Origin of the sequence: Prochlorococcus marinus CUG1417, from assembly GCF_017695975.1 — a bacterium.
Lineage (GTDB): Bacteria > Cyanobacteriota > Cyanobacteriia > PCC-6307 > Cyanobiaceae > Prochlorococcus_A > Prochlorococcus_A marinus_AG.
The window spans coordinates 230687-461372 of record NZ_JAAORN010000002.1; the positions used below are offsets into that span (position 1 = coordinate 230687).

Below are 230686 nucleotides of genomic sequence, written 5' to 3' on the forward strand. Positions count from 1 at the left end.
ACTAGAAATAGATCCAAAAACTATTTCGATTAAAGAACTTCCATATGAACTTGTTAAAGGATTAAGAGCTAGTTTCTTTTGTATAGGTGCACTATTAACTAAATTTGGAGAAGCTCAAGTACCTTTACCAGGTGGATGCAATATTGGTTCAAGGCCAATAGACGAGCACATTAATGGGTTAATCGCACTAGGAGCAGACATTATTATTGAAGAGGGAATTGTAAAAGCAAAAACAAGGGGGGACAAAAATAGACTTCATGGCACTCATATTAAATTAAATTGTCCAAGTGTAGGTGCTACTGAAACTTTAATAATGGCAGCATCTTTAGCTAACGGAAGAACTACTATTGAAAATGCTGCTAGAGAGCCTGAAATTCAGGATTTATGCCAAATGCTTAATAAAATGGGGGCAAAAATTTATGACTCCGGTAAAGAAACAATTATTATTGATGGTGTTAATAAGCTTGGCGGATGTACCCATAAAGTAATTCCAGACCGAATAGAAGCTGGAACTTTTCTAATAGCTGCTGCTGCAACTTCCTCTTCAATAACAGTTTCTCCAGTAATCCCTCATCACCTTGAAGCTGTCACTAATAAACTTCAAGAGAGTGGGAGTAAAATCACGATTAAAGGTAATTCGATTTCTATAAAGAGTAAAGAAATTAAAGGAGTAGATATTGAAACAGCTCCTTTCCCAGGCTTTCCTACTGATTTGCAGGCACCATTTACAACTCTTATGACAATAGCAAATGGTGAATCAAAGATAACTGAAACAATTTTCGAAAACAGAATGAATCATATTTATTTACTTAATGAAATGGGCGCCCGTATAAAACTAAACAAAAATATAGCTCACATCAAAGGTGTTAAAAAAATTAAGGGCATGGATCTAGTTGGATCTGATTTGAGGTCTTCAGCTGCATTAATAATTGCTGGGATTATAGCTGAAGGCAATAGTAGGATTTTTGGTTTAGAGCATTTAGATAGAGGCTACGAAAATTTTGAATCAAAATTAAAAATTTTGGGTATAAAAATAACAAGAGAATTCAACAAAAAAACTTTGACAAATAAAGAATTAAAGAACAGTTCAGACCCTGCAGATATTGCTCGATATAGAGTTGCCTAAATTCTTAAGAGCATAAGGATAATTATTTAAACGTAAGCAATATTAATTAATGAGATACAACCCAAAAATAATATAAACAAAACTAGAAAGCGATTAGACCAAATTTTATTTAAACCATTAAATTTGAATTCGTTCATGCCCAACTTCCGCTATTGGATCCGAATGTTGTAAGTATAGTTACTGCAATAAAAAGAAAAGGGACAAATTTAAAGGATAATTTTTTAGCTTGAGTTTTAGACATTTGCTTTTTTCTTCAAATATAACACAATATTACTAATCATGAAGCTATCTCCTTTTAAAAAAGACTTTTAATCGCATTTAATCACAAAAATGTATCATAAATGTTTAAATTTTCTTTTTCCCCCTCATTTCTTGTCAGCAAATGCAATAAATAATTCTATGTTTTTATCGAAAAGATTAACTATTAACAAACGTTATCTTGATAACTGTTCCTTGACCAAAACAATAGTCAATAAGTTGATTTTTGTTATAATAAAAAAGTTAATTTTTTCAAAAGCCTTGGGAGCGTGGTGGAATTGGTAGACGCACCGCACTCAAAATGCGGCACCTTCGGGTATGTCGGTTCAAGTCCGACCGCTCCCACTTTGATGAATACCTATAGTCGATTCGATATATCTTTCAAAAAAGGAAAAGGTTGTTGGCTATGGGACAAAACAGGCAAAAGGTATCTTGATGCAGTCGCTGGTATAGCAACTTGTAGTCTTGGACATAGCGACAGAGTTTTAAGAAGAAGGTTATCAACTCAACTAAAAAAGATTCAGCACATTTCTAATCTCTACAACATTGAAGAACAAGAACAATTAAGCAGAACTTTAACGAATATGAGTTGTGCTAAAAGCGTCTTCTTCTGTAATAGTGGTGCGGAAGCAAATGAATCAGCAATTAAATTAATTAAAAAATATGGAAATAAAACAAATAAAGGTAAAGAATCAATAATTCTCGCAGCAGAATCCAGCTTCCATGGAAGGACCCTTGCAGCCTTGAGTGCCACTGGACAACCAAAATATCAAAAAGGTTTCGAACCAATGATTCAAGGGTTCAAATTTTTTAAATTTAACAATTTTGATTCGGTAAAAAAATTATTTGAAGAGTGTGAAAATAATGACCAAAAAATTTCCGGTGTTTTAGTTGAACCAATACAAGGCGAAGGCGGTGTAATTCCTGGTAGTAAAATATTTTTTAAAAGCTTGAGAGAAATATGTGATAAATATAATTCTCTTCTCATTTTAGATGAAGTCCAAAGTGGAGTAGGTCGGACAGGGAAAATGTGGGGTTATGAGAATTTAGGAATTGAACCTGATGGATTCACCCTTGCTAAAGGATTAGGAGGAGGTCATGCAATTGGAGCATTATTGGTAAAAGAAAAAGCCAACATTTTTTCTCCAGGAGATCATGCAAGCACTTTTGGAGGGAACCCATTCGCTTGTAAAGCTGCCCTAACTGTATTAGAAGAAATAAATAGAAGAAATATTATCAATAATGTTTATCTAAGAGGGAAACAATTAAGTGCTGGGTTTGAAGAATTGTCAAAAAAATTTCCAAATATTATTAATGGGAAAAGAGGTTTAGGTTTAATACAAGGTCTTGTAATCAATGATAATTATGCTGATGCAAAAAAAATTACAACAAAAGCTTTTGATAAAGGATTACTGGTAGTTCCTGCAGGAGGAAATGTTGTAAGGATTGTCCCGCCATTAGTTATTTCTCGAAGAGAAATTAATATTCTTTTGGATAAACTAAATTCAATTTTTGAAGAGTTATAGCAATTTAAATTTTGAAAAATGCAAATTTAAAAACTTTTGAATTATTATCTCCTAAATACGAAAGGGATAATATCAAGTTAGGTTTATCAAGAATTAAAAAAGCACTTCAAAAACTTGGTAATCCTTGTGAGAATATCCCTGCAATACAAATTATCGGAACCAATGGGAAAGGATCAATCGCGGCATATTTAGAAAGTATACTTTTTGAAGCCGAAAGGAATTTTGGTGTAACGACATCTCCTCATCTTTTGGACGTATGCGAGAGGATTAGAGTTAATAAAAAAAATATAAAAAAAACTGATTTTGAAAAAATCTATGGATTGGTAGAAAAAAATTTTTCCGCATTTGAATTAACTCCTTTTGAAAAAATCATTTGCTGCGCACTAAATTTTTTTGACAATAAAAAAGTTGAATTACTCATTCTTGAAGCTGGCTTAGGGGGACGATTGGACGCGACAACAGCCCATAAATCTAGACCAATAATTGCTATTGGGAATATTGGCCTAGATCATAAAGAATTTCTTGGAGATACCATTGAAAAAATTGCCAAAGAGAAATTAGCAGTTATTGAAAAAAACTCAGTTGTCATATCGTTCAACCAAAACATTGAAGTTGAAAAATTAATAAACAAAAAAGTTGAAGAGGTTGGAGCAGAAATTATCTGGAAAGATTCGATTTCAAACAGTTATGAGCTTGGATTAAAAGGAATTTTCCAACAGCAAAATGCTTCAGTCGCACTTGGAGCAATTGAAGCTCTCAATAAGTTGGGATTTAATATTAAAGAAAAACACATATCTGAAGGTCTTAAAAAGGCAGTTTGGAAGGGAAGGCTAGAAATAATAAATTATTTCAACAAAGAAATTCTTGTAGATTGTGCGCATAATTATCCTGCGGCAAAAGCACTCTCTAATGAAAGAAGCAATTGGGAGAATGAAGATAAAGGAATTTATTGGATTTTAGGTGTCCAAAAACAAAAAGATATTTGCGCAATATTAAAAACACTTCTAAAAAAAAATGATCACTTATTACTTGTGCCAGTACCAAACCAACCTAGTTGGCAATTAAACGATCTCTCTCAGATTAAAGAAATTGACTTTCAAAAAACAATTGAATTTAAAACATTTGAACTTGCAATTGAGTATTTGTTTTCCCTAGAGAAATGGCCACCTAATCATCCTGTTCTAACAGGTTCTATTTTTTTAGTTGCTGAATTTATTAATTTCGTAAATAAACAAAAATATTAAACATTAAATTGTTCCCTTACTTCCCAACCTTCCAATTTCCCTGGATTTAATAGCCCTTTAGGATCAAATTTTAATTTCGCTTTTACTTGATCTGCGTCAACCACTCCTAGACCTCCTCCCTCTACAGTTAAAACATGAGGATTAAAAATAAACGCCCCAAATTTCTTACAATCTTCCATTATTTCATTTAATTCATCTAACCCATTCCACCTTAATACAGGCAACGCCGCTAATCGCGGTGATCCTTGTTGAGAAACTGCCTCTAAATGCCAAAGAACTTTTCTACCCCATTTTTTTCTCAAAAAATTGATCAACTCTAGTTCATTATTAAGTGGCAAAAGCATCTGCAAATAAGTCCAATTTTTATCCCTAGACCTCATATGAAGAGTTGTATGATTCCATACGACTTCAGAAATTCCATTAACGAGTTTTTCTTCTTCCCCAAGGAAAGTAAATTCAACTTTGAATTTTTTACAAATTAGCTCGATGGTTTTTGTTCCTCCAAGAGTAGATTGAATTAATATCTTGTGACTTTTAGAATTACTGTTAAACCATTTTGGCATTTGATCAACAATTTCATCTTCAAGAATTGCTCCTAGTTTCAGATCAATTGCTGCGCTCGTAAGAGTTTTTAATATTTCTATTGTTTTTTCAAATTCAATACAGTCGATAACTATTGAATACCACTTACGTTTGATATCAGTCGCAAGTAATAGAGAAGTAATTATTCCATTAGTCCCATAAGCATGATTTAGAGGTTCGGATTCTTCAGCATCAAATTTTAATAATGCAGGTTTTTCATTCATTGTTACTGCCTCTAAACCAATAAGATTCCCTGGATCTCGTAGAAATCCCCACCTTATGGACCCAATACCTCCCGATCCACCTGCAATAAAACCTCCAATTGTTGCAGTTTTCCAAGTACTAGGAAGCAACCTCAATTCCCTCCCATATTTCTCTAATTGTTTGTTCAAATCTCCCATAACACAGCCAGACTGTACCTTTACAAAACCTGTATCTGGATCAAATTCTTCCAACTTATTAAAATGACACATCTGCATTACAACCCCTTTAAATAATGGGACGGCTTGCCCATAATTACCTGTTCCTGCTCCCCTTAAAGTAATTGGGATAGAAAATTCCCAACAAATTTCTGCTACTTCCTTTATAGCTTTTTGATCTTTAGGTCTTACAACCAAATCGGCAATACATTCGTCTAATTTTTCAGTAAGGATTGGAGAGTAATTATAAAAATCTTTTGAAAGTCTTTTTATGTCAGATTGGCTTTCAATAATTTCTAAGTTGTTGACTGCCCTAAATTTGTCTATAAATTTAAGAGTATTTGATGTCATTAATAAATTCTATTGTTTTGTATATAAATTAGCCGATTAGCAATATAAATCGCCTTTAATAAATACTTTTCTTTTTAGGTTACTCGAAAAAACATCTGCCCATCTTTGTGCATCTAAAATCACAAAGTCAGCAGGGCAGCCCTTTTTAATTAAACCATCCCATTCTAGGTTTAATAACCTACTTGGAGCTAAAAAAATAGAAGATAGAGTCATCCTGTCCCATGGATTTAGTTGAAGCATAGGTATTGAGCACGACAACGTATAAAAAGGGTCAAAGTTACCAAATGGGTACCAAGGATCTTGAACATTATCACTACCTAGAGATACATCTACGTGAGATTTTTGTAATTGCTTAATTGGCGCGACTGGCCTTTTTGAAGGGATAGTTTTATTATTTCTATTCAACAGCCAAAAATTTGTAAGGGGTAAAGCAATAACCTTAATATTTTTCTCAGCCATTTTTTCTCCTAAATTTAAAATCTCACTATCATTTAGAGAAATAAGACTACTCAGATGACTACAAGTTATTGGGATACTATTAATTTTTAAATTTTCTATTGTTTCTAATAAAAGTTTTATTCCTGCTCCAGGCTCAATACTTGATTCATCTATATGCAAATCAATCTCTAATTTATATTCACTCGCGAGAAGAAGCATCTTTGCAAGAAATTTACTTGTATCTTTTTTATTAAAGGGAGGAACAATAACACCCCCTAAAACGACTCCATGAGATGAAAATATTTTTGCTAACTCTTCTCCATTAGAAGTATTCCAGAATTCCAATGGAGCGAGAGCAACGAATTGTAAAGTCAATTCAGATGAAAATTTTTTTTGTAATTTAAAAAGTTCAGTCCAAATATCAATCGATTGACTTTTGTATGTATCAATGTGACTTCTAATAGCTCGGTATCCATTTTGAATGGCAAGTTTTAATGATTTCTCAACTCTCTCAATAACTTTATCTGTAGTTCTGGTTTTATGTTCTTTGAGATTTACTGATAAAGCTCCTCCATAGTTTGATTCTAGATTAGGAAAATCGGCCCATGTAAATGATTTATCAAAATGCGAATGAGTTTCAACAAATCTTGGAAATAAAATTTTATTTGGTTTTGTATTTTTACTTTTTAAAGGTTTTAATACTGAAACAAATCCATCCTCCCAACCGATGGAAACTGAACATAAATCCTCAACATCAATAGTGAGGTCATCAAAATCTTCTATTAAACAAAGGCTTCTGGGAATAAGAACCTCGGCTTTGCCGGAATTACTCACATTTTTATAATTTACTTTTATTTTAAGACATAAGAAAACTTTACAGAACTAGAAAATAATTCAAATTTCGCTAAATGATAAAAATAACTATGAAAACTTACCCTTGAGTTGTTAAATTTATAAATGTGAGGCGGGCGTCGCCAAGTGGTTAAGGCAGCGGCTTGTGGCGCCGCTATTCGGGGGTTCGAATCCCCTCGCTCGCCCTCAAAAAAATTGCAGCAAAATTATTTAACTTGTAATTTTGAATTAAAGAATCATAAAAAATTCCTAGCAAAGTGCTAACAAAAACAAAACCAGACGGAACAAAATTTAAAAAGAATTCAACTACAGGCAGTTATTGGATAACCACATTTGGATGCCAAATGAACAAAGCTGATTCTGAGAGAATGGCTGGGACATTAGAGAAAATGGGATATTCCAGAGCAGATAATGAATTAAATGCTGATTTGGTCCTATACAATACATGCACTATCAGAGATAATGCGGAGCAAAAAGTTTATAGCTTTCTTGGAAGACAAGCAAAAAGAAAGCACAAAATACCTAGTTTAAAACTTGTTGTAGCAGGTTGCCTTGCTCAGCAAGAGGGAGAGTCCTTATTAAGAAGAGTCCCAGAACTTGATCTAGTTATGGGGCCTCAACACGTAAATAATCTTGAGAATCTTCTGGGAAAAGTTGAATTAGGAAATCAAATTGCTGCCACAGAAGAAACCTTCATATCTGAAGACATAACAAGTGCCAGAAGAGAAAGCTCTATTTGTGGCTGGGTTAATATCATTTATGGATGTAATGAAAGATGTTCATATTGCGTAGTCCCCTCTGTCAGAGGGACAGAGCAATCAAGATATCCAAATGCGATAAAAAGTGAAATCCAAAAATTAGCTGATGATAATTTTAAAGAAATTACCCTTTTGGGTCAGAACATTGATGCTTATGGTAGAGATCTTCCAGGGACCACAAAAGAGGGGAGAAAGGAAAATACTCTAACTGATCTTTTATATTATATTCATGATGTTAAAGGAATTCGCAGAATAAGATTTGCTACTAGTCATCCAAGATATTTTTCAAAAAGGTTGATTCAAGCTTGTTATGAACTTAATAAAGTCTGTGAACATTTCCATATTCCCTTCCAAAGTGGAAATGATGAAATTTTAAAGCAAATGTCCAGAGGATACACAATCAAAAAGTATAAAAATATTATCGAGAATATAAGATCATTAATGCCAGATGCATCAATTACAGCTGACGCAATAGTCGCTTTCCCAGGAGAAACCGAACAACAATTTCAAGATACATTAAAGCTAATATCAGAGATTGGCTTTGATCAAGTGAATACAGCAGCGTACTCTCCCAGACCAAACACGCCTGCAGCAGTTTGGCCGAATCAGCTTTCTGAAGAGGTGAAAAAAGCCAGATTACAGGAAATCAATGATTTGGTCGAGAAAACTGCTAGGAGTAGAAATCAAAGATATATCAACAATATCGAAAGCGTTTTAATTGAAGGTTTAAATCCAAAAAATTCCTTGCAAATTATGGGTAGAACTAGAACAAATAGATTAACTTTCGTAGAGATTCCCAAAAACACTAACTTTAATTTTTCATTGGGAGATGAGATAGATGTCAGAATAAATGAAGCAAGACCCTTTTCTTTAACAGGCGAACTTTATTTATGATTTTTGTCTAAATGATCGGGAGCAAGAGACAATGTATTGGGTTAATATTTGGCGGAAATTCCAATGAACATGAAGTATCCATATCCTCTGCGAAAACAGTCTATAAAGCATTCAATTCAGAAACAAATCAAGAACGCTTCACAGTTAAAGCCTTTTACATAAATAAATATGGAGATTGGCTTGATAGTGATAGTTCAGAAAAAATTTTAATTGATGAAGTTGAAAACAATAAGACAAAAAAACAAGAAATTTTTAATCAAAAAAAAATTAACTTTCTTGACGGAATTGAATTTCAAAATATTGATGTTTGGTTCCCTCTTATACATGGATTTAATGGGGAAGACGGATCAATTCATGGCTTACTTAGATTTACAAAGAAACCTTTAGTAGGATGTGGAATTATTGGCTCTGCACTTGGAATGGATAAAATATTGATGAAAACAATTTTCTCAAATCTTAATCTTCCACAAGTTAATTATCTAGTTTTTCAAAATGCAGATCTCAACAATAAAGAGGTAAAAAATGAAATAATTAATGAAATTTTAAAAAAATTAAGTTTTCCTCTTTTTGTTAAACCCTCTAACTCTGGATCATCTCTTGGCATCTCCAAAGTCATAAGTGAATCAGAAATATTACAAGCATTAGAAAAGGCTCGGGAAATAGATCCAAGAATCGTAATAGAGGAAGGTTTAGATGTGAGGGAGGTTGAATGCGGAATAATTGGAAATTCGAGACTCTTCACCTCTGAGATAGGCGAAGTAAGTTACGAAAGTGATTGGTATGATTACGATTCAAAATATTACTCAAATAATAAAATAATTATCCCAGCCGAGATAGATTCTAAAATCACAAAAGAAATTAAAGAAATTGCTATTAAAAGTTGTAGAGCACTAAATATTTTCGGTTTTGCGAGAGTAGATTTCTTTTTAGAAAAATCTTCAAATAAAATTTTTTTAAATGAAATAAATACAATTCCTGGCTTTACAAAAAACAGCATGTTTCCAATGCTTTGGGAAGCTTCAGGTTTAAAAATTGAACAACTTGTGGCTAAACTAGTAGATATATCTTTAGATTTGTAATTTAAATCGAATGTTGCATGGACTTCTTTGGTTACCATTACTTTTAATCTTCATTTTATTAACTGCACTTGGATGGTTAGAAAGAAGAAGACAAAATCTTTTTAGAAGTTGGGCAAGTGATTCTGAACTGTGCAAGTTAGATAGTTCAGGTGCAGCTTCCTTAAAGGATGGGAAGTTAAAGTGGAGCGCATTTGAAGCTGGTAAATTTGAAGAAAAAGATAGTTTTGTAATCAAGAAACTAGAATTACTTGAATTAATGGCACTAACTTCTGGAGAAGCTCCTCTAACAAGTGAATCTCAAGGCAAGTGCAGGTTGAGATTAGTAGGTGATGGGAAAGAGATGGATGTCCCATTTTCAGATGCAGAGCAAGCGAGAGAATGGATGGACCAATTAATGGAAAAAGCTCGATGTGATTTGTGAAAAACAAAAAAAAATCAATAATAGAAGCTTATTTTTTCTAATTCTATTTTTATTTTTAACAAGCTTTTTAAGCATAAAAACTCTTAAAAAAGTTGATATGCAGAACATTAGGATTACTGGTAGTGAATTATTTTCGCAGAATGATGTGGTAAATAATTCATCGTTAAAATTCCCGGTCCGATTAATTTTTGTTAAAACTAATTTGTTAGAAAAAGAGTTGAAACAAAATTTATCTCTTAAGAATGTTTCGATAAACAGAGAATTATTTCCTTTTGGTTTGAAGGTTTATATCAATACAAGAATTCCAATAGCTTACGGTGAGAGAAAAATAAATGATAAAAAAATATTAGGCTTCATTGATAAAGATGGAATTTTTATCAATAAACAAAATGTGTATGAAAAAAATTTGAATAAATTAACTATAGAAGTTTTTGGATGGAAAGAAAAATTCAAAAAAATATTATCTGAAATTTTCATTGCTTTAGATAATTATGAATTTGAGATCGTTAAAATAACTTTTTCGCCCAATGGGTTTTTAACTGTTGAAGAAAAAGATTTAGGTACAATATTTTTAGGATTTAAACCAGATTTAATTAACTATCAATTACAAATAATCAATAACCTTAAAAATGAATTTAAGAAAAATAGCTTTTCAAAAGAAATAGATAATATTGATCTTACTAATCCAGATAAACCAAAAATAAAAGTGTTCAAACCCTAATATTTGAAAAACCATTTTAAATAATTTTTTTTAATTATTGTAGTGTTGATGTGGGTTTTGCATTCAAAACAAAATATTTAAAAAATAAATATTTTTAGGTTTTTCCTCAACAAATTCCTACAGATGAGCTCAGTAAGTTCATAATGCATCCAATACTAGTATTAATTTCCTATTAAGAGATGAGCTTCGGTAACAATCCAAACTTTGATCAATCGAAAGAAATCCTTCCAAGCCAAAACGCCAAAATAGAGGTTATTGGTGTAGGTGGTGGTGGCAGTAATGCAGTTAATAGAATGATAAATAGTGATTTAGAAGGTGTTTCATTTAGAGTCCTCAATACCGATGCACAAGCCCTACTACAATCCTCTGCAGATAGCAGGGTTCAACTTGGGCAAAACCTCACTAGAGGTTTAGGTGCAGGCGGGAATCCAAGTATTGGGCAAAAGGCTGCCGAAGAGTCTAAAGAAGAGCTTCAACAAGCTTTAGAAGGATCTGATCTAGTTTTTATAGCAGCTGGAATGGGTGGAGGAACTGGTACAGGAGCAGCTCCCGTAGTCGCAGAAGTAGCGAAACAAAGTGGTGCTTTAACAGTAGGTATAGTAACCAAACCATTTTCTTTTGAAGGAAAAAGAAGAATGCGTCAAGCAGAAGAGGGGATTGCAAGATTAGCTGAAAACGTTGATACTTTAATAGTTATTCCAAATGACCGATTAAAAGATGTTATAGCAGGTGCTCCCCTTCAAGAAGCATTTAGGAATGCTGATGATGTTTTAAGGATGGGAGTCAAAGGTATCAGTGATATAATTACATGCCCAGGATTGGTTAATGTTGATTTCGCAGACGTAAGATCAGTCATGACGGAAGCAGGCACTGCTCTTCTAGGAATAGGTATTGGGTCAGGAAGATCAAGAGCTTTAGAAGCCGCACAGGCCGCCATGAATAGTCCTTTGTTAGAAGCCGCTAGAATTGATGGAGCCAAAGGCTGCGTTATAAATATTACCGGTGGCAAAGATATGACTTTAGAAGATATGACCTCCGCATCTGAAATTATCTATGATGTTGTTGATCAAGAAGCAAATATTATTGTTGGTGCAGTAGTAGATGAAGCCATGGAAGGGGAGATACAAGTTACTGTCATTGCAACAGGATTTGAAACAAATCAACCATTAAACCAACAAAGATTAAAAAACAGACTATCAACTCAACCCTTATATAATTTGTCCGATAATAAAGAATCAGGAGCTAGTATTCCTGAGTTCTTGAGATTAAGGCAAAATAAAAAAGATATAGGTTAAAAGGTAAAATAAAGTGACTCGGTTATCTCGCCTGCCTCAAGCATCCCTTGTGGCTGCTACCTTCCGGTCCTGACCAGGTTTAGGCGTTAAAACCGCGAAAGGCCGAGTCATGAACATTTTAGCAATTCTTGATTAAAAAAGATACATAAATTTATTATGTTACCCTCAGACTTAGTTAATTATAAAAAAGAATCTAGAAAAATTATTGCACTAACTGCATGGGACTCAATATCAGGATCTATCGTAGAAAAAGCCAATGTTGATCTCGTCCTAGTAGGAGATTCCTTAGCAATGGTCTGCTTAGGATACAAATCAACATTGCCATTAACTTTAGAAAACATAATTTATCATACTAATGCTGTTTCAAGAGGATTTAAAAAGAATATTGATGAACAACCTTTGATCGTTTCAGATATGCCTTTCCTGACATACCAATGTGGAGAGGATAAAGCTGTTGAGTATGCAGGGAAAATCATTCAGAACACATATGCAAAAGCTGTAAAAGTAGAAGGAGCTGAACCAGAAATACAAAAAGTTATTTCTAGATTAATTAGAATGGGAATCCCTGTTATGGGTCATATAGGTCTTACACCACAAAGCTATCTAAACATTGGATTAAAGAAACAAGGAGAAAGCATAGAAAGCCAAGAAAAAATCAAGAAAGAGGCTTCTATCCTTGAAAAATTAGGATGTTTTTCAATAGTTGTTGAACATATTCCTGATTTTCTTGCTAAAGAAATACAAAATTCTTTAACAATTCCAACAATAGGTATTGGTGCAGGTAATTATTGCGATGGACAAGTAAGAGTAACGGCAGATTTGTTAGGCCTCAATGATGATCAACCACCATTTTGCAAACCGATTATTCAAGGTAAGAAATTATTTAAGGATAAATTAAAAGAATGGGTAGACTCTGAAAGACTTAACTAATTAAAAACATTTATACAAAAAGTAAAATAACTCGAGGACGTAGTATTCACCAATGTTTATTTGGTAGTGAAGTATCTTGAGAAAGTTTCATTTTTTCCTATTTTTGATATTTAAAAATAAGTTTGTATAGTTTGCAATAACTAATAACAGCAAAAGAAATGTATTAATAGACATTAAAAAGAAAGCTAGTTACACCCTCTAATTTAGATCGTCTGTCAATCTTTTATAAACAAAAAATTTCTTTACGCTTTGTTAAAGAAGTTTTTACGGCAATTTGTAAAATTATTTAAAACAACACAAGTACCAGTGATGCCTTAGGTTTTGACTTAATTAAATAGATATAATTAATTTAATTAATCTCATCCCACCACTTAAACATAGAAACAAGAACTTGATTGCTCAGTTCCATTCCTTTAGGCTCACTTAAAAAGAATCTATCCCCCTTTCTCACTAATAGTCCACTTTCAAGAAATCTTTCCCATTCTTCTAGTAATTTACTAAAGTTTCTTGCAAATTTTTTGTTTTCCCAGTTTTGCTCTTTAAACACTTCTTTTATATCTAGACCCTCTTTGAGTCTTAATCCCAACATTATTTTCTCATCAAGTTCTTTATAGACAAAATCCTTATTAATTAGTGATGAATCCAAATTAAGTTCGTATTGTCTATTTACCCATTCTTTATACTCTTTACTAGTCCTTGGTCTGGTAAATTTTTCCCCCCATGGTGAACTAGTAGAACCCTGACCAAAACTCCACCAGCCCGAACCACTCCAATAAACTCTATTATGTCTCGATTGATGGCCTGGGAGACAATAGTTTGAAATCTCATATCTTGAGTATCCTGATTTCTTTAAAATAAAATGAGTTGATAAACTATTTCTAAAAGCCTCTTCATCATTTGGAAGTTCTAATTTCCCTAAACTAATTAATCTTTTAAAAACAGTTCCATTTTCAATATTTAGATCGTAGATGGATATATGAGGTGGTGAAAAAGTTATTGCTTTTTTTAAGTCATCTTGCCATTCTTTAAATCCACTAAGTGGTAAATTTTGAATTAAATCTAAGCTCCAACTTTTTATTAACCCAGAATCATATACCTTCTTCAACCATAAACAAGATTTTTCAGCATCTTCTTTCAAATGTCTCCTTCCAGACTTTTGAAGTATCTGATTATTAAAACTTTGCACTCCGAGGCTAAATCTATTTATCCCAGCACTTATGAAACCATAAAGATCATCTTCAGTAAAACTAGCTGGATCAACCTCCATCGTAATTTCAGCACCATAGTCAACTCCATAATTTTCTTTAAAAATGTCAATTAACTCTTTAATTTGTTGTGGATTTAAAATTGATGGTGTACCTCCACCTACATAAATTGTCGAAAGAGATGATTTATGCTTAATCGACAATATTTCTTTATATAAAAAGTACATATATCTTTTGACAGTTTTGCTTCCATAACCTTGTAAAGTTTCAACTTTTTCTCCTAGTGGAATAACTGCAAAATCACAATAAAAACACCTTCTATGGCAAAAAGGGATATGTATATAAGCACTTCTTGGAAACTTATTCATAATCTAAATACATTTTTAAGCTCTGCAAAACAATACTAAGGATGGAAAAAATAAAATCCTTATTTACTCAATTAATAAATCCTAGTAGATTATAGATATGACAGATATCTTAGTATTAATTTTATTTGTATTGTCTGGGGCTGCTTCAGGATGGCTTGGGGTTGATTTATTGCCAGTGGACATACTCAAACAGGTGTCTAATGTAGAGGGTTTTAGAATTGTTTTAGCAATAATAGGTTTTTTCATAGGATTAGCAGCTGGTTTTGTATTCCTTCAACTTAGAAAAACATTTCTTGATCAAATAAGGACAATGCCTACGGATTTATTAATAAGTAGGTCAGTTGGCTTAATTTTAGGATTGTTAGTTGCAAATCTCCTGCTTGCTCCAATACTGTTAATCCCCTTCCCTAGAGAAGTCTTTTATGCAAAACCCTTAGCGGCTATATTAAGCAATATTTTCTTTGGAGTTCTTGGTTATAAATTAGCAGATACCCATGGAAGAACATTATTGCGATTATTCAATCCAAATAATACCGATGCATACTTAGTTAATGAAGGGATTCTCCCTGCTGCAAGTCCAAAAATTCTTGATACCAGTGTAATTATTGATGGCAGAATAAACGGTCTATTAAGTTGCGGCTTATTAGAAGGACAATTAATTGTTGCTCAAAGTGTAATTGATGAATTACAAACTTTAGCTGACTCAAGTAGTAACGAAAAAAGATCTAAGGGCAGAAGAGGTTTAAAATTATTAAAAGAATTGAGAGATTTATACGGAAGAAGACTTGTAATAAACCCAACAAAGTATGAAGGCAATGGGGTTGATGAAAAACTCCTAAAAATCACTGAGGATATGGCAGGAACTTTAATTACAGCTGATTATAATCTATCTCAGATTGCAGAAGTCAAAGAATTAAAAGTTATGAATTTGAGTGATTTAGTTATTGCTCTACGACCAGAGGTACAGCCAGGAGAATCTCTCAATATAAAAATTGTAAGAGAGGGTAAAGAAAAAATGCAAGGTATTGGATATTTAGATGATGGAACAATGGTTGTAATTGACGAAGCAAAGAATTTTGTTGGAAGCAGATTAGATATTGTTATTACAGGAGCACTACAAACTCCTACAGGAAGAATGGTCTTTGGAAAACTGATAAATAATCCTGAGTCAAACAAATCTTTAAAATCACCAGCAACAAAGGGCTAAATCTAGCTAGAATCAAATCAACTTTAATTTTGTGATACACATGACTGTATCTGCTCCTTATTACGGCGAAAATACCGTTATGAGGACCCCGCCCCCTGATCTACCCTCTCTTTTGCTAAAAGAAAGAATTGTCTATCTTGGTTTACCATTATTTTCAGACGATGATGCAAAAAGACAACTAGGAATGGATGTTACTGAGCTAATCATTGCTCAGCTTCTTTACCTAGAGTTTGAAGATCCAGAAAAGCCAATTTATTTTTACATAAACTCAACAGGGACAAGCTGGTACACTGGAGACGCAGTTGGGTTTGAAACAGAAGCTTTTGCTATATGCGATACAATAAGCTACATTAAACCTCCCGTACATACGATCTGTATAGGTCAAGCAATGGGAACAGCAGCAGTTATCCTCTCATCTGGAACTAAGGGGCAAAGAGCGGCTCTTCCTCATGCCTCTATTGTTTTACATCAACCTATTAGCGGAGCTAGAGGTCAAGCAACCGATATTCAAATAAGAGCTGAGGAAGTTTTGAAAAATAAAAAATCAATGCTAGAGATTCTCTCTCGCAATACTGGAAAAACTATCGAAGAACTTTCAAAAGACTCAGACAGGATGAGTTATCTTAACCCTCAAGAAGCTTTAGATTATGGAGTTATCGATAGAATACTCACAAGTCAAAAAGATTTGCCTACTCAAATTTAACTCTCACAAAAAACTACTTTAAAACCATGCCAATAGGAACCCCAAGTGTGCCTTACAGACTTCCAGGAAGTCAATATGAAAGATGGGTGGACATATATACAAGACTAGGTGTTGAAAGAATCCTCTTTCTTGGACAAGAAGTTAATGATGGTATTGCTAATAGCCTTGTTGCTCAGATGCTTTATCTTGATTCTGATGACAATTCCAAACCTATCTATCTCTATATAAATAGCCCAGGAGGATCAGTAACTGCGGGCTTGGCTATCTACGATACAATTAAATACGTAAAGAGTGATGTGGTAACCATATGCGTAGGCCTCGCAGCTTCCATGGGTGCGTTTCTATTGGCTGCTGGAACCAAAGGCAAAAGAGTCGCTTTACCTCACAGCAGAATAATGATTCATCAACCTCTTGGAGGAACATCTCAACGTCAAGCAAGTGATATTGAAATAGAAGCTAAAGAAATTTTAAGAATCAAAGATATGTTAAATATGTCTATGGCGGACATGACAGGTCAATCTTTTGAAAAAATTGAGAAGGATACTGATAGAGATTATTTTTTAAGCGCAGAAGAGGCAAAAAATTATGGCCTGATTGATAGAGTAATTACTCATCCAAGCGAAGCAAATCAGCCTTGATTTTTCTAGACAAATATTTTAATTTTCATTTTTAAATTACAAATTTATTGGTTTATTTACACATTTAATGTCTAAAATATTAATTATCAAATGCAAAGAAGCTACAACTAATGACCCAACTCTTTTACGACACAGATGCAGATCTAAGTCTTCTTAATAATAAAACAATAGCGATAATAGGATATGGATCACAAGGTCATGCGCATGCCCTGAATTTAAAAGATAGTGGAATGGATGTAATTATAGGATTATATAAAGGTAGTAAGTCTGAAAGTAAAGCTATCAAAGATGGTCTAGAAGTGTTTAGTGTTTCTGAAGCTTGCGAAAAAGCGGACTGGATTATGATTCTCCTCCCAGATGAGTTTCAGAAGGATGTTTACCTGAAAGAAATAGAACCAAACTTAAAAGAAGGTAAGATATTAAGTTTTGCTCATGGCTTTAATATAAGATTCGGACTTATCAACCCTCCTAGTTTTGTAGACGTTGTGATGATTGCCCCAAAAGGACCTGGACACACTGTTCGTTGGGAATATCAGAATGGTCAAGGAGTTCCAGCATTGTTTGCTGTAGAACAGGATTCTTCAGGTAAAGCAAGATCATTAGCAATGGCTTACGCTAAAGGGATTGGAGGAACGAGAGCTGGGATACTTGAAACAAACTTTAAAGAAGAAACAGAGACTGATTTATTTGGAGAACAAGCGGTTTTATGCGGAGGCTTATCAGAACTTGTCAAGTCAGGCTTCGAAACACTTGTAGAGGCAGGTTATCAACCAGAACTTGCTTACTTTGAATGCTTACATGAGGTTAAACTAATAGTTGATCTAATGGTGAAGGGTGGCTTATCTCAAATGAGAGATTCCATTTCTAATACTGCAGAATATGGAGATTATGTAAGTGGTAAAAGACTTATCAATAGTGATACAAAGAAAGAAATGCAGAAAATTTTAAAAGATATTCAAGATGGAACTTTCGCTAAAAATTTTGTAGAAGAATGCGATAAAAATAAACCCTTAATGACAAAATTAAGAGAGGAGAACTCAAAACATGAAATTGAGAAAGTCGGTAAAGGTCTGCGCTCGATGTTTAGTTGGCTGAAATAAATTTATTTTTAATATTTCTTGGATCTATTGGTTTTGATTTGTTAATCGGCGATCCAAAATTCTTAATCCACCCTGTTCAAATAATTGGTTTTTACATAAGCAAAATATCTGATTACTTCATAAAAAATTTTGGAGAAAATAAAAAAATATTATTTTGGGGAGGTTTATTTATCGCTATATCTACTATCGGAATTAGTTTTAGTTTAGGGAAATTGATAGAACTAAGTTATTTGCAATCAAGAAACCATTTTTTTAGTGGATTATTAATTTTTTTTGGACTTTCAAGTTGTATTGCTTCCAAGGGACTTATTACAAGTGTTAAAGAGATTGCAGAGCTAATAGAACGCAAGGAAATTAATGACCAAAATAAAAGACTAATCAAAGATAAGGTTCAAAGAATAGTAAGTAGGGATGTAAAATCTTCTTCCATAAAACATCTCATGAGATCAAGTGCCGAGAGTCTTACAGAAAATTCTGTTGATGGAATATTTGGGCCATTATTTTGGATTTTTATTGGAATTGTTTTTATAAAGTTTTCAGTTTATCTTCCAGGTCCTTTGTCACTTGGTTTTTCTTATAAAGCTATAAGTACATTAGATTCAATGATAGGTTACAAATATAATTATTTTAGATATTTAGGTTTTTTCAGTGCAAAAATCGAAGATATTTTTACATTCGTCCCTTCAAGATTAGTTTTAATCTCATTACCTTTAGTAAGTGACAAAGTTAATGAGTCTATATCAATTATAAAAAACAGTTATCTTGATGGTAAAAAATATGATTCGCCTAATGCGGGGCTTTCAGAAGCTATATTCGCTTATGTTTCCGATATTAAATTGGGAGGTAAAAGTAAATATAAAAATAAAATTATTGAAAAGCCAATAATCAATGCGACTGGAGATAATTGCAATGAAGAAAAAATTAAGTTAATTTGTCAATTAATTTTGAGATTACAATTTTTATGGATAATAATTTTTGTCTTAGTTTTTTTTATTATCTCGAGTTTTATTTAATGATAAATTAGCCTAAAAATTATTAATATAAATAAAAAGACTTTATGCAAGAAAAAGACTCTCCAATCGAAAATCAAAATGATGGTTTCGCTAATAATTCAGCATCTGATAATGAATACTCAAAATGGGTAGACAATCAGGGGGATGAAGTAAAGAATGTTTTTGGATTTAATAGCAGCGCTGAGCTTGTGAATGGTAGAGCGGCTATGATCGGATTTTTAATGCTTATATTGACCGAGTTGGTTTTTAGCGGCAGACCTGTGACATCCTCAATTTTTGGTATCAATTAAAAATGGAAGAAAAAAAATCTAATCCCATAAAATTAATACTGTACATATCTGTATGGGTAATAATTTGGGGAACTTTGGGTTCTTTTATAGATTATCCTCTTTATAAAAATAAAATTTACTTAGAAGGCAGCATATATCAGTATCTTACTTTCGCAATTACAGCAATAATATCTACAATATGTGCAAAGTTTTTTTATGGAAAATTTGAGTTATAAAAATTTGTACCTAAATTTCTTAATAATTTTAGCTGGTTCTTTGTTGTTATTTGACTCGTAAAGTATCCATTGATGTGTCTCAGTATCATGATCACAACCATAATTTCCAGATAGGTTATCGTAGCTTGAAAGATATGAATGACAATTCTGGTCTGCCTCAAAAGCAGAGTCAAAACCTGTTAGAAAATATATCAAAAATATAAGGATTACTAACAAAGAAAATACTTGGAAAACTAAATTTACTACCTTCATAAAAATTTCTAAAATTTAAATATATCATTTAAAAAAAATTTTCGATCTAAAAATATTTAACGACCAACATTAAAAACAAAATCATGGAATTCTTGATTCTTTAAATAAAGGATGACTAGCAATATTAAAATCATATTTAAGCCTAGTACTATTGATCCAAAAATATTTATTTGTTTTTTACCTGGCAAAGTGTAAGTAAATTTCTTGCCTTTAAGAAAAGCTGCTAAGCCTTTTTTTTCTTTTTTTGATTCTTTTAATTCAGCATCATTTTTAACTTTATTATCAGAGAAACCTTTTACCATTTCAACTTAAAATCCAAATTTATGATATTCCAAAAAAATAAAATTTCTTATTAATTAACAATTTTTAATCACATATGGGACCATAAATGAAATTCTCTCATTTGAGAAATTTTTTAAAAAATAAGTTTCAATAATTGCCGACTGCATCCCCAATAAACTTGATTGACATTTGAATCTATTTTGATCAAATACAACTAATTGAAGTTTTTCTATTTCAGAAACTAACTCTTTACAATCTTGAGTTTGAAGATCTTTAATACAATAACTAGATTCTTTTAAGATCTTGGATTTTGTTGGTATTGCTTCTGCAATAACAGAATTAGATAACAAAAAAAAGTTTAGGAATAGAAAAGTTAAACATTTCATGACTTCTTAAGACTTCAAAATTTGGGATACCTTGTAAGAGTTTTGGTCATTTAGTTAATATTAATTTAATTGAAATTAAAAAAAAAGATGCTCTAAAAGAGCACCTTGGTATTTAAAGAGAGAAATAGGTTAAAAAGTCTACCCTTGAACTCTATCCTTAAAAAGTTTACCTGCTGAGAATGTTGGAACTCTTTTAGCAGGTATTGCTATTTTTTCGCCTGTCTTAGGGTTTAATCCCTGTCTTGCAGAACGATCTCTTGGCTCGAAAGAACCGAATCCTAGTATGGAGACTTTTTTGCCTTCCACTACTGAATCAACAATAGTTTCAATAGCTGCATCAACAACTAAAGAAACATCCGTTTTTGTGAGCTCTGTACGAGCAGCAACAAGATTTACTAAATCAGCTTTGTTCATTGAATTGTTTGTAAAGCAGAGATTTAGAGACAAGAGTTTTAATCAAGCCTAAAAACCTCGAACTTGCATATCATATGGAGCAAATACAAATACGGCAACCGAAAATGCCGGCGGCGCAAAGCTTTATACAAATCTTAGGGACATTTTTAGCTAAATTATTTATTTTTATAGCGGCATATTTTTCCTATATAAAAAATAGCCTCATTAATTAGTAAACAGCCCAAACCATTGGTAATACTAGAGTTAGCCTTAAAAAGACAAACTTCATTTATTAAAAGGAGAAATGTCTAAGGGTCATAAAGTTAAGAATTTGAGGTATTTATTATGTTTTATTAATTTTCAGATATATTTCCTTCTCATCACATGAAAAAGCATGATTTGTATTTTGAAATCAAGAAAAATCTGGTTTTCTCATTATTAAACTTTCTCTCTAAATCATTCTATAAACTGAACAGATAGATAAATAGAATGCAATTAATTAGAAAATCAATACTTTCCAAGATCTAAAAAAGTTGATTAGTGAAACCTTAAATTTGAGTTTTTTTTTTTAATTTTTCATCTATTATTCAAATATCAGTAATTTGAATAAATTGTTTCAATATTTAACTAATCAATGATAAAGGGAAAGTGACTCATATCAATAAAGGTAAACCATTTCCTTTAGGAAGTTCTCTAACTTCACAAGGAGTTAATTTTTCCCTAATAGCTACAAATGCAGAATATGTAGAAATACTATTGTTCGAGAAAGAAGACTCTATTTCTCCAAAAACCATATTGAAATTAGATCAGAACCATAATACTGGTCCATACTGGCATGTGGAAATAAAAAATCTAAGTGAAGGTTGTATTTATGCTTTTAGAATAAAACAAAAAAATAATGAAATTAATAATAACTATGAAAAAAAAGTATTACTTGATCCATGTTCAAGGGGTATTACTGGATGGGAAAGTTATAAAAGAGAAAATGCATTAAACAATCTAGAAAATACTAATTCTTGTCTTAAAAGCGTTGTTTGCGATAGAAAATTATTTAATTTCAAGGATTATCCAAGACCGAAACATTCTTGGGAAGAAACAATTATTTATGAACTCCATATCAAATCCTTTACTGAATCAACTGATAAAAATGAAAGTTGTTTCAAGAAATTTTTAAAAAAAATTCCGTATCTCAAAGAACTCGGTATTACCACAATTGAATTACTTCCAATTTTTTGTTTTGATCCAACTGATGCACCAAATGGTTTAGATAATTTTTGGGGTTATAGTCCAATCAATTGGTTTACACCTCATTTTGAATATCTTTCGAATGAATCGGCCGAAAAAAATAGAGAGGAATTTAGAAGATTGGTAGAGGAATGTCACAAAGCAGATATTGAAATCATCTTAGATGTTGTATACAATCATACGTCTGAGGGAGATTCTCATGGACCAGCAATATCTTGGAAAGGTATAGATGAAAATCTTTATTACTTTATAGGAAAAGATAAAAATTATCAGGACGTCTCTGGGTGCGGTAATACTATTGCGGCAAACAGAGGATTAGTTAGAAAACTAATCATTGAATCATTAAAATGCTGGGCGAGTGAACTTGGAGTAGATGGTTTTAGATTTGATTTAGGAATTGCCCTATCAAGAGGAGAAAATCTTGCTCCACTCGAAAATCCTCCAATTTTTGAAGATATAGAATGTGAACCCGAACTTATCGATATAAAATTAATAAGTGAACCATGGGATTGTGGTGGTTTATATAAATTAGGTAATTTCCCATCTAAGAATACTTTTACATGGAATGGTCATTTTAGAGATGACTTACGGAGATTTTGGAAGGGGGATAAAGATACAGCTTGGAATATGAGCGATAAAATAAAAGGTAGTCCATCGATTTATAAAGAAGATACTATTTTCCCAAAATCAATAAACTTTATTACTTCACATGATGGATTTACTCTAAAAGATTTAGTAACTTACGATAGGAAATATAATTTTGCTAATAGAGAACAAAATAGGGATGGTGATAACCATAATAATTCTTGGAATCATGGTATAGAGGGACCAACTACAAACTTATTAATCAATGATTTAAGAAAAAGACAACAAAAAAATCTTATTCTTAGTTTACTTATTTCCAGAGGTGTTCCAATGATACTTATGGGTGATGAGATAGGAAGGTCGCAAGGCGGTAACAATAATTCTTGGTGCCAAAATAATTTATTGGGCTGGATGAATTGGGAAAATGGTCAACAAGATTTGGAATTATTAGAATATTTCAAATATGTTATAAAAATCCGAAAAAAACTTATAAATATTTTTAATCCATCATTCTTACCTAATAATCAAACAAATGAACATATACCAGCATATCATTGGCATGGGACAAAATTAGATAGCCCCGATTGGAGTAGTTGGTCTCACACAGTTGCCTTTAGCATTAACAAAGGCAATACTAATCCTCTTATCTGGATAGGTTTAAATGCATATTCAAAAAATATAGATTTCCCCTTGCCGAAATGTAAATATAATTGGTTTAAAGTTATTGACACTAGCATGAATGAGATTTTTGAACCCATAAATATAAAGGAAAACTCTGTTTCAATAAAGAGTAGAAGCTCTTTATTAATCATTTCAGAAGAAGTATTTGGCGCAAAAAATAATATATTTTAAAAGCGGGCGGCGGGAATCGAACCCGCATCTTCAGCTTGGAAGGCTGAGGTTTTACCACTAAACCACGCCCGCATTAAGTATTAGAATTACCATTGCAATAATACATTATCAAACAATCAACAAATTAAAAAGATTGGAAAATTCACACTCGAAGAAAAATATTACTAGATCAACAACAAGGTTAATGTTCTCCTATGGGTTAGGAGATGCAGGTACAGGTTTAGTGGCGACGCAATTTGGTTTTTTTCTGTTCAAATTCTTTATTTCTGCTGGTTTACCAGTAATAATTGCGGGCTCGTTATTGATGTTAATAAAGATATGGGACGCAATAAATGATCCTTTAATTGGATGGTTAAGCGATCGGACTAAATCGAGATGGGGGCCCAGAATACCATGGATGGTAGCAGCATCTGTTCCTCTTGGTTTTTCTTTAGCTGCAATATGGTGGACCCCAGCTGGTTCCGTTCTAAATAAGACTATTTACTATGCAATAATTTCTATCATCGTAATGACTGCTTATACAAGTATAAATCTTCCTTTTGCTGCTTTATCAACCGAAATTTCTGAAAAAACAGCAATCAGAACAAGGTTAAACGCATCTAGATTTACCGGCTCAATAATTGCAGGAATAACTGGTTTGATAATTGCTGGAATTGTCTTAGGTTCAGAAGACTCAGCAAATAATGAATATTTTTTAATGGGTAAAATAAGTGGATGTATTGCTGTAGCTACGACATTAATATCCTGTTGGGGGTTAGCTCCATTTGCAAAAAAAGCCAGAAGGCCTTCAGGGAAAGCAGAGGCAATAACTCTTCAATTCAAAAGGATCTTCAGAAATAAAAAATTTCTCAAAATCATTACGCTTTATATTCTGCTATGGTGCGCCTTGCAATTGATGCAAACTGTAGCATTAATCTATGTAGAGGATGTGCTGAGGGTGCCAACAGACATAGCAAAGTGGATCCCAATACCTTTCCAAATTAGTGCATTAATAGGTTTACAAATATGGACTAGAGTATCAAATAAATTGAATAGAATTTCAGCTTTAAATTATGGAGCTTTTTTGTGGATTATTTCATGTACGGCAGCTTTATTTTTTCCTTCTTTATCTAGAGTTTCAGAAGTTGGAGATGGTTTATTGCTAAATGCCAGCAACATGATTTTGTTCATTCTTTTAATTTTCATAATCTGTCTTATTGGCATTGGAGCTTCTACTGCTTTTCTTATCCCTTGGTCACTTCTTCCAGATGCAATAGACGAAGATCCAGAGAAACCAGCAGGACTATATACCGCTTGGATGGTACTTATTCAGAAAATTGGAATCGCTTTGAGTGTTCAATTATTAGGGTTTTTGCTGTATTTATCTGGTTATCAAACATGCTTTGTTGATAAAGATAGTTTAAATATTATTGAACAATGCACCTCAGCACAATTAACTATTAGATTATGCATTGGTTTTATACCCTCAATAATGGTGGTAATTGGTCTTTTGATAATGAGAAAATGGGATCGAAAATTAATTACGAACTAATATAAAGATATGTATTACCCTAAGTTTTTTAAAAGACTTCTAAGCAGCTTCATCATTGGAGGGCAAGCAATTAATTTTATCTTCAGAGGTAAAATTTCCAAGAATGATCTCTTTGACCAACTTATGGAGTCGGGTCCTGGTAGTTTGTTGATTGTATTAATTACAGGAATTGCCGCAGGTACAGTCTTTAATATTCAAGTAGCATCACAACTAACAAGTATGGGTGTTTCAAGTGAAATTGGAGGTTTATTAGCAGTAGGAATGGCGAGAGAAATGGCTCCTCTCTTAACTGCGACTTTAATGACTGGGAAGGTTGCCACAGCTTATGCTGCTCAACTGGGCACTATGAAAGTCACAGAACAAATAGAGGCCATCACAATGTTAAGGACTGAACCAGTCCAATATTTGGTAGTACCAAGATTACTATCGATGGTAATAATGTCTCCTATTCAGTGCCTTTTGTTTTTATCTGTCGCATTATGGAGTGGACAAATTTGGAGCACAATTTTTTATAAAGTTCCTCCAACAGTTTTCTGGACATCTGTGAGATCAGGTAATGTGAGTTTAACCAGCTCAGACTTAACTTCAATGTTAATAAAATCTATAGTGTTCGGATTACTTATCTCAATCATTGCTTGTGGATATGGACTAACAACTAAAGGTGGTCCAAAAGAAGTTGGAACAAGTACAACAGGGGCCGTTGTAATGACTCTTGTTAATGTATCTTTAATGGATGTATTACTAACACAAATTTTATTTGGATAATTCTATGTTTAAGACTAAATCAAAAAAGGAAGAACCAGTAATAATATCGCCATCATTCCAATTACCAATAATTCTGATAATTTTAAGTTTTATGCTTTTATTTTTAAATATTGGTTCATTGCCAACAATAGTTTTTGCATCGTTTAGCTTTTTCTTATTACTTCAGTCCTTTACCTTAAGAATAAAAATAACAAATGATAATTTTATAGTTTTACAATTAGGTAAAGAGATTAGAACTTTTCCATTCAAGAACTGGATATCATGGAAATTCTTTTTCCCTATAGTCCCAGGTGTATTTTATTTTAGAGAAAAATCTAGTCCTCATTTATTACCAATATTATTTAATCCAAAGCAATTAAAAGATGAACTTCTAAAAAAAGTTGACTCCTTGGAAATTAAAAATTCCTAAAGTTGAGTTTTTTCTTATCATCAAAATTATTTAAATGAACAATACAGAAATTTCAAACAATAATCCTGAAAAGGAATTAATCATAGGTAAATCAGTTTCAGATGATAAAACCAAACAAACTAGTGAGAAAAATACAAGGCAAAATAAAAAAACTGCCCCAAAAAACGACAAATCAAATAAATCTTTTGATGAAATTTCTAATGAGATTTTTAGAGATCTCATCAAAAAAAAAGACTCTTTAGAAAAAGAAATAAAAGATTTAAAAACAAAAAAAAATGAATTAGAAAAAGATATAGAATCAAATTTTCAAGGACAGTCGGATAATATCGCTAAAAGAGTTAAAGGCTTTCAAGATTACTTAACTGGAGCATTGCAGAATCTTTCACAAAACGTAGATAAACTTGAGTTGGTTTCTCAACCAATAATCGTAAAGCCATCCCCCCTCGATGAAAAGAAACAAGAAAATATTATAAATAATGTGGTAAATGTTCCTGCTCTTTCTGAAACATTTAAGCCAGATGAAGAGATTATAAAAAGTTGCTTTTCAACTTTTACAGAACAACCTGATTTTTATGCTGAACCTTGGAAATTAAGACGTAGTCTTAATTCATCAGATGTAGAAATTATGGATGATTGGTTCTTTAATATGGGCGGAAGAGGTTCTATTGAAAGTAGAGGATCTCGACAAAAAAATGCTTTGTTATCAGCGGGTTTAATATCTATTCTTGGCGAATTATATGGAGATCAATTTCAGACGCTTATTTTAGCTTCTCAGCCTGAACGATTAGGGGAGTGGAGAAGAATTCTTCAAGATTCACTTGGTCTCTCAAGAGATGACTTTGGGCCTAATAGTGGGATTGTTCTTTTTGAAAGGCCTGAAGGTGTCATCGAAAGAGCCGATAGATTAGAAGCTAATGAAGAATTACCATTTATTATTATTGATGCATCAGAAACATCTGTTGAAATTCCTATACTGCAATTCCCATTATGGGTTGCTTTTGCAGGCTCAGATAATGAAATTTACGATGATCTTGAATTAAACTAATTTGTATGAATATTTTAATAATCTTTGTTGGTTATCTTTTAGGGTCTATCCCCACAGGGTTTTTAATTGGGAAATATCTCAAAAATATAGATCTAAGAACAATAGGTTCTGGATCTACAGGTGCCACAAATGTCTTAAGAAATGTAGGGAAATGGCCAGCACTTTTTGTTTTTCTTATTGACGTTAGTAAAGGTCTTATTGCAGTAAAAATTGCTCAGAATTATACAGACCAAGAGTTAATAGAAGTATTGGCAGGTATCTCAGCAATATCAGGCCATATATGGCCAATATGGCTAAAAGGGAAAGGAGGTAAAGCTGTCGCGACTGGATTAGGTATGTTTTTAGCTCTATCCTGGAAAGTTGGATTAGCTTCTTTAGGGATTTTTTTATTAGTATTAGCGAAAACCAAATTTGTATCTTTATCAAGTATTTCAGCTGCAATCTTACTTCCTATCTTTATGTTTTTTTACCTCGGCAATTTTATGCACTCATACTTTTTTATAAGTTTAATTGTGGCATTATTAGTAATCTGGAAACATAGAACAAACATAATAAGATTGCTCAAGGGAGAAGAATCCAAAATTAACCAGAATTAATAGATTTAAATATTTCTATTAGAGCTTTATTAGGATCTATAGCTTTTGATATTGATCTACCAATGACTAATTTACTAGCGCCATTATCTATAGCTTCATGGGGAGTCATAATTCTATTTTGATCATCTTTATTGTCAATTTTTAACCTGATACCAGGTGTAATAAGTTCAAAGTTATCTTTATAAATAGATCTCAACATTTTTACCTCCCAAGGGGAGCAGACACATCCATCTAACCCAGCATCAAAAGACAACTTTGCAAGTCTCAATACATTTTCTTCAATTGTATTATTTCTATCAAGATCAGTTTGAAAATCTTTAAGAGAAAAGCTTGTTAAAACAGTTATTCCTACAACAAATGGAGGGTTTTCATTAACTGAGGAGGCTCCTTCTATAGTTGCTTTTTTCGAATCCTTAAGAGCTTTTAGGCCTGCTGAAGAATGAATAGAAATAATATCAACACCTAATTTTGAAACTTGGAAACATGCTGCACTCATGGTATTTGGAATATCATGAAACTTTAAGTCTAAAAAAATTTTTTTATTTAAACTTTTTAAAATTTCAATAACTCTTGGACCTTCCCTAACAAAAAGCTCTAAACCAACTTTCACCCACTTAATACTAGGACATTTTTCTAGAAGAAATTTTGCTTGACTTAAATCAAGTCCATCAATTGCCAATATTATTTTATCTTCTGAATTATATCTGTTATTCATCAATTTTTAGTTTTCAAACCTTTTAATTATTTTTTTTCCAATTTGCAAAATTTTCCCTTCCAATTCATTTTTTGATTCAAAAACTAAATCAGGATTTATTACTTTCTGACTATCAATTTTAACGCCCCCACCTTTAATCGATCTTTTGGATTCACTGCTTGATTTAAAAAGTTTTAGAGCACTTAGTAAGTAAAAAAACTTAACTGGAAAAACTATTTCTTTTAATGAAATCTCAGGAATTTCTCCAACTTTTTCTTTTTGTCCAAGAAATAATTTTTCGCAGTTAGTTTGCGCTTTTAAAGCTTCATCAAACCCATGGAATAAAGTAGTAACTTCTAAAGCCATTCTTCTCTGTAATTCACGAGGATTTGAGTTTCCAAGAAAACTTAAATCTAATTCAGTAAGCAACTCAAAATAGGTAGGTATTATATTATCGGGTACTTTTTCTAATTTTGAATACATTGAAAGAGGATCATCAGTCAATCCGACGGTGTTAAATTCAGATTTACTCATCTTCTTAATTCCATCTAAACCTGTCAAAATTGGCAATAGAATACCAAACTGAGGTTCTTGTTTAAAATGCCTTTGAAGGTCTCTTCCTATTGCAATATTAAATTTCTGATCTGTACCTCCAAGCTCAATATCTGATTGAACAATCACCGAATCGTAACCTTGTAATAGTGGATATAAGAATTCATGCAAAGCAATTGGGACTTGTGAAGAGTACCTTTTATTAAATTCCTCCTTAGCTAACATTTGACTAACTGTCGCACTCCCCATTAATTCAATTATCGAATTAAGATCTAATCCTTTTAACCATTCACTGTTATATCTAATTTCTATTCTATCTTTTGAATCAAAATCTAAAATAGATTCATTAGCTGGTTTACCCATTCCAAGTTGCGTTAAATATGTTTTTGCATTTTCCTTAACTTGTTTTTCCGATAACTGCACTCTTGTTTTGTTTTTTCCAGTTGGGTCTCCTATTTGAGCAGTAAAATCTCCAATAATTAAAACTGCTATATGTCCATTATCTTGGAATGCCCTAAGTTTTTTGAACAATATGCTATGCCCAAGATGAATATCAGTTCCAGTTGGATCGATTCCAAGTTTAACCCTTAATTTTTTATTATTTTTTTTCGCATGATCAATTATCTCTGAAAAAGTTTGATCTGTTCCCTTAATTGGGAAATATTCTTCTATTCCTCTTGAGAGCCATGATGGCAATAATAAATTATCTGTCATAAAGCTTTAACCGTTAAATTCAAGAGGTTTTATCAAGTTCATCCTTCATTCTTATTAAGGTTTTATTCATCTGATCAAACATCTGATCTGGAGTAATCCCAAACTGGTTTAACTGCGTCTTTAATTGCTCTACTGTCATTTTTGCTTGAAAATCTTCAGATAATTCGAATCTCTTCATAAAAACCTTATAACGATCCATAAGAGATTCCATTTTTTTTATAAACATTTTTTTACCCTCTCTATCAAATTTGCCATAATCAGAACCAAGCTTCATGAGGTCTTGGTAATCAGTAAAAAGCTTTTTAGCTTCTTCTTGTACAATGTCTGACTCAAAAAATCCCATTTCTATTTTTTTACTTCGCAAGATTAAGACTCAATTACAAGATAACAAGAATCTTTTGAATTGATTAGAACATTAATAAAATTTTAGTTTATGAATAATTCTCTGATTTATATTTATTCGGAATTAAATTTAAAACACATGATCTATAGTTTTTGGAAAACTTTAACGTAAATAATATTTCAAATCAAAATAGACAATTTGAGTTATTTGGTTCAAATGTAAATACATCAATTAATTTTCAACACTCAAAATATCTAAAAATCAAAGGCGAAATCCTAATTGAATGGAGAAATAGAATCCAAGATCATCAATTTAAAATTTCAAAAGATGCACACAATAAAACTTTGCACCAAACAAGTCTTCCTATAAATGCAATTTCCAATGAAATAAAAATTGATCCGTTTTCCCTGCAACCATTATCATTGAATTTTTGGAGAACCAATCAAGATATTCACAATGGTCCAGCAATGTATTTTGTAATTGACTCGATGGAGAGTTCTAAAATAATCCTTTATATAGGAGAAACAAACTTGGCAAATAAAAGATGGAAGGGAGAACATGACTGTAAAAATTACCTCATGAACTATAAAGAAGCCCTAGCCCATAACAACCTTTCAAGTCACCAAGATATTCGTTTCTTCTTAGATGTACCTAAACAAGTAAAATTAAGACGTAAATTAGAACAGCAACTGATATATTTATGGTTACCCCCTTTTAATAAAGAGACCCGAGATAGGTGGGTAACTACTTTCACAAACAACTAAAAGTTAATTAAATCCATTTTACAAATGCAATTTTCAAAATTCCAAAAAAATCTAGATAACTGGCAAGGTACTTCATTAATTTTTGGAGTTTTAGAGGAAGAAATTGAAAGCCAATTTGAAAACATAAAATTTGTTGTTGACCCAAAATTATTACTAAAAAAAGTTACTCAAAAAAAATTCAAAGGAGAAAAAGGAAAAACTCTAAGCTTTGAATTTTTAGATCAAAAATTAGAAACTTTAATCATAGTTGGTTTTGGCAAATCTAAAGATCTTAAAAAAAGTGATATTGAAAAATCCATAGGAAATCTAATTAGGAAAACTGTTGATAAAAATGAAAAAATCAGCCTCTTGCTACCTTGGGAGTTAATAAATTCAAAACTAGAAATAAATCAATTAGCTGAGTCAGCCAGATTATCTGCTTATAAGGACAATAGATTCAACATGAAAAAAAATGAAGAGAAAGTTCTTAAAGAAATAGAGTTTCTGAATTTAACTAAATTTGAGAATATTAGCTTTGAAGAGACAGAAAAAATATGTGAAGGTGTAGAACTAGCCAGAAGACTTGTAGCCGCCCCTCCAAACAGTCTTACGCCAAAGGAAATGTCTATTCAAGCTTCTGAAATTGCCAAAGATCATGGTTTGGAAGTAAAAATTTTAGAGGCAAAAGATTGTGAAGATTTAGGAATGGGTGCATATTTAGCAGTAGCAAAAGGTTCTGATCTAGATCCTAAATTTATACATCTTACTTTGAAATCAAATGGGCCTATAAAAGAAAAGATTGCGCTTGTTGGGAAGGGCTTAACTTTTGATTCTGGAGGATACAATCTGAAAGTAGGAGCCTCTCAAATTGAAATGATGAAATATGATATGGGCGGAAGCGCTGCAGTTTTAGGTGCAGCCAAAGCACTTGGAGCAATAAAACCAAAGGGACTTGAAATACACTTTATTGTGGCAGCTTGCGAAAACATGATAAATGGATCTGCAGTACATCCTGGAGATGTAGTTAAGGCATCTAATGGTAAGACAATTGAAATAAATAACACTGATGCAGAGGGTAGACTCACATTAGCTGATGCTTTAACTTATGCATCCAATTTAAAGCCAGACTCAATAATAGATCTTGCCACTTTAACAGGAGCTATTGTTGTTGCATTAGGGAATGATGTAGCTGGATTCTGGAGCAATAATGATGCTCTAGCAAATGATCTAAAAACTGCATCAGCCCAGGCTGGAGAAGAATTATGGCAAATGCCTTTACAAAAATCTTATAAAGAAGGGTTAAAGTCTCATATAGCTGATATGAAAAATACAGGCCCTAGAGCAGGTGGATCAATAACTGCAGCTTTGTTTCTAGAGGAATTCTTTGATAAAGAGATTAAATGGGCTCATATTGATATTGCTGGGACTTGTTGGACTGATAAGCATAAGGGGATAAATCCATCAGGTGCAACCGGTTTCGGAGTTAAAACCCTTATTCAATGGATTAAAAATAAATAACTATATTTAAAATCATTCAATCCAAAGATTTGTTGATCTAGCGTTATCCCCCCATAATTTATCCAACCTCTGATCTCTACCACATGAGTATCTGTAAAACTTATATTTTAGTTCATTTCTTTCGGCAAAATCCTGATGATATTCTTCAGCCAACCAAAATTGACCTTTTGATTTTAGTTCTACAGATATTTTTTCTAATGGTACTTGCAACTCATTAGAGGCCGAAACAATTGCATTTTTTGCAATACTTTCCTCATTTTGATCTTTGAAAAAGATCACTGGCCTATAAGAATCTCCACGATCACAAAATTGACCCTTGGCATCCAAAGGATCAATATTTCTTAAATAAACCCTAAGTATTTCGGGTAAAGTTACCAATTGGGAATCATAGTCCACCAAAACCACTTCCTGATGTCCTTCATGATTTTCGTAGGTAGGATTTTTTAAATCCCCTCCTGAATAGCCGCTTTGTACAAAATTTATCCCATTTAATGACTCTAAATCATGTTCTAAACACCAAAAACAACCTCCTGCAAGGATCAATTCCTCTGCAAAAGCGTTTACAGGGTTAATAAATATTGAAAGAGCAATTATTAAAGGTAAAAAATATTTCATTTATTTATTATAAAGTTCAAATAATAGAATTAATAATCTCTTCAGCAGCTCTTTGTACTACACCCTCTTCACCTAGTTCTTTTTTTAAAAAAGCATAACCTTTCTTAATTTTTATTTTTTCTGATTGCCCTTCAAGAATCCTACAAGATTTATCAAAGATCTTCTTTTCGTCAAACTCTTTTTGTACAAATTCAGGGATTATCAATTTATTAACTAACAAATTTACAGGAGAAATAAATCTTAATTTGAAATTGAGAATTTTTTTAGCAATAAAAGCAGTTATCCTACTTACTCTGTAACCAACAATCTGAGGTATTCCATATAAAGCTAACTCCATATTAACTGTACCTGATTTACAAAGGGCGATTTTTGTAAGCGAATAAATATAAGGCTTTAATCTTGAGTTATCTTTTTGAGAAATAACTTGTCCTTTAACTTGATATTTTCTGAAGGCCTTTTTGAATCTTTCATCAAAAACTTTTCTACAGGAAGGTATGTAAACAACTAAATTCGGATATCTTTGTTGTAACTTTCTAGCCGCCAGCATAAAAGTAGGTAAAATATAATTCAATTCTTGAGGTCTTGATGCGGGCATCAAAAGTAGAATATTTTCATCTGGGCGAAGGCTTAGAATGGTTCGGGCATCTTTCTTAAGAGGAAGTTTTTTTGTTAAATCAATCATTGGATGTCCAACCCATAAAACATTTCCGCCCCTCTTTTTATAGAATGCAGCCTCTTTCTTGAAAATCGCAAAAATTTTATCAGAAAAATTTATTAAATTTGTAGTAGTGTTATTTCCAACTCTCCAGGCCCATTCTTGAGGAGCAATATAGTAGAAAATTGGAATTTTAGTCTTTGATTTTTTTAATTTAGTTCCAATTTTTATATTGGGGCCCATATAGTCAATCAAAATTAAGCAATCTGGAGGATATTTATTTAAAAATTTATATAATCTTTTTTGAATTCTTATTGTTGGCAGAATAAGAGGTAAAGCCTCCCAAATTCCTATTGCACTAATAGATGTAGTATCTTGAAGAATTTTTACGCCTTCTTTCTTCATCCTTTCACCACCTAATCCGCAAATTTCTAAATCTATAGATTTTTTTTTAGCTTCATTTAATAATGCTTTTGATAATAAACTTCCGTGCAAATCTCCAGATACTTCTCCAGTACTAATAAATATCTTTTTATTCATTCATTTATTAGGGGCATGGGACCACGTCTTTCTCTTGTTATTGAATCTTTTAAAAAATCACATAATTTTTTTGAAGAAAGATCTAATTTTCCTCTTATTGCAATATCCAATGCATCAGAAATTACATTATTGGATTTAAAAAGTAAATTCCATGTACTTTGCAAAAGTTTAAAATCAAAATCCTTATTTTCCATCAACCCACTTCTTTTTATTCCGATCCTATTCAAACCTCTCAATCTGCCTGGATGTCCTTCTGCTAAACAAAAAGGAGGTACGTCTCTATCTACTCTAGTCATTCCTCCAACCATTGCTAAATATCCAATATGTACAAATTGATGAATACCTAAACAGCCGCCAATAATAGCTTTATCTTCAATCTTTACATGACCTGCAACTTGAACTCCATTTGATAAAACAATCCTATTTCCAAGTACACAATTATGGCCTATGTGAGTGTATGCCATTAACAAATTATTATTGCCAATAATAGTTTTTTCTCCTTCATCAGTTGCCTTATTAATAGTTACGCATTCTCTAAAAATATTATTATCACCAATAATTACTTCCGTAGAAGCTCCATTATATTTAAGATCTTGGGGATCCAGACCTATAAAAACATTTGGGAAAATTTTGTTGTTATCACCAATTTTAGTTTTTCCCATAATTACAGCATTCGGTCCTATTTCGCTACCTTTCCCAATTGTTACATTAGGACCGATAATAGCTCCTTGAGAGATAATAACCCCCTCATCTAATTTGGCATTATGGTCAACAAAAGCGTTTGGGTGTATTTTTGCACCACTTAAGTTTGCATTTAATTCAGTATTTTTATTCTCCATATTACTAATCAACTAATGAGAACATTAATTCTCCAGCACAAACCAACTTTCCATCTACGTGGGCTTCGCCTTTAACCTTCCCAAATCTTTGTCTTTTAATACTAAGTAATTCACAAGTAATTATCAATTGATCTCCAGGTACAACAGGTTTTCTAAATTTTACATTGTTGATTCCCGCAAAAACAAAGAGTCCTTTAGGGAGATCAGGCATTTGTGTTACTATAATTCCACCAACTTGAGCCATTGATTCGACAATAAGAACTCCTGGCATCAAGGGCCTTGCAGGAAAATGTCCTTGAAATTGAGGCTCATTTATAGTTACATTTTTTACTGCTACTGCCCTTTCACCGGGGATATGTTCTATGACTTTATCCACAAGAGCAAAAGGATATCTGTGAGGTAATAAACCTAGTATTTTCTCTGATGAGAGTTGATTATTTTCATTGGATAATTTCTTTTCCAAAACAATTAAGAGTAAAGTTAATTTTCTAGGGTTGAGGCCAATAAAGCATTTAAAGAATGTGATCCTTTATAAACTAAAATTTGTGCCTTAGGTAACCCTACCAAAGCCAAGTCCCCAATTAGGTCTAAAATTTTATGTCTTATTGGTTCATTATCAAATCTTAATGGTGGATTAACCCATTTATCTCCATCACAAACAAGGGCATTTTCCAAACTCCCTCCTTTTATTAATCCAAGTTCACTTAATTCCTGAAATTGATCCTTAAAGCCAAACGTTCTTGCAGGAGCAATCATTTCAACGAAACTTTTTGGATTTAAATCAATTACAAAAGTCTGATTTCCAATTGCTTTATACGAAAAACTTATGGTGGAGATGATTGTAGTTTTTTTTGAAGGAGTCGCTGCTATAACTGAGTCTTCTTTATTTAAAATAATTGATTTATTAATCTCCCGAAAAAAATTATCTGGTTTGAGCACCTTTTTGATCCCTGCTTCTTCAAAAGCTCTAACCCACCCTATTGCCGACCCATCTAAAAGGGGGATCTCTTTGCCATCAACCTCAATATGTATATAACTTAAACCACAACCAGCCATTGCAGATAATAGATGTTCAATAGTATATAAATTTCGACCACCTAATTTAACTGCAGTGCAAAGCATCGTAGAGCCAATTAAATCTTGAGTTAACTTGAAAATCTCTCCAGGCTTGTCCTTAAAAGAAACAAAATATCCTTCCTTTTCATAAGAAGAAATTGTAACTCTCGTCTTTTCGCCACTATGAAGGCCTATACCTTCTCTGGAAATAACGCCAGATAGGGTATAACAAGAATCATAATTAGTTGGCCAAGAAAACACTTAAAACTTCCATCCAACTCCAAGTGTATATCTCCAATCTCCACTTAGGTTTTTACTGGCTATATCTAATCTTATTGGACCAACAGGGGTTTTTACTCCAACTCCCCCACCTAATGAGTAACCAGAACCCGATTTACGCAATAATGTACCGGGTTTTCCTGGGACATCATCTTGAGAGTATAAATGACTTCCTGCATCAGCAAATAAAGCTCCTGATATCATTCTCCAAATAGGGAATCTATATTCTGCTGTACCCTCAACAAAACTTCTACTAACCGCCAAGTCACAAGATCCCCAGCCCCTTACAGATGATGTTCCACCCATACAAAATGCTTCATATGGAGGCAATTCTCCAATAATAGTTCCAGCCTTTAATTGAAAACCTATAGTTTGTGGACAATCTGCAGCAGCATCACCAGATTTACACGCTTTGGTAAAATTTATCAATTTTGTTGGTATGAAATATGAATATGTGGCTTTCATTCTATTGAAAGTTGGAGAACTTTCCCCTACTGAAAAAAACTGTTCTGTACCCAAGGTTAATTTATTTCCTGAAGTAGGGTTTGAAGAATTATTTAAATTATTTCTAGATGCGCTTGCGACAACACTTACTAAAGTATTTTCCACAGGACATGAACCATCTTTTGGGGTGAATCCAATACAAATGATCTCGCTTATATTCCCAGAAGTTGGCGTCAAATCACCATAAGGTTTTTTGTTACCACTACTGTCTATCATCTCTACTTTCTTAAAATTCATACCTGTTAGAACTCTCCATTTAGCCACCTTAAATGGATCTCCACCATTAAGAGGCCTTGAGAAAGAAAATCCGCCTCCAGTTTTTTGCAAGATTATTGATGAAAGAGAATCGGCGCTATTAGATTCTGTGTTATCAGCAACGCCATAAATTTTCCCATTCAATTCACTTCTAAATTCTTGCGGATAATCTCTACTTAAGAAAACATTTGTTCTAAAAGAGGTCTTATGCTTATCACCTTTGATCCATGGATCGTATAAAGAAAAATTGTAGGTTGTTGAATATTCTCCAAAATTTAGATTGAGATTTGTAGACCATGCTCTACCAAGTGCATTCGTCTCCTGCAATCCAATTGTTGCAAAGATTCCAGAGCTAGTGCTATATCCAAGGCCACCTGTTAATGATCCTGTTCTTTGCTCACTCAAATCTAAGAAAATTTTAACTTGACCAGGATTTAAATTGTCTGGACCAAGAGATACCTTGACATCATCAAAAAGTGATGTGGCATATAGTCTTTTAATATCTGCTTCTAAAATTTTCCTGTTAAATATAGTGCCCGGTTGTGTTTTTAACTCTCTTTTAATGACCCAGTCTTTTGTTTTCCCTTTTTTAGGTTTTCCATCGATAATAGATTCACCATCAGATCCAAGGAATCTAAACTCAATATCAGATATGACACCTTCAGAAACATTTAATATTACAATCCCATTTTCAGATATTCTATCTGGGCCATTTATCCTAGCTAAAGAATAACCTTTTTCTTCATAACGTTTTTTTATTATTTCTATCTTATTTTGTAATTGATTTAGGTTAAGAGTTTTTCCATATAGATTATTAAAAATATCATCTACATACGAACTAGAGAAAACAGAATTTATTGGATTGAGTTCAACTTTCTTCAAAATTGGGTTAGGCACTACTTTTACTATTAGTCTGACTCCTAATGGCCCCTCTTGAGACTTTATTTTAACTCCTGAAAACCAACCACTTGCATATATGGCATTGAGGTCTTCATTTAAAATTTGATTACTAACAATACTTCCTGGTTTTATACTCATGGAATCATATGCAGCCAATTCGAGTTTTCTGCCCTCTGGATGATTTTCCCAACCTTCGATAATTATTTCTGAAATAAGAACTCTTGTTTGATCAATATTCTTTTTTTCATTTTCTGCAATAAATATATTTTTCTCTCTCTGGATATTAAACTTTTGAAATGAACCACTTTTAATATTATTTATTTCTAGAGTTGTAATCGAATCCTCAACTTTATTTGGCAAAAACTTAGCAGATAATTCTAAATTATTGGATATAAAAATCAAGGGATAACAAGCAATATTTGTGAAGATCTTTTTAAATTTAAAAAAATGTTTTTGCATGAGATTTTTTGATTAAAATAAATAAAACATTATTCATTAATTTAGTTAAATGAAATCATTTATTCTTCGGTTAATTTCACTATAAGCTTCAATTAGTCCACCTAAATCATTTCTAAAAATGTCTTTGTCTAGGCTTACAATTGTATCATTTTTCTGATTGAGATCCCACAATCTACAATTATCAGGACTTATTTCATCTCCAAGTAGAATATTATTTTTAAAATCATAACCAAACTCCAACTTGAAATCTATAAGTTTAAGCTGAATATTTTTAAAAAAACCTTTCAGGATTTCATTAATCCTTAAAGTTAAATCTAAAATATAATTTAAATCTTTAGTACTTAAAATGTTCATTAATTCAATTCTATCTTTTGTAATAAGTGGATCATTAAGTTCATCATTTTTAAGATAAAGATCAATTAAAGGTTTTCCCAAGTCAGTGCCTGATTCAATAGTAGTTTGTTTACATAAAGAACCATATGCAGTATTTCTCAAGACTATTTCTAATGGAATTACTTTTATTTTTTGTGCAATCATTGTATTTTCATTTTTAAGTTCAAGAAAGTGACATGGAATATTGTTATTTAAAAGAAGTTCAAAAATTTTTGCACTTATTAGGCAATTCAATTTGCCCTTTCCTTTGAATTTAGCTTTTTTTAAAGCATTAAAGGCTGTAGCATCATCTTTAAATTCAATTATTACTTTATCTGCATCATCATGAGAAAATACTTTTTTTGCTTTGCCTTCATAAATCAATTCATATTTATTATTCATAAATTAAGACCTCATTTGACTACTAAAAGTACAATTTTTAATTAACATATTTATTAGAGTAATTAACATATTTACTTAGAGATCAACTTATCAAGTTGTTTATTTTATTCTAGCTGATTGCTCATCGAAACCTAGTAGCCTCCAAAAAGCATTTTTTTATGAGTATTAACTTAACAAGTTCTAATAGCTTAAGTAGATTAGAAAATGTTTTAATCATTGGAAGCGGTGGAAGAGAAAATTCTTTGGCTTGGGCAATTCAAAAAAATGAATTAGTTAAAAAAGTTTATATCATCCCAGGAAATGCTGGATCAGAAAGGATAAATAAATGTGAAAGATTAAAAATTGACATAAACAATTTTGATTATTTAGTCGAAAGAATTGATTCTTTAAAAATAGATTTAATTGTAATAGGTCCAGAGATACCTTTAGCGAATGGATTAGCTGATTTTCTTCGCAAAAAACACTTTAAAGTTTTTGGTCCTGGAAAAGATGGAGCAAAATTAGAATATAGCAAATCTTGGGCAAAGGAATTTATGCAAGACGCAAATATCCCAACTGCAAACTTTTGGAAAGTTAATTCTGCAGACGAAGCGAAAAAAATTATAAATTCATCATCAATTCCACTTGTAGTCAAGGCGGATGGTTTGGCTTCAGGTAAAGGTGTTTTTATTCCTGATTCAAAAGATGAATGTGTTAGAGCTGCAGAGTCAATCTTTCATGGTAAGTTTGGTGACTCTGGGAATGTAGTAGTTTTAGAAGAAAAAATTGAAGGTCCAGAAGTTTCAGTTTTTGCTCTATGCGATGGAGAGAGATACATATTACTTCCAACCGCACAAGATCACAAACGTCTTAATGAAAAAGATAAAGGTCCAAATACAGGAGGGATGGGAGCATATTCTCCAGCTCCACTTTTAACAAAAGATTACCTTGAAACAATCGTCCAAGAGATAATTGAACCCACAATAGATGAATTAAATAAGAAAAATATTGACTATAAAGGGGTAATTTATTTTGGATTGATGATCACGAAATCTGGGCCAAAAGTTATAGAATATAACTGTAGATTTGGTGATCCAGAATGCCAAACAATAATGTCTCTGATGGATCAAAATTTCGTATTTCTTCTAGAAAAATGTGCGATGGGAAATTTAATTGGTGATGAAAAAATTGCTGCGTCTGAAAACGTGAGTGGTTGTGTTATTGCCACCTCAAAAGGTTACCCTCACGAATATAAAACAGGCTTCCCAATTGATTTAGGAAAATTTGACACAAATAATTGTCAAATTTTCGACTCAGGAACTTCTTTTAATAAAAATGGCGAATTAATAACTAATGGGGGTAGAGTCTTGAGTATTGTCTGTCAAGATAAAAATTTTGATTTGGCTTTTGAAAAAATATACAAAAATTTAAAAGAAATAAATTTTGAAGGCATTTACTTCAGAAATGACATAGGTCATCAAGTGAGAAAAAACTTTTGTAAGGAGAATTAAGTCTGTGGTAGATCCCAATAATATAGAAAGTCCTGAATATATGAGAAGTGAGAATGGAGATATTAATAATAACTATTGGATCAATAGACTTCTTAATTGGTGGAGTGGGTTTAGTTTAAGAACAAAATTGTTGGCCATAGCCACTCTCGTTGTAAGTCTCCTAATGACAGGAATAACCTTTTTTGCACTAAATAGTATTCAAAGAGATGCAGGAATGAACGATACAAGATACGCTCGCGATCTTGGCTTGTTGTTATCTGGGAATGTGACTGAATTAGTTGCTAATAACCAAAAAAAAGAAATTTCAAATGTAGCTGAAAAGTTTTGGAGATCAAGTCGAAATTTACGTTATATATTTTTTACGGATGCCGAGGATATAGTTCAACTTGGTATCCCCATTAGTGCAACCCCAACAAGTTCAGATAATCAATACCAACTAACTAGAAGACTAAAATTACCATCAGAATTAAAAAAAAGACCGCAATTCCCTTTAGTTAGACAGCATGCAACACCTCAAGGGCAAGTTACAGATGTATTTGTCCCGATGTTGTGGAAAGGTAAATACCTTGGGACTTTAGCTTTAGGAGTTACCCCCAATAAAAAAGCATTAGCCAGTGCTGCGCTCACAAGAGAAGTTACCATAGCTGTTTTTATTTCTATTTGGGTTTTAGTAATACTTGGAGCTGTATTCAATGCTCTGACAATAACAAGGCCTGTAAGGGAGTTAGTAAGAGGTGTAAGAGAAATTTCGAAAGGAAACTTTAAATCCAGAATTTCTTTACCTATGACAGGAGATCTTGGAGAACTACTAAATGGATTCAACCGAATGGCTACTCAGTTAGAAAATTATGACGAGGCAAATATTGAAGAACTTAAAGCCGCTCAAATAAAGCAACAATCTTTAATAGCAACTATGGCTGATGGTGCAATATTATTGGACTCAAGAGGTAAAATTGTACTTACTAATCCGACAGCAAAAAGATTATTTCGTTGGGAAGGAAGATTCTTAGAGGGTAAACATTTTTTAAATGAAATCCCCGAAATTTTGTCTAACGACTTACATACCAATATAGAATCCATTTTAAACAGAGAAAAAGAGAAGGATGATTTAAGATTCAGCTTAGGAGAACCAGCCAGAACTTTAAGAATTGTCTTGCAATCTGTTTTAGATACAAACAAAATCGAATTAAAAGGTATTGCAGTAACAATACAAGATTTAACTAGAGAAGTAGAACTCAACGCAGCACAAAATAGATTTATCAGTAATGTTTCCCACGAATTAAGAACACCACTTTTTAACATCAAAAGTTATGTAGAGACTTTACATGATTTGAAAGATCAGCTTACTGATGAAGAACAAATCGAATTTCTTGGTATTGCAAATTCAGAGACTGATAGGTTAACAAGACTTGTAAATGACGTATTGGATTTATCAAGATTAGAGTCCGGAAAAATAATCCAATTAGAGCAAATGGATGTAAAAACAGCAATAGAACAAACTCTCAGAAATTATAGACTAAATGCTACAGAAAAAAATGTTTCACTAGCACATGACATAGAAGAGAATATTCCCTCTATTCTTGGAAATTTTGATTTACTTTTACAAGTTTTTGATAATTTGCTTGGTAATGGATTGAAATTTAGTCCAAAAAACAGCACTCTTATCATAAGAGCTTATACTTGGCCAGATTCCTGTCCTGCTTTCCCTCCAACTAGCAAGAACGATGAGGCCCCTCAATGTGAGTTAGTATCACCATTACCAAAAGTAAGAATTGAGATTGCTGATACAGGCTCAGGGATATCTCAGGCCGATCAAGAGAAAATATTTGATCGTTTTTATAGGGTAGAGAATGCAGTTCATACTGAGCAAGGAACGGGCTTAGGTTTGTCTATAGTGCGAGGAATAATTGAAAAACATGGTGGGAACATCCGTATGGCGAGTGAGTTGGGAGTAGGAACAACCTTCTGGTTTGATTTATCCTTAGCACAATCTGACAAAGATGAATTATTGACAAAATCTATTAATAATTCAGATTCTTTTTCAGGAGCCGAAATTAGTTAAAATTTCTAATTATTTTCTATTCCTTTAAAAACATTTTGAACATTTTGGTCAGGCATTACTCTGTGAGGAGCACCACTAAATATTTGTTCAAAATTAGAAAAAGAATCTTTTATTTCTGGGCCTCTATTAGTAATAATAAATTCTCTTATTCGTTTATCGTGCCATGACCCACGCATTTTAAATACATTTAAAGCTCTAGCCATTTCTCCTTTTATTTCCACATATTGAAGCAATAATATGGTATCGGTGATTGTTGAGATGTGAGAATCAGTTATAGAATGGCTTCCCATAAATTCTTCTGCAGTATTAGTAAAAAAGCCTGCTATCTCCTCCTGTTTTGTATAACCAGTTACTGCTATTACAAATTGTCTAAATGCATTCAAACTTACACCTCTAGCTAATGCAGAAAGAGAATCAATTGCCATCCTTTTTGGTTTAAATTGATTAATTTGGGTTTTTATGATTTGCAAATGATCTTCTAAACCAGTTGATTCAGGATATGCACAAATAATTTTTAATAACCCATCACTTTCCATTTTTTCAAAATCTATTCCCCAACTAGTCGCATTCCTAAGCAATTGCGCTCTAGATTCTTCATATGCAAAAAGTATTGCTCTCTCACTATTGTTATAAGCATCTTCAACAAATTTAGATACAAGCATTGTCTTGCCTGTACCGGTAGCTCCAGTAGCAAGGATGATGGAATCTTGAAAATATCCTCCCCCACACATTTCATCAAGATCTTTGACTCCAGAGCTAATCCTAATATTTGAGGATCTCTGAGTTAATCTCATTGCACCAAGGGCAAATACACTGATACCATCCATCCCCATAGTAAATGGATATTCTCCTTTCATATGTACAGTGCCCCTTAACTTCAAAACTTCTAGAGTTCTTCTTCTCTTTTCCGATTCAAGAACATTCCTTAATAAGACAACATTATCAGATACAAATTCTTCTACACCATATCTTGCAATCGGTCCGTAATCATCAACTCTTTCAGTTGTCATAACTGTTGTTACACCTATTTCTTTTAATCTTGCTATTAGTCGAAATATTTCTCTTCTAACTACGTAAATGGCATCATACTGTTGAAAAACGGCAGTTATTGAATCTATCGCAACTCTTTTAGCTTTATATTTTCTTATTGCATAACTTATTCTCTCAATAAGACCGGACAAGTCAAAATTACCAGCAACATCCTGACCATCAGGATCAGGAGAGGCATCCAATATAAATAACTTATTTTGATCAATTAATTCTTGTAAATCCCAGCCAAAACTTGCAGCATTTCTAATGATATCTAAAGGCGACTCCTCAAAGGTGACGAAGATCCCAGGCTCATCAAAATTACAAATTCCATGATGTAAATATTGAAGGGAAAAAACAGTTTTACCAGTCCCTGATGTCCCACTAACAAGTGTACTTCGAGATACAGGTAATCCACCCCTGCAAACATCATCAAATCCCTCTATCCCAGTAGGCAGTTTTTGTACCTGCATTTTATTTGACTTACTTAATTTCTTATCTTTCATAGTTGTAGAAGAATTAATCGAAAAAAGTTTAAATCACCTTTTTCATAAAAGTTTTTCTATGATTATTATCTATCTCCACTATATTCACTTTCCTTTAATTCATCAAAAAGAAGATCTAAGCCGATTAAAACTTTTTCTCTATCAGAGAGATCACCAATTATTTTTCTTACAGGTGGAGGTAATATTTTAGCTAAAGTTGGCGTAGCCAAAATCTTATCTTCTTCTGCAAGTTGTGGTTGCTTAAGTACATCGATAACTTTCAAGGCATAAACTCCTTTGAATTCATTCTCTAATATTTCTCTTAAAGTATTTAACGCTCTCATTGAATTAGGAGTATTTCCAGCAACATAGAGTTTCAAAATATATGTTTTTCTTGCTGCCATCTTCAAGCTCCCCAAATTGATTTCTAAAGATTTAAAACCCTTGACTTATTACACTATAAAATAAGAAAATAAATAAACAATTATGATCGCTTATCTGGCTTAATCAAATTACAAATTTGAGCCTAATGGCGTCTACACTTTATGACTAACTCTAAAAACTCCTCAAGCAATTCTTCCAAAAAAAAAGAGTTGTATGCAATAGCAGAAACTTCAGGTCAACAATTTTGGTTCGAGGTTGACAGATACTATGACATCGACAGGTTAAATGCAAAAGAAAAAGACAAGATAACGCTAGAAAAAGTTTTACTTTTGAAGGAAAATGATTCTATCTCAATTGGAAAACCTTACGTTAAAGATGCAAAAATTGAATTAGAAGTAGTCTCACATAAAAGAGATAAGAAAATTCTTGTATATAAGATGCGTCCAAAAAAAAAGACAAGAAGAAAGATGGGACATAGACAAGAACTTACAAGAGTTATGGTAAAATCAATATCAACAGGTAAAAGTGCTCCTAAGTCCTCTTCAAAAAAGGATACAGTTAAAAAGGAAACTAAACCAAAATCAGAAAAAACTGCAAACTAATCATCTCTAATGGCACATAAAAAAGGTACAGGTTCCACAAGAAACGGTAGGGATTCAAATTCCAAAAGACTGGGTGTAAAAGCTTATGGCGGAGAAAAGGTATCTGCTGGATCAATTTTAATTCGCCAAAGAGGTACATCATTTTTGCCAGGAATCAATGTAGGCAAAGGTAAAGATGACACTCTTTTTGCACTAAAAGAAGGAACCGTAAGTTTCGAAAGCATTAAACGAAATTTAAAAAATAGAAAAAGAGTTAATATAGTTATTTAATTTTCTTATAAGCTCTTGTAGTAATAAGAATAGGATGAAAAACTTCCAAAAACATTGATTGAAGAGTCTTAAAAAAACTTTCAACAACTTGAGTATCGTCAATATGGAAAGGATATTCATTCTTTTCTCCTTTATAAAAATACCAATTAAATAAAGCAATAGAGTTAGAATCCATAAATTGATTAAAGATCTCAATTTGAGAAGCTGGTTCGGCAAGATGTTCCAAAACATCAAGACAAACTATGGTATCAAATTTCGAAATTTTTGTATCTTTTATTGTCTTGCAAAAAGTAAGTTTTTTTTCGACTCCTAATTCCTTAGCCCTGTACTCAACAAAGTTTCTATTTGCTTCATTAATATCTACAAAAAAAACATGTTCAACTTTTGATGACATAGCATTAGCTAAGGCATGCGTTCCAATCCCTCCTCCGAAATCTAAAATTAAGTCTCTTGAAAATCTCTGCTGAAGTCTTAAAGTATCTGCGATATAGTCCTTGCTTGTTATGTGCCAAGCAGCTAAATCAGCTATGTGCCTATCTCCAACAATCTCAGTATAAAAATCCGAAACATCATTCAAAGCATCCCCAGGATGTGAATTTGCCAAATTCATCTTTGCATTTGCAAGGAATCCATCTAAATCACATTCTCTAATAGATAAGTATTCCATTAAATGTGATTTCAAATTAAAAGCATTGTTTAAAAACTCTTTTAAAATTAAATTATTGTTTTTCAATTTCTTACTCTAAATTTCAGATAACAAAATCATAGAATGGTTATAAATCTTTCTCAAAGTATTCTTAATATTAAAAATGGAAACTAAAGATGGATTCTTAGTAATTAATAAAGATAAAGGCTTGACCTCGCATGATTGCGTCAAACAAATAAGAAAGTTACTTAATACAAAAAAGGTCGGTCACACAGGTACTCTTGACCCAGAAGTTATTGGGACATTACCGATTGCGATAGGCAGTGCTACAAGATTTATTCAATATCTACCTCAGGGTAAAACTTATATAGGGCAAATTAAATTAGGGATAAGAACTAACACTGACGATATTCACGGAGAAATAATTAATCAAAAAAGTTGGCCTAAAATCAGTGATGAGAAATTAGATCAATGTTTAAATAGATTTAGAGGAATTATTAAACAAATTCCGCCGAAAGTATCTAGTGTTCACGTTAATGGTGAGAGAGCTTATAAAAAATCTTTCAGGAATGAAATTTTTGAATTGTCACCAAGAGAAGTAAAAATAGACGAACTTATTTTAATGAAATGGGACAAAATAAACGGAATCATAGAAATAAAAATCAAATGTTCAGCAGGTACATATATTAGAGCAATTGCAAGAGATATAGGAGAAGTTCTTAATTCTGAAGGTTGCCTTTTACAATTAAAAAGAATTTCTGCTTGTGGCTTTGATGAACAAAAATCGATAAAAATATCTGATATCGAAAAAGGAAAAAAAACCTCGAAAAATTTTATTATTCCAACAATTTCTGCTCTTAATCATATTTCAACATTTGTCTTAAGTAATGCAGAACAAATCAATTTTTGGCAAACAGGACGAGCTATTAAAGTTGATATTAATTACTTTGAGGAAAGCAAATCTTTTGACTATAAAAAACCCATAAAAGTAATAGATAAAAAACAAACACTTCTTGGGATAGGCTTCTTGAATGCAGATCAATCTAATATAAATCCAAAATTAGTTCTTAATGCTAGATAACCTCTAGAGGTAATCTTTTCTAAAAGGTTTAATCTGCACACCCCTATAAAAATACTTTAATATTCTTTCAGCTTTTATGCCTCTAGAAGCCAGATATTTAGCACCCCATTGACTCATGCCTACTCCATGGCCTGATCCATGTCCAAAAACTATCAAACCATTTTTTCTGGGAAATTTATTGTTTAATTCTTCCTCAAAAAATTTAAATCTCACAAAATTACTATTGAGCCCTAATCTTTTTCTTAAAACTACTCCAGACATTTGCTCAGAACCATAAGCCCCAATAAGTTTTACATTTTTCACCCTCCCCGTACTAGTAATATCTAGAATCTCTATATTTCTTAACCCTCCAATCTTAGGAAATAAATTTGTTAATTCACTACTCGAAAATTTTTTTTGCCATCTAAATTTTGGATTATTTTTATCAAAATCTTTAACACTTGATAAATATGGATATTTGTTTTTCCATACATCTTGACTATTTTCTGTAATTCCACCTGAGCTGCTATGAAACAAAGCATTAATTAATTTATTTTTATACGTCAAAACTAAAGATCTTGTACTTTTAACGGCTCTGATAGTTTTATAAGTTCTTGACTCCAAGCCGTTATAGACTTGATTCTTCTGGGTTGAATCTATATCAAATAAATTATTTCCCTTTTGCTTTAAAGCATAAGTTCTAGATGCAATTGCTTGCGCTTTTAATGCTTCAATAGGCCATTTTGTTGGCATCTCTGAACCAACTACACTACTTAGGTATTTCTCGATTCCTAAAACATTCACTACCAATATTTCAGAATCAAGAACAAAGAGATTAAGCTTACCAGAAAATCTCTTCTGACCTACCCATATACCTCTTCCATCAGAAGATCTAACTTGAAATTGTTGATTACTTTTTAAGTCATATTTTTTTTGTTTATTTTTATCAAAATATAAAATTTTTCTATTTTCCTCATTTTTCAGAGTTAAGCCTTTTATTTTTTTATTTGAAAAAAATTTTCCCTCTATTGTTAAAGGAATTGATCTGTCTGATCTAATCCTTAAATTCTTATTTTTTGATATTAAAACTCTGATTATTGGCTCTCTGGATGCAAAAGCTCTCTCACTCTGATAAACACAAATAAATAAAATACTAATCAGGCAAAACTTACTACATTTATTTTTAAATTTAAGTATCACTTTGTTTAAAAACAAATACTGAATTTGCCTAAGTTTGACTAAAAGTCTAGATTTAATCCAGATATAAAAATAAAAATATCATAAATAAGTGAATATCACCTTTTTAGGAACAAGTTCAGGAGTACCATCTTTAACAAGAAATGTTTCTTCACTAGCACTTAAATTATCACAGTCATCAGAAGTTTGGCTTTTTGATTGTGGAGAGGGCACGCAACATCAAATAATGAAAAGCAATATTAAATCTTCACAAATCAAGAAAATATTCATAACACATATGCATGGAGATCATATTTATGGTTTGCCTGGACTTTTGGCTACCTTGGGTTTATCAGGGAATAGTAAGGGTATTGAAATTTACGGTCCTTTAGAGTTGCGAAGCTTTATAAATTCTGCACTTAAAAGCAGTTTTTGCAAATTGTCGTTCCCATTGCATTTTGTGGAAGTTGAAAATTTTGCATCAAAGAATAGAATTTTATTTGAAAACAATCAAATAAAAGTTAATTGCGCCTGCCTTAAACATAAAATACCCGCTTATGGTTATCGAGTGAGTGAAAAAGAAAAGCCAGGAATATTTGATATCAAAAAAGCACAGTCCCTAAAGATAGCGCCTGGACCAATTTATTCAGAACTGCAACAAGGTAAAAAAGTTGTTTTAGCAGATGGCAGGACATTTGATGGAAAAGAATTCTGTGGACCCCCGAGAGAGGGTAAAAGTTTTGTTTATTGCACAGATACAGTCTTCAGCGAATCAGCTGTTTCATTATCGAAAAATGCCGATTTACTTGTACATGAATCGACTTTTTCAGAGGAGGATGAGAGCATGGCCTACGAAAAATTACATTCCACAACAATCATGGCTGCCAAAACGGCATTATTATCTAATACAAAAAAATTAATTATTACTCATTTAAGTCCAAGATACACTAATAAAAATCCAATAACTCCAAGCGATTTGCTTAAAGAAGCTCAAAAAGTTTTTCCAAATACTCAGCTTGCAAAAGATTTTCTAACGGCAGAAATAAAATAAACTGCAACAGTTCGTGAGCAGAAGGGTCGTAAACGACCAACCCATGGAATAATAGTCTTAGGTTTTCTATATTGATGTTGATCGAAATGGTTTCTATGTTTTCATCACTACATAAGTCTTTAAAAAGACTATTTATTTTTCTTCCATTAATTATTGGTTTACTTATTAATCCAATCTCTGCAAACGCACTCTATCCTAGTGATCCTTCATCAGTTGACGTACTAAAAGATGATCTTCACGGTGCAGACCTTCATAATACTGAATATGTTAAATATGATTTATCTAATCAAGATTTAGGGGAAGCTAATCTTCAGGGGGCATATATGAGCGTTACAACTGCAAAAAACTCTAGCTTTAAGGGAGCTAATATGACTGACCTCATTGCATATGCAACACGCTTTGATAATGCTGATTTTACGGATGCAAATCTTACCAATGGTGAGCTAATGAAAAGTGTTTTTGATGGAGCAATTATAGATGGAGCAGACTTTACTGATGCAAATCTTGATCTTTCTCAAAGAAAATCATTATGCGAAAGAGCTAGTGGAACTAACTCACAAACTGGGGTTAATACAATTGATAGTCTTGAGTGCACCGGGTTAAAAGGTTACATGCCTCCAAAGCCAAAAGCATAATATCTTGAGCTAACTAACTTCAGAAGGGAACGTATTACCAGGCTCTTTTGAGCCTGGTTTTTTGCTATACCACCATTCTTGTATATCAGAAGAAAATTTCTTTGAAAAAAGAGTTATAACTGTCTCAACAGGTTTTGATCCGGGCTCCAAAATCTGTACTGAGTAAGATGGACATTTTCTTGAAGCCATATCAGCAACGAACCTAGAACCTATTCTTCTCCAGCTAGGTTCCTTACTTCTCCAAGCAAGCCTTGAACAGGGCCAAGGCAACTCTTCCCTATCATATAGTCTGCAACAAGGTCCAATTACTTTATAACTATACTGACCTCCATAACTTGATTGAACACTGCCAGTCTTGAAAAATTCAAATTTATTCATTTACAAAAAAAAGCCACCTTTTTAGAGGGTGGCAGAGAAATAATGAATAATCAACTTAGAAAAGTTAATTTTTTAAAATTAATACAATTCTTCCTCAGCATGAGTTGTAATTGTTACATCAGATGTTGGATAAGCAACACATGTAAGAACAAAACCAGCTTCTAGTTGGTCATCATCCAAGAAACTTTGATCTGATTGATCAACACTACCTGAAGTAACTTTTCCTGCACATGTTGAACATGCTCCAGCTCTGCAGGAGTAAGGGAGATCAATACCTTGTTCCTCAGCCGCATCGAGGATGTACTGGTCATCAGGTACTTCAATAGTTGAATTGAGACCTTCACCTTCGCTGATGAGTGTAACTTTGTAAGAAGCCATTTAAATAAAAAATTGTTGGTAATTAATACCTATCAAATACATTTTTAACATCGATTAGGACGTTATGTGAGATTTTGAAGTAAAAAATGACACAATAAAATGTATTAAAGCGTATCTATAAGAAAAACTTATACTTAGATTGGGCCGCTCGCTTTTTGCGCTGAAATGCATGCCCAATCTTTTCTAGTTGATACACCCAATAATTTCAAGTCATTCTGAATTAAAATTTTGATAATTTCATCTTTTTGTGAATTAAGAATTCCACTAAAAATGACTTCCCCATCGTTTCTCAAGCAATTATAAATATTTGGAATCATTTCTTTTATTACTTCAGCAAGAATATTGCATAAAACAAAATCAAATTGTTTTAGTTGATTTTGTAAGATTAACTCATTAAAAGATCCCAAATATGTATTTAAGTTGTTTGAATTACCAAAATTTAATTGAAAATTAGAGTTAGTTGAATTTATAGCTAAATAATCATTATCCACTGCACAAACCTCTTTGGCGCCAAGCAATCTTGCAGCAACACTCAAAATCCCACTACCACTACCAATATCTAATACCTTTTTATCTGAAAATGAAATATTCTCCATTTTTTCCAAGCAAAGATAAGTCGAAGGGTGACTTCCTGTGCCAAAGGCTGCTCCAGGATCAATTTTTATGATTTGTTTGTCTTTAAATTTTTCATCTAGATTTATCCAACAAGGAAGTATTAAAAAATTATTTCCTACTAGTTCAGGCGACCAATATTTCTTCCAGCTGTTCAGCCAATCTTCCTCTTTAATGATATTCCAATCAAAAAATTGATTATGCTGATTATTAATGTTTAGAAGTTTGCTAATTATTTTTTCAAAACCAATTCTAGAACTCTCGTCCCAAGCATCAATTGGAAGCCATATATTCACCTCTTTTTTACTTTCATTTTTAATTAAATATTCAAACGAAAAACTGAATATCCCCAGCTCATTTAATTGCCAAATAATAATTTCTTCTAAATCACTTTCTATCAGAAAAGTTACTTTGTACCAATCTTTAATTGCCATTATATAGAGCAAGCCTCTTTATAATGTCACTGGATTAGCGTTGGTAATTCCATCAACTTCAATAATGGTATCAAGCAACTTAGTAGGTATTGGATCATCAATACTTAAAACCATAACAGCTTCCCCCCTGACAATTTTCCGGCCTACTTGCATTGAGGCAATATTTACATTGTTGCTACCCAATAAAGACCCCAGCTTGCCTATGATTCCAGGCATATCTCTGTGCCTAGTAACCAACATATATCTACTTGGAGATACGTTAACTGGGTATTGATCAATACTAATAATTCTTAATTCTCCATCAGCGAAAATACTTCCTGCTACGCTATGGTTCCCATTATCCCCAAAAGTAGTTAACTGAAGCGAACCACTAGCAAATTCTGGTCTTGCCTCATCTTTACTTTCGACAACTATAATGCCTCTGGAATCAGCTTCAAGAGATGCATTGACATAATTGATCCTATCTCCCAAAGCTTTACTTAGAAGGCCTTTTAGACTAGCTATTATTAATGGCTGAGAAGGATGTTGAACAAATTCGCCTTGAAGCTTCACTTCAAGTTTTTGAATCTGACCACCTGAAAGCTGGCTTATAAGAAGACCCATTGTTTCAGCCAACTGCAAATGAGGTTTTAGGCTATCCATAATATCAGGACTCAAACCTGGAATATTTACTGCAGTTCTAGCAGACAAACCAAGCAAGACGTCTCTGATTTGTTCTGCAACATCAACAGCTACATTTTCTTGTGCTTCTCGGGTAGATGCTCCTAAGTGAGGGGTAAGAATAAGATTCTTTTCAACCTTCAAAAGTGGTGAATTAGATTCCAAAGGTTCTTTAGAAAAGACATCTATTGCAGCTCCTCCTATCAGTGAATTATTTAAAGCTTCTGCTAATGCTTCTTCGTCAATTAAGCCTCCTCGAGCACAATTAATTAATTTTGCGCTACTTTTCATACTTTTGAGAACCTCCATGCTTACTAAATTCTCTGTCTCTGGTGTGCGAGGCAAATGCAAAGTTACATAATCAGATTGTTTGAATAAATCCTCTAGTTCAGATAGTTTAACTTGTATTTGTTGAGCCCTTTCAGTTGATACAAAGGGATCGTATCCGTAAACTTCCATTCCTAATGCATTAGCAACTTTCGCTACATGAGCACCAATTTTCCCTAAACCTACTACACCTAATTTTTTCTTATAAAGCTCATTACCAACAAATTTCTTTCTTTCCCATTTACCTGACAAAGTACTACTATTAGCAATTGGAATATGTCTAGATAAAGCCAACATCATAGCTATAGTATGTTCAGCAGCAGCTATTGTGTTGCCCCCTGGAGAATTAACAACAAGAACTCCTTTTTGCGTAGCAGCCTTAACATCTACATTATCAACTCCAACTCCTGCTCTTCCAATAATTCTCAGTTTACTTGAAGAGTTAATAATCTCTTCAGTCACTTGAGTACCAGAACGAATCATTAAAGCATCATAATCTTTAATAATGGAAGCTAACTCAGAGTCTGAGATTCCTATCTTTTGATCAACCTGAGCAACTTGTGAAAGAATATCTATTCCTGTTTGATCAATTGGATCTGTAATGAGAACTTTTGTCATTTAAGATTGGTTCTTTAATCTTTTACTTTAACTTAATCTATAGTGTATGTATCTTATTTTATTAATTTGAATAACACACAAACATTTGAGGATTGAAATTTGACTAAAAGTATTGTGATATTTGAAGACATTGATAAATGTATCCAGCTATTTGATGTTTTCAAAGAAAAGTCAGTAATGCTCTCTGAAGCTATTTTGATCCCACCAATAAGTGAGAAAATATCATCAGAAGAAACAGAATTGCTCAATGCGAAAGCAAATATCTTATTTAAATCTCAAAATTTTGAAGATATAAGAATCTTAAATCCTAAACTTGATAGAAAGATCAGACAACAAGATATGAGTAGATGGCTAATGCCATTTGGGTTTATAGCTGGAATAGCTTTTTCTAATATGACAAATTTATCGACCTTCAGCTTTCTTGGTTTAAATAACATTGGGGAATCATTAATTGGAGGTCTTTTAGGAATGGGTTCAGGATATTTAGGAAGCATTGTTTCTTCTGCAAGTATCAATATTAATAGAAATAAAGAGTTAAGATCGATCATTAACTTTAATAAAGAGGGTAAATGGCTAGTTCTACTTGAAAATCAAATTGGAGCAGAATTACCATGGGCTTTGATAAAACAATCAGAAGCAAAAGATATAATTTTTTTAGAAGGCTAAATGATTGACTTAAAAGAGATCTTAATAAATTCAAACTACAAAAAAGAAACTGAGGAATTAATATACATTGCTAACTTAGCCTACAAACACTGGGAAACTTATTGGACTGGGTTTAATTCAACTTATGTTTGCGAAGAGATTTTAAAAGATTTTGAAAATTTAAATGATTTCAAATTTTTTATTTATGGAGGATTCTCCTCGTCTCAAAGATCTAGGATAGCTTGCTTTAGAGAAGATAATATTCCTGAAGAGGATGCGCTAAAAAGAAATTTTCCAGCTCAAGGAATAAAAATTAATGGAAATTTTTTATTTGATAATGCTACACAAGACGACTTTAGATCCCTCTTAATTGAAAATGGGATTAATCAAATAAAAGTTGGAGATATATGGACTATTGGCGATAGGGGAGCACAAGGGATAATTGATAATTCAAATATTAATCATCTAGATGAAAAGATTTTTTATTTAAGAGACGTAAAAGTAAAAGTTAATGTAGTAAATATAGATGAATTACAAATACCTTCTGGAAGATCAAAAAAACTTGTCAATACAGTAGAAGCTTCAACAAGATTAGATGCTATAGCTTCAGCTGGCTTTAGGGTATCTCGAACCAAAATCATTGAAAGGATAGAAAATGGAATGCTCAGATTAAATGGAAACAAAGTTAATAAGCCAACAATTAATCTAAAAATTGGCGACAAACTAGAGCTTGAAAATAAAGGATTTATCGAAATTCTAAATTTAGAAATAACCAAAAGAGAACGATGGAAAGTTAAATTACTTAGAAAATGAAACGCAACCTGCTATTTTCTTATAAGGGGGATTAAAAATTCCTCAATTAGGGCGATTAGCTCAGTGGTAGAGCACTACCTCGACACGGTAGTGGCCACTGGTTCGAATCCAGTATCGCCCATTAAAATTATTGACGACCAAGGTTATATCCACAGAAAATAATTTCATTTTTTAGATTATTAAAAAAGATGAAACTTAATCAAATAATTAATCTACATAAGGGACTCACTGCATTTGTAGTGATAGGCCTTATGATTTTTTTTGAAAATTTTACGATCGCTCCTTACGTTTATTTAGCTCTGCATGGTACTTATGGATTACTTTGGCTTCTGAAAGAAAAGATATTCCCAGATCCTTATTTTAAAGAAAAAATCAATTTTTTAACTTCAGTTACTGGTTTTATTTTCCTTGGAAGTTACTGGGTAGCTCCCTACATTCTTATCTCATCTCAGAAATCTGTTCCAAATATCGTAATAGCTGCATCTGTATCTATAAATATAATTGGTGTATTTCTACACTTTGCTAGTGATGCCCAAAAATATTTTTCTCTTAAATTAAAAAAAGATCTAATTAAAGACGGATTTTTCAAAAATATAAGGAATACAAATTATCTAGGTGAAATACTAATTTATCTATCATTCGCCATACTTTCAATGAGTTTTATACCATTAGCAATTCTTGCAATATTTTTCTCTATAGTTTTTCTACCAAGGATGATCAAAAAAGATAAATCGCTCTCAAAATATGATTCATTCGAAGAATACAAAAAGAAAAGTGGTCTTATATTGCCAAAATTAAATGCCTGATAACAACTTACCCAGTTGGAGGCAAGATTTAAAATCTTCAAGAAAAAAAGAGGGCAAATCACCCTCTAATAGATGGATACAGCTTGCAACAGTCAGCGAAGAAAATGAGCCAAGATTAAGAACAGTTGTTTTCAGAGGATGGCATAAAGATAGTTCAATGATTATTTTTACAGATAGAAGAAGTGAAAAAATTGGGCATTTAAAATCTAACCCTAATGCAGAAATATTATGGTTCTTTTTGAAAACCAAATCACAATATAGATTCAAAGGAAAAATAAATGAATTAAGTGATAACAAAAATTATTGGGATTTACTACCAGAAAAATCAAAATCTTCTTGGTTTTGGGGATCTCCTGGAGAAAAAATAAACCCAGAAGTCCAATCTACTTATGAAATATTATCCAATCGACCAAAGTCAGAAAATTTTGTAGTTCTAAATTTTGAAATTGATTCAGTAGATCTTCTTAAACTAGAACAGCCTATTCACAAACGATATCTTTGGGAAAAGACTAAGAAATGGGAAAAAGTTGAAATTAATCCTTAAATATTTCTAAATTGTATATTTAGGTTGAAAAACCATTAGTGATCAGTCAGTTTTAAAAAAGAAGAATTATTCAAATGAATTTCTCAGAAATTCCAGAAAACCCTTTTATTTTTTTATCTTGGGTGACAGCTATAGGGCTATTTATAAGTCTTTCTGAAGCAACAATTAAGATAAAACTTGAGAAGAGAAACAGTTATCGAAAAAGGTTAGAGCTTATAAATAACCTTTATCCTAAAAATTTAGCTTGAAGTGTCTGAAAGTATGTTCGCTTGAAGAAATTGAAATAAGCCACCCTTACTTATTTCTTCTTTAACTTCAACCTCCTTAGAAATTTTTGATTTTGTTGAAGAAATGATTTCCTCTTCATCTTCTGATTTCAAAATTCTGATAATGACTTCATCTAAAGAGAAATTACCAGGCCCTGTTAATGCAATTGAAGTTGCTGAAGCGAAATACAATAGTAGAAGCTCTAGTAAGAAAATATTAAAACCTGAAGTAACAAGTGCATGATATATAGCTACAGAAATTGTTCCCACAATTGCCAAAGCCCCGAATCTTGTGGCTAAGCCGATAATTAGTAACCAACTACCACCTATTTCAGAAAATGCCGCAATGTATGATAAAAAAATTGGGAAAGGAAGGTGTAAAGGTCTGACAAAAGCATCAGCAAAATTTTCTATATTGGCTAACTTCTCATAACCGTGATGAATAAGAACAGTTCCAGTTATAACTCTAAGAATTAATAAAGCAGTATCTTTGCTAAACGACTTGGTAAGAATTGTTGAGAGCACTATAAAAAAATTATCCTTAAGTAAAAATAACTAGTCACGGTATCCATCGTGGATTAAACCGCAAAAGTCGCGCCTAATTAAGTATTTATACTTAGGCCCTAATGAATTCTTTTTCTGATTAGGGATTCAACTAAGTTAAAAGTTATTTTTTGAATAATCTTCTAATATTCTCTGATTGATTTTCGGAATATTTTCTTTAAACTTGAAAAAACCTTTTTTGGCGAATTTCCAGGCAAATAAATCTTCATCTCTAACAAGGTTATAAATTTTTTTATTGTGTATATTTTTGAATTCAGTAATGAAATCATAATTTTCTCCCACTCCTGGATAGATAATGTCTATTTCGTTAGTATTTTTGAATGTAATTTCCAGTGAATTTGAAGAAATCTGTTCAACATTATCAAATTGCTCTACAAATTCGGAGATCAAATCTTGTTTAAATTTCAAAACAGATTCAGACAATTTAATTTGTCTTTGTTCATTCTTTAAAAGGATAATAAATACTTTTTTATAGCTTGGAAGTAAATTTTTAAAGGTTGCAAGGTGCAGATCATTTTCAAACATAATAAGAATATCCGATTTAGGATCCATATCATTTTTATAAATCTCGTCTTCTAGTGGTATTTGATTAGTTTCTTCAAGAAAAATTTGTTGATTACTTATTTTTTCTGAATTAAATCTATTATTTGAAAATTTCCTGAGGTTTGATGATGAAAAAAGATATTGCTTTCCCTTCGTTTGCAATCCTCCGACCCATCTCCAGCTAAGGAGATTAGATGCAGCATCACCATCAAATAGATATTTAAAGAAAAACTTTGCTCCCAATTGCCATGGGAGGCCTAAATTAAATATCCAAGTACTTGCAAACCACATTCTTGTATGGTTATGCAAATAGTTGTACTGCTTTAATTCATGGACCCAAGAATTAAAAAAATCTATTTCTGTATTTCCATTAATTGCACTTTCATATAGCTCATAGTCAAAATCGAGATTGTTTTCTGAAATAAAATTTCGCCATACTTTAGGTCTATTTTCCATCCACCCTTTCCAGTAAACTCTCCAAAATATTTCTTCAACAAATTTAGTTGAATTTTTGATTTTGTACTTACACTTAATATCATGAATCAGATCATATTCCGATAATATTCTATGAGTAATGAAAGGTGATAATTTTGAAACTGAACTTTCATTATTTGGCCCAAAATCAAAATTTCTTAATTTTGCATAATCATTAATTTTGTATTTTGCAAAATTTTCCCAAGTATTTTGAGCTTTTAATAAAAATGACATTTTCTGATAACTGTAAAAAATTTTTTTTTGTATTGATAGAAATTTCAAAAATTTGCCTACAAATTAATCTTCAAAATTTTCTTTTTAACTTTTAAGTAAATATGTTTGATTGAAGTATTTAATTTAAACTCCTAATCCGTACATTTTATACTCTTAAATCTCTCTCTGCGTAGGAGGATATTTAGCGTTCAATTACTTTTTAAAATCTAATTTTAATTTTCAAATCTTTATTTAAATGATTTTTTCTAAAAGGTATTTAAATATTTATCAAAATTATTATGAATAATTTATTTGTAAGAGATGCTAAGTATCTAGATGAACAATACAGAATAGGTGAAGGCATAATTTCGGATGGTGCATTTAATCAACTTGAAAAGCTCTTTATTCCCCTTGATCCAGAGCCTGACTACTTTAATCAAAAAAATAATAAATTTTTGCCAAAATTAGCTAAAGAAAACTATAAAGAATTTTTGAAAAGTTTATTATTAAAAACAAGATTAAGCATTCAACCAAAAATTGATGGCTGTGCTATTGCAATTAGATATATAGATGGCAATTTTAATAAAGCTATTACAAAAAAAGGATTAGATGTCTCAAGCAAAATTAAACAAATTAAAAATGTCCCCGATTGTATTCCTATCAAACGAGATTTTCAAATTAGAGGTGAACTATACGCTACAAACCAAGTTGCCGGCATTTCCCAAAGAATTACAAGAAAATACCTCAATGATAAGAAAGGGATTGAAAAAAGTCTCAGCTTTTGCTGTTTCCAAATACTTAATGGAAGACTTAATCAATACGAAACCCTTAACTATCTTAAAAAATGTGGCTTCAGCACCCCTGAAAGTTACTTCACAAATCATACAAGCGAAGTCCAAATATATAAAAAAAATTGGTTAGAGAGAAAAATATTTGCGAAATATCCAACTAATGGGATAGTTATAAAAATAAATAGTAGGAAATTACAATTACTTAGAGAGAAAAGTTTATCTCAAAATAACGAATGGCAATATGCAATTCAAAAACCATACTAAAAAGTACCTTAAAAAGAGCTCACGATACTTACTTCCAGTATATACAGTGGAAAAGTAATTAAATTTTGGTTAAATTCCAAAGCAATTTGCAGGATTACTAAATGACTGCCACTATTTCAAGACCTAAAATCTCTAACTGGGAAACATCTAATATTCCAAACCTTTCAGGCAAAATAGCACTAATTACTGGTGCGAATAGTGGTCTTGGATACTACACTGCGAAGGCCTTAGCAGAAAAAAATGCTCATGTTGTTATAGCTTGTAGATCGCTTGAAAAAGCTAATCAAACTATCAAAAAACTTAAAGGTCTTAATCCTGAAGGATTATTTACACCTTTAGAATTAGACTTATCAGATTTAAAAAATATTGTTGAAGTTCAGTCCAAAATTTTTGATAATTTTGAAAATTTAGATTTACTAATCAATAATGCAGGCATTATGCATCCGCCTAAAACTCTTAGTGCCCAGGGATATGAAATACAATTTGCAGTTAATCATCTGGCTCACATGCTTTTGACTCTTAAGCTACTTCCAATTATTGAAAAAAAAGAAGAATCTAGAATAGTGACTGTTACTTCCGGAGCACAATTTTTTGGCAAAGTTGGTTGGAAAAATCTGAAAGCCGAGAACTATTACAACAAATGGGAATCTTACTCCAATAGCAAATTGGCAAATGTAATGTTTGCTTTGGAACTAAATGAGAACTTAAAGCACAAAAATATACTTTCTCTAGCTGCTCACCCAGGAATTGCAAAAACAAATCTCTTCACTGCTCAAAAACCTAACCCTGGCCCATTAGAAACATTCTCATTGGAATTATTTAGCCCTATTTTTCAAACTGCTGAGATGGGTGCTTTACCTCAACTTTTTGCAGCTACTTCCCCAGACGCTAGAGGCGGTGATCATTATGGTCCTAGATTTAATTTCAGAGGTCATCCAAAACTATCCCCTACTTCTCCTTTCGCCATGAATAAAAAAGAAAGAAAAAATTTATGGGGGAAAAGCCTCGAAATACTCAATAACTTCTTATAAATTTTTCATTTTTACTAACTTTAGAAAATACTTCAAGATATGTAATTCACTCTCTGAGAGTTTCATAAATTCTGTTAAGGCATCATAATTTTTTTCATCAATTTTTTTTGACAATTGAATAAAACTATCATGGTTTTCATTAACAAAGCGCTCAGCAATTTGAGACGGAGTCAAACCCTGTTCAATTAATTCACCTGGAGCATTTTTCTCCCACTTTTCATAAAACCAAGAGAACCAATATTTTGCAGTATTATCTTCCATTAATTAACTTTTCTTGGGCGAATACTATAAATACTGAAGAAAAATCTCATGATTGAATTACCCCTTAAACACAATTAATATAAATGCAATTATAAATTTAATGATAGAGAATCATTCAAGTAAAAGAAATATTAATCTTGTAATTGGATTAGGTATATCTGGATTTTGGGCTGCCAAGTATTTGAAAAGCATCAATAAGAGAGTAATTGTTTGGGAAAGTAAAGATGGGATAGAATTCTTAGAAAGAAAAACAGCATTAGAAGAGCTTAATATAATAGTTTCTCTGAATAAAGAATTTATATTTGAAAAAATTCAACCTTTTGTGAAAGAGATCGAATCTGTTGTTGTAAGTCCTTCAATACCTTATGACCACATAACTATTATTGAATTAAAAAAAAAGGGAATTAAAGTAATTGGAGAAATTAATGTTGCATGGGAAATTTTAAAAGACACAAATTGGATAGGTATTACTGGCACTAATGGCAAGACTACTGTTACTCATTTACTAAGTCATATACTTTGTAATACTGGATTATATGCTCCTTTTGCTGGAAATATTGGTACACCTTTATGTAAATATGCTCACTCCAATAAACATGAAAAAATTGATTGGGTTGTCGCTGAATTAAGCAGTTATCAAATAGAAATATCTCCAGAAGTAAAACCTAATATTGGAATATGGACAACCTTCACAGAAGATCATCTTGAAAGACATAAAACACTTGAAAACTATTTCAACATAAAAAAAAGCTTGCTAGAAAAATCTGATTTAAGAATTTATAATTATGACGATAAAAACCTAAGAAATCACTACAGTTCGCTATCAAGAGGGGTTTGGATAACAACTAGTTGCGATAAATCAAATTTTATTCATTGCGATTATTGGATAGATGATCAAGCATATATTGTTGAGAGAGGAAAGAAATTATTCAAACTTGAACATTTTTCTTTAAAAGGAATGCATAATCTACAAAATCTTTTATTGGTAATTGCAGCAGCAAGAAAAGTTGGATTATCTGGGAAGAAGATTAAAGATTCTTTATCTAATTACAAACAATTACCCCATAGGATGGAAACAATTTATAAAAATAATGATCTGGAAATAATTAATGATAGTAAAGCTACAAATTTTGACTCATCTATTGCAGGAATAAGTTCAATTGAAGGTCAAATAATAATCATTGCTGGAGGTAGATTAAAAGGGAATGAATATAGTGAGTGGATAAAAGTTTTAAAGAAAAAAGTTAAATGTGTTTTCCTTTTTGGAGAAAGCGCAAAAGTCCTAAAAATGGCGCTTATTAATGAAGGATTTAAAAAAAATATTTTTATATTTTCAGAACTAAAAGAACTTTTAAATTTTGTTTTTCATTATTTACAAAATAATAAGGTTGGAACATTATTATTCTCACCTTCATGCTCTAGTTTTGATCAATTTAAAAATTATGAAGAGCGTGGAGATTATTTCAAGAAACTAATAAGTGAAAAATTAAAGGTTAATAAATCCATTTTTTGTACAAGTATCATTTCGTAATTTTCAGGTCGGTCATCACAACCGTCTCCCCTCTAGCAAATATTCACTTAGTTAGTTAGATTTTGACTATAAATTAATTACTAGCGATGAGTGAATCTAACAATTTACCTCAAGCAATAAGTCATAAAAAATTAAGTTACTTGATGCTTAAGGCACAAAAGGATTCTCATTTTTCTGATCAATTATCAGAAATAGAAAGCCCCGAAAAAAGAGAATTTGAAGAGTTAATAAATAATTGGGAAGCTTCAACTAAGAAATTAGTTAATGAGTTATCAAAAAGAAAAGAGAATTTACTGAAAGATAAATCACCGAATTCTTTAATTGCTCTTGGAGCTATGGAAGTTCACCTTAATATGGCTTTGCAAGCCTTAAATGCATTTAATAAAGGAGTTGATGGGTAAAAGTAACATATAGTTTACAAGGAAGGCATCGAAAACAAGAGAAAATCTAGGTCTTTTTCAGTATCTATAGAGACATCATCATAGTAATTTACTTCAAAACCCAAGCCATCTCCAGATTCGAGACATATATTTGAATTAGAGTCTTTACTGTTTAATAAAAGATTTCCTTCTATTATTTGTATCCAATTATATTTATCGATTTTTAATGGCAATTTTTTTTCTTTAGTTGGCTTATATTTACAACGCCATAAAGAGATATTTTGATTTAGAAAAAGCTTATTATTTTTACCGTCTTTATAATTAAAAATAAGATTATCCCACAACTTTTCATTTAATGAAATTTGATCATATCGTGGTTTGATATTTTCTTTTTGAGGGTATATCCAAATCTGGAACAACTTACAGGTCTCATTTTCTTCATTCTTCTCGCTATGAGAGATTCCAGTACCTGCAGACATAACTTGTACTTCATCTTTGTGAATTTTTCCAAAATTATTTAACGAGTCTCTATGAGTTATTGCTCCTTTTGTTACGACAGTAATTATTTCCATATTTGCATGAGAATGTGTATTAAATCCTGCATTAGGAGAAATAATATCTTCGTTTATCACTCTAATTTTCCCAAAATTATCCCATTTTGGATCTCTATGCTCTGCGAAAGAAAATGAATGCATTGAATTTAGCCATTCTCTAGACGATCTAAATCTTTTGTGAGATTTCCTTATTTTAATTATTTTCAAAGACATAAATATTAAGAAATAAATATGGTGTATTGGTGTAAATTAAATATTTTGAAAATTATAAATTATAAATTATAAATAAGTGAAATTACTTTTTATTTATTTGTTAATTTTACTTTGTGCTTTATTGGCTTTATTAATTATTTTTTTTGCTTCTTCTCTCGTAGAACATTTTTCTGCCTCAACATTCAAGTTTTTTAATTTATTTAATTGCTTTGAAATTTTCATATAGGGTTAACTTAACAACTAGAAATTAACACATATTTGATGGAATAGCTAAAAATACTGATTTGCATTTGAGCCTTACTACCTAAAAATAAGATTGGAGGATGGAATCATCAGAGCAATATAGAGGATGTATTGGATTATCTTTGATTGTTTTTTTAATAAAAAGCGGTCCAAGAGGATTATCAAAATTATTTTTCCTAATTGAGTTATATTGCATAATTGTTTTTGATATTTTTTTATTTCTATTCAGAAATTTCCCTTTATTACCCCAACCTAACCATAAATCACAATTTTTATTTTCAGACCAGTGTTTTAAGTTTTTATTAATATGGTTATTGTTTAAACGACCTACAGGATTTTTGTGATTAAATAGTTTTTCTGGTTTGCTTGAAATAAGAGCAAATAGATTGATTAATTTTACTTTGCCATAATTATTGTTTTTCGAAATTTTGATTATCTTTTTTGTTGTATTGTCTAAGAAAACTTCATCAGATAATGAGGGATTTAAACCAATAAAAATAATTTCCTTTGTAGATTTAGAAATCTTATAACTTAAACTCCATCTATATAGTTTGTTAACACTTATTAAACAATTTCTTTCTAAAAATAAATTTTTCAACCTAAACCTACACCTCTAGCCATAAGAGTGGCAAACAACGGTATTGTTGCAAAGCCTACTAATTCAGTAGTAATTATGAGTCTGAACCTCTTAACTAGATTCTCAGATATTTCAGGTAATTTATTCTTACTTAATGGAATAGCCCATAAGATATATGTTGTTGTTGGGTACAAAGACAGTAATCCCACCAGAATGTAAAGAGAAACCTTTATCCAAAACACAGGGTTACCTGTATAGAAATCACCTCCTTGACCAAAATACTTAACACGCAAAATCCCAGTAACTAATATTGCAACTCCTGCCAAACCATAAACTACATCTGCAATTATCATTGAGATCGTCTCATTTCTATTAAGACCTACTTTTAGAGTCAATCTTTCAAACAAAAGAGAACCGAAACATAAAATAATTCCTAAATAATGAACATATGCTACTAATGCACTTTTAGCAATTTCACCTGTTAATAAAGTTCCTAATAACATGTTCTAGTCAAAATTTATACAATACTAACCACCAAATGAAGAATTTGTTTAGAAATAAATTAATAACTTAAAAGCAAGCTATAAAATCTAAGACTCTAAATACCTTTTCTGGCCATCTTCAAAAAAATCCTTTTTATTCCATACTTCGATTACATCTGGGAAATGTTTTTCCATACAATTATCACAAACCCCATGACTGAATCTAATATCACTAATTTTCGAAAGATATTTTTCTAAATGCATCCAATCGCCCTCTTTATTTTTCACTTCTCTGCAATATGAACAGACAGATAAAATACCTTCCTGTTTGTGCAAGTTAGACAATGCATCTAGCAAGTTCAATGACTTTTTTCTAAGCTCTAAAAATGAAACTATTTGCTTGGATAATAATTCCATAATATTGAATTGTTGTGTAGTTAGATTTCCTGGCTTTCTATCTATTACACAAAGAGTTCCAAGTTTATTACCATCACTATTTCTAAGGGGAAAACCTGCATAAAAACGAATCTTGGGGTCTCCTGTTACCAAGGGATTATTTATAAATCTTTCATCTTGGAAAGCATCATTGATAATTAATGGACTATTTTCTTTTATTGCATGGGTACAAAAAGACCAATCTCTTCTAGTTTCTGATATTTGAAGTCCTATTTTGGATTTAAACCATTGTTTATCTTTGTCTACCAAAGTCATTAAAGAAATAGGCACATTACAGGTTGTAGCAGCAATTTTTGTAATATCGTCATAACATGATTCTGGCTTGGTTCCCAAAATCCTATATTCTGCTAAAGCTTTTAATCTTCTTTCCTCTTCTTCTTTTTTTGATACAAGATTCTGCATTAATCTTCACCAATAATTAAAACTTTAAAATTAAATTTTCTTCAAAAAACTTTTTCCCTCTAATACTTAATAAAAAGAAGATAAACTTATTGATTTGTTACTTACTGATTTATCACTTATTAATTTATTATTTAATGATTTAATTTTGAGACTGCCATCCCAGCTATCCATCCACTTGTCCAACAATGTTGAAAATTAAATCCACCTGTGATCCCATCAACATCTAAAACTTCTCCAGAAAAAAATAACCCTGGACAAATTAAGCTCTCCATACTTTTAAAATTAACCTCATTAATTTTTACGCCTCCAGAAGTAACGAATTCCTCTCCAAATGGACCTTTGCCCGAAATTATATATTTATCCCTCATTAGAATATTTATCATTTTCTCCCTTTCATCCGCCAGTAAATCAGCCCACTTTTTCTCTTTATCAATACCTATTTTCTTTAATAAAAAAATCCATAATCTTTTTGTTAATAGTGGAACAGGTCTACTATTAATTAGATTTACCTTACCTTTATTTATTCTTAAATAATTAACTTTTTCTTTTAAGTCCTTATAACTTAAAGAAGACCATTTAATGATTAGGTTAAATTTATATTTTTGGCTATAAAGTTCCCTTGCTGCAATGGATGAAAGTTTTAATACTGCTGGTCCACTAAAACCCCAATGAGTTATTAGTAAATCGCCTCTATTTTGAAAATTCTTATTGTTTAATTTAATTTCTATATCTATGCTCTTTATCGATACACCACTACATTTATCCAAATTTGGTTCTTTTGTAGAAAAAGTAAAAAGCGATGGTACAGGTTTAACTATGTTATGTCCTAGATTTTGAGCTAATTTATATCCGCTTGGATTACCTCCAGTTGAAAGAATAATATTTTTTGAAGTTACCTTTGCTTTTTTAAGACTAAAAATATTGAATATATTATCTGGAGTTTTTGAAATTTCTTTTACAAAAAATTTTGTCAATATCTCTACGTTTTTTGATAAAGCACTTTTTCTCAAACAATCAATAACGTCTGAGGAAGAATTAGACACAGGGAATACTCTTAGATCTTCCTCAATTTTTAATTTTAATCCTTTTTTCTCAAACCAATCATATACATCTCCAGCAGCAAAACGATTAAATGATTCCAAGAGCTGAATCCCACCTCTGGGGTAATTCTCAACTAGTTCATTCGGTATCCATGTCGCATTAGTGACGTTACATCTTCCCCCTCCACTAATCCTTACTTTTTCCATAAGTTTTGAAGTGCCTTCAAGAATTATTATTCTTTTCACTCCATTTTCAGCAGCAGTTATTGCCGTCATAAAACCTGCTGCACCGCCTCCTACAACTGCTAGATCAAAAGGTTCCAAAAACTTATTATTTAATGTGCTTCAATCTGATAATAGCAAGGAGTAGCAAAGATAAATTACTCCAAAAACCATAAAAAAAATAAATAAAAAACTTTAAAACTGCATAATAAATAGCTGCAATTAACTAATTTTTAAATTTCTAAAAAAATCAACGCAGTCGTTATTTTTATGCTTTAACTTGATTAAATGAGTTTAATATTTTCTTACGTTAAATATTCTGAGGCCAGTTTTCCTATGACTGGCCAATATACTGCTCTTCTTTTAATAACTTCTGTTATTTGGGTTTTACTTTGGTTTGGATATAGACAAAATAAAATAAATGATGAGATCAAGAAAAAAGAAAAAGAAGAAAGAATTAATGCGAAAGTTAAAAGAAGAAAGAAGTTAGAAAGTTTGTACCCTACTAATAAAAAAACTGTTTAAAATAAATTTTTTGAAAATTGAAAAAAAATAATTTCAAATCACTAATTCAATACTTTCCAGGGATTTTGATTCTTATTTATGTATTCTTTTTAGCATTTACTCAATTTATAAAATAAAATTTTTAAAAATTATCTGTTTTGATTGGAATCCTTTCTGCTTTTGGAGCTGCTACATCTTGGACATATGCCTGCTTTATTTGGCGAGCGCAAACTAAAAAATATAAATCAATAGATATTAATTTAATAAAAAATATAATAGCTTTTTTAATTTTTATACCTGCTTTTATCAATCTAAGTTCTACAACTGCATTAAAAAACATATTTAATCTACTAATTAGTGGAATAATAGGTATTGGTTTAGGTGATACTTTCTATTTAAAGTCACTACAAACAATTGGCACAAGAAAAACTTTATCTATAGAAACTCTTTCTCCGTTAATAGCAGCTTTGTCAGGGGAATTTTTTATTAATGAAAATTTAACAACTAAATCATGGGTTGGGATAATTATAGTATCGATTTCGCTATTCATAATTCTCAGAAAAGGTAACGATTTTAAAGAGGAAAACTCCTCTTTCTCAGAAAAAAATAACTTTAAGATTTTTGCTTTTCCTTTTTTATCAGTTTTATGTGCTGTTCTTGGAGGTCTTTTATCAAGAATGGTTTTTCTTCAAAGCAATTTATCTCCTTTCCTTACAACTGAAATAAGATTATTAGGTGCGATAATTTTTTTGATTTGTCTAAAAGGATTTAAGATTAATTTTTTCTTAAAAAATATAGACAAAAAACAACAAAAAAGATTTTTGCTTTCAATACTTCTTGGAACAAATATAGGAATATTTCTACAACAAGTTGTGTTTAAAACCCTTCCCATAGGAGTAGGATGGGCTTTATTAAGCACATCTCCAGTAATTTCCTTATTTTTTGCAAAGAATGAGGAAAGAGAAATTCCCAAAAAAATAATTTTTTTTACTTGTTTTTTGTTTTTTGGTTTGACATTAATAATTCTTTAATGTCTGAGTTAATGTAAAAAATACTCATGTTAATAAAAATCAAATTAAATAAAATTATCTTATGAATACTCAGAATAATGAAAGTTTTAAAGAAAAAAAGACTTGGAACACTTGAAGTTTATGTAATTTTTCTTAGCTGTATTTATGCAGGCTTTATAGGTTACAAATCTTTATTGAACACCCTATTTACATAAAATTAGTTAATTTCTTGCACTGATTTAATCAACTTACCTCCATCTTGATCATCATCATCATTTGAGGCAAAAAATAAAAAAAATATTCCAAGAGAAGCTATAGATAAAGAAATCGATAATGCAGAAAGTTCATCCATAAAAATAAATTTTTTCCATAATAAACGAAAAAAAATAAAAGACAGTAAACAAATACACATCCTAGAAAATTAAAATTTCTATTTTCTGTAAAATAAAGAAAATATATCTGAACTATTAATTGAAAGTTTTAATTACTTCTCCCTGTAGCGCAAGCGTAATAATTCAGTATGGAATAAAAAGTTGGCCTATTTGGGAATGTGAGCCAAGCAAATTTCAATGGAATTACGAAGAGAAGGAAATTTGCTTGATTATTGAAGGCCAAGCGAATATAAGTACCCGACAAGGTGATGTTTACATAATTAAAGCTGGAGATCTAGTTGAGTTTCCTCCTGGACTTTACTGCGAATGGGAAGTAACCAAAAGTATTAAAAAACATTATCGGTTAGGCACTTAAAAATAAGGAAAAATATTTTTTCTTATTTTTTTATTCAATCAATGCAGATAAAATATAGTTAATACATAATTTTCAAAAGGGGAACTAATATTATGCCTTTTACTGATGAAGAATATTTTGAGGTTATCGAAAAAAACGAAATAGTACAAAAGGCTTTTGAAAACATTAAGCAAATTTGCATTGATTTACAAAAACAAACAAATTGTCCAGAAGAGGACCTTAAAGATTTTCTTGAATTTATTGCTAAACAATGGAATAAGTAATAATTAACAACCCTTTTAAAAGGGTAAATTTAAAAATTTCAATTTAGTTTTCTGACAGAACAAGTTCTAATCTAATTCCTTTTTTGGTTTTGTATTAATACTTGAAGTTCCCTTAGCTGCAGAAACGTAGAAAAAGAAGCCTACGATTCCTGATATACCAAATATCGCAGCCAAAGGTTCAAAAGTGAAAGAAAACATAGAATTTATAAAATCAAGATAAATAATAGTTTTTGAATTAAAATTGTACAATTATTGTTAAGTATAAAAAATAACAATTGCGAGATTCATTATGTCATTACTAGTTTCTCAGTGGGTTCAAGAAAATATTATTCAAATTCATATTGAAGAATGACAATATCAATACATACCAATGATCTATCCTGGATCTATTCGTGCGAAAGAGAAAAGTTTTTACAAAATATTTATAGAAATATTTAATAACACTACCCAGAGGATCCACAATTTTTGTTTCTTTAGATTAATATCATGGAATGACAGAATTGTACTCCCTTTCTTCTTCAGTAAGTCCTTTTACAGCTATATTATGGTGCCTTTACCCAATATCTGTACTTGTTATTATCGAGTTACTGTTAGGAGGTGGATTTGATGATGATAATAACGACGACCAAGATGGTGGAATGCTAATTCCTGCATACTCTAGATCTAACAATTGAATTATTTTGAATTTTAAGTTACAAGTTCAAAAGAAAATACCATAAATTGACAATTAACATTGATACAACACTAATTTCTCTTGTTGCACTTACCATTTTTATAATTTCCTCTCTAACATGGCTTGTCTCAAGAACTCTTAAAGAAGGTAGAAAAGCTCTGACAGAAAAATATAAGGATAGATCGTAAATATTACAAAAAATCATTTAAAAATATGAAAATTATAAGATTTATTAGTCTTACTAACTAATAAACATTTTCCTAATAAATAAATACTTATACTTATCGAAGTTTGGGAAATCATAAATAACTTAAATAAACACTAGAATTTGTATGATTGTTTAGTTAAAAATTATCAATCAATTGATAACCCTTTTTTGTTAAAGACCTTTTCTGAGAAATTATTTTAATAAACAAAAATGCATCTAAATTCTTTACTTTATGTTTTTTCTATATCTTTATTTATTTATATAATGGCGCTATTTTGGAGAGACTTACCAAACCAAAAAAAGTAAAAAAATAATTTATTATTAATTTTGTTGCCTATCAAAATAAATTGAGTTATTAATTTAATATTGGATTTAATTTTTTATATTAATGCTAAAAAAATCTTCAAATAACAATAATAAAAATATATTCTCAGAAACTACAAATATTGCAAAAGAAAACATGATTTGCAAAGACGGATTCTGTTCATTACCAAATCAAGATGAGCTCCCCAAACAAGATTCAAATGATATGAATCTATTTGATCCTATTTAGTAAATGCATAATATTTTGATGCATTGAAGATTAAATTGATAATATTCTTTGAATTTTTAATTTATGCTTGATGACTTTTTAAATGCATATAAAGAGTTTTGGATTAAAGCTACAGACTTCAAAGGAGTCACATCTCGAAAGGATTGGTGGTTCGTTCAACTAGCGAATCTTATAATTTCTTTCCTAACTATTCCAATATTTTTAAAAACCTATGGTTTCAATGCTTATGGAATAGTTTGTATTATTCCGCAAATAGCTATTGATATAAGAAGAATCAGAGATTTTGGAAAAGATTGGAAATGGATCTTTATTAATTTAATACCTATCTTTGGATGGGTCTTGTGGTTCATCTGGTTAGGCTTTGGTAAGACCGCTAATGGGAAAAATAAACTTATGTAGAAATTAACTCTTTATTTTTTTCTTTTTTTAAAATCTACAAATCTTACCTTATTTCTTGCTTCTAATTGTTTTTCAAGAATTCTAAACACATGCATCTCGCATTCAGTTAATTTAAGAAACTGATCGAATGTATCTTTATCTTCTTCATCAAAATTCTTGAAAACTTCTGAAATAGCAATACTATTTCTAGAAATAAAATTCTCTGCGATATCTCGTGGATTCTTGCCTAGTTCAAAATCCTGAAAAACTTCAAAAGAATTAAGTTCTCTCGTTAACCATTTGAACCATGGTTCATTCTTATCATGTTCTTTATTTATAATTTTCTTCATAAAAAAATTTTTACTAGTTTAATCATTATTATTTATTCATACTTTGACAGCTGTAAAATTACTTATTTTTAAAATTTAAATAAAGATAAACCTTATATATTTTTTACAAAATGAGTAGCACAATTACCCATAAAACTTCTCAAAAATAAAGTATTTATTACTGATTTTTTTGTTTATGAATAGTTAGAATTTATTTACTAAATTCATTATCAATACCATTTCATAATTTTTTTCATCTCCAATTTTAATAATTTGGACTCTTGTAATAGTAGCTATAGAAGTTTTTTTGTCTCTTACCAGTATATTTCAATTCTCCTTTTATTAAAGATCTTAAGAAAAGAAGAAATCCTTAATTAAGGAACAAAAAGAATTAAGTGAAAGATTAGAAAAAATAGAACAAGATTTAAAAAATTTACGAAAAATTACTCTTTTAGAGATGACTTAATGATCTCGAGTTCAAGACCTTAACGTTTTTAACAATAATTCTGGTCTATAAATGGTTATGGATAAAGATCATCTTATTGACTTAATTTCAAATAGCCTCCTCTATGAGAAAGAAGATTCTGAATCAGACAAGAATCTTTGTGATTTTAAGAATTACCTAAATAGATTAAATCCAGATCAATTGAGAACTATGTCAAAAGAATTTATTCTTTAATAAATTGTGTTAATTTTTTTAATTTTTTTATAATCAAAAATTTTTAAAATTTGTTATGGTCGTTAATAAAGTAAATATATGGTCAAAGTTAATAGAAGTGATTTTCTAATCAAGCCATTTCTTATAAGGAATAATTTGAGAGCTTTTTATCAAATTATTTCTACCATCATCCCAATAATTTCAATTTGGTTAATTGTTTACCAAATAATAAATAATCCTTTTTCATTATTGATAAAAGGATTTTTAATGTTACCTATTATTTTTCTCCTAACTCTATTCTCTTCTAGAACATTCTCATTAATGCATGATTGCGGTCATAATTCTCTTTTTACAAAAAGAAAATTAAACCGCTTTTTTGGATTTTTACTTGGCTTGGTCAATGGTATTCCACAGAAGTCATGGTCGATTGATCATGCATTTCATCATAGAAATAATGGAAATTGGGAAATTTACAAAGGTCCGATAGATGTTTTAAGTCTTAAAGATTATAATTCCCTTTCAAAAAGAGAACAAAACTTTTACAAAGTAAGTCGAAACTGGATGATGCTTTTCCCTGGAGGTTTTTTTTACTTAGTTCTAAAACCTAGATTAGGACTTATTATTATCATTTTTAATTTCACTAAAGATATTTTGGTGGAGACTTTTATAAAAATAAAAAACAGAGAAATTTCTAAACTTTTAGCTATTAATTCACGAATCAAACCACCTTTTTCTGATTATGGAAATAATTTTAGTGAATTATCTGAATTAATAATTAACAACATATTAGTAATAATAGGATGGTTTTTTATGTGTAAATGGTTTGGATTAGTTTTTTTCTTATCATTTTATTCCGTGGTATTGACCCTATCAGCAGCAATTTTAATATGTGTTTTTTTCGTTCAACATAACTACGAAAATGCATATGCCAAAAATACAAAAAATTGGAATATTGTCGATGGAGCTATTTTTGGTAGTAGCAATTTAGATATCCCTAATTGGCTAAATTGGTTTTTAGCCGATATATCATTCCACAGCATTCATCATCTTTCTGAAAGAATACCAAATTACAATTTAAGAGCTTGTCATGAAGCAAATAATCATTTACTTCATCAATCGAAGTTTTTAAAATTAAGCGATTTTCCAAACTGCTTCAAATATATTATTTGGGACGATCAGCATGAAAAATTAATACCAATAAAGTAGTGCTTAATTAAACCTTCTTCTTAATTTTCTTTTAAGAGGAATACTACTATATGAATGCGTTCCTATAGATGGGGGCAAGTCATTCTTTAGAGGATGCATAAAAGCATTTGCCATGCTCTCTAACATTTCCGAAAGCCAATTGATTACTGATTTCATTTTAGAATATGAAATTGTACTCTATTATCATCTAACTAAATAATTCAAATGTAAATCAGTCTTTATGCTGATTTTGTAAAAGATTGCTTTGTAAAAAATTAATATTAAATGCTTAAATTAATTCTTTTTTATCTTTATGAAGGATTTTTATTGCTACTTTTCTTAAAGTAAACAAGGTGAAAAATTTATTTAGTAAATAATACTTATTTTTTATAATTCACTTAATAAATTAAATTTTTTAACATTATTTCGTGCTATATCTCTATTCCAAATAAAGCAAAAAAATTTATGAATGATTCAATGATCTCTTCTAACCAGAAAACAGAAATAGATTCAATTAATTCATATTTTGAATGTATTACTGAATGCAGTATTGTGGATGGTCATCAAGAATGTGTTACTCGTTGTTTAGAAATTCATCTAAAGGGAGAAAATCAAAATGAATAAAAAAAATTCCCCACAAAGAAAAACAACCTTAAAATGGAACTCCAATGGAGAGCTTTCGGAAATTGATATGTTGAGAATTTTAGAGAAGATATCATCGAGTGAGCTTAATCAATGTGAATTGACATGCGATTCTGATCAAGTTTGAAGATTATTAATACTATAAATTAGTTAAACTTAACAAATCATTATTTTAAAAATAAATTAAATACTTATAACTAAATAATATTTTTAGGATATTATTTTATAATAAAAAATAATATCTATTTAGCTATTTTTCAAAAAAATAATTTCACATAATATTTTAGAATTGCAATAGCTGTATCTTATTTAATATTGCTTTTTTTAAAAGTAGCAAATAAATTAATGCATCATAACAACACTAAACTTTATAAGAATTCAAACCTTTATCCAGGATTTGAGTGAATTTCTGATAAAACATTTTTAGAGGTCTTGCCTTTTTTTAAGAATCTTTGACTAATTTCTTTTTTTGACATTTCAATAGGTCTTACTATGCCTGAATCCCCATGCGTAGGGCAATAATAGGTCATTAGCATCCATTTTTGTTCTACGTCCATAAAAAATAACCTTTGATCAAAATTTCATGATCATTAAATAAGATGAATTTTGAGATATTTTATGTTTCTTAATTTTTTCTTCTTTTTTGCTTAATACTAATATTACAAAATCCCAAATCAATTCTCATTAAATAGATATAAATACGCATGACTTATAAATAAAATCCTGCTATGAATTAATAAATCAAAGTACTTCTTATGTCATTAGAATCTATATTAATGGTGATAGCCCCAATTTGTCTTTTTACAGTAGGAGTTATTGCTATACCAATTTTAGTAAAACCTCGTAAACAATCAGGTCTTACCAAGAGGTACATACGAGGTCTTTGAATTAAATAAACCTTAAAGAAGTGCTAAAAAAACTTTAAAAAAATTACATCAATCAATTTAAAAATATTCCAAACACACACATACATACGCTCACAAAAAAAATATACGCCTTAATTTAATTTGAATAAAGTTAAATATGGTTTTCTAAAAATTTTTGAAAAATGCAATTTGATACATTATTTTCATAATTAAGACACTGTGATGGATAATATAATGTGGAGATTGGTTTTATTTAATTAAATTATCACTAAAAAATTTGAGCAAAATAAAATTTTCAGGTCTTAGAGGCCAAGCGCTTGTAATTGAGAATAAAGATATTCCAAGCATAAAAGAATTTAAGGATGTTATTCCAGATCACTATTTTGAATGTAATACGAAAACTTCTTTAAAGTATCTTTTACAAACAATCTTAATTCAATTATTAGTAGTTGCAATCGGGCTACATATTCCATTTACTCCAGAAATGATCCCAATTTGGATCATTTACTCATTACTATCAGGTACAACTGCGATGGGATTCTGGGTAATTGCGCATGAATGCGGACATGGAGCATTTTCTAAAAACAAAACTTTGGAAACCATAATTGGATATTTACTGCATTCATTACTACTAGTTCCCTATTTCTCTTGGCAACGTTCTCATGCCGTTCATCATCGATTCACAAATAATGTAACCAATGGAGAAACTCACGTTCCTTTAGTTATTGAGGGAAATGGAGTTACGGAAAAGGTAGGGGGAGAAAAAGAATTGCATTTTTCAAATTCCATAGGTAAGAAAAATTACGGAATTCTTCAACTTTTTTTACATCTAATATTTGGCTGGCCTGCTTATTTACTTACAGGAAGTACCGGAGGTATTAAATATGGGACTTCAAATCATTTTTGGCCAACCAAACCATTTTCCAAAGTATTATGGCCATCAATTTGGACTAAGAAAGTTTGGATATCAGATATTGGTATAGCTTTAACGTTATTGGGTATTATTTTCTATGTTTTTAAGTATGGATTGTTTTCAGTAATTGCAATGTATATTGGACCTATATTAGTTATTAATAGTTGGTTAGTAGTTTATACATGGCTTCATCATACAGATTCAGATGTGCCCCATCTTTCAAATACAGAATTTACATTTATGAGAGGAGCCTTTCTCTCCATTGACAGACCTTACGGTAAAATCCTTAATTTTCTGCATCATAATATAGGTTCAAGTCATGTAGTTCATCATGTCTGTCCAAACATTCCTCATTATCATGCTATAAAGGCTACCGTCTTAATAAAGAAAAACTTTAAAAAGGCATATCTTTTTAATCCTGATCCTATACCTAAAGCACTTTGGAATATTGCTTGCCATTGTGTTGCTGTTAAGTCAGATAGTAAAAAAGAAAGATATCTTTGGCAATCTTCATACAATAAAAGAGGTTTGTAAAATTATAAATTTTTTACAACATTCATATACGCAAATCTGAAAAGAATATAAAAAAAATAGCAATCTCTTAATTTCTATCTTAAAAATAATTGATTTTATTTATTTCTTATGAGTGGCGACAATTTACATGGAAAACAACCTATTAAATTTTATTCGGAAAAAATAACACTCACAAAAGTTGAATTATTAGAGAGGCAATTGAGTTTAGGAGACAAAGTATCAGATTTAGATGAAAAGCATAAAGAATGGAGCAGAAAACTATCGAATTGATGATTTAAAAATACATTTACATAACATTGATGTTTAATTTAATCTAATCAAGAAATTTTCAATGATTCTGAAAAATTATAAGAACAAGGGAATGCCTTGTGATGTGTATAGTAAAAAACTTTCTATTTAATTTTTCTCAATTTTGGCGTTTTAAAAAATATTATTTTTAAGCTAAAAAATAATATTGTGACTGTAAGAGCAGGCAGGATAAATAATATTAAATCAGAACTTAATAGAGAAGGAATTCTCGCAAAAATTAAATGCATGTAAAAAGTTTCAAACGACATTGAAATATCTGTAAATCTTTTTAATTAATAGCAATTATTTGGCTATCAAAAACTATTTTTTTTCTAAGATAAAAAATTTCGACAAAAAAAGAGTCAGCCTGTATCCCTACTAGCTGACTCTGATATTTATATTAATTTAAATAATCCCTAAATGAGGATTTGATATACTTACCAAAAAAAACTACTGACATAAATTTTATCTCTCAAAATATAAATATCAACGCCAAAATAATTCTATCAAAAGAGTATATTAAGATACAGAATCGTTACAAAATGGGCTATTTAAGAGTCGAATAGGATATTTTTTCATAGCTTTCTTTACATAAATAAATAAATATGTTATATTTGTTTACAAATTATTTTCAAAAAAATGACTCCTGAAGCAGAACGTTTTAATGGTTGGGCAGCAATGTTAGGTTTCGTTGCAGCAGTTGGTGCTTATGTAACAACAGGCCAGATTATTCCAGGTTGGTTCTAATGGATAATACAGAACCAAAAATTGTTGAAAAAGAAAAAGTTGTAGCTGAAAAGCTTAACGGGAGGTTTGCTATGATTGGATTCGTAGCACTATTAGGCGCTTATCTAACTACAGGTCAAATAATCCCTGGCTTTATCTAAGAAAACATCCCAAAATTTAATCAAATAACCGAATTTACTAGTTAAATTTGGTTTTTTTAATTCACATAAATACATAGAAATAGTTTAGTTTTTAATATTCAAATACCAAACATAAACTATAAAAAGAAATCAGTATAAAAACTCTACCGCGATAATAAGAATACAATTAAAGTTATGTGATAAATTCAAAGTTGATTAAATGTCAAATCTTCTCTTAGAAATATTATTTTGGCTAATTTTACTGATTTACATTGGCGCAAGAATCACACAAATCAAGAAAAATTATAAACAACAATATTAAATATTAAAAGAGAAATTTTCCCAAAAAAGAAGTTTAGGAAAATTAAAAATTATCGTATAAAGAAGTCTGAAGATAAAAGAATTTACTATATGCTTTTTCTTCTTTAATTTAAAAAAAAATAATGCTATCTTAGTCAAAAATAATTATAGAATTTTATGAGAGTAAAACTTGAACCAGAGACAGCATTTATTGGGAAAAAATTTGCTTACTTATTCCTCGGAATAATCTTTAGTCTTAATGCTATAACTTTTATTTGGTTTTTTTTATTTTCAAATCTATAAAAAGTTAATTTAAATTTAAGAAAATAATTATTTAAATATTTTTCTATTAATCATTTGATATAAACTAAAAAAATTTATAAAGTAAAAACTAATAAGTTTAGTATTAAAAAATCCCTGGTATTATCTGCCCTGTTGTTACGTAAGCACCCAGTAGTGCAACAAATCCAACCATTGCCCATCTGCCATTTACTTTTTCTGCATTTTGAGGATATCCTTCATAAGAAACAGATTCATCTATGTAAGGCCTTGTCTCGGAAGGAAACATATTTTGTCTTCCACCTGATTCCGTTGTTACTCCAGAGTTTGACATTTAAACGTTTGTAATTGTTAACTAAAGTAACATAAATATTAACTTTTGTAAACCTAGTACATGAGAAATATTCTTTTGGGAGTAATTGACAATAAATCTGTGGCAGTTTTGTTAGACGCAATTTATTTCTTAAAAAATTTTTTTTATTTTTTTACTTAATCGTATTTACAAAAAAATCTTTTTAATAAGCATTTATACTCACAGTAAGTAATTTTACTTAGTAGAATAAAATTAGCATTTAGGAAGTGCTTGGCTGGTTAACATCAGGTAAACTGAAGCTAACTTGGTCGTCATGAGCTTGCCGGTGGGGTACTTGCAAGCTCTTTTATTTTTAAAAGCAAGAAGTTTTTTGTTACTGAAAAAGCTTTGAAGGGAAATAAAGCCATTGTCAAAATATAATTCTATTGCTATAGAAAAATAGAGTAAATAATATTTATGTCCATAGATTTTATTCTTATTCCCGCTTGTATTTTTATTATTCTTCTTCTTCTAAATCGAGAAAATAGAATCTACAAAAGAAATCAAAAAACCTAAGTAACAAAAAATTTTTACATGAGGTTTTAAAAATAATCTTCAATAAATTAATTTTTTATCTTATAAAAAGATTCCAAAAAATTTCTTATTTAGAAATAGTTTTTGAATATTGAAAATTTAAAAAGGGAAATTATGTTAGGTTTTTATTTAAAATTAATTTACTCCAATATATTCCTGAACTGTTGATCTGATTTAATTTTTGTTGGCAGTGTGAACATTTACACTTTTCTAATAAAGGTTTATTTTTCATTAATTGCCTTTTTTTTAAAGAAACCAAATTTTTTAAATAACTGCAAGTAGAAAAAATTCTTTTTTTATTTTATTTTGGAAATTTATAACCAAAAGCGGTCTATTTAGCCAATAATTTTCAATTGGTCTCTAAATCATTGATATTTTATAATGCTAAAAAAGATATCAAAAATCAAATAAATTACTTTTGAAACTTTCAAATCAATCACAATTTAAAAAAAATATCAAAAAAATAATTACTCCTTGGTATGTAATACCTCTAATAGATAGATGGTTATTAGGACAACTTATACCTCCTATGATTTTTGCCATTTCTGCTTTTACTGTTATTTCATTATCTGTTGGAGTAATGTTTGATCTCATAAGGAAAATAGTTGAATATGGATTACCTGTATTGCAAGCTTTACAAGCTTTAGTGTATAGCTTACCAAGCTTTTTGGTTTTGTCATTTCCAATGGCTGTTTTATTATCCACACTATTATCTTATGGAAAACTATCAGCAAATTCTGAATTATTAGCTTTAAGATCTTTAGGAATTAAAACATCTCGAATTATAGCTCCAGCTATTGCAGTCTCAATCTTCATGACAGGATTAACTTTTTATTTCAATGATAATTTAGTTCCCACTAGTAATAGACTTGCCGAATCAACTTTAAGATCTGGAATAGGAAGTTCATTTAACAAAGGTAAGAATAACATTATTTTTACTAGAAAAGGATCAAGAATAGCTCCTAGCACTAATAAACCAACAAAAGTAAATACATACTTAACGCATATTTTTTATGCCTCTAAGTTTGAAAATAATATAATGAAAGAGGTTACAGTTTTAGACTTTTCCAGAGAAAATATAAAGCAGATTCTTACAGCAAATAGTGCAATTTTTGATAAAGATAATTCTTCCTGGATATTTTCAGATGGAAATATTGTTTCAACTAATTTAACAGGTCAAACAACAAACATTGAATTTAAACAATATATATACCCTTTTGTTGAAGGCCCATTAGATCTCGGAAAAGTCCCAAAAGATGCAAGCGATATGTCTTTAAAAGAAGCTTTTGAGGCTGAAAGAATATATAAAAAGATAGGAAATCTCAAGGAGATTAGAAAAATTCAAGTAAGAATTCAAGAAAAATTTACTTTACCTTGTGCATGTTTGGTTTTTGGATTAATAGGTAGTATCTTGGGATCTAAATCTAATTTAAGATCTTCAAAAAGTCAGGGGTTCGGATTAAGTGTGATTCTTATTTTAGTTTATTACGTTATGTCATTTATATGCAGTTCTTTTGGCGTTAAGGGATTAATTCCTCCAATAATCGCAGCTTGGTTTCCAGTAGTAATTTCTCTATTTGGGGGATTTTATTTCTTAAGAAAATCAAGTTCTGTATAATGCTTTATTTAATTAATTAGAATTGTTTGTTTATTAGAAAAGTTATCACAATATTCAGTTAATCAAGAAGATCCATATTTTTTAAATCTTATCTATTCTTTTATAACCATACCAATCAGGATAATTATTTTCTTCAATCAAATTATTTTCTAGATTTAATTCTATTTTCCAATTACCTACTTTTTTAATAACTTGGCAATCATCACAACCAGTTATTATTTTGAGAGAGGCTATATCATCTTTATGCTTTTTTTTACATCCAATTAGCAATTTAGACTTCGCTAAATTTTTTGCCTCTAATTTACTTGAAGCAACAAATAAACCAAATTCATGTTTTTCTTGCATAGAACTTGGATTATATCCTCCGATATTAACAAACCATAAATTCTTATTGGTATGTTTTCCATTAACTAATTCGTTATTTTTTAATTTCTTATTTTCAATATTTTTGAGTGTTACTTTATAGCCATTTACATATTTTATTTTTTTATAGCTATCAATATGTAATCCCTCAAAAGTTCCAAACCAATTCTTTCTTAGTGCATCATATGTATCTTCAATCTTGGAGCCTACTACCCATCTAACATCATGTAACTCTATATTAGCCATTTTCGCTCTCCCTCCCAGAACAACCAAAAAAAGATGAATTTTATCTATTTTTTCAATATTCATATAAAAATTTTTTATTCTTAATCTAAAGATTCATCTTAATAAATTCCTAAAAAAATTTATATTTTGCCTAAAACTCCAAGAATTAATCTGCAAGTAATCATTTAGTCAATAAAATTGACCTTCAATTAAACCAACCTTTTTTCTTTGATTTGACATCTGGAGAAGTCTTAATCTTAGTTGACTCGTCAGTTCTTCCTTTAATAATCATCAAAGGAACAATTGCCCAGAGGGCTAAAAATAGTACCCAAAATAAGTAAATGTTCATAGATTTAAAATCATTAGATTTATACTAAACTTTATAAAAAGATATCTGTGAGTTTCTTTTTAAAGTACTGATTTCAATGTATTATAAAACTTTTACTTATTTCGAAATAAAGGAAATAATCTAAAAAGCACTTTTAAGTATGAAAAAAAAATATCAGATTAAAAATTATGGATAGATTATATCAAGAATATTCAAAGACAAATTTAAAAAATTTGCACTCTTCATTACCACTGCTTTGCCTCAGGAGAAGAGGAGTGCTACTTTATGATGACATCATTAAAACTTTTTCGTGAATTTATCCTAACAAATTACTCTATATTAAGAATTTCTTTGGGAACAGTTTTATTAGATGAAAAAATGTGATTTATGTCATAAGCCAGATAAGATCCACTATAGGTGCAAATCCATAATTCATAAGAAATGGATTTTTTGTTGTAAAGAATGTTGGAATCAAATTTCTAAACATAAAAACTATTCCTATGGTGGAACTAGAAAGTCAAAATAATTAATTTTAGGCAAACTAACTTATAAAAACCAATAAGTAAAACTTAAAAAATAAACTATTTTTTTTGAAAAAGAATTTTAATTTTCTAGAAATAATCTTTAATTTCTTTTTTTATAGAATTATATTCGAGATTAATATTTTTAATAAATTCGTCTGCTTCTTTTTTTATATTTTTATATTCATTTATTTTTTGTTTACTTTTCTCAAAAAAAATCATTTCAAATTTCCCTGGATTTGCTACCTCAATCCAATACCCTGCTAAACAATAAATTTGGTTTGGAACAAAAGTTAAAATAAATAATTTTTTGGAATTTTTGTATTTATCAATTATCTTATTAGCGATAGTACCTTTGGTTTTATTAATCCCAAATAGAGTAATATCTTTTGCTAAAGACTTAAAATGCCTTGATAAATTCTTATTCTTTTTTACTGAATTTCTAGAAATTATTTTTTCAAGAGAATAACAATAATCTAAAAAATTTGTATTTTCTTTTTTTGAAGGATATATGGTTATTAGGGAACTAAAAAGTAAAAAAGAAGTTAAAATAAATTTATTAAGCATTTTTAATTTAACTTGAATTAATTATTACATAAAAATAAAAAGAAAAATCATAAATTACTCTTAATTTCTTTAAAAGATTCCTTTCAACTAAATAGAATTCTATCAATTGAATAACTCTTTTTTAAAACGATAAAAGCATTTTGGACTAATTAAGTACTTATCAAATACATAAAATTTTTTTCTTATAATAATATTATGAAAAATTCAATTTTGAAAAATAAAAGTATCAAATCTTTTTTAGATTTTTTTTCAAGATTATCAATTTCAGCAATATTCATCTCATCCATACCTAGCAAAATAAATGATTTTGAAAGAACAGTTGAATATATCTCTTCCAAAGGCATTCCTGAACCAATTTCATCTGTCCTTCTGGTGGGAGCCATTATATGTCTTATCTTTGGTTCTGGATTTTTTATATTTGGAGAAAATCAAAAAATCGGTTCATTTTTTTTATTAATATTTCTTATTCCGACAACAATAATTTTTCATGTATTCCCTTTCCATCAAAGAGCAGTATTTATGAATCTCGGATTGATAGGTGGATTAATTATTGCTGCAATAAGGGAACCAAAATAATTTACTTAATTAAAGAAACCTAAATATTTTTTATTTTTTCTCTCTTAATTCTGGGAAGCAATTCGCAATATGAATTAATTCATAAACCTCTTTGCTATCGTATTTTTTATTAGAAATCCCACTTCCTGGCTCTATACCTTTCTCTTTCATCTTCTTTAATATCAATTCTTGCCTTTGCATACTTGACATAGACTTGAATCTTTTAATTCGTTCTTTTTTATTCACTAGATCTTAGTTTATTTAAAATTTATTTTTAAGATTTTATAAATTAGCGATTCATTAAGTAAGTAAGGAAACCAGTAAATGTGAGTAATTTAAATCCAATAAAGAAAGGTAAATATTTTTTGACTTTTTTACCAACGGGCAATAATTTGTTCAATGAATTGATCATGATTTAAATTAAAAATTTAAATTTTTCAGATATCCTAACGAATTTTTTTTAAAATTATCCCATTTCGATTTGTACATTTAAAAAGTAGATCTAAACTAGATTGTTTACGTCCCTTTTTTTATGAATGATAAAGAAACAATCATTTCATTATTAAATGAGTTCGCTAATCCCCAAAAAATGGCCTCATTTTTTGTTAATAATTCGACTCCAGATTTCTTATGCATAAGACCCAGTGGTAATCCTCTAGATGCAAAAGGGTTCGAACAAATGATTGCTGGTGATATAGTTCAAGAAAAGGCAGAAATAACCAGAATTCACCGATTCGAATTTTTAAGTGAAAATATAGTAATGTGCATTTTTACACTAGGTTCAAAATTTACTTATAAAGGGACACCTAATGATGACTTGCCAACAGTTACGTCAATTTTTAAAAAAGTAAATAATGTTTGAAAAATTCACTGGATACAAAGATCTACAGTAAATTCCGATTTATCTTTATGGGATTAGCAAAGTTAATAGCTCTACTACTTGTAGGTAGTTCTTTTATTGGTTTAATTTTTAATTTTTTATAAAATAAATAAATCAAATAAAGAATATCAAGTAACTATTTCTTTTTTTTAAAAAACAATTGCTTCTTTTATGCTTAGTAATTTGATTTTCAGGTGAAAATAAAAACTTTAGACAGACTAACGCCTATATCTAAAGCCAATAAAGCAATAAGTAACTTACTCATTTTTTAGAACTCTCAACTATTTTTTTGTAAAGTTCCTCAGAAATAGGTTGCATAACCTTTTAAGAATTTAATTACAAATTAATGATTTTAGAATTAATTTCTCGTTACTAAATATACGAATATATGAATTTTTAAATAGGTAAAAAATATATTCACTATAAGTTCTTCTTATAAAGTATTAATAAATACTTAATCCAAAAACGTCAATAAATGTCCAAACTTTTTTAAAAAAGAAATTAGAAATATTATTTCAAGTAAATAGATCCTCTATAAGTAAGCTTTACAATCTTTTCTTCTTGTTTTCTACAATATACAAATGACTTTCCATTGAAATACATGTTTACCATGATGCAGCTCCTGAACTTGCTCAAGTCCCCGTCCTATGGCTTGAGTCGTACTGCGGTCTATCAGATGGTAGATCGGACGATTTTGTAGTATTGACTACAATCTATTTATAAAGTATTTATACTTAGATGTCAACAATTAATAGAAACTAAACTTCAATTTAAAAGTAGATTCGGCTCTCATAAACTCCCGAAAAAGAATATAGAACATATAACTACGAGTAACTCCCATAAAAACTGAAACAAATGCTAGAACTACACAAATAGGGCAATGTGGGAATCCCATTATTCATTTTCCAATATAAATTTTAATTCAGTCTCTGCGTTAACAATGTCAATTCTTCTCTTAAGTAGTTTAAAAAATTTAATTATTTTTTTCAAAATTAAACCTTCTTTAGGCATCAATAATAATATTATTCTAAGAATCAAAATATCAATGAGCAAAAATACTGAATCCATTGATATAACTTAATTTTTGTAGCATTCCTATACAATAATAACCCCAACATATGCTCAGATACTTTTAATCAATTAACCCGTAAATGCTTATTCAGAATAATTAGAATAATTAGTGATCTAATTACCTTTCTGTACTATTTTTCTTTTGCAAAAAAATAGAGCGGTCTAAAGTTCAATACTCCACGAGGATTAAGTCCGCTGCCTAAAGTCTGAGAGTGCAAATTTTTCTCTCTCAATATAGATTTATTCTTTATGAGAAAAATATCTTGATTGCTTAATAAATTTATTTTGTATATTGCTATTACAAAAATTATGAGTTTTCTTAAATTAGTTACTAAATCCTCGTGGAGAAAGCTTTAGTAAATTTATTTTATTTGTTACTAATAAGATCAGCCGAATCTTATTATGGAGAATCATTTGTATCTGCAGAAGTTCCATTTAATTCAATCAAAAGTTTTTCTTGATTTTAGAAAGTTTTTAATACTTAAATTCTTAGCTTTCTGAATATTGAATAACTAATTTGAGTTAAGTTGGTTAATTATCTCTATTGCAAATAAAGATAAGGTTGTTAATCTTGCACTTAAAGAAGAAACTTAATTTCTTAAACTGATGGAATTTGATCATTTAAATTTCAATGAAGATGATGGCCTCATGTCAATAGAAGATTTAAGGGCTTTACGTCTTCGAAAAAAGAAAATTGAAACTGATAAAAAAGCTAGGAAGTATATCCTGGATATAAATCAAAGATATAGAAAAATGAGTACCCGCAAGAGTAACAACTTTTTAAAGAATATGAACCCTTTTAAAAGGGCCGCATAAATCGATAATCTTGATTTTGTTAATTTGTTTAACTTTGCATCTTTCAGAGTAAAATTTTATTGGTGTTTCTTTGGAAGAGTTTCACCAAGAGGGGCCAATTTTTGGCCCCTTCTTTGCAAAGATATTTTTTAATTGAAACTCGTTCTAAAATAAAAGTAATACTTTCCTAGAAGGCGAAAGTGACGTAAATCTTTTGTTTAGAGTTTTTTATCACCACTTAATGAAAACCCTATATCTTCAAATAATTCATCTTATTAAAAAAACAAAAGTTTTAGCTCATGGACCATATAACTAAATTTATAGAATTTTTTCGACAATTATAATTTTTTTTCATTTGCGATTTTTAATGGCTTCACCTACAAGTTGGGAATTCTACAAAGAAGTTGAAACTAAAATTTTATGGGTGAATATTTGTGCCCAAGATTTAGATGGAGTAGCTATTTCGATAAATAAATGGTGGAAAACAAGATATCCATTATACAAAATCAGAATAGTGTCTAAAAAAGAATTTGAACTAGTAAAAATACAAGCTAAGAAAAAGGAGCAATAAAATTTTTCTTTGGTAAATTTTGATGCTGAATGTTTAATTTTTACAGCTATTATTAAATTAATAAATTAAGGGACAAATGAACTCTGCATTTGCAAAAATCTCAAATTTGAAATTTAATAGGAATTCTAAAATAGCTATTACTCTCGCGTCATCAACTTTCTTTTTGTATGCCTTGGGTCAAGCCCCAATTTTTAAAAATATACTTGCAGGTGCCTTCTCTTGCTCTGGCTAAATAAAATACTAATTTTTAGAGAAGCTAAAAAGCTAAAATAGACAGTGATTGACAGTCAATCTACACTTAGAGGGATAAACCCCTCTTTTTTAATGTTCAATAGATTTATTGATGAAAAAATAATTATTCTTTTTATTTCTCTTTTCAACTGATGAATATTTCCCCGCACCTATTAATTGATGCTGTTATTTTGAGCTCTGCCCTAACGATAACTTTGGTATTGAGAGCAAAAGGTAATGCTGCCAGAAAAGAAAAAGAAAAAGAAAAAGAAAATAAATGATTACTAAAGAAGAAGAAAAAGTATTTAAAAAAACTAAATTATATAGATTTTAGAACTTTCTTATTTATGGAAGTTCCATTGCTATTGGAGTTTTCTTATTTTATTTATATTCTGCATATGTATTTATAAATAAATTACATACATGTACGGCATAGCGATTACTTATGGGGTTGTGAGCCTTTTATTGCTTGGTGGATTTGCATACTTTACTTTTAAAATGAAACGCTAATTTTTATGTCCTCTTCAATGAAAGATTTCTTAGATAAATTTTTTGATTTATGTAAAGAATATCAACAAGAAATTCCACCTCAGAAGATGGCTGAGATTTTAAGAGAATATGCAGATAGATTAGATGAATGATAGATACTGTCTGACCTAAGAAGGTATTAAGAGAATATAATTTCTAGCAAAATTTACACAAAATTTTTAAAGATTAAATTAATTTTTTGAGGATATTTTCCTTGGAAGTATTCATAATTTAGGATTTTTTTTGATCCTTAATCCGTACAATTTTGTTCCTCTAACCGCACACATAAAACTTGAAATTTGCTATTCAAATGAACTAGAAAATAGGTGTAGTCAAGAGGTAATTCTTATGGCACTAAATGACACATTTACTATCCAAGAAATTAATTTGGATAAAAAAAACCTTTTATTTGATAATAAGCTCAAAGAAATTGCAGCTTATTGGAATAAAGAATGTGCAGAACATCCGAGTAACAACCATTGCAAGATTTTTTGTGATTAAAACTTTAACTTTTAGGTATTCTTACGCTTGATTTTTACATAATACCCGTACTAAAGAATAATCAGACAGAAAGGAGGTAGAGCAAATGACTAATTTAGGTATAGAAATTTTATTTTGGACAATTTTAATTGCTTATCTGGGATTAAGGTTTTCTCAAACTTGGAATGGATTCAAAAAACAGTATTAATTAGGAGAATAGAAAATGAAACTACAAACTCAGTTCACGGTTCCAAAAAAAGAATTAAAGGATCTTGATTATGTTAAGAAAGTAGATTTCTTTAAAGAAACTTTAAACAACGAATGTATAGATTATCCAAATCAAGAAGATTGCTTGGTTTGTTGCAATTAGAAATCACAAAATAGCTGTTTTTAAAAATTAAATAAATTTTTATTAGTATTTTTAAATTTTCTAAAAGGGAGTTAGCACTATGGAATTAAGATTCTTCCCAATAAATATTTTTAGAGAGACTCCAAAAGTCACATTCTTTGATGCAGGCATAGATAGTTCTAATGGTTCTGATGTTGTGATCCATTCTGGGGAAGCTATATCTCCTCCAGATGATTTAAAAGATGAGCAATATTACGTTCACAATCATCAAATTGATCATAATTTAGTTATCACCGGAGAAAGGGAATTTGTTTTAATAAATCCTTCCTGGGATGAACCTCATCATGTGATTTATTTAAATAGATCTATGGGAGCATTAGAAATTCCTATAGGAACTTATCACAGATCTATCTCGGGGAAAGAAGGTAGTATTGTTTTAAACCAATCTAAAAGAGATAAATCTTTTGATCCTGCTGAAGAATTTATCCCTCAAAAATTAGACAAAATTAATTTAATTAAGGCAAGAAAAAGTCCCCCTGTTTATTGGATTTACGAAAATAACAAAATCAAAAGGTTTCATTTTAATCCTCTAGAAAGAAAAGTTAAAACTCTTGTTTGAAATGAAAAAACATATATCCCATAGTAATAATTTAAAAAACATGAATTTAATTATTAATTCTGATACTTATAAATTGGCTCACGAAGATATTGGCCTGCTGAGCCGAAATGAAATGCGTGGAGTCAGAATGCTTCTTGAAATTACTAAACCAGATTTAATCCTTGAAGAAAATAAAATTCTTTCAACCATAATTATTTTTGGAGGCGCAAGCATTGCAGAAGAATCAAATACAAAAAAGAGAATTGAAAATATAAAAGAATTAATTAAAAAAAATCATAAATCGATACTTCTGAAACGAAATTTAAATAGATTAGAAAATTTGCTTCTAATGAGTAATTACTATCAATCTGCAAGGGAATTTTCTAAACTTGCGTCAATTAATAGTCAAAATAAAAACTGTAATTCTCATGTGATTGTTACAGGTGGGGGGCCAGGAATTATGGAAGCTGCTAATAGAGGTGCATTTGATGCAAATTGTAAGTCTATAGGGTTAAATATCAATCTCCCTAATGAACAAATACCAAATGCTTTTATAACTCCCGGTCTTTGCTTTAAATTTAATTATTTTGCATTAAGAAAGATCCATTTTGTTATGCGATCAGTAGCAGCCGTATTTTTTCCTGGAGGTTTTGGAACACTAGATGAATTATTTGAACTATTGACACTTTGTCAAACAGGAATGAAAACTAAAATCCCAATCATACTTTTTGGTAGAGAGTATTGGAATAAGATAATAAACTTTGAATATTTAGCTGATCTTGGATTAATTGAAGATGAACATTTAAATCTTTTCAAATATGCAGATACTGCATCAGAGGCATGGAAAATTATCAAATCATCAAAAACTAACTAAGAAAATCTAAATCTCTTCTATTAAGTATTTTCTACGATGCTTTAATTTCAGATTCTGATTTGAATTAAGATAGTTTATTAATGTTCCTATGGGAAAATCATTTCTAAATTTCATTTATTGGATCCTAATAAAATCAGCTGAAAGTTACTATGGGGATTCAATAAAAACAGAAGTGCCATACACTCCTTATTTTTAAATTCACTTGATTTCTCTAAATTCTAGAATTGAAACTATAGTTTTATAGTTATTAGTTTTGGATTTAGCTCCTCCTAATCCAATCAGGTGATCCACTAAACCAATTAGCAAGATCATCATTTTGCGGATCAAAATGATTTTCAGTTTCTAAACCATCAAGCCCAAGATTCTGTATAAGTCCATTTATCCCGTCTGAATTTTGCTTACCATATCTCCTTAAGCTATTAGCTTTTTTGAGCCATGTCCAAATAGTTGAATTATGTTTTGCATACTTTTCAACATAAATTCTTTCATCTAATGAAACTGCCTCATCTAATGAAATCCTCTTAACGATATCCTTAATTTTTAAACGAGTCTTGTTTGTTAGGAACATATTCATAAAAGAAGTTAATGATTTATAGAAGTTTTTTTTATGAATGTCTTGTCTATATTTATTTCAAGAAAAATTATATTTTAGGAGCTTTTCAAGGACAAAAATTTTCATTTAAAAACAGTTATATTTAATATGTAATAAAGGCTACTTAATTTCATTTGAAAAACTTATATATAATTATCTGCCATATAAGATTCTCTATCCAATTTAAGATTTAATTAATAAAAAATAATGAGTAAAGTTTACACTTACAATCGATCTAAACTTATAGGAATAAATTCTCATTTTCTGGAAAAAACTTTTTTATAAAAACAAAAATGAAAAGTCGATGGACAAAAAAGATTTGAGAATTTTAAAAAATTAATTAAACAATATAAAATTAGATATATATAAAAAGAAAAGAATCAATGAAACATTTATTTATTGCATTATTATCCCTTTTTTTTATATCTTTTGAAGCATTTTCTGATGAAAGGCAAAGAGAAATTGAGTATAAAGCTATAAATCTTGTAATTAAAAAATATGGGAAAGGTTTAGAAAACAGATTAAAAGGAACCGGAGTAAATCCCAGTTATCGAAGTTGGTATGAGAATGATTGTTTTGTAAGTATTGCTGCTGGTACATTCCACGAAAAAAAATGGTCAGCCATGCAGTGGTTTAGCGTTAATGTCTGCTCTGATTCTGCTGAAATAATGGAGGATGAATAAAGGAGATAAAACGCTTACTACTTGCACCGCTATAAATTCCCAAAAAACGATTATAAATATCTCTGGTAGTTTAGATAGAAACGCAGCAACGAAGATGACCAGATACCACCCATCACTTTCATAAATAGATAATTTGATGGATAATAAATTTATATCTGGATAGATATTCTAACTTCACTCGAACTACATAATTTCCCTGAGATCCTATGCCACAACAGGAACCTAGCTACTGGCTAATGAAAAGTGAGCCTAATGCTTACAGCATCGATAATTTAAAAAATGAAGGGGTAACTTTATGGGATGGGATAAGAAATTACCAAGCTCGAAATTTCATGAGAAAAATGATTAAAGGAGATAAGGTTTTTTTCTATCATTCAAACTGCAACCCCCCTGGCATTGTTGGGCTTATGGAGGTCATAGAAATTAATATTGTAGATCCTACCCAGTTTGATAAAAATTCAAAGTATTTTGATCCAAAATCGAAACCTGATAATCCCAGATGGGATTGCGTGAAAGTAAAATACTTATCTAAGTCAAATAAGATTCTAAGTTTACCTGAATTAAAGATTTTATTTAATGAAGAGGATTTATTGGTTGTAAAAAAAGGAAATAGGTTATCTATAGTACCTGTCCAAAATCAAGTAGCACAAATACTATTAGAAAAGATATAAAAAATTTAATCTTTAAAGTTCATTGAAAACATATTTCCAATATAGAGGCGCGTTAAATCTCTATTTTGAAAACCTTTTTGCATCAAAAACCCCGCGATAGCTGCTTGTATTATCCTATATTGATCCCAATTAGGATGTTCCTCAACAAATATTTGCATAGCCTTCTGAAGATTTTCTTGAAGTTCACATTTAAAACTAATTACTTCATCTTTTGGATTTAAGACTATTGGATTTTCTTCATACTTTAACTCTTGCATATTAAAGAATTTGATTGGAATTTAAATCTACAATGTTCAGTTTTCTTCAAAATCACTAAATCGTCAACAAGTATTATTAAGAAGCAGTCTCAGGCCATAGAATAATGAGAATCCAGTCATGAAAGGAGAGTTCACTGAAATTTATTTTTATAAATTTAATCATGCTGAAGTATAAAGATTTATATAAAATCAGAAGTTTTCCACAAGCTTTAGATTTCTAGATATTTTTTAAAAAAATGATGTGGAAAAGTTGTGAAAAAATTTTTTTTAGAGGGGGAAATATTTTCTAAAATTTCCAATTTTATTAATCTTTTAATCCATTGATTCCCACATTTTTTTTATTTCATAGAATAATTTTTGTGCTATTGGTATCGGCCAATACATTTCAAAAGATCTAGTTTGATCTTGACTTTCAAAAACAAATCTTAAATTCCACTCATTCTTTTTTCCTTCTAACTCAATATACCAGGGCAGTTGTTCTAATTCTAAAGAAATACATTCCTCATCCATTAATTCATTCATGATATCTGATAGTTGTTTATGAATTTTTATCAGTAAAAGATAAAGTGAATGGAATTCACTTTTTTGTAATTCAATTGACCAATTATCAACACCAATCAAAAAGCAAAATTTGCCTTTTTTAAAATCTTTTAGTAATCTCCATTTTTTTTGGTGTTCTACCAAAATTAACCAGGAATTAAATCTGGTTGGTCTTGTTCATCGCTTAGTTCTATTATTGATCTTTGAACAGGTTTAATAGTTGATTCTTCTAATAGTCCGTCAAAATCATCAAAACGCCTTTGTTTAGCTCTGAAAGCAATTCTCACAGTAGTTAAGTATCTATTAGTTGATTTTCTTATTAAACTCTCACCTCTTTTTGCTAGATCATTTGAGTCAATTCCTACATTATTTGATATGTTCATTAAAAAATTTTTTATTATAAACTATATTCTACAGTTAAATTAGCAGATTCAAAACATAAATTAAAAAAAACTTAAATTAAGTCAAAAAAATTTCTTATGGAAAAAATCTTATTTGGAACGCTGGCTATTGATTTGGGAAATACTAATACTGTAATTGCTTTTCAAGATCAAAAAGATATAAATGCTGTTTTAATTGAAATACCAAATATTACATCATCTCCAGGAGTTATACCTACAGCAGTTTGGTTCGAAGAACCATCGAAAACTTTGAAGATCGGAATTAGTGCTTTAAAGATGAGAGACAACTCTAATTCGGATTTATTTTTTCATTCGAATTTTAAAAGATTAATTGGAAATCCTATTGAAAAAACTAACAAAAAAAATATCTTAGGCCCAAATGAATGTGGCGAGAAATTTTTTAAATTTTTGTGGGCAAAAATTCCTCAAAAATATGAAATTAAGAGACTTGTCTTAACTGCTCCAATTGATACTTACAAGGGTTATAGAGAATGGTTAGTTAACCTTTGTAGTGAAATATCTGTAGATGAAATAGCGCTAGTTGATGAGCCTACTGCGGCAAGCTTAGGGATTAATTTACCACTTGGCTCAAAAATCATGACTTTAGATATTGGAGGAAGCACAATAGACATGAATATAGTCAAAATAGAGGGAGGGGAAGGGAGGTCTGCACCAATAGCTGAACTTTTAAAATTTAAAGGTAGTGATGTCAGCTCAATATCAAAACAAAAAATCAGATGTGCTGAAATAATTAGTAAAACAGGCTCAAAAATTGGCGGGAAAGATATTGATCAATGGATTGTTGATTATTTTATTCCAGAAAATGAATATGCAATTAATCTTTTAAAGGCAGAAGAAATAAAATGTAAACTCAGCTCATCTGCAATCAAAAATGAAAATAAGTATCCAACAAAATTATTAGTTAAGGGGTATCAAGAAAAAGAGTTTTACCTAAGTAAAGAAATGTTTGAAGAAATTATTATTGAGAATAATCTCCTTAATCACCTTAACTCCTTACTGAAAGATTTATTAAATGAAGCGAGAGGCAAATTTTGCACAGTAAACGACTTAAGTGCAATTATTTTGGTTGGAGGGGGGACTCAAATACCTTTAATTAAAGAATGGATATCAAAAAAGATATCTAAAGTCGAAATAAAATCGCCACCTCCTATTGAAACAATAGCTTTAGGAGCTTTAGCAATGACGCCAGGTGTAAAAATTAAAGATATTTTAAATAGAGGAATATCTATAAGATTATTTAATAGAAGAGATCAAAAACATTTTTGGCATCCTATCTTTTTCAAAGGCCAAACATGGCCAACTGAAACCCCATTTAAACTGATCCTTCAAGCAAGTAAAAATAATCAGAAAATATTTGAAATAATTATTGGAGAAACAAAACAAGAAAGAGAATATGATGTGGTTTTTGAAAATGGATTACCAAAATTATCAGAGTTTCAAAGTGAAGAGCAAACTATAAAGTGGGATAAAAAACCACACAAAATCGAACTTAAAAATAAATCCAATCTAGGTGAAGACAACTTAAAACTTTTCTTCAAGATTACTAAAGAAGCTAATTTGTTAGTTAAGTGTTTCGATATTAGTGATGAATTTTTAGGCGAATATAATTTAGGAAATATCTTCTAAATAAAAACTAATCCAAAAAAACTCCTTCTTCATTATCAATATTTTTTAGACGTACACTAATACTTTCATTTTTACTAGTAGGAACTTTTTTGCCACAAAAATCCGGTTGAATAGGTAATTCTCTATGGCCTCTATCTACCATTACTAACAACATCACTCTTTGAGGTCTACCCCATGAATACAAAGAATCCATTGCAGCTCTAATTGTTCTCCCTGTATAAATAACATCATCTATTAGTAGAATTTCTTGTTTCTCAATAGGAGTTGGAATATCGGTTGCTCTTATTAGTCGAGTCCCAACTCTATTTTGATCATCTCTATAGAAAGTTGGATCAATTATTCCTTTTTTTATTTTTAAACCTGTCATGCAAAATAATTCTTTTTCTAATACTTCGGCCAGATTAATGCCTCTAGTAGGAATACCAACCAAAAGAAGGTTATCTAAGTTTTTGACTTTTTCAATAATTTCGCAAGTTAAACGCGAAATAGTTTTTCTAAGTTCAACTTCAGTTAGTATTACGATCTTTTTTGTTTTCTTGGACATAATTTAACAAGAAATAAAATTAATCTAATATTTTCATAAATTAGCAAAAGCTAACTATGTTAAATATAAATTGTTAAAGAGTAACGTTTGAAGCTAAATTTAAGGTTGGATCAGTTAACAATGAATTTGATCTAAATATGTCAAAGATTAGCAGCAAAAATATAAAAAGATTAAGTGTTCCTCAGAGCCCTGTAGTTCTTGCAATACTAGATGGATGGGGGTATAGAAAAGAAAAACCAGATAATGCTATAAAAAGTGCCAATACACCAATCATGGACTCATTGTGGCATGCCTACCCTCACACCCTTATAGGTGCTAGCGGATCTGATGTAGGCCTCCCAGATGGTCAAATGGGCAATTCAGAGGTAGGTCACCTTACCATTGGCTCGGGAAGAATAATACAACAAGAACTTGTAAGGATTTCAAATATTGTAAAAAATAATCAATTAGGCTTGGTAAATGAGTTAAGAGAGTTGGCTGATTCATTAAAGAAAAATAATTCTACTTTGCATATCACGGGATTATGTTCCGATGGAGGAGTTCATAGTCATATCGATCATTTATTAGGCTTAATTAAATGGGCATATGATAATAAACTTAAAAAAGTTGCAATCCACATCATTACTGATGGAAGAGACACTCCTGCAAAAAGTGCCTCAAAATATTTAAATCAAATAGAGTCATGCATAAAAAAATTTAACGTAGGCGAAATAGCTTCCATATGCGGAAGATACTGGATAATGGATAGAAATCTTTTATGGGATAGAACAGAAAAAGCATATTCTAATTTGACTGATCCTGATATTCAAATAACAAATATTTCACCCAAAGATTACATAGAAAAAAGTTATGCCAAAAACATAACCGATGAATTTATAGAGCCCATACGAATGTCTGAAAACTATCTTAAAGATGGGGATAGTTTGATTTGCTTTAACTTTCGTCCAGATAGAGCAAGACAAATAGTCAAATCCCTTGCGGTCAAGGAATTCTCAGAGTTTGAAAGAAAAAATTATCCAAATCTAGATTTTGTTACTTTTACTCAATATGATCCAAACTTTCCCGTTAAAGTTGCATTTCCTCCTGAATCACTCAATAATTTCATAGGCCAAATAGTTTCAGAAAACGGGCTTAAACAATACAGAACCGCGGAAACTGAAAAATATCCTCACGTAACATACTTTTTCAATGGAGGAGTTGAAATTCCTTTACCTGGAGAAGAGAGACACTTGGTTCCATCTCCAAGAGTCGCAACTTATGATATGGAACCCGAAATGTCTGCGGAGGAATTAACTAATAGCTGCTCTAAAGCAATTAAAAGCGGAAATTATGCTTTTATTGTAATCAATTTTGCCAATCCTGATATGGTTGGTCATACAGGAAACATGGATGCAACAATTAAAGCTATAGAAAAAGTAGATAAATGTATAGGTCAAATAGTTAATGCTACTGGAGAAATGGGAGGAAGCATTATTATTACAGCCGATCATGGTAACGCAGAGGTAATGAAAGGATCTGAAGGAGAACCATGGACAGCACACACAACAAATAAAGTTCCATTAATTTTGATTGAAGGTGAAAAAAGAAAAATACCAAATATGGGAAATGAAATTAATTTAAGAGAAAACGCTGGCTTAGCAGATATTGCCCCCACTTTATTGCAATTATTAAATCTACCAATACCAAGAGAAATGACAGGCAAAACGCTTATTCAAGAAATTGAATTAAAGGGTTATAATAAGGTCGTTCAACACGTTTAAAGTTAATAAAGTTTTTTAAACAATGATTCAAATTATTAGTTGGATTTGGGTATTTTCGGGAGTTATTCTCATCTTATTAGTTTTACTTCATAGTCCCAAAGGTGATGGAATGGGAGGAATAGCGGCCAGTGGAAGCTCTATGTTCAACAGCGCAAGTAGTGCAGAAGCCTCTCTAAACAAAATAACTTGGACTTTTTTAGTGATATTTTTGTCTCTGGCAATTATTCTTAGCGCTGGTTGGATTTCATAAAAGTTAAAAAAAAGGGACCATTTTGAATGATCCCTTAAAAAGATTTATTGAAAACTATTGTTTAGATTAGTAATCAAAGTCGCCGCCCATACCAGGAGCTCCTGCTGGAGCAGCTGAATCTTTTTTCTCAGGTAAATCTGCAACTATGCATTCGGTGGTTAGAACCATCCCTGCGATTGAAGCTGCATTTTGTAATCCTGAACGTGTAACTTTTGCAGGATCAACTATACCAGCTGATGACATATCTACATATTCTCCAGTAGCAGCATTGAAGCCATCATTAAATGGTTTAGTTTTTACATTTTCAGCAATCACAGCTCCATTAGAACCTGCATTCTCAGCGATTCTCATAAGAGGAGCAGTAAGTGAAGCTTCAACAATATTAGCTCCAATTAATTCCTCTCCTTCTAAATTTTTATCTGCCCATTCTTTTAGAATAGGAGATAAATGAGCTAGAGTTGTTCCTCCTCCAGGTACAATTCCTTCCTCAACAGCTGCTTTTGTTGCATTAATAGCATCCTCAAGACGAAGCTTTTTATCCTTCATCTCAGTCTCAGTAGCAGCCCCAACCTTAATCACAGCTACACCTCCAGCTAATTTAGCAAGACGTTCTTGAAGCTTTTCTTTATCATATGAGGAATCTGTTTCATCCATTTGCTTCTTAATTTGATCACATCTAGCTTTAACTGCTTGCTCATTACCTTCAGCCACAATAGTTGTAGTTTCTTTATTGATAGTTATTCTTCTACCAGTTCCGAGCATATCTATGGTGGCACTCTCCAATTTCAAGCCGGCATCTTCAGTAATAAGTTGACCATTGGTTAAAACGGCCATATCTTCAAGCATTGCTTTTCTTCTATCTCCAAAACCAGGAGCTTTTACTGCAGCAACATTTAACACACCTCGTAATCGGTTAACGACAAGAGTTGCTAAGGCCTCTTTTTCGATATCTTCTGCAATAATGACTAGTGGTTTACCAGTTTTAGCTATTTGTTCCAGAACGGGTACTAAATCTTGAACTAAAGCAATTTTTTTATCAGTCAGAAGGATATAGGGTTCATCTAAAACAGCCTCCATTCTCTCTGTATCTGTTGCGAAGTAAGGTGAAATATAGCCTTTATCAAAGCGCATCCCCTCAGTAACTTCTAATTCAGTAGTCATTGATTTTCCTTCTTCTAAGGAGATAACACCTTCTTTACCAACTTTATCCATAGCATTGGCAATCATTTGACCAACTTCTTCGTCATTTCCAGCAGCAATAGTGCCACATTGAGCTATAGCATTGCTATCGCTAATAGGCTTGGAATTCTCTTGAATTTTACCAACTAGAAAATCAGTCGCTTTGTCAATTCCCTTTTTCAAGGTAATTGCATTAGCCCCTGCAGCAACGTTTCTCAACCCTGCTTTAACCATTGCATGAGCTAAAACAGTGGCTGTTGTGGTACCATCGCCAGCTGCATCATTAGTTTTTGATGCAGCTTGTCTAATTAAAGCAACACCTGTATTTTCAATGTGGTCCTCTAATTCGATTTCTTTAGCGATTGTGACACCATCATTAATGATTTGTGGAGCACCAAATTTTTTCTCTAGTACAACATTTCTTCCTTTTGGTCCAAGCGTTACAGCTACAGACTCAGCAAGGATATCAATTCCTCTCTCGAGCGCTCTACGAGCTTGCTCATTGTAAATAATTCTTTTAGCCATGTTTAGGCAGTGATTTAGTAATAAGTTTTAATAATTTTTGAAACAAATATTTTAGCTTACTACAGCTAAAATATCCTTTTCTGAGAGCAAGACATATTCATCTCCTCCCAATTTAATGTCTGTGCCAGCATATTTGCTGTACAAAACTTTATCGCCAATACTCACTTCTGGAGTTTGTCGAGAACCATCGTCATTAAGTTTGCCAGGGCCCACCTGAGCAACTTCTCCAACCTGTGGTTTTTCTTTAGCTGAATCAGGCAAAAGAATGCCCCCAGCAGTTTTTTCCTCAGATGCGGAAACTTTAATAAATATTCTATCTCCCAGTGGTTTTACTGTAGAGACTGTAAGTGAAACAGCTGCCATAGATTAACGGAGGATCATGAGTGAGACGCTTTACGTCATAAAAATGGAAAGAGAAATTCTCCATTCGTATCATCAACAACATAATCTGCAAAGCGGCAATTAAACCATACTTAACTTGTGCGGGTGGCCGAACCCATTTAACGAATCTACCCATTAGATGGTAGTATTTTCGGATTATGAGCTGTTTAAATCAGCTAATCATCACCAATCTATAAAAAATGGTAGCAACTCCATCAACTTCTTCACAAACAAAAGGCGTAGTACGTCAGGTAATTGGTCCAGTTCTAGATGTAGAATTTCCAGCCGGTAAATTGCCGAAAATATTAAATGCTTTAAGAATTGAAGCAAAAAATCCTGCAGGACAAGAAATAGCGCTGACTGCAGAGGTTCAACAGCTACTTGGTGACCATAGAGTCAGAGCAGTGGCAATGAGTGGCACAGACGGCCTTGTAAGAGGCATGGAGGCAATTGATACTGGAGCACCAATATCTGTACCTGTAGGAGAAGCAACTTTAGGAAGAATATTTAATGTTTTAGGAGAACCAGTTGACGAACAAGGGCCAGTAAAAACTGAAAATACTGCACCAATTCATAGAGCTGCTCCAAAATTAACTGACCTAGAAACTAAGCCAAAAGTTTTTGAAACAGGCATCAAAGTTATCGATCTTTTAGCTCCCTATAGACAAGGAGGAAAAGTCGGTTTATTTGGAGGCGCTGGTGTTGGAAAGACTGTTCTTATTCAAGAGTTAATTAATAACATTGCTAAGGAACATGGCGGAGTTTCTGTTTTTGGAGGTGTAGGAGAAAGAACAAGGGAAGGGAACGATTTGTATGAAGAATTTAAAGAATCAGGAGTTATCAATGCAGAAGATTTAACTCAATCAAAAGTCGCCTTATGCTTTGGGCAGATGAATGAGCCACCTGGTGCAAGAATGAGAGTAGGATTGTCGGCACTTACAATGGCTGAACATTTTAGAGATGTAAACAAACAAGACGTACTACTTTTTGTTGATAACATTTTTAGATTTGTTCAAGCTGGATCTGAAGTTTCAGCTTTACTTGGAAGAATGCCTTCGGCAGTTGGATACCAACCAACTCTTGGAACTGATGTTGGTGAATTGCAAGAGAGAATTACATCTACTCTAGAAGGATCAATAACATCTATTCAGGCTGTTTATGTACCTGCTGATGACTTGACTGACCCAGCCCCAGCAACAACTTTCGCCCATTTAGATGCTACAACAGTTCTTGCTAGAGCCCTTGCAGCTAAGGGAATTTATCCAGCAGTTGACCCATTAGACTCAACAAGTACTATGCTTCAACCATCTGTTGTAGGTGATGAACATTACAAAACTGCAAGAGCAGTTCAATCCACTTTGCAAAGATACAAAGAACTACAAGACATTATTGCAATTCTTGGTTTAGATGAGCTTTCTGAGGAAGATAGATTGACAGTAGACAGGGCTAGAAAAATTGAAAAATTCCTTTCCCAACCTTTCTTTGTAGCAGAAATATTTACGGGAATGTCTGGTAAATACGTAAAATTAGAAGATACCATTGCTGGTTTTAACATGATTTTGTCAGGTGAATTAGATGATTTACCCGAGCAGGCTTTCTACTTAGTTGGAAACATCGACGAAGTCAAAGCAAAGGCTGAAAAAATAAAGTCAGAAAAATAAATATTTACAAATATTTTTTACCTTCAATAATTTTATAGTAATGGCAATTTCTCTCAAAGTTTTAGCACCTAATAAAAATGTTTATCAAGGAGAAGCTGAAGAAGTTATCCTTCCCAGTACTACTGGTCAACTTGGTGTTCTCCCAGGACACATTTCTTTAGTTACGGCTATTGATATTGGGGTCTTAAGGCTAAGAACTAATTCTCAGTGGAAATCAATAGCTTTAATGGGAGGCTTCGCTGAAATTGAGTCAGATGAAGTTATAGTTTTGGTAAATAATGCCGAAATTGGATCTGAAATTAATGTTCAAAATGCTGAACAAGATCTTCAAGAAGCAAAATCAGCAATTAGTAAATTCCCTGAAAATGAGAAAAGTCCAGAAAAAGTAAAAGCCTTAAAAGCAATTTCTAAGGCCGAGGCTAGGATTCAAGCAGCAAAAAACTAAATTTAAGCAGTTCCACAAAAAGCTACTTCGGGAAACTTTAACTTAGCTTCTTCTAATTTTTTCGTTTTACCTTCTTCTTGCCAATAATTGATTACTTCTGTAGCTTTATTCAATATTTCAACTCTTTCATTATTTGTAATCCAAGCTTTATTCTCTAAATCACTTTTTAATTTTTCCCAAGCATCATCTCTTGGCCAAAAATAATAAGCAGTTAGTGGGCTTGGTCCTCCCCCCACTATTTGATCAACAGCCAAAGCAACATTATCAGGTAGCCATAATACTTTAATTATGAACCTTCCTTCGTCAGGCTTGGGGGTATAACCAGTGGGCACTCCATCTTCATCTATTGTGGCAGCTGCTAATACAGCTGAAGCACCCATCATCCCTAAATTAGTAGAAGAATTTTTGGTTTTTTGATGATCACTGTTTTTGTCTTTAATTTCTGTTGAATTTTGACTCGACTTATCTGATGAGGTCATTATCTTATTTATGTTCAATAAATAATTTATCAGTTAGAGGTAACATTTTGATTGATTAATTCAAAATTTCTTGATTTAGTTATTGATAATTTTTAAACAGAATTTCTATCTTTCAAGAGAAACTTGATAAAAATCATAAATTTTTGCTTCCAATGAATCCCAAAGATCTTTAGGAATATCGTTTTCTTCTGCAAACATTCCAAGCTGGCTAGCCAAGCCTCTCGCCTTAGAGAGTTTAGAATCATATGAATCTGAATTATTCATTTTTGAACATTAAACTTTATCAAAATAAATCTAATAACTAGATAAGTCAAATTTTAAAACTCTAAATCAGAAATTTCTTTTAGCGCAGCAAAACTTAAAACTTCTGGATTTGAGTTATTGATAAGTACATCATCTTCAATTCTTATCCCAATGCCTTTCCATTTATCATCAATATTGGGTTGTCCATCAGGAACCGGAATCCTATCACTAATATAAATACCAGGTTCTACAGTAAGAATCATTCCATTCTGTAATGGCACTTCATAGTCTCCCATTCTGTATGCCCCAACATCATGAACATCCAAACCAAGCCAATGTCCAGTTCTGTGCATGTAAAGATGTTTATATGATTGACTCTCAATTATTTGCTCAGTACTACCGGACAACAAACCGATTTCTCTTAATCCTTCTATTAAAATCTTTAAAGCAACATTGTGCACATTACTAGAATTTGATCCAGTTATGGCACTTTTAATTGCACTTTTCTGGGCACTCAATACGATTTCATAAATAATTTTTTGCTCTTTAGAAAACTTCCCACCTATAGGAATAGTCCTAGTTATGTCTCCATTGTAATAATCAGTTAATGAACAGCCAGCATCTACCAACAATAAATCACCCTTCTTCAAAGGGGAGTCATTTGAAGTGTAGTGCAAAATACAGGCATTATCTCCAGAAGCAACAATAGAGTTATAGGCAGGGCCTCTAGCACCTTTTTCTAAGAAATATCCCTCTAGCAGACCCTGAACTTGTCTTTCATTTTTCTTAGAGGAGATAGATTCTCTTACTAACTCATGGGCTTCAGCTGAAATTTGTATAGCTTCTCTCATTCTTTTAATTTCAAATTCACTTTTAATTAATCTCATTTCATTTAAATAAATTTCTGGAGATTTTATAGAATTTGCACCAATTCCCAATCTTGATCGATTTTCAAGTTGTTGAGTAAATACCTCAAGAACTATTTTCTCAATTAATGGATGCTTACCAATTGAAAAAACAAGTTCATCAGAACCATTTATATAGCCTGGGAGTAGGTCTCTGAATTCGTTTATTGAGTGAGCCTTATCAGCTTTAAACTCTTTTTCAGCGCCCTCTAAACCCCATCTAAAGCCATGCCACACTTCGCTGATTACATCTTTAGGGGCAACAAACAAAATAAATCTCTCTCCTTTAGGCTTATGAGATAAGAAAAGAGCAATCGCATCAGGCTCATCAAAACCAGTTAAATACCAAAAATTACTATCTTGTCTAAAAGGATATTCACAATCTGCATGATGCTTCACAAGCTTAGCTCCTGGGATAATAGCAGCCTTACCCCCTAATCTTTCTAGGAAAATTTCCCTTCTTTCTTCAAAAACTTTATTATTGGACTTAATCATGAATTAGGTATTGGCGAGTTTTAAAAAAAAATGGAAGAATAAATCAAAACAGATTTATTCTTTAATTTATCTTAATGGAACCAAGTGTTTACGTTTTAATTTTACTAATTTTTACTATTTTAATTGGGTCAGCATGTTGTTCGGGAGTAGAAGCTGCTTTTTTAGCTGTAAATTCAATTAGAATTTTGGAAATAGCCTCAAAACAGAAGCCTAAAAGTTCTGCGAATCAACTTCTTAAACTTAGGAAACATCTTGGGAGGACATTAACTGTAATTACAATCACTAATAATGGATTTAACATAATTGGAAGTCTTATTTTAGGTGTATACGGAGCGTTAGTTATTAAAAGTAGTTATGGCTTAACCCTTTTTTCAATTGCTTTTTATGTACTTGTTGTTTTAGTTGGAGAAGTACTACCCAAAGCTCTTGGCACGAGATTTTCAGTACAAATAGCATTAACATCAGTTCCAATCCTGCGTGTATTAAATACTTTAATGAGGCCATTTCTAGTGTTAATCGAGCAAATATTTCCAGTTATTACTGCGGAAAATGAAATTTCAACTGATGAAGAAGAAATTAGACAAATGGCAAAAATTGGAAGTCAAAAAGGTTTGATAGAGGCTGATGAGGCTGCAATGATATTTAAGGTTTTTCAATTAAATGATTTAAAAGCCAAAGATTTAATGATCCCTAGGGTATCAGCACCATGTCTTGATGGATCTTCAAATCTTGATGAAATTTCAAAACTTATAATGTCAGACAACTCACCATGGTGGGTTATTTTGGGAGATAAAGTTGACAAAATCCAAGGGGTAGTCAAACGTGAAAATATGTTAGAGGAACTAATTAATGGGGAAAATAAAATATTACTATCAGAAATTTGCGAACCTGTGGACTACATTCCCGAAATGATCAAGGCAGATCAATTATTAACAAGATTTGACAAGAATCATAAAGGAGTGAAAGTAGTAGTAGATGAATTTGGTGGTTTTGTGGGGATTATTAGTGCAGAAGCTGTGTTATCTGTATTAGCTGGTTGGTGGAAAAAATAAATTATGGAACAATTTAAAATTAATAAAAATTATTTACTTTTAAAAAATTGGTGGGAGGCTTTAGATCTTACCAATTATGAAAAAAGTTTTTTTAATAGAGAAATAATTTCTTTTAATCAACAACTTTTTAGGCTCAAAGAAAATAAAATTACAATTGGTGCATATGGTAAATCAGGCGTAGGTAAATCTTCTGTTTTAAATTCTTTATTAAAGAAAAACATATTTAAAACAAATATTATTAACGGTTCTACAAGTGAAATACAGGCTGAAGAATGGGACCTGAAAGGTCAAGCGCTCAAAAGTATAGAGTTACTAGATTCGCCAGGATTTGATTTCTGCGATATTAAATTCCCAGATAAAATCTACTCTCGAATAAATCAATCAGATCTTATTTTATTTGTAGTTGCAGGAGATATTAATAGAAACGAAGTAAGCGAAATTAGCTCATTTATTAAAGATGGGAAAAAAATTATTTTAATTTTAAATAAAATCGATCTTTTTAAACAAAAAGGATTAAAAGAAATAATAGAAAATATAAAGTTAAAGCTGCCCAGTGATTTAAATATTCCAATTATTATTAATCATGAAAACAATCTTACAAACTACATAACAAAAATAATCAATCAATATGGAAAGACATTATTAACATTAAATTCTCTCCAGTTAGCTGACAAGTTGTTTCTAAAAATAAAGGAACAAAGACTACAAAAAAGGCGTAAATTAGCTCAGTCAACTATTGGTAAATTTTCGACCATAAAGGCATCGGCAGTAGCTCTTAATCCCTTTTTTTTGATTGATGTTGCTGGTAGTTTTGCTCTAGATACTGCATTAATAAGGGAATTAAGTAAAGTTTATGGCTTAAATTTAAAGAGTGAATCTACGAGAAAAATATTCCAAAATATATCTATCAACAACTTATTTTTGGGATTCACTCAAGTTAGTATCAATGCATCTTTCAACATTATCAAGAAAGTAATTTTATTTTCAGCACCTTTTACTAACGGACTATCATTAATACCATATGGACCAATCGCAATTATTCAGGCAGCAATCGCAGTGCATTCTACAAAAAATCTTGGAAAATTAGCAGCTAAAGAGATATTCATAAGAAGCAAATCTTCTTATGTAGAGCCTTCTATTATGATCCAAAATATATCTTTTAAAGAACCAGATATTTTTAACCACATTAATATTTATTTATCAAAAAGGAACTTAAATAAAAATTTTGTGAGTTTACTTCCTTAACATGGGAAAAAATGTCGCATTATTTGGTACCAGTGCAGATCCACCTACAATTGGTCATAAAAAAATACTTGAAGAATTATCCAAAATTTATGCTTTTACGGTTAGTTATGTAAGCAACAACCCAAACAAAAATCACAAAGTGGATATCTCTATTCGTAGCCATTTATTAAAAACTCTTATTGAAGATTTAGATAATCCTAAAATTTTATTTAATCAAAGTGTTAGTAGCCAATGGGCAGTAGAGTCAATTAAAAAATGTAAAAGAATTTATAAATTTAATAATTTAGATTTTGTTATTGGGAGTGATTTAATCAAAGATATTTTCCGTTGGAAAAATTTTGATAAAATCATAAATGAGGCAAGTTTTTTTATAATTTTGAGAGACGGATATCCTGTTGAAACAAAAACTCTTAAAATGTTAGAAACTTATAAAGTGAAATTTAAGATTTCAACCATAAAAATCCCAAAAATTTCAAGTTCTAAGTTCAGGTCAAATTTTAATTATTCTAATTTACCAACTTCATTAATAGATCTTGTTAAAAAGAATAATTTATATGAATCCACTAAATTAGTTGAATGAAGTTCTTACTTGCTCAAATTAATCCAATTGTTGGAGATTTAGAGGGCAATGCAAAAAAAATACTTTATATTGCTTCGAAAGCTAGCTCAATTTCTGCTGATTTTGTTCTTACTCCAGAATTATCATTATGGGGATATCCTGCAAATGACTTACTTTTTAAAAAAAATTTAATCAAAAATCAATACCAAATTCTTGATCAATTAGCTTTAGATATTAATAAAAAATATGGTAACTTAAGCATCTCAGTCGGAATAGCTGAGAAGGTTAATGATTCTTTTTTCCCTAATCTTTATAATTCTATTGCATTGGTTGAGGGCGGTGAATGGAAAATAATTGCTCGGAAAATTATTCTTCCCACTTATGAAGTATTTGATGAGAAAAGATACTTTAGATCAGAAGAAAAAGTTTCTGTATTTACAAAAGAAATAAAGAATAAAACTTGGCGACTTGGCTTTACTATATGTGAGGATTTATGGGTCAACAATGATATAGAAGGTAGAGGAATCCATAGAAAAAATCCCATTATTGATTTAAAGAAAAAAAAAGTTGATATTTTAGTAAATTTATCAGCCTCCCCATATACTCTGAAAAAGTTAGAGTTAAGATCCAAGGTTTCCAGTTTTGCTGCACAATATCTTCAAGTACCGCTGATTTATGTCAACCAGATTGGAGCAAATGATAATTTAATTTTTGATGGAAATAGTTTTATTCTTGATAAGAATGGATCTAAAATTAAGCAATTAAAATCTTTCTCGGAAGATTTCTCCAGCTGGGAAATTGAGCAAACAAAACCTGAAAAAAATGAATTTAAAAACTCCGAAATGTCATCAATTTTTGATGCATTAGTCCTTGGTGTTAAAGATTATGCAAAAAAATGTGGATTTAAAACAGCTTTAGTTGGTTTAAGTGGTGGTATTGATTCAGCACTTGTCTCAGCAATTGCTACAGCGGCTCTAGGAAGTGATAATGTTTATTGCGTTTCAATGCCCTCTAAGTGGAGCTCATCTCATTCAAAGAGTGATGCAAAAGATTTAACAAGAAGATTAAAGATAAGTTTCAAGAGCATTCCAATTGAAAACTTGATGACCTCTTTTGAAGAATCATTTATAAAAACCATATCTTTCGAGATGGCTGAAATAACAAATCAAAATATTCAATCAAGGATCCGAGGAACACTTCTGATGGCTTTAGCAAATCAAGAAAAGCATTTGTTACTCTCAACAGGCAATAAATCAGAACTAGCCGTAGGATATTGCACACTTTATGGTGATATGAATGGGGGACTATCTGTAATTGGGGATTTATATAAAACTAATGTCTTTAAATTATGCAATTGGCTCGATAGTGAAGATTCAATTAATAGTAGAAAGTTATATATGTTAGATACTAGTGTAGATATAATTGGAGAAAATATACGTACAAAAGCTCCAAGTGCTGAATTAGGGCCTAATCAATTAGATACTGATTCTCTACCGCCTTACTCTATTTTAGATAAAATTCTTAAAGGAATTATTGAAGAGAAAAAAGATTTACAACAATTAGAAGAAGATGGTTATAAAAAAGATTTAATTTTAAAAATCATCTCACTCATAAAAAAAGCCGAATTTAAAAGAAAGCAGGCTCCTCCAATCCTAAAACTAAGCAGTCAATCATTTGGAAGTGACTGGAGAGTTCCCATAGCAATATCTTATTAATCACTATAAGGACACTCTTGGATTTTTTTTAAAGGCCGTTTAACTGAATCAATATTGATACCTTTTTTGATAGCAAGAATTATGCCTGCAGCTTCTAAATAATTTTCAACTTCAAAAAGATTGGGATAATTATAAAACTCATTTGTCACTTTTAATGTATTTTGATTTTTTACAGAGATAATATTTAAACCTTTTTCAATCCCTGCTAGTACTGCTTCTCCTCCCAATGCACCATTAGGAACAACAATCGATTCAATCTGATCAGGGTATAGTGAGATTGATTCATTTTTAGCGGGCAGTTCAACAATATCAGGTGCATTGCTTAATCCAATCAGTACAGATGGTAAAAAAGTGTATCCTATTTCTTCTGCAGCGGCACGAGGATCTAAATTTTCATTCAATTCAATTAGATTTAAAGCAGGTGCGTGAGCACAGGGAACTTTTAAAAATTTGCTTATTAAATGACTTATAACTGCTTCTACTCCAGCAATAGGATCAACCCCTTTCCCCTCTCGATAGATATTTGTTTCTAAAGAATCTGGATCATCTGGAAATTTTGCCACAATTGCAATTGCCGTAACTCCTTTTTCTATTAAAAATTTTCCAGCATCAATTAGAGTATCAGGATTTTCAATTGTGCCACCACTGATTTTTGAAGAATCAGAATCAATAACTATGTTTAATGGCTTTCTTGTAATCACATAAGAATGAACATTAATTCCTAAAGTAGAAACACATGCATCAGCAACTTGTAAATGCCTCACTAATATTTCTTTTTCAATGGCTGAATCGAAAATTATCCCAATTTTCTGTTGCTTTACCCTTTTTAAAGCGATTTCTCCTTTAGCAAGTCGGTCTAAACTATAACCCTCAACATAAAAAATATTTTTATCTTTTTCAGAAAGATTACCACCATTCATAACATTTGGATGAGTAATTAAACATCCACTTGCCGATGCTAATAATTTGGCGGTTGGAAGTGCATCTCCAGCAAAACCTCCTACCTCACAACCAATACCAGTTGGAATTATGAATATTGTTGGTGAATTTTCCATTATTTAAGAATATTTCAATTTATATTTCTTAATTAGCTAAGACAGCTTTAATTTTAAGTTTTTTTGTTCCAAAAGAGTCAATAGAATTTTGAATATCAACAATTGACCATCGAATTAAATCACCTTTTTTTTCTAAATTTGCAATGATGAATTCCCTTAAATTTTTTACTTTTATTGAAGCTGGCCAATCTAAGTAGTAATCAACTGAACTTAATTTCATTTTTGATATTTACCAAATTGATCATTATATAAATCATCTTCTACTTCTTTACCAATAACAATATTCAAATCAGACTTGGGATATGCCACACATAAAAGTGCAAAGCCCTTTTCCCTCAAATCATCATTTAATCCCATAGCATCATCTTGATCTACAGATCCTTCCAATATCATGGATGCACAATCTGTACAAACTCCTGAACAACAACTACTTGGTAAATCTATTCCATTCATTCTTGCCGCTGAAATAATATCTTGATCTTCAGAACATAAAAAACTAAAAGTCTTTTGCTCAAATTGAACTTTGATATTGTATTCAGGCATATCCTAAATCTTATTGCTAAACTGCAGAACCTCCTACAACCTCTAATATTTCTTGAGTAATAGCTGCTTGCCTAGCTTTGTTATAGGTTAGATTCAAAGTACTTGCTAATTCTTTAGCATTATCACTCGCATTATTCATAGCAGTCATCCTGCAAGCAAGTTCTGAAGCTGCTGACTCTTGAAGAGCTCTTAGTACCTGATTCTGTAAATATAATGGTAATAAGGAATCTAATAGTTGATCAGGACTTTGTTCAAAAACAATATCTGATGGCAACTTCTCTGAATCACTTTTTTCCATATTTGATTTTTCAACAAGTAACTTACTATCTTTTGTAGTTAACCTAAAAATTTCATCGTTTTCCTCAGCAATTCCTTGAGGGTCAAGTGGCAATAGTGTTTGAACGACAGGAGCGCAGCTGACTAGAGTAATGAATTTCGTATAAATAATTTCCACCCTATCAGAATTTTCTGATAGAAATTCAGCTAAAATTTCATTTGTTACTCCTTCAGAGTCCTTGACTGTGGGTACCTGTTCTAGTTCTTTGAAAGTACTTTTAATTACATATCTATCCTTTCTATTTTGAAAATATCCAATAGCTTTCTTCCCTACTAAAATTAAATTTGGCTGATACCCTTGTTTGACTAATTCTGCGTATCTTATTTCTACCTTTTTTATTATATTTGTATTGTAACCACCGCATAAACCTCTATCCGCAGTTATACAAACCAAAGTGATACTCTTTACTTCTCTCTTGGATAATAGAGGAGAGTCGACAGCCTCAAATTGAACTTTAGATTGGATATTTTCTAAGACCCGTGCAAGTTTATCTGCAAAAGGTCTACTCTTAAGAACTTGATCTTGAGCTCTCCTAACTTTTGCAGCTGCAACAAGTCTCATGGCCTCCGTTATTTTTCTTGTATTTTTTACGGAAACGATTCGATCTCTAATTTCTTTAAGATTTGCCATGGTATCTCCTTATATAAATTTAAACTGTGGCAAGCATTGATGATTTAACTTCATTTATCACCTCTTTTAGTGTTGCTTCTAATCCATCATTTAATTTCTTTTCTTTAAGAATTTCTTCTATAAATTCTGATTTATTTAACTTTAGGTATTCCCTAAGTTCAGTTGCAAATTTAGTAACATCTTCAACAGGTACCTCATCAATAAGACCTTTAACTCCTGCATAAACTACTGCAACTTGTTCTGCTAGGTTAAGCGGGGAGAATTGAGGTTGCTTTAATAACTCTCTTAGTCTTTTACCTCTTTCAAGTTGTTGCTGAGTTGCTTCATCAAGATCGGATGCAAATTGAGAAAAAGCAGCTAGTTCATCAAACTGTGCGAGTTCTAATTTTAAAGTTCCTGCAATTTTTTTAATTGCTTTTGTCTGAGCGGCACCTCCAACACGGCTAACAGAAATACCTACATTAATAGCGGGTCTTAATCCTGAGTTAAATAAATCTGCACTCAAGAATATTTGTCCATCTGTAATTGAAATAACGTTAGTTGGGATGTAAGCCGAAACGTCCCCTGCCTGAGTTTCAATAATTGGAAGAGCTGTCATAGAGCCTCCTCCCATAGCATCAGAAAGTTTTGCTGCTCTCTCTAGTAATCTACTGTGTAAATAGAACACGTCTCCAGGATAAGCTTCTCTTCCTGGTGGTCTTTTTAAAAGGAGAGACATTTGTCTGTAAGCCTGAGCTTGTTTTGTTAGATCATCATAAATAACGAGTGTTGCTTTACCCTGATACATAAAATGTTCGGCAATTGCTGCACCGGTATAAGGTGCTAAGTACTGTAAAGCAGCAGGTTCAGAAGCTCCTGCACTAACTACGACTGTATAATCTAGTGCTCCTCTCTCTCTTAATACCTCTACGATGTTTGCTACTGATGCTGACTTCTGACCAATAGCTACGTAAACACAAACTACATCTTGGCCTTTTTGGTTGATTATCGTATCGATAGCAATAGCAGATTTTCCAGTTTGTCTATCACCAATAATTAATTCTCTTTGACCTCTTCCAACAGGAATCATTGCATCAATAGATGTAATACCTGTTTGCATTGGTTCATGCACTGATCTTCTCTTGATTATTCCAGGAGCCATTTCTTCAATTAATCTATTATCACTCGTAGGAATTTCACCTTTCCCATCAATTGGTTGACCTAGAGGATTAACAACTCTCCCCTGCATTGCTTCACCAACTGGAACAGATGCGATTTTACCTGTGGACTTAACGTTACTTCCTTCTTGGACACCAAGTGCCTCTCCCATTAAAACAGCTCCAACATTATCATCTTCTAGATTTAAAGCTATACCCTCGGTACCATCTTCAAATTCCAATAACTCACCTGCCATGACCTGATCTAAGCCATATATTCTTGCAATGCCATCACCGATTTGCAGAACAGTTCCTACATTGCTAACACTTACAGATTGGTCATAATCAGTTATTTGTTGTTTTAAGATTGAACTGATTTCATCAGGGCGTATAGATACCATGGATTTAAGAATTTAAGGTTGATTTAAAAGTTACTTGGAAAGGGATAAGCCAAGTTTTCTAATTTGTGAAGCAAGGGAAGCATCAATTACTTTTGATCCTACACTGGCGACGAAACCACCAATAAGAGATGGGTCGATTTTAGTTACAAGTTCTAATTTTTCTGTTCCAGCAATATTGATGATCTTTTTGGTAATTAAACCTTTCTGTTCATCAGTAAGCTCGACTGCAGAAGTAACAGTTGCCAAAGCAATATTACTATTTTCTCGGTAAATCTCTAAAAACCTATCAAGAATTGAAGTGAGGATTCCAATTCTTTGCCTATCGGCCAATAATTTCAAGAAATTTAGTAAAGAAGAATTAACCTTATTTGAAAAAATTTCAATAATGATTTTCTTCTTAGCATCTGTCTCTAAAATGGGAGAGGATAATGCCTTCTCCAATTCAGGGGAATCATTTATTAATTCCAAAAGTTGTTTAACCTCAGAAACCATCTCTTCAGTTTGCGAATTTTCATTCACAACTTGAAGTAATGCCTCTGCGTATGGTGTAGTAACTGAATTTAATAGTGGCATTAGTTCACCTCAATATTGTTAATTGATTGAGTTACCAAATTTTCTTGTGTTGTTTTATCAAGTCGATTTGGGAGAGATTCTAAAGCTTTCTTAATTGCCAGTTCAACAGCTTCTTTTCGTAGTTGAGAAATTGCTCTGGATGCTTCAGAGCTCTCATCAGAAATTGCACTTTGTTTAATTCGTGCCATCTCCTCTATCGCTTTTTTCTCACTTTCCATTCTGATTGATTCAGATCTTTTAAGAGAATCTGCTTTTATTTGAGAAGCTTTTTCTTCTGCTGAAGATAAATCTTTCTTCGCCTTTTCTAAAGCTTGAGTTGCATTTAGGAGTCGATCTTCAGCATCTTTTAATTCAAGAAGGATTCCTTCTCTCCTTTTTTGAAGCATTTTACCTAAGAAACCAGGCAAAAATTTATAAAGACCGAAAACCACTACAGCCCAATTAAGGATATTAGTTTCGAATAAATTGAAGTTCAATCCAAAACCTTCTGTAGCTAAAAGAGTTAAATTCATTTTTCTAGAATCAATCTATTAACAATAAGTTTGCTTAGATCATCAGCCTGTTTAGAAAGTTGATCACGAGCAGCGGACGTCTGACTTTCAATTTCTAGTCTTGCCTTTTCTTTTGAAGCATTTGCTTCATTATTAGCAAGTTCTAGTGCTTCTTTATAAAGCTTGTCAGACTCATTCTCTGCTTCGCTCACAATTCGTTGGGCTTCTGTACGTGCACTTTGAAGCTGAGTTAATAAATCAGCTTCTAATTTTTTAACCTCAGAAAGTTTATTTTTGGCCTCAATAATATTATTACTTACAAACTTTTCTCTTTTTTCTACAACATTGCCAACAGGCTTAAAAAAGAGAGAATTTAATATGTAAGTAAGTGCAACTACTTGTATTGCCATTAGTGGCAAAGTGGCATTTATATCAAATAATCCACCTTCTGAAGCACCAAAAAAATTAAAGGCCAACATATGATTCAGTTGAAGTTAAAAAATTAAATTTAAATATTGCTAATAAGGAGTTAGAAGCAATATTAACTTTTAGGAAAAAGGATTCGCAAAAAGTAGTACCAAAGCCACAACTAATCCGTAAATTGTTAATGACTCCATGAAAGCGAAAGACAAAAGAAGAGTTCCTCTGATTTTACCTTCAGCTTCTGGCTGACGGGCAATACCCTCAACAGCACCTTGAGCTGCGTTACCTTGTCCAAGACCTGGGCCAATAGCACCTAGACCAACTGCTAAACCAGCAGCTACAACTGATGCAGCGGAAGTAATCGAATCCATAATTTTGAAATAAAGAGCTTAATACTTGTGATAATCTTTGTTGTCATACACGCTTGGACATCCTTTGTTTTAAGAATGGGTCTGATATTTTCAGACCTACGCGATTAGATATTTTGCCAGATTACAGACCCTTTGTAAAAGCGTCTGAATGTATCGGAAAACAGCTAATGATGTTCTTCAACAGCTTCTCCAATGTAGTAGGCCGCTAAAGTTGCAAAAATCAATGCCTGAATTGCACTGGTAAATAATCCTAGGAACATAACAGGTATTGGAAGAATTAGCGGAACTAAAAAGACTAGAACACCAACAACAAGTTCATCAGCCAAAATATTTCCAAATAACCTGAAAGAGAGTGATAAAGGTTTCGTAAAGTCCTCTAGAATTTTGAAAGGAAGCATAATAGGAGTTGGGTGAACATAGTATTCGAAGTATCTCCAACCCTTATTGCTTAAACCAGCATAGAAATAAGAAAGTGAAACCAATAAAGCCAAGGCTATAGTTGTATTGATATCTGCAGTAGGTGCTCCTAATTCTCCACTTGGTAACTTAATCAATCTCCAAGGAATTAAAGCCCCTCCCCAATTACTAACAAAGACGAATAAAAATAAAGTCCCTATAAATGGCATCCAATCTCTATAAACTTTTTCACCTATTTGCGTCCTAGCAAGATCTCTAATGTAATCCCAGAGGAACTCAAGCAGGTTTTGAAGGCCTTTAGGATCATTTTCCATTTTTTTAGTTCCTAAAGAAATAAAAACTAATAACGCTCCTAATAAAATCCAAGATGTTAAAAATACCTGCCCATGAAGTCTGATATTTCCAATTTGCCAATAAAGATGTTGACCAACTTCTAGTGCTGCAAAATTTGTTAGCAAGGAATTAAAAAACATTTTTTTGAATAAAAAAATTTACTTAAGAACGTGAAAAATAGAGAATGAGTGAAGGCTTATAAATGAAAAACCCTATCATCGCAGGAAAAATATCCAATGATCCTAGCTTGCTCGCAAAAATAAAGAGGCAAACTGGAACTAATAGTTGCAATTTTGATACACCTGATGATTCTTTACCAAGTTTCCCTATACTTTTGGCAAGCAAACGTAGGTAAAAAATGCCGGCAATTGCACCTATAAAAATACTAAAACCAAAAGTAAAGCCTAGAAAAATTCCAGTTATTGATGCTAATAAAATAGAAACAATAAAAGTAATTCCAAAAATTGTTAATTGCAATTTTGTGTATTCATCATTTTGAGAAAGCAATTTATCTATTTGATTAGCACTAACAGATTTACTTTCTTTGATGATCGAATTATCTAGGGAATGAGGAAATTGAACATTCTCATTAGAAGGATGCTCAAGTTTTTTTCTATTTGAGTCCACTGATGTGAACATAGTTTAGAAACCCTCTCTGAATGGATTGTATTAAGTATATAAACTCAGGGAATCTATCACGGAGAGGTGCCTTTTAGCTAGTTTTTTTCTATAAAAAATTAATTCTTAAGATTTATGATGCATTTATAGACCAATTTTTACTTTATTATTCAAAAATAAAAACTATAAAAAAGTTTTTTTTATTAATTGCCTAAACACTTTAAAAAGTTAATAAAGACTTGGCAAAATCTCAATTAAACGTCTCAATAGTACATACTCATTTAAAAAAATTTGGAGATAAGGCAAGAAAAAATAAAATATAAAAGAATTTCTAAAAGAAAAAAAACCCATAATCCTTTTAAAGAAAGTAATCAAAGGAACGTAATAGAGTCTTTTTTTCCTTTACCTTGGACAATATGGCCTTATGAGGCAAAAATTTTAATATTAATTATTGGAATTTGGTCAATATTTGGAATATGCATTCTAGGATCTTCAAGTTGGTGGGTGGCTAGCAGAGAAATGGGAAACTGGGCTTATTTCTTGAAAAAACAAATTATTTGGACAATTCCAGGCATTGGTCTGTTTTATTGCGTTCTGAATACGAAAATTAGAAATCTTTTAAAGTTTTCAAGAATTATTTTTTATATTTTATTTTTTTTGATTTTTCTAACGAATATTACTGGTATTACGGTAAATGGCTCTTCAAGATGGTTAGAACTAGGGAACTTACGTCTGCAACCATCTGAATTAATAAAACCTTTTCTAATTCTTGAAGCTTCTAACCTTTTTGCTCATTGGAATCTTATAAAGAATGATAAAAAATTAATTTCAATATTCTCCTTTGGTTTGTTAATTTTATTAATACTCAAGCAACCTAATTTAAGTACTGCATCTTTAACTGGAATTCTTTTTTGGGTAATGGGTTTATGCGGAGGCGTAAAACTTAGCTCTCTTTTTTCATTTGCTTCATTAGGGTTCTTTACTGGATGTTTTAGCATCCTAAATAACGAATATCAAAAACTTAGAGTTACTTCATTTATTAATCCTTGGGCAGACCAACAGGAAAGTGGATTTCAATTGGTTCAGAGTTTATTAGCAATAGGTTCAGGTGGTCTGTTTGGCCAAGGTTTTGGACTGTCTATACAAAAATTACAGTATCTACCTTTCATGTACACAGATTTTATTTTTGCCATTTTTGCTGAAGAATTTGGTTTGTTAGGGTGTACTTTATTCTTAGGTTTTTTAGCAATATTCTCTTATATAAGCCTAAGAATAAGTATTAAGTGCAGGAACAACTATACAAAATTAGTTGCTATCGGATGTGGCGTATTGTTAACAGGTCAATCAATAATGCATATTGCTGTAACAACAGGTTCAATGCCTACTACAGGCTTACCACTACCCTTCATTAGTTATGGTGGCAATTCATTAATGGCGTCTTTTTTTATTGCAGGTATGTTACTGAGATGTTCATTAGAATCAACAGGATTCATAGGTCTTATTAGTACACGAAAGACTCTTAATTAGTTAGAATTTAAAAGATTAAATTTCAGCTATCGAATCATTTAATTTAGTTATTTCAGAATTATCTCAAAAGGGTAATCTGCTTATGCAGAATGGTCTTAATAGTCCTGGTCCATTTACTATATTTTTGGTTTTCAGTGCAGGACTTTTAACAAGTCTTGGGCCATGTTCATTATCATTAATGCCAGTGACTATTGCTTACATCGGCGGAACAGAGAAAAATAAATTTAAACTTATTAGTTTTTCAGGAGGTGTAGTTTTTTCGCTTGTTGCACTGGGGGCTGCGAGTGGATTCTTAGGTAAAATATATGGGCAAATTCCATCTTATTACACTTCATTTGTTGCCCTAATAGCAATAATAATGGGTTTAAATTTATTAGGAATTCTAAAGTTTCAGTTTCCGAATGGACCTGATATAAAAATATTTGAAGATAAAATACCAACATTTATAACGCCTTTTGCCATAGGGACTACTTTTGGATTAGCCTCTTCGCCATGCATAACTCCAGTTTTAGCAACTCTTTTGGCTTGGGTATCGCAAGCTAAAAACCCGATAATCTCAATTATTTTTTTATTTTTCTTTGGTATAGGCCAAGTAACCCCATTAATCATTGCAGGAGCTACAGCAGAAAACTTAAAGCAATTTTTAGCTCTTAGAAAATTTAGTCAAATAATTCCTACTTTAAGTGGGATATTTTTAGTTTCCCTAGGGTTATTAAATTTATTTTCAAATTGGATTTAAATGATTATTTTTAAGAATCTAATTTTAAAAATATCAAGTTTAAGATTCTCTATATCGCTGATAATCTTCATTGCTATTGCCTCTGGAATAGGTACTTTTATACCTCAAGGTAGTAATGGTAAATTCTATATTGATAATTTCGATAGTGCTCCCATTTTTGGATTTTTAGATGGAGAAAAAGTCTTAAAACTTCAATTGGATCATATATACACAAGCTTTTGGTTTTTATTTACATTAATTCTTCTTTGCATTTCTCTTGCAGCTTGTAGTTTCAGGAGACAAATTCCTTCATTAAAAGCTTCATTGAAATGGATTGAATATAAGAGCGAGAAAAAGTTTAGCAAACTGCAACTAAGTACAAGTCATCCAATCAATCAAGATGGAGAACATATATCAAAAGTAGATTTATTACTTAAAAAAAAAGGATGGAAAACATACAAATTTAATAGTCATATTTCTGCAAGAAAGGGGTTAATTGGAAAAATCGGTCCTTTAGTTGTACATATCGGATTAATAATCTTACTTATAGGTTCAGCATATGGAAGTTTTACAAGTCAATCAAAAGAACAATATTTACTGCCTGGAGAAACTTTAGATCTTATTAATGAGAGCACAAACTCAAAAGCCAATATAAAATTAGTCGATTTCTTTATAGAACGTGAAAGTGATGGTGTGCCCAAACAGTTTATTTCAAAATTAAATTTTTCTTCCGAAGATCTAAATTTAAATGAAATAAAAACAACCAAAGTTAATCACCCAATAAGGTTTAAAGGATTAACTATTTATCAAGCAGATTGGGCAATATCAAATGTTGTTTTAGAAATAGATAATATCCTTTATCAATTACAATTAAAGGAGATTCCAGAAATTGGTAATCAACTTTGGGGAGTTTTAGTTGAATTAGGATCGGATACTAAAAAAAATTTTCTTTTGACAATAGATAATGAAAATGGTCCACTTAAAATTTCGAATATAGAAAATTTTTCCGGGAATAATCTCTATATCAATGACGATCCTTTAGAAGTTAACTCTTCAAAAGTATCTCTGAAAAAAATAATCCCCAGCAGTGGATTAATAATTAAAAATGATCCATCAATACCATTTATTTACTTTTCTTTTATCTTAATAATTTTTGGAACAATAATAAGTCTTATACCAACTAACCAATTATGGATACTGGTAAATAAAGAATCACAAAAGTTATCTATTGGAGGCCTTAGTAATAAAAATCTAGTTGGTTTTAAAAAAGAATTTTTTAAATTATCAGACGAAATAAAAAATTTTTAATTTCTTTTCTGCCCACTAAAAATATCTAACTGCATAGAGACATTCCCTCTGGGGTTAAATGCAGCATTTAAATGTATCCAATGAGGTGAACCTTCATTCACTAAATCATCCATAATTCTATTTACAACTTCCTCATGTGATATTTTTATATCTCTATAGTTGTTAATATAAAGCTTTAAAGACTTCAACTCATAAACTTTCAAATTAGGTTGATAAATGATATTTAGCTCTGCAAAATCTGGATAACCAGAAAAGGGGCACTTACATGTAAATTCAGGTAACTGAATAGAAATTTCATAAATTCTTTTCTTATTTGGATTATCGAAACAAATTATTTTTGATTCTTCAATAATTCTCTCACCATATAAAGGTCTTTGTGTCGAATCATCTAATTTAGCTTTACTCATTTTTAGTAGAATTTATTTACTAAAACTATATAAAAAGATCAAAATTCGCAAAATCTCATTAAGGTAAATTATGACAATTGACTAAGTCAAAAGATGTGAAAACTTATTTTTGTATCATCCGCAACATTCTGATGCCATTCTAAACGGTTAGATATTTCTAGTTTAAAGAAAAATTAATGGACATTTGTTTGATAACTATCGATAACAACTTAAATAAGTCACTTCAGCCGAAAAGTGCAATTGGAATGTTATGGCTTCAAACACACTTCGAGAATGATCAGTGGGAAGCTTTATCAAACAATACAATAATTATTTCTGAGGAAAATTCCAAATTATTAATTGAAGACGCCACAGATGCAGGCCTTGATATTAAATGTTTTTCTGATATTTCAATGTTGGATGTTTTCCAAAAAAACGATTAAAATAATAATATTCAATCTCTAATCATGAAGAAAATTGAGGCGATCATACGTCCGTTTAAACTAGAGGATGTAAAAATTGCATTAGTAAACTCAGGTATTGTCGGAATGACAGTTAGCGAAGTCAGAGGTTTTGGGAGGCAAAAAGGACAAGTTGAAAGATATAGAGGTTCCGAATTTACTGTAGAGTTCCTTCAAAAACTCAAAGTAGAAGTTGTAGTGGAAGATGAAAAGGTTAATTCAGTAATAGATGCGATTGCTGAAGCAGCAAAAACTGGTGAGATAGGTGATGGAAAAATATTCATCACATCAATTGATTCTGTTGTGAGAATTAGAACTGGCGACAAAGATGAAGAAGCTCTTTAATTTAAAGAGTTTCTCTTACTAAATTTTGTATATATTCACTATTAATACGTGGATTTGATTCACTTTTGAAGCACATCCAAGCTAAATATTCATGATTTCCAGCAGGGCCTACTAAAGGAGAAGCTATCAAATTCTTTATATTCCATTGAAAACTTTTAGCAGTTTCAATAACAGACTCTATGGCCTCAGTATGGAATTTAGGATTACGAACTACACCACCTTTACTGACTTTATCTTTACCCACCTCAAATTGAGGTTTAATTAAAAATATCCCTTCTATACAATCTCCTACTAATAAATTACTAATGGATTTAAAAACTAACTTTAATGAAATAAAAGACAAATCAGCAACTACAAAATTTGGTAATTCATCACTTCTAGATAAAAGATCCTTAGGTTTTAAATTTCGAATATTTGTTCTTTCAAAAAGTACCACTTTTGGGTTTTTTCTAATCTTCCATGCAGTCTGTCCATAACCAACATCTATCCCATAGACTAACTTTGCTCCTTGTTGCAATAAGCAATCAGTAAATCCTCCCGTTGAGATTCCTGCGTCAATACATATTTTATCTTTTACTTTAATTTCAAGTTTTTTAAATGCCTCCAATAATTTTTCCCCTCCCCTTGAAACAAACATAGGTTCGGAATCAATAAAAAATTCAGATCCAATCAATACTTGATGTCCAGGTTTATCCAATACTTTTCCATTTATATCTCTAACCTTGCCAGCAAGAATTAAACCTTGGGCTTTTTGACGAGTTTCACACAAACCTTTTTTAAGAAGATAAAGGTCTAATCTAATTTTTTTAATCATCTATTCATCAATAACAAAAGACTGAATAATGAACTTATACAAGATTAAGATCCAAATTCTCTCATACCTTCTAATTTTAAATTAGAACTAAAAAATTACCCATTAATAAAGAAGGTAATAAACGCAAATATTTTTTATTTAAACTTTCTTTGATTGACAGAAAAATGTTACATAAGAAAATAATAATCAGGCAAATATGTTCAATGGCAAGTACATCTTTAAGGTATAGGGCAATAATTCAATTTTGGTTATAAAGTTTAAATTGATGTTTAATAAAAATCGTGATCGAGCGTTACACATTACCCGAAATGGGGAAAATCTGGACTGAAAGCTCAAAATTCCAGAGTTGGCTTAAGGTTGAATTAGCTGCATGTGAAGCAAATTTTTCCCTCGGGAAAATTCCTGAGAATGCCATGAAAGAGATACTTTCAAATGCAAAGTTTGATGAATCCAGAATTACTGAAATTGAGAAAGAAGTTAAACATGATGTCATAGCATTTCTTACAAGCGTAAATGAATTTGTGGGAGATTCTGGAAGATACATACATGTCGGTATGACCAGTAGCGATGTACTGGATACTGGCTTATCTCTTCAGTTAAAAGATTCTTGCGAATTGTTATTAGAAGAAATTGAGAACCTAGAAAATGAAGTCAGATTATTAGCTGGGAAGCATAAAAATACATTAATGATTGGGAGATCTCATGCAATTCATGGGGAGCCAATTTCTTTCGGTTTTAAACTTGCTGGATGGTTAGCAGAAATAATAAGGAACAAAAAAAGATTGTTAACACTGAAAGAATCTGTAGCAATTGGACAAATAAGCGGAGCCATGGGAACTTACGCTAATACAAACCCTGAGGTGGAACAGATAACTTGTGATTTACTAGGCTTAAAACCAGATACAGCAAGTACGCAGGTTATATCTAGAGACAGACATGCAGAATATGTTCAAACTATTGCACTAGTTGGCGCTTCTCTAGATAGATTTGCAACTGAAATAAGAAATTTACAAAGAACTGATGTTTTAGAAGTTGAAGAGGGCTTTACAAAAGGGCAAAAAGGAAGTTCTGCCATGCCTCACAAAAGAAATCCTATTCGAAGTGAAAGAGTAAGCGGTTTAGCAAGAATTTTGAGGAGTTACGTCTTAACAGCACTGGAAAATGTTCCACTTTGGCACGAAAGAGATATAAGCCATAGTTCAAATGAACGTATCATGTTACCTGACGTATCAATCTGTTTGCATTTTATGCTCAGGGAAATGAAAGAAATAGTACGCAATTTGGAAGTTTATCCAAAAAATATGCTCAAAAATTTAAATATATATGGTGGTGTAATCTTTAGTCAGAAAGTTTTACTTTTGCTTGTAGAGAAGGGCTTTTCTAGAGAAAAGGCTTATAGATTAGTACAAAAAAATGCTCATCAGGCCTGGAATACTCAGAATGGGAATTTTAAACAAAATATAGAGAGTGATAATGAAATAATGGATCTTATTGATCAAAGTGACTTAGAAGAATGTTTTAATCCTTCAATTCATCTCAATAATTTAAGTGTAATATGGAAAAAGTTAGGTATCTAGGATTACTGAAAACCTTATCTAAGTTAAACCAGTGTTTTCAGAGGAATAATGACAAAAAACTTTAGGATTGAAAAAGATAGTATGGGAAAAATAGAGGTTCCCATGGAAGCTTTGTGGGGCGCTCAAACACAAAGATCGATAATAAATTTTTCTATCGGAGAAGAATTAATTCCAATTGAGTTAATTTATTCACTCACCCTCATAAAAAAAGCTGCTTCAATTGCGAATTTCAATTTAGGTTTAATTGATAAAAGGAAAAAAGATTTGATTGTAGAGGCATGTACGGAAATACTTGATGGGCTTCATGATTCACAGTTTCCCCTAAAGATTTGGCAAACAGGTAGTGGTACGCAAACAAATATGAATGTTAATGAGGTAATTTCAAATATTGCAGCTTTAAAAACTAATTCAGAGCTTGGTAGTCATCAACCAATTCATCCAAATGATGATGTAAATAAATCTCAGTCAACAAATGATACTTTTCCTGCTGCTATTCAAATATCTGTTGTTAATGAAATAATAAAAAATTTAGTTCCAACAATAAGAAAACTTACGAAGATCCTTGATAAAAAAAGTGAAGAATGGAAAGACCTTATAAAGATAGGAAGAACCCATTTTCAAGATGCAGTTCCCCTTACTTTTGGGCAAGAAATATCAGGCTGGTCAGAGCAACTTAAAGATGCTGAGAATGCAATTATTATTAGTCTGAAAGAATTGTATTTCTTACCTCTGGGAGGAACTGCAGTTGGAACAGGGATTAATTGTCCAAAAGGATTTTGTGAAGAGTCTATAAAATCAATTTCCGATGATACTAATCTAATGTTCTATAAATCAAAAAATAATTTTTCTATCATGGCCTCTCATGATCGTCTAGCTCAAGTAATGAGTCAGATAAAAATATTAGCAGGTACATTATTTAAAATTTCAAATGATATAAAAATTCTATCTTCTGGTCCAAGATCAGGAATATATGAACTAATTATTCCTCAAAATGAACCTGGAAGTTCTATCATGCCGGGTAAAGTGAATCCAACTCAATGCGAAGCCTTATCAATGGTTTGCACTCAGATAATGGGTCTTGAATATGCAGTTTCAATGGCAAATTCCAGTGGCACTTTACAGATGAATGAATATAAGCCTCTTATTGGGTTTAATATTCTCACGAGTTTAAAATTAATAAAAAATGTAATAGAAAACTTCAGGATAAAATTAGTTGATGGGATGGAACCTAATCAAAAGAGAATGAAGTTAAATTTAGAAAATTCACTAATGCTGGTTACAGCCATAGTGCCAAAAGTTGGTTATGAAAAAGCAGCTGAAATTGCAAACCTTGCCTTCAAAGAATCATTAAATTTAAAAGAGGCTACACTTAAATTAGGCTATTTAAATGAAGATGAATTTGATGAAGCAATGAATATCAATTCAATGATTTGATTTAAAAAATTTAAGAATTATTGTCAATTCTTCTTGTTGCAGGATTAATATCTTCAGAGACTTTTATAAGATCATTAGATTCAGAAACAGGAAAACGATTAATAGCTTTTAATGCTAGCTTCGCTTTGCTTTTTAATTTATTACTAACACCAATACAGTATTGAACTTGAGAAAGGACATCAATTGATCTTCTAATAATCCTCACTACATCACCTTCGTCTAATGAAGTATTAAAAACCAAATCTTTCCATTTTTTTCCTCTTGCCCATTCAGAAATAATTCCAGTTAACTCTGTTTCTAAATAAATAGGAATTTCAATATGAAACTTATTTTGTTGAGAGGCGACTAATTTTCGCAAACCATCTAATTCATTAAAAACATCTATTACCTTTAAAGAAGGCTTAAAATTACACCAAAGATTGGGCCTCCTTATATCAACACAGATAGCTTGAATAATTGCAGCTAACTCAGGAGGATCTAAATCGTCTAAATAACCACTAACTAAAACCAGACCAATCCATAATTCATTTTCACTTCTTATTGCACCAACTGTTTGTCCAACTTCTGTCAATTCCAAATCATTTAAACAACCGAAATGATTTAAAATTTTAATCAAATTGGTAAAAGTTCTCCAGTTATGATTTTCTTTATCCTCAAGAAGTTTTTTTCTCATATATATTTCTTGTTCAACATCAACAATTCTTTTTCTATATTTCTTTAATTTTCTAGAGTCTCCAAATCTATGTGCGGGATGATCATTGACTATTTCTTCTAAATTATTAATTTGTTGCTGTTGTGTCAAAACTTCCGTTGACAAATCATATTGTTGAGTTTGTAAATCATTTTTTTTAGAAACTTCTAAAATTCGATCTGCATAACACTGCGACACATCATCCCCCCTAAATACCTCTCCAGAAAAATACATCTTTGGTACTTCAAGTCCTAAGACATCAATTGCATCCAAATCATTAAAAATACTTACAATGTATGAGGGTTTTATAAGAATAAATAAATTATCAACTGTCAAACACAATAAACTCTTTATTTTTTGGGATTCATATATTTTCTTACAAATTAATCCTGGAACAATTTTTCTTTTAATTTGAGGAGCTTTGATTGAAATTAAGCTTCCATCTTTAATATATGGGAGTGCATTAGTGATCTCTTCTGATAATTTTTCTGCTGCTTGTTTTTCTAATATTTTCAAGAGTCTTCTCTCTTCTTTAAGACGATTTTTCAACTTTTCGTAGGCATCAAAATCTTTCCATGAAACGTTAGATGTAATTTTTTTTAATTCAATTAAATCCTTATCTAAATTTTCAAGAATTATATTTTCACCTGAAGATTCACCTAAATATAAAAAACTACCAAAACTTCTTTTAATTAATTCTTTAGACTTTTCTAAAGTATAACTTTGTAAAAGATTAAGTACCATTCCATAACTAGGAGTGAATTGACTCTCTAAAGAATTTGGTTTGCTAATAGCCAGTGCACTTGCTTCTTTGGCACCTTCGAATCTTGTTTGTAATGTAACAACATATCCTTGGGTATCTTTTCCTCTTCTTCCAGCTCTTCCTGACATTTGCAAAAATTCACTGCTAAATAATAATCTATGCCCATCTTCTGTCCTTTTTGATAAAGAAGAAATAACAGTAGTTCTTGCGGGCATATTAATTCCTGCAGCAAGAGTTTCAGTTGCAAAAACAACTTTTATCAAACCTTGCTGAAATAATTCCTCAACCAATTCTTTCCATGCAGGCAATAATCCAGCATGGTGAGATGCGATACCTCGTTTTAATGCCTCGCATTGAGATTTATCTTTAATTGCCTCTTGATTATTTTTAAGATAAACACCTAATTTTTGGGATATCATATTCGCTTCTGAATAACTTACTAAAGTTAAGTCTTTTATATTCTCAATAGCCTTGTCACATCCTCTTCTACTAAAGATAAAATAAATAGCTGGCAACATATTTCGTTCAGCTAGTTTAGAGATCACAAAGCCAATTGAGGGAGACTTTGGTTGCATTATCCTGCCCACTTTTCCTTTCATTTTCTGCCCTTTTGGAGCTCTCCAAATCTTACAGTTTGGATGAATTCCATTACCCTTATTATTTAAAAGTGGATGGAGGCCCTTGATACTACAAAAAATAAAATCAAGTGGGACTGGTCTCTTATCGCTATTAATTAGTACTGTGGGCCCATGAACTTTTTCTATCCAATTTTGTAGTTGATCTGCATTCGCTATTGTTGCTGATAAAGCTATTATTTGAGTTCTAGTGGGGCAATGAATTATAGTTTCTTCCCAAACTGTGCCTCTTTGGGGGTCATTCATATAATGGCATTCATCAAGAATCACAGATTCTAAATTCTCTAAGGGATCATCAAATTCATCAAATTCGCCATAAAGCATGTTCCTAAAAATCTCAGTCGTCATAACTAAGATTGGTGCTTCTCTATTTATACTTATATCTCCAGTCAAAAGACCCACTTTATTATCACCATATTGATTAGCAAAATCTCTAAACTTTTGATTTGATAGTGCTTTTAAAGGTGTTGTATAAAAAACTCTACTGTCATGAGATAAGCCTCTATATATAGCAAATTCACCTATCAATGTTTTACCCGAACCTGTTGGTGCCGTTAAAACAACAGAATTTCCGCTATTAATAGCTCGAATTGCTTCTAATTGGAACTCATCTAGTGGAAAGGGGAAATATTCCTCTAAATTAAGCAATAATTGTGATTGATGAGAGGATGAGTTAACTTCTTAATATATGATCTATATAGATATTAATAAACAAAAAATACCTTGCAAACTTTAATAGTAAATCTAAATCTTTTTAATTAAATCCACTATATTTTATTTTGCCAAAATGAAAAAAATAAAAATTCCAAAAAATAGAATCCGTAAATTAAAAACATTTTCTTTAGGTAAAAAATCATTCGAACTTCTAAGTTTAAATTCGCAAAATAAAAAACTTATAGACTTATGCAGTAATGATTATTTTGGGTTAAGTAGGGACAAGGATTTAATAAAAGCTGCTTACGAAATAAGCATGTTAGAAGGTATTGGTTCAGGAAGCTCTAGGTTTATTACAGGTTCAAGACCAATACATAAATTATTAGAAACAGAACTTGCCAAGTGGCTTGATCAAGATAAAGTATTACTTTTCCCAAGCGGATTTCAAGCAAATATAGCCGCTATCCAGACTTTAGCAAACAAAAATAGTATCGTAATAGCAGATAAATTAATCCATAACTCTTTATTGGTTGGAGTTAAAGCTGCTCAAGCTAAACTAGTTCGATTTTCACACAATAATTTAAAAGATTTAGAAGATAAAATTATTAAGTCTAACCCCGCAAAAAATTCCATTTTAGTTGTTGTCGAATCTCTTTATAGCATGGAGGGATCAATTGCCCCGCTCAGAGAAATAACGGAAATTTGCAACAAAAATAGTGTTCAATTATTAGTTGACGAAGCCCATGCAATTGGGATCTTGGGCCCTGAAGGCAGGGGTTTAAGTTTTAATTATCGTTCGGATATAACAATGATTACTGGAACTTTTGGAAAAGCATTTGGAAGCGGTGGAGCTTTCATAGCTTCCAATTCAGAAATTGGTGAATATCTTATCCAAACAAGTGGTGCATTTAGGTATACAACCGCGCTTGCTCCCGCCTTAGCTGCTGCGGCACTAGAAGGTTTAAAAAAAATTTTAAAAAATAAAGAATGGGCTAATGATTTGTTATCTTCTGCGAAGATATGGAAAAATGAAATTATTAAAAATTTTAGTTTTCCAATTTTGGGAGATTCTCACATCTTATCTATTATTGTTGGCCAAGAAGAGAAGGCAATTTATCTACAAAAGTATCTCGAAAAAAATGGGTTTTTAGCAATTGCAATAAGACCTCCAACTGTACCTCTGGGTCAATCAAGAATCAGAATAACAATAAGAAGAAACTTAGATTCTAATCTGCTAAAGAATTTCATTAAAGTTTTAAAAGAGTTTAAATGAAACAAATCATTACTCAACATGGGTGGGGACTAAATAAACATTTCTGGGATGAATATAAAGTTGATTTTTTAAAGAATAATTGGCATTGGCAAGATAATGAAAGAGGATATTTTTCGAAAGATAATTTTCAAGCAACATGGATTAAAAGCGACCAAAAAAAAGAAATCAGAATGACTTTATGCCATTCATATGGTTTTCATTTAATGCCAAAAACAATTTTAAAAGAAGCTACTCATATCGTTCTAATAAATTCTTTTAATAATTTTCTGCCTTTAAGTAATAAGAGAAACTTTATTTTGAGGTCTCTAAAAAGAATGGAAACAAAAATCATAAAAGATGCGACAAAAGATATTTTGAAAGAATTTATACATAGATCATTTATGCCAAACGATATAAATTATAGTTTTAGAAATATCTTATATAAAAATTTAGAAAGTTTAAATAAAACTCTTCTTTTAAATGATTTAAAACAACTTTACATCAATAGAGATTTTCCAGTTTTTTTAAAAAAAGATTGCAGAATTATTTTTATAAAATCAGAAAATGACTTGATTCTTGATAACGAAGCAAATAATAACTTTTTAGATTTCTTAAATAGAACAATTGATAGGAAGCCCATCTTAATCAAATTAGCTCAACAAGGTCATTGCTTAACTAATTTAAATTTATACGAGATTTTATTTAAAACATTTAATGATTGAAATGGATAATACAAAGTGGAATGAGAAAATAAAAAATAATTTTAATGATGCTGCAAATCGGTATTTAGAGCATTCAAATATTCAGAAATTTTTTGCAAAAAAGATTGTTCAATTTATCAAAGAATTAAATCCCCAAAAAAAAGGTGAATGGATAGATCTAGGATCAGGACCAGGAATATTAGCTGATGAAATAGAAAAAAGTTTTTCTTCCCAAAAAGTATCCAGAATTGATTTCAGCAAAAAAATGCTTCTTGAGAATAAATTATCTAGTAAAAAAATTTTATGGGATTTGAATAATGATTTACCTCCTGAAATCAATAACTGTTCTCTATTAACATCTAACTTTTGCATCCATTGGTTAAACAAGCCAGAAAAGATAATAAAAAATTGGTTTAGTAAATTAAAATCTGGAGGGTTTTTAATCATTTCTTATCCAACAAAAAATTGTTTTCCTGAATGGAAAAATACTTGTAGAAAAATTGATATTGAATATAGTGGTCTTAATTTCCTTAGCTCTAAAGAATTATTAAAAGATTTCAAATCAACTGAAATTTATTATTCAGAACAGTTTAATTATCTTGAAAATTTTGAAGATGTATATAAGCTTTTTAGAAGCATTAAAAATGTAGGGGCACAATCAACAAATTGTAAACTCAAAACAGTAAAGGAGTTAAAAAAAATGCAAAAGTTTTGGCCTAAGAATTACAATAATACAGTTAACCTTTCATGGCAAATTGAGATTCAAATCATAAAGAAATTATGAGTAGTCAGGATAGTATTTTCAAATTTATAATTTGTGGAACAGATACTGATATTGGAAAAACTTTAATAAGCTCTTTTTTCGTTAAAGGATTAAATTCCTTTTATTGGAAGCCTATTCAAAGCGGTATTGAATCGCAAACTGATAGTCAAACTGTTGAAAAGCTTGCACAATTAAGTAAAGAAAAAATCATCAAAGAAGCTTATGTCTTTACTAAACCTTTATCTCCTCATTGGGCTGCTGAAATAGATCAAAAAACTATTAATTTTGACAAGTTGAGATTGCCAAAAGTGCAAGGCTCATTAATTGTAGAAACTGCAGGTGGATTAATGGTTCCAATAACACGAAATTTTTTGCAAATAGATCAAATAAAACAATGGAATCTTCCGGTAATACTTGTATGCAAGAGCTCACTTGGCACTCTTAACCATACCCTACTTAGTATTGAGGCCTTAAAACGAAGAAATATTGAGATTTTAGGTTTAGTAGTTAATGGTGAAAAACACCTAGATAATCCAAGAACACTAGTTGATTTTAGTGGTATTCCGTTAATTGCTGAATTTCCTTACATCGAAAAAATGGACTCAAACAATTTAGATATAATATGGAAAGAACTAGACATCAAGAATAAGTTGATCTCACTTTTAAACTCAAAAATAAGTTAAATGAAATCTTTGGATTCAAAAACTCCAAATCAAGATTGGCACCCAAATATTTGGCCACCTTTTACACAAATCAATAACAGCAAACCGCAAATAGAAGTAACTCATGGGCAAGATGCCCTCCTATTTACTAAAAATCCTAAAAAAGAGCTAATAGATGCAATCAGTAGTTGGTGGGTAACTCTTCATGGACATAGTAACCAATACATTGCGGATGCCATTTTCAATCAATCAAAAAAACTTGAGCAAGTTATATTTGCTGATTTTTTACATCCACAGGCAAAAAAATTGGCGGAAAGACTTAGTAAATTAACAAAACTAGAACGATTATTCTTTTCTGATAACGGTTCTACTGCAGTGGAAGTTGCTTTAAAAATTGCCTTCCAATCATGGCAAAATAGAGGAGAGACAAGAACTCAAATAGTAGCTTTTGATGGCGCCTATCATGGCGATACATTTGGAGCAATGGCTTTAGGTGAAAGAAATATTTTTAATGAGAATTTCGATAATCTTATGTTCCCAGTTAGGAGAGTCCCATGGCCTTCAACTTGGATGAACGATGAAGAAGTAGAAAGTAAGGAAAATGAGGCGATCCAAAAATTAGAAACTCTACTTAAAACTCCCACAGTTGCAGTAATACTTGAGCCACTTGTTCAGGGAGCAGGAGGGATGAATATGGTTAGGCCTCAGTTTATAAAAAAAGTTTCAGAAATTATAAACAATAATAATTCTTTGTTAATTGCTGATGAAGTTTTGACTGGGTTTGGAAGATGTGGAAGTCTTTTTGCGTTTCAAAAGGCAAAAATCGTTCCCGATTTAATAAGCATTTCAAAAGGCTTAACTGGTGGATTTTTACCAATGGGAATAACTTTATGTAAAGAAAAAATTTTTCAATCCTTTATTGATGATTCCCCAAGAAAAACTTTTTGGCATGGACATAGTTTTACTGCTAATCCTTTAGGTTGTGCTGCGGCAAACGCTAGCCTTGATTTATTAGAAAAAGAACCACACAAATACCTTTCATTTGAAGAAAAACATTTATCTCACTTAATTAAATTTCAAAACTTACCCTATATAAAAAAAATAAGGGTATCCGGCACAATTGCTGCCTTCGATTTAGATATTGGGAACAAAAAAGGTTATTTCAATAATATTGGGAAAGAAATAAAGAGTCTTGCAATGGAGCAAGGTTTATTTATTAGACCTCTCGGAAATGTTATTTATCTCTTGCCACCTCTCTGTATAACCGATGATCAATTAGAAAAAAGTTACTGGATAATAAGGCGAATCTTAGAAAATATTTAGATAGAAATTTAAGGTCCCTGCAGTATTGCATTTTCCACATCTTCTCTATTAATGCAATAGGAAAATAGTCTTTTAGTTTCTTGTCCTTCACTTTCCCAAATAACACTTAAATCTTCTTGTTCAAAAATAATAGTTGCATTCCAATTTGAAAGTAACAGATACCATTTAGATGGATTATTAATATCCTTCACAGCACCCAAATCAGTTAGCCACAATTCCAATGATTGCAGTGAATTTTGATTGATAGGTTTTTTAGAGGGATTCACAGACTTTTTAAAAAAATTAGTTGATTAGCCAAAGCGGTATTGTCTCTAATTCTTTTCCAGTAAAAGAAGCAATAAAAATTGAACAAATTAAACTTATAGAAATTATGATAATTAAAAGAAACAACGAAAACAATTCTCCATTCGAAAAAGGTCTTCTATTTCCTATTAAATTTTGATTATTAGAATCGATTACTAAATTATTTAAAACGTTAGTATTATTACTTTTAGAGTTTTCTTTTAGTTTTTCATCATATATTTTCCTCAAATTACTATTATTCAAATGTTCATAAGCTTCAAGAACTTCTTGAAATTTACTTTTAGCAACGTCTATTTCTAATGAAGTTGTATCGGGATGTAACTCAATAGAAAGTTTACAAAATGCCTTTCTTAATTCATGATTGGATGCATTTTCATTTACACCTAAAATTTTGTAATAGGAAGTTTCCCCTTTCAAAATAATCTTTTATTAATATTGTAATTCTAATAAATTTTTACTAAATAGAATGTATGTAATGGATGGTTAAAATTCATATTTATAACGAAATGAAAAAACAAAACATTCCAGAAGAAATTCTTTCCTTAATAAATGAAGAAGAAATAAATTTATTTCAAGAGTTACAAATTAAAATTAAAGAATTAAATAATAAAACCAATCTTACAAAATTAACTGATGGGGATGATTATTGGGTATCTCAAGTTTTTGACAGCATTTGGCCATTCAAAGCTTTCACGAATATTAATTTTGATAATAAAAAATTTTTAGATATTGGATCAGGCTGTGGCTTCCCAGGTTTAGCTTATGCAATAACTCATCCTAATTCTGAGATATACTTAATTGATTCTTTGAAAAAGAAAACAGATGCAATAAAAATTTTAGTTGAACAGATCAATTTCAAAAACAATATTCATGTAATCAATGATCGTGTTGAGAACTTAGCCCACCAATCGTCAATGAGAAATAATTTTAATATTGCAACAACTAGAGCAGTTAGTAATCCATCAACAGTTTCAGAATATATTCTACCAATGTTAAAAAAAGAAGGGTTTGGAGTTTTATATTGTGGCAAATGGACTAATGAAGAAAGCAAAAATCTAGATAAAACTTTAGAAATATTAGAAGGGAAAGTTAAAGATAAAAAAGAGATACAATTACCAAGAAATAAAGGCACTCGAAACATTATTCTTATTCAACCAAAGAATTTTTGTCCTGAAATTTACCCAAGAAAAGTTGGCAAACCTGAAAAAAATCCATTATAAAATTATTTTTTTGATAATCTTTTACCATTCTTATCTCCAAACTTTTCTTTTAAATTTCTCAATATTTTTATAACTTTTTTTGGATTTATATGACCTTCTAATACTTTCAATAATTGTCCCTCAGAAACATCTACATCTAGTAAATTTGCGTTACATCCTGGGAACCAGTGACTTCCATTACCAAGTAATTGATATCTAGCTCTTGCATATCCTTCCATACCCAACCAATTAATTAAATTTGAAAGCCAAAGCAGAACGGGAATATTAATATTTCCCGGGGTATATTCCCAACTTGGTAAATTTCTATTCCAATTTTGATGCCACTCTAAACCTAAAGAATTAATTGATTCCTGCCTTAATTTGTTAATTATCCTAGGCACATACTTCTCAGATTCTGATAACAACGAGACAGCTTGTAAATGCAGAGCAAAATCTGTCTCTTTTGCAATACCCACACTCAAAGTATGGACATTTTGATTTCTTAAGCAAAAAAGATCATTAAAAACTATAGGATGAAGTGGGCTACAAAGTTCCAACATTTTTGTTGAGGGAGTATGTAGATGTCCCCCTTTATCCGTAGGACTTATTATGAAAACCCCAAGATCAAACTTATTTGCTAATTTAATAACCTTTGTATTTTTTTGATTTATGAAATACCAGTGCAAATTTACATAATCAAATAAGTTTGTTGATATGGCCTTCTCAATAAGTGAAGATTTTCCATGGGTTGAAAATCCAATAGATCCAATTAAATTTTCTTTTTGCATCTTCCTTAAGATTTCAATACAACCTCCATTTCTAATAGCCTGATGCAAATGTTCCTCTGTATTAATGCCATGTATCGCAAGCAAATCAATTCTTTTAACTTTCAATTTATCAATACTTGTCAGAACATCTTTCTTAAAAACTTCGGAATCACTATTTGGAGGAATCTTGGTTTGAATAATATTTGGGATTTTTTCAATATTTTTAAAACCTATTCCTAATTGCACCTCAGAAGTTCCATAGTACTTAGCAGTTTCTACATGACTTAAGCCATATTTGTTTGCCAGTTTTAAAATATTCTCTACTTTAGTTTGCTCTTCATATGAAATCTCAGAAAAGTCTAATTGATCCCAACTTTTTTGAAATCTCATGCCACCCAGAGATAGAATAGGAATCTTTAGATTGGTTCTGCCAAATCTACGATATTCCATTTTTTTGATAATTAATGCTTATTCATTCTTGGTGGTTTTCCAAATGATTGAAACATATCTCTATCTAGACTTTTCTCTAAATCATCTAATTCTTCAAACTTTACCCAGTGAATACAATCAACTGGACACGTATCTATTGCCTCTTGAATAACATCTACACTATCTCCATCTTGTCTCATAGCTCGGCTTCTACCATGAAATTCATCGACAATGAAAGTATTTGAAGCAACATGTAAACAGTATTGGCAACCAATACACCTAGCCTCATCAACCCATACAGCTTTTTCAGATAACTCACCACCTAAAACAGGTTCAAATCCTGTAATTTCGATATTTTCTTGAAAATTAATAAATGGATCTTTAAAATCCATACTCTGACGTTAGTTCTCCCACTTAGTTAAAACCAACTCAATAGAACCATCATTTTTATTTTTTTGTTCTACTACTTGGTATCCATCTTCTTTTGTCTTAGTAATAATTGTTTGATAAGCATACATTTGAGTAACTTTAGAAATAAATCTTTCGACTGGGATATTAAGTTTCCATAGATCAAGGTCAGTAACAAGTTCATAAGAATTTGAATTATTATCCCATTTAAATCCAACTTTAGTATCACTCTGTAAATTGAGGCTAATATCAACTGCTGTAGATTTTCCTCTATACCCTTTTATAAACTTTTCTTCTTGATTAATTGAGTAACCTAAGTTGTTCAAGGCTTTAATTAAAGGATCTACTTCTTTAAGCTGAGTTTTAATAGTACTAAAATGTGACATTAGATTCGTTGTTTAATTGTTTTAAGTTTTCATTTTGGTTGGAGATGAAAGCATCAGATGTTTTATTCTTAACTGTTACTTTTCCGAGAGCGTTTTCAAGATTTTTAGTAGCTTCATTACATGAATTACCAGTGAATCCTTCAACTGTCTCTTCAACTCTTCCGTCTTGATGAATTTTGAATCTCAATGTTTTTTGAGGCATTAAATTCAAGTACTGAGTACTTTTACTTTATATAGAATAACGAAAATATTTTGTTTCAGTTGGTACAAGTTAATTAATTTTAATTTTTATTTTGAATAGTTGATAAATTAATTTTTTAGGTAGCGTTCTGGTAACTAAATCAAGATATTTAATTATAAAAACCTTGCATCCCCATTGAATCCAAAGCAGTTTTTGCTTCTTCCATAACTGATGGTTCTTTATCGAAAAGAGCTATCTTGGTACATTCATCAACGAAACTTTCTTGAAATGTATTGTTCAATTTTTCATACAACCTACACAATGACCAAATGCAATTACTTCTAACCCCTGATTCGTTATCTATCTTTAAACTTATTAAAAGCTGTTCTGCTGCTAATTGAGCATTTTCCAAAGAAACATTTCCAATTTCAGCTAAAGAACTAGATGACCATAACCTGACTGCGGCTACATCATTCTTTAAAGCACTAATTAACGGATTTAGTACAATTTGGTCATCATAATTAGCTAAGCTCCATGCAGTTGCCCTTCTAACATAAGCATTATCATCAGTCTCCAAAAGACTTACAAGTTTCTTAACTGCGCTAGGACATGGATTTCTACCTAAAGCGTATACCGCACTCATTCTCTCAACAGGACAAGGTTGATCAAGCAATGGTAATAAAAGGGGGAAAGATCTTTTATCTCTATATTCACAAAATATTCTTAAACCCTGTATTCTTTCTTCTCTGTTACCTGTAAGCATTTTTAAAGCTTCATTGCACTCTTGAGCTATGTTTAAACCTTTTGAAAATGCATCTTCATCAATCTGTTCTAAAGGATCTATTTCAATCTCTAGAGCCAGTTCTCTTGCTAAAATATCTGGATCAACTGCAATTTCAGCTAGGCTTTCTTTTTTAGGATCATTATTTTTTGTCATTTAAAAAAAACTAAAAATATTAATTCATGGGTGCAGGCGACATCATATCTCCTGGTAACCAAATTCTCGCACTAACTGCAAAGAAGGCAATCCCAAAAAGTACGACGATAGCGAAAGGTAAAAGTTTTGTCTTAATAAAACCCAAAGATTCAAAATTAATTAAATCAATAATAACCTGTTATATATACTTTAAAAAAATTTTCTTTAGATAATATTATTTATTTATCGCATTTTGTCTTAACTGACCACATGCAGCATTTTTATCTAAACCTCTACTTTTTCGCAAGCTTACAGCGATTCCATTATTAGAAAGTCTAGATTGAAATAATTGCAGATTTTTCGAAGATGCTCGTTTAAATTCAACCTCATCAATTTGGTTATACTGAATTAAATTGACGTGACATTGAAACCCTTTTAGCAAATCACTCAATTCATCGGCATGTTCTAATTTGTCATTAACGCCACTTAACATTAAATATTCAAAACTTACCCTCCGGCCAGTATCTTTTACAAATTGCTTGGAATCCTCAATTATATTTTTGATATCATAGTTTTTTGCACTTGGTATTATCATTTCTCTTATTTTTTGATTTGAAGCGTGAAGGCTTATTGCTAATGTAAACTGGCATTTACCCAAAATCTGAAAAGACTTTGATGATAATTTATATATCATCCTTGGTACAGCAACAGTGCTCACAGTTATCTTTCTTTGGCTAATTTGAAAATCCTCATTTATAGATCTAATGGATAGAAGCAAATCATCTATATTCAGTAAGGGTTCACCCATTCCCATAAAAACAATATTTGTCACTTTTCTATTCATTTCATTTTCAATAAATAAAATTTGATCTAATATTTCAGTTGTTTTTAAAGATCTCTTTAAACCCTCCTTCCCAGTTGCACAGAATTTGCAGTCCATTGGACAGCCAACTTGACTAGAAAGACATGCAGTGAGTCTGTTTTCAGTTGGTATGCCAACGCACTCAATACTTTCATTGTCGTTTGTTGAAAGTAATAACTTTAAAGTGCCATCATTAGCTAAATTTTTTTCTTGAAATTTAAGTTCACCTACTTTAAAGCCATCATTTTTTAAATTTTTTCTAAAATCTAAAGGTAAGACATCTATATGATCAATATTTTTCTTTTTATTCTTGTAGTTATATATCCAATTATAAATTTGGCGACCTCTAAAAGCAGCTTGACCATAGTGTAAAGCCACCTTTTCTAAATCTTGAATACTACTGCCAAGAAGATTTTTCAAATTAACCTATGTTTACTATTAAATTATCTTTACCATAACAATAGACCATGTTTTAAAAAGAATTCCGTAAGAATAAGTGCAATAAAGCCAATCATGGCCATTCTTCCATTAAGTCTTTCATTATAAAAATGAAATCCATAACGAGGTAATTTTCTTTTGGGGACAATCTCAGGCTTAATCATCACTTAAAATTTAAAGGATCATTCTACTCAATAAAAGAAATAATAGATAATATTATTCATCTGAAAGGAGACCCTCTTCTTGTAATCCTTCCAATGCAGCAGGATCCGGTAATTGATCTTCAGAAAATTGATTTTCAGCACTGGGTCTCGCAAAGGCAGCAAAATTACTGGAAGAGGGATCTATTCCATGTCTGTTCCTCGTGGTCTCCAAATCTTCATCGCTAGGGTCATCTAGTATAGAAGTAGAGCCTACCACCGTCGATTGTGGCATATCTACTGTATAGTCTGGTCTTAAGTTCTGAGCTCTTCTATATCCACCAGATTCTTCCGCAAGAATATCAGGATGGGGGCCAGCCTCCGAGGCTAATTCCTCTACAAATCCACTAAAGCCAGTTCCTGCAGGTATTAGTCTACCGATAATAACATTTTCTTTTAAACCTCTTAACCAATCAGATTTACCTTCAATTGCAGCTTCAGTAAGAACCCTTGTAGTTTCTTGGAATGAAGCAGCGGAAATAAAGCTATCTGTATTTAGAGAGGCTTTTGTAATACCTAACAAAACAGGAGTAAACTCTGCAGGAGCTCCCCCCGTGATTGCCATAGCTTGATTTGTATCTTCAACTTGCCTTAACTCTATAAGTTCACCTGGCAATAAAGTAGTATCCCCAGCATCTTCTACACGAACTTTACTTGTCATTTGTCTTACAATCACCTCAATATGCTTATCATCAATTGAGACGCCCTGAGACTTATAGACGTTTTGGACTTCATTCACCAAACTTCTTTGTAGCTTTGAAATAGATTCACGAGCTGCATCTATAAGAGGTTTTTGATCTTTTAAATCATTGAAGTAGCATTCTAGTAATTCATGCGGATTGATTGGACCATCAGTTAAAATTTCTCCACCTGTAACTTGTTGACCATCACTAACCATTATATTTTTACCAATTAGAAGTTGATATTCGTTGACTGAATCATCTTTTTCAATAACCGATAAAGAAACTGAATCTTCATCATTACCTTTTTTAATTTGAACAATTCCTGATTTTTTACATAAAACTGCAGAATCTCTGGGTCTCCTAGCCTCTAACAACTCTTCAATACGAGGCAATCCTTGAACAATATCTCCAGTTTTCTGCCTCTCAAAAACAAGTAAAGCTAAACCATCTCCCCTAAGAACTAAATCTCCGTCCTTAACATGTAAAACTGAATCTGGAGAAACCATATAAGGCCTACCAAGTCTTAATGTTACTGAACTACTAGAAATCTCTTCAATTTCTCCACAAGAAGTAGATTTTTCAGATTCACTAATAGGGTCACCATCGACTACACGATCCCCTACTTTGACAACTGCTTTACTACTAATCTTAAGTTTGATTTTATCTTCTTCTCTTTCAACAATTAACCTTCTGATGGGCTCATCCTCAATAACATTTGGCAATTGAACCGATCCATTTTCCTTACAAAGAATTTGAGTAGTAGCTATTACATCACCTGCTTTAACTATTTGATTATTTTTGACTTGCAATTCAGTATGTGTTGAACCATGACTGGAGTCTGACATAGTATCTCTTCTTACGAGAATTGATTCTAATATCACTAAATTTAATCTATTTATTGATGCATCATTTTTATCTTTAATCGACTCGACATCAATTGTCATTTGGGGAGTAGCATCAAAGCTTTCAACGCTTAAATGTGTTCTAAGCAATTCAACTCCATCAACTGATTTTATCAATTCACCATCTTTATAAGTAAGCCTTTGTATAGCTTTTAATCCTAGGTGTGGTCCTTTTTCTTGCTTAACGTGGGCTAACTCTGGTAAGTCTGCTTGATCAGGAATCGCAAATTCTTCTACAGTTCTCAATAATAACCCTCTACATTTAGAAGTTTCTAATTTCTGAACAAATAGAATTTCTTTATTATCAATGCCATCTAAAATCTTTTCACCTGGATTAACTAGATTTCCTTCTTCTGTAAATCTATTCAAAACTTCTTCATCGTCGCACTCATGGAAAGTTCCATTTCTCACAGTTATTTCACGGAGAATATCATTTTTCTGAGTCACAGTAACTATTCCTGATGTTTGACTAAATATATCTTTAACTACTTCTGTTCCTGCTTCAATCCATTTCATATCTTCAGTCATTAGAAGAGATATATCCTTGTTTATTTCATGTGTTTCTTGAGGAATCCAAAGCAATGTTCCCCCTTGACTAACTTCAAAACCATTTTTGGATGATCTTGCTTTTTTAACACTTAATCCCGGTGAATATTTTACTAACCCACCAGTTTTTGTACAGAACCTTTCATCTGTTAAATCTGCTATTATTTCACCATTACTGATTTTATTCCCTGGTGAAACATTCAAACGATATGAGGTTCCATCACTAGATTCCAAATTATATATTTGACCTGAATGTGTAGATTCTTCAATTAATTTAAAATTGCTTAAAGTCATTGAAGTAGTGACAATCTGAACTTCCCTTGAATCTCCTATTGATTCTCTTAATCGAATTTGTCCGCCAAACTCGCTTGCTTGACTTGCTTCTGCTAAAACAGTTCCTTCCTTTACAGACTTACCAGTTGTGATTACTGGTCTTGCATTAGGGGGTAAGTTATAAACATCTCCAGCTAAAACCCACAATCTTCCTAATCTTTGAGCTTTTAAAGTAATATTACCCTGCCTATCTGTAACCTCTTTTGGTTGGATAACCTTGTCATACCTTACTTGACCAGCCAAATCACAGATAACATCTTTGGTTGCTTTTTCAACGCTCTTTTTGACTGCTCCTGCACTAATCTGAGCGACTGTTATGTCAGAATTAATTTCTTCACCATTATCAACAAATAAAAGCGATCCGCTAGAAACCTCAATTTTCTGAGCCTTGTTAGAACTATTTCCTTGAGGAAGTATTTTTAATATAAAATCAACTTCCGCTTGTTTCGCTTCTACACCGTGTGGAGTTCTGTAACCTCTAACCTTTGCTTTAGAACTGAATTCAACTCTTCCAGAAATTTTTGATCTTACTACTCCACTTTCTGCAGTTGATACACCTCCAGTATGAAAAGTTCTCATTGTCAATTGGGTTCCTGGTTCTCCAATAGATTGAGCAGCTATGATGCCTACAGCTTCACCTAAGTCAACTAGATGATTATGAGCCAATGCCCATCCGTAACATCTTCTACAAACTGATCTATTAGCTTCACATGTTAATGGGGATCTTATTTTCACCTTTGCAATAGATGCTGTTTCAATTTTCTCTGACAAGGAAGGATCTATTGCAGTATTTTGAGGAATAATTAAATTATCTTCAGAATCTAAAATATCTTCAGCGGTGAGTCTGCCAAGAAGTCTTGTACCATATTTACCATCTTCAGCTAAAACAACTATTGATCGTTCTGTTCCACAATCTTCTTCCCTAACAATTACATCTTGAGCGACATCAACTAATCTTCGTGTCAAATAACCAGAGTCCGCAGTTCTTAATGCGGTATCAACTAAGCCTTTCCTTGCTCCATATGATGAAATTACATATTCAGTAACGGTAAGTCCCTCTCTGAAATTTGTTCTAATTGGCAAGTCGATTATTTCTCCTTGAGGATTAGCCATCAATCCCCTCATACCAACGAGTTGTCTTACCTGAGACATATTACCTCTTGCTCCTGAATTCGCCATCATCCAAACAGAATTTAGAGGATCATTTTGATTAAAATTATTTTTAACAGCATCAACTAATCTCTCATTAGTTTCGGTCCAAGTATCAATAACTTTTGTGTGTCTCTCAACTTCTGTAATTTCACCAAGTCTATAGCATTCTTCTGTAGCAGATATTTGCTCTTCAGCTTGTCCTATTAAATCTTGTTTGGCTTCTGGAACTTTTAAGTCATCTACTGATATAGAAACAGCAGCTTGAGTAGCATATTTAAATCCCAAGTCCTTTAAGTTATCAGCCATGGCTGCAGTTGTAGCAGTACCATGCGTTTTATAAGCCCAAGAGACTAAATTTTTTATAGCTTTCTTATCAAACACTTTATTCTTGAAAGATGGCGGAGTTTTAGCTAAAGCCGGCATTATCAATGGATTATTCTTTTTTGAGTTTTTTGTAGTTTTGCGTACTCTTGATGTTTTTTTAGTTTTGGATGATGTCATGATTTTTAGATGAATGAAAAATAGGTTTAAAGATTAGGTTTTAGATACAGAATCAATGATGGTATAGTTCATCACTACTCTCCCAACTGTTGTGAGAACAAATCTACTTATTAAGTTATTCTGAGAGTCAAATCTGTCTCTTCTCAAATTCCATCTTTCTAGTCTTGAGCCATCTTCTAACTCTTCAGTTTTTTGAGGGCTTCTCATTTCATCTTCATCCTCAACTTCGCCATTAAATCTAACCCATACCCACTCATGTAAGCTGAGTCTTTTATCTTCGAAAGCAAAAATAACATCTTCTAATGAAGCAAAAGTAGTCTTATTATCTCCAAAATCCGGTTTTTGGTAATTAGGCTGCAAAGCAGTTAGATAATAAGATCCCAAAACCATATCTTGAGATGGAGTAACAATTGGTTCACCAGTCGCAGGAGAAAGAATATTATTACTTGCCAACATAAGCATTCTTGCTTCAGTCTGAGCCTCTAAAGCTAAAGGGACATGAACTGCCATTTGATCTCCATCGAAATCAGCATTAAATGCTGGACAAACTAAAGGATGAAGTTGAATTGCTCTACCTCCAACTAATTTTGGTTCGAAAGCTTGTATTCCTAACCTATGAAGCGTAGGTGCTCTATTTAAAAGAATTGGATGACCTTCAATTACTTCCTGAAGTACCTGCATAACTTCATCATCAGCTTTTTGTATTAATTTTTTTGCAGCTTTAATATTATTTACAATATTTTGACGAATTAATCTATGAATTACAAAAGGTTGAAAGAGCTCAATCGCCATTTCCTTTGGAAGACCACATTCATGCATTTTTAATTTGGGGCCCACAACAATTACAGATCTTCCTGAATAGTCAACACGCTTGCCGAGAAGATTCTGTCTGAATCTTCCTTGCTTTCCTTCAATGATGTCGCTAAGAGACTTAAGAGCTCTATTGTTTGCCCCAACAACAGTCCTTCCCCTTCTTCCATTATCTATAAGAGCATCAACTGCCTCCTGAAGCATTCTTTTTTCATTTCTTACAATAATTTCAGGAGCTAAAATTTCTTGAAGCCTAGCTAGTCTATTATTTCTATTTATAACTCTTCTATATAGATCATTTAAATCTGACGTTGCGAATCTTCCTCCATCAAGTTGAACCATAGGTCTAAGATCTGGAGGGATAACGGGAATTGCATCTAATACCATCCATTCTGGTTTTGCATTAGTTGCAATAAAATTATCAATGACTCTTATCCTTTTTATCAATTTTGCTCTTTTTTGCCCCTTACTACTAGAAATTTCTTCTCTGAGCTCTTCAGCGACTTGATTTAAATCAAGGTCTTCAAGTAATTGTTTGAGGGCCTCAGCACCTATACCTACAAAAGGCTCATTTTCAATTGTTGAATCTTCAGCATAGATTTCATCTTCAATTTCGAGCCATTCATCCTCAGTAAGTAACTGTTTATATTTGAGATCTTTATGATCGCCGGGATCTAAGACAACATAACAATTAAAATAGACTATTTGTTCTACATCTCTAAGCGGAATGTCCAAAAGAATTGCAACATAACTAGGAATTCCTTTTAAATACCAAACATGGGAAACTGGCGCAGCAAGTTTTATGTAGCCCATCCTATGTCTTCTAACTCTACTTTCAGTTACCTCAACACCACATCTCTCACAAACAATCCCTCTATGTCTAACTCTTTTATACTTGCCACAATGGCATTCCCAATCTTTAGAGGGTCCAAAAATCTTTTCACAAAACAATCCATCCATTTCTGGTTTAAGTGTCCTGTAATTGATAGTTTCAGGTTTCGTAACTTCACCTACCACTTGTCCATTAGGTAATGTCCTCTGTCCCCAATCCATTATTCTTTGTGGAGAAGCTATAGAAATTTTGACGTAGTCAAAGTGATTTTCAGTTCTTAGGTTGCTGTTTGTCATTTTCAAAAAATTTAAAATTAAAAGTTTTTAATTGAATATTTAATCTTCTTCATATTCAGAGGTTCCTAGTGATTCATAGGTAGGCCTAGAGGGAGTATTTCTTCTCGGGTTTATATCTTGCATTAAATCCACCTCTTTGCCTTCATCTGTATAAACCCCAATATCTAGACCTAAAGATTGTAATTCTCTCATAAGAACTTTAAATGACTCAGGAGTACCAGGCCTGGGGATTGGTTTACCTTTCACAATTGCATTTAGAGCCTCATTTCTTCCTTGCATATCATCAGATTTAACTGTTAATAGTTCTTGAAGGGTATATGCAGCTCCATAAGCTTCAAGAGCCCAAACTTCCATTTCACCAAGTCTTTGTCCACCTTGTTGGGCTTTACCACCTAATGGCTGTTGGGTAACCAAAGAATAAGGACCAGTTGATCTTGCATGAATTTTGTCATCAACTAAATGTACTAATTTAAGAAAATGGGAATATCCAACAGCTACTGGCTGATCAAAGGGTTCTCCTGTTCTACCATCCTTGAGTAGTAATTTTCCTGGATCTTCAGGATTATAAACCCATGCTTTACCTGGCTGTTTTGAAGCCTCTTCTAAAAATGCTTGAACAGTCTGATGTGATTTTTCCGCACCATACATTTCATCAAAAGGAACAACTTTAACTCTGCAATTTAAGTTGGAGGCTGCCCACCCCATCAATAATTCAAAAACTTGACCAACATTCATCCTACTTGGAACACCTAGAGGATTAAGAACTATATCTACAGGAGTTCCATCGGGCAAATAAGGCATATCTTCTCTAGGTAAGATTCTGCTAATAATCCCTTTATTACCATGCCTTCCAGCCATTTTATCCCCTACTTGGATTTTTCTTCTCTGAGCGACATAAACTCGAACAACCATATTAGCTCCTGGAGGTAACTCATCCCCTTGTTCTCTGGTGTAAATACGAACATCCAAAACCCTTCCCTTTTCAGTCTTAGGAACCCTCAGGGAATTATCTCTTACGTCTCTAGCCTTTTCACCAAAAATAGCTCTTAAAAGTTTTTCTTCTGGTGGTTGATCCGATTCACCTTTTGGAGTAACTTTTCCTACAAGAATATCTCCGCTCTCAACAAAAGCACCAATCCTAATTATTCCCATTTCATCAAGATTATTCAGGCTTTCTTCAGAGATATTAGGAATCTCTCTTGTGATTTCTTCAGGTCCTAACTTTGTTTGCCTTGCCTCAATTTCATACTTTTCAATATGTACAGATGTATATAAATCATCAGTTACCATCCTCTCGCTGACAAGAATTGCATCTTCATAGTTGTACCCCTCCCATGGCATATATGCAATTAATACATTTTGACCTAATGCTATTTCCCCTCCTTCGCATGCGGATCCATCAGCTAATACCTGACCAGAAATGACTTGATCTCCAATTTTAACTATGGGTCTTTGATTTAAACAAGTATCTTGATTTGATCTTTGATATTTTTGTAGATAATGAAAATGCTCATTACCATCATCATCCTTAACAACAATCTCATTAGCGTCTACATAAGACACAGTTCCATTAACTTTTGTTATTGGGACCATTCCCGAGTCTCTAGCAACCTGTGATTCTAAACCTGTACCTACTAAAGGACGCTCTGGCCTGAGTAATGGAACTGCTTGGCGTTGCATATTTGATCCCATTAAAGCTCTATTTGCATCATCATGTTCCAAAAATGGAATTAGCGAAGTCGCAACTGAAATTACTTGAACAGGAGAAAGCTGTACATAATCAACTTGATGAGGAGGTACTTTCTCAAAATCTTGCCTGTATCTTACTGGTATTAAATTGGCAATTATATTTCCATCCTTATCAGTTGCCACATCTCCAGGAGCGACCCTGCACTCGTCTTCTAAATCAGCAGAAAGATAGACAGGATTACCTTCTTTGTTTACTTTACCATTTTTAACTTCCCAAAATGGGGTTTCAATAAATCCATACTCATTTACTCTTGCATGAGTAGCTAGAGAATTAATAAGTCCTGCATTTGGACCTTCAGGAGTCTCAATAGGACATAGTCTTCCATAATGGGATGGATGTATATCTCTTACCGCAAAACCTGCTCTTTCTCTCGTTAAACCACCAGGTCCTAAAGCAGATATTCTTCTCTTATGTGTTAATTCAGCCAGAGGATTAGTTTGATCCATAAATTGACTTAATTGACTGGAGCCAAAAAACTCCTTAATCGCAGCAACCAAAGGTTTAGGATTGACCAATTGAGCAGGAGTAAGAGAATCTGTTTCTCCAACTGTCATTCTTTCCTTAATAATCCTCTCTAAACGGTTCAATCCAACCCTTACTTGATTTTGAAGAAGTTCTCCTACAGATCTAACCCTTCTATTACCAAGATGGTCAATATCATCCAAACTCGCACCACCAATATCCAATTCTAGGTTAATTAGATAATCAATTGTCGAAAGGACATCCTCGTGAGTAAGTGTTCTCACTTCATCTGGGACGGTAAGTCTTAATTTTTTATTTATTTTATATCTACCAACTCGGCCTAAATCATATCTTTTGGGATCAAAAAATCTACTATGTAATAGCTGTTGTCCTCCAGAAACAGAAGGTGGTTCCCCAGGACGAAGTTTCTTGTATAGCTCCAATAAGGCTTGATCTTCTGAATTAATGCCCTCGTCATTTGCTGAATCAATAGAGTTTTGATAAAACTCAGGATGCCTAAGTTTATCTATCACATCATTATCAGAAAGACCCATCGCACGCATGAGAACATGAGCATTTATTTTTCTAGTTTTATCAACTCTTACGTAAAGTAAATTATTTTTATCGGTCTCAAATTTTAACCATGCACCTCTATTAGGAATAACGCTTGCATTGTAAGTTCTTCTACCATTTTTATCTTGTTCATCTTTGAAATATACACCAGGACTTCGAACAATTTGATTAACAATAACTCTTTCTGCACCATTAATTATGAAAGTTCCCCTTTCAGTCATTAATGGTAATTCCCCAATAAATACTTCTTGTTCTTTAATTTCTCCAGTCTCTTTATTGATTAATCTGCAAGTCACATACATTTGAGAGGCAAATGTTGCATCTCTTCTTTTTGCCTCCTCAACATCGTGCCTTGGTCTTTTTAACCTATATTCATTACCAATGAAATGTAACTCTAATTTACTTGTGTAATCAGAAATTGGAGAAAAGTTTTGCAGTTCCTCTATTAACCCTTTTTCCAAAAACCATTTAAAGCTTGCTCTTTGTACTTCAACTAAATCTGGTAGATAAGTAGCTGTTTTTGCTACCTGTAAAGCGCTACTGCTCATCCAAGAAACCTAAGATTATGTGAGATTTACTATTTACTTTAAATCTAATCAACTTTTAATTTTGTAACTTTTCTTTTAATGAGAAATCAATAATTAAGTTTCGATTTCAACAAAAAATCAACTTTATAAAAAAACTTTAAAATTGAATTTAATGGCCTCAAAACCATTGCAAAAGGAAGTTAAAACAAAAAAATTGAGAAAATTTGCAGTAATTCCTTATCTTAGCAGCTTCTATGTCAACTTAACAAGTCAAATTTAAACAAATCTTTAGCATTCTGAGATGACTCATTAGCAATTGTAATTAAATTGGTTGACCTTAAATCCGCCAAAAAATTAGCAACATTTTCAACAAAAGCAGGTTCATTTCTTTTACCTCTGTGAGGAACTGGAGCTAAAAAGGGTGAATCGGTCTCAATTAAGTATTTATCCTTAGGGACTAATTTGGCACACTCATGAATTTCATATGCTTTTGGGAAAGTTACTATTCCACTAAAACTTATATAAAAACCAAGGTCCAAGAATTGCTTCATCTCTTTTGTGTTTCCTGTCCAACAATGAAGTACACCTTTAGGGCATTTACCTTTTTTAGAAAGGTCATTGCATATCTCAATCATTTCATTTGCAGCATCTCTGCAATGGATAATAACGGGTAATTCAAGTTCAAAAGCTAACTCCATCTGTGGAATAAGAGCATCAATTTGCTGAGTTTTATTTTGATTTTTAAAAAAATCTAGGCCTAATTCCCCAATAGCTACAACTCTTTTGTCTTCTTGAGCTGACCTTCGTAAAAGAGATTTAGAATTTAGTTCCCATTTTCTCGCTTCTAAAGGATGCAAACCTACCGAATAATAAATTTCATTAAATTTATGGGATATTGTTTTTAACTTAGGAATCTCTTTTAATTCACAACAAGCATGAACTAATTTTTTTACGCCTCTGGAACGCAGTCTTAGAACAACTTCTTCAAGATCTTTCTCAAAATTTTCAAATATTAAATGACAATGCGAATCTATGAGTTGAATATCGCTCATAATTATTAATCCTCGGCTTTTTTACTTTGCGGTGAGAACAGATTTTACAAAATTGTTAATTTTTGATTTTTTATTTGCTCCATTGTTCTTGTGTAGAACATTTTTTTTAACTGCCTTATCAATCAAACTGAAAGCTTTACTTAGACTTGAAATTACTAAATTTTTATTATCCTCATTAGGTTCTTTTTTATATTTTGCGCAATTTTCTAAAGTTTTTTTAGTCAAAGTTTTAACTGTAGATTTGTATGATTTATTGATTAAACGATTTCTTTCCGCAATTTGTATTCTCTTTTTTGCTGATTTGTTATTGGCCACAGATGGTTTATAAATTAGAAGATTTCTATCATAACAAATAAATCTACTACTAATCAATAATATATACTTTAGAAAGCTTGTTAAATTTGCTAGAGCCTTTAAATCTGAAAAATTAAGAATATGAGGATCATAAATAATAAAAACGATGCTATCCAGGAATTAAAAAGGATTTCGAATCGAACTAATTCAGAAAATAACAATAAGACAAATGCAATTGTCGAAGAAATTTTGCAAGACGTAAAAACTTATGGCGATATAGCTGTAGAGAAATATACAAAAAAATTTGATGGGTTCAACCCTAATCCTATGCAAGTTGGCGTTGATGATTTAAAGGATGCTTGGGATGAAATTGATGACAATTTAAAGCTATCACTAGAAGTAGCCTACAAAAGAATTAAAAAATTCCATGAAAAAGAAATTCCATCTTCCTTCATTATTAAAGGTGAACATGGTGATGTAGTTCAAAGGAAATGGAGACCAGTTAAAAATGCAGGAATTTATATCCCTGGAGGTAGAGCTGCTTATCCAAGTACTGTATTAATGAATGCTATACCTGCAACAGTCGCGGGAGTGGAAGAAATAATAATGGTATCTCCGGGGAATACAGAAGGGAAAATAAACAAAACTGTTCTAGCTGCAGCTCACTTATCGGGAATCAATAAAGTTTTTAGAATTGGAGGAGCTCAGGCAATTGGTGCTTTAGCATTTGGCACAAAACAAATCAGTAAAGTTGATGTTATTTCAGGTCCAGGAAATATCTATGTAACTACTGCTAAAAAACAAATATATGGTTCTACTGGAATTGATTCCTTAGCTGGTCCAAGTGAAATTTTAATTATTGCAGATGAAACAGCTGAAAGCGCACATATAGTATCTGATTTATTAGCACAAGCAGAACATGATCCATATGCTTCATCAATACTTCTTACTACGTCAAAGAACCAAGCAAAAGACGTTTCAGAAGGTCTTTATAAAAAAATAAATGATCATCCAAGAAAAGAAATTTGCATGCAATCAATAAAAAATTGGGGATTAATTGTTATTTGCGAAAATCATGAAACATGTATTGATCTTAGTAATAACTTCGCTCCAGAGCACCTAGAAATTTTAGCTGCTAATCCAAAAAAGATTCTTGAAGGAATTGAGAATGCTGGAGCAATATTTTTAGGGAAATGGACACCGGAAGCAGTTGGAGACTATCTAGCCGGGCCGAACCATACTTTACCAACATCAGGAAATTCAAGATTTAGCGGTTCTTTAGGAGTTGAAACTTTTATGAAAAACACTTCAATAATAGAGTTTAGTGAAGAAAGTTTAAAAGTTAACAGTCCTGATATTATTAATCTTGCTAAAAGTGAAGGTTTACATAGTCACGCTAACTCAGTACAAATAAGATTTGAAAATTAGTCAACTTTTGAGGGAGAGTAAACAACTGGAATATTGTTTTCAATTTTACCAACCAATACTTTATCTGTGAGATCAACAAATAGTCCGTTTTCTAATACTCCTGGAATATTATTAATCTCCATTTCAACTTTCTTGGGATTCTTTATACCATCATTAAAAGATACATCTAAAATAAGATTACCCTGGTCAGTAACAATTGGACCAGCTTTCTTAGTAGCCATTCTTAAAGTAGAACTGCCACTCATTTCTGAAATAACATCCTGAACTTGTTTCCAAGCATTTGGAAGGACCTCTACAGGTAAAGGGAAAGATTGATTTAAATTTTTTACGAGTTTAGTTTCGTCAACAACTATCAACAATTCACTAGCTTTAGATGCCACTAACTTTTCTCTAACATGACATGCTCCTCCTCCTTTTATTAATTGAAAGCCTGGATCAACTTCATCTGCTCCATCAATAGCTAAATCAATTTTAGAAACAGAAGCCAAGTCGATAAGGGGGATATCAAGTTGGAGCGCAAGAACTTCTGATTGAAATGAAGTTGCAACACCTCTTATATTTTGCAGTTTTCCAGAACGAATTTCAGAAGCGAGGCTCTTTATCATTAGCGCGGCTGTAGATCCAGATCCTAATCCGAGAATCATGTCACTCTTTACTTCCTTAATTGCTGCATCAGCAACTATTTGTTTCATTTGAGTTTGTGAATCCAAAATCTATTTTTTCTAAGGTTATAGATTATTTAATTTCAATGGGTGATTTATGTCAAACCAGGAAGCGGTTCGGGTTTGATATTTATTTGTATCTCTTTATTATCTCTTAAAACATTTAAGAGGAATACTTTGCCTATCTGAGCTTTTTCTACTTCATCTAACAAAGCTTTAGGCTCTTTAATAGAAATATTCTCAGCGGCTATTACTAAATCCCCTCTTCTTAAACCAGCTTTTTCAGCTGGACTATTAGGTATTACAGATTGAATGAGGGCTCCATTTCTTTCAGGTAATTGGACTAGTGAATTAGGGTCTTTATTGTGTTCTTTAGCAATTCTAGGATTCAAAGAAATCAATTGTACGCCTAAATAGGGATGAATAACTTCACCTTTTTGAAGAAGCTGATCCGAAACATGTTTAGCTAGATTAATAGGTATTGCAAATCCTAAACCAGCTCCAGGACCACTCCTTACTAATGTATTAATTCCTATTACTTCACCATTAGAATTAATAAGTGGTCCGCCAGAATTTCCTGGATTTATTGCCGCATCAGTCTGAATAAGATCAAGCCTTTTATCTGAAAACCCTAGGCTATTAATATCCCTATGTAGGCTACTTACAATCCCTAAAGTAACTGTTTTTTCTAGACCATATGGAGTACCTAAAGCAATTGCCCAATCTCCAACTTCAAGATCTTCAGAATTTCCAAGCGGAGCAAAAGTAGAATGGGTAGATTCCTTAATTCTAACTAAAGCAAGGTCAGTAACTGCATCTGTTCCCAAAACTTGGCCATCACAAATAGTTCCATCTGCCAAAGTTACTGAAACTTCATCAACTCTCTCTACAACATGAGCATTTGTAAGTACCAAACCATTCTCATCAATAATTACTCCAGAACCTTGACCTCTCTCTCTTTCAGGGGTAATCCCCTGTTCCCCAAGTAAGTCCCTCAATAAAGGATCAAGCAAAGTAGGATCAAATTGTTGTCTCTCCACTAATCTTTCAGTATCAATTTTTACAACTGCAGGACCAACATTTTTTACTGCAGATGATACAAAATTGTGACTTTCAGAAGAGGTCAAAGCTAGAACTTCTACTTTCTGAGAAAAATTTGCAAAACAAAAACAAACAATAATGAATATTTGGATTAAATTAATAAATTTAATCTTAAAATTCTTCATTGCGTTTAGTAGTTTTTGATTTATTTGGTAAATCTAATTGAAGAAATAATTTATTGTTGTTTTTTTGTTTACATCCATAAAATACATATTTTTGAATTTTCTATAGAAAAAACTTTTTTTTATGTGAAAATTATTTTAAATCAGGGTTTAAAAATTAAATTTGAATCAAGAAAACAAAAATAAGCTAGAAAACTTATTAAAAAAAGTTGCCTATGTGCGGGATTTTGAAATCTGTAGTTTAAATATACAAACTAATCAAAATCCCATAATTTTAAAAATTATCATAAAAAAAACTAATGGTGATGATATTACCGTTGATGATTGTGCACTATTTAATACCCCAGCCTCTGAAGAAATAGAAAATTCAAATCTTTTAAATTGTTCATATGTCTTAGAAATTAGTAGTCAAGGGGTCAGTGATGAATTAACCTCAGAGAGAGACTTCAAAACTTTTAAGGGTTTTCCAGTTAATGTTGAGTTAAACCAGAAGAATTCAAAACTAAAATTTCTGAATGGTTTACTTTATGAAAAGTCTAAAGATTATTTAGCCATTAACATTAAAGGTAATATAAAAAAAATCCCCTTTGATGAAGTACTAAAGATTAGTCTTTGTACAATTAAAGATTAATTATTTTCAACCATTATCCAATTTACCCATCATAGATGGCATTAGTTATTCTCCCAGGTTTAAACAATCTTATTGAAGATATTAGCGAGGAAAAAAAGTTACCTCCAAATATCGTGGAAATTGCACTACGCGAAGCTTTATTAAAAGGATACGAAAAATATAGAAAAACTTTTTACATTGGAGTTAATGAAGATCCATTTGATGAAGATTATTTTAGTAACTTTGATGTTGGTCTAGATCTCGATGAAGAAGGTTATAGGATACTTTCTAGTAAAATAATTGTTGATAACGTTGAAAGCGAAGATCATCAAATATCTTTAGTGGAAGTTAAACAAGTAGCTGATGATGCTCAAATAGGTGACACGGTAGTTTTAGACGTTACCCCAGAAAAAGAGGATTTTGGGCGAATGGCTGCTGCAACGACAAAGCAAGTTTTAGCCCAAAAATTGAGAGATCAACAAAGAAAAATGATCCAGGAAGAATTTGCAGATTTGGAAGATCCCGTTTTAACGGCAAGAGTTATAAGATTCGAAAGACAATCAGTCATAATGGGAGTTAGTTCGGGTATTGGTAGACCTGAAGTAGAGGCTGAACTTCCCAAGAGAGATCAATTACCAAATGATAATTACAGAGCAAATGCAACTTTCAAAGTATTTTTGAAAGAAGTTAGCGAAATAGCAAGAAAAGGACCACAACTTTTCGTAAGTAGAGCAAATGCTGGTTTAGTGGTTTATTTATTTGAAAATGAAGTGCCAGAAATTCAAGAAGGTACAGTTAAAATTGTTGCTGTTTCAAGAGAAGCAAACCCTCCTTCAAGAGCTGTTGGGCCAAGAACAAAAGTCGCCGTTGATAGTGTCGAAGAAGAAGTCGACCCTGTGGGTGCGTGTATTGGAGCTAGAGGAGCAAGAATTCAACAAGTAGTGAATGAATTAAGAGGAGAAAAAATTGATGTTATTAAATGGTCATCTAATCCAATACAATACATACTCAACTCTTTAAGTCCTGCGAAAGTAGATCAAGTAAGATTAGTTGACCCAGAAGGGCAACATGCGCATGTATTAGTTCCTCCTGATCAATTGAGTCTTGCGATTGGTAGAGAAGGTCAAAATGTAAGACTCGCCGCAAGATTAACTGGCTGGAAGATTGATGTTAAAAACTCACATGAATATGATCAGGAAGCAGAAGATGCTGCAGTCTCTGAATTAATCATTCAAAGAGAAGAGGAAGAAAACCTCCAGCGGGAAGCTGAGTTAAGAGTAGAGGCTGAACAAGCTGAGCGTGCTGCAGAAGATGCAAGATTGAGAGAGCTTTATCCCCTTCCCGAGGATGATCAAGAATACGGGGAAGAACAATATGAAGAAGAAACATTCTCAGATAATGAACAATTGGAGACTGTTCAAGATAGTGAAATATCCTCCAAAGAGGAGAAAAAACGGTGATACAACAAACCCCTGTTATGCGTATATGCATTTCATGTAGAAAAACATATGACAGGAAAGATCTTTTTAAGATTACCAAAGATCATAAGCAAGGGATTATGATTCAAAAGGGAACAGGGCGATCAGCTTACATTTGCAAGTCAAATAAATGTTACTCAGATTCCAAGATAAAAAAAAAGCTTCAAAAAGCTTTGAAAACTTCTTTAGAACCTGAATTTATTGAAATTTTTGAAAAAGAAATTACAAGCTACAATAACAATCCCAATAAGGGAATATAATTAAATTAAATCCTCTTTAATTTCACAAAGAGTACAAATCAGATTAAATGACTATCAGCGATAAAATCAGAATTTATGAACTTTCCAGAGATTTAAATCTGGAAAATAAAGATATATTGGATGCCGCTCAAAAACTATCAATCTCAGTAAAAAGCCATAGCAGTTCTATTAGTGCAGAGGACGCAAAAAAAATACAAAATCTTATTAATAAAAAGAATTCAGATAAAAAAATACTTGCCATTAATAAACCTTCAATTAAGAAAGATAATCACAAACAGAATAAAGATGATAAATCTCCTATCATCTCCTCCTTAAAAGGAAAACCTCTCAAAGAGAATTCAAACAAAAAGCCATTATTGATAAAACCTCTTAATAAACCTGAGAGTATAAAAATAATTTCAAATCAACCTAAAAATCCCAATATTGCTAAATCTTCACAATCTCAAGCTAATCTCACAAATAAAAATATTAATATTAAACCTTCACAAAATTTCAAACAAGATAAAAAAACTTTCCTTAATAACATTAACCCACCTATCAAAAGTCCATCAAAACCTCCTATTCAATTAATTGCCAAGCCAAAAAATATAAATAGCAATGTTAAATCTAATGAAACATCCAAAAATACTTACAATAAAGGGGTTGGAGAGCAACTATCAAACAAACCTGATCAAAATACGAACAAACCTAAAACAAACATTTTAAATAATAGAAGTAACACCCCTGAGCTAGTAGGAGCTCCGATAAGAAGAAATGATTCTAATAAGCAAAATAATAATAAGCAGAATAATTCTTTTAAACAAACTGTCTCAAACATACCTAGTATACCCAATAGGCCTGGATTAAGAAACAAACCATCAGATCAAGCTAGACCTGGTTCTCCCAATAGAACTAATATGCCCAATAGGCCTGGTTCTCCCAATAGGTCTGGTATGCCCAATAGACCTGGTTCTCCCAATAGAACTGGTTCTCCCAATAGACCTGGATTAAGAAACAAACCATCAGATCAAGGCAGACCTGGTTCGTTCAATAGACAAGTTAATCAGAATAGACCTGGTTCTCCCAATAGACCTGGCTCTCCCAATAGACCCGGTTCTCCCAATAGAACTGGTATGCCCAATAGGCCTGATTCTAAATTCAATGGCCAAAGGTCATCTGGGATTAGAAAACCAGTATCACCTAATGAACTTTTGCAACTTCAAAAAACTAATAAATCTGAGAAAGAGAAACTAGTTACAAATAATAACGAAAAACAAAATATTGAATTACAAAAACATAAGGCGAAAGCACCTAATGTCCGTCCCAATGCCGCCCCAAGTTCTAAAAAACCGCCTCATAGATCATTTTCAAATAGTTCAAAAAAACCAGGAAAGACTGATTGGGATGATAGTGCAAAACTAGAAGCATTAAGAAATAAAAATCCTCAAAAACAAAGGCAAAAGGTTCATATTATAGGTGATAACGATGACTCATTAACATCTGAAACAAGTGGATACTCAGGGGAAAAATTTTCAATATTATCAGCCAGTTTGGCGCGTCCCAAAAAAGAAAAGTCTGATGAACCTAAAGCTCAAAAATCTATAAAACAATTCAAGAAGAAGAAAAAAGAAACCACAAGGCAAAGACAAAAGAGAAGAGCGATGGAACTTAAGGCTGCCAAAGAGGCCAAACAAGTGAGACCTGAAATGATAATAGTTCCCGAGGATAATTTAACAGTTCAAGAATTAGCCGATAAATTAAGTCTTGAAAGTTCTGAAATAATTAAATCTCTTTTCTTTAAAGGAATCACAGCAACAGTAACTCAATCTCTTGACTTAGCAACTATCGAAACGGTAGCGGAAGAATTTGGAGTACCTGTTTTACAAGATGACATCCAAGAAGCTGCAGAGAAAACAGTGGATATGATTGAATCTGATGATATCAATAATCTAATAAAAAGGCCGCCTGTCATTACTGTAATGGGTCATGTAGATCATGGCAAAACAAGTCTTCTAGACTCTATAAGAGAATCAAGAGTAGCATCAGGAGAAGCAGGGGGGATAACTCAACATATAGGAGCTTATCAAGTAGAATTTGAACATGAATCTATAAAGAAAAAGTTAACTTTTCTTGATACTCCTGGCCATGAAGCCTTTACGGCAATGAGAGCAAGGGGTACAAAAGTTACCGATGTAGCTGTTCTTGTAGTAGCTGCGGATGATGGCTGTAGACCCCAAACACTTGAAGCAATCAGTCATGCAAGAGCCGCAAAAGTCCCAATTGTTGTTGCAATAAATAAAATTGATAAAGAAGGGGCATCTCCAGAAAGAGTCAAGCAGGAACTTTCAGAAAAAGATTTAATTGCTGAAGATTGGGGGGGAGACACAGTAATGGTTCCCGTAAGTGCAATCAAAAAACAAAATATTGATAAATTGCTTGAAATGATTTTACTAGTTTCAGAAGTTGAAGACCTACAAGCTAACCCTGACAGATCAGCTAAAGGTACAGTTATTGAAGCCCATCTGGATAAAGCTAAAGGTCCTGTAGCCACTTTATTAGTACAAAACGGCACCTTAAAGTCTGGAGATGTTTTAGCTGCAGGTTCAGTCCTTGGAAAAATTAGAGCGATGGTGGATGAACATGGTAACAGAATTAAAGAAGCAGGACCATCATTTCCGGTGGAAGCACTTGGATTCAGTGAAGTGCCAACAGCAGGCGATGAATTTGAAGTCTACGCTGATGAAAAAACTGCTCGAGCCATTGTCGGAGATAGAGCTACAGATGCTAGAGCCACAAAATTAGCTCAACAAATGGCCTCAAGGAGAGTTAGCTTATCTTCTTTATCAACTCAAGCAAATGATGGAGAATTAAAAGAGTTAAACTTAATTCTAAAGGCAGACGTTCAAGGTAGTGTTGAAGCGATATTGGGATCACTAGAACAATTACCAAAAAATGAAGTTCAAGTTCGAGTTCTACTCTCTGCTCCTGGAGAAATTACTGAGACAGATATAGATCTCGCAGCTGCATCAGGGTCTGTAATCATTGGGTTTAACACATCATTGGCATCCGGAGCAAAGAGAGCTGCTGATGCCAATGATGTTGACATAAGAGAATATGAAGTAATTTATAAACTTTTAGAAGATATTCAGTTAGCTATGGAAGGTTTACTTGAACCAGATCTTGTAGAAGAATCATTAGGTCAAGCCGAAGTTCGAGCAACCTTCGCAGTAGGTAAAGGAGCTATAGCAGGCTGTTATATACAAACTGGTAAATTACAACGGAATTGTTCTCTTAGAGTTATTAGATCAGATAAAGTTATTTTTGAGGGTAATTTAGACTCTTTAAAAAGGGTTAAAGATGATGTAAAAGAGGTAAATACGGGATTTGAATGTGGAGTTGGCTGCGATAAATTCTCTTCATGGATTGAAGGAGACATAATCGAAGCATTCAAATTTGTCACTAAAAAGAGATCTTTGACACAATAATTAAATATCTAAATTATTAATCTTTATTTTTATCAAGAAATAATAAAGAAGGAAATATTACACAAGCACCCAATTGAATGAGGAGGTTATTTTGCTGTAACTCAGTTCCACTTACAATTTTGGAAATCATTATAAAAAGTCCCAAAAATGCAGAACCACTAAAAGCTATCCACAATATTCTTCTTAATCCCTTGAAAGGGGATTGGGTTTCCTTTAATAGTTTCTTTTTTAATTCAGGATCTATTTTTGACATTAATACTTTCAATTATTAACTTAAGTCTATAAGAAAATATTAATATTTTAGTTTTGCCGATGTAGCTCAGCGGTAGAGCAACTGTCTCGTAAACAGTAGGTCATTGGTTCAATTCCAATTATCGGCATTTTAAAAGCAAATTGAAAACAAAAAATGATTAATAGAATTCTAAAATTTAAAAATCTTTATAAGCTATTAATTTTTTTTCCTTTAATATTTTATTTTGGCAAGAGGAGTTATATTGCTTTTGATGAAGGATTTTATGCACTACAAGCTAGATGGATATTGGATAAAGGTAACTGGACAATTCCTCTTTGGTGGGATGAATATATTTTGGATAGAACAATAGGATTACAGTTTTTAATAGCAAAGTCACAAGAAATATTTGGAAGAAATACGTTTGCTGCATATCTTCCAACAACAATCGCCGCAATATTAATGCTATTCGTTACTTACAAATTCCATGAAGAATTATTTAATAAAAAATATGCAATCTTATCTCCTTTAATACTTGCTACTACATATCTTTGGTTTGACTACTCACACTTAGCCACACAAGATATCGTTTATTCATGTTTAGTTACAGTTGGAGTATTTTCTTTAGTAAAAATAAAAAATAAAGATAACAAATTTTATATTCTTCTTTTTGGAATTTGGATTGGTTTGTCTTTTATGATGAAAACTTTTCTAGTATTCGTACCATTATTATCACTATTACCATATTTATTTATAAAAAAGAATATTTTACTAAACAAATATTTTTGGCTTGGACTACTCATTGGATTTGTTCCTTTTTTATATTGGGCATTATCTATTAACCTTTATTTAGAGAAAAACATTATTTTTTACTTAATTGAAAAATTTACCATACTATCTAATAAAAATACTTTTACTAATCCTTTCTACTATTATCTTTGGAATATTCCCGCAACATATCTACCATGGAGTATTTTTGCAATTATTGGCACATTTTTAAATTTATATGAAAGTAAAGAGAAGAAATATTTACTTTCCATTTTCCCATTACTTTTAATAGGAATTCTTAGTATTTTTTCTACGAAAACTCCTTACTACACTCTACAAATTTCATCTATTCTTGCACTTAATACCTATGAAGGGATAGTGTATTTATTTAACTCTAAAAGATTTAAAAGTATTTTTATATTTATCACTTCAAAAATTGTTCCTTTATTTATAATCTCTATCACTTTCACATATTATTTTTTATTTAAGAATATAATTAATTTTAACTTTAAGGAAAATACATTTTTAATTATTGGCTTATTATTTTTTGGGATATCTTGGTCATTTATAAAACATAAAAACTCATTCCAAGAAATATTAATAACATTAATAATTGGTCCTTATTTGATGACTTCATTTCTGTTACAGTCTGGATTATTTACCGATAGATCTAGAGAAATAAGAGAAGAAATGGAATACGTAGCATCTCTTGATTTCTTAAAAAATAAAGAAATAAAGGTGGATAAAAGTGGAATAAAAAATTCTAGATCTCAATCGAAAATCATAAGAATTTCGTTATTAACTCCAAAACTAGGTGAAGGTTTAAAAAGTATAGATCAGTTAAAGAAGTCTGAATTGGCATGGTCAACTGAATTCAAAGAAAGAAATAATAATAATTCTTATGAAGTTATATATGAAAACCATATTTTAAATCCTTGGAAATTAATAAAAAAAAAATAAATAATCCCTATATACTAAAGTGGCTTGATAAAACCTTATAAAGTAATGAAATCTGTTAATAGTTGGAATTTAACAAATAATAAACTGCATCAATTATTCAAAGACAATAACAAATTTATTTCAGTTAAAGTAAGGGGTAATACTTGGGAGCCAATTACAAGATGGCTAAGATTAGATTCAAGAGTTTTTAGAGAAACCACTACCAAAGCAAGAATAACTTTATGCGATATTGAATCTTTAGCAGAAATTTATAATTATAGATCAATTAGATGGAAAGCAAAAAAATTAACACCTTTGCCAACCAAACTAATTCCACAATTTTTAAAAAATATTTTTCGTAAATTTCCTATAATAAAACAACTTGCTTATGAACTAGAAATATTTTTTTATAAATATGATGAAACTATCTCCGATCATTTAATATCGATTGTAATTCCAGCAAGAAATGAAGCTGGCAATAAACAACTACTAATAAATGCCCTGAATAAATTTAAAAAAATACCTAATAAATTAGAAATAATATTTGTAGAAGGGAATAGCAAAGACAATACATACAAAATTCTGCAAGAGTTAAAAGAAAATTTTTCAGATTTTTTTAAGATATCTCTTTTAAAACAAACTTCTAAAGGAAAGAAAAATGCAGTTGTAGAGGGATTTAATATTTCTAAAGGTGAAACCCTAGCAATAATTGATAGTGATTTCACTGTAGATATTGATGACAGTATTTCAGCCATTATGGAATCAACTAAAAATGAAAATATTTTAATTAATTGCGCCCGCACAACTTTTCCAATGGAAAAAAATGCAATGAGATGGGCTAATTATATAGGAAATAGACTCTTTGCAATATTTTTATCAATTCTCATAAATAAACCAGTATCAGATTCACTTTGTGGAACAAAAGTTTTTTCAAGAAAATTCTTTAAACTTATGAAAAAAAATGGGAGTTGGGATTCCAAGTCTGATCCATTTGGAGACTTCACAATAATATTTGAGGCAGCTAACAATAATATAAAAATACTTAATTATCCTGTTAGATATTACGCCAGAAAATCTGGAGCACCAAATATATCCAGATGGATTGATGGATTAAAACTTCTCAAAGTATGTTGGATTTATATGATTTCCGATATCTGAATTTAAATAAATCTTCAGAGGTATTTTCTAAAAATTTTCAATTTCGCCGAATTAGTAATAAAGTAGTTAGATTCTTAATGAATATATAATTCATAAGAATTTCATAAAATGAATTCTAAGTTCAAAAAATTAAATAAAAAAAATCACTACAGAAACCACTATGGGAAAATTCTTACTGTAAGACTTCCATGTAATCCAATATTTCCAATAGGGCCAATTTACTTAGCAGATCATATTCATAAATGTTTTCCAATCATAGATCAGCAATTTATTGATCTAGCAATAATTCCTTCTAAAAAAGTTTCTAAATATTTATGTAGAAAAATTGATCAATTTAGACCTCATCTTATTATTTTTTCATGGAGAGATATACAAATTTATGCACCTGTAGATGGGAGAAGTGGAAATCCTCTGCAAAATTCTTTTGAGGTTTTCTACTCAAAAAATATACTCAAAAAAATTAGAGGTTCTTGGGGAGGATTAAAATTAATTGCATCCCATTACGGAGAAATATATAGAAATACCGGATTAGTCAAGATGGGACTTAAAAGAGCACAAAAATACAACAAAGATGTAAAAGTAATTTTAGGAGGTGGTGCTGTTAGTGTTTTCTATGAACAATTAGGAAATCATCTTCCAAAAGGAACCATAATTTCTGTTGGAGAAGGAGAAAATCTTATTGAGAAAATTATTAAGGGTGATTCGATAGAAGACGAAAGATGTTATATTGCTGGTCAAAAACCTCGGAACAAATTAATACATGAACAACCTTCGGGCACTGTTAAAACTGCCTGCAACTATAAATATATTAAATCAATATGGCCTGAATTCAATTGGTATATAGAAGGTGGAGATTACTATATAGGAGTACAAACAAAAAGAGGTTGTCCTCATAATTGTTGTTTCTGTGTTTATACGGTTGTAGAGGGTAAACAGGTTCGTGTAAATCCAGTTAACGAAGTAATAAAAGAAATGAAGCAATTATATGATTTGGGAGTAAGGGGATTTTGGTTCACAGATGCGCAGTTTATTCCAGCAAAAAAACATATTGAAGATGCAAAAAATCTTTTGCAAGCTATTAAGGATCAAGGCTGGGAGGACATTAATTGGGCTGCATACATTAGAGCTGATAATATTGATGCCGAGCTAGCACAGCTAATGGTGGATACAGGTATGAGTTATTTTGAAATAGGTATTACTTCAGGATCTCAGGAACTCGTAAGAAAAATGAGACTAGCTTATGACCTTAAAACTGTATTAAACAATTGCAGAATGCTGGTCAAATCAGGTTTCAAAAATCATGTTTCAGTCAATTACTCATTTAATGTTTTTGATGAAACGCCAAGCACCATTAGACAAACTATTGCATACCATAGAGAATTAGAAAATATTTTTGGCAAAGGGTTAGTTGACCCAGCTATTTTCTTTATTGGTTTACAACCTCATACTCTCCTTGAGAAGTATGCCTTAGATCATAAAATTTTGAATCCGAATTATAATCCAATGAGCATGATGCCCTGGACAGCAAGAAAACTTTTATGGAATCCAGGAACCTTAGGGAAAAAGCTTGGTCAAGTATGCTTAGAAGCTTTTGATAATAAAGAAGATGAATTTGGCAAAACAGTCATAAACATTCTTGAAAGAGAATATGGAAAATCTTCTTTAAAAGAATCTTTAAAAGTTCGTCCTCTATCAGAAAGGAAACTCGCTCATTCGAAATAAATTGAACTATTGTTAATCCTCTTTCTCAATTGAACTAGATATTCCTTTAGATTTTAATGATTCTGAATAGAATTCCGCTGGCTCTAAATCACAAACAATAACCAAACCCACACCGGTATTATGTGCCTCTAACATTATGGCAATAGCATCTTGCTCGCTTAATTGAGGAACAACTTCTCTTAGTGAAATAGTTACATACTCCATTGAATTAACTGGATCATTATGAAGTAAAACCTTATATTTTGGAGATTTATTTTTTAATTCAGCAGGTTGCTTTTCAATAACTGCTGAATTATTACTCACACTTTGTTCCGACTTTATAGAAAGCATTAAATTACTTGAATTTAAATCATAGTTATAATTATATATTAATTATTCTTTCCATTGCTTCAAGGACATTTGATCTTGAGTTAAATGCTGATAAACGAAAATAACCCTCTCCTGATAATCCAAATCCGCTCCCAGGGGTGCCCACAACACTAACTTTTTGAAGAAGAAAATCAAAAAAGTCCCAAGATGTCATTTTATCAGGAACTTTGATCCAAATATAAGGTGCATTGTCCCCTCCATAAACTTTATATCCCGCAGTCTGAAGTTTATTTTTCATAATTTTTGCATTTTCCATGTAAAAATCAATTAAACCTCTCACTTCTTTCTTTCCTTCGAGAGAATATACTGCTTCTGCTCCTCTTTGCACGATATAGCTAACTCCATTGAATTTTGTAGATTGTCGCCTATTCCATAGAGGCCATAAGGCTATTTCCTCATTTGTTGAGCTGAACCCTTTAAGATTTTTAGGTATTACTGTAAAAGCACATCTAACTCCAGTGAATCCTGCATTCTTAGAAAAAGATCTAAATTCAATAGCACAATCTTCTGCTCCCTCAATCTCATATATTGAATGAGGAATATTTTTATCTTGAATAAACGATTCATAAGCTGCGTCAAAAAGTATTAAAGAATTGTTTTGAAGAGCATAATCAACCCATTTTTTCAATTCTTCCTTAGTAATTGTTGCTCCAGTAGGATTATTCGGAAAACAAAGGTATAAAATATCCACTTTCTTTTGAGGAAGTTCTGGCAGAAAGTTATTTTCCTCATTTATTGCAAGATAAGTCAATCCTTTATAAGTGCCATTTATGAGGGCATCTCCAGTTCTTCCTGTCATGACATTGCTATCTACATAAACAGGGTAAACAGGATCTGTTACAGCAATTGAATTATCTTTGCCAAGAATATCTAAAATGTTGCTACTGTCGCATTTAGAACCATCTGAAACAAAGATTTCTTCAGGTGAAATTTTACAGCCTCTCGAAATAAAATCATGATCAGATATTTTTTCTCTTAGCCAAGAATAACCTTGTTCTGGTCCATAGCCTTTAAAGCCTTCGGCAGTTCCCATTTCATTTAATGCTTTACCCATAGCATCTCTGCATGCTTTTGGTAATGGTTCTGTCACATCGCCTATTCCTAGCTTAATTATTTCTGAACTATTATTTGATTGAGAATATATTTTTACCCTTTTAGCAATTTCAGGAAATAAATACCCAGCTTTGAGTTTTAAATAATTTTCGTTTACTTTGACCACTTTGCATTAATGAATTTAACCAATATTAGGATAATGGATCAACGTGCTTAAGTGGTGGTTAGATGTTAATATTATGGTAGTTATGTTTAAATTAAGAGTTAATCATAACTATAAATTCAATTTCAATTAGTTTAAAATCGTCTAAAGATTTATACATAGCAGAATTAAATTGCTATTAACTTTATTAATTTTAAGAAAATCATAATACTAGCTATAAACAATTGCTTTCTTAAGAGATAAAAAAATTAACTCTTTACTTTAGATGACTTTCAAAATTCAAACCATTCATAATAAAATATATGTCTCAGCAAATTATCATCGCTGAGCAGGCTCGAATTGCAGCACTGCTCACAGATGATCGAGTTGATGAATTAATCGTCGCACAAGGTCAATATCAAATTGGCGATATCTTTTTAGGAACAGTTGAAAATGTTCTCCCTGGAATTGATGCCGCTTTCATAAATATTGGTGAAAGTGAAAAAAATGGATTTATTCATGTTTCAGATCTTGGTCCATTAAAACAAAAAAATGGGGCATTTGGAATAACCGAATTACTAGAACCAAAACAAAAAGTTCTAGTACAAGTAATGAAGGAACCAACAGGATCTAAAGGACCTAGACTAACAGGAGGTATTTCTATACCTGGAAAATACTTGATATTACAGCCATATGGTCAAGGAGTAAATATTTCCAGAAAAATAAATACAGAAACAGAAAGAAGTCGCTTAAAAGCTCTTGGGGTCTTAATAAAACCGCCCAGCACAGGTTTACTATTTAGAACAGAGGCTGAAACCATAAAAGAAGAACTACTTATCGATGATTTAGAAAACTTAATTCAACAATGGGAAAATATATTAAAAGTTTCTGAGACTTCTAATCCACCAAATTTAATAAAAAGAGATGATGATTTCTCTATTAAGATCTTGAGAGATCATATTAAATCATCAACTAAAAGCATAATCATCGATAATAATTTTTCAGTTGAAAGAGCAAAGAATTTCTTAATAAATTATGAATCTACTTTAGATATTGAATTTCACGATAACGATTTAAACCAACATATTTTAGAGAAATATGAAATCAAGAAAACAATTCAAAAAGCTCTTCAACCTAGAGTGGATCTTCCTTCAGGAGGATATATCATCATTGAACCCACTGAAGCGCTTACAGTAATTGATGTGAACTCTGGATCATTTACCAGATCTGCAAACTCAAGACAAACAGTTTTGTGGACGAATTGTGAAGCAGCCGTTGAAATCTCAAGACAAATGAAATTAAGAAATATTGGTGGCGTTATCGTAGTGGATTTTATTGATATGGACTCTAGAAGAGATCAATTCCAGTTACTAGAACATTTCACTTCAGCAATAAAAGATGATTCTGCAAGGCCTCAAATAGCTCAGCTTACTGAATTAGGTTTGGTTGAGTTAACCAGAAAAAGACAAGGGCAAAATATATATGAATTATTCGGTAAAAAATGTCTTACTTGCGATGGTACTGGATATGTAGAAAATAAATTGAATAATGAAATTTTTAACCAAAGATTAAAAAAAATAGAGGATAAATCTAATAAAACAAACAGTTTGAAACCTTTAGATATAAATCCTCCTCACACAATTGATGAGCAGGAAAAAATAATTAGCAAGGATTTACCTAACCACAAAGAAGGAAGTAAGGAGAACAATTCTTATAAAAAAGAACCAGGTAATGATTATTTGAACCCACTAAATTCAAAAGAAAAAAATATAGTAACAGTTAATCTTACTAATCAAGAAAAAATTGTTTTCAGTCAATTAGGTATTAATCCACTCATAAAGTTAGGTAAAGAATATCTTGCTAGTAATAATTTTGTGCGTTTAAAAGACAATAATGAAGCAAAAGAAAAAACTTTAAATAATAAAAAAACAAAAGCAAAACAAATTAAAAAAATCTCAAAATCTAAAGAAGAACATATTGATATTAAAATTGAAGCAAATGCAAATTCCAAAGATCTATCAACAAACAAAACTAATGAGGTTAAGGAAGTTGCATTTATAGATAAAAAGGATGAAATTGAAATTACAGATGAGATAAAAAATGCAAGAAAAAAAAGAAGAAGATCTTCAGCAAATATTGAATAAAGTATTCGAAGTTGGAATAGATGAAGTTGGACGGGGAGCAGTTTTTGGTCCAGTTTTCTCAGCAGTTGTTGTATTAACTGAAAAAAATAAACTTATTTTGAAACAATTTGGAGTAATAGATAGCAAAAAATTAACTCCAAAAAAAAGAAAATTTCTTCTTCAGAAAATTTTATTACTTTCTTCAGATTATGGAATTGGGCAATCCTCAACTAGAGAAATAGATAAGTTTGGTATTAGAGTTGCGACAGAACTTTCAATGATAAGAGCTTTAAAAAAATTAAAGCAGAAGCCATCTGAAATAATAATTGATGGCCCCTTATTATTAAGGCTATGGGATAGAAATCAGAAAAATATAGTATCAGGAGACTCGAAGTTTACATCAATAGCTTCAGCAAGCATAGTTGCAAAAGTATCTCGTGATAATCTAATGGAAAGGTTAGAAAAAAAATACTCAGGATACTTAATATTTAAAAATAAAGGCTATGGAACCAAAGAGCACCTTTCAATTATCAAAAAATATGGAATAACTAATCTGCACAGAAAAAGTTTTTTAAAAAAATCAAAGCTTATTTAAGCTACACCAGTCTAAAAAATCTTTAACTAATTGCTGTTGAACTCTTGCCTTTATACCCAACAAAATTCCGTTTAATACCGAATGACCTGTAGATTCCAAAATTTTCTTTGGCACAAGTTTTAATAAAGGGGGTTGACTTACAGATACCCCTAAAAGCGCCTCTCCCTCTAATCCAATGGAAGTTGCTTCTAAATTCGCTTTCAAAATAAGATTAAAGTCATCTATCATCCCTAAACCATCTAATGTACTTTCAAGGGCACTCATTCTTAAAATTCCATCTTTATTTTCTACCGCAATTGAAACAACAGGGTTAATATCTAATTGAAAAACCTTAAAACTTGTTACTGTATACTTATACCTACCTTCTCCTTCAGGTACTAATTTTTTGGAGTCCAGCATTGCACCAACAACTCTTTCTTCTTCCAAAAGATATTTAGAAAGATATTCTTTATTTCGTGTTACAGAAAGCTTTAGTTTCTGTTTAGCATCAAAAGATAACAGCATTGTCTATATTCCCCCAATGCTTATTTGATCTCTTTTTTTTTTACGATTAATCATGCGCAAACAAGTTGCATATTTAGGTCCTAAAGGGACATACGCAGAAAAAGCAGCTCATATACTATCCAAGCTTGCCAATTTTCAGACACCTATATTTGTACCATGTAATGGGTTACATTCGGTCATTAAATCAATAGCGTACAACAATTGTGATGCTGCTGTAGTTCCTATTGAAAATTCTGTAGAAGGGCCAGTTACAGCCACTCTAGATGCACTTTGGAAATTTCCTGAAATATTTATCAATAAAGCAATTGTTTTACCCATAAAACATGCATTAATTAGTGATGGAGAACTTTCAAATATTTCAGAAGTATTATCGCATCCTCAAGCATTAGCTCAATGTTCAGAATGGTTATCTGAAAATCTTCCAAATGCAATCCCTCTACCAACAAATTCAACGTCAGAAGCTGTCAACATGGTCAAGGGCAGTAAATTTAGAGCGGCAATTGGTTCAAAATCATTAATTCAAATCGAAGGCCTTAAAGAATTAGCCTTTCCTATTAATGATGTGCCAGGCAATTGCACTAGATTTATCTTATTAAGTAAAGAATCTAATTCTTATTCAGCTAACATTGCTAGTTTTGCTTTCTCATTAATATCCAATAGACCAGGCGCTTTACTTCAAGCTTTAAATTATATTGCAAATTTTGGATTCAATATGAGCAAAATAGAGTCAAGACCTTCAAAAAGAGAGTTAGGCGAATATATAATTTATATTGATCTAGAATTAGATAATGAAAAGAATATTGCAAATTTTCTTGAATTGAAAGAAAATATTAAACCACTATGCAAGAAATTTGTAGATTTTGGAAATTATTTTTCTGAAAATTTCGAATTAGATTGATTTATCCCCTACATTTATATACCCCAAACTCCATTAAACCTTTTCTAAAAGCCCAATTCATGAGCAGTATAGTTGGGATCTCTCTAATGGACTTAACTAGTGCCAGAGGACCAAGAGACAAAATTGCAAAAGGTCTTCTAATACCCTCAATAATGGAGTCGTACCAAGAAGGATTTGTATAAGTATTCCAGTTTTCAGAAAAAACTCGTCCTGAACTATTTTTATTAGTTCTAAGAATATTACCAAAATCTTTAATACTAATAAAATTGGGATGAACCCATTGTTCAAGTAATTGTTTAAGAACCAAATTCTCAAGAAATGATGGAGGGCATTCCCTGAGATCTCTAGAGTTCCAATCAGCCAATGCTAAATAACCCCCTGGTCTCAAAGTTCTCATCATCTCATCTGCAAACTTAGTTTTATCATTCATGTGTGCACCAGCTTCAACACTCCAAACACCATCAAAGGAACCATCCTCAAATTTCAAATCTAATGCATCCATAACTTGGAAATTACAATTTAGTCCAGAAGGAGTAAGTTCTCTAGCTCTTTTTACTTGAGCAGGACTAATTGTAATTCCAGTAACATTAAAACCATAATATTTTGAAAGGATCCTAGAACTTCCTCCTATTCCACAACCTACATCTAATATTCTGGAACCTTTTGGCAATTTATCTAAACCACTCCACTTAACTAACTCATGAACAAACTTAACTTTAGCCTGTCGAAAATCAATATTTTTATTTTCTGAAGGATAAAAGCCCAGATGTATATGCTCTCCCCACAATCTCTCAAGTAATTTATCCTGGGTCCATGCATCGTATGCTGATGCCACAGTACCAGAAGAAATATATTTTCTAGCAGTAGTTCTCCAGATAAAAGAAAAAGCTAAAAAGAATAAAGAAATTAAAAAAAAGGGTAATAAAAATTCAAACATTTAATTTTCTTTTATATCAGGAAAACTTTCTTTCAAAGCTGTCCTTGCTGCAAGTTGTTTTCTTGTATTATCAAGCATTTGATATTCTCTTTGTAGTCGAGTATAGGTATTTCTTTCTTCTAAAAGTCTTTGCTGTTCCTCCGCAACTGGACCTCCCAAGTGAGCACCTATCCAAAAAGATAATTCCATAGGATTATTAGGTAATTTATCGGGAAGATTTTTCTGGGTATTTGTCAATTTGCCTGTGAGATTAATAACATCGCTAAGTGCTTCTTTTACTGAATCTTTTAGAGAATCTAATTTTTGAAGGTTATCAACATTATCGTCACTAATCCAACTTACCATTGCTGAATAAAAAGGAGTTGAACGAATGATTTCTAGAACTTGAAACCTTTGTTGTCCGAGAGTAATAATATTACTTCTCCCATCCTCTGCAGTATGATGTTTTATGATTTGGGCACAGCAACCAACATTAGCTATATTTTTAGTACTAGAATCCCATTTTATGACTCCAAACATAGAATCAGTTTCAAGAACTGATTGAAGCATAATTCTGTATCTTGACTCAAAAATATGTAAAGGCAATACTTCTTTAGGGAAAAGAACTACCTCCGGCAAAGGAAATAAAGGTAATTCCCTTACTGAGAGCTCTCCCATTTAAACCTCACTTATTTCTAATTATACTAATCAATTTATGTCGTTTTCGGGATTAGTTAAAGTTTAACTTCTATATCTACACCACTTGGAAGATCCAACTTCATTAAAGCATCAATTGTTTTTGCTGAAGGGCTATAAATATCAATTAATCTTCTATGAGTTCTTGTTTCAAAATGCTCTCTGGAATCTTTATCAACATGTGGTGATCTTAGAACACAATAAATCTTCCTTTTTGTTGGTAAAGGTATTGGACCTATTGCTGAAGCGGATGTAGTATCAGCAGTTTGAATTATTTTATCGCAAGATAAATCGAGCATTCTTCTATCAAATGCTTTAAGTCTTATTCTTATTTTTTGTTGTGCAATTGATGCAGTCATAATTTGAAATTAACTTCTAGATGAGGGTCATTGATTAACAATGACCCTAAGCCACTAATCTATACTAAATGATTGAGGTTAAAATTTAAAATTCAAAAAGATTATTTGAGAATTTTAGAAACAACTCCAGCACCAATAGTACGTCCACCTTCACGGATTGCGAAACGCATACCTTGTTCGATAGCTACTGGACAAATCAATTCACCAGTCATTTTGATTCTGTCACCTGGCATAACCATTTCAACATTAGAGCCATCATCAGATGTAAATGCTGTTATTTGACCTGTAACATCTGTTGTTCTGATGTAGAACTGTGGTCTATATCCTGCAAAGAAAGGGGTGTGTCTACCACCTTCTTCTTTTTTAAGAACATAAACTTCTCCTTCAAACTGAGTATGAGGAGTAATGGATCCTTTCTTGACAAGTACCATTCCTCTCTCAATATCTTCTTTCTGGACGCCTCGTAAAAGTAAACCAACATTATCGCCAGCCATACCTTCATCAAGAAGTTTACGAAACATTTCAACTCCAGTAACAGTCGTTACTCTTGTATCTCTGATTCCAACTATTTCGACTTCTTCTCCAACTTTAACTTTACCTCTCTCAATTCTTCCAGTAGCCACAGTTCCTCTACCGGTAATTGAGAAAACATCTTCAACTGCCATCAAGAATGGTTTATCAACTTCTCTTTCTGGTTCAGGAATGCTAGCATCAACAGCTTTCATTAATTCTTCAATTTTTGATTCCCAAGTAGAATCACCTTCAAGAGCTTTTAAACCGGAAACTTGAACTATGGGAATATCATCACCAGGGAAATCATAACTGTCTAAAAGTTCCCTTATTTCCATTTCAACAAGTTCAATAATTTCTTCGTCATCGACCATATCGCACTTATTGAGAGCCACTACAAGAGCAGGAACTCCAACCTGTTTAGCAAGAAGGATATGCTCTTTTGTCTGAGCCATAGGACCATCTGTAGCAGCGCAAACTAGAATTGCTCCATCCATTTGCGCGGCCCCCGTAATCATGTTTTTCACATAATCAGCATGTCCTGGGCAATCAACATGAGCATAATGTCTACCTTCAGTTTCATATTCGACATGAGCTGTATTGATAGTGATGCCACGCTCTCTTTCTTCAGGAGCACCATCAATATCTCCATAGTCTTGAGCCTGGGCTTGACCTTTTTTAGCTAATACGTTTGTAATAGCAGCAGTAAGTGTTGTTTTTCCATGATCAACATGGCCAATAGTACCTATGTTGACATGTGGTTTGTTCCTTTCGAACTTCTCGCGAGCCATTTTGAATTAAAGAATCGAGGGTTTAAAGTGTTTTAGTTTAGAGATCAGGAGTTGCCCTGATTCTTGGAAATGATAGCTTCAGCAACATTACGAGGAACTTCCTCATAATTTGCGAACTCCATTGAAAATATACCCCGACCTTGAGTCATTGATCGGAGTTGAGTGGCATAACCGAACATTTCGGCTAAGGGCACTTTGGCCTGTACCTTAGACAATCCATCATCAACAGATTGTCCTTCCACTTGACCTCTTCTAGAAGAGAGATCACCAATTACAGATCCAAGAAAGTCGTCAGGACTTTCGACCTCAACTTTCATCATAGGCTCTAAAAGGACAGGATTGCATTTTTTAACCCCATCTTTGAAAGCCATGGAACCTGCAATTTTGAAGGCCATTTCAGATGAGTCTACATCGTGGAATGAACCATCGACTAGTGTTACTTTTACATCAATGAGTGGATAACCGGCAAGAACACCTGATTCACAGGTCTCTTTCATTCCATTAGATGCTGGGCCAATATACTCTTTCGGTACAGCTCCACCAACAATTTTATTAACAAATTCAAAACCTTTCCCAACTTCAGCAGGTTCCATTTCAATAATTACGTGTCCATATTGACCTTTTCCTCCAGTTTGTCTTGCATATTTACCTTCACCTTTAGAACTAGACCTAATAGTCTCTCTATAAGAAACTTGAGGCGCCCCAATATTAGCTTCAACTTTAAATTCCCTTAACATTCTGTCAACAAGGATTTCTAAGTGAAGCTCACCCATTCCAGCAATAACAGTTTGATTAGTCTCCGGATCAGTACTTACCCTAAAGGTTGGATCCTCTTCTGACAAAGCAGTTAATGCTTTAGATAATTTTTCCATATCCCCTTTAGTTTTTGGCTCAACAGCGACTGAGATAACTGGTTCAGGGATAAACAATGTCTCCAAAACTATAGGATCTTCTGTATTACATAAAGTGTCGCCAGTTGTTGTATTCTTAAGCCCTAGTACAGCACCTAAATCACCAGCCCTTAATTCATCAACCTCTTCTCTTTCGTCAGCCTTTAGAATTACTAATCTAGAAATTCTCTCTTTAGCATCTTTAGTAGAATTCATAACATAACTGCCCTTTGAAAGAACACCAGAATACATCCTTACAAAAGTTAATTTCCCATAAGGGTCTGACATCACTTTGAAAGCAAGTGCACTAAAAGGCGCGTTATCATCTGATGGCCTTACATCTTCTTTACCACTTGGTAAAACACCTTGTATTGGTTTTACGTCAACTGGAGCTGGCAAATAATCGACAACGGCATCTAAAACAAGTTGAACACCCTTATTCTTGAAGGCTGAACCGCACAATACTGGAACTAATCCATGTTTTAAAACCCCTTCCCTAATGCCTTTTTTAAGTTGTTCTTCAGATAATTCTCCTGTTTCGAGGAATATTTCTATTAAATCTTCATCATTTTCTGCAACACTCTCCATTAACTTATATCTCCACTCGGAAGCTTCATCCTCCATTTCAGATGGAATTGGCGCTTCTTCAATATCAGTGCCTAAGTCATTCTTATAGAGGTATGCTTTGTTTGCAACTAAATCGATAATGCCTGTGAGATCGCCTTCAGCTCCAATAGGTAGCTGAATAGGGAGTGCATTGGCCTTAAGTCGATCTTTAATCTGTTTATTAACTTTTAAAAAATCTGCACCAGTTCTGTCCATTTTGTTAACAAAAACCATCCTTGGAACAGAGTATCTATCTGCTTGACGCCAAACTGTTTCAGATTGAGGCTGAACCCCACCAACTGCACAAAATACAGCTATCACTCCATCTAAAACACGCATTGACCTTTCCACTTCAATAGTGAAGTCAACGTGTCCAGGAGTATCAATAATATTAATTCTGTGATCTTGCCAACTAGTTGATATTGCAGCAGCAGTAATAGTTATCCCTCTCTCTCTTTCTTGAGCCATCCAATCTGTTACAGCAGCACCATCATGAACTTCACCTATCTTATGAACTACACCAGAATAAAACAAAATTCTTTCGGTAGTTGTAGTTTTCCCTGCATCAATATGAGCGGCTATACCTATGTTCCTTACTCGTTCTAGGGGGAAGTCGCGTGCCAATTTTAAAGCTCCAAATAAAATAATTTTTGATAAGTATAGTTCACCCTAAAAGTAAACTTTTATAATAATAAACTACTTAAGTACCTTTTTGATGAAATTAATATCTGTAATGTGCAAAAGCTTTATTAGCTTCAGCCATTTTATGAGTATCTTCTCTTTTTTTAACTGCACTACCAGTTTCATTTGCGGCATCCATCAACTCACCAGCAAGTTTTTGAGACATACTTTTGCCATTCCTTGCACGTGAAAATGTAACAAGCCATCTTAATGCCATAGCTGTACCCCTCTCTTGGCGAACTTCCATCGGTACTTGATATGTTGCACCACCAACTCTTCTAGCTCTCACCTCAACAAGAGGAGTAGCATTTTTTACAGCTGTTTCAAATAATTCGACTGCATTCCCACCTGTTCTCTCGCTTATTAAAGAAAAAGCATCAGACAATATTCTTTGGGCTGTAGATTTTTTTCCATGTTTCATCAATCTAGAAATCATCATTGAAGCAAGACGGCTATTAAATTGAGGATCAGGAAGAACTGGTCTTTTTACTGCAGCATTACGACGTGACATGTTTTAAAAAAAGTGATGGTTACAAATTAATCTTTTGGAGCTTTTGCTCCATACTTAGATCTGGATTGACGTCTATCTTTGACTCCAGCAGTATCTAACGTTCCTCTTATTATATGATATCTAACTCCCGGCAAATCCTTGACTCTTCCTCCCCTAAGAAGAACTACGGAGTGTTCTTGCAAATTATGTCCAATCCCAGGTATGTAAGCTGTCACTTCGAAACCTGAAGTTAATCTTACCCTCGCAACTTTTCTTAAAGCTGAATTAGGTTTTTTGGGTGTTGATGTATAAACTCTTGTACATACCCCTCTTCTCTCAGGGCAAGCTTTTAACGCAGGAGATTTTGTTTTCCTAGTCAGACTTTTTCTTTCTGAACTTATTAATTGTGAGATGGTGGGCATCTATTATATTTAAATAAAAATAAACATCTTAGTATCATAACCTTTTACGAGCACCAACTAAAAGTTTTTAATCATATTTTTTTGAAAAATTTAAAAAAATTTGTCAAATTAAAATTCTTTGGTAAATATTCATTATCTTTAGATTTATTTTTATATTTATTTTTATAATAGAAATACATAAATAACTAAATTGTATTAAATAATCTATGGGAGAGAGTATTAAAAGAATCGTTGGGCCATATCAAGATAGTTATTCCCCCAATGGAATAATTGGTGAGAAAGATGCGTGTGGAGTTGGTTTTATAGCAAATGTCAAAGGTATAGAAAGCAACTGGATACTTAAACAATCCCTGAAAGGTCTTAACTGCATGGAACACAGAGGAGGTTGTGGAGGAGATAGTGATTCAGGAGATGGAGCAGGTATTTTGTGTTCAATCCCTTGGAATTACTTAGAAAAAGATGTGAATCTTGAAAATAAAAAAGACTTTGATAAAGGTTTAGGCATGATCTTCATGCCTAATAAAAAAGAGAAAATTGAAGAATGTAAATCAATATGCGAGGAGGAAGCAAAAAAATTAAGAATTAACAAAACATCTTGGAGAACAGTACCCGTTAACAATGAAATCCTAGGCCCTTTGGCTAAAGCGAATGCTCCATTCATAAGTCAGTGGATTTTATTAATAGATAAGAAAAATAAAAACGATATTGAAAAGCTTTTATTTCAATTAAGGAAAAGAATTGAGAAAAAAATAAGAGAAAGTTTTAAAACTCATGTTGGGGATTGTGAATTTTATTTTGCCTCACTAAGTTCTAAAACAGTTGTTTACAAAGGAATGGTTCGTTCTGAAATATTATCTGAATTTTATCAAGACCTAAGAGAAGAGAGTTTTAAAGTTTCATTTTCTGTTTACCATAGGAGGTTTAGTACTAATACACTTCCAAAATGGCCACTAGCTCAGCCTATGAGATTCTTAGGACATAATGGAGAAATTAATACTCTTTTAGGTAATATCAACTGGGCTAAAGCTTCAGAAACACATATAGATGATTTTTGGGAGGAGTTATCTAACGAAATTAAGCCAATCGTAGATATTAATAAAAGTGATTCATCAAATCTTGATGCAACTCTTGAAATCAATATTCGTTCAGGTCAGCCCATTACTGACTCATTGTTAAAGCTTGTTCCTGAAGCATTTAGAGATCAACCAGAACTTGAACAAAGAGAAGACATAAAATCATTTTATGAGTATTCTGCGAGCCTACAAGAAGCCTGGGATGGTCCTGCTCTAATCGTATTTGCAGATGGAAATTTTGTAGGTGCAACACTTGATAGAAATGGTCTAAGACCGGCAAGATATTCAATAACAAATGATGGTTTTGTAATAATGGGTTCCGAAACAGGAGTAGTAGATCTTGAAGAGGAAAGAGTAATTGAAAAAGGTAGATTAGGACCTGGACAAATGTTGGCAGTTGATTTTCATCAAAATAGAATCCTCAGAAATTGGGAGGTAAAATCTGAAGCCGCGCAAAGGCATGATTACAAAAATCTCCTTAGTAATAGAACTATCAAAATTGATAATAGTGAATGGTTTAAAGACTGTAAACTAAAAGACCTTGAGCTGCTACAACAACAAACTGCGTACGGTTTTTCAGCTGAGGATAATGATCTTATCTTGGATTCAATGGCTTCATTAGCTAAAGAGCCTACCTATTGCATGGGCGACGATATCCCATTAGCAATGCTTTCTTCAAAGCCACATATTTTATATGACTATTTCAAACAAAGATTTGCACAAGTTACAAATCCTCCTATTGATCCTTTAAGAGAAAAATTGGTAATGAGTCTAGAGATGCATCTTGGAGAAAGATGTACACCATTTGAGATTAAAGATCCTAAACCTTTTGTTCATTTACAAAGTCCAATTCTCAATGAGGAAGAACTCATTTCCATTAAAAAATCAAAAATTAAATCTCAAACAATTTCAAGTTTGTTTGATATTGAGGAAGGTGTTCAAGGCTTAGAGAACCAATTAAAAGCAATTTGTAAACAGAGTGAGCTCTCTATAAAAGAAGGTTGCTCTTTAATTATTATTTCTGATAAGGGTATTAATCCTACAAAGACTTTTATTCCTCCCTTACTTGCTGTTGGAGCAATTCATCATTACCTCCTAAAAAAAGAAATCAGGCTAAAAGCTTCTCTAATTATTGAAACGGGTCAATGTTGGAGTACTCATCACTTGGCTTGCTTGATTGGTTATGGTGCAAGCGCGGTTTGCCCTTGGTTGACCTTCGAAGCAGGTAGACACTGGTTAAAACATCCAAAAACACAAAAACTCATTGATAGCAAAAAAATAAATCCATTATCAATAATTGATGTTCAAGAAAATATTAAAAAAGCACTAGAAGACGGTCTAAGAAAAATTCTTTCAAAAATAGGAATCTCACTTTTATCTAGTTACCATGGTGCACAAATTTTTGAAGCTGTGGGGCTTGGATCTGACTTAATAAAAATTGCTTTTGATGGTACAACAAGCCGTATCGCTGGCATAACATTAAAAGAATTAACTAATGAAACACTTTCAATACATACGAAAGCCTATCCAGAGATCGATTTAAAGAAATTAGAATTTTTAGGATTTGTACAATTTAGAAATAATGGGGAATATCATTCCAATAACCCAGAGATGTCCAAAGTTTTACATTCAGCAGTAAAACAAGGTCCAGGATATGATCATTTTGAAACTTACAAAAAATTAATTAGTAATAGACCGCCAACATCTCTAAGAGATTTACTAACAATTAATTCAGAAAGAAAAAGTATTCCATTAGAGGAAGTTGAAAGTGTTGAATCAATTTGCAAAAGGTTTTGCACTGGTGGAATGAGTTTAGGCGCTTTATCTAGAGAAGCACATGAAGTTTTAGCAGTTGCAATGAATAGAATTGGTGGGAAAAGTAATAGTGGAGAAGGTGGAGAAGATCCAGCTCGTTTTAACGTTTTAAATGATATCGATGAAAATACTCAATCAGCGACGTTGCCTTTCATTAAAGGTCTAGAAAATGGAGACACCGCATGCTCAGCTATTAAACAAATTGCATCAGGAAGATTTGGAGTTACACCTGAATATTTAAGAAGTGGTAAACAACTCGAAATTAAAATGGCTCAAGGTGCAAAACCCGGAGAAGGGGGGCAATTGCCTGGTCCGAAAGTTGATTCTTACATCGCAAAATTAAGAAATAGTAAACCTGGAGTAGCTTTAATATCTCCTCCCCCGCATCATGATATTTATTCAATTGAAGATTTAGCTCAACTTATCCATGACTTACACCAAGTTCATCCAAAAGCGAAAGTAAGCGTTAAACTTGTTTCTGAAATTGGTATAGGCACTATTGCTGCTGGAGTAAGCAAAGCTAATGCAGATGTAATTCAAATTTCAGGTCATGACGGAGGTACAGGTGCTTCACCCTTGAGTTCTATTAAACATGCAGGTTTACCATGGGAACTAGGTGTTTCCGAGGTTCATAAATCTCTCTTAGAGAATAACTTACGTGAAAGAGTAATTTTGAGAACTGATGGAGGTCTTAAAACTGGCTGGGATGTAGTTATTGCAGCCTTACTAGGGGCTGAAGAATACGGTTTTGGTTCTGTAGCTATGATTGCTGAAGGATGCATAATGGCTCGGGTTTGTCATACAAACAAGTGTCCTGTTGGAGTTGCCACTCAAAAAGAAGAATTAAGAAAAAGATTCAAAGGTATTCCAGAAAATGTTGTCAATTTTTTCTTATATATTGCTGAAGAAGTAAGACAGATAATGAGTAGAATCGGTGTTTCTAATATGGAAGAACTGATTGGTAATCAAGAATTTCTTTCTGCTAGAAATATCGATCTTCCAAAAACTTCTAATATTGATCTTTCCTCTTTAGTGAATAAAAATTCAACCACTGATAGATCATGGTTAAAACATTCAAAGACTGCCCATAGTAATGGATACGTATTAGAAGACGAATTTTTGTCTGATGCTGAATTTATAGATTCAATTAAAAATCACGAAATATTAACCAAAGAAATTGAGATAAAAAATACAGATAGAAGTGTTTGTGCGAAAATATCAGGCGAAATCGCAGAACTTCACGGCAACATTGGCTTCAATGGCGAACTGAACTTAAATTTCAAAGGATATGCAGGACAAAGCTTTGGTGCCTTTTTATTGAAAGGTATGAATGTTCAATTAATTGGAGAAGCTAATGATTATGTTTGTAAAGGAATGAATGGAGGAATACTTACAATAATTCCACCAAAAATAGATACAACTTCTTCTGAACAGGTTATTTTAGGAAACACCTGTCTTTATGGAGCAACAGGTGGGAAATTATTTGCATTAGGAAAATCGGGCGAAAGATTTGCAGTAAGAAATAGTGGAGCTACAGCGGTAACAGAAGGAGCAGGTGATCATTGTTGTGAATACATGACTGGTGGAAAAGTAGTTATTCTAGGTTCCACAGGAAGGAATATTGGTGCGGGCATGACCGGTGGAATAGCTTTTATAATCGATGAGAATAATGATTTGAGTAATAAAGTTAATAAAGAAATAGTTAGCATTCATAAAATAACTACATCAAAACAGGAAAATATTTTATTGGAAATTATTAGAGAATATCGAGCAAAAACAAATAGCTTAAAGGCCACCAAAATAATTGAGAATTGGTCATATTACAAGAGTATTTTTAAATTAATAGTCCCCCCAAGCGAAGAAGAAATGCTTGGCCTAAAGAAAATTTAAATGCCTGTCTTTGTAAAAACTGAAATTATAAAAAAAGAATACTTAATTAATCATGATTTAAAACAAAAAATAATTAACGAACATATTGATTGGATAAAAAAATTAAAAAAAGAGGGAATTAATATAAAAAGTGGTTTTTTAGTAGATGAGTTCAAGAGGCCAGGTGACGGGGGATTACTCATGCTTGAGATGAATAATTATAAAAATGCACTAAAAATAATTAAGAATGATCCAATGATTAAAAATGATCTTGTTGAATGGAAATTAAATGAGTGGGTAGATTCAAATAAATGAAAATGACTATCTAGGATACTTTTTCATAAGTTTTTGAATTTCTTCAGCATGGTAACTGCTACGAGTCAAAGGAGAACTAACTACTTGCATAAAGTTCAATTCTTTTTCTCCGAAAAGTTTATAATAATTAAATTTTGAGGGACTTACAAATCTTTGAACAGGTAAATGATTAGGGCCAGGAGATAAGTATTGGCCAATAGTAACAATATCAACGAAATTACTTTTTAAATCCTTAAGAAGACTTAAGATCTCCTCATCTTTTTCCCCTAAACCAAGCATAAAGCCTGACTTTGTATAAACTTTAGGAGAATATTCTCTGGTCCTTTTAAGCAACTCAAGAGTTCTCTCATATTTACCCTGAGGTCTTACTTTTTTATATAGAGAAGACACAGTCTCAATATTATGATTTAAAACGTTTGGATTTGAATCAAGAACTTTTTCAAGCGCTTTCCAGTTACCACAAAGATCAGGTATTAAGAGCTCAATAGTAGTTTCAGGAGATTTTTTTCGTACTTGATATACACATTCAAAAAATTGAGATGCACCACCATCCTCAAGATCGTCTCTATTAACTGATGTGATAACAACATGTTTAAGTTGCATTCTATAAACCGCTTCGGCTAAACGAAGTGGTTCTGTTGGATCTAATTCTCTTTTAGATCTGTCAAAATCAATATCGCAATATGGGCATGCCCTTGTACAGCCAGGACCCATTATGAGGAAAGTGGCAGTTCCACTTGCAAAACATTCACCAATATTTGGACAACTTGCTTCTTGACATACAGTATTAAGATTTAAATCATTTAACAAATTTGCAGTATTTCCAATTCTCTCAAATTGCGGAGCTTTTACTCTTAACCAATCAGGTTTTGAAATTAAACTATTGGAATTATTAGTCAAATGATTTTTTCTAGTCTTTATTTTTATTTTACTAAAAACATTTTGAATTAACTATAAAGAATTTCAAAAATGAAGACTAATCAATAGAAGTCAAAAAATAAGTAAATTTAATTAATCAATAGACAATTTGAAAGATCCTTATCCAAGTTGTTTTAAAGCCAATTTTTCTGTTTCATCAACCTAAACTAGAACAGATAATAGAACGTTATTTTTAATACAGTAATCAATACTTTTCAGTAACACGCTTGACTAATTTAATACAACTTTTAATTAAATTTTTTTGTACTTAAAACTGTTTTTTTATTTATTTATTGATACAGTAAAAAATATATGTAATAAAACATTGACTTTTAAATTTAAAAGAAAACGTATTTTACTATCTGAAAAGAATAAAAGCTCTAGAGCAATAGGTTATGCTAGAGCTACTAATAATGAATTTGAAAATTTAGAAGAGCAAATAAAAAATTTAAAGGAAGAAGGTTGCAGTTTAGTTTTCTCTGAATTTATAAGTTTAGATGCAGAAGTCAAACCCCAACTCAATAAAGCTATAAATTTCTTAAATAAAGGTGATCAATTAATAATAACTCAGCTTGATCGAGCATTTAAAAATAAAAGAGAATGTTTGATGACAATAAATAAACTTATTAATAAGGATATTAAATTGCGAACTTTGACTGGTTTTTTTGCGGCTAATGAATCCCCCAAAGAAAATTCTTCAATTTTTAAAATTTTATATGAATTAGATAATCTAGAAGACAAAAGTTTAGGTGAAATAAAAAGAGAACAACTTTTACGCAGAAAATTATCTGGAAATAATATGGGAGGAAGGCCTAAAATCAGTCCTTTAAAAGAATCTTTAGTAATCAGATTGCGTAATGAGGGATATTCATATAGATCAATCAGATCACAAACAGGAATTGCACTTTCAACAATAAGAAGAGTGATTTTAGAAGGAGAATTAACGTAAAATGAGGAGGCCAGAAATTGAAAATTTAATTAAAGAAAATTTCAAAGATACTGCATTGCGTATTTATGAATTAGATATTGAAGATAGAAAAAGTTTGTTAGCAGAATATAGAGAATGGATTATGAATGATTTAAATTGTGTAGAAGTAATGATGCTACCTTATGAAGCCTATACCAACAAATTAGACTCTAATTTCATAGACGATACATTTTAGTCTTCAATAATATATGTCTTATTAAATTCATATACTTCCTTTGCTATTAATGGTAAGAAGGAAGTATCGTTGGAATATTCTTCACCATTACAAAAAACGACTAATAAAGTTTGTAGAGATTGACTATTAACCCACCAAGCAGAATCATGTCTAACTTCGGACATTAAGCCTGCTTTACTCCAAAGATTAATGCTTTCTGGTAATCCTGCGCCCAAAAAACCATCTATTTGATTAAGTGAATCGTTTTTAAGAACAAATTTATTTAAATTTCTTTTTAAAAAACTTCGCAAATTTAAATCATTTTCTTGATAATCTATATGAATCATAATTTCCTCCAAAACCCGTGCGGCTGAATCAGAATTCATAGCGTTTCTATTTGTATTATGATCTCCATAAAATTCTTTTTCACGACCAAATGGTCCATCATCCCAAGTCTTCTGACAGCAATTTATACCAACTAATTCTTCCCAATTTAAATCATTTATCCAATCATTTATTATACTTCTTTGGTATTTCCAATTTTCCCATAGTTCGCCTTCAATACAAGGTCCACTTGTTGTTCCAGTAAGTAAATCAATTAAAAAGCTTGTTGCATTATTACTGGAGAAAGACAACATTTTCCTTACAGCATCAATAATTTCATCTGATAATAATAAACTTCCTTTTTTGATCCAATAAAATGCAGCGAGGCCATAAACCAACTTGACTATGCTAGCGGGATAAACCATTTTTTTATTATTAATACCAGTTCCAAAACCTTTAAATACACGTTTATTTTCACTTTTATAATTAATCCAAGTTATCGAAATATCTTCTCTTAAAAAATCTTTGTTATAAGAGCATGCTCTCCCTAAAATATCATTTAAGGCTAGACTCATTTCTTTACTTAAATAATAAAAGGACATTGTATGGAAAGTTATAAAAATCCTATCTCACTATTTAAACAAACTAATTTTTCAAAAACTATTTGGTGGAAATTAAAAGTTAATATTTCTGGATATCAAAATGAAACAGAAGATAAATTAGTTACTGAAATATTTAAAAATAGAATTTTTAGGCTTATTTATCCAAATATTTATCAAAACAATTATAAAATCTCAAGAATTCTAGTTCAACTATATGAAGATGGTTACGTCTGTTGGATAAATTTAGATGGATTAATTATTGATAAATACGAATTAGGAAAAACTGAGAATTCAATAAAAGAACACTTCTTTATCAAAGATAAAGTTAACTCAATTTTAAAATGGATCAAGGATCAATCTGATTTAAATAATGAATATCTTTGGGGAGGCACATTAGGACCCAATTTTGATTGTTCAGGATTAATTCAGACCGCTTTTTTAAAGCATCAAGTTCAGATACCTCGAGACTCTTTTCAAATAAAAAGTTTTTGTAAACACCTTTTTTATTACAAAGAGTCTTATGCGGCTCTCCTACCTGGGGATCTTTTATTTTTTGGAAATAAAGAAAAATGTGATCATATTGGAATCTACAAGGGAGACGGATTGTATTACCATTGCTCTGGAAAGGATTTTGGCAGAAATGGAATAGGATTAGATACCCTCAAAAAATCTAATGACAGAATCTCATTGTACTATAAATCCAAACTAATCTCGGCAGGAAGAGTAGTTAGAAATTATAGATGGGACAGAACTATACGTTAATTAATAAATCTCACCTTTTAATTTTAAAAGAAATTTAAATGTTACTTATTCTTTTATTGAGGAATTAACCAGCAGTCCAAATATTTTTAATGATTGGCATTATGGTATCTAAGTGTAATGTCCCAACAAGTAACCAAGCAAAAACAGCTCCTCCACATCCCCCTAACCAAAATCCACTTGTAAAGTCAGCCCATCCAGCTCTTGTAAATAGGTCCTTTGGCGGATTAATAACAGTCGCATCTGCAGGTTGAACATTAGGTGCTTTACCAGGTGCGTTGTATAGAACAAAAAGTGCTGTCAAAATATGAACCGCTCCAATAGTAGCGAGAAGTCCAGCTGTTAGAGCAAATTCAGAATTTCTTAATGGGCCAGTCATTGTGAAAGGTCCGTATAGAAGATACCCAAAAGCTGCTCCAGTTTCTAAACCTCTAAAATTAGGGGAAATACCTTCTCTGTAAAAAGGTAAATTATTTATGAAGGCTTTTGTAAAATAACCACTATTAACTGGAGTAGCTAAATTACCAACACAAGGATCAGCAACTGTTTTTACTGCCCATTGTTCTGCTACACCAATATCATTTGGTTGTACAGAAGTATCTATGTATTTCTCATCAAACTTAATAGAACTTGTTGATTCTGAGAATGATTTTTGAAAGTCGCTCATTTTTTTAATAGTTTAGTGTTTGATAATTTATTCAGTTGCTGTAATTAATCTTCCAATCAATACGATAAAAACAGCAGGCATTGCTATACCAATTAATGGAACAAAAATTGAAGGTAAAAGACTTGGTAAATCAGATGGCATAGTTCTTTAAACATCTTTAAACACTTTAGTATTTATAAGGGAAATAGTGTTAATTTTATTACTGGATGATATAAAAATTATTAACTTTTTACATGATAAATTTTTTCGCAATTTTACTTATTATTTTTATAGGAATATTACTTCTATTTTTTAAAAAAAGAAGCTTAAAAAAGTTCATAAATAAAAGGAATATATATTCTATTAAATTAAACAAAAATAATAAATTTTCATCTACTAAAAAAAGTTTTTTTTACAATCACGAAGCAAAAAAGTATTCAGTATTTTATAAAAATTCTCAAAGAAATAATATGTCTATTCTTTTTAAGGGCAATACAGAAAATAAATTAAAGGCATTAAAAATTGCTGAAGAATTAGCTGATAAATCAACATTACCAATTTTAAGAAAAGGCTTAAGGGATATTTCTCCTGAAGTCGTCGAAATGTCAGCTTTATTAATAAGAAAATTCAAGTAAATTCAATTTTGATTAATACTAATTATTGACCTAATTCTGTAAATTGGACGATTTTGACTTTCATGATATGTCCTAATTAAAAGTTCGCTTAATAATCCAAAGCTGAATAATTGAACCCCAGCAATTCCTAATATTAATGAGAACATTAGCAAGGGACGATTTCCAATATCCTCACCCATTATTTTTAAAACTATCAAATAAGAACTCATTGCTAGGCTAATCAAAATACTTATAATTCCAACAAAGCCAAATCCATACATTGGTCTTGTTAAAAATTTAGTCATAAACCAAACAGTTAGTAAATCCATTAAAACTCTAAAAGTTCTATCTATTCCATATTTACTAGATCCATATTGCCTGCTTCTATGATTGACTTTAATTTCTTTAATTCTTGCACCTTCAATATTCGCTAAAACGGGCAGAAACCTGTGAAGTTCTCCATACAGCTTGATGTCATCTATTATTTCTCTCTTGAAAGCTTTTAATGAGCATCCATAATCATGCAACTTCAAACCTGTTACTTGAGCTATTAATTTATTCGCTATTTTTGATGGTATTTTTCTATTTATTAATTTATCTTTTCTATCAAACCTCCATCCACAAATCAAATCATAGCCATTATTAATTTCTGTAATTAATGTAGGAATATCGTTTGGATCATTCTGTAAATCTCCGTCCAAAGTAATGATGATATCTCCTTTAGAATTATCAAAGCCAGCTGACATTGCTGCAGTTTGCCCGTAATTTTTACGAAGGTTAATTACTGACAATTCTTTAATTTTGGAAGTTTGTTGTTTTAATACTTGATGAGTATTATCTTTGGAACCATCGTTTACAACAATCAATTCAAAATTTAATTTATGAAATGACATTACATTTATAACTTCATCCAATAACAAACCAATACTCTCACTTTCATTAAAAACAGGTATGACAATAGAAATTAATTGTTTTATATCTGACATTTATAGTTGATATTAATTATTTAATTTTAACTTAATTTAGAACATTAAAATTAAACAAAAAAAATCACCACAAAAGTGGTGATTCAAATTATTTAATGGAAAATTTAGCCAAATTTACCTGAAGTTGATGCAATAACAAATGCACCAAATGTAAGAATGTTTCCGATCGTGAAATGTGCTAATCCAACTAATCTGGCTTGAACAATTGAGAGAGCAACTGGCTTATCTCTCCAACCAACAAGGTTAGCAATTGGAGTACGCTGATGTGCCCAAACTAAAGTTTCGATTAATTCTTGCCAGTAACCTCGCCATGATATTAGGAACATGAAACCAGTAGCCCAAACTAAGTGACCGAATAGGAACATCCAAGCCCAAGGAGATAAAGAGTTAACTCCAAATGGGTTATATCCATTAATAAGCTGAGCAGAGTTTAACCATAGATAATCTCTGAACCAACCCATAAGATAAGTTCCAGATTCATTAAATTGTGCTACATTACCTTGCCATATCGCTAGGTGTTTCCAATGCCAGTAGAAAGTTACCCATGCGATTAAATTTAATGCCCAGAACATAGCTAAGTACATAGCGTCCCAAGAAGAACTATCACAAGTACCTCCACGTCCAGGTCCATCACAAGGGAATGCATAACCTAAATCTTTCTTGTCAGGAATTAATTTTGTTCCTCTAGCATCAAGTGCACCTTTGATAAGGATTAAAGCGGTTGTATGAAGACCTAAAGCGATAGCATGGTGAACTAAGAAATCTGCAGGACCAATAGGTAAAAAAGCACTTAATGCATCTTGTCTATTAATAAGATCCATCCAGTAATGATTACCTGGTAATGAATTAGCAGCGAGACTTGCTGAGCTTGTAGGATCAGATAATAGAGCGTTAAAGCCGTACATCATTTTACCTTGAGCAGCTTGAACAAATTGAGCAAATACTGGCTCAATTAGAATTTGCTTTTCAGGATTACCAAAAGCTACAACAACATCGTTATGAACATAAATTCCAAGAGTATGGAATCCAAGCAACATTGTTACCCAACTAAGGTGACTAATCAAAGCTTCCTTTGTTCCAAGAACTCTTGCTAATACATTATCTTTATTTAATTCTGGATCGTAATCTCTTACAAAGAAAATAGCTCCATGTGCGAATGCACCAACCATCAAGAACATTGCTATGTACTGATGATGACTATATAAAGCAGATTGTGTAGTGTAATCCCTCGCAATAAAAGCGTAAGAGGGAAGAGCACCCATATGTTGCGCTACAAGAGAAGTAGCTACACCAAGTGATGCTAATGCTAGTCCAAGTTGGAAATGTAATGAATTATTTACAGTTTCGTATATTCCGTCATGGTTAATTCCGAAACTCCCTTTATGAGGGTCATTAGGATGTCTTGTATTATGAGCTTCTGTAATTTCTTTGAGGCTATGACCAATACCAAAAGTATTTCTATACATATGACCAGCAATTACAAAAACTGTTCCAATCGCAATGTGGTGGTGCGCAATATCTGTAAGCCATAAAGCTTCACTTTGAGGATGAAGACCACCTAAGAAAGTAAAGATTGCTGTTCCAGCTCCTTCAGCTGTTCCAAATACTTGATCTAGAGAATCAGGATTTTGCGCATAAGCTCCCCAATTTAAAGTAAAGAAAGGAGCTAATCCTGCAGGGTGTGGAAGCACTGTTAACCAGTTATCCCAACCTACATGCTGTCCTCTTGATTCAGGTATAGCAACATGAACCAAATGACCTGTCCAAGCGATACTGCTAAAACCGAATAAGACAGCCAAATGATGATTTAATCTTGACTCTGCATTTTTAAACCATGCTAGGGAAGGTCGGAATTTTGGCTGTAAGTGTAGCCAACCTGCAAATAGAGTCCAACAAGCCAAAATACTCATGAATATTGAAGCTTGAAAGAGTTGCTCATTAGTTCTCATTCCAATTGTGTACCACCAATGATAGAGACCTGAATAAGCGATGTTTACTGGACCGCTTGCTCCAGCTTGTGTCATCGCTTCTGTGATACCAGATCCAAAATGAGGATCCCAAATAGCATGAGCGATAGGTCGGACATGAGTTGGGTCAAGTACAAATTGCTCAAAGTTACCCTGCCAAGCAATATGAAATAAGTTACCAGCCACCCAGAGAGCGATTATTGCTAGATGCCCGAAATGAGTAGAGAACAACTTCTGATAAAGTTTTTCTTCGGTCATACCATCATGACTTTCAAAGTCATGAGCGGTAGCTATTCCGTACCATATTCTTCGGGTTGTGGGGTCCTGAGCTAGACCCTGGTTAAATGATGGAAATTTTGTTGCCATTGAATTAAAAAGGTGAAGTTCAGGTTATTAGCCCAGACCGAAAAGGCGAGCGTGGAAGAAGGCCCATGTGGTAGCAATACCACCTACAAGAAAGTGTGTAACACCGACTGCACGTCCCTGTGTAATAGAAAGAGCTCGTGGTTGAATAGTTGGTGCAACCTTTAATTTATTGTGAGCCCAAACAATTGATTCGAACAATTCTTGCCAATATCCTCTTCCGCTGAAGAGGAACATTAAACTGAACGCCCATATAAAGTGAGCTCCTAAGAACATCAAACCGTACATACTTATTGATTGACCATAGCTTGTTAGTACTTGAGAAGCTTGAGCCCAGAGGAAATCTCTTAGCCAACCATTGATAGTAATTGAACTTTGTGCGAAATTACCACCAGTGAGTCCCCAGACATCACTCTGCATTTTCCAAGAGAAGTGGAAAATAACTATTGATAAACAGTTATACATCCAGAAGAGAGCCAAGAAAACGTGATCCCATGAAGAAACTTGACATGTACCACCTCTTCCAGGACCATCACAAGGGAATCTAAATCCTAAAGAAGCTTTATCAGGGATCAACCTTGAACTTCTTGCATAAAGTACTCCTTTAAGAAGTATCAAAACAGTTACATGGATTTGGAAAGCATGAATATGATGAATCATTAAATCAGCTGTACCTAAAGGGATTGGCGCTATAGCAACCTTTCCACCAACTTCTACTAAACTTCCATTAAAAACTTCACTTAAAGCTTTGTGAGGTAAAGCTTCAGCAGTACCTGCTAGAAGAGAAGTGCCAACAGCAGATGCTTGAATACTCTGCACCCATTGAGCAAAGATTGGCTGAAGTTGGATTGCAGAATCACTAAACATATCTTGAGGTCTACCTAAAGCTCTCATAGTATCGTTATGAATATAGAGTCCAAAACTATGGAATCCTAGCCACATACATACCCAGTTCAAGTGACTGATTAAAGCATCTCTTGCCTTAAGAATTCTGTCTAATACATTATCAATATGTTTTGCTGGATCGTAATCTCTAACCATTGCAATTCCCGCATGCGCACCTGCTCCTACTATGAATAATCCACCTATCCACATGTGATGGGTAAATAATCCAAGTACTGTCATATAGTCAGTAGCTATATAAGGATATGGTGGCATCGCATACATGTGATGAGATACAAGAATACTTATTGATCCAAGCATCGCTAGGTTTACTGATAGCTGAGCATGTCTACTTTCTGCCATAAACTCAAAAAGACCTTGATGACCTTTAGGAGCAGGGAATAATATTGGGTCTCCTTGTTGTGAATCTAATATTTCTTTCATACTATGACCAATACCGTAATTGGTTCTATACATATGACCACCGATTATTGCTATTACACCAAAAGCTAAATGATGATGTGAAACATCAGTCATCCATAAGCTTCCTGTAACAGGATTAAGTCCGCCTTTAAAAGTAAGGAAGTCTGAGAAAGCTAACCAATTTAAACTGAAGAAATTGCCTGTACCACTTGCTAATCCAGGAAATATCTGACTAATAATTTGTGGATCGCAGAGTTGATGTGGCATAGGAATATCTGCAATAGTTGCTATTTCTTTGCCATTAATAACTAAAGGAGAGCCTGCATCAATTGCATCTAAGAGAGCTGCAGTAGGAGCTCCTATATGAATACAATGACCTGCCCATGCTAAAGATCCTAGACCTACTAAACCAGCTATATGGTGGTTAAGCATAGACTCAATATTTTGGAACCACTCCATTTTAGGAGCTGCTTTGTGATAATGAAAAATTCCAGCATGAAGCATAAGTGCAGCCATTACTACAGCACCTATTGCTAAAGCCATCAGTTCACTCTCATTAGTGATTCCCCATGCTCGCCACATGTGGAATATTCCTGAACTAATTTGAATACCGTTGTAGTTAGCTCCAAGATCAGCATTAAGCATTTCTTGACCAACGATTGCCCATACTTGCTGAGCTCCAGGTTTGACATGAGTTGGGTCAGCTAACCAACCTGAATAATTAGAAAATCTTGCTCCATGGAAAAATGCAGCACTCATCCATATAAAGATGACTGCAAGATGTCCAAAATGAGCTGAAAAGATTTTTCTTGTCGCTTCTTCAGCATCGCCTGTATGCACATCGAAATCATGTGCATCTGCATGCAAATTCCAGATCCAAGTTGTAGTTTTTGGACCTTTAGATAATTTACTTGACCAGAAACCTGGCTTATCTAATTTGGCAAAATCAATAGGTCTTGGATCGGCCTTGACAGGATCCTCCAAAACTTTTTTGTTTTTTTCTCCACTTTCTGGTGGGCTGATGGTCATCTAGCACCTCGAAAATAATTGACATTAAAGCCGATTGATCGGATCTTGAACCTATATTTAATGATAATGTTCAAGAAAACGAATCCTTCGGTACTTTAGATATTCGTTTCAAAAATAATAAGGCAAAGATTCTTTCGTTATGCATTAACGTAACAAATGTTCTAATGATTGTTACTATATGAATATTTTGTTAAATTCTAGTCTATGACTAAATTATGGGTATTTTTACCCAAATTTTATATAAATTTCTTAAATTTTTTTTTATATTTCAAAGAAATTTTTTTGAATCAAGCGACAGGATATAATTTCAAAGTTACTATCAATAGTTTCTAATTTGAAAGGCATTGCGATAGGTCTATCTAATAATTCAAAAGAAATTTTAAAAAGGCTTAAAAAAACCGAGTTTGTCAAAGACATCTATATTGCAAGTTCTTCAAAAGAAGATGAAAAGGAAAATGAACTTATTCCAGTACAAAAACCTAAGGAAATCTTACTAAAAAAATGGCCTGAGATAGATCTAATAATTTTTATAGGCTCAATTGCTGCATCAATACGCATAATAAATTCATTTTTAACCTCTAAAGATCAAGATCCAGGAGTAATAGTTATAGATAACAAATGTTCCAAGATAGTTCCTTTAATTGGCTTACATCAGTCAAATACGCAATATATTGCATTTCAAATTGCCAATTTACTTGGTGGCGAAATAATAGAAACTAATAATTCCAATGATCAAAGCTTCTTAAATCTTGATGCATTTGGGAATCAATGGGGTTGGGAAAGATCAGGCGACATAAAGGATTGGTCAAAACTAGTAATTAAACAAGCTAAGAACGAAGAAATATTTTGCAAACAATTATCTGGTAATAGTTTGTGGAAAAATTCAGAATCAGGGGAGATTGTTAATCAAATCAATGAAAAAGAAATTGAAAAACCAGATTCAACATTTCATGTGAGTATATTCGAAAATCATGAAACAACTTGGCATCCGCCAGTATTATGGATTGGCATTGGATGTGAAAGAAATACAAGCAAAGAATTAATAGCAAATTCTTTAAATAATTTATTGGAATCGAGAAATTTATCGAAGTATGCAATTGCGGGACTTGCAACGGTTGATATAAAAAAAGATGAGAAAGGAATTTTAGAACTTGCTGAAGAAAAAAACTTGCCTTTAAAGTTTTTTAGTAAAGAAGATCTTTCAAAAATAATTGTTCCAAATCCTTCAAGTGTTGTAGAAAAGGAAATTGGCACCCCTTCTGTAGCGGAAGCCTCTTGTTTACTCGCAGCAGGAGAAGAATCAAAATTATTAGAAGAAAAAAGAATTTTTAAAAATCAATCTGGGGCAGTAACTATCGCTGTAGCAGAATCAAAAAATCAATATAATCCAACCCATGGCGAAATACATATTATTGGAAGTGGTCCTGGTGATATCTCCTTCCTAACCAGTAATGCAAAAAAAGCACTTTCAAGATGTACTGTTTGGATCGGATACAAAATGTATTTAGATTTAATTAAGTCCTTAAAAAGAAGTGACCAAGTTTTAATTGAAAGTAAACTTACTGAAGAAGAAGATAGATGCAGTAAAGCAATTAAACTAGCTGAGGAAGGAATAAAAGTGGCTTTAATTTCTTCAGGGGAATCTGGATTTTATGGCATGGCAGGTTTACTTTTAGAATTACTTCAAAAAATTAAAAAAAAATATAGACCTTACTTTGAAGTACATCCAGGTATAAGTAGTGTTCAATTAGCGGCTGCGATTAGTGGAGCACCACTAATGAATGACTTTTGTTCAGTAAGCTTAAGCGATAAATTAACTCCATGGTCTTTAATAGAAAAAAGAATTGAAGGAGCTCTTGTTGGTGACTTTGTAATAGCTTTATTTAATCCTCAATCTATTGAAAGAAATTGGCAGCTAAAAAGTGTAATAGATAAATGTTTACAATCTAGGGATGGTGATACTCCAGTTTTAATAGCTAGACAAGTAGGTAGAGAAAATCAAACTAAAAAATTTTTTACTTTAAACACCATTCCTTTTAAAGAAATTGATATGCTATCAATAATTATTATTGGAAATTCTCAAACAACTTTAGTTGACGAAATATTTCTCACTCCCAGAGGATATTTACAAAATGAAGTTTAGATAATCCATGATTTTATAAATAGAATGTTTTTCTTTGCTTTTTCTTTATAAAAATACTAATCTTTTATAATAAGAATGTAAGACAATTCATTGAAAAATATTGGTTTAATTTTGTTTGATATAGATGGGGTAATCCGCAGCGTGGAAAATAGTTACAGACTTTCATTAAAAAAAACAGTTTACAAATTTTCCGGATGGGAGCCAAGTTATATAGATATTGATAATGCAAAAAATGAAGGGATCTGGAATAATGACTGGGATTTAAGTTTAGAACTTATAAAAAGATATATAAAAAAGAAGAACTTAAACATTAAAATTCCTCAAAGAGAGGAAATAGTAAAATGTTTTGAAAAGTTTTACTTTGGTGGAGATCCAAATAAAGATAGTAAATATTGGTCTGGTTACATTACAAATGAGGAGTTATTAGTTGATAAAAAGTTTTTTGATTTAATTCAAGGTAATGGAATAATCTGGGGTTTTGTTAGTGGTGCAGAGTCTGCTTCTGCAAAATTTGTTTTAGAAAAAAGACTTGGACTAAAATCACCACCATTAATATCTATGGGAGATGCCCCTGAAAAGCCTGATCCTAAGGGTTTTATTAACTTATCAAAAAAGCTTATTGGAGATAAACTTGGCAAATCAAATATTCCCATTGCATATGTAGGAGATACTATTGCAGATATAAATACAGTTATAAACGCTAGAAAGGAAATCCCATCTCAGAAATTCATAAGTATCGGTATAGCTCCACCTCATTTACATTTAAATTTTCGATTAAAAGAACGTAATTATTACGAAACAAATCTTAGAAATGCAGGCGCTGACATGATTTTAAATTCTATTTATGACCTTAAAGATATTAATCTTGACTTGTTTTAAAACAAATACTAATTAAAAATTTTCTAAATAAATCACGGAGAGGGAGGGATTCGAACCCTCGACAAAAGTTACCTCCTGTAACTCCTTAGCAGGGAGCCGCTTTCAACCACTCAGCCACCTCTCCAGTTCCTATACATTATCAATTTTTCTGCAAACATTCAAAATTTTTTATTTAATCGAAATGTCTAATCTACTTGAACTTTCGGTAATCTATTTTTAAAAGAACAAAGAATTTCCCAAGGGATAGTATTAGATTCTCTTGCCCATTCAAGAGGAGAAATTGTTTTATCCCCATCAGATCCTAGTAATAACATGGTACTACCAACTTTAATTTCATTAGAATCTGTTATGTCTACCATCATTTGGTCCATAGTTATAGATCCAACTTGAGGATAAAATTTATTATTGTGGATAACGTTAATCTTGCCTGAAAGATTTCTTGGTACACCATCCGCATAACCAATACTTAATACAGCTAACTTAGTTTTTCTATGACTCACAAATTTGCCTCCATAACTTACACTTACACCTTTATCAATAGTTCTTATAAAAGCTACTTTGACCTTCAAAGATAAAGCTGGTTTAAGTAATAAATTTTTATCTATTTTTGCTAGAGGACTGTATCCGTACATAGAAAGTCCAACTCGCACCATGTGCAAATGAAAATCTTTGCTAAGAAGCATTCCCGCTGAATTAGCCAAATGAATTTTAATTTGATTACTGCTATCCAGATTAATTTGCTTTAATAATTTATTAAACTTCAGTCTTTGTAATTGTGTAATGCTTTGAGAATCTAATGCTTTATCTTCATCTGCAGACGATAAATGACTATAAATTCCTTCTATTGAAATATTCTCAAAAGATTTTATTTTTTCAAATTGCTGAACAAATTTATTAGATTCAAATCCTAATCTTGACATTCCAGTATCAACCTTAAGATGTAATGAAAATTTCAACCCAAAGTGCTTCCCGATATTATTGCAAACTAAACACTCTCTTATACTACTTATAGTTGGCATAAGATCATTTTTAAAGGATATTATTAAATCTCTTTTTGTATATAGATTTCCGAGAATAAGAATTGGTTTTTTAACTCCAAAAGAACGTAGCTTAATGCCTTCTTTTAAAGTTGCAACGCCTAATTGCGAAGCTCCCCCTTTGATAGCATATTCAGATACTACTTTTGCATCATGTCCATATCCATCAGCTTTAACGACTGCCATAAACTGACAATTTTTACTTAATTTTGATCTTAACTGTCTAACGTTTTTTTCTATTGCTTTACCTTTAACTTCAATCCATGCTCTTTGTTTTAGATCTATATCTTTTTCAAAATTTGGAAATTTTTCAAAATTAAAAACCTGATTTGTTTGCCTATTTTGCATTAACTTTGCACAAATTTATGCGCTTATTGAAATATACAGTTAGCATGACATGTAAATTGTATTTTGGCATGGGCCAGACTCTAGTTTTAAATGCATCTTATGAACCTTTAAACATCACTTCCTGGCGAAGAGCAGTAATTTTGATGATTAAAGGTAAAGCAGAAAGCTTAGAGGAAGATATAACATATTCAATTCATAGCGGGAAAAAGTTGCCGACAGTTATAAGACTTCGTTACTACGTCAAAGTTCCTTTTAGAGAGGTTTCTTTAACAAGAAAAAATATTCTTCTCAGAGATAATAATTCTTGCCAATACTGTAATTATAGGGGTAATGACCTATCAATAGATCATGTTTTACCGAGAAGCAGAGGTGGAACAGATAATTGGGAAAATGTTACTACAGCATGTCTCAGATGTAATGTACAAAAAGGTAATCGAACCCCAGAAGAGGCGAATATGCCCTTAAAACGCAAGCCTTATCGTCCATTAAGTAATCTAAATTTTGAAGCTACAAGACAAATTGACTCTGGCAAGCATAAAGAATGGAGTAAATACGTAGTAGGGGTTGAAATCTAAAAAAAATCTTAATTTACTTCTTTATTAAAATCTTCCATCATTCTTTTTTGTTCTTGCGCTATGCATGCATTAATCACTTCTTCTAATTGACCAGCAAGAATTGGCTCAAGAGAAAAATTGGAACCTAATCTATGATCAGTTGTTCTGTTATCTTTAAAATTATAAGTTCTGATTTTTTCACTTCTATCGCCTGTTCCAACCTGGGAAAGCCTTTGTGATCTCTCTTTTGCATTGGCTTCTTTTAATTGAATTTCATACAATTTAGCTCTTAAAATTTCCATTGCTCGTTCGCGATTTTGCAATTGTGATCTTTCTTGAGTACAAAAAACTCTTATTCCTGTAGGCTTGTGGAGAAGATCAATAGCTGTCTCTACCTTATTAACATTTTGTCCCCCTGCACCTCCTGATCTTGCTGTTCCAACCTCTAGATCTGTTGGATCAATTTTAACTTCAACAGGATCAGCCTCAGGCATAACGGCAACTGTAGCAGTAGAGGTGTGAACTCTACCTTGAGATTCAGTAGCTGGAACTCTTTGGACTCTATGTACACCAGCCTCAAATTTAAGTTGACTATATACAGAATCTCCCTTAACGGAGATAACTAACTCCTTAAATCCTCCCATATCTGACTCAGAAGCACTAACAGGTTTTACAGACCATCCAATTTTTTGTCCATATCTTTCATACATTCTTGCTAAATCACCCGCCCAGATACAGGCCTCGTTACCTCCAGCACCGGCTCTGATTTCTAACATTACACTTCTTTCATCTCTTGGGTCTTTTGGCAATAAGGCGATTGTGGTTTTTTGAATCAGTTCACTCTTAGATTCCTCGAGAGTTATTAACTCCTCATTTATCAAAGATTCCATTTCTTTATCATTTCTATTCTCTTTTAGTAGATTTTTTGAATCTTCTATTTCTTTATCTGTATCAAGCAACTTATTAAAATCAATCACCAAAGGTTCCAATTTTGATCTTTCTCTTGCTATTGATTCTAATTTTTTGGGATCATTAGCTATATCAGGATCTGCAAGTTGCACTTCCAAATTTTCAAAACTTTCTGAAGCAGTTTTCAACCTTGCAATTAATGTTGAGTATTCCAATTGAAATTATGCTTAATTTTGAAAATTCTATTTTTTAGAATCTTTTTTTTCTTTTTGATCTTTTGTTGTGGCTGAATTAGCTGTACCCATTCCATATTTTTTCATAAACCTATCAACCCTACCTTCTGTATCAAGAATCTTTTGAGTTCCAGTGAAGAAAGGATGATTACCACTCCAGACATCAACATGTAGTTCAGGCTGCGTGGAACCAGTAGTCATCACAACTTCTCCATTACAAATAACTTTTGCATCTGGATACCATTTTGGGTGTATTTCTGATTTTGGCATAATTTAAATTCCTTTAACGTTTAGAGAATTGAGGAGCTTTTCTTGCTTTTTTAAGACCATATTTTCTTCTTTCCTTAGCTCTAGGATCTCTACTGAGATGGCCTTCCGTTTTTAGCGGTTTCCTATTGTCAGGAGATAATTCACAAAGTGCTCGAGCTGTACCTTGCTTTATAGCATCTGCTTGACCTGTCAATCCACCACCAAAAACATTTACCAAAATATCATAAGAATTTTCAAGGCCTAGTGTTTGCAAAGGTGCTTTTATTGAATTTAAATGAAGAGGATTAAAGTTTAAGTAATCATCTCCAGCACGACCATTAATTTTTATTAGTCCATTTCCTGGAATCAAGCGAACTCTAGCAACTGAAGTTTTTCTTCTTCCAGTTCCCCAATACACAGCTTTGTTTTTTATTTGACTATTCATTTTGATAAATTAACTATTTAATAATACAGGATTCTGTGCAGCATGAGGATGATCAGCACCTTTATAAACTTTAAGTTTTTTAAATTGCTGTCTTCCTAAAGAGTTATGAGGGAGCATGCCCTTAACAGCTTGCTCAATAATTCTTTCAGGAATTCTTTCTTGTAAAGACTCAAATTTTTCAATTTTCATTCCTCCTGGTCTTCCAGAATGTCTCCTATACAATTTTTGTGATGCTTTTTTACCTGTTACCTCAACTTTCTCGGCATTTACTACAATAACAAAATCTCCAGTATCTAGATGAGGTGTAAATGTTGGTTTATTCTTACCTCTCAATACAGTTGCAATTTCTGTAGCAAGTCTACCAAGCGTCTTATCTTTTGCGTCAACTAAAAACCAATTTCTTTCAATTGTTTCTAAAGATGGCGTACTTGTTTTATTCATTTACCAAATTTCTGCAAATAAAATTTAAATTAGTCTTAAATTCTACCTTATTGAAGGAATATTAAACAACAGTTTTGAATGATTTACACAAAAAATTCGCTTAATTAAACCTTACTTAAGAAAAACCCTTAATTAAAAATACAGGGAAAAAATCATTGTTATTAGTCTTTTTAAAAACATTTTCTTCATAAACAGCATTTACAAAACATAACCCCTTAGCTGGAGCAGATTCTTTAACATCATTTTTCTTTTTGTTTACCCATCTATCTGTAAAAATTTCTGGCGATATTTTGTTTTCTCCAACTAATACTAGTTGACCTATAATTAACCGGACCATGCCATATAGAAAACCAGTAGCTTTAATATCAACAAAAATCAAATCTTCTACTCTTTTAATATCTATATTTTTAATTTTTGTGATTGAGTTTATTCTATTACTACCACTTTTATGAAAAGCAAAAAAATCATGTTCTCCTATCATTTTCCTGGATGCATTTAACATTAAAACTTCATCTAATACTTTTTGATATCTATGCCATGACCAATTATTGATAAACAAGTTTGGAAATTTACTGTTATTAATGACATATCGATAATGTCTATACATCGCTGAATAGCATGCATGCCAACTGTCTTTTACCTCAACTGATTCCAAGATCCTAATTGATGAGGGTAAAAGACTATTTAAGACATCAGAATAACTATTTCCTGGAATAACACAATCAACATCAAAGTGTACTACTTGTCCTGATGCATGAACCCCAGCATCAGTCCTCCCTGCTGCAAAAGTCTTTACTGTATTATTTGTAATCTTTAAGAGAGCTCTGTCTAAAATTTCTTGGACGGTTTTTGCATTTTTTTGTTTTTGCCAACCTGAATAATGAGATCCATCATATTGAACTAGTAAAGCTACCCTTTTCAAAAGTTATTTTTTAAGTAAAAGCCCCTATAATTGACTAACCTAAACAAGCTCGATTATAGCCATCTGAGCATTATCGCCTTTTCTAGATACAGTTCTGACAATGCGTGTATAACCACCATTTCTTTCTCCATATCTTTCCTTTGCTTTTTCAAATAATGAATGAACTAATTTTTTATCATAAATATATCCAATAGCTCTTCTCCTAGAAGCCAAACTTCCCTCTTTGGCGAGTGAAATCATTCTTTCAGCTTCATTTCTTAAAGCTTTTGCCCTAGCTTTTGTTGTCGTTACTCTACCTTCTCTAATTAATTGTGTAGTTAAACCTCTTAGAAGTGCTTTCCTCTGATCAGCAGGTTTACTTAATAATGGAATTCTAAGTTGGTGTCTCATAATCTTAAAAAATGTTAAACAGATGTTCTGCTTTGTGGAATAGAAATGCCTATGCGCTCAAGAGCTTCAATAACCTCATCTGCAGATTTAGAGCCAAAGTTCTTAATTTCAAGAAGATCTTCATAGCTGAAGCCCATTAAATCCGAAACTGAGTTAACTTGCGCCCGTTTCAAACAATTATATGCTCTAACGGACAAGTTTAGTTCCTCGAGAGGAATTTGAGCTTCAGGAGATGGTTCAGGTTCTTCTGGGATCTCTTCAACCATGGTAACAGTGGCAAGAGGTTGAAAGAGTTCTATTAGCTGATTTGCAGCTTCAGCAATTGCATCATCAGGACTTGTTGAGCCATCAGTTACTACTTCCATTTTTAATCTTTCTCTGCCTATTCCACCCTCGGCTACAGCCGTTTCATCAATTGTAAAATTGACTCTTTTCACTGGCATAAATACTGCATCTATTTGAAGTAAATCAATAGCAGTTGTCTCTTCATTCTTACGATCAACGGGTCTATAGCCCACACCTCTTTCAACATGGATTTCTAATTCTAAGTTATGACCTTCCTGAATAGTTGCGATTGGCTTTTCTCCATCAACAATTTCTACTTGAGATGAGAATTGTATATCATTTGCCTTTACCTCCATTGGTCCGCTTGCTACCAACCTGCCGATTTCAATCTCTGGGTTAGTACTATTAATTGAAAGCTGCTTACAATTGAGAAGAATATCTAATACGTCTTCTCTAACTCCAGGAATAGTTGCATATTCATGGTTAATTCCTGCTATCCTAACTGCAGTAACTGCACTTCCTTCGAGTCCGCCCATAAGGACTCTTCTAAGTGAATTACCCAAAGTTGTAGCTTGCCCTCTTTCTAAAGGGCCAATTAAAAAAGTTCCTGTTTGGGAGCGATCATCTGCTATTTGATGGTCGATTCTTTCAATCTGGTATTGCAACACGGAAAAAAATAAGGTTAAAAGTTTTTGTGGGGGGGGGTTAGAGAATGGTTAAGACTTAAACGCGTCTCCGTTTAGGTCTTCTACATCCATTATGAGGTAATGGAGTAACATCTCTTATTAGAGTTATTTCTAAACCGGCCACTTGTAAAGCTCTTATGGCCGTTTCCCTACCTGATCCTGGTCCTCTAACTAATACTTCTATTTGTCTCATACCTTGATCAAGTGCTCTTCTAGCTGCCGCTTCAGCTGCTGTTTGAGCAGCAAATGGAGTACCTTTTCGAGCGCCTTTAAAACCGCTTGCTCCTGCAGAAGACCAGGAAATTACTTGCCCAGAAGTATCAGTAATCGAAACAATAGTATTATTAAATGTGCTTTGAATATGTACAACACCATTAGGTACATTTCGTTTAGATTTCTTAGAACCTGTTTTTTTTGCTGTAGCTGCCATGATGATTTAATTTAATACTGGAATTAGTTGATAGATTTAATTAATTATTTTTTCCTTCCAGCAACTGTTTTTCTTGAACCCCTTCTTGTTCTTGCATTAGTTCTAGTTCTTTGGCCCCTTACAGGAAGACTCATTCGATGTCTTCTGCCTCTCACGCAACCAATATCTTGTAAACGTTTTAAAGCCATTCCCTCTTTTCTTCGCAAATCACCTTCTAAAGTGAATTCCTCCGTAGCACCTCTAAGTTTTTGCACATCAGAGTCTGAAAGATCTTTGACCCGAATATCTGGGTTTACACCTGTGCTAGCAAGAATTAGCTTTGATCTAGTTAAACCAATTCCATAGACGTATGTAAGTGCAATTTCAACTCGCTTTTCGCGAGGTATGTCAATTCCTGCAATCCTGGCCACGTGTTTTGAGTAAGTAAAGTTTGAATTAAAGGGCTTTGAATTTAACCCTGACGCTGTTTATTGCGAGGTCTTTTCTTGTTAATAACATAGATTTTACCTCTTCTCCTCACGATCTGATCGTCAGGACTAATTTTTTTGACTGAAGATCTGACCTTCATAGGTGGTTTTAAAATAAAACATTAATTTTATATTCTACATCATCATATAGCCATTTTTTGTTTGATATCAGAGGAAATGATTTTTAAATCTCTATCTGCATCAATATATTCTAGCAATGAAAGATCTTTAAAATATTTTATCAATGGTTCTGTAGTCTTTTTATAAATTTTAACTCTTGTTCTAATCGTCTCTTCAGTATCATCTCTTCTTCCTCTTAAAAGTAATCGCTTAATTAGAACTTCCTCGGGAATATCCAAGTAAAAAACCATTTCTAAAGGTTGATTGATTTCAAGCAATACCTCATTCAATGAATTTGCTTGCGATAAATTTCTAGGATAGCCATCTAAAATCCAACCTTTATTATCCTTATCTAAATTTTGCCTCACAATTTTTAATACAAGTTCGTCACTTACAAGTTCTCCACGGTTAATAACATCTTTTACCTCACTACCTAGACTAGTATTCATTTCGATTTCTTTTCTTAATAATTCACCTGTAGAAAGGTGCAAATAAGAATAAGTTTTACTTAGTAATTCAGCCTGAGTCCCTTTGCCAGCGCCTGGTGCGCCCAAAAATAGTAAATGTTTTTTCATTAATTGTTAATCAGTCCCTCATACCTTTGAGAAATAACATAAGTTTGGATTTGCTTGGCAGTGTCAATAGCAACACCAACAAGAATAAGTAACGAAGTTGCCCCTAAACCTTGAAAAGTCTGGACATTCGTCGCTCTTTCAACTGCAGCTGGAATAATAGCTACTGATCCAAGAAATAATCCTCCTAATAATGTCAACCTATTTTGAATGCCTGATAAGTAGTTTGCAGTTTTAGTTCCAGGTCTAACCCCAGGGATTGCTACTCCTCCCTTCTTTAAATTTGATGCTACGTCAATTGGATTAATTGTAAGAGATGCATAAAAAAAGGAGAATCCCAAAATTAAGGCAAAAAATGTAAGAGCATATGGCCATGGATTTGAAGATCCAGGATTTAAACTACTAGCTAATTTTATTAAAACTGGATTACCAGTTACATTTGCAATAGTTATGGGTAAAAAAATTAAGGCAGATGCGAAAATAATCGGCATAACTCCTCCAGCATTTAACTTTAAAGGTAAATAACTTTGCCTTGTTGGAAGTAATGTTGAATTACCTATTTGTCTTTTTGCACTAACAATAGGAATTCTTCTCGCTCCCTCTTGGACAAAAATTATCCCAACAATTGTTAGTAAAAAGACTCCAAGTAAAACTGCTATACCCAAAACATCTCCTCTATCTCCAGTTTGAGCTTTTTCAATAGTTGAACTTAAAGCCTTTGGCAAAGTCGAAACAATATTCAAAAATATTACCAATGAAGCTCCTTGTCCTATACCTTTCTCTGTAATAATTTCACTAAACCACATTACTAACATTGAGCCAGTTACTAAGGCTATTGAGGTTTGCAAGACAAATGTAGTTTCACTTATGCCTTGGATTGCATATTGTCTAAGGATTAAAGAAAAAATAATACTCTGCAAAAAACCCCATCCTAAAGAAACATATCTAGTGATTTGAGCAATTTTCCTTCTCCCTGCTTCACCCTCATTTTTTTGTAAATCTTCTAGAACAGGCAAAGAAGCTGTAAGAAGCTGAATAATAATTGATGCGTTGATAAAAGGGAGTATACCCAATGCAAATATTCCTAGAGTTGAAATTCCGCCGCCAGTAAAAATATCTAAAAAACCTATTAATTGGCCACCTTGGTCTATAAAACTTTTAAAAGCAACCCTATCAATACCAGGCATAGGGATATAAATACCTAGTCTGACTAAAAGAAGTAGACCTAAAGTGGTTAAAACTCTACTTCTTAATTCTTTATTTAAAAATAATTGGGAAAGTATTTCAGAAGCGCTGGGATTTCTACTTTTGTTGACAAACATTTTTGAAGCTTACCTAAATTTTTAGTAAATTTATTTATTATTTATAAGCTCGCAGGATCCACCTGCATCCTCAATTTTTTGTTTTGCAACTTTTGTAAATGCATGAGCTTGAACTTTTAACTTCACATTGAGTTTTCCGTTACCAAGTATTTTTAAAGGGAATTTAGGCTTGAAGATCAATCCTTTCTTAACTAGTGAATCTAGGTTAACAATATCGTTATCTTTGAAATCATTTAATTTTTCTAAATTAATTATGGAAAAGTTCTTTTGATTAATTATTTCAAAGTGCTTTAATTTTGGAACTCTTCTATATAGAGGCATTTGGCCTCCTTCAAAACCTGGACGTGTGGGTCTTCCTGAACGTGACTTTTGTCCTCTCATTCCAAAACCACATGAAGCACCCTGGCCGGCTGCAATACCTCTACCCTTTCTTAACTTTTTCTTTCTCGAGCCAGAGTTTGATTTAAGTGTATTTAATGTTGAAGTCATAGTTTTAAGAATAGAGCTGTTCAAGTGAGATGCCTCTTTCCCTTGAGGCAGATTTGTGTGTTCTTAACTGAGAGAGAGCCACCATAGCAGCTCTTGCATTATTCAATGGTGTTTTACTACCCAATCTTTTTGCTAAGACATTTTTTATACCTGCTAATTCTAAAACAGTTCTTATTGAACCACCAGCAATTACACCGGTACCTGGTGCAGCTGGTCTAATTAGTACATTAGCAGCACCATCTCGACCTTTAGATAAAGTCGGTATTGAATTATTTGGAGTTAAGGGAACCCTTACAAGATTCTTTTTACCGTCTGAAACACCCTTTCTTACCGCACCAATGACATCTCCTGCTTTACCAACTCCAACTCCAACTTGACCTTTCTCATTACCAACAACAACAATTGCTCTAAAACTCATTTTTTTTCCACCCTTAACAGTTTTAGAGACGCGTCGAATCTGAACAACCCTTTCTTGCCAATCAGAATCTCTCTCTAGATTTTTTGAATCACCTCTTCTATTTCTTTTTCGATCATTCCGATTATTCTTTTTTTGTTCTACGGGAGTAGCTCCAGGAACATTATCGTTATTGGATTGAATTTCTTGTTTTGTTGGAGTGTCAGTCATAGTAAAAAATTAAGAGTTAGAATTCTAGGCCAGCTTCACGAGCAGCATCTGCAAGCGCCTTTACTCTACCGTGATATAAATTACCTCCACGGTCAAAAATCACTTGCTTAATACCTTTTTTTATCGCTCTCTTTGCTAATAATTTTCCAACAATGGAAGAAGAATTACAATCAGAGGGTAACTTCTCAGATTTTTCTCTTAGTTCTTTATCAACAGTTGAAGCTGAGCAAATAGTTGTTTGAGCGCTATCATCTATAACCTGAGCATAAATATGATTATTAGAGCGAAAAACAGACAATCTTGGACGAGTTGCATCTCCAATTAAGAATCTCCTTAATCTTCTATGTCTTTTTTTGGTTTGTGATTTCCTGGAAAGTTTGGTCATTTTTTTAATTGGAATTATTTTTTGCCAGATTTACCAGCTTTTCTGAGAATTCTCTCATCATGATATTTAATCCCTTTACCTTTATATGGTTCTGGAGGTCTAATTGATCTGATTTTTGCTGCTTCATTACCAACAATTTCCTTATCAATTCCAGATACAGTAACGTTTGTATTACTCTCAACCTTGTATGTTATACCATCAGGGGGGATCATTTCTATAGGATGACTATATCCTGCACTAACAACTAGATTTTTACCTTTTACTTGTGCTCTCGATCCAACTCCTACAATTTCAAGTTTTTTTGAAAAACCTTGACTAACCCCTTCAACCATATTTGCAATTAAAGCTCTACATAAACCATGTCTTTGCCTTGAGAATATTTTGGTAGTGGTAGGACTTACGACAACAGTATTATCTTTTTTATCAAAACTAACTCCTTCTGGCATCTTACGTTTTAACTCACCCTTAGGGCCTTTAACTGTAACTGTTAATCCATCAAAATCAACAGATACTTTATCTGGTATTAGTACTGGTGTTTTTCCAATTCTTGACATGATTAATCCTCCTTAATAAACATAGCAAAGTACTTCACCACCTATACCTTGCTTCCTAGCATCGCGATCACTCATGACACCTTTAGAAGTAGATATAATAGCAACTCCAAGACCTCCTAGTACTTTTGGTAAAGCTCTTGTATTTTTATAAATTCTCAAGCCAGGTTTACTAACTCTTTGCATGGATCGAATAGTAGGGAATTTATTCTTGCCACTATATTTTAGACCAAGTATTATTTGTGACTGATAGCCTTCACCTTCTTCATTAATGTCAGAAATGAAACCCTCTTTTTGAAGTACTTTTGCAATACTTAGGGACATTTTTGAACTTGGGATTGATGTGGTTGTATGCTTTTTTTGACTCGCATTTCTAATTCGAGTAAGCATATCTGAAATAGGATCGTGATTTGACATGGTTTTAATTTAATTCTTACTAAAAGGCATTCCTAACTCTTGCAAGAGAGCTTTACCCTCTTGATCTGATCTCGCACTAGTGACAATAGTTATATCCATACCTCTTATTGAATCTATTTTATCAAAAGAGATTTCAGGAAAAATTAATTGCTCTTTCACTCCAACAGTGTAATTCCCTCTCCCATCAAAACTTTTTGGATTAACTCCTCTAAAGTCTCTTATTCTTGGTAAAGCTAGATTTATAAATCTCTCTAAGAAGGAATACATCCTGTCACCTCTCAAAGTTACAGTACAACCAATTGGCATACCCTCACGAATTTTAAAACCCGCGATAGCTTTTTTGGCCCTAGTTACTAGTGCCTTTTGCCCTGTAATTGTTGCCATTTCATTCAAGGAAGCCTCTAGAGCTTTTGAATTTGAAGCTGCCTCACCAAGACCTCTGTTAACGTTGACTTTGACAACTTTAGGTACTTGATGAATATTTTTAAGACCAAGGTCTTTTAAAAGTTTTGGTCTAATTGATTCTTTGTAGCGATTTTTTAGAGTCATAATTTTTTGTTAATTCTGGTCTTTGTCAGAATTGATAAATTAGAAAAAGTTTAAATCTGGTTTCTGATGAAAAATTAATCAATTACTTCACCAGTTTTCTTCAGTCTTCTTTTCTTAACTCCCTCTTTATCAATAAAATATTCAATCTTACTTGTAAGATTTTTTTCCTTTGAGAAGAACATTACATTTGATGCATGTAAAGATGCCTCCTCTGTAAGTATTCTTCCAGTTTCCCCTTCCTGAGTTGGTTTTACATGTTTAGTCCTAAGGTTAATTCCCTTAACTACTACTCTATTTTCAAGAGGGATAGTTTTTAAAACCTCTCCAGTTTTGCCCTTTTCCTTGCCATTAATTACTTTTACTAAATCTCCAGTTTTGATTCTCATTTTTATTCTTTGGAAATTCTTCTTTTGTTTTAATGAATCCAACATTTAAATCACCTCCGGAGCAAGAGAAACAATTTTTGTATAATTTTTATCCCGCAGTTCTCTGGCTACAGGACCAAAAACTCTAGTACCTTTTGGATTCTTATCCTCATTAATCAAAACAGCAGCATTATCATCAAATCTGATTGAATTACCAGTATTTCTTCTTAATGTAGCTTTTGTTCTGACGATGACGGCTTTCACAACTTCAGATTTCTTTACTCCCATATTCGGAAGAGCATCTTTAACAGTTGCTACAATTACATCCCCGACATGTGCATACCTTCTATTAGAACCTAAAACCCTAATACATTGGAGTCTTTTCGCTCCGCTATTATCGGCAACTGTTAAATAAGTTTCTTGTTGAATCATTTTTTAACCTCCTTAGCCTGACCTGTTTTATTGAGAATCTCTTCAATTGCCCATCTTTTATGAGCACTAAGCGGTCTAGTTTCTCTTATTTTAACTCGATCACCTAAAACGCATGTATTTTCTGGATCATGCGCCTTATATCGTGTAGTTCTACTTACAATTTTTTTATAAGTGGGGTGCGGATATCTGTTAATAACAGCAACAACAACTGTTTTATCCATTTTGTCGCTGACAACAGTACCAATTCTTTCTTTAAGTGCCATAACTAATAATTAATCAGAAGTAGTTTTAGAAGCAGATTGACTCTTACTGAGAGTGAGTAATTGCGCAACTTGTTTCTTGATGATTTTAAATTTATGAGTTTCATTGAGCTGTCTTGTAGCTTGCTTGAATCTCAAGTCAAAAAGATCTTTTCGTAATTGGTCAATCTTTTCAGTAATTTGTTCAGAATTTAATTTTTTAAATTCCTTAAGTGACTCTGAGTTTTTCATTGTTTAACCTCCTCTTGAGATTTTTTGCTATTTTTTGTATTTTCTTGGGAGTTATTTTCTAGACTTTTATCAATAGAGATAAATTTAGTTTTTACAGGAAGTTTGTATTGAGCCAGTCGCATAGCTTCCTTTGCAGTTTCCTCAGTAATATCCTCACCACCCATTTCAAAAAGTATTCTTCCCGGTTTTACAACTGCGACCCAAAACTCTGGATTACCTTTACCAGAACCCATTCTGGTTTCGGCAGGTCTCATGGTTACGGGTTTATCAGGAAATATTCTTATCCAGATTTGACCGCCACGTTTGATATATCTGGTCATAGCTCTTCTGCTTGCTTCAATCTGACGTGCAGTTACCCAGCCACAGTCTTGAGCTTGGAGTGCAAATTGACCGAATGCAATAGTATTACCTTTTGAGGCTACACCCCTCATTCTGCCTCTATGTTGTTTGCGGAATTTAGTACGTTTTGGACTAAGCATTGTTATACCTCCTATGAATTCTCATTTGAACGATCCTCAAATTGCTGAGGTCTTCTACTAGCTTTCCTCTTAGGGCTAGCACCCACAGGGATAGTTTGTTCTTCTTTAGGGAGAACTTCACCTTTGAAAACCCAAACTTTAATGCCTAGAACACCGTAAGTTGTATTAGCTTCACGAGTTGCATAGTCAATTTCAGCTCTCAATGTATGTAATGGAACTCTACCTTCTCTGGTCCATTCAGTTCTAGCTATTTCAGCACCATTTAACCTTCCCCCAACTTGTATTTTAAGACCTAAGACTCCAGCCCTTTGAGCCCTTTGTAAGGCCATCCTTATAGTTCTTCTAAAGGCGACTCTTTTTTCAAGTTGTTGTGCAATATATTCAGCAAGTAAAAAGGCATCAGCATCAACGCGTTCAACTTCTACAACGTTTATTCTAACTTGCCTTGTTCTATCCCCTATAGTTTTTTGAATGCCAGATCTTAATTCTTCAATCCCACTTCCTTGTCTTCCAACTATAACTCCAGGTCTTGCTGTTTTTAATTCAAGTTCCAGTTGGTCAGCTTTTCTAGCAATTAAAATATCGCTAATTCCTGCTGCTCCATATTTTTTTTGTATGAAGGTACGAATTTTAAAATCTTCTTGGAGAAGAATTGGATATGTTTTAGAAGTAGCAAACCACTTAGAGCGATGCTCTTGTGTAATTCCTAATCTTAGTCCAGAAGGATGTATTTTATGTCCCATTAGTTTTGTACCTCCGCATTAGTTTGAGTAGGAGTAGATTCAACAGAAATACTGATATGGCAAGTCTGTTTCTTAATTGAAAAAGCTCGACCTTGAGCTCTGGGCCTATACCTTTTCATTACTGGACCGCTATTAGCCCATGCAGAGGAAATAACTAAGGTGGATGGATCCATTCCAAGGTTATGTTCTGCATTGGCAACCGCAGATCTCAGAACTTTAGTGATGGGGTCTGTAGATCTATAAGGCATAAATTCCAACATGATCAATGCATCTCTATAAGACTTACCCCTTATCTGATCCAAAACTCTTCTCACTTTAGAGGCTGATCCGCGAACGTAATTGCCATGAGCAATTGCTGTTTTGGTTGTTTCAGGTGTTTTTGTCATGATTTTGCTCCTTTCTTATCTCTTATATGACCTCGGTAAGTGCGTGTAGGAGCAAATTCACCAAGTTTATGACCAATCATTTGTTCAGTAATGAATACTGGAATGTGAGTCTTACCATTATGAACCGCGATTGTGTGACCAATCATTAAAGGCAAAATCGTAGAGGATCTTGACCAAGTTTTGATAACAGACTTGTCATTATCAGTATTTTGTTTTTCTACCTTTTTGAGCAGGCTATCTGCTATAAAAGGTCCTTTTTTTAGTGAACGTCCCATGATTATGTAATAGAAATTGAAATAATAAATGAAGTAATCAAGAGTCTCTTCCTCCTCTACTCCTCTTAGAAACACGACGACGTCTTCGAACAACTAATTTATTACTTGGTTTGTTCTTTTTACGTGTCTTTAATCCAAGAGCTGGTTTACCCCATGGAGTAACTGGTCCTGCTCTACCAATTGGTGCTTTTCCCTCTCCTCCTCCATGTGGATGATCACATGGGTTCATTACACTACCTCTTACTTGAGGCCTTCTTCCAAGCCATCTTCTTCTTCCTGCTTTACCTAAGCTGGTATTTCTTATTTCAGAATTACCGACTTCACCAAGAGTTGCGTAGCATTCTTTTCTTACAAGTCTTACCTCGGTAGATGGAAGTTTTAAAGCAACATAATCTCCCTCTTTTGCCATAACTTGAGCACTAGCTCCTGCGGATCTAACCATCTGAGCACCCCTACCTGCATATAACTCAACACAATGAACACTAGATCCTAATGGCATAACAGAAAGTGGCATTGCATTACCATCTTCAATCGGAACACTTTCTCCAGATATGACATTTTGTCCGACTTTTACTCCTGCTGGAGCGATAATATATCTTTTTTCTCCATCTTCGTAGAATAAAAGTGCCAGCCTTGCATTTCTATGCGGATCGTAGTGGATAGCTGCAACTTTAGCGTTGATATTTTTTTTATCTCTTCTAAAGTCAACTAATCTATACTGCCTTTTGTGACCACCTCCACGATGACGACAAGTGATAACTCCACGATTATTCCTGCCTTTAACTCTATGTTTTGGAACTATTAGTGATCTTTCGGGTTTTGCACTTGTTATTTCACTAAAGTCAGTAACTACTCTCTGCCGAGTACCAGGTGTATAAGGTTTAAATTTACGGATTGCCATGATTAAAACTCCTTAAGATTCTGGAAATAGTTGGATTTTATCTCCTTCAGCAAGACGCACAATTGCCTTCTTGACCTGAGAACGTTTACCGGAAAATTTTCCGACTCTTCTTGTTCTCCTAGGAGGATTCATAGTGTTAACTCCTATGACTTTAACACTGAATAAGGCTTCGACAGCTGCCTTTATTTGTGGTTTTGCCGCTCTATGATCTACTTCAAAAGTATATTGGTTAAGATCTAGAGCATTTGTTGCTTTCTCAGTAATAACTGGCTTTCTTATTACATCGGCTAAACGAGAATCGAATAATTTAGTCATGATCCATAAACCTCCTGAATTTTATCTATCGCTGATTGGCCTATGACCAATTTATTAGCATTGAGAATATCAAATACATTTAATTGATCGGCGGCAATTAATTTTACTTTTTCAATATTATTGATGGACTTTTTTATAACATCGGACGGACTATCAAGAATAACCAAAACTTTTTCAGTTTTTTGTATACCTAATCGAGAAAGGCCATTGACGATATCACTTGTTTTAGGTTGCTTTAAAGTAGATCCAAAATCTTCAACGGCCTTCATATCAGATACTCTAGACATAAGTGCAGTTCTTAGAGCTAACCTACGTTCCTTACGATTCATATCAAGATTGTAAGAACGTGGCTTCGGTCCAAAAATAATTCCCCCACCAGGTCTTAAGGGTGTCCTTATTGATCCTTGACGAGCTCTTCCTGTACCTTTCTGTTTATATGGCTTTCTACCGCCCCCACGAACTTCAGATCTTGTCAAAGTTGATGCTGTCCCCTGTCTTTTATTTGCTAGCTGCCTAAGGACTGCTCTATGTATTAAGTCTGCCGAAGAAGTTTCTTTAGCAACTGCTAAATCAAGAGAAACTTTGCCGGATTTTTTACCATCCCACTTAAGAGTTTCGAGTGTTGTCATGATTTTTCACCTCCTTTTTTGCCTACGACATTATTTGGCTTAATGTTTATTATTGAGCCTGGCTTACCAGGGACAGAACCCTTCACCACAAGCAAATTTTTCTGATCATCAATTTTTAGAACTAACAAACCTTTAGTAGTAATCTGTTTTCCTCCATATCTTCCTGCCATTCTTTTGCCAGGATAAATTCTGCCTGGAGTTGTTCCTGCACCTGTAGATCCAGGTGCTCTATGATTTTTCGAACCATGACTCATAGGACCTCTGCTAAAACCATGTCTTTTCTGGTAACCAGCAAAACCTCTACCCATAGATTTGCCACTGATATCGACTTTTTGACCAACCTCAAAGTTTTTTACAGTTATTTGATTTCCGATTTCATAAGATGAAGTTTCTTCAACCCTATATTCTTTCAAATGCTTTAAAAGTTCTTCACCTGATTTCAACAAATGTCCCTTTTCAGGCTTACTTATATGCTTATCTTTGGACAAGCCGTAACCTATTTGAACGGCAGTATAACCATCCAAAGCGGTTGTTTTCAATTGAGTGATACGGCAAGGACCAGCCTCAATAAGAGTAACTGGTACCGAATTACCTTTATCGTCGAAAAGTTGGGACATGCCCAATTTCTTTCCTAAAATTCCTATAGACATAAGGCTAAATTAGGCTAGCTCGTAATGATTTTTAAATTATCTAAAACCTTCAGTTATTAAGGTGAAGTTAATAAAAAAACAATTAATTAGGTTGAGACTTATCTGAAAATCTAGATAGTTTCTCCTGGGATAAACCCACCTGTGTTTTTTAACGAAACGCTAAAAAATGTGAAATTTACAGAGGCTCGGCTAGCTTGCGAGCTTAAAAATTCACTGAGTTACAATTGTACATCATCAAGTACCATAAAATAAAATAAAATATAAATAAAGGAATTTTTTATGCCATTACTTCTCACAGGGAAAAAGTTTCATAACGATTTAAAAACTAACAAATGTCTTGCAATCTTTGCTCCTCTGGAAGGTGGTTATGAAACTCGTCTTTTGAGAAGAATGAGGGCCAAGGGCTTTAAAACTTTTATAACCTCAGCAAGAGGGCTTGGAGATCCAGAAGTATTCTTACTCAAATTGCATGGCGTTAGACCACCGCACCTTGGTCATCAAAGCGTAGGAAGAAATGGAGCACTCGGGGAAGTTCAACAAGTTATCCCACAAGCTTCTGAGTTATTTAATGAAAATGATAAAAACAAATTACTTTGGTTATTAGAAGGTCAAGTATTATCTCAATCTGAATTAGAGAGCTTAGTAGAGATTTGCACTAACGATAATAAACTAACGATAGTTGTTGAAATGGGGGGTTCAAGAAAACTTGAATGGAAGCCGTTAAGTAATTATATTTTAGATGAATTTGAAAGTTAAATTGTTTGATTACAACTCAGAATAAAAAAGATAAATGGATTAAATTAATTTGTGGTGCCAGTAATGAAGATATTATTGCCATAGAAGATTTATGTGCAATTTATACTGCTGCTGGTGTCGACTACATAGATGTTGCCGCAGAAGAATCTATAGTCCACGCAGCAAAAAAAGGAATCGAGTGGGCAAAAAAAGTCTTTAAAAACTCCCCTGGATTAATGATAAGTATTAGTGATGGAAATGATATCCACTTTCGTAAAGCAAAATTTGATCCAATGAAATGTCCCCCTAATTGTCCAAGACCGTGCGAAAAAGTATGCCCCACCTTTGCAATTGATAATTATGGGATCAAAAAGAGTAAATGTTATGGATGTGGAAGATGCTTGAATAGCTGCCCCTTAAATCTAATTAGTGAATATGAATATAATTTGTCAAAAGATGATTTGGGATCAACACTTCAGAAAATAAAGCCAAATGCAGTAGAAATTCATACAGAAATAAATCGCCTAGATTCTTTTGCAAAAGTTGTCAGTATCCTTCAAAGTTCTGGAATGAAATTAGACAAGATATCTATCAGTTGTGGATTAAATCAATCTTTTAAAAAATCACAAGAGCCCGAAGATCTTTTGAAAGCTCTTTGGGAAAGATATGAAATTCTAAAAAAACTTGATATTCCCCTTATTTGGCAGCTAGATGGAAGGCCAATGTCTGGAGATCTTGCTCCTTCAACAAGTAGAGATGCTGTTAAGTTGTTTGAAAAAATCGGTTCAGATCTTCCACCTGGATTAATTCAATTGGCAGGAGGAACAAATGAAAAAACTCATGAATTTTTGAATTCAAACAATCTCCCAGACGGAATAGCATTTGGAAGTGCTGCAAGAAAAATCATGCAGCCCTTTATTGAATTTGCTCACAGAAATAACAAAAAACTCTATGAGTACCCTGAAAGAATGGCTTTAGCGATCAAAAAAGCTCAGAAATTTCTAGAACCATGGAAATCGAGCTCATTCAAATAATATTTTTATTTTTCAAAACTTGCTTCATTTTTATGAAAACTTTGTATTTTTTAAATAGAAAAAAATCTTTTCATGTATTAAAATAAAAATTCAATGGGCCGTCGCCAAGTGGTAAGGCATCGGGTTTTGGTCTCGACATTCCTAGGTTCGAATCCTAGCGGCCCAGTTCTAGTATTTAATTGGTGTCTTCTCAAAAAATATTTCTATTTGATTTCGATGGAGTAATAGTCGATGGAATGCAAGAATACTGGCTTAGTTCCTTACTAGCCTGTGAAAGATATTTAAATTCACCCTACATCTCTTTTGATCAAAAACTTTATAAAAAAGTACCAAATTCTTTCAAAGAAATTAGGCCTTGGGTTAAATATGGTTGGGAAATGATTCTAATTGTTCACGAAATTATAAAAACAGAAAATCCATTAAAAAATGATAATAAAGATGATTTCATTAATAATTATCATCAAAATTGCCAGAGGATATTAAATGAAAATTCGTGGATTGCCGAAGATTTACAAAAAATGTTAGATAAGTCTCGCAAGTACCAAATTGATAAAGATTTTAAATCGTGGGTAAATTTACATAATCCTTTTTTTGAAATTATAAATTTTATGAAAGAATTAAAGAAAAGGGAAATAAAAACTGGAGTTATAACAACTAAAGGTAAAATATTTGCAGAAAAAATTCTCAAACAATTAAATATTTTTCCAGAATTTATTTTTGGTTATGAATCCGGAACAAAAATTAAAATAGCTGAAAAGCTTACACAAAATTATGAAATTTTAGGCTTTATAGAAGATAGAAAAAAAACTCTCATAGATATTAAACAAAATCCCGAAACTTCTCACATTCCATGCTTCCTAGCTGATTGGGGATATTTGAAAGAGTCAGATAGATATACTTTAAGTAATGAAATCAAATTATTAAAATTAGGCAACCTTGAGGAATTAGTTGCAATTTAAAGATAATCAGCTAGAGTACAGATGTACTATAGTTTGTATTTATGAAGTTTGGTTTAAATAAAAATTTCCAAATTTAGAATAATTACAAGAACTCTAACCGATAAATCAAACAATGAGCCTTGAAGACAAAAAAAACGCTGAATCAAAAGAAAAAGACAAGGCTTTGAGTCTTGTCCTAGGCCAAATAGAAAGAAATTTTGGACGAGGATCAATAATGAGACTTGGTGACGCCTCGAGAATGAAAGTAGAAACAATATCTACTGGAGCGCTCACCTTAGATCTAGCATTAGGAGGAGGCTATCCAAAAGGAAGAGTAGTAGAAGTTTATGGCCCAGAAAGTTCAGGAAAAACTACATTAACTCTTCACGCGATTGCAGAAGTCCAAAAGAATGGAGGAGTAGCTGCATTTGTAGATGCTGAGCATGCGCTCGATCCAGTTTATGCAGCCTCTTTAGGAGTTGATGTTGAAAATTTGTTAGTTTCACAACCAGATACTGGTGAAATGGCTCTGGAGATAGTTGACCAACTTATAAGATCAAGTGCAGTAGATCTTGTTGTTGTTGACTCAGTCGCAGCACTAACCCCAAGGGCAGAGATAGAAGGAGAAATGGGAGATCACGTAATTGGAAGCCAAGCAAGACTAATGAGCCAAGCAATGAGAAAAATAACAGGCAATATTGGCAAATCTGGATGTACGGTAATATTCCTGAATCAATTACGCCTAAAAATTGGCGTTACATACGGCAATCCAGAAACAACCACAGGAGGTAATGCATTAAAATTTTATGCCTCAGTGAGACTTGATATCAGAAGAATTCAAACTCTTAAAAGAGGTACTGAAGAATATGGTATAAGAGCAAAAGTGAAAGTAGCAAAAAACAAAGTTGCACCACCATTTAGAATTGCAGAGTTTGATATTCTCTTCGGAAAAGGTATTAGTACAACAGGATGTTTATTAGATTTAGCAGAAGAGACTAATATCATAATAAGAAGAGGTGCTTGGTACAGTTATGAAGGAGAAAATATTGGACAAGGAAGAGATAATACAATTATTTGGCTTGATCAAAACTTAGAAATTAGGAATAAAGTAGAATCTATGGTTAAAGAAAAATTAACAGAAGGAACAGAAGTTAGTTCAAATTCAATGAAAGCATTAAATAGCAGTCCTGCTAATACAATCGCTGTTAATGATATAAAAACAGTAGCTTAGATTTATAAAGAATCAGCTAAAGTCCACCACCCAGCGGCAGGGCCTATAAATCTCACTACAATCCATAAGATTACTAACCCTCCGATTCCAACCCAACTGGCTTTAATACTTAATTTAATTAGGTTATCTTTTTGATTGATTGTAAAAGGTAGCCATTCAAATAATCTTGGAGACTCATCAATTTTAGCTTTAGTATCATTTTTTTTTGGAGGTAAACCAAGTGTTTTACGTCTTTTTGCTTCTCCCATATTTCTTTAGTTATTTACAAAATCATAACCTAATCAAAAGGTAGCATATAGTTAATTTGTTTTGAGGGTTGAATGTTTTGCAAAAGTAATCTTCCCCAGTACCTTTTATTTGCTCTTCCATCAAGGATTATTAACTTACCTGAATTTCTTCTTAAAGGAGAAATAGATCTTTCGATTTTTATTCTGGCTTGAGGAAGAAAGAAGTCTCTAAACCAATCTTGAGAAAGCTTCTTTTGATGAGAGACTGTAATTGCATTAATAGGTTCTGACATATTCGGGATCGGCAGTAAAGGAATGATAATTTGTTCTGGAATTTGAATTAAATAAGAATTCATAATCCACCAGTCAAAACTAGCGCAAAGGATTTCATTCTTACCAGAGGGAATCGTCTCTAGCAATACCCTCTTCCCGTACTTAGAAGCTAATTCTGTAGCAAGGTTAATTTTTAAATCAATATCATCAGACAAAACTAAAGTTAAACCCTTTCTAAAAAGTATTAACTTTTTGCATTTATCCAAGATTGAATTGGCAAAAAGAGGATTATTCGGAAGCAACTGTTTAGAGGGTACATATAATAAAATCTTTTTCTCTTCAAAATTACTTTTAAAATCAATAACCAAATCAATATCTAAGCTATGCTTTTTAAAATACATTTGAAAAAAATTATCTTTTCTCAATGCTGATAAAAAAACAAATTTATTATTTGAAAAAAATTCCTTAATTTGAGAAAGTTCATCTATTGGCTGCAAATACAAACTCCAATCTAAATCTGTATCGTTTAACTTTACCCAACATGCCCAGCCTTGAGATAATGCTTTGCTAACCCTTGAAAACTTATCAGAAAAAAAAGAATTTTTATAAAAAAAGTTTGAAAAGAAACTAATTTCTTTTTCATCTAAATTTATATAACTATTTCCTAAGACCTTTCTCATGAAAAACCTTTTCTTCAGTAAATCATATATTTTTATAAATTTTTGATTGATTAATTCAAATTCTTGAAAATTTTTTGTCCAATCTTTTTTAAGTAAAGAAATTCTATAATGATTTTTTAAATCCTCTTTTATGTCCTCAATTCCAGAATAAACTATTCGATGATTTCTAAGATTACGTGAATTGGGATCGTTAAGAAAATTTTGAATTGTTATTAAGCGAATATGATGATTTGCAAAAATAAATTGATCATTTTTCAAAATAAAATTAAAACCTAGATTTTTCAATGAATCAATCTGAAATTGGCTTATAAATTGAATTTTTTCTTTAGATAAAATAAAAGTTGAATCCTCTTCCTTCAAAAATAAAGAAATCAAAATTGGAGGTAACCAATCATAGCTAGAGAAAATTTCTGAATTAATTAGATATGTAGAGTCATTTTCAATACATTTGGAAATTATCCTCCCAAAAGAATATATGTGCTCCCAACTAATACTTTGATCTCTCAAAAAATTTTTTAAGTATTGATGACTTAAAATTTCAAGCATTTATAATTAATTTAATTTCAAATATGTACAAAATTTATGAAACTAATATACAAAAAATTGGTATCAATATAAGAGAGTCTTGAATTAATCAATCTATGAAAATTGGAATAGTAGGATTAGGTTTAATTGGCGGTTCTTTAGGATTAAAACTCCAAAGTCTAAATCATACAATTTATGGAATAGCAAATAATGCACTTAATGAAAAAAAAGCTAAGGATAAAAAACTTGCAAATTTCGTTAGCTGTGATCTTAGCTTATTAAAAAAATGTGAGCTAATAATTTTGGCATTGCCTATCAAAGATTTAATCAGTCCTTCTCAACAATTAGTATCATCAATACCTCAGGAAACAATTCTAACTGATGTGGGCTCTGTCAAAGAACCAATTGTAAATACATGGGAAAATTTACATCCTCTATTTATTGGATCTCATCCAATGGCAGGAACAGAAAAAAAAGGAGTCGATTCAGGTTTTGAAGGTCTTTTTAAAAATACAAAATGGATTATTACCCCAACACAAAATAGTGATTTAAATGCAGTCAGAACTATTTCCGAGCTCATAAAATCAATGGATTGTGAAATTTGCCAAGCTTCGCCAAAAGAGCATGATGAAGCAGTATCTCTAATTTCACATTTGCCTATATTTTTAGCCTCTGCCCTAATTGAAACTGCCCATACAAAAAATAATCAATCTTTATTAGATCTCACGCAAAAATTGGCTGCTACAGGATTTGCTGACACTTCGAGAGTTGGCGGAGGTAATGAACAACTAGGCTTAGATTTAGCTATTAATAATCAGATTAATGTTTTAAATTCTATAAATAATTTTAAAAATAAGCTGAATAAACTGGAATCTCTTATTAAAGAAAACAATTGGGATTTACTTTCTAGCAAACTTGCTGAGGCAAAAGAAATTAGAAAAAATTTTATAAACTAAAATTTTCTACACCTTTGGAAGCTAAAATTTGCCTTGAAACCATTAATGCAGACTGACTAACACCCGCAGTCCCCTCTCCTGGATAAATCGAATCTCCACATAGCCATAAACCTTTAAAAGGAGTCCTACTTGATAATCCAAATAAACCAAAAATATCTGGATTTTGACCAAGCCCACCAACTATTCCATTAGGTCTCTTAGTCCATTTTTCAAAGCCCAGTGGAGTTGCCAATTCCCTATGTAGCCAATTTTCAGGATCAATATCAAATTTACTTTCCAATTCAAGCGATATTTTTTTCATGAAACCATTTTTCTTCTTTAAGTAAGTTTGTTTATCTAGATCAAACCAATCTTTAGTTTTGGTAAAGATACTCGCAATTAAAGTAACCTCACCTTTTGGCGCTCTTCCATCACCATCATCACTTATTGATACAAATAACGAACAAAATTCTTTCGAAACAAATTGATAATGATTGGAGAATGTTTTTTTAATATGTTCTTTTTTTAATGCTGAATAAAAAACTACAGCTCCACTTGGATCAGGCAAATTATTAAGTCGATTTTTATAATTTTTTTTTCTTTCTAAAGGATCTTTCAAATGCTTGAGCAAAGATTGTGGAGGCGCAGTATAAATCACATCTTTTGCTTGGTAAATAAAAGATTTTTGTTTCGAATTGGCAGATACTTTCCAATACATATTTACGTCGTCAAAAGTTATAGAATTAACTTCTTGTCCAAAAATTAAATTGACTCCAGTTTCCCTTAATGAACTTTCTAATGCTTCACTTAAAGACTGCATAGATTTTTTAAGATGCCACAGACCATGTGGCTGTTGACACATCTGAAGCACAGTAGACCCATATAATGCTGCAGTATTATAAATATCCTCTTGAGAATAAAGTTTTAGTTGAAGATTTAAGAATTTAATCAAGCGCTCATTCTTGGATAATCCACATATACGCAATAAATCAAAAATAGTAGATTTAAGTAAGACTCCTGTGACAAGGTTTGAAGGTGATAGTGCTTTTAAAAGTTGAGAAAAATCCCAAAAATTACTTATTGGTAATACAGGATTATTATTCGCGAATAACCAATTACTTTGATGTATGAGATTACAAAGTTTCCAAAATCTACGACTCCCAGGAAATTGCATTTCTTGTTCAGCAATCCATTTACTTTTTTCATACCAGATTGGTATAGGCTTACCACCATCATTTAAATCAACAATGCAAGCAGGATCCAAAATTGTAGCTTCAGGAGATGGAATATCTAAAAAATCAAATATTCTAGAATGTATTCCACCTTTTTCTAAACCAGCAACCTGAGTTGCACCAACATCAAATATATAATCCTTTCTTTTAAAAGTACCTGCACATCCTCCTGCTTGTGTATGAGATTCGATTAAAGTCACTGATAATCCTTGTTTTGATAAAATTGCTGCAGAAGTTAGTCCTGCTATACCAGCTCCAACAACAACAACTTCGGACTTTCTCATTGAAAATGCAAAAATTATCACCCATTGAAGTTAACGAAATTTGTAATGAATTAGGGGAAACCTATCCAAAAAGTATTGATCAAGTACATGGTGGTGATATTCATAGTGCTTGGCAAATAGAATTCTCAAACAAAAAATTATTCCTTAAAAGAAACATTAGAAACAAAAAACTTCTTGAATTTGAAAAATTTTGTCTTCAAAATTTGAGAAAGTATATTAATCAAGAAAACATAATCATTCCTGAAGTTATTGCATATAAAAATATAAAAAATATAGAGATTCTTTTAATTGATTGGATAGATATGCAAAACTTTGACCAAAAAAAACTTGGAAAAGGATTAGGAGAAATGCACTTAAAATCAGCTGAATCTAATCCAAACATGTTTGGATTTCCTGTTGAGGGTTTTATAGGAACAACTGATCAAAAAAAAGGCTGGGACGAGAATTGGATAGATTGTTTTTTAAACTTACGGATTATACCTCAATTATTAATCCTTGAATCTAAAATATTAGACACAGAAACTAAAAATAAAGTTAAAGGAAAAATTAAATCAGAATTACTAAATCATAAACCAATAAATTCTCTTGTTCATGGTGATTTGTGGTCAGGAAATGCAGGGATAGATAAAAGTGGTAGGGGTGTTATATTTGACCCTGCATCTTGGTGGGCAGATAATGAAGTAGATATAGCTATGACAAAATTATTTGGAGGTTTTAGAAAAGAATTTTATGAGGAGTATCATAAAATTTTTCCAATAAAAAATGGATTTGAAAAAAGAACAATCATATATAATTTCTATCACATATTGAATCACGCCAATATGTTTGGAGGAGGATACTTAAAACAGGTTCATGATTACGTAAGAGCAATACTCAATATGTAATCTTTAACTAACCTAAATATGTTTTTTTAAGATTTTGTACCTTATCTAAAACAGCTTCACGATTTTCACTGGTACGAAGATTTTGCCAGCTCCATTGACCAACAACGATTACACCTAGTAATTCTAATAAACCTGGAAGAATTGGGAAAAAGTTTATCGTGTCGATGACAACTTTAATTATTATCTGAGCTATTACGACGACAGCAATTATGCCTGCAGCCTTGCCGTACTTACCCATTTGAGTCCAATCAACATTACCAAGGGTTTCATTGACTTTTCCCATAACATCAGAGTACTTCTCTGAAAAACTTTTGGTTTCTGAGCTTGTATCGGAGCCGGAGCCTTGGTTTGACTCTGGAGTGTTGTCACTCATGAATTCAGTAAACTTAATATATGAACCAGACAGTATCGGAAAAAACGTCTGTTGACTACCTTTTTGTTGTGCAAAATTCCGAACCGAAACATTTTGTATTTTTTTAGAGACATTTTTATGTATGGTTTCTCAAGATATTTAAACTTAAAATTGATTTATAAAAACTTCACATTATTATCTAGTTCTAACAAAAACATTAATAAATCAAAGTAATAAGAAAATTTTAAAAGGCTAAAATTTTTATTTTAATTATTATGTTTTCATAGTTTATCTCGCAAAAATTAAAAGATCGAAATGTCCAAAGATATTAAATTTAATTTCTTAAACTCTGATGAAGAAGAAAGATATCAAAAGCATTTTACCCTCAAAGAGATAGGTTATGAAGGTCAACTAAATCTTAAGAACAGCTCAGTATTATGCATTGGAGCGGGTGGACTTGGATCTTCCGTTTTGCTTTATCTAGCCGCAGCAGGAATTGGGAGGATTGGAATAGTTGATAACGATCAAGTTGAAAAGTCTAATCTCCAGAGACAGATAATTCATGAAACAAATACTATAGGCAATCTTAAAATTGATTCAGCTAAGGAAAGAATTAAAAAATTCAATCCTAATTGTGAAATATTAACCTTTTCAGAGAGAATTAATCCTAAAAATGCTCTTAAAACATTAAAAGAATTTGATGTCATTTGTGATTGCTCGGATAACTTTGGCACAAGATATTTAATAAATGATTCATGCTTGATATTAAATAAACCTCTAGTCTTTGGGAGTGTTCAGGGCTTTGAAGGGCAAGTGAGTGTTTTCAATTTATACAAAAACAGTCCTAATTTAAGAGACTTACTTCCAGAATCACCTTCAAAAAATGCTGCCCCTAGTTGCGCAGAATACGGGATAGTAGGCGTTTCAACAGGTTTAATAGGAATTCTTCAAGTTAATGAAATTATCAAAATCATTTTGAAAAAAGGTGAAATTTTAGATGGGAAGATTTTAATTTTTGATCTTTTGAATATGAATATGAAGAAATTACATCTCAAAAGTGATCATTTAAATAAAAGAATAAAAAATCTGTCTCAGTTTGAGCTTTTTTACAATAACGATGAATATTGTGAGAAAAATAATGAAATTAACAGTATTAATGCTAATGACTTTAATAGTTTATACAAAGCAAAACCCAGCAAAATTCTTTTAATTGATGTTAGAGAAAATGAAGAATTTTCTACTTCTGCAATAGAGGGATCCATATCAATTCCTTTAAGCCATTTGAACCGAGAATCTGACTTAAAATTTATTCAAAAAGAAAGTTTAAGTAAAGAGGTTTTTACTATCTGTAAATCGGGGAAACGTTCTGAAAAAGCTTCAAGAATCTTAGCTCAATTCAAAATTCAGTCAAAATCTATTGAAGGCGGCATTGAAAAGGTAAAGAAAATATTATGCAATTAATTAAGTTTAAGAATATTTAGTAATCTACACCTCTTTTCAAATCAACTCCAACATTTGCATAATGCTTATGACAAACCATTTCAGAGTAGACATCAGCAAGTTCAAAGTATGAAGGTTCATTTTTACACCTCCCAGTAATGACAACTTCTGTTTCTACTGGTTTTTTTAAGAGCGTTTGATGTATTGATTCCATAGGTAGCAGTTCTAAATCAACAGTTGGATTCAATTCATCTAAAATGATTGTTTTATACAAACCAGACAAAATAGCAGCTTTAGCAATTTCCCATGCTCTTTCAGCCTCAACATAATCAATTGGTTGTTGCTGACCTCTCCATACGATGGCATCTCTGCCTGAACGCAAATGATCCACTAAATGAGGGTAACTCTCTCTCAAAGCTTCTATGGCGGCATCTTCTGTATAACCATTGCCACCCTTTAGCCACTGTAATATTAAAACTCTATGACTTTTATCTTGAGATATTCCTTTACCAATAGCTTGAAGAGCTTTACCAAGTGCACTTGTCGATTTACCCTTTCCTTCACCTGTATAAATCTCAATTCCACCACTAGAACTACTTTGTTTGGCTAGTTTTGATAAGTTTCCTGTTAAACGTGGTCTCATTTCTGAATGGAGTTGAGATATTCTTACCAAAGAGGAAGGAGCTGCCCTTCCGGTAATAATTATTTCTAATCCATCTGGACGATTTTGAAGAGAGTCAACTACTTCATTGATATCAAGCATTCCTAAATCCAGAACTGGGTTTAATTCATCTAGAACAACTACAGAATAAAGAGAACTAGCAATAGCTCCTTTAGCAATATTCCAACCTCTCTCAGCCTCACCAACATCAAACTTTGTCACTTGATCAGCAGTAAAGAATTCAGATCTTCCTGTCCTAACGTGATCAATTAAATGTGGAAAGCCTCTTTGCAAAGCCTCTATAGCTGAATCCTCGTCATATGGTCTCTCAGGACCTTTTAAAAATCTTAGAAGTAATACTCTTGACTGTCTTTTTTCGCATATTCCTAATCCTATTGTCCTGAGAACTACTCCCAAAGCAGCCTGACTTTTTCCCTTACCCTCTCCATCATATATATGTAATTGACCTTTTGATCTCTCTTGACTGTCATTTGCAGTGACAATTCCAATTCCTCTATTTCTACTCGTATTCGCCAATTGAACAAAAATAATAGATTTAATCTAATATATAAATAAGAATATTATTAAAGATTTAATAATAAATTCAACCTATTTATATCTAATCTGAATTTTAAAGTAATTAACATGTTCAATCAACTAGAAATTCTCTCTGATGAACAAAGTGAAAAGCTTTATACAATAAGAAGATACATTAAGAATCTCGAGAGTGTTTGCATTGCTTATTCCGGAGGAGTTGATAGCACGTTAGTAGCGTCATTAGCATTCGAGCAATTAGGTAGCAAGGCAATTGCAATAACTGGTATTTCTCCTGCATTAGCCAAAAATCTTCGCGAAGAAGCAAAAAATCAAGCAAAATGGATTGGAGTAAAGCATTTAGAAATTAAAACATCAGAATTAGACCAATCAAGTTACAGTAAAAATCCCAAGGATAGATGCTTTGCATGTAAAAAAGAGCTTCACAAACATACAACCTACCTCTCTAAAAAACTTAATTACAAGATTGTTTTAGATGGAGTAAATCTTGATGATCTTAAAGATTACAGACCAGGTATAAAAGCCTCAAAAGAAGCAGGAGTCATCTCTCCCCTTGCAAAATTTAAATTCTCAAAACAAGATATTAGGGATATATCAAGAGCATTAGGTTTCCCTTGGTGGGACAAACCTGCTCAACCTTGCTTATCATCAAGATTTCCTTATGGCCATGAAATCACTAGTAAGAGGCTAAAAATGGTTGAGAAAGCTGAAGAATACCTTAAAGAAGGTGGCTTATCGGAGGTTAGAGTTCGATGTCAAGGATCAACTGCAAGAATAGAAATTCCTCAAGATGAATTAAAGCATTTTTTTAATAAATATAATTTTAATGAATTAGTTCAATACTTCTCTAATTTAGGATTTAATTGCACAAGCTTAGATCTTGAAGGACTAATAAGCGGCAAGTTGAATAGGTAATATTATATTAAACAGCCGTTCTGATCTGTTTAGGTACTGCTGAAGGTGGATTGCGCTTAATGACACGCAAAGAATGTTCTTGAGCCATTAAAGATTCGATTAAATATTGACTAGCTAGTTCAGGCATCATATTTTGACCACATGTAAAAATATCTAATGCAGAATAATTAGATTCAGGCCAAGTATGTATTGAGATATGAGATTCTGCCAGTAATGCAATTGCCGTAACACCCTGAGGCTCAAATTTATTACTAATCAAATTCAGAACTGTTGCATTTGCCAATTTAGCAGCTCTGCTTAAAATACAGCGCAAAAAGGATTCATCATTTAATTTTTCGCAATCGCATCTATAAAGTTCCAACAAAAGATGTTTACTTTGATGACTTAATTGTTGCTCATTACTAAAAGAACTTAAAATTTCACTTTTTTTGTAGATTTCCATTTAAGAAATTTATATGAATTTAAGATTAGCTAAAAATCAAGCATTTTTGAAATTATAAATGAATCATTTGTGAAGAGCTCAAGAAAGACTGATTAAATTTATCTAAATGTGTCGCACTTATAAAACATTGACTATCTTTGCCAACAGAATTTAATAACAAATTTTGTCTGGATAAATCTAATTCCGCCAAGACGTCATCCAATATAAGTATTGGAGGAGCATTTAATGATTTTGTTAATAAATCTAGTTCAGCCATCTTTAAAGCCAAGATAAAAGTCCTTTGCTGTCCTGATGAACCATATTTTCTCACTGAAACATTATTTATTAAAAACTCAACATCATCACGATGAGGGCCAAAATTACATTTACCAGTTAATGCTTCTATTGAACGCTGATTTAAGAGTTGTTCTGCTATTTTTTTACTAATAATTTCTTCCTCTTCTTCTTCAGGACTTACATTTTCTATGCCCGAAAGATAATTTATGTCTATTTTCTCTTTAGACTTACTTAAATGATTATGCCAATATTCAACATATGGCTTTATTTTTAATAAAGCCCTTCTTCTACGCCTAAAAATTCTTGTACTTATTATTGACATTTGAATATCAAAGCTTTCAAGAATATCTGAGGAATTAGTTCTCAAGAAACTTTCTGAACGCCAAAAATGACTTCTTTGCTTTAAAAGCCTGTTAAATCTACTAATCAAGTCCAAATATACTGGTTCAAGTTGAGATACAACTTTATCAATCCATGTCCTTCGACAACTTGGTTCACTTCTAACAATATCTATATCATTAGAACAGAAACATACACTCCGAATATAATTCTTTATTTCACTCTGCTTTTTCAAGATTGATTCATTAACGTAAATTTTCTTAGGACCTTTTCGGAACAAATTTAACTTTAAATCATTTTTGAAATCTATTTGCCCCATAACGACAGCCATATCACTATCGTTTGTTATTAAATCTTTATCACTTAATGCTCTATTAGATTTTAATTGACTTAAAAATTCAACAGATTCAAGTAAATTTGACTTACCAATACCATTTAATCCAAGAACAATTGTTCTTTGCTCTTTTAGGTCAATTTCAAAACTTTTATGGTTCCGAAAATTTTTTATTTTTAAGTGATTTAAAAAAATTTTCTTAATGCATTCATTTATTAAATTAGCTAAGTTTATTATATTTAGATTTTCTTTAAAGAAATTGAAAATTAAAGGGCATGTAGCTCAGTTGGATAGAGCATCAGATTCCGGTTCTGAGAGTCGGGGGTTCGAATCCCTCCATGCTCGTAATATGATTTTAAAGTTTGTATCCCATTACTCTTATCCCATTTGGATCTAATATAAATCCACTTTCTTTTAAACTTTTAAATGAAGAAACCGGAGCCTGAACAGAAATACTACATCCAGGCATTTCTCTATTTATTTTCTCAATGGTGACTTGAAGCAATATTGAATAAAAAAGTTGCTGATTATCACCTGGTATTGCACTTAAATTCCATAAATTAGCATTCAATCCCTTGTCTGATGTAACCCTTACAAAGCCATACAATTTATTTTTTAATTCGTTCTGTATGGTGAAAAAGAAATTACTTTTCTGAATTGCCTCTGTGAGAGGTTTTATTGGGAAGGTTTCACAACCACAATTTGCTAAAAGTTTATTAACTTCTTTAGCTAATGGGATCTTAGAAGAGTTAATAATATAACCTTCAGGAAGAACAAGTTTTTTTTTAGAAAAATATTGCAATTCTCAACCAGTATTTCTCATTCCAGCTGCTATTCCATTAATAGTTAAAAGTGCACCTCTCAATAGTTCACTTCTACTATAAGCTCTTCTAGATTCGTCATTATCAATAACGAATTCGCTGATTGGGGGTTGCCTTGTTTGGTCTCTAAGTCTTCTCAAAAGTGAAACCTGCAAAAAGCCCAATGGGATGATAGTTTTATTTCTCAAACTTACCGATGATTTTAAGTCTCTATCAGATTCTAAGAGCTTACTTTTACCAGTAATTTCAAGTATTAAAGATTTTGTAAGATTATATTCTTTAGCAATTACTTCAAAAATATCTTCAAAGGAATCTTTATTTTCTTTACTACCAAGTTTGTCAACATAATATTTTGCTACTTCCAAATCTACCTTAGATAATGTCATTTCTACCTTGGAAATAAGCATTCTGAAAAATGGCCATCTTTGATGTAGAACTCTTAGTAATTCAATTTGTTGTGGATCTGAATTTAATTCAGATGATAATGCAGTTCCTACTCCGAACCAACTTGGCAAGAGAAATCTGCTTTGTGTCCAACCAAATACCCATGGAATAGCTCTTAAACTAGACAAATCTTTTGCTCCTTTTTTTCTTCTCGCAGGTCTACTAGAAATCTGTAATTTACTTATTTCTTCTATTGGCGTTACTTCTTGAAAGAAATTTAATAAATCAGGATTCTCATGGACTAATTTTCTGTAATGAGACCTTGATGTTTCTGCCAGCCTAGACATTAATTGATTCCATTCTGGTGTGGCATCAAGTCTATTATTTACCAAACTATTCTGAATAACAGCTGTAGTAACTGTTTCTAGATTATACAAAGCCAATTCAGGAAGACTATATTTTGAAGCTAAAACTTCACCTTGTTCTGTTATTTTTATGCGCCCTTTTAAAGTACCGCTTGGTTGAGCCAATATTGCCTGATAGGCTGGGCCTCCACCTCTACCAACAGAGCCGCCTCTTCCATGAAAAAGTCTTAGCAATATGTTATTTTTACTGGCAAGATTTTGAAGAGCTATTTGCGCTTTATGAATTTCCCAATTACTGGAAACAAAACCTGAATCTTTATTACTATCAGAATATCCCAGCATTAATTCTTGAAGAGGTTTATAAGATTCACCAACTTTTGGTAATAAAGATCTGTAAAAATCTAATTTAAACAACTTCTCCATTACCTCTGGTGCTCTTTTGAGGTCTTCAACAGTTTCGAAAAGAGGAACGACTAATAATTTTGACTTTTGTGAATTTTGATCAAGAAGTCCCATTTCTTTTGCCAGTAAAATAACTTCAAGCAAATCAGATGCACTATGACTCATTGAAATTACATAAGAATGACAAATACGACTTCCAAATTCTTGCTGCAGTCTCTTAACCATTTTAAAAACTGAAAAGGTCTCTTCTGTAGTTTTTGTCCAATTAACATCCGAAGGAATTAAAGGCCTTTTTGTATTTAACTCATCTATGAGCCACTGAATTTTATCTTCCTCAGACATTTGATCATAAGTAACAGATAAATCAAGGTAATTTGTAAGCTCTTGTATAGCTTCACTATGCCTTGTACTTTCTTGACGAATATCTAAACTTGCCAAAGAAAATCCAAAAATATGAACTTGAGTAAGTAAGTTGTTTACCGCTTCACAATTTAAATCTGTACTTATTAGGCTATTTTTAATCAGTTCGAGATCATAAGTAAATTCGTTTACTGACTTGTAATATAGATTTTCACTTTTATCAATATTTTTAGTATCAATTTCTCCCTCCAATTCAAATTTCCACCCACTGTCAGCTAACAAATTATTCCTTTCTTGTGTTAATCTTAATTTCTCTAAAATATAGCTTAATTTTAACCTGTAAGGTTCTGATCTGTATCTTGTAGCCCTAGCTTCATAGATTTCAGGGAATTTAACTCTATCTGTTTCTAACGACTCTAATAGAGAAGAACTTACTTGACTCCATTGCATTGATACACTTAATTGATCTCTAAGATTTGTTATTGAAACAATATACCTTTCCAACATCAACTGCCTTTGGTAGCATGCAGTTCTCCATGTTATCTCAGGAGTGACCGATGGATTGCCATCCCTATCTGAACCAACCCAAGAACCAAAGTTACAAAAAGATTCAGAAGGCATCTGAACATCTGGGTAATTTTCGGCAAGTGCTTCCGCAATTCTGCCTCTCAATTGAGGCATTGCATTAAATAAAACTTGCTGAAAATAATGCAAGGCATAATCTACTTCATCTAAAACTGAAGGTTTAAATTGATGCAATTCATCTGTTCTCCACCAAAGTCTAACTTCCTCTTTTAATTGAGTTTTTAGAGAATTTTTTTCTTCTTTTGTTAAAAATTGCTCAACCTGTATTTTTTTTAACAGGTTAGCAACTCTAGTTTGCTTATGTCTTATAGTATGCCTTACTATCTCGGTCGGATGTGCAGTAAAAACTAAACGAATATCCATTTCCTGCAATAACGCCTCTAATCTTCCTGGAGGTACATTTAATTTTCTAAGCCTATAAAATAATTCTCTAAAAGTTACAGGAGCATTTTGCCTAGCCAATGCTGGGGCAAAAGGGTCAAGGTTGTCTGGAGATTTCTGAACATCCTTATTAGTAAAGCTTTGTATATATCTATCTTCTTCAACTCTTTGTTCCAAAATATTCACCAATTGAAAATATAATGAAAAGGCCCTTGCTGCCGCAATGGACTCTGCCAAATCCATAGAATTTACAATTTCAACTATTTCTTTTTTAAAAGTTTTTGAACTATCACCATCAATTTGTTTTGAATAACTTAATTCTTTAAGCTGTATCAATCTCTCTGCTTGATCAACTGGGCATTCTTCTCTGAGCACAGATTCCCATAGATCCTCTATCAAAAGACGATTTTTATCAAGTGGATCAATATTACTTATAAGATCCACATTATTATTTTTAATCTGTTGAAAAGATTCCATATAATCATTATGTCACAAGTAAAAATGTTCAGATCAAATATTTGTTTAAATAATCAAACACTATCCTCTTCATTCTTGATCATATCATCGATAGAAAATTTCATTATTTGTTCTATAGAAAAACCTTTTTTATATTGATTTATCCACTTCATAGATTGATTACCTTCTTCAAGCACCACATAGATAGGTTTCAAAAGATGTTGCATATTAAATTTTTCTGCAGTAGGTGATAAATCTGATAATAAATTTTGAATCCATTCTCTACAAATAACTTTTTTTCCATCTCTCCAGTGGATTAATTCTGAATTAAGACTATCTTTAGCAGCATTAATTTCATTTTTATCGCATATTTCTGATAATTCATCAATAGAAAAAATACTTGTAGTCAAAGGATCTAAAGTATTCATATTTTCAAAAAGATTTAGAATCCTTAGTTCTAGCATTGCCGTTATCCCTAGGAGCAAATTAATATCATGAACGAAATCACAAATTCTTAATTCCAAACGATCAAGAATTAAAGGCCTTTGAGGACCATTTGGACGAATTGAAGACCAAAAATGTCTGATATTTTGCATATTTTTATTAGCTATATTTTTCTCGATCCAATCGATATAGGAATTATGGTTAACAAAAAAAGGTACTTTTTGGGGTGTTTTAGGAAACTGCATCCATCTCTGTGAGTGGTTTTCCGTAATTTTATTATTTAAAAAAGGCGAACTAGCACTTATGGATAGGTACAAAGCAGCCTCAGACCTTATTAGTCTTATAGCAGCAAAAAGTTTATCTAAATCATCTATTCCTATATTTATATGTACGCTTGAAGTTGCAATAGATATTCCATAACTATCTTGTATGAATTGATGATAAACATTTTGAATATCAGATCGTTGAAATTGTATGTCATGTTTAAAACAGAGCGTGGATGAAGGAATAATTGTTAACTCTTTTTTGTTGAGCCATCGCCTTAACTTTTTTCTTGGATTTATTAATTTCTCGTACAAAAAATTGTAATCTTTTTCAGGTGTTGTTATGTATTCAACATTTCTGTTATCTGGCTCTTTTACAAAATCAGGAAATTTTTTCTCAATTTCTGCCGAAACACCAATATGAGAATTTAAAGAACCTGTGAAAAGTTCCACTTCAAAACCCTTATAAAGATTATTTTGAGTCATTTATTTATCCAAACAGGCCAATGCTTTTAATATCCCTTTTGCTTTATTTATCGTCTCTTGATATTCATTTTCAGGAGAAGAATCAGCAACAATTCCAGCTCCTGCTTGCACTGAAACATCATATTTCCCATCTCTTGAGGGTTTAACTATCATAGTTCTTATTGTAATTGCAGTATTTAATGCACCATTAATATCAATAGATCCGTAAACACCAGCATAAGGTCCTCTAGAATCTTTTTCAAAGTCCTTAATCAATTGCATAGCTCTTATTTTTGGCGCACCAGTTACTGTCCCAGCGGGAAAAGATGCTTTAAGTAAATCCCATACATCAGCATTGTTTTTTAAGATCCCCTCAACTTCACTAACTATATGCATAACGTGTGAATATTTTTCAATAACCATTAAATCCTTGACCTTCACAGTCCCAATTTCACAAACTCTCCCAAGATCATTTCTCCCAAGATCAATTAGCATTACGTGCTCAGCTATCTCTTTTGGATCTTTTAATAAATCCTTTTCTAATTCCAAGTCTTGTTGATTATCAATACCTCTAGGTCTTGTCCCAGCTATTGGTCTTAAGCTTGC

Annotated in this window: 261 protein-coding genes, 8 tRNA genes and 1 other RNA gene (2 of these 270 cut by a window edge); 123 read left to right on the top strand and 147 right to left on the bottom strand. The window is 32.0% G+C overall.

The genetic code is table 11. The features are described from left to right. The 4 genes from murA to HA140_RS07320 all read left to right on the top strand — a co-directional run. Nucleotides 1-1126 carry the 3' portion of a UDP-N-acetylglucosamine 1-carboxyvinyltransferase gene (gene murA / locus HA140_RS07305; RefSeq protein ID WP_209040473.1) on the top strand. 245 nt of this gene lie to the left of the window's left edge, so 1126 of the gene's 1371 nt are visible here — the last part of the coding sequence; its start codon lies beyond the left edge, outside the window; it ends in the stop codon at nt 1124-1126. A 521-nt stretch (nt 1127-1647) separates the two neighbouring features. Continuing rightward, nucleotides 1648-1729 (top strand) — tRNA-Leu (locus HA140_RS07310). A 5-nt stretch (nt 1730-1734) separates the two neighbouring features. Beyond that, entirely contained in the window at nt 1735-2910 is a 1176-nt protein-coding gene (locus HA140_RS07315) for an aspartate aminotransferase family protein (protein ID WP_209040474.1), read from the top strand. Between the two features lie 11 nt (nt 2911-2921). Further along, the gene (locus HA140_RS07320; protein WP_209040475.1) at nt 2922-4154 is read left to right on the top strand and encodes a bifunctional folylpolyglutamate synthase/dihydrofolate synthase; all 1233 of its coding nucleotides are present in this window, start codon (nt 2922-2924) and stop codon (nt 4152-4154) included. On the opposite strand, the gene HA140_RS07325 is transcribed toward HA140_RS07320, so the two are convergent. Together HA140_RS07325 and HA140_RS07330 are read right to left on the bottom strand one after the other, a co-directional pair. After that, nucleotides 4151-5506, bottom strand: coding sequence for an FAD-binding oxidoreductase (locus HA140_RS07325; RefSeq protein ID WP_209040476.1), 1356 nt, complete (start codon nt 5504-5506; stop codon nt 4151-4153). The genes HA140_RS07320 and HA140_RS07325 overlap by 4 nt on opposite strands. Nucleotides 5507-5542: 36 nt before the next feature. Beyond that, nucleotides 5543-6778, bottom strand: coding sequence for an amidohydrolase family protein (locus HA140_RS07330; RefSeq protein ID WP_209040477.1), 1236 nt, complete (start codon nt 6776-6778; stop codon nt 5543-5545). A gap of 130 nt (nt 6779-6908) precedes the next feature. Here HA140_RS07330 and HA140_RS07335 point away from each other — a divergent pair. The 6 genes from HA140_RS07335 to ftsZ all read left to right on the top strand — a co-directional run bounded on the left by HA140_RS07335 (nt 6909) and on the right by ftsZ (nt 11964). Further along, nucleotides 6909-6981 (top strand) — tRNA-His (locus HA140_RS07335). Between the two features lie 72 nt (nt 6982-7053). Continuing rightward, nucleotides 7054-8448, top strand: coding sequence for a tRNA (N6-isopentenyl adenosine(37)-C2)-methylthiotransferase MiaB (gene miaB, locus HA140_RS07340; protein WP_209040478.1), 1395 nt, complete (start codon nt 7054-7056; stop codon nt 8446-8448). A gap of 11 nt (nt 8449-8459) precedes the next feature. Beyond that, nucleotides 8460-9527 (top strand): D-alanine--D-alanine ligase family protein, encoded by a 1068-nt coding sequence (locus HA140_RS07345; protein WP_209040479.1) that lies wholly within the window; start codon nt 8460-8462, stop codon nt 9525-9527. A 10-nt stretch (nt 9528-9537) separates the two neighbouring features. Next, the gene (locus HA140_RS07350; RefSeq protein WP_209040480.1) at nt 9538-9948 is read left to right on the top strand and encodes a hypothetical protein; all 411 of its coding nucleotides are present in this window, start codon (nt 9538-9540) and stop codon (nt 9946-9948) included. A 97-nt stretch (nt 9949-10045) separates the two neighbouring features. Beyond that, on the top strand, nt 10046-10669 hold the full coding sequence (locus HA140_RS07355; protein ID WP_245156242.1) for a cell division protein FtsQ/DivIB: 624 nt from the start codon (nt 10046-10048) through the stop codon (nt 10667-10669). A gap of 179 nt (nt 10670-10848) precedes the next feature. Next, complete coding sequence (gene ftsZ, locus HA140_RS07360) at nt 10849-11964, top strand: cell division protein FtsZ (RefSeq protein ID WP_209040482.1); 1116 nt, start codon at nt 10849-10851, stop codon at nt 11962-11964. Between the two features lie 12 nt (nt 11965-11976). Here ftsZ and ffs read toward each other — a convergent pair. Then, nucleotides 11977-12073: signal recognition particle sRNA small type (ffs, locus tag HA140_RS07365), an RNA gene on the bottom strand. 47 nt (nt 12074-12120) lie between these two features. On the opposite strand from ffs, the gene panB reads away from it, so the two are divergent. After that, complete coding sequence (gene panB / locus HA140_RS07370) at nt 12121-12894, top strand: 3-methyl-2-oxobutanoate hydroxymethyltransferase (protein WP_209040483.1); 774 nt, start codon at nt 12121-12123, stop codon at nt 12892-12894. Between the two features lie 349 nt (nt 12895-13243). Here the strand turns inward: panB and hemW are convergent, their stop codons facing one another. Further along, a complete protein-coding gene (gene hemW / locus HA140_RS07375; protein WP_209040484.1) occupies nt 13244-14467 on the bottom strand; it encodes a radical SAM family heme chaperone HemW in 1224 nt (407 codons plus the stop codon). Between the two features lie 97 nt (nt 14468-14564). On the opposite strand from hemW, the gene HA140_RS07380 reads away from it, so the two are divergent. The 7 genes from HA140_RS07380 to HA140_RS07410 all read left to right on the top strand — a co-directional run bounded on the left by HA140_RS07380 (nt 14565) and on the right by HA140_RS07410 (nt 19633). Beyond that, on the top strand, nt 14565-15674 hold the full coding sequence (locus HA140_RS07380; protein WP_209040485.1) for a PIN/TRAM domain-containing protein: 1110 nt from the start codon (nt 14565-14567) through the stop codon (nt 15672-15674). A 40-nt stretch (nt 15675-15714) separates the two neighbouring features. Continuing rightward, nucleotides 15715-16377, top strand: a complete 663-nt coding sequence (locus HA140_RS07385) for an ATP-dependent Clp protease proteolytic subunit (RefSeq protein ID WP_209040486.1) — start codon at nt 15715-15717, stop codon at nt 16375-16377. A gap of 26 nt (nt 16378-16403) precedes the next feature. Then, nucleotides 16404-17015 carry an ATP-dependent Clp protease proteolytic subunit gene (locus tag HA140_RS07390; RefSeq protein WP_209040487.1) on the top strand — a complete coding sequence of 204 codons (612 nt, stop codon included), beginning with the start codon at nt 16404-16406 and terminating at the stop codon, nt 17013-17015. 110 nt (nt 17016-17125) lie between these two features. Further along, a complete protein-coding gene (gene ilvC, locus HA140_RS07395) occupies nt 17126-18115 on the top strand; it encodes a ketol-acid reductoisomerase (RefSeq protein WP_209040488.1) in 990 nt (329 codons plus the stop codon). Beyond that, the gene (cbiB, locus tag HA140_RS07400) at nt 18103-19128 is read left to right on the top strand and encodes an adenosylcobinamide-phosphate synthase CbiB (RefSeq protein ID WP_209040489.1); all 1026 of its coding nucleotides are present in this window, start codon (nt 18103-18105) and stop codon (nt 19126-19128) included. The genes ilvC and cbiB overlap by 13 nt, the downstream gene beginning before the upstream one ends. A 44-nt stretch (nt 19129-19172) precedes the next feature. Continuing rightward, nucleotides 19173-19418, top strand: coding sequence for a chlorophyll a/b-binding protein (locus HA140_RS07405; protein ID WP_209040490.1), 246 nt, complete (start codon nt 19173-19175; stop codon nt 19416-19418). A gap of 2 nt (nt 19419-19420) precedes the next feature. After that, the gene (locus tag HA140_RS07410; RefSeq protein ID WP_209040491.1) at nt 19421-19633 is read left to right on the top strand and encodes a hypothetical protein; all 213 of its coding nucleotides are present in this window, start codon (nt 19421-19423) and stop codon (nt 19631-19633) included. Here HA140_RS07410 and HA140_RS07415 read toward each other — a convergent pair. The 4 genes from HA140_RS07415 to HA140_RS07430 form a co-directional block, all read right to left on the bottom strand. Then, nucleotides 19628-19885 (bottom strand): hypothetical protein, encoded by a 258-nt coding sequence (locus HA140_RS07415; RefSeq protein WP_209040492.1) that lies wholly within the window; start codon nt 19883-19885, stop codon nt 19628-19630. The two genes, HA140_RS07410 and HA140_RS07415, sit on opposite strands and share 6 nt — an antisense overlap. A gap of 56 nt (nt 19886-19941) precedes the next feature. Continuing rightward, nucleotides 19942-20187 carry a hypothetical protein gene (locus HA140_RS07420; protein WP_209040493.1) on the bottom strand — a complete coding sequence of 82 codons (246 nt, stop codon included), beginning with the start codon at nt 20185-20187 and terminating at the stop codon, nt 19942-19944. A gap of 54 nt (nt 20188-20241) precedes the next feature. Then, complete coding sequence (locus HA140_RS07425; protein ID WP_245156243.1) at nt 20242-20517, bottom strand: hypothetical protein; 276 nt, start codon at nt 20515-20517, stop codon at nt 20242-20244. A 174-nt stretch (nt 20518-20691) separates the two neighbouring features. Beyond that, on the bottom strand, nt 20692-20967 hold the full coding sequence (locus HA140_RS07430) for an HU family DNA-binding protein (protein ID WP_011132955.1): 276 nt from the start codon (nt 20965-20967) through the stop codon (nt 20692-20694). 627 nt (nt 20968-21594) lie between these two features. Here HA140_RS07430 and HA140_RS07435 point away from each other — a divergent pair. Beyond that, nucleotides 21595-23628, top strand: a complete 2034-nt coding sequence (locus HA140_RS07435) for a glycogen debranching protein (protein WP_209040495.1) — start codon at nt 21595-21597, stop codon at nt 23626-23628. A 1-nt stretch (nt 23629) separates the two neighbouring features. Here HA140_RS07435 and HA140_RS07440 read toward each other — a convergent pair. Beyond that, nucleotides 23630-23700, bottom strand: a tRNA-Gly gene (locus HA140_RS07440). 112 nt (nt 23701-23812) lie between these two features. On the opposite strand from HA140_RS07440, the gene HA140_RS07445 reads away from it, so the two are divergent. Genes HA140_RS07445 through plsY form a run of 5 tightly spaced genes read left to right on the top strand, consistent with a single transcriptional unit; the run spans nt 23813 to nt 27974 of the window. Then, complete coding sequence (locus tag HA140_RS07445) at nt 23813-25159, top strand: MFS transporter (RefSeq protein WP_209040826.1); 1347 nt, start codon at nt 23813-23815, stop codon at nt 25157-25159. Between the two features lie 9 nt (nt 25160-25168). Beyond that, entirely contained in the window at nt 25169-25924 is a 756-nt protein-coding gene (locus HA140_RS07450; RefSeq protein WP_209040496.1) for an MlaE family ABC transporter permease, read from the top strand. 4 nt (nt 25925-25928) lie between these two features. Then, the gene (locus HA140_RS07455; RefSeq protein WP_209040497.1) at nt 25929-26333 is read left to right on the top strand and encodes a DUF3119 family protein; all 405 of its coding nucleotides are present in this window, start codon (nt 25929-25931) and stop codon (nt 26331-26333) included. 34 nt (nt 26334-26367) lie between these two features. Continuing rightward, nucleotides 26368-27378 (top strand): DUF3086 domain-containing protein, encoded by a 1011-nt coding sequence (locus tag HA140_RS07460; protein WP_209040498.1) that lies wholly within the window; start codon nt 26368-26370, stop codon nt 27376-27378. A 5-nt stretch (nt 27379-27383) separates the two neighbouring features. Then, nucleotides 27384-27974, top strand: a complete 591-nt coding sequence (gene plsY, locus HA140_RS07465) for a glycerol-3-phosphate 1-O-acyltransferase PlsY (RefSeq protein ID WP_209040499.1) — start codon at nt 27384-27386, stop codon at nt 27972-27974. On the opposite strand, the gene pyrF is transcribed toward plsY, so the two are convergent. Genes pyrF through HA140_RS07480 form a run of 3 tightly spaced genes read right to left on the bottom strand, consistent with a single transcriptional unit; the run spans nt 27961 to nt 30277 of the window. Next, complete coding sequence (pyrF, locus tag HA140_RS07470; protein ID WP_209040500.1) at nt 27961-28689, bottom strand: orotidine-5'-phosphate decarboxylase; 729 nt, start codon at nt 28687-28689, stop codon at nt 27961-27963. The two genes, plsY and pyrF, sit on opposite strands and share 14 nt — an antisense overlap. A gap of 6 nt (nt 28690-28695) precedes the next feature. Then, nucleotides 28696-29934: a tyrosine--tRNA ligase gene (gene tyrS, locus HA140_RS07475; RefSeq protein WP_209040501.1), complete on the bottom strand. Its 1239-nt coding sequence runs from the start codon at nt 29932-29934 to the stop codon at nt 28696-28698. A gap of 19 nt (nt 29935-29953) precedes the next feature. Then, the gene (locus HA140_RS07480) at nt 29954-30277 is read right to left on the bottom strand and encodes a DUF1825 family protein (protein WP_209040502.1); all 324 of its coding nucleotides are present in this window, start codon (nt 30275-30277) and stop codon (nt 29954-29956) included. A gap of 152 nt (nt 30278-30429) precedes the next feature. On the opposite strand from HA140_RS07480, the gene HA140_RS07485 reads away from it, so the two are divergent. Continuing rightward, nucleotides 30430-31041 (top strand): hypothetical protein, encoded by a 612-nt coding sequence (locus tag HA140_RS07485; RefSeq protein WP_209040503.1) that lies wholly within the window; start codon nt 30430-30432, stop codon nt 31039-31041. 24 nt (nt 31042-31065) lie between these two features. Then, complete coding sequence (locus tag HA140_RS07490) at nt 31066-32538, top strand: leucyl aminopeptidase (RefSeq protein ID WP_209040504.1); 1473 nt, start codon at nt 31066-31068, stop codon at nt 32536-32538. Nucleotides 32539-32550: 12 nt separating this feature from the next. On the opposite strand, the gene msrA is transcribed toward HA140_RS07490, so the two are convergent. From msrA to purC, 7 genes are read right to left on the bottom strand one after another with little or no spacing between them, the layout of a single operon-like run. Next, the gene (msrA, locus tag HA140_RS07495) at nt 32551-33153 is read right to left on the bottom strand and encodes a peptide-methionine (S)-S-oxide reductase MsrA (RefSeq protein WP_209040505.1); all 603 of its coding nucleotides are present in this window, start codon (nt 33151-33153) and stop codon (nt 32551-32553) included. 16 nt (nt 33154-33169) lie between these two features. Further along, complete coding sequence (gene lpxB / locus HA140_RS07500) at nt 33170-34348, bottom strand: lipid-A-disaccharide synthase (RefSeq protein WP_209040506.1); 1179 nt, start codon at nt 34346-34348, stop codon at nt 33170-33172. Beyond that, nucleotides 34345-35187 (bottom strand): acyl-ACP--UDP-N-acetylglucosamine O-acyltransferase, encoded by an 843-nt coding sequence (lpxA, locus tag HA140_RS07505; RefSeq protein ID WP_209040507.1) that lies wholly within the window; start codon nt 35185-35187, stop codon nt 34345-34347. The genes lpxB and lpxA overlap by 4 nt, the downstream gene beginning before the upstream one ends. Before the next feature lie 4 nt (nt 35188-35191). Continuing rightward, nucleotides 35192-35650 carry a 3-hydroxyacyl-ACP dehydratase FabZ gene (fabZ, locus tag HA140_RS07510; RefSeq protein ID WP_209040508.1) on the bottom strand — a complete coding sequence of 153 codons (459 nt, stop codon included), beginning with the start codon at nt 35648-35650 and terminating at the stop codon, nt 35192-35194. Between the two features lie 17 nt (nt 35651-35667). Next, nucleotides 35668-36504, bottom strand: a complete 837-nt coding sequence (gene lpxC / locus HA140_RS07515; RefSeq protein ID WP_209040509.1) for a UDP-3-O-acyl-N-acetylglucosamine deacetylase — start codon at nt 36502-36504, stop codon at nt 35668-35670. After that, the gene (locus HA140_RS07520) at nt 36505-38640 is read right to left on the bottom strand and encodes a BamA/TamA family outer membrane protein (RefSeq protein WP_209040510.1); all 2136 of its coding nucleotides are present in this window, start codon (nt 38638-38640) and stop codon (nt 36505-36507) included. Between the two features lie 45 nt (nt 38641-38685). Further along, a complete protein-coding gene (gene purC, locus HA140_RS07525; RefSeq protein WP_209040511.1) occupies nt 38686-39414 on the bottom strand; it encodes a phosphoribosylaminoimidazolesuccinocarboxamide synthase in 729 nt (242 codons plus the stop codon). 158 nt (nt 39415-39572) lie between these two features. Between purC and purD the strand changes: the two genes are divergently transcribed. Continuing rightward, nucleotides 39573-40904 carry a phosphoribosylamine--glycine ligase gene (gene purD / locus HA140_RS07530; protein ID WP_209040512.1) on the top strand — a complete coding sequence of 444 codons (1332 nt, stop codon included), beginning with the start codon at nt 39573-39575 and terminating at the stop codon, nt 40902-40904. 4 nt (nt 40905-40908) lie between these two features. Then, on the top strand, nt 40909-42966 hold the full coding sequence (locus HA140_RS07535) for a HAMP domain-containing sensor histidine kinase (RefSeq protein WP_209040513.1): 2058 nt from the start codon (nt 40909-40911) through the stop codon (nt 42964-42966). Between the two features lie 5 nt (nt 42967-42971). Here the strand turns inward: HA140_RS07535 and kaiC are convergent, their stop codons facing one another. Further along, the gene (gene kaiC / locus HA140_RS07540) at nt 42972-44501 is read right to left on the bottom strand and encodes a circadian clock protein KaiC (RefSeq protein ID WP_209040514.1); all 1530 of its coding nucleotides are present in this window, start codon (nt 44499-44501) and stop codon (nt 42972-42974) included. Nucleotides 44502-44566: 65 nt separating this feature from the next. Then, nucleotides 44567-44884, bottom strand: coding sequence for a circadian clock protein KaiB (gene kaiB, locus HA140_RS07545; RefSeq protein ID WP_209040515.1), 318 nt, complete (start codon nt 44882-44884; stop codon nt 44567-44569). Between the two features lie 141 nt (nt 44885-45025). On the opposite strand from kaiB, the gene rplU reads away from it, so the two are divergent. After that, entirely contained in the window at nt 45026-45466 is a 441-nt protein-coding gene (rplU, locus tag HA140_RS07550; protein ID WP_209040516.1) for a 50S ribosomal protein L21, read from the top strand. Nucleotides 45467-45475: 9 nt separating this feature from the next. Continuing rightward, nucleotides 45476-45736 (top strand): 50S ribosomal protein L27, encoded by a 261-nt coding sequence (gene rpmA, locus HA140_RS07555; protein WP_209040517.1) that lies wholly within the window; start codon nt 45476-45478, stop codon nt 45734-45736. On the opposite strand, the gene HA140_RS07560 is transcribed toward rpmA, so the two are convergent. Beyond that, a complete protein-coding gene (locus HA140_RS07560; RefSeq protein WP_209040518.1) occupies nt 45729-46403 on the bottom strand; it encodes a class I SAM-dependent methyltransferase in 675 nt (224 codons plus the stop codon). The genes rpmA and HA140_RS07560 overlap by 8 nt on opposite strands. Before the next feature lie 142 nt (nt 46404-46545). Between HA140_RS07560 and truB the strand changes: the two genes are divergently transcribed. Next, a complete protein-coding gene (truB, locus tag HA140_RS07565) occupies nt 46546-47463 on the top strand; it encodes a tRNA pseudouridine(55) synthase TruB (RefSeq protein WP_209040519.1) in 918 nt (305 codons plus the stop codon). Nucleotides 47464-47466: 3 nt separating this feature from the next. Here the strand turns inward: truB and HA140_RS07570 are convergent, their stop codons facing one another. Beyond that, complete coding sequence (locus tag HA140_RS07570; RefSeq protein WP_209040520.1) at nt 47467-48642, bottom strand: SpoIID/LytB domain-containing protein; 1176 nt, start codon at nt 48640-48642, stop codon at nt 47467-47469. Between the two features lie 88 nt (nt 48643-48730). Between HA140_RS07570 and rnz the strand changes: the two genes are divergently transcribed. Together rnz and HA140_RS07580 are read left to right on the top strand one after the other, a co-directional pair. After that, nucleotides 48731-49669: a ribonuclease Z gene (rnz, locus tag HA140_RS07575; protein WP_209040521.1), complete on the top strand. Its 939-nt coding sequence runs from the start codon at nt 48731-48733 to the stop codon at nt 49667-49669. 74 nt (nt 49670-49743) lie between these two features. Beyond that, on the top strand, nt 49744-50304 hold the full coding sequence (locus HA140_RS07580) for a pentapeptide repeat-containing protein (protein WP_209040522.1): 561 nt from the start codon (nt 49744-49746) through the stop codon (nt 50302-50304). A gap of 9 nt (nt 50305-50313) precedes the next feature. Here the strand turns inward: HA140_RS07580 and HA140_RS07585 are convergent, their stop codons facing one another. The 4 genes from HA140_RS07585 to serA form a co-directional block, all read right to left on the bottom strand. Continuing rightward, nucleotides 50314-50682: a hypothetical protein gene (locus tag HA140_RS07585; protein ID WP_209040523.1), complete on the bottom strand. Its 369-nt coding sequence runs from the start codon at nt 50680-50682 to the stop codon at nt 50314-50316. A gap of 78 nt (nt 50683-50760) precedes the next feature. Further along, nucleotides 50761-51060 carry a ferredoxin gene (locus tag HA140_RS07590; RefSeq protein WP_011376994.1) on the bottom strand — a complete coding sequence of 100 codons (300 nt, stop codon included), beginning with the start codon at nt 51058-51060 and terminating at the stop codon, nt 50761-50763. A 134-nt stretch (nt 51061-51194) separates the two neighbouring features. Beyond that, nucleotides 51195-52106 carry a 50S ribosomal protein L11 methyltransferase gene (gene prmA, locus HA140_RS07595; RefSeq protein ID WP_209040524.1) on the bottom strand — a complete coding sequence of 304 codons (912 nt, stop codon included), beginning with the start codon at nt 52104-52106 and terminating at the stop codon, nt 51195-51197. Nucleotides 52107-52124: 18 nt separating this feature from the next. Continuing rightward, on the bottom strand, nt 52125-53711 hold the full coding sequence (gene serA / locus HA140_RS07600) for a phosphoglycerate dehydrogenase (protein ID WP_209040525.1): 1587 nt from the start codon (nt 53709-53711) through the stop codon (nt 52125-52127). Between the two features lie 99 nt (nt 53712-53810). Here serA and HA140_RS07605 point away from each other — a divergent pair, with 99 nt between their 5' ends. The 6 genes from HA140_RS07605 to HA140_RS07630 all read left to right on the top strand — a co-directional run bounded on the left by HA140_RS07605 (nt 53811) and on the right by HA140_RS07630 (nt 56767). After that, entirely contained in the window at nt 53811-54377 is a 567-nt protein-coding gene (locus HA140_RS07605) for a hypothetical protein (RefSeq protein ID WP_079340182.1), read from the top strand. After that, nucleotides 54378-55169, top strand: coding sequence for a photosystem II S4 domain protein (locus tag HA140_RS07610; protein WP_209040526.1), 792 nt, complete (start codon nt 54378-54380; stop codon nt 55167-55169). It begins immediately after the preceding gene. Between the two features lie 49 nt (nt 55170-55218). Beyond that, nucleotides 55219-55290: transfer RNA gene (locus tag HA140_RS07615), tRNA-Val, on the top strand. 67 nt (nt 55291-55357) lie between these two features. After that, complete coding sequence (locus tag HA140_RS07620; RefSeq protein WP_209040527.1) at nt 55358-55975, top strand: methyltransferase family protein; 618 nt, start codon at nt 55358-55360, stop codon at nt 55973-55975. Then, nucleotides 55968-56519, top strand: a complete 552-nt coding sequence (locus HA140_RS07625; protein WP_209040528.1) for a pyridoxamine 5'-phosphate oxidase family protein — start codon at nt 55968-55970, stop codon at nt 56517-56519. The genes HA140_RS07620 and HA140_RS07625 overlap by 8 nt, the downstream gene beginning before the upstream one ends. Nucleotides 56520-56593: 74 nt before the next feature. Further along, on the top strand, nt 56594-56767 hold the full coding sequence (locus tag HA140_RS07630; RefSeq protein ID WP_209040529.1) for a hypothetical protein: 174 nt from the start codon (nt 56594-56596) through the stop codon (nt 56765-56767). On the opposite strand, the gene HA140_RS07635 is transcribed toward HA140_RS07630, so the two are convergent. Together HA140_RS07635 and HA140_RS07640 are read right to left on the bottom strand one after the other, a co-directional pair. Continuing rightward, complete coding sequence (locus tag HA140_RS07635) at nt 56759-57310, bottom strand: DoxX family protein (RefSeq protein WP_209040530.1); 552 nt, start codon at nt 57308-57310, stop codon at nt 56759-56761. The genes HA140_RS07630 and HA140_RS07635 overlap by 9 nt on opposite strands. 135 nt (nt 57311-57445) lie before the next feature. Then, on the bottom strand, nt 57446-58600 hold the full coding sequence (locus HA140_RS07640) for an FAD-binding domain-containing protein (protein ID WP_209040531.1): 1155 nt from the start codon (nt 58598-58600) through the stop codon (nt 57446-57448). Nucleotides 58601-58878: 278 nt separating this feature from the next. Between HA140_RS07640 and HA140_RS07645 the strand changes: the two genes are divergently transcribed. Continuing rightward, nucleotides 58879-59634 (top strand): NAD-dependent DNA ligase, encoded by a 756-nt coding sequence (locus tag HA140_RS07645; protein WP_209040532.1) that lies wholly within the window; start codon nt 58879-58881, stop codon nt 59632-59634. Nucleotides 59635-59735: 101 nt separating this feature from the next. Further along, nucleotides 59736-60665 carry an oxidoreductase gene (locus HA140_RS07650; RefSeq protein WP_209040533.1) on the top strand — a complete coding sequence of 310 codons (930 nt, stop codon included), beginning with the start codon at nt 59736-59738 and terminating at the stop codon, nt 60663-60665. Here the strand turns inward: HA140_RS07650 and HA140_RS07655 are convergent. Further along, nucleotides 60660-60926, bottom strand: coding sequence for a hypothetical protein (locus tag HA140_RS07655; protein WP_025900824.1), 267 nt, complete (start codon nt 60924-60926; stop codon nt 60660-60662). The two genes, HA140_RS07650 and HA140_RS07655, sit on opposite strands and share 6 nt — an antisense overlap. Before the next feature lie 100 nt (nt 60927-61026). Here HA140_RS07655 and murD point away from each other — a divergent pair, with 100 nt between their 5' ends. Together murD and HA140_RS07665 are read left to right on the top strand one after the other, a co-directional pair. Continuing rightward, nucleotides 61027-62457: a UDP-N-acetylmuramoyl-L-alanine--D-glutamate ligase gene (gene murD / locus HA140_RS07660; RefSeq protein WP_209040534.1), complete on the top strand. Its 1431-nt coding sequence runs from the start codon at nt 61027-61029 to the stop codon at nt 62455-62457. An 86-nt stretch (nt 62458-62543) separates the two neighbouring features. After that, entirely contained in the window at nt 62544-62858 is a 315-nt protein-coding gene (locus HA140_RS07665) for an MATH domain-containing protein (protein ID WP_209040535.1), read from the top strand. A 14-nt stretch (nt 62859-62872) separates the two neighbouring features. Here HA140_RS07665 and HA140_RS07670 read toward each other — a convergent pair whose 3' ends face one another. The 6 genes from HA140_RS07670 to HA140_RS07690 form a co-directional block, all read right to left on the bottom strand. Then, entirely contained in the window at nt 62873-63604 is a 732-nt protein-coding gene (locus tag HA140_RS07670; protein ID WP_209040536.1) for a pirin family protein, read from the bottom strand. Between the two features lie 93 nt (nt 63605-63697). Then, nucleotides 63698-63826: a hypothetical protein gene (locus tag HA140_RS09460; protein WP_011863480.1), complete on the bottom strand. Its 129-nt coding sequence runs from the start codon at nt 63824-63826 to the stop codon at nt 63698-63700. 82 nt (nt 63827-63908) lie between these two features. Beyond that, nucleotides 63909-64445, bottom strand: a complete 537-nt coding sequence (locus HA140_RS07675) for a DUF1643 domain-containing protein (protein ID WP_209040537.1) — start codon at nt 64443-64445, stop codon at nt 63909-63911. After that, a complete protein-coding gene (locus HA140_RS07680) occupies nt 64442-64927 on the bottom strand; it encodes a DUF2214 family protein (protein WP_011863482.1) in 486 nt (161 codons plus the stop codon). Before HA140_RS07680 ends, HA140_RS07675 begins: the two co-directional genes overlap by 4 nt. A gap of 87 nt (nt 64928-65014) precedes the next feature. After that, nucleotides 65015-65764 carry a GAF domain-containing protein gene (locus tag HA140_RS07685; RefSeq protein ID WP_209040538.1) on the bottom strand — a complete coding sequence of 250 codons (750 nt, stop codon included), beginning with the start codon at nt 65762-65764 and terminating at the stop codon, nt 65015-65017. Nucleotides 65765-65895: 131 nt separating this feature from the next. Further along, nucleotides 65896-67128: an NAD(P)/FAD-dependent oxidoreductase gene (locus HA140_RS07690; RefSeq protein ID WP_209040539.1), complete on the bottom strand. Its 1233-nt coding sequence runs from the start codon at nt 67126-67128 to the stop codon at nt 65896-65898. Between the two features lie 186 nt (nt 67129-67314). Here HA140_RS07690 and HA140_RS07695 point away from each other — a divergent pair, with 186 nt between their 5' ends. Both HA140_RS07695 and HA140_RS07700 read left to right on the top strand, forming a co-directional pair. Beyond that, nucleotides 67315-67551, top strand: a complete 237-nt coding sequence (locus HA140_RS07695) for a hypothetical protein (RefSeq protein ID WP_209040540.1) — start codon at nt 67315-67317, stop codon at nt 67549-67551. Nucleotides 67552-67688: 137 nt separating this feature from the next. Beyond that, nucleotides 67689-68561: an EamA family transporter gene (locus tag HA140_RS07700; RefSeq protein ID WP_209040541.1), complete on the top strand. Its 873-nt coding sequence runs from the start codon at nt 67689-67691 to the stop codon at nt 68559-68561. 196 nt (nt 68562-68757) lie between these two features. Here the strand turns inward: HA140_RS07700 and HA140_RS09465 are convergent, their stop codons facing one another. Continuing rightward, nucleotides 68758-68892 (bottom strand): hypothetical protein, encoded by a 135-nt coding sequence (locus HA140_RS09465; protein ID WP_257469746.1) that lies wholly within the window; start codon nt 68890-68892, stop codon nt 68758-68760. A 119-nt stretch (nt 68893-69011) separates the two neighbouring features. On the opposite strand from HA140_RS09465, the gene HA140_RS07705 reads away from it, so the two are divergent. Further along, nucleotides 69012-69287 (top strand): cupin domain-containing protein, encoded by a 276-nt coding sequence (locus HA140_RS07705; RefSeq protein WP_209040542.1) that lies wholly within the window; start codon nt 69012-69014, stop codon nt 69285-69287. 92 nt (nt 69288-69379) lie between these two features. Further along, a complete protein-coding gene (locus HA140_RS07710) occupies nt 69380-69550 on the top strand; it encodes a hypothetical protein (protein ID WP_209040543.1) in 171 nt (56 codons plus the stop codon). Between the two features lie 66 nt (nt 69551-69616). Here HA140_RS07710 and HA140_RS09470 read toward each other — a convergent pair whose 3' ends face one another. Beyond that, entirely contained in the window at nt 69617-69748 is a 132-nt protein-coding gene (locus tag HA140_RS09470; protein ID WP_257469747.1) for a hypothetical protein, read from the bottom strand. A gap of 293 nt (nt 69749-70041) precedes the next feature. On the opposite strand from HA140_RS09470, the gene HA140_RS07720 reads away from it, so the two are divergent. The 4 genes from HA140_RS07720 to HA140_RS07735 all read left to right on the top strand — a co-directional run bounded on the left by HA140_RS07720 (nt 70042) and on the right by HA140_RS07735 (nt 71383). Then, on the top strand, nt 70042-70224 hold the full coding sequence (locus HA140_RS07720; protein ID WP_209040545.1) for a hypothetical protein: 183 nt from the start codon (nt 70042-70044) through the stop codon (nt 70222-70224). Between the two features lie 46 nt (nt 70225-70270). Then, nucleotides 70271-70411, top strand: a complete 141-nt coding sequence (locus HA140_RS07725) for a hypothetical protein (protein ID WP_209040546.1) — start codon at nt 70271-70273, stop codon at nt 70409-70411. A 408-nt stretch (nt 70412-70819) separates the two neighbouring features. After that, nucleotides 70820-70984, top strand: a complete 165-nt coding sequence (locus HA140_RS07730; RefSeq protein WP_209040547.1) for a hypothetical protein — start codon at nt 70820-70822, stop codon at nt 70982-70984. Between the two features lie 63 nt (nt 70985-71047). Then, nucleotides 71048-71383 (top strand): DUF805 domain-containing protein, encoded by a 336-nt coding sequence (locus HA140_RS07735; protein ID WP_209040548.1) that lies wholly within the window; start codon nt 71048-71050, stop codon nt 71381-71383. An 11-nt stretch (nt 71384-71394) separates the two neighbouring features. Here HA140_RS07735 and HA140_RS07740 read toward each other — a convergent pair whose 3' ends face one another. Then, nucleotides 71395-71712, bottom strand: a complete 318-nt coding sequence (locus tag HA140_RS07740) for a restriction endonuclease subunit S (RefSeq protein WP_209040549.1) — start codon at nt 71710-71712, stop codon at nt 71395-71397. Between the two features lie 502 nt (nt 71713-72214). Here HA140_RS07740 and HA140_RS07745 point away from each other — a divergent pair. Together HA140_RS07745 and HA140_RS07750 are read left to right on the top strand one after the other, a co-directional pair. After that, nucleotides 72215-72370 carry a hypothetical protein gene (locus tag HA140_RS07745; protein WP_209040550.1) on the top strand — a complete coding sequence of 52 codons (156 nt, stop codon included), beginning with the start codon at nt 72215-72217 and terminating at the stop codon, nt 72368-72370. A gap of 78 nt (nt 72371-72448) precedes the next feature. Then, complete coding sequence (locus tag HA140_RS07750) at nt 72449-73555, top strand: fatty acid desaturase (RefSeq protein ID WP_209040551.1); 1107 nt, start codon at nt 72449-72451, stop codon at nt 73553-73555. A gap of 3 nt (nt 73556-73558) precedes the next feature. Here HA140_RS07750 and HA140_RS07755 read toward each other — a convergent pair whose 3' ends face one another. Next, the gene (locus HA140_RS07755; protein ID WP_209040552.1) at nt 73559-73711 is read right to left on the bottom strand and encodes a hypothetical protein; all 153 of its coding nucleotides are present in this window, start codon (nt 73709-73711) and stop codon (nt 73559-73561) included. Nucleotides 73712-73999: 288 nt separating this feature from the next. Between HA140_RS07755 and HA140_RS07760 the strand changes: the two genes are divergently transcribed. Further along, nucleotides 74000-74158: a hypothetical protein gene (locus HA140_RS07760; protein ID WP_209040553.1), complete on the top strand. Its 159-nt coding sequence runs from the start codon at nt 74000-74002 to the stop codon at nt 74156-74158. Next, on the top strand, nt 74151-74303 hold the full coding sequence (locus tag HA140_RS07765; protein WP_209040554.1) for a hypothetical protein: 153 nt from the start codon (nt 74151-74153) through the stop codon (nt 74301-74303). The genes HA140_RS07760 and HA140_RS07765 overlap by 8 nt, the downstream gene beginning before the upstream one ends. Nucleotides 74304-74562: 259 nt before the next feature. Here the strand turns inward: HA140_RS07765 and HA140_RS07770 are convergent, their stop codons facing one another. Beyond that, a complete protein-coding gene (locus HA140_RS07770; RefSeq protein ID WP_209040555.1) occupies nt 74563-74733 on the bottom strand; it encodes a hypothetical protein in 171 nt (56 codons plus the stop codon). A 586-nt stretch (nt 74734-75319) separates the two neighbouring features. On the opposite strand from HA140_RS07770, the gene HA140_RS07775 reads away from it, so the two are divergent. The 4 genes from HA140_RS07775 to HA140_RS07790 all read left to right on the top strand — a co-directional run bounded on the left by HA140_RS07775 (nt 75320) and on the right by HA140_RS07790 (nt 77664). Continuing rightward, a complete protein-coding gene (locus HA140_RS07775) occupies nt 75320-76489 on the top strand; it encodes a fatty acid desaturase (protein ID WP_209040556.1) in 1170 nt (389 codons plus the stop codon). A 108-nt stretch (nt 76490-76597) separates the two neighbouring features. After that, nucleotides 76598-76759, top strand: a complete 162-nt coding sequence (locus tag HA140_RS07780) for a hypothetical protein (protein ID WP_209040557.1) — start codon at nt 76598-76600, stop codon at nt 76757-76759. Between the two features lie 657 nt (nt 76760-77416). Then, entirely contained in the window at nt 77417-77524 is a 108-nt protein-coding gene (locus HA140_RS07785; protein WP_011132751.1) for a high light inducible protein, read from the top strand. Further along, nucleotides 77524-77664: a high light inducible protein gene (locus tag HA140_RS07790; RefSeq protein WP_209040558.1), complete on the top strand. Its 141-nt coding sequence runs from the start codon at nt 77524-77526 to the stop codon at nt 77662-77664. The genes HA140_RS07785 and HA140_RS07790 overlap by 1 nt, the downstream gene beginning before the upstream one ends. 685 nt (nt 77665-78349) lie before the next feature. Here the strand turns inward: HA140_RS07790 and HA140_RS07795 are convergent. After that, nucleotides 78350-78556, bottom strand: a complete 207-nt coding sequence (locus HA140_RS07795; RefSeq protein WP_209040559.1) for a high light inducible protein — start codon at nt 78554-78556, stop codon at nt 78350-78352. A gap of 970 nt (nt 78557-79526) precedes the next feature. On the opposite strand from HA140_RS07795, the gene HA140_RS07800 reads away from it, so the two are divergent. After that, nucleotides 79527-80726, top strand: coding sequence for an LptF/LptG family permease (locus HA140_RS07800; RefSeq protein ID WP_209040560.1), 1200 nt, complete (start codon nt 79527-79529; stop codon nt 80724-80726). Nucleotides 80727-80807: 81 nt separating this feature from the next. On the opposite strand, the gene HA140_RS07805 is transcribed toward HA140_RS07800, so the two are convergent. The 3 genes from HA140_RS07805 to HA140_RS07815 all read right to left on the bottom strand — a co-directional run bounded on the left by HA140_RS07805 (nt 80808) and on the right by HA140_RS07815 (nt 82730). Continuing rightward, nucleotides 80808-81398: a DUF1543 domain-containing protein gene (locus HA140_RS07805; protein WP_245156245.1), complete on the bottom strand. Its 591-nt coding sequence runs from the start codon at nt 81396-81398 to the stop codon at nt 80808-80810. Between the two features lie 121 nt (nt 81399-81519). Next, the gene (locus HA140_RS07810) at nt 81520-81663 is read right to left on the bottom strand and encodes a hypothetical protein (protein WP_209040561.1); all 144 of its coding nucleotides are present in this window, start codon (nt 81661-81663) and stop codon (nt 81520-81522) included. Between the two features lie 590 nt (nt 81664-82253). Then, entirely contained in the window at nt 82254-82730 is a 477-nt protein-coding gene (locus HA140_RS07815; RefSeq protein ID WP_209040562.1) for a carbon storage regulator CsrA, read from the bottom strand. A gap of 195 nt (nt 82731-82925) precedes the next feature. Between HA140_RS07815 and HA140_RS07820 the strand changes: the two genes are divergently transcribed. Beyond that, nucleotides 82926-83306 (top strand): DoxX family protein, encoded by a 381-nt coding sequence (locus HA140_RS07820; protein WP_209040563.1) that lies wholly within the window; start codon nt 82926-82928, stop codon nt 83304-83306. A gap of 30 nt (nt 83307-83336) precedes the next feature. Here HA140_RS07820 and HA140_RS07825 read toward each other — a convergent pair whose 3' ends face one another. After that, nucleotides 83337-83531, bottom strand: a complete 195-nt coding sequence (locus tag HA140_RS07825; protein WP_209040564.1) for a hypothetical protein — start codon at nt 83529-83531, stop codon at nt 83337-83339. Between the two features lie 286 nt (nt 83532-83817). On the opposite strand from HA140_RS07825, the gene HA140_RS07830 reads away from it, so the two are divergent. The 7 genes from HA140_RS07830 to HA140_RS07855 all read left to right on the top strand — a co-directional run bounded on the left by HA140_RS07830 (nt 83818) and on the right by HA140_RS07855 (nt 89662). Further along, on the top strand, nt 83818-84147 hold the full coding sequence (locus HA140_RS07830) for a DUF3804 family protein (RefSeq protein ID WP_209040565.1): 330 nt from the start codon (nt 83818-83820) through the stop codon (nt 84145-84147). Nucleotides 84148-86398: 2251 nt separating this feature from the next. Then, nucleotides 86399-86602 carry a hypothetical protein gene (locus HA140_RS07835; protein WP_209040566.1) on the top strand — a complete coding sequence of 68 codons (204 nt, stop codon included), beginning with the start codon at nt 86399-86401 and terminating at the stop codon, nt 86600-86602. Nucleotides 86603-86985: 383 nt separating this feature from the next. Beyond that, nucleotides 86986-87114 (top strand): hypothetical protein, encoded by a 129-nt coding sequence (locus tag HA140_RS09475; RefSeq protein WP_257469750.1) that lies wholly within the window; start codon nt 86986-86988, stop codon nt 87112-87114. 490 nt (nt 87115-87604) lie between these two features. Next, complete coding sequence (locus tag HA140_RS07840) at nt 87605-87862, top strand: hypothetical protein (RefSeq protein ID WP_209040840.1); 258 nt, start codon at nt 87605-87607, stop codon at nt 87860-87862. Between the two features lie 202 nt (nt 87863-88064). Further along, nucleotides 88065-88211, top strand: a complete 147-nt coding sequence (locus tag HA140_RS07845; protein ID WP_209040567.1) for a hypothetical protein — start codon at nt 88065-88067, stop codon at nt 88209-88211. Between the two features lie 79 nt (nt 88212-88290). Then, nucleotides 88291-88809 (top strand): hemagglutinin, encoded by a 519-nt coding sequence (locus HA140_RS07850; protein ID WP_209040568.1) that lies wholly within the window; start codon nt 88291-88293, stop codon nt 88807-88809. A gap of 40 nt (nt 88810-88849) precedes the next feature. Beyond that, entirely contained in the window at nt 88850-89662 is an 813-nt protein-coding gene (locus HA140_RS07855) for an LOG family protein (RefSeq protein WP_432420080.1), read from the top strand. A 259-nt stretch (nt 89663-89921) separates the two neighbouring features. Here the strand turns inward: HA140_RS07855 and HA140_RS07860 are convergent, their stop codons facing one another. Next, complete coding sequence (locus HA140_RS07860) at nt 89922-90230, bottom strand: hypothetical protein (RefSeq protein WP_209040570.1); 309 nt, start codon at nt 90228-90230, stop codon at nt 89922-89924. Nucleotides 90231-90637: 407 nt separating this feature from the next. Here HA140_RS07860 and HA140_RS07865 point away from each other — a divergent pair, with 407 nt between their 5' ends. Then, the gene (locus HA140_RS07865; RefSeq protein WP_209040571.1) at nt 90638-90937 is read left to right on the top strand and encodes a heat-labile enterotoxin alpha chain; all 300 of its coding nucleotides are present in this window, start codon (nt 90638-90640) and stop codon (nt 90935-90937) included. A gap of 206 nt (nt 90938-91143) precedes the next feature. Continuing rightward, entirely contained in the window at nt 91144-91608 is a 465-nt protein-coding gene (locus HA140_RS07870) for an EVE domain-containing protein (protein WP_209040572.1), read from the top strand. Between the two features lie 5 nt (nt 91609-91613). On the opposite strand, the gene HA140_RS07875 is transcribed toward HA140_RS07870, so the two are convergent. The 3 genes from HA140_RS07875 to HA140_RS07885 form a co-directional block, all read right to left on the bottom strand. Beyond that, nucleotides 91614-91865 (bottom strand): DUF2811 domain-containing protein, encoded by a 252-nt coding sequence (locus HA140_RS07875; protein ID WP_209040573.1) that lies wholly within the window; start codon nt 91863-91865, stop codon nt 91614-91616. A 312-nt stretch (nt 91866-92177) separates the two neighbouring features. Further along, nucleotides 92178-92549, bottom strand: a complete 372-nt coding sequence (locus HA140_RS07880; protein ID WP_209040574.1) for a DUF1818 family protein — start codon at nt 92547-92549, stop codon at nt 92178-92180. 2 nt (nt 92550-92551) lie between these two features. Then, nucleotides 92552-92788: a DNA-directed RNA polymerase subunit omega gene (locus tag HA140_RS07885; protein ID WP_209040575.1), complete on the bottom strand. Its 237-nt coding sequence runs from the start codon at nt 92786-92788 to the stop codon at nt 92552-92554. Nucleotides 92789-92884: 96 nt separating this feature from the next. On the opposite strand from HA140_RS07885, the gene HA140_RS07890 reads away from it, so the two are divergent. Beyond that, a complete protein-coding gene (locus HA140_RS07890; protein WP_209040576.1) occupies nt 92885-94453 on the top strand; it encodes an Hsp70 family protein in 1569 nt (522 codons plus the stop codon). Nucleotides 94454-94460: 7 nt separating this feature from the next. Here HA140_RS07890 and pyrR read toward each other — a convergent pair whose 3' ends face one another. Continuing rightward, nucleotides 94461-94997 (bottom strand): bifunctional pyr operon transcriptional regulator/uracil phosphoribosyltransferase PyrR, encoded by a 537-nt coding sequence (gene pyrR, locus HA140_RS07895; RefSeq protein WP_209040577.1) that lies wholly within the window; start codon nt 94995-94997, stop codon nt 94461-94463. Between the two features lie 137 nt (nt 94998-95134). On the opposite strand from pyrR, the gene gpmI reads away from it, so the two are divergent. Both gpmI and secG read left to right on the top strand, forming a co-directional pair. Beyond that, on the top strand, nt 95135-96757 hold the full coding sequence (gpmI, locus tag HA140_RS07900; RefSeq protein ID WP_209040578.1) for a 2,3-bisphosphoglycerate-independent phosphoglycerate mutase: 1623 nt from the start codon (nt 95135-95137) through the stop codon (nt 96755-96757). A gap of 22 nt (nt 96758-96779) precedes the next feature. Next, nucleotides 96780-97007: a preprotein translocase subunit SecG gene (gene secG, locus HA140_RS07905; RefSeq protein WP_209040579.1), complete on the top strand. Its 228-nt coding sequence runs from the start codon at nt 96780-96782 to the stop codon at nt 97005-97007. Between the two features lie 66 nt (nt 97008-97073). On the opposite strand, the gene groL is transcribed toward secG, so the two are convergent. Further along, complete coding sequence (groL, locus tag HA140_RS07910) at nt 97074-98711, bottom strand: chaperonin GroEL (RefSeq protein ID WP_025938646.1); 1638 nt, start codon at nt 98709-98711, stop codon at nt 97074-97076. Between the two features lie 51 nt (nt 98712-98762). After that, entirely contained in the window at nt 98763-99074 is a 312-nt protein-coding gene (gene groES / locus HA140_RS07915) for a co-chaperone GroES (RefSeq protein WP_002806275.1), read from the bottom strand. Nucleotides 99075-99292: 218 nt separating this feature from the next. Between groES and atpD the strand changes: the two genes are divergently transcribed. Together atpD and atpC are read left to right on the top strand one after the other, a co-directional pair. Beyond that, nucleotides 99293-100753, top strand: a complete 1461-nt coding sequence (atpD, locus tag HA140_RS07920; RefSeq protein ID WP_209040580.1) for a F0F1 ATP synthase subunit beta — start codon at nt 99293-99295, stop codon at nt 100751-100753. Nucleotides 100754-100793: 40 nt separating this feature from the next. Beyond that, entirely contained in the window at nt 100794-101198 is a 405-nt protein-coding gene (gene atpC / locus HA140_RS07925; RefSeq protein ID WP_209040581.1) for an ATP synthase F1 subunit epsilon, read from the top strand. Nucleotides 101199-101200: 2 nt separating this feature from the next. Here atpC and HA140_RS07930 read toward each other — a convergent pair whose 3' ends face one another. From HA140_RS07930 to HA140_RS07940, 3 genes are all read right to left on the bottom strand, one after another. Continuing rightward, entirely contained in the window at nt 101201-101677 is a 477-nt protein-coding gene (locus HA140_RS07930; protein WP_209040582.1) for a 30S ribosomal protein PSRP-3, read from the bottom strand. 105 nt (nt 101678-101782) lie between these two features. Continuing rightward, nucleotides 101783-101941, bottom strand: coding sequence for a hypothetical protein (locus HA140_RS07935; RefSeq protein WP_209040583.1), 159 nt, complete (start codon nt 101939-101941; stop codon nt 101783-101785). Nucleotides 101942-101994: 53 nt separating this feature from the next. After that, complete coding sequence (locus tag HA140_RS07940; RefSeq protein ID WP_209040584.1) at nt 101995-103320, bottom strand: aminopeptidase P N-terminal domain-containing protein; 1326 nt, start codon at nt 103318-103320, stop codon at nt 101995-101997. Between the two features lie 74 nt (nt 103321-103394). On the opposite strand from HA140_RS07940, the gene HA140_RS07945 reads away from it, so the two are divergent. The 4 genes from HA140_RS07945 to HA140_RS07960 are packed head-to-tail and all read left to right on the top strand — an operon-like array spanning nt 103395 to nt 107891. Beyond that, nucleotides 103395-104372, top strand: coding sequence for a CNNM domain-containing protein (locus HA140_RS07945; protein ID WP_209040585.1), 978 nt, complete (start codon nt 103395-103397; stop codon nt 104370-104372). Nucleotides 104373-104375: 3 nt separating this feature from the next. Then, on the top strand, nt 104376-105617 hold the full coding sequence (locus tag HA140_RS07950; protein WP_209040586.1) for a GTP-binding protein: 1242 nt from the start codon (nt 104376-104378) through the stop codon (nt 105615-105617). A 1-nt stretch (nt 105618) separates the two neighbouring features. Further along, on the top strand, nt 105619-106197 hold the full coding sequence (locus tag HA140_RS07955) for a nicotinate-nucleotide adenylyltransferase (RefSeq protein ID WP_209040587.1): 579 nt from the start codon (nt 105619-105621) through the stop codon (nt 106195-106197). Next, nucleotides 106194-107891: an NAD+ synthase gene (locus HA140_RS07960; protein ID WP_209040588.1), complete on the top strand. Its 1698-nt coding sequence runs from the start codon at nt 106194-106196 to the stop codon at nt 107889-107891. The genes HA140_RS07955 and HA140_RS07960 overlap by 4 nt, the downstream gene beginning before the upstream one ends. Here the strand turns inward: HA140_RS07960 and HA140_RS07965 are convergent. The 11 genes from HA140_RS07965 to HA140_RS08015 all read right to left on the bottom strand — a co-directional run bounded on the left by HA140_RS07965 (nt 107888) and on the right by HA140_RS08015 (nt 115240). Beyond that, the gene (locus tag HA140_RS07965) at nt 107888-108946 is read right to left on the bottom strand and encodes a DUF3326 domain-containing protein (RefSeq protein ID WP_209040589.1); all 1059 of its coding nucleotides are present in this window, start codon (nt 108944-108946) and stop codon (nt 107888-107890) included. The two genes, HA140_RS07960 and HA140_RS07965, sit on opposite strands and share 4 nt — an antisense overlap. 28 nt (nt 108947-108974) lie before the next feature. Further along, the gene (locus tag HA140_RS07970; protein ID WP_075536929.1) at nt 108975-109166 is read right to left on the bottom strand and encodes a hypothetical protein; all 192 of its coding nucleotides are present in this window, start codon (nt 109164-109166) and stop codon (nt 108975-108977) included. Beyond that, nucleotides 109163-109489: a 2Fe-2S iron-sulfur cluster-binding protein gene (locus HA140_RS07975; protein ID WP_209040590.1), complete on the bottom strand. Its 327-nt coding sequence runs from the start codon at nt 109487-109489 to the stop codon at nt 109163-109165. Before HA140_RS07975 ends, HA140_RS07970 begins: the two co-directional genes overlap by 4 nt. 16 nt (nt 109490-109505) lie before the next feature. Next, nucleotides 109506-110456, bottom strand: coding sequence for a F0F1 ATP synthase subunit gamma (locus HA140_RS07980; protein WP_209040591.1), 951 nt, complete (start codon nt 110454-110456; stop codon nt 109506-109508). A gap of 19 nt (nt 110457-110475) precedes the next feature. Then, on the bottom strand, nt 110476-111993 hold the full coding sequence (gene atpA, locus HA140_RS07985) for a F0F1 ATP synthase subunit alpha (RefSeq protein WP_209040592.1): 1518 nt from the start codon (nt 111991-111993) through the stop codon (nt 110476-110478). 30 nt (nt 111994-112023) lie between these two features. Then, on the bottom strand, nt 112024-112566 hold the full coding sequence (atpH, locus tag HA140_RS07990) for an ATP synthase F1 subunit delta (RefSeq protein WP_025930851.1): 543 nt from the start codon (nt 112564-112566) through the stop codon (nt 112024-112026). Further along, complete coding sequence (locus HA140_RS07995; protein ID WP_079297723.1) at nt 112566-113078, bottom strand: F0F1 ATP synthase subunit B; 513 nt, start codon at nt 113076-113078, stop codon at nt 112566-112568. Before HA140_RS07995 ends, atpH begins: the two co-directional genes overlap by 1 nt. Continuing rightward, entirely contained in the window at nt 113075-113536 is a 462-nt protein-coding gene (locus HA140_RS08000; protein ID WP_209040593.1) for a F0F1 ATP synthase subunit B', read from the bottom strand. Before HA140_RS08000 ends, HA140_RS07995 begins: the two co-directional genes overlap by 4 nt. A 69-nt stretch (nt 113537-113605) precedes the next feature. Beyond that, entirely contained in the window at nt 113606-113851 is a 246-nt protein-coding gene (gene atpE, locus HA140_RS08005; protein ID WP_002805169.1) for an ATP synthase F0 subunit C, read from the bottom strand. 164 nt (nt 113852-114015) lie between these two features. Beyond that, nucleotides 114016-114741 (bottom strand): F0F1 ATP synthase subunit A, encoded by a 726-nt coding sequence (gene atpB / locus HA140_RS08010; protein ID WP_011863567.1) that lies wholly within the window; start codon nt 114739-114741, stop codon nt 114016-114018. A gap of 22 nt (nt 114742-114763) precedes the next feature. Beyond that, nucleotides 114764-115240, bottom strand: a complete 477-nt coding sequence (locus HA140_RS08015) for a hypothetical protein (protein ID WP_209040594.1) — start codon at nt 115238-115240, stop codon at nt 114764-114766. Between the two features lie 270 nt (nt 115241-115510). On the opposite strand from HA140_RS08015, the gene HA140_RS08020 reads away from it, so the two are divergent. The 3 genes from HA140_RS08020 (at nt 115511) to HA140_RS08030 (ending at nt 118772) form a co-directional block, all read left to right on the top strand. Further along, nucleotides 115511-116746, top strand: coding sequence for an FtsW/RodA/SpoVE family cell cycle protein (locus tag HA140_RS08020; protein ID WP_209040595.1), 1236 nt, complete (start codon nt 115511-115513; stop codon nt 116744-116746). Nucleotides 116747-116828: 82 nt separating this feature from the next. Further along, the gene (locus tag HA140_RS08025) at nt 116829-117485 is read left to right on the top strand and encodes a cytochrome c biogenesis protein CcdA (RefSeq protein WP_209040596.1); all 657 of its coding nucleotides are present in this window, start codon (nt 116829-116831) and stop codon (nt 117483-117485) included. Further along, nucleotides 117486-118772, top strand: coding sequence for a cytochrome c biogenesis protein ResB (locus HA140_RS08030; protein ID WP_209040597.1), 1287 nt, complete (start codon nt 117486-117488; stop codon nt 118770-118772). It begins immediately after the preceding gene. On the opposite strand, the gene queF is transcribed toward HA140_RS08030, so the two are convergent. Continuing rightward, complete coding sequence (queF, locus tag HA140_RS08035; protein ID WP_209040598.1) at nt 118769-119179, bottom strand: preQ(1) synthase; 411 nt, start codon at nt 119177-119179, stop codon at nt 118769-118771. The two genes, HA140_RS08030 and queF, sit on opposite strands and share 4 nt — an antisense overlap. 176 nt (nt 119180-119355) lie before the next feature. On the opposite strand from queF, the gene HA140_RS08040 reads away from it, so the two are divergent. Both HA140_RS08040 and HA140_RS08045 read left to right on the top strand, forming a co-directional pair. After that, nucleotides 119356-119601 carry a hypothetical protein gene (locus tag HA140_RS08040; RefSeq protein ID WP_209040599.1) on the top strand — a complete coding sequence of 82 codons (246 nt, stop codon included), beginning with the start codon at nt 119356-119358 and terminating at the stop codon, nt 119599-119601. A 24-nt stretch (nt 119602-119625) separates the two neighbouring features. Continuing rightward, nucleotides 119626-119964 carry a P-II family nitrogen regulator gene (locus tag HA140_RS08045; protein WP_011377098.1) on the top strand — a complete coding sequence of 113 codons (339 nt, stop codon included), beginning with the start codon at nt 119626-119628 and terminating at the stop codon, nt 119962-119964. Nucleotide 119965: 1 nt separating this feature from the next. On the opposite strand, the gene HA140_RS08050 is transcribed toward HA140_RS08045, so the two are convergent. Further along, nucleotides 119966-120778: a TlyA family RNA methyltransferase gene (locus HA140_RS08050; protein ID WP_209040600.1), complete on the bottom strand. Its 813-nt coding sequence runs from the start codon at nt 120776-120778 to the stop codon at nt 119966-119968. Between the two features lie 281 nt (nt 120779-121059). Between HA140_RS08050 and purB the strand changes: the two genes are divergently transcribed. Both purB and HA140_RS08060 read left to right on the top strand, forming a co-directional pair. After that, nucleotides 121060-122355, top strand: coding sequence for an adenylosuccinate lyase (purB, locus tag HA140_RS08055; protein ID WP_209040601.1), 1296 nt, complete (start codon nt 121060-121062; stop codon nt 122353-122355). Between the two features lie 48 nt (nt 122356-122403). Then, nucleotides 122404-123789, top strand: a complete 1386-nt coding sequence (locus tag HA140_RS08060; RefSeq protein ID WP_209040602.1) for a class II fumarate hydratase — start codon at nt 122404-122406, stop codon at nt 123787-123789. A 10-nt stretch (nt 123790-123799) separates the two neighbouring features. Here the strand turns inward: HA140_RS08060 and HA140_RS08065 are convergent, their stop codons facing one another. After that, entirely contained in the window at nt 123800-126526 is a 2727-nt protein-coding gene (locus HA140_RS08065) for a DEAD/DEAH box helicase (RefSeq protein ID WP_209040603.1), read from the bottom strand. Nucleotides 126527-126665: 139 nt separating this feature from the next. On the opposite strand from HA140_RS08065, the gene HA140_RS08070 reads away from it, so the two are divergent. From HA140_RS08070 to bioA, 5 genes are read left to right on the top strand one after another with little or no spacing between them, the layout of a single operon-like run. Beyond that, entirely contained in the window at nt 126666-127805 is a 1140-nt protein-coding gene (locus tag HA140_RS08070) for an aminotransferase class I/II-fold pyridoxal phosphate-dependent enzyme (protein WP_209040604.1), read from the top strand. Next, nucleotides 127802-128506: a hypothetical protein gene (locus HA140_RS08075; RefSeq protein ID WP_209040605.1), complete on the top strand. Its 705-nt coding sequence runs from the start codon at nt 127802-127804 to the stop codon at nt 128504-128506. Before HA140_RS08070 ends, HA140_RS08075 begins: the two co-directional genes overlap by 4 nt. After that, on the top strand, nt 128499-129269 hold the full coding sequence (locus HA140_RS08080; RefSeq protein WP_209040606.1) for a methyltransferase domain-containing protein: 771 nt from the start codon (nt 128499-128501) through the stop codon (nt 129267-129269). The genes HA140_RS08075 and HA140_RS08080 overlap by 8 nt, the downstream gene beginning before the upstream one ends. Continuing rightward, nucleotides 129266-129931, top strand: coding sequence for a dethiobiotin synthase (bioD, locus tag HA140_RS08085; protein WP_209040607.1), 666 nt, complete (start codon nt 129266-129268; stop codon nt 129929-129931). Before HA140_RS08080 ends, bioD begins: the two co-directional genes overlap by 4 nt. After that, the gene (bioA, locus tag HA140_RS08090) at nt 129932-131233 is read left to right on the top strand and encodes an adenosylmethionine--8-amino-7-oxononanoate transaminase (RefSeq protein WP_209040608.1); all 1302 of its coding nucleotides are present in this window, start codon (nt 129932-129934) and stop codon (nt 131231-131233) included. It abuts the gene before it with no gap. Between the two features lie 8 nt (nt 131234-131241). Here bioA and HA140_RS08095 read toward each other — a convergent pair whose 3' ends face one another. Both HA140_RS08095 and HA140_RS08100 read right to left on the bottom strand, forming a co-directional pair. Then, nucleotides 131242-131499, bottom strand: coding sequence for a DUF3143 domain-containing protein (locus HA140_RS08095; protein WP_025923542.1), 258 nt, complete (start codon nt 131497-131499; stop codon nt 131242-131244). A 16-nt stretch (nt 131500-131515) separates the two neighbouring features. Beyond that, the gene (locus HA140_RS08100; protein WP_209040609.1) at nt 131516-131953 is read right to left on the bottom strand and encodes a J domain-containing protein; all 438 of its coding nucleotides are present in this window, start codon (nt 131951-131953) and stop codon (nt 131516-131518) included. Nucleotides 131954-132042: 89 nt separating this feature from the next. Between HA140_RS08100 and rsmG the strand changes: the two genes are divergently transcribed. Beyond that, on the top strand, nt 132043-132756 hold the full coding sequence (gene rsmG, locus HA140_RS08105) for a 16S rRNA (guanine(527)-N(7))-methyltransferase RsmG (protein ID WP_209040610.1): 714 nt from the start codon (nt 132043-132045) through the stop codon (nt 132754-132756). 2 nt (nt 132757-132758) lie between these two features. On the opposite strand, the gene HA140_RS08110 is transcribed toward rsmG, so the two are convergent. The 12 genes from HA140_RS08110 to rpsT form a co-directional block, all read right to left on the bottom strand. Continuing rightward, nucleotides 132759-133952, bottom strand: a complete 1194-nt coding sequence (locus HA140_RS08110; protein ID WP_209040611.1) for an aldo/keto reductase — start codon at nt 133950-133952, stop codon at nt 132759-132761. A gap of 11 nt (nt 133953-133963) precedes the next feature. Further along, the gene (locus HA140_RS08115; protein WP_209040612.1) at nt 133964-134323 is read right to left on the bottom strand and encodes a ferredoxin; all 360 of its coding nucleotides are present in this window, start codon (nt 134321-134323) and stop codon (nt 133964-133966) included. Between the two features lie 9 nt (nt 134324-134332). Continuing rightward, nucleotides 134333-134725 (bottom strand): DUF1257 domain-containing protein, encoded by a 393-nt coding sequence (locus HA140_RS08120; protein WP_209040613.1) that lies wholly within the window; start codon nt 134723-134725, stop codon nt 134333-134335. Further along, complete coding sequence (locus HA140_RS08125; RefSeq protein WP_209040614.1) at nt 134712-134927, bottom strand: DUF2997 domain-containing protein; 216 nt, start codon at nt 134925-134927, stop codon at nt 134712-134714. The genes HA140_RS08120 and HA140_RS08125 overlap by 14 nt, the downstream gene beginning before the upstream one ends. Nucleotides 134928-135075: 148 nt before the next feature. Next, nucleotides 135076-135843, bottom strand: coding sequence for a HEAT repeat domain-containing protein (locus HA140_RS08130; protein WP_209040615.1), 768 nt, complete (start codon nt 135841-135843; stop codon nt 135076-135078). A gap of 214 nt (nt 135844-136057) precedes the next feature. After that, a complete protein-coding gene (rlmN, locus tag HA140_RS08135; protein ID WP_209040616.1) occupies nt 136058-137104 on the bottom strand; it encodes a 23S rRNA (adenine(2503)-C(2))-methyltransferase RlmN in 1047 nt (348 codons plus the stop codon). 29 nt (nt 137105-137133) lie between these two features. Continuing rightward, entirely contained in the window at nt 137134-137286 is a 153-nt protein-coding gene (locus tag HA140_RS08140; RefSeq protein WP_011863593.1) for a high light inducible protein, read from the bottom strand. A 52-nt stretch (nt 137287-137338) separates the two neighbouring features. Beyond that, the gene (locus tag HA140_RS08145; protein ID WP_209040617.1) at nt 137339-141439 is read right to left on the bottom strand and encodes a DNA-directed RNA polymerase subunit beta'; all 4101 of its coding nucleotides are present in this window, start codon (nt 141437-141439) and stop codon (nt 137339-137341) included. Nucleotides 141440-141472: 33 nt separating this feature from the next. Continuing rightward, a complete protein-coding gene (locus tag HA140_RS08150; protein ID WP_209040618.1) occupies nt 141473-143377 on the bottom strand; it encodes a DNA-directed RNA polymerase subunit gamma in 1905 nt (634 codons plus the stop codon). Nucleotides 143378-143416: 39 nt separating this feature from the next. Continuing rightward, a complete protein-coding gene (gene rpoB / locus HA140_RS08155; protein ID WP_209040619.1) occupies nt 143417-146710 on the bottom strand; it encodes a DNA-directed RNA polymerase subunit beta in 3294 nt (1097 codons plus the stop codon). Between the two features lie 236 nt (nt 146711-146946). After that, complete coding sequence (locus HA140_RS08160; protein ID WP_209040620.1) at nt 146947-147741, bottom strand: TatD family hydrolase; 795 nt, start codon at nt 147739-147741, stop codon at nt 146947-146949. A gap of 21 nt (nt 147742-147762) precedes the next feature. After that, complete coding sequence (gene rpsT, locus HA140_RS08165) at nt 147763-148056, bottom strand: 30S ribosomal protein S20 (protein ID WP_209040621.1); 294 nt, start codon at nt 148054-148056, stop codon at nt 147763-147765. Between the two features lie 120 nt (nt 148057-148176). Here rpsT and hisD point away from each other — a divergent pair, with 120 nt between their 5' ends. Next, nucleotides 148177-149463 (top strand): histidinol dehydrogenase, encoded by a 1287-nt coding sequence (gene hisD, locus HA140_RS08170; protein WP_209040622.1) that lies wholly within the window; start codon nt 148177-148179, stop codon nt 149461-149463. Here hisD and rpiA read toward each other — a convergent pair. Both rpiA and HA140_RS08180 read right to left on the bottom strand, forming a co-directional pair. Continuing rightward, the gene (gene rpiA / locus HA140_RS08175) at nt 149460-150173 is read right to left on the bottom strand and encodes a ribose-5-phosphate isomerase RpiA (RefSeq protein ID WP_348534550.1); all 714 of its coding nucleotides are present in this window, start codon (nt 150171-150173) and stop codon (nt 149460-149462) included. The two genes, hisD and rpiA, sit on opposite strands and share 4 nt — an antisense overlap. A 47-nt stretch (nt 150174-150220) precedes the next feature. Next, nucleotides 150221-151351, bottom strand: coding sequence for a trypsin-like peptidase domain-containing protein (locus HA140_RS08180; protein ID WP_209040623.1), 1131 nt, complete (start codon nt 151349-151351; stop codon nt 150221-150223). Nucleotides 151352-151511: 160 nt separating this feature from the next. Between HA140_RS08180 and rimP the strand changes: the two genes are divergently transcribed. Genes rimP through infB form a run of 4 tightly spaced genes read left to right on the top strand, consistent with a single transcriptional unit; the run spans nt 151512 to nt 157160 of the window. After that, nucleotides 151512-151979, top strand: a complete 468-nt coding sequence (rimP, locus tag HA140_RS08185) for a ribosome maturation factor RimP (protein ID WP_209040624.1) — start codon at nt 151512-151514, stop codon at nt 151977-151979. A gap of 35 nt (nt 151980-152014) precedes the next feature. Continuing rightward, the gene (nusA, locus tag HA140_RS08190) at nt 152015-153418 is read left to right on the top strand and encodes a transcription termination factor NusA (protein WP_209040625.1); all 1404 of its coding nucleotides are present in this window, start codon (nt 152015-152017) and stop codon (nt 153416-153418) included. Further along, nucleotides 153415-153696, top strand: coding sequence for a YlxR family protein (locus HA140_RS08195; RefSeq protein ID WP_209040626.1), 282 nt, complete (start codon nt 153415-153417; stop codon nt 153694-153696). Before nusA ends, HA140_RS08195 begins: the two co-directional genes overlap by 4 nt. 47 nt (nt 153697-153743) lie before the next feature. Next, on the top strand, nt 153744-157160 hold the full coding sequence (infB, locus tag HA140_RS08200; RefSeq protein ID WP_209040627.1) for a translation initiation factor IF-2: 3417 nt from the start codon (nt 153744-153746) through the stop codon (nt 157158-157160). 16 nt (nt 157161-157176) lie between these two features. Here the strand turns inward: infB and HA140_RS08205 are convergent, their stop codons facing one another. Beyond that, a complete protein-coding gene (locus HA140_RS08205; protein ID WP_209040628.1) occupies nt 157177-157413 on the bottom strand; it encodes a DUF3493 domain-containing protein in 237 nt (78 codons plus the stop codon). Between the two features lie 55 nt (nt 157414-157468). Between HA140_RS08205 and HA140_RS08210 the strand changes: the two genes are divergently transcribed. From HA140_RS08210 to HA140_RS08225, 4 genes are all read left to right on the top strand, one after another. Continuing rightward, a tRNA-Thr gene (locus tag HA140_RS08210) sits at nt 157469-157540 on the top strand. 26 nt (nt 157541-157566) lie between these two features. Then, nucleotides 157567-159117 (top strand): ArnT family glycosyltransferase, encoded by a 1551-nt coding sequence (locus HA140_RS08215; RefSeq protein WP_209040629.1) that lies wholly within the window; start codon nt 157567-157569, stop codon nt 159115-159117. Nucleotides 159118-159162: 45 nt separating this feature from the next. Then, nucleotides 159163-160254 carry a glycosyltransferase family 2 protein gene (locus HA140_RS08220; protein WP_209040630.1) on the top strand — a complete coding sequence of 364 codons (1092 nt, stop codon included), beginning with the start codon at nt 159163-159165 and terminating at the stop codon, nt 160252-160254. 108 nt (nt 160255-160362) lie between these two features. Beyond that, nucleotides 160363-161976 (top strand): photosystem II high light acclimation radical SAM protein, encoded by a 1614-nt coding sequence (locus tag HA140_RS08225; RefSeq protein WP_209040631.1) that lies wholly within the window; start codon nt 160363-160365, stop codon nt 161974-161976. A 12-nt stretch (nt 161977-161988) separates the two neighbouring features. Here the strand turns inward: HA140_RS08225 and clpS are convergent, their stop codons facing one another. Both clpS and HA140_RS08235 read right to left on the bottom strand, forming a co-directional pair. Beyond that, on the bottom strand, nt 161989-162306 hold the full coding sequence (clpS, locus tag HA140_RS08230; protein ID WP_209040632.1) for an ATP-dependent Clp protease adapter ClpS: 318 nt from the start codon (nt 162304-162306) through the stop codon (nt 161989-161991). Nucleotides 162307-162337: 31 nt separating this feature from the next. After that, the gene (locus HA140_RS08235) at nt 162338-163564 is read right to left on the bottom strand and encodes an LL-diaminopimelate aminotransferase (RefSeq protein ID WP_209040633.1); all 1227 of its coding nucleotides are present in this window, start codon (nt 163562-163564) and stop codon (nt 162338-162340) included. 299 nt (nt 163565-163863) lie between these two features. Here HA140_RS08235 and HA140_RS08240 point away from each other — a divergent pair, with 299 nt between their 5' ends. Together HA140_RS08240 and HA140_RS08245 are read left to right on the top strand one after the other, a co-directional pair. After that, complete coding sequence (locus tag HA140_RS08240) at nt 163864-165684, top strand: Rne/Rng family ribonuclease (protein WP_209040634.1); 1821 nt, start codon at nt 163864-163866, stop codon at nt 165682-165684. Next, complete coding sequence (locus tag HA140_RS08245; protein WP_209040635.1) at nt 165641-166258, top strand: ribonuclease HII; 618 nt, start codon at nt 165641-165643, stop codon at nt 166256-166258. The genes HA140_RS08240 and HA140_RS08245 overlap by 44 nt, the downstream gene beginning before the upstream one ends. Here HA140_RS08245 and HA140_RS08250 read toward each other — a convergent pair. Then, entirely contained in the window at nt 166244-166762 is a 519-nt protein-coding gene (locus tag HA140_RS08250) for a DUF1997 domain-containing protein (protein WP_209040636.1), read from the bottom strand. The two genes, HA140_RS08245 and HA140_RS08250, sit on opposite strands and share 15 nt — an antisense overlap. A 52-nt stretch (nt 166763-166814) precedes the next feature. Here HA140_RS08250 and pheA point away from each other — a divergent pair, with 52 nt between their 5' ends. After that, nucleotides 166815-167660, top strand: coding sequence for a prephenate dehydratase (gene pheA, locus HA140_RS08255; RefSeq protein WP_209040637.1), 846 nt, complete (start codon nt 166815-166817; stop codon nt 167658-167660). 1 nt (nt 167661) lies between these two features. Here pheA and HA140_RS08260 read toward each other — a convergent pair whose 3' ends face one another. From HA140_RS08260 to rpsL, 7 genes are all read right to left on the bottom strand, one after another. Continuing rightward, nucleotides 167662-168597: a methyltransferase domain-containing protein gene (locus tag HA140_RS08260; protein WP_209040638.1), complete on the bottom strand. Its 936-nt coding sequence runs from the start codon at nt 168595-168597 to the stop codon at nt 167662-167664. Next, nucleotides 168598-169254 carry an LON peptidase substrate-binding domain-containing protein gene (locus tag HA140_RS08265; protein ID WP_209040639.1) on the bottom strand — a complete coding sequence of 219 codons (657 nt, stop codon included), beginning with the start codon at nt 169252-169254 and terminating at the stop codon, nt 168598-168600. 56 nt (nt 169255-169310) lie between these two features. Continuing rightward, a complete protein-coding gene (gene rpsJ, locus HA140_RS08270) occupies nt 169311-169631 on the bottom strand; it encodes a 30S ribosomal protein S10 (RefSeq protein WP_209040640.1) in 321 nt (106 codons plus the stop codon). Between the two features lie 101 nt (nt 169632-169732). Further along, complete coding sequence (gene tuf / locus HA140_RS08275) at nt 169733-170932, bottom strand: elongation factor Tu (protein WP_025923574.1); 1200 nt, start codon at nt 170930-170932, stop codon at nt 169733-169735. 44 nt (nt 170933-170976) lie between these two features. Beyond that, nucleotides 170977-173052 (bottom strand): elongation factor G, encoded by a 2076-nt coding sequence (gene fusA, locus HA140_RS08280; protein WP_209040641.1) that lies wholly within the window; start codon nt 173050-173052, stop codon nt 170977-170979. A 97-nt stretch (nt 173053-173149) separates the two neighbouring features. Then, entirely contained in the window at nt 173150-173620 is a 471-nt protein-coding gene (gene rpsG, locus HA140_RS08285) for a 30S ribosomal protein S7 (RefSeq protein ID WP_002806267.1), read from the bottom strand. Between the two features lie 26 nt (nt 173621-173646). Continuing rightward, nucleotides 173647-174021 (bottom strand): 30S ribosomal protein S12, encoded by a 375-nt coding sequence (gene rpsL, locus HA140_RS08290; protein WP_209040642.1) that lies wholly within the window; start codon nt 174019-174021, stop codon nt 173647-173649. Nucleotides 174022-174227: 206 nt separating this feature from the next. Between rpsL and gltB the strand changes: the two genes are divergently transcribed. Then, complete coding sequence (gene gltB / locus HA140_RS08295) at nt 174228-178799, top strand: glutamate synthase large subunit (RefSeq protein WP_209040643.1); 4572 nt, start codon at nt 174228-174230, stop codon at nt 178797-178799. After that, a complete protein-coding gene (locus HA140_RS08300) occupies nt 178800-179093 on the top strand; it encodes a YciI family protein (RefSeq protein ID WP_209040644.1) in 294 nt (97 codons plus the stop codon). A 6-nt stretch (nt 179094-179099) separates the two neighbouring features. On the opposite strand, the gene lipA is transcribed toward HA140_RS08300, so the two are convergent. Continuing rightward, a complete protein-coding gene (gene lipA / locus HA140_RS08305) occupies nt 179100-179993 on the bottom strand; it encodes a lipoyl synthase (RefSeq protein ID WP_209040645.1) in 894 nt (297 codons plus the stop codon). Nucleotides 179994-180336: 343 nt separating this feature from the next. Here lipA and HA140_RS08310 point away from each other — a divergent pair, with 343 nt between their 5' ends. Then, nucleotides 180337-180960 carry a recombinase family protein gene (locus HA140_RS08310; protein WP_245156246.1) on the top strand — a complete coding sequence of 208 codons (624 nt, stop codon included), beginning with the start codon at nt 180337-180339 and terminating at the stop codon, nt 180958-180960. A gap of 1 nt (nt 180961) precedes the next feature. After that, nucleotides 180962-181174, top strand: coding sequence for a hypothetical protein (locus tag HA140_RS08315; protein ID WP_209040646.1), 213 nt, complete (start codon nt 180962-180964; stop codon nt 181172-181174). Here HA140_RS08315 and HA140_RS08320 read toward each other — a convergent pair. Further along, nucleotides 181171-182079 (bottom strand): serine hydrolase, encoded by a 909-nt coding sequence (locus tag HA140_RS08320; protein ID WP_209040647.1) that lies wholly within the window; start codon nt 182077-182079, stop codon nt 181171-181173. The two genes, HA140_RS08315 and HA140_RS08320, sit on opposite strands and share 4 nt — an antisense overlap. Nucleotides 182080-182082: 3 nt before the next feature. On the opposite strand from HA140_RS08320, the gene HA140_RS08325 reads away from it, so the two are divergent. Beyond that, the gene (locus tag HA140_RS08325) at nt 182083-182841 is read left to right on the top strand and encodes a C40 family peptidase (protein ID WP_209040648.1); all 759 of its coding nucleotides are present in this window, start codon (nt 182083-182085) and stop codon (nt 182839-182841) included. A gap of 64 nt (nt 182842-182905) precedes the next feature. Here the strand turns inward: HA140_RS08325 and HA140_RS08330 are convergent, their stop codons facing one another. Together HA140_RS08330 and HA140_RS08335 are read right to left on the bottom strand one after the other, a co-directional pair. Next, nucleotides 182906-183505, bottom strand: coding sequence for a photosystem I reaction center protein subunit XI (locus HA140_RS08330; protein WP_209040649.1), 600 nt, complete (start codon nt 183503-183505; stop codon nt 182906-182908). A gap of 27 nt (nt 183506-183532) precedes the next feature. After that, nucleotides 183533-183646, bottom strand: coding sequence for a photosystem I reaction center subunit VIII (locus tag HA140_RS08335; RefSeq protein WP_011863629.1), 114 nt, complete (start codon nt 183644-183646; stop codon nt 183533-183535). A gap of 308 nt (nt 183647-183954) precedes the next feature. Here HA140_RS08335 and HA140_RS09390 point away from each other — a divergent pair, with 308 nt between their 5' ends. Then, a complete protein-coding gene (locus HA140_RS09390) occupies nt 183955-184119 on the top strand; it encodes a hypothetical protein (RefSeq protein WP_245156247.1) in 165 nt (54 codons plus the stop codon). 2 nt (nt 184120-184121) lie between these two features. On the opposite strand, the gene HA140_RS08345 is transcribed toward HA140_RS09390, so the two are convergent. From HA140_RS08345 to psaA, 3 genes are all read right to left on the bottom strand, one after another. Next, a complete protein-coding gene (locus tag HA140_RS08345) occupies nt 184122-185084 on the bottom strand; it encodes a glycosyltransferase family 2 protein (protein WP_209040651.1) in 963 nt (320 codons plus the stop codon). Between the two features lie 104 nt (nt 185085-185188). Continuing rightward, entirely contained in the window at nt 185189-187417 is a 2229-nt protein-coding gene (gene psaB / locus HA140_RS08350; RefSeq protein ID WP_032516051.1) for a photosystem I core protein PsaB, read from the bottom strand. 27 nt (nt 187418-187444) lie between these two features. Then, nucleotides 187445-189748 carry a photosystem I core protein PsaA gene (psaA, locus tag HA140_RS08355; protein ID WP_209040652.1) on the bottom strand — a complete coding sequence of 768 codons (2304 nt, stop codon included), beginning with the start codon at nt 189746-189748 and terminating at the stop codon, nt 187445-187447. 334 nt (nt 189749-190082) lie between these two features. Between psaA and cobJ the strand changes: the two genes are divergently transcribed. After that, nucleotides 190083-191891 (top strand): precorrin-3B C(17)-methyltransferase, encoded by a 1809-nt coding sequence (gene cobJ, locus HA140_RS08360; protein ID WP_209040653.1) that lies wholly within the window; start codon nt 190083-190085, stop codon nt 191889-191891. 90 nt (nt 191892-191981) lie between these two features. Then, nucleotides 191982-192770 (top strand): TIGR01548 family HAD-type hydrolase, encoded by a 789-nt coding sequence (locus tag HA140_RS08365; RefSeq protein ID WP_209040654.1) that lies wholly within the window; start codon nt 191982-191984, stop codon nt 192768-192770. 35 nt (nt 192771-192805) lie between these two features. On the opposite strand, the gene HA140_RS08370 is transcribed toward HA140_RS08365, so the two are convergent. Beyond that, nucleotides 192806-192894 (bottom strand) — tRNA-Ser (locus tag HA140_RS08370). 61 nt (nt 192895-192955) lie between these two features. Then, entirely contained in the window at nt 192956-194155 is a 1200-nt protein-coding gene (alr, locus tag HA140_RS08375) for an alanine racemase (protein ID WP_209040655.1), read from the bottom strand. 17 nt (nt 194156-194172) lie between these two features. On the opposite strand from alr, the gene HA140_RS08380 reads away from it, so the two are divergent. Beyond that, nucleotides 194173-194730, top strand: a complete 558-nt coding sequence (locus HA140_RS08380) for an HNH endonuclease (RefSeq protein ID WP_209040656.1) — start codon at nt 194173-194175, stop codon at nt 194728-194730. Between the two features lie 8 nt (nt 194731-194738). On the opposite strand, the gene prfA is transcribed toward HA140_RS08380, so the two are convergent. The 30 genes from prfA to rplC form a co-directional block, all read right to left on the bottom strand. Next, entirely contained in the window at nt 194739-195833 is a 1095-nt protein-coding gene (gene prfA / locus HA140_RS08385; RefSeq protein WP_032516059.1) for a peptide chain release factor 1, read from the bottom strand. A 27-nt stretch (nt 195834-195860) separates the two neighbouring features. Next, entirely contained in the window at nt 195861-196121 is a 261-nt protein-coding gene (gene rpmE / locus HA140_RS08390; protein ID WP_209040657.1) for a 50S ribosomal protein L31, read from the bottom strand. Between the two features lie 13 nt (nt 196122-196134). After that, nucleotides 196135-196545 (bottom strand): 30S ribosomal protein S9, encoded by a 411-nt coding sequence (gene rpsI, locus HA140_RS08395; RefSeq protein WP_209040658.1) that lies wholly within the window; start codon nt 196543-196545, stop codon nt 196135-196137. A 9-nt stretch (nt 196546-196554) separates the two neighbouring features. Then, on the bottom strand, nt 196555-196986 hold the full coding sequence (gene rplM, locus HA140_RS08400; protein ID WP_209040659.1) for a 50S ribosomal protein L13: 432 nt from the start codon (nt 196984-196986) through the stop codon (nt 196555-196557). A gap of 115 nt (nt 196987-197101) precedes the next feature. Then, nucleotides 197102-197908 carry a tRNA pseudouridine(38-40) synthase TruA gene (truA, locus tag HA140_RS08405; RefSeq protein ID WP_209040660.1) on the bottom strand — a complete coding sequence of 269 codons (807 nt, stop codon included), beginning with the start codon at nt 197906-197908 and terminating at the stop codon, nt 197102-197104. 39 nt (nt 197909-197947) lie between these two features. Continuing rightward, nucleotides 197948-198298: a 50S ribosomal protein L17 gene (gene rplQ / locus HA140_RS08410; protein ID WP_079294324.1), complete on the bottom strand. Its 351-nt coding sequence runs from the start codon at nt 198296-198298 to the stop codon at nt 197948-197950. Nucleotides 198299-198312: 14 nt separating this feature from the next. Next, nucleotides 198313-199251, bottom strand: coding sequence for a DNA-directed RNA polymerase subunit alpha (locus HA140_RS08415; protein ID WP_209040661.1), 939 nt, complete (start codon nt 199249-199251; stop codon nt 198313-198315). Nucleotides 199252-199306: 55 nt separating this feature from the next. Further along, nucleotides 199307-199699 carry a 30S ribosomal protein S11 gene (gene rpsK / locus HA140_RS08420; RefSeq protein WP_209040662.1) on the bottom strand — a complete coding sequence of 131 codons (393 nt, stop codon included), beginning with the start codon at nt 199697-199699 and terminating at the stop codon, nt 199307-199309. Between the two features lie 44 nt (nt 199700-199743). Next, nucleotides 199744-200109, bottom strand: coding sequence for a 30S ribosomal protein S13 (rpsM, locus tag HA140_RS08425; protein ID WP_209040663.1), 366 nt, complete (start codon nt 200107-200109; stop codon nt 199744-199746). A 41-nt stretch (nt 200110-200150) separates the two neighbouring features. Then, nucleotides 200151-200267 carry a 50S ribosomal protein L36 gene (rpmJ, locus tag HA140_RS08430; RefSeq protein ID WP_011377173.1) on the bottom strand — a complete coding sequence of 39 codons (117 nt, stop codon included), beginning with the start codon at nt 200265-200267 and terminating at the stop codon, nt 200151-200153. A 42-nt stretch (nt 200268-200309) separates the two neighbouring features. After that, nucleotides 200310-200861, bottom strand: a complete 552-nt coding sequence (locus HA140_RS08435) for an adenylate kinase (RefSeq protein ID WP_209040664.1) — start codon at nt 200859-200861, stop codon at nt 200310-200312. Next, nucleotides 200861-202180, bottom strand: coding sequence for a preprotein translocase subunit SecY (gene secY, locus HA140_RS08440; protein ID WP_209040665.1), 1320 nt, complete (start codon nt 202178-202180; stop codon nt 200861-200863). The genes HA140_RS08435 and secY overlap by 1 nt, the downstream gene beginning before the upstream one ends. A 30-nt stretch (nt 202181-202210) precedes the next feature. Beyond that, the gene (rplO, locus tag HA140_RS08445; RefSeq protein WP_209040666.1) at nt 202211-202669 is read right to left on the bottom strand and encodes a 50S ribosomal protein L15; all 459 of its coding nucleotides are present in this window, start codon (nt 202667-202669) and stop codon (nt 202211-202213) included. A 4-nt stretch (nt 202670-202673) separates the two neighbouring features. Beyond that, nucleotides 202674-203294, bottom strand: a complete 621-nt coding sequence (rpsE, locus tag HA140_RS08450; RefSeq protein WP_209040667.1) for a 30S ribosomal protein S5 — start codon at nt 203292-203294, stop codon at nt 202674-202676. Nucleotides 203295-203310: 16 nt separating this feature from the next. After that, the gene (rplR, locus tag HA140_RS08455) at nt 203311-203679 is read right to left on the bottom strand and encodes a 50S ribosomal protein L18 (RefSeq protein WP_209040668.1); all 369 of its coding nucleotides are present in this window, start codon (nt 203677-203679) and stop codon (nt 203311-203313) included. Between the two features lie 14 nt (nt 203680-203693). Further along, on the bottom strand, nt 203694-204233 hold the full coding sequence (gene rplF / locus HA140_RS08460; protein WP_209040669.1) for a 50S ribosomal protein L6: 540 nt from the start codon (nt 204231-204233) through the stop codon (nt 203694-203696). A 12-nt stretch (nt 204234-204245) separates the two neighbouring features. Further along, complete coding sequence (gene rpsH / locus HA140_RS08465) at nt 204246-204647, bottom strand: 30S ribosomal protein S8 (RefSeq protein WP_209040670.1); 402 nt, start codon at nt 204645-204647, stop codon at nt 204246-204248. Nucleotides 204648-204656: 9 nt separating this feature from the next. After that, complete coding sequence (rplE, locus tag HA140_RS08470) at nt 204657-205196, bottom strand: 50S ribosomal protein L5 (RefSeq protein ID WP_011863652.1); 540 nt, start codon at nt 205194-205196, stop codon at nt 204657-204659. Between the two features lie 74 nt (nt 205197-205270). Next, entirely contained in the window at nt 205271-205627 is a 357-nt protein-coding gene (rplX, locus tag HA140_RS08475) for a 50S ribosomal protein L24 (protein ID WP_011863653.1), read from the bottom strand. Next, a complete protein-coding gene (gene rplN, locus HA140_RS08480; RefSeq protein WP_002807235.1) occupies nt 205628-205993 on the bottom strand; it encodes a 50S ribosomal protein L14 in 366 nt (121 codons plus the stop codon). It lies immediately after the preceding gene. Beyond that, the gene (rpsQ, locus tag HA140_RS08485; protein ID WP_209040671.1) at nt 205990-206256 is read right to left on the bottom strand and encodes a 30S ribosomal protein S17; all 267 of its coding nucleotides are present in this window, start codon (nt 206254-206256) and stop codon (nt 205990-205992) included. The genes rplN and rpsQ overlap by 4 nt, the downstream gene beginning before the upstream one ends. A gap of 9 nt (nt 206257-206265) precedes the next feature. Further along, complete coding sequence (rpmC, locus tag HA140_RS08490; RefSeq protein ID WP_025895061.1) at nt 206266-206484, bottom strand: 50S ribosomal protein L29; 219 nt, start codon at nt 206482-206484, stop codon at nt 206266-206268. Beyond that, nucleotides 206481-206963, bottom strand: coding sequence for a 50S ribosomal protein L16 (gene rplP / locus HA140_RS08495; RefSeq protein ID WP_209040672.1), 483 nt, complete (start codon nt 206961-206963; stop codon nt 206481-206483). Before rplP ends, rpmC begins: the two co-directional genes overlap by 4 nt. 11 nt (nt 206964-206974) lie before the next feature. Next, nucleotides 206975-207706 carry a 30S ribosomal protein S3 gene (gene rpsC, locus HA140_RS08500; protein ID WP_209040673.1) on the bottom strand — a complete coding sequence of 244 codons (732 nt, stop codon included), beginning with the start codon at nt 207704-207706 and terminating at the stop codon, nt 206975-206977. After that, a complete protein-coding gene (gene rplV / locus HA140_RS08505) occupies nt 207706-208092 on the bottom strand; it encodes a 50S ribosomal protein L22 (RefSeq protein ID WP_209040674.1) in 387 nt (128 codons plus the stop codon). Before rplV ends, rpsC begins: the two co-directional genes overlap by 1 nt. Continuing rightward, nucleotides 208089-208367 carry a 30S ribosomal protein S19 gene (rpsS, locus tag HA140_RS08510; RefSeq protein WP_011819167.1) on the bottom strand — a complete coding sequence of 93 codons (279 nt, stop codon included), beginning with the start codon at nt 208365-208367 and terminating at the stop codon, nt 208089-208091. The genes rplV and rpsS overlap by 4 nt, the downstream gene beginning before the upstream one ends. A 37-nt stretch (nt 208368-208404) precedes the next feature. Then, nucleotides 208405-209268: a 50S ribosomal protein L2 gene (rplB, locus tag HA140_RS08515; RefSeq protein WP_209040675.1), complete on the bottom strand. Its 864-nt coding sequence runs from the start codon at nt 209266-209268 to the stop codon at nt 208405-208407. A 12-nt stretch (nt 209269-209280) separates the two neighbouring features. Further along, complete coding sequence (locus HA140_RS08520; RefSeq protein WP_209040676.1) at nt 209281-209583, bottom strand: 50S ribosomal protein L23; 303 nt, start codon at nt 209581-209583, stop codon at nt 209281-209283. After that, on the bottom strand, nt 209580-210212 hold the full coding sequence (rplD, locus tag HA140_RS08525) for a 50S ribosomal protein L4 (protein WP_209040677.1): 633 nt from the start codon (nt 210210-210212) through the stop codon (nt 209580-209582). The genes HA140_RS08520 and rplD overlap by 4 nt, the downstream gene beginning before the upstream one ends. Beyond that, nucleotides 210209-210862: a 50S ribosomal protein L3 gene (rplC, locus tag HA140_RS08530; RefSeq protein ID WP_209040678.1), complete on the bottom strand. Its 654-nt coding sequence runs from the start codon at nt 210860-210862 to the stop codon at nt 210209-210211. Before rplC ends, rplD begins: the two co-directional genes overlap by 4 nt. Before the next feature lie 279 nt (nt 210863-211141). Between rplC and ndhN the strand changes: the two genes are divergently transcribed. From ndhN to recA, 5 genes are all read left to right on the top strand, one after another. Further along, a complete protein-coding gene (gene ndhN / locus HA140_RS08535) occupies nt 211142-211618 on the top strand; it encodes an NAD(P)H-quinone oxidoreductase subunit N (protein ID WP_209040679.1) in 477 nt (158 codons plus the stop codon). Between the two features lie 5 nt (nt 211619-211623). Then, nucleotides 211624-212631, top strand: a complete 1008-nt coding sequence (locus tag HA140_RS08540) for an LdpA C-terminal domain-containing domain (protein ID WP_209040680.1) — start codon at nt 211624-211626, stop codon at nt 212629-212631. A 94-nt stretch (nt 212632-212725) separates the two neighbouring features. Further along, nucleotides 212726-212797 (top strand) — tRNA-Gln (locus HA140_RS08545). 16 nt (nt 212798-212813) lie between these two features. After that, nucleotides 212814-213590, top strand: coding sequence for an HAD family hydrolase (locus tag HA140_RS08550; protein ID WP_209040681.1), 777 nt, complete (start codon nt 212814-212816; stop codon nt 213588-213590). Between the two features lie 112 nt (nt 213591-213702). Beyond that, a complete protein-coding gene (gene recA / locus HA140_RS08555) occupies nt 213703-214800 on the top strand; it encodes a recombinase RecA (protein WP_209040682.1) in 1098 nt (365 codons plus the stop codon). A gap of 2 nt (nt 214801-214802) precedes the next feature. Here recA and HA140_RS08560 read toward each other — a convergent pair whose 3' ends face one another. Both HA140_RS08560 and HA140_RS08565 read right to left on the bottom strand, forming a co-directional pair. Then, a complete protein-coding gene (locus tag HA140_RS08560) occupies nt 214803-215048 on the bottom strand; it encodes a DUF2839 domain-containing protein (RefSeq protein WP_209040683.1) in 246 nt (81 codons plus the stop codon). Between the two features lie 29 nt (nt 215049-215077). Next, on the bottom strand, nt 215078-216526 hold the full coding sequence (locus HA140_RS08565; RefSeq protein ID WP_209040684.1) for a DNA helicase: 1449 nt from the start codon (nt 216524-216526) through the stop codon (nt 215078-215080). Between the two features lie 95 nt (nt 216527-216621). Between HA140_RS08565 and HA140_RS08570 the strand changes: the two genes are divergently transcribed. Further along, on the top strand, nt 216622-217461 hold the full coding sequence (locus HA140_RS08570; RefSeq protein WP_209040685.1) for a prephenate/arogenate dehydrogenase: 840 nt from the start codon (nt 216622-216624) through the stop codon (nt 217459-217461). Here the strand turns inward: HA140_RS08570 and crtD are convergent. Further along, nucleotides 217451-218956 (bottom strand): C-3',4' desaturase CrtD, encoded by a 1506-nt coding sequence (gene crtD / locus HA140_RS08575; protein WP_209040686.1) that lies wholly within the window; start codon nt 218954-218956, stop codon nt 217451-217453. The two genes, HA140_RS08570 and crtD, sit on opposite strands and share 11 nt — an antisense overlap. A 5-nt stretch (nt 218957-218961) precedes the next feature. On the opposite strand from crtD, the gene HA140_RS08580 reads away from it, so the two are divergent. Continuing rightward, the gene (locus tag HA140_RS08580) at nt 218962-219840 is read left to right on the top strand and encodes a fructosamine kinase family protein (protein WP_209040687.1); all 879 of its coding nucleotides are present in this window, start codon (nt 218962-218964) and stop codon (nt 219838-219840) included. Nucleotides 219841-219847: 7 nt separating this feature from the next. On the opposite strand, the gene HA140_RS08585 is transcribed toward HA140_RS08580, so the two are convergent. Next, nucleotides 219848-220213: a CAAD domain-containing protein gene (locus HA140_RS08585; RefSeq protein WP_209040688.1), complete on the bottom strand. Its 366-nt coding sequence runs from the start codon at nt 220211-220213 to the stop codon at nt 219848-219850. Nucleotides 220214-220507: 294 nt separating this feature from the next. On the opposite strand from HA140_RS08585, the gene moeB reads away from it, so the two are divergent. Beyond that, complete coding sequence (gene moeB, locus HA140_RS08590; RefSeq protein ID WP_209040689.1) at nt 220508-221653, top strand: molybdopterin-synthase adenylyltransferase MoeB; 1146 nt, start codon at nt 220508-220510, stop codon at nt 221651-221653. A gap of 16 nt (nt 221654-221669) precedes the next feature. Here moeB and HA140_RS08595 read toward each other — a convergent pair whose 3' ends face one another. Then, nucleotides 221670-222830 (bottom strand): cob(I)yrinic acid a,c-diamide adenosyltransferase, encoded by a 1161-nt coding sequence (locus tag HA140_RS08595; protein ID WP_209040690.1) that lies wholly within the window; start codon nt 222828-222830, stop codon nt 221670-221672. 108 nt (nt 222831-222938) lie between these two features. Here HA140_RS08595 and larE point away from each other — a divergent pair, with 108 nt between their 5' ends. Beyond that, nucleotides 222939-223763 (top strand): ATP-dependent sacrificial sulfur transferase LarE, encoded by an 825-nt coding sequence (gene larE, locus HA140_RS08600; RefSeq protein WP_209040691.1) that lies wholly within the window; start codon nt 222939-222941, stop codon nt 223761-223763. A gap of 7 nt (nt 223764-223770) precedes the next feature. Here the strand turns inward: larE and speD are convergent, their stop codons facing one another. Both speD and recF read right to left on the bottom strand, forming a co-directional pair. Then, entirely contained in the window at nt 223771-224205 is a 435-nt protein-coding gene (gene speD / locus HA140_RS08605) for an adenosylmethionine decarboxylase (RefSeq protein WP_209040692.1), read from the bottom strand. A gap of 52 nt (nt 224206-224257) precedes the next feature. Further along, nucleotides 224258-225349, bottom strand: a complete 1092-nt coding sequence (gene recF, locus HA140_RS08610) for a DNA replication/repair protein RecF (RefSeq protein ID WP_209040830.1) — start codon at nt 225347-225349, stop codon at nt 224258-224260. Between the two features lie 76 nt (nt 225350-225425). Between recF and HA140_RS08615 the strand changes: the two genes are divergently transcribed. Next, a tRNA-Arg gene (locus tag HA140_RS08615) sits at nt 225426-225499 on the top strand. A 10-nt stretch (nt 225500-225509) separates the two neighbouring features. On the opposite strand, the gene HA140_RS08620 is transcribed toward HA140_RS08615, so the two are convergent. The 4 genes in view from HA140_RS08620 to HA140_RS08635 are tightly spaced (at most 53 nt apart) and all read right to left on the bottom strand, a layout consistent with a single transcriptional unit that may run on beyond the window. After that, on the bottom strand, nt 225510-225956 hold the full coding sequence (locus HA140_RS08620) for an N-acetyltransferase (RefSeq protein WP_209040693.1): 447 nt from the start codon (nt 225954-225956) through the stop codon (nt 225510-225512). Nucleotides 225957-225959: 3 nt separating this feature from the next. Beyond that, complete coding sequence (gene ppc / locus HA140_RS08625; protein ID WP_209040694.1) at nt 225960-228929, bottom strand: phosphoenolpyruvate carboxylase; 2970 nt, start codon at nt 228927-228929, stop codon at nt 225960-225962. Between the two features lie 53 nt (nt 228930-228982). After that, nucleotides 228983-230101: a glutamate--cysteine ligase gene (gshA, locus tag HA140_RS08630; protein ID WP_209040695.1), complete on the bottom strand. Its 1119-nt coding sequence runs from the start codon at nt 230099-230101 to the stop codon at nt 228983-228985. Continuing rightward, nucleotides 230102-230686 carry the 3' end of an anthranilate synthase component I family protein gene (locus tag HA140_RS08635; RefSeq protein WP_209040696.1) on the bottom strand. Its footprint extends 936 nt past the window's final position, so the window shows 585 of its 1521 coding nt (coding positions 937-1521); the start codon falls outside the window, past its right edge — the gene reads right to left on this strand; its stop codon occupies nt 230102-230104.

Coding starts and splice junctions, on each gene's coding strand:
- HA140_RS07315 (WP_209040474.1), top strand. CDS start 1,735: ATGAATACCTATAGTCGATTCGATATATCTTTCAAAAAAGGAAAAGGT.
- HA140_RS07325 (WP_209040476.1), bottom strand. CDS start 5,506: ATGACATCAAATACTCTTAAATTTATAGACAAATTTAGGGCAGTCAAC.
- HA140_RS07345 (WP_209040479.1), top strand. CDS start 8,460: ATGATCGGGAGCAAGAGACAATGTATTGGGTTAATATTTGGCGGAAAT.
- HA140_RS07350 (WP_209040480.1), top strand. CDS start 9,538: ATGTTGCATGGACTTCTTTGGTTACCATTACTTTTAATCTTCATTTTA.
- HA140_RS07355 (WP_245156242.1), top strand. CDS start 10,046: ATGCAGAACATTAGGATTACTGGTAGTGAATTATTTTCGCAGAATGAT.
- ftsZ (WP_209040482.1), top strand. CDS start 10,849: ATGAGCTTCGGTAACAATCCAAACTTTGATCAATCGAAAGAAATCCTT.
- panB (WP_209040483.1), top strand. CDS start 12,121: ATGTTACCCTCAGACTTAGTTAATTATAAAAAAGAATCTAGAAAAATT.
- hemW (WP_209040484.1), bottom strand. CDS start 14,467: ATGAATAAGTTTCCAAGAAGTGCTTATATACATATCCCTTTTTGCCAT.
- HA140_RS07380 (WP_209040485.1), top strand. CDS start 14,565: ATGACAGATATCTTAGTATTAATTTTATTTGTATTGTCTGGGGCTGCT.
- HA140_RS07385 (WP_209040486.1), top strand. CDS start 15,715: ATGACTGTATCTGCTCCTTATTACGGCGAAAATACCGTTATGAGGACC.
- HA140_RS07390 (WP_209040487.1), top strand. CDS start 16,404: ATGCCAATAGGAACCCCAAGTGTGCCTTACAGACTTCCAGGAAGTCAA.
- ilvC (WP_209040488.1), top strand. CDS start 17,126: ATGACCCAACTCTTTTACGACACAGATGCAGATCTAAGTCTTCTTAAT.
- HA140_RS07405 (WP_209040490.1), top strand. CDS start 19,173: ATGCAAGAAAAAGACTCTCCAATCGAAAATCAAAATGATGGTTTCGCT.
- HA140_RS07410 (WP_209040491.1), top strand. CDS start 19,421: ATGGAAGAAAAAAAATCTAATCCCATAAAATTAATACTGTACATATCT.
- HA140_RS07415 (WP_209040492.1), bottom strand. CDS start 19,885: ATGAAGGTAGTAAATTTAGTTTTCCAAGTATTTTCTTTGTTAGTAATC.
- HA140_RS07420 (WP_209040493.1), bottom strand. CDS start 20,187: ATGGTAAAAGGTTTCTCTGATAATAAAGTTAAAAATGATGCTGAATTA.
- HA140_RS07430 (WP_011132955.1), bottom strand. CDS start 20,967: ATGAACAAAGCTGATTTAGTAAATCTTGTTGCTGCTCGTACAGAGCTC.
- HA140_RS07445 (WP_209040826.1), top strand. CDS start 23,813: ATGTTCTCCTATGGGTTAGGAGATGCAGGTACAGGTTTAGTGGCGACG.
- HA140_RS07450 (WP_209040496.1), top strand. CDS start 25,169: ATGTATTACCCTAAGTTTTTTAAAAGACTTCTAAGCAGCTTCATCATT.
- HA140_RS07455 (WP_209040497.1), top strand. CDS start 25,929: ATGTTTAAGACTAAATCAAAAAAGGAAGAACCAGTAATAATATCGCCA.
- HA140_RS07460 (WP_209040498.1), top strand. CDS start 26,368: ATGAACAATACAGAAATTTCAAACAATAATCCTGAAAAGGAATTAATC.
- plsY (WP_209040499.1), top strand. CDS start 27,384: ATGAATATTTTAATAATCTTTGTTGGTTATCTTTTAGGGTCTATCCCC.
- pyrF (WP_209040500.1), bottom strand. CDS start 28,689: ATGAATAACAGATATAATTCAGAAGATAAAATAATATTGGCAATTGAT.
- tyrS (WP_209040501.1), bottom strand. CDS start 29,934: ATGACAGATAATTTATTATTGCCATCATGGCTCTCAAGAGGAATAGAA.
- HA140_RS07480 (WP_209040502.1), bottom strand. CDS start 30,277: ATGGGATTTTTTGAGTCAGACATTGTACAAGAAGAAGCTAAAAAGCTT.
- HA140_RS07490 (WP_209040504.1), top strand. CDS start 31,066: ATGCAATTTTCAAAATTCCAAAAAAATCTAGATAACTGGCAAGGTACT.
- msrA (WP_209040505.1), bottom strand. CDS start 33,153: ATGAAATATTTTTTACCTTTAATAATTGCTCTTTCAATATTTATTAAC.
- lpxB (WP_209040506.1), bottom strand. CDS start 34,348: ATGAATAAAAAGATATTTATTAGTACTGGAGAAGTATCTGGAGATTTG.
- lpxA (WP_209040507.1), bottom strand. CDS start 35,187: ATGGAGAATAAAAATACTGAATTAAATGCAAACTTAAGTGGTGCAAAA.
- HA140_RS07520 (WP_209040510.1), bottom strand. CDS start 38,640: ATGCAAAAACATTTTTTTAAATTTAAAAAGATCTTCACAAATATTGCT.
- purC (WP_209040511.1), bottom strand. CDS start 39,414: ATGAATAATAAATATGAATTGATTTATGAAGGCAAAGCAAAAAAAGTA.
- purD (WP_209040512.1), top strand. CDS start 39,573: ATGAGTATTAACTTAACAAGTTCTAATAGCTTAAGTAGATTAGAAAAT.
- kaiC (WP_209040514.1), bottom strand. CDS start 44,501: ATGAAAGATAAGAAATTAAGTAAGTCAAATAAAATGCAGGTACAAAAA.
- kaiB (WP_209040515.1), bottom strand. CDS start 44,884: ATGGCAGCAAGAAAAACATATATTTTGAAACTCTATGTTGCTGGAAAT.
- rplU (WP_209040516.1), top strand. CDS start 45,026: ATGACTAACTCTAAAAACTCCTCAAGCAATTCTTCCAAAAAAAAAGAG.
- rpmA (WP_209040517.1), top strand. CDS start 45,476: ATGGCACATAAAAAAGGTACAGGTTCCACAAGAAACGGTAGGGATTCA.
- HA140_RS07560 (WP_209040518.1), bottom strand. CDS start 46,403: ATGGAATACTTATCTATTAGAGAATGTGATTTAGATGGATTCCTTGCA.
- truB (WP_209040519.1), top strand. CDS start 46,546: ATGGAAACTAAAGATGGATTCTTAGTAATTAATAAAGATAAAGGCTTG.
- HA140_RS07580 (WP_209040522.1), top strand. CDS start 49,744: ATGTTGATCGAAATGGTTTCTATGTTTTCATCACTACATAAGTCTTTA.
- HA140_RS07585 (WP_209040523.1), bottom strand. CDS start 50,682: ATGAATAAATTTGAATTTTTCAAGACTGGCAGTGTTCAATCAAGTTAT.
- HA140_RS07590 (WP_011376994.1), bottom strand. CDS start 51,060: ATGGCTTCTTACAAAGTTACACTCATCAGCGAAGGTGAAGGTCTCAAT.
- prmA (WP_209040524.1), bottom strand. CDS start 52,106: ATGGCAATTAAAGATTGGTACAAAGTAACTTTTCTGATAGAAAGTGAT.
- serA (WP_209040525.1), bottom strand. CDS start 53,711: ATGACAAAAGTTCTCATTACAGATCCAATTGATCAAACAGGAATAGAT.
- HA140_RS07610 (WP_209040526.1), top strand. CDS start 54,378: ATGATTGACTTAAAAGAGATCTTAATAAATTCAAACTACAAAAAAGAA.
- HA140_RS07620 (WP_209040527.1), top strand. CDS start 55,358: ATGAAACTTAATCAAATAATTAATCTACATAAGGGACTCACTGCATTT.
- HA140_RS07625 (WP_209040528.1), top strand. CDS start 55,968: ATGCCTGATAACAACTTACCCAGTTGGAGGCAAGATTTAAAATCTTCA.
- HA140_RS07630 (WP_209040529.1), top strand. CDS start 56,594: ATGAATTTCTCAGAAATTCCAGAAAACCCTTTTATTTTTTTATCTTGG.
- HA140_RS07640 (WP_209040531.1), bottom strand. CDS start 58,600: ATGTCATTTTTATTAAAAGCTCAAAATACTTGGGAAAATTTTGCAAAA.
- HA140_RS07645 (WP_209040532.1), top strand. CDS start 58,879: ATGAATAATTTATTTGTAAGAGATGCTAAGTATCTAGATGAACAATAC.
- HA140_RS07650 (WP_209040533.1), top strand. CDS start 59,736: ATGACTGCCACTATTTCAAGACCTAAAATCTCTAACTGGGAAACATCT.
- HA140_RS07655 (WP_025900824.1), bottom strand. CDS start 60,926: ATGGAAGATAATACTGCAAAATATTGGTTCTCTTGGTTTTATGAAAAG.
- murD (WP_209040534.1), top strand. CDS start 61,027: ATGATAGAGAATCATTCAAGTAAAAGAAATATTAATCTTGTAATTGGA.
- HA140_RS07665 (WP_209040535.1), top strand. CDS start 62,544: ATGAGTGAATCTAACAATTTACCTCAAGCAATAAGTCATAAAAAATTA.
- HA140_RS07670 (WP_209040536.1), bottom strand. CDS start 63,604: ATGTCTTTGAAAATAATTAAAATAAGGAAATCTCACAAAAGATTTAGA.
- HA140_RS09460 (WP_011863480.1), bottom strand. CDS start 63,826: ATGAAAATTTCAAAGCAATTAAATAAATTAAAAAACTTGAATGTTGAG.
- HA140_RS07680 (WP_011863482.1), bottom strand. CDS start 64,927: ATGTTATTAGGAACTTTATTAACAGGTGAAATTGCTAAAAGTGCATTA.
- HA140_RS07685 (WP_209040538.1), bottom strand. CDS start 65,764: ATGCAGAATCTTGTATCAAAAAAAGAAGAAGAGGAAAGAAGATTAAAA.
- HA140_RS07695 (WP_209040540.1), top strand. CDS start 67,315: ATGAGTTTAATATTTTCTTACGTTAAATATTCTGAGGCCAGTTTTCCT.
- HA140_RS09465 (WP_257469746.1), bottom strand. CDS start 68,892: ATGGATGAACTTTCTGCATTATCGATTTCTTTATCTATAGCTTCTCTT.
- HA140_RS07710 (WP_209040543.1), top strand. CDS start 69,380: ATGCCTTTTACTGATGAAGAATATTTTGAGGTTATCGAAAAAAACGAA.
- HA140_RS09470 (WP_257469747.1), bottom strand. CDS start 69,748: ATGTTTTCTTTCACTTTTGAACCTTTGGCTGCGATATTTGGTATATCA.
- HA140_RS07720 (WP_209040545.1), top strand. CDS start 70,042: ATGACAGAATTGTACTCCCTTTCTTCTTCAGTAAGTCCTTTTACAGCT.
- HA140_RS07730 (WP_209040547.1), top strand. CDS start 70,820: ATGCTAAAAAAATCTTCAAATAACAATAATAAAAATATATTCTCAGAA.
- HA140_RS07735 (WP_209040548.1), top strand. CDS start 71,048: ATGCTTGATGACTTTTTAAATGCATATAAAGAGTTTTGGATTAAAGCT.
- HA140_RS07740 (WP_209040549.1), bottom strand. CDS start 71,712: ATGAAGAAAATTATAAATAAAGAACATGATAAGAATGAACCATGGTTC.
- HA140_RS07745 (WP_209040550.1), top strand. CDS start 72,215: ATGGATAAAGATCATCTTATTGACTTAATTTCAAATAGCCTCCTCTAT.
- HA140_RS07750 (WP_209040551.1), top strand. CDS start 72,449: ATGGTCAAAGTTAATAGAAGTGATTTTCTAATCAAGCCATTTCTTATA.
- HA140_RS07755 (WP_209040552.1), bottom strand. CDS start 73,711: ATGAAATCAGTAATCAATTGGCTTTCGGAAATGTTAGAGAGCATGGCA.
- HA140_RS07760 (WP_209040553.1), top strand. CDS start 74,000: ATGAATGATTCAATGATCTCTTCTAACCAGAAAACAGAAATAGATTCA.
- HA140_RS07765 (WP_209040554.1), top strand. CDS start 74,151: ATGAATAAAAAAAATTCCCCACAAAGAAAAACAACCTTAAAATGGAAC.
- HA140_RS07770 (WP_209040555.1), bottom strand. CDS start 74,733: ATGGACGTAGAACAAAAATGGATGCTAATGACCTATTATTGCCCTACG.
- HA140_RS07780 (WP_209040557.1), top strand. CDS start 76,598: ATGAGTGGCGACAATTTACATGGAAAACAACCTATTAAATTTTATTCG.
- HA140_RS07785 (WP_011132751.1), top strand. CDS start 77,417: ATGACTCCTGAAGCAGAACGTTTTAATGGTTGGGCAGCAATGTTAGGT.
- HA140_RS07790 (WP_209040558.1), top strand. CDS start 77,524: ATGGATAATACAGAACCAAAAATTGTTGAAAAAGAAAAAGTTGTAGCT.
- HA140_RS07795 (WP_209040559.1), bottom strand. CDS start 78,556: ATGTCAAACTCTGGAGTAACAACGGAATCAGGTGGAAGACAAAATATG.
- HA140_RS07805 (WP_245156245.1), bottom strand. CDS start 81,398: ATGAATATTGAAAAAATAGATAAAATTCATCTTTTTTTGGTTGTTCTG.
- HA140_RS07810 (WP_209040561.1), bottom strand. CDS start 81,663: ATGAACATTTACTTATTTTGGGTACTATTTTTAGCCCTCTGGGCAATT.
- HA140_RS07815 (WP_209040562.1), bottom strand. CDS start 82,730: ATGCTTAATAAATTTATTTTAACTTCTTTTTTACTTTTTAGTTCCCTA.
- HA140_RS07820 (WP_209040563.1), top strand. CDS start 82,926: ATGAAAAATTCAATTTTGAAAAATAAAAGTATCAAATCTTTTTTAGAT.
- HA140_RS07830 (WP_209040565.1), top strand. CDS start 83,818: ATGAATGATAAAGAAACAATCATTTCATTATTAAATGAGTTCGCTAAT.
- HA140_RS07835 (WP_209040566.1), top strand. CDS start 86,399: ATGGCTTCACCTACAAGTTGGGAATTCTACAAAGAAGTTGAAACTAAA.
- HA140_RS09475 (WP_257469750.1), top strand. CDS start 86,986: ATGAATATTTCCCCGCACCTATTAATTGATGCTGTTATTTTGAGCTCT.
- HA140_RS07845 (WP_209040567.1), top strand. CDS start 88,065: ATGAAACTACAAACTCAGTTCACGGTTCCAAAAAAAGAATTAAAGGAT.
- HA140_RS07850 (WP_209040568.1), top strand. CDS start 88,291: ATGGAATTAAGATTCTTCCCAATAAATATTTTTAGAGAGACTCCAAAA.
- HA140_RS07855 (WP_432420080.1), top strand. CDS start 88,850: ATGAATTTAATTATTAATTCTGATACTTATAAATTGGCTCACGAAGAT.
- HA140_RS07860 (WP_209040570.1), bottom strand. CDS start 90,230: ATGTTCCTAACAAACAAGACTCGTTTAAAAATTAAGGATATCGTTAAG.
- HA140_RS07865 (WP_209040571.1), top strand. CDS start 90,638: ATGAAACATTTATTTATTGCATTATTATCCCTTTTTTTTATATCTTTT.
- HA140_RS07870 (WP_209040572.1), top strand. CDS start 91,144: ATGCCACAACAGGAACCTAGCTACTGGCTAATGAAAAGTGAGCCTAAT.
- HA140_RS07875 (WP_209040573.1), bottom strand. CDS start 91,865: ATGCAAGAGTTAAAGTATGAAGAAAATCCAATAGTCTTAAATCCAAAA.
- HA140_RS07885 (WP_209040575.1), bottom strand. CDS start 92,788: ATGAACATATCAAATAATGTAGGAATTGACTCAAATGATCTAGCAAAA.
- HA140_RS07890 (WP_209040576.1), top strand. CDS start 92,885: ATGGAAAAAATCTTATTTGGAACGCTGGCTATTGATTTGGGAAATACT.
- pyrR (WP_209040577.1), bottom strand. CDS start 94,997: ATGTCCAAGAAAACAAAAAAGATCGTAATACTAACTGAAGTTGAACTT.
- gpmI (WP_209040578.1), top strand. CDS start 95,135: ATGTCAAAGATTAGCAGCAAAAATATAAAAAGATTAAGTGTTCCTCAG.
- secG (WP_209040579.1), top strand. CDS start 96,780: ATGATTCAAATTATTAGTTGGATTTGGGTATTTTCGGGAGTTATTCTC.
- groL (WP_025938646.1), bottom strand. CDS start 98,711: ATGGCTAAAAGAATTATTTACAATGAGCAAGCTCGTAGAGCGCTCGAG.
- groES (WP_002806275.1), bottom strand. CDS start 99,074: ATGGCAGCTGTTTCACTTACAGTCTCTACAGTAAAACCACTGGGAGAT.
- atpD (WP_209040580.1), top strand. CDS start 99,293: ATGGTAGCAACTCCATCAACTTCTTCACAAACAAAAGGCGTAGTACGT.
- atpC (WP_209040581.1), top strand. CDS start 100,794: ATGGCAATTTCTCTCAAAGTTTTAGCACCTAATAAAAATGTTTATCAA.
- HA140_RS07930 (WP_209040582.1), bottom strand. CDS start 101,677: ATGACCTCATCAGATAAGTCGAGTCAAAATTCAACAGAAATTAAAGAC.
- HA140_RS07935 (WP_209040583.1), bottom strand. CDS start 101,941: ATGAATAATTCAGATTCATATGATTCTAAACTCTCTAAGGCGAGAGGC.
- HA140_RS07940 (WP_209040584.1), bottom strand. CDS start 103,320: ATGATTAAGTCCAATAATAAAGTTTTTGAAGAAAGAAGGGAAATTTTC.
- HA140_RS07945 (WP_209040585.1), top strand. CDS start 103,395: ATGGAACCAAGTGTTTACGTTTTAATTTTACTAATTTTTACTATTTTA.
- HA140_RS07950 (WP_209040586.1), top strand. CDS start 104,376: ATGGAACAATTTAAAATTAATAAAAATTATTTACTTTTAAAAAATTGG.
- HA140_RS07955 (WP_209040587.1), top strand. CDS start 105,619: ATGGGAAAAAATGTCGCATTATTTGGTACCAGTGCAGATCCACCTACA.
- HA140_RS07960 (WP_209040588.1), top strand. CDS start 106,194: ATGAAGTTCTTACTTGCTCAAATTAATCCAATTGTTGGAGATTTAGAG.
- HA140_RS07965 (WP_209040589.1), bottom strand. CDS start 108,946: ATGGAAAATTCACCAACAATATTCATAATTCCAACTGGTATTGGTTGT.
- HA140_RS07970 (WP_075536929.1), bottom strand. CDS start 109,166: ATGAAATTAAGTTCAGTTGATTACTACTTAGATTGGCCAGCTTCAATA.
- HA140_RS07975 (WP_209040590.1), bottom strand. CDS start 109,489: ATGCCTGAATACAATATCAAAGTTCAATTTGAGCAAAAGACTTTTAGT.
- HA140_RS07980 (WP_209040591.1), bottom strand. CDS start 110,456: ATGGCAAATCTTAAAGAAATTAGAGATCGAATCGTTTCCGTAAAAAAT.
- atpA (WP_209040592.1), bottom strand. CDS start 111,993: ATGGTATCTATACGCCCTGATGAAATCAGTTCAATCTTAAAACAACAA.
- atpH (WP_025930851.1), bottom strand. CDS start 112,566: ATGCCACTATTAAATTCAGTTACTACACCATACGCAGAGGCATTACTT.
- HA140_RS07995 (WP_079297723.1), bottom strand. CDS start 113,078: ATGAATTTAACTCTTTTAGCTACAGAAGGTTTTGGATTGAACTTCAAT.
- HA140_RS08000 (WP_209040593.1), bottom strand. CDS start 113,536: ATGTTGGCCTTTAATTTTTTTGGTGCTTCAGAAGGTGGATTATTTGAT.
- atpE (WP_002805169.1), bottom strand. CDS start 113,851: ATGGATTCGATTACTTCCGCTGCATCAGTTGTAGCTGCTGGTTTAGCA.
- atpB (WP_011863567.1), bottom strand. CDS start 114,741: ATGTTTTTTAATTCCTTGCTAACAAATTTTGCAGCACTAGAAGTTGGT.
- HA140_RS08015 (WP_209040594.1), bottom strand. CDS start 115,240: ATGTTCACATCAGTGGACTCAAATAGAAAAAAACTTGAGCATCCTTCT.
- HA140_RS08025 (WP_209040596.1), top strand. CDS start 116,829: ATGCAGAATGGTCTTAATAGTCCTGGTCCATTTACTATATTTTTGGTT.
- HA140_RS08030 (WP_209040597.1), top strand. CDS start 117,486: ATGATTATTTTTAAGAATCTAATTTTAAAAATATCAAGTTTAAGATTC.
- queF (WP_209040598.1), bottom strand. CDS start 119,179: ATGAGTAAAGCTAAATTAGATGATTCGACACAAAGACCTTTATATGGT.
- HA140_RS08040 (WP_209040599.1), top strand. CDS start 119,356: ATGGACATTTGTTTGATAACTATCGATAACAACTTAAATAAGTCACTT.
- HA140_RS08045 (WP_011377098.1), top strand. CDS start 119,626: ATGAAGAAAATTGAGGCGATCATACGTCCGTTTAAACTAGAGGATGTA.
- HA140_RS08050 (WP_209040600.1), bottom strand. CDS start 120,778: ATGATTAAAAAAATTAGATTAGACCTTTATCTTCTTAAAAAAGGTTTG.
- HA140_RS08060 (WP_209040602.1), top strand. CDS start 122,404: ATGACAAAAAACTTTAGGATTGAAAAAGATAGTATGGGAAAAATAGAG.
- HA140_RS08070 (WP_209040604.1), top strand. CDS start 126,666: ATGAAAAAAATAAAAATTCCAAAAAATAGAATCCGTAAATTAAAAACA.
- HA140_RS08075 (WP_209040605.1), top strand. CDS start 127,802: ATGAAACAAATCATTACTCAACATGGGTGGGGACTAAATAAACATTTC.
- HA140_RS08080 (WP_209040606.1), top strand. CDS start 128,499: ATGATTGAAATGGATAATACAAAGTGGAATGAGAAAATAAAAAATAAT.
- bioD (WP_209040607.1), top strand. CDS start 129,266: ATGAGTAGTCAGGATAGTATTTTCAAATTTATAATTTGTGGAACAGAT.
- bioA (WP_209040608.1), top strand. CDS start 129,932: ATGAAATCTTTGGATTCAAAAACTCCAAATCAAGATTGGCACCCAAAT.
- rsmG (WP_209040610.1), top strand. CDS start 132,043: ATGAAAAAACAAAACATTCCAGAAGAAATTCTTTCCTTAATAAATGAA.
- HA140_RS08110 (WP_209040611.1), bottom strand. CDS start 133,952: ATGGAATATCGTAGATTTGGCAGAACCAATCTAAAGATTCCTATTCTA.
- HA140_RS08115 (WP_209040612.1), bottom strand. CDS start 134,323: ATGGATTTTAAAGATCCATTTATTAATTTTCAAGAAAATATCGAAATT.
- HA140_RS08120 (WP_209040613.1), bottom strand. CDS start 134,725: ATGTCACATTTTAGTACTATTAAAACTCAGCTTAAAGAAGTAGATCCT.
- HA140_RS08125 (WP_209040614.1), bottom strand. CDS start 134,927: ATGCCTCAAAAAACATTGAGATTCAAAATTCATCAAGACGGAAGAGTT.
- HA140_RS08130 (WP_209040615.1), bottom strand. CDS start 135,843: ATGACAAAAAATAATGATCCTAAAAAAGAAAGCCTAGCTGAAATTGCA.
- HA140_RS08140 (WP_011863593.1), bottom strand. CDS start 137,286: ATGATTAAGCCTGAGATTGTCCCCAAAAGAAAATTACCTCGTTATGGA.
- HA140_RS08145 (WP_209040617.1), bottom strand. CDS start 141,439: ATGACATCATCCAAAACTAAAAAAACATCAAGAGTACGCAAAACTACA.
- HA140_RS08150 (WP_209040618.1), bottom strand. CDS start 143,377: ATGACAAACAGCAACCTAAGAACTGAAAATCACTTTGACTACGTCAAA.
- rpoB (WP_209040619.1), bottom strand. CDS start 146,710: ATGAGCAGTAGCGCTTTACAGGTAGCAAAAACAGCTACTTATCTACCA.
- HA140_RS08160 (WP_209040620.1), bottom strand. CDS start 147,741: ATGAGCGATATTCAACTCATAGATTCGCATTGTCATTTAATATTTGAA.
- hisD (WP_209040622.1), top strand. CDS start 148,177: ATGAGGATCATAAATAATAAAAACGATGCTATCCAGGAATTAAAAAGG.
- HA140_RS08180 (WP_209040623.1), bottom strand. CDS start 151,351: ATGAAGAATTTTAAGATTAAATTTATTAATTTAATCCAAATATTCATT.
- nusA (WP_209040625.1), top strand. CDS start 152,015: ATGGCATTAGTTATTCTCCCAGGTTTAAACAATCTTATTGAAGATATT.
- infB (WP_209040627.1), top strand. CDS start 153,744: ATGACTATCAGCGATAAAATCAGAATTTATGAACTTTCCAGAGATTTA.
- HA140_RS08205 (WP_209040628.1), bottom strand. CDS start 157,413: ATGTCAAAAATAGATCCTGAATTAAAAAAGAAACTATTAAAGGAAACC.
- HA140_RS08215 (WP_209040629.1), top strand. CDS start 157,567: ATGATTAATAGAATTCTAAAATTTAAAAATCTTTATAAGCTATTAATT.
- HA140_RS08220 (WP_209040630.1), top strand. CDS start 159,163: ATGAAATCTGTTAATAGTTGGAATTTAACAAATAATAAACTGCATCAA.
- HA140_RS08225 (WP_209040631.1), top strand. CDS start 160,363: ATGAATTCTAAGTTCAAAAAATTAAATAAAAAAAATCACTACAGAAAC.
- clpS (WP_209040632.1), bottom strand. CDS start 162,306: ATGCTTTCTATAAAGTCGGAACAAAGTGTGAGTAATAATTCAGCAGTT.
- HA140_RS08240 (WP_209040634.1), top strand. CDS start 163,864: ATGTCTCAGCAAATTATCATCGCTGAGCAGGCTCGAATTGCAGCACTG.
- HA140_RS08245 (WP_209040635.1), top strand. CDS start 165,641: ATGCAAGAAAAAAAAGAAGAAGATCTTCAGCAAATATTGAATAAAGTA.
- HA140_RS08250 (WP_209040636.1), bottom strand. CDS start 166,762: ATGCTGTTATCTTTTGATGCTAAACAGAAACTAAAGCTTTCTGTAACA.
- pheA (WP_209040637.1), top strand. CDS start 166,815: ATGCGCAAACAAGTTGCATATTTAGGTCCTAAAGGGACATACGCAGAA.
- HA140_RS08260 (WP_209040638.1), bottom strand. CDS start 168,597: ATGTTTGAATTTTTATTACCCTTTTTTTTAATTTCTTTATTCTTTTTA.
- HA140_RS08265 (WP_209040639.1), bottom strand. CDS start 169,254: ATGGGAGAGCTCTCAGTAAGGGAATTACCTTTATTTCCTTTGCCGGAG.
- rpsJ (WP_209040640.1), bottom strand. CDS start 169,631: ATGACTGCATCAATTGCACAACAAAAAATAAGAATAAGACTTAAAGCA.
- tuf (WP_025923574.1), bottom strand. CDS start 170,932: ATGGCTCGCGAGAAGTTCGAAAGGAACAAACCACATGTCAACATAGGT.
- rpsG (WP_002806267.1), bottom strand. CDS start 173,620: ATGTCACGTCGTAATGCTGCAGTAAAAAGACCAGTTCTTCCTGATCCT.
- rpsL (WP_209040642.1), bottom strand. CDS start 174,021: ATGCCCACCATCTCACAATTAATAAGTTCAGAAAGAAAAAGTCTGACT.
- gltB (WP_209040643.1), top strand. CDS start 174,228: ATGGGAGAGAGTATTAAAAGAATCGTTGGGCCATATCAAGATAGTTAT.
- HA140_RS08300 (WP_209040644.1), top strand. CDS start 178,800: ATGCCTGTCTTTGTAAAAACTGAAATTATAAAAAAAGAATACTTAATT.
- HA140_RS08315 (WP_209040646.1), top strand. CDS start 180,962: ATGAGGAGGCCAGAAATTGAAAATTTAATTAAAGAAAATTTCAAAGAT.
- HA140_RS08320 (WP_209040647.1), bottom strand. CDS start 182,079: ATGTCCTTTTATTATTTAAGTAAAGAAATGAGTCTAGCCTTAAATGAT.
- HA140_RS08325 (WP_209040648.1), top strand. CDS start 182,083: ATGGAAAGTTATAAAAATCCTATCTCACTATTTAAACAAACTAATTTT.
- HA140_RS08330 (WP_209040649.1), bottom strand. CDS start 183,505: ATGAGCGACTTTCAAAAATCATTCTCAGAATCAACAAGTTCTATTAAG.
- HA140_RS08335 (WP_011863629.1), bottom strand. CDS start 183,646: ATGCCATCTGATTTACCAAGTCTTTTACCTTCAATTTTTGTTCCATTA.
- HA140_RS09390 (WP_245156247.1), top strand. CDS start 183,955: ATGTCTATTCTTTTTAAGGGCAATACAGAAAATAAATTAAAGGCATTA.
- HA140_RS08345 (WP_209040651.1), bottom strand. CDS start 185,084: ATGTCAGATATAAAACAATTAATTTCTATTGTCATACCTGTTTTTAAT.
- psaB (WP_032516051.1), bottom strand. CDS start 187,417: ATGGCAACAAAATTTCCATCATTTAACCAGGGTCTAGCTCAGGACCCC.
- psaA (WP_209040652.1), bottom strand. CDS start 189,748: ATGACCATCAGCCCACCAGAAAGTGGAGAAAAAAACAAAAAAGTTTTG.
- alr (WP_209040655.1), bottom strand. CDS start 194,155: ATGCAAAATAGGCAAACAAATCAGGTTTTTAATTTTGAAAAATTTCCA.
- HA140_RS08380 (WP_209040656.1), top strand. CDS start 194,173: ATGCGCTTATTGAAATATACAGTTAGCATGACATGTAAATTGTATTTT.
- rpmE (WP_209040657.1), bottom strand. CDS start 196,121: ATGCCAAAATCAGAAATACACCCAAAATGGTATCCAGATGCAAAAGTT.
- rpsI (WP_209040658.1), bottom strand. CDS start 196,545: ATGAATAGTCAAATAAAAAACAAAGCTGTGTATTGGGGAACTGGAAGA.
- rplM (WP_209040659.1), bottom strand. CDS start 196,986: ATGAATAAAACAAGTACGCCATCTTTAGAAACAATTGAAAGAAATTGG.
- rplQ (WP_079294324.1), bottom strand. CDS start 198,298: ATGAGACACCAACTTAGAATTCCATTATTAAGTAAACCTGCTGATCAG.
- rpsK (WP_209040662.1), bottom strand. CDS start 199,699: ATGGCAGCTACAGCAAAAAAAACAGGTTCTAAGAAATCTAAACGAAAT.
- rpmJ (WP_011377173.1), bottom strand. CDS start 200,267: ATGAAGGTCAGATCTTCAGTCAAAAAAATTAGTCCTGACGATCAGATC.
- HA140_RS08435 (WP_209040664.1), bottom strand. CDS start 200,861: ATGAAAAAACATTTACTATTTTTGGGCGCACCAGGCGCTGGCAAAGGG.
- secY (WP_209040665.1), bottom strand. CDS start 202,180: ATGTTTGTCAACAAAAGTAGAAATCCCAGCGCTTCTGAAATACTTTCC.
- rplO (WP_209040666.1), bottom strand. CDS start 202,669: ATGACTTCAACATTAAATACACTTAAATCAAACTCTGGCTCGAGAAAG.
- rpsE (WP_209040667.1), bottom strand. CDS start 203,294: ATGACTGACACTCCAACAAAACAAGAAATTCAATCCAATAACGATAAT.
- rplR (WP_209040668.1), bottom strand. CDS start 203,679: ATGACCAAACTTTCCAGGAAATCACAAACCAAAAAAAGACATAGAAGA.
- rplF (WP_209040669.1), bottom strand. CDS start 204,233: ATGTCAAGAATTGGAAAAACACCAGTACTAATACCAGATAAAGTATCT.
- rpsH (WP_209040670.1), bottom strand. CDS start 204,647: ATGTCAAATCACGATCCTATTTCAGATATGCTTACTCGAATTAGAAAT.
- rplE (WP_011863652.1), bottom strand. CDS start 205,196: ATGACTCTAAAAAATCGCTACAAAGAATCAATTAGACCAAAACTTTTA.
- rplX (WP_011863653.1), bottom strand. CDS start 205,627: ATGTTGGATTCATTAAAACAAAAGAAGAATTTCCAAAGAATAAAAATG.
- rplN (WP_002807235.1), bottom strand. CDS start 205,993: ATGATTCAACAAGAAACTTATTTAACAGTTGCCGATAATAGCGGAGCG.
- rpsQ (WP_209040671.1), bottom strand. CDS start 206,256: ATGGCACTTAAAGAAAGAATTGGTACTGTTGTCAGCGACAAAATGGAT.
- rpmC (WP_025895061.1), bottom strand. CDS start 206,484: ATGAAAAACTCAGAGTCACTTAAGGAATTTAAAAAATTAAATTCTGAA.
- rplP (WP_209040672.1), bottom strand. CDS start 206,963: ATGCTTAGTCCAAAACGTACTAAATTCCGCAAACAACATAGAGGCAGA.
- rpsC (WP_209040673.1), bottom strand. CDS start 207,706: ATGGGACATAAAATACATCCTTCTGGACTAAGATTAGGAATTACACAA.
- rplV (WP_209040674.1), bottom strand. CDS start 208,092: ATGACAAAAACACCTGAAACAACCAAAACAGCAATTGCTCATGGCAAT.
- rpsS (WP_011819167.1), bottom strand. CDS start 208,367: ATGGGACGTTCACTAAAAAAAGGACCTTTTATAGCAGATAGCCTGCTC.
- rplB (WP_209040675.1), bottom strand. CDS start 209,268: ATGGCAATCCGTAAATTTAAACCTTATACACCTGGTACTCGGCAGAGA.
- HA140_RS08520 (WP_209040676.1), bottom strand. CDS start 209,583: ATGACTAAATTATTCGATTCTCGTTTAGCCGATGTAATAAGAAAGCCA.
- rplD (WP_209040677.1), bottom strand. CDS start 210,212: ATGACAACACTCGAAACTCTTAAGTGGGATGGTAAAAAATCCGGCAAA.
- rplC (WP_209040678.1), bottom strand. CDS start 210,862: ATGTCTATAGGAATTTTAGGAAAGAAATTGGGCATGTCCCAACTTTTC.
- ndhN (WP_209040679.1), top strand. CDS start 211,142: ATGCCATTACTTCTCACAGGGAAAAAGTTTCATAACGATTTAAAAACT.
- recA (WP_209040682.1), top strand. CDS start 213,703: ATGAGCCTTGAAGACAAAAAAAACGCTGAATCAAAAGAAAAAGACAAG.
- HA140_RS08560 (WP_209040683.1), bottom strand. CDS start 215,048: ATGGGAGAAGCAAAAAGACGTAAAACACTTGGTTTACCTCCAAAAAAA.
- HA140_RS08565 (WP_209040684.1), bottom strand. CDS start 216,526: ATGCTTGAAATTTTAAGTCATCAATACTTAAAAAATTTTTTGAGAGAT.
- HA140_RS08570 (WP_209040685.1), top strand. CDS start 216,622: ATGAAAATTGGAATAGTAGGATTAGGTTTAATTGGCGGTTCTTTAGGA.
- crtD (WP_209040686.1), bottom strand. CDS start 218,956: ATGAGAAAGTCCGAAGTTGTTGTTGTTGGAGCTGGTATAGCAGGACTA.
- HA140_RS08580 (WP_209040687.1), top strand. CDS start 218,962: ATGCAAAAATTATCACCCATTGAAGTTAACGAAATTTGTAATGAATTA.
- HA140_RS08585 (WP_209040688.1), bottom strand. CDS start 220,213: ATGAGTGACAACACTCCAGAGTCAAACCAAGGCTCCGGCTCCGATACA.
- moeB (WP_209040689.1), top strand. CDS start 220,508: ATGTCCAAAGATATTAAATTTAATTTCTTAAACTCTGATGAAGAAGAA.
- larE (WP_209040691.1), top strand. CDS start 222,939: ATGTTCAATCAACTAGAAATTCTCTCTGATGAACAAAGTGAAAAGCTT.
- speD (WP_209040692.1), bottom strand. CDS start 224,205: ATGGAAATCTACAAAAAAAGTGAAATTTTAAGTTCTTTTAGTAATGAG.
- ppc (WP_209040694.1), bottom strand. CDS start 228,929: ATGGAATCTTTTCAACAGATTAAAAATAATAATGTGGATCTTATAAGT.
- gshA (WP_209040695.1), bottom strand. CDS start 230,101: ATGACTCAAAATAATCTTTATAAGGGTTTTGAAGTGGAACTTTTCACA.